This is a genomic window from Dongia soli, from assembly GCF_034044715.1.
GTDB classification, from domain to species: Bacteria; Pseudomonadota; Alphaproteobacteria; order Dongiales; family Dongiaceae; genus Dongia_B; species Dongia_B soli.
This window is the reverse complement of the sequence record NZ_JAXCLW010000006.1, coordinates 1-225,680: the sequence shown is the minus strand read 5'-3', so window position 1 is coordinate 225,680 and position 225,680 is coordinate 1. Positions and strand designations below refer to the sequence as shown.

General features: G+C 61.4%; 220 protein-coding genes, 1 tRNA gene and 1 pseudogene (1 of these 222 running past the window's edge). 89 read left to right on the top strand and 133 right to left on the bottom strand.

What is annotated here, in order from left to right; translation table 11 throughout:
* The 3 genes from SMD27_RS19030 to SMD27_RS19020 form a co-directional block, all read left to right on the top strand.
* Positions 1-640, top strand: partial view of an MFS transporter gene (locus SMD27_RS19030; RefSeq protein WP_320510019.1) — the 3' portion only. The gene continues 566 nt to the left of window position 1, outside the view; 640 of the gene's 1,206 nt are visible here — the last part of the coding sequence; the start codon falls outside the window, past its left edge; the stop codon is at positions 638-640.
* Between the two features lie 12 nt (positions 641-652).
* The gene (locus SMD27_RS19025) at positions 653-976 is read left to right on the top strand and encodes a YnfA family protein (protein WP_320510018.1); all 324 of its coding nucleotides are present in this window, start codon (positions 653-655) and stop codon (positions 974-976) included.
* A gap of 71 nt (positions 977-1,047) precedes the next feature.
* Positions 1,048-2,193, top strand: a complete 1,146-nt coding sequence (locus SMD27_RS19020) for an ABC transporter substrate-binding protein (RefSeq protein ID WP_320510017.1) — start codon at positions 1,048-1,050, stop codon at positions 2,191-2,193.
* A gap of 21 nt (positions 2,194-2,214) precedes the next feature.
* On the opposite strand, the gene SMD27_RS19015 is transcribed toward SMD27_RS19020, so the two are convergent.
* The gene (locus SMD27_RS19015; RefSeq protein WP_320510016.1) at positions 2,215-3,111 is read right to left on the bottom strand and encodes a PAS domain-containing protein; all 897 of its coding nucleotides are present in this window, start codon (positions 3,109-3,111) and stop codon (positions 2,215-2,217) included.
* Between the two features lie 391 nt (positions 3,112-3,502).
* On the opposite strand from SMD27_RS19015, the gene SMD27_RS19010 reads away from it, so the two are divergent.
* A complete protein-coding gene (locus SMD27_RS19010) occupies positions 3,503-3,793 on the top strand; it encodes a DUF983 domain-containing protein (protein ID WP_320510015.1) in 291 nt (96 codons plus the stop codon).
* 50 nt (positions 3,794-3,843) lie between these two features.
* On the opposite strand, the gene SMD27_RS19005 is transcribed toward SMD27_RS19010, so the two are convergent.
* Positions 3,844-4,860: a zinc-binding alcohol dehydrogenase family protein gene (locus SMD27_RS19005; RefSeq protein ID WP_320510014.1), complete on the bottom strand. Its 1,017-nt coding sequence runs from the start codon at positions 4,858-4,860 to the stop codon at positions 3,844-3,846.
* Between the two features lie 103 nt (positions 4,861-4,963).
* Here SMD27_RS19005 and SMD27_RS19000 point away from each other — a divergent pair, with 103 nt between their 5' ends.
* The gene (locus SMD27_RS19000; RefSeq protein WP_320510013.1) at positions 4,964-5,842 is read left to right on the top strand and encodes a LysR substrate-binding domain-containing protein; all 879 of its coding nucleotides are present in this window, start codon (positions 4,964-4,966) and stop codon (positions 5,840-5,842) included.
* A gap of 29 nt (positions 5,843-5,871) precedes the next feature.
* On the opposite strand, the gene SMD27_RS18995 is transcribed toward SMD27_RS19000, so the two are convergent.
* A complete protein-coding gene (locus SMD27_RS18995; RefSeq protein WP_320510012.1) occupies positions 5,872-6,765 on the bottom strand; it encodes a LysR family transcriptional regulator in 894 nt (297 codons plus the stop codon).
* A gap of 224 nt (positions 6,766-6,989) precedes the next feature.
* On the opposite strand from SMD27_RS18995, the gene SMD27_RS18990 reads away from it, so the two are divergent.
* Together SMD27_RS18990 and SMD27_RS18985 are read left to right on the top strand one after the other, a co-directional pair.
* Entirely contained in the window at positions 6,990-7,388 is a 399-nt protein-coding gene (locus tag SMD27_RS18990; protein ID WP_320510011.1) for a (R)-mandelonitrile lyase, read from the top strand.
* 93 nt (positions 7,389-7,481) lie between these two features.
* Positions 7,482-8,498 (top strand): zinc-dependent alcohol dehydrogenase family protein, encoded by a 1,017-nt coding sequence (locus tag SMD27_RS18985; RefSeq protein WP_320510010.1) that lies wholly within the window; start codon positions 7,482-7,484, stop codon positions 8,496-8,498.
* A gap of 3 nt (positions 8,499-8,501) precedes the next feature.
* Here the strand turns inward: SMD27_RS18985 and SMD27_RS18980 are convergent, their stop codons facing one another.
* Together SMD27_RS18980 and SMD27_RS18975 are read right to left on the bottom strand one after the other, a co-directional pair.
* Positions 8,502-9,605: an NADH:flavin oxidoreductase/NADH oxidase gene (locus SMD27_RS18980; protein ID WP_320510009.1), complete on the bottom strand. Its 1,104-nt coding sequence runs from the start codon at positions 9,603-9,605 to the stop codon at positions 8,502-8,504.
* 275 nt (positions 9,606-9,880) lie between these two features.
* Positions 9,881-10,237 carry a cupin domain-containing protein gene (locus SMD27_RS18975; protein ID WP_320510008.1) on the bottom strand — a complete coding sequence of 119 codons (357 nt, stop codon included), beginning with the start codon at positions 10,235-10,237 and terminating at the stop codon, positions 9,881-9,883.
* 187 nt (positions 10,238-10,424) lie between these two features.
* Between SMD27_RS18975 and SMD27_RS18970 the strand changes: the two genes are divergently transcribed.
* Both SMD27_RS18970 and SMD27_RS18965 read left to right on the top strand, forming a co-directional pair.
* Positions 10,425-11,915 carry an MFS transporter gene (locus SMD27_RS18970; RefSeq protein WP_320510007.1) on the top strand — a complete coding sequence of 497 codons (1,491 nt, stop codon included), beginning with the start codon at positions 10,425-10,427 and terminating at the stop codon, positions 11,913-11,915.
* Positions 11,916-12,182: 267 nt separating this feature from the next.
* Positions 12,183-13,076: a DUF2189 domain-containing protein gene (locus SMD27_RS18965; RefSeq protein ID WP_320510006.1), complete on the top strand. Its 894-nt coding sequence runs from the start codon at positions 12,183-12,185 to the stop codon at positions 13,074-13,076.
* A 67-nt stretch (positions 13,077-13,143) separates the two neighbouring features.
* On the opposite strand, the gene SMD27_RS18960 is transcribed toward SMD27_RS18965, so the two are convergent.
* Genes SMD27_RS18960 through coxB form a run of 5 tightly spaced genes read right to left on the bottom strand, consistent with a single transcriptional unit; the run spans position 13,144 to position 17,717 of the window.
* The gene (locus tag SMD27_RS18960) at positions 13,144-13,530 is read right to left on the bottom strand and encodes a cytochrome C oxidase subunit IV family protein (RefSeq protein WP_320510005.1); all 387 of its coding nucleotides are present in this window, start codon (positions 13,528-13,530) and stop codon (positions 13,144-13,146) included.
* A 10-nt stretch (positions 13,531-13,540) separates the two neighbouring features.
* The gene (locus tag SMD27_RS18955) at positions 13,541-14,281 is read right to left on the bottom strand and encodes a heme-copper oxidase subunit III family protein (RefSeq protein ID WP_320510004.1); all 741 of its coding nucleotides are present in this window, start codon (positions 14,279-14,281) and stop codon (positions 13,541-13,543) included.
* A 29-nt stretch (positions 14,282-14,310) separates the two neighbouring features.
* Positions 14,311-15,036, bottom strand: a complete 726-nt coding sequence (locus SMD27_RS18950) for a cytochrome c oxidase subunit 3 (protein WP_320510003.1) — start codon at positions 15,034-15,036, stop codon at positions 14,311-14,313.
* An 8-nt stretch (positions 15,037-15,044) separates the two neighbouring features.
* Positions 15,045-16,874, bottom strand: a complete 1,830-nt coding sequence (gene ctaD, locus SMD27_RS18945; RefSeq protein WP_320510002.1) for a cytochrome c oxidase subunit I — start codon at positions 16,872-16,874, stop codon at positions 15,045-15,047.
* Between the two features lie 18 nt (positions 16,875-16,892).
* Positions 16,893-17,717, bottom strand: a complete 825-nt coding sequence (gene coxB, locus SMD27_RS18940) for a cytochrome c oxidase subunit II (RefSeq protein WP_320510001.1) — start codon at positions 17,715-17,717, stop codon at positions 16,893-16,895.
* A gap of 888 nt (positions 17,718-18,605) precedes the next feature.
* On the opposite strand from coxB, the gene SMD27_RS18935 reads away from it, so the two are divergent.
* The 3 genes from SMD27_RS18935 (at position 18,606) to SMD27_RS18925 (ending at position 20,809) form a co-directional block, all read left to right on the top strand.
* Positions 18,606-19,427 carry a hypothetical protein gene (locus tag SMD27_RS18935; protein ID WP_320510000.1) on the top strand — a complete coding sequence of 274 codons (822 nt, stop codon included), beginning with the start codon at positions 18,606-18,608 and terminating at the stop codon, positions 19,425-19,427.
* 84 nt (positions 19,428-19,511) lie between these two features.
* Positions 19,512-19,802 (top strand): DUF1330 domain-containing protein, encoded by a 291-nt coding sequence (locus SMD27_RS18930; protein ID WP_320509999.1) that lies wholly within the window; start codon positions 19,512-19,514, stop codon positions 19,800-19,802.
* Between the two features lie 479 nt (positions 19,803-20,281).
* Positions 20,282-20,809: a hypothetical protein gene (locus SMD27_RS18925; protein WP_320509998.1), complete on the top strand. Its 528-nt coding sequence runs from the start codon at positions 20,282-20,284 to the stop codon at positions 20,807-20,809.
* 221 nt (positions 20,810-21,030) lie between these two features.
* Here SMD27_RS18925 and SMD27_RS18920 read toward each other — a convergent pair whose 3' ends face one another.
* Positions 21,031-21,999 (bottom strand): arginase family protein, encoded by a 969-nt coding sequence (locus tag SMD27_RS18920; protein ID WP_320509997.1) that lies wholly within the window; start codon positions 21,997-21,999, stop codon positions 21,031-21,033.
* 68 nt (positions 22,000-22,067) lie between these two features.
* Positions 22,068-22,766 (bottom strand): glutathione S-transferase family protein, encoded by a 699-nt coding sequence (locus SMD27_RS18915; protein ID WP_320509996.1) that lies wholly within the window; start codon positions 22,764-22,766, stop codon positions 22,068-22,070.
* A gap of 316 nt (positions 22,767-23,082) precedes the next feature.
* On the opposite strand from SMD27_RS18915, the gene SMD27_RS18910 reads away from it, so the two are divergent.
* Complete coding sequence (locus tag SMD27_RS18910; RefSeq protein WP_320509995.1) at positions 23,083-23,391, top strand: hypothetical protein; 309 nt, start codon at positions 23,083-23,085, stop codon at positions 23,389-23,391.
* Between the two features lie 39 nt (positions 23,392-23,430).
* Here SMD27_RS18910 and SMD27_RS18905 read toward each other — a convergent pair whose 3' ends face one another.
* The 3 genes from SMD27_RS18905 to SMD27_RS18895 all read right to left on the bottom strand — a co-directional run bounded on the left by SMD27_RS18905 (position 23,431) and on the right by SMD27_RS18895 (position 27,792).
* A complete protein-coding gene (locus SMD27_RS18905) occupies positions 23,431-25,701 on the bottom strand; it encodes a sensor histidine kinase (protein WP_320509994.1) in 2,271 nt (756 codons plus the stop codon).
* A 512-nt stretch (positions 25,702-26,213) separates the two neighbouring features.
* Entirely contained in the window at positions 26,214-26,792 is a 579-nt protein-coding gene (locus SMD27_RS18900) for a GNAT family N-acetyltransferase (RefSeq protein WP_320509993.1), read from the bottom strand.
* A 22-nt stretch (positions 26,793-26,814) separates the two neighbouring features.
* On the bottom strand, positions 26,815-27,792 hold the full coding sequence (locus SMD27_RS18895; RefSeq protein ID WP_320509992.1) for an N-formylglutamate amidohydrolase: 978 nt from the start codon (positions 27,790-27,792) through the stop codon (positions 26,815-26,817).
* Positions 27,793-28,077: 285 nt separating this feature from the next.
* Here SMD27_RS18895 and SMD27_RS18890 point away from each other — a divergent pair, with 285 nt between their 5' ends.
* Both SMD27_RS18890 and SMD27_RS18885 read left to right on the top strand, forming a co-directional pair.
* Positions 28,078-28,452: a response regulator gene (locus tag SMD27_RS18890; RefSeq protein ID WP_320509991.1), complete on the top strand. Its 375-nt coding sequence runs from the start codon at positions 28,078-28,080 to the stop codon at positions 28,450-28,452.
* Positions 28,453-28,594: 142 nt separating this feature from the next.
* Positions 28,595-28,669 (top strand) — tRNA-Val (locus SMD27_RS18885).
* Positions 28,670-28,791: 122 nt separating this feature from the next.
* Here the strand turns inward: SMD27_RS18885 and SMD27_RS18880 are convergent.
* Positions 28,792-29,025 carry a hypothetical protein gene (locus SMD27_RS18880; RefSeq protein ID WP_320509990.1) on the bottom strand — a complete coding sequence of 78 codons (234 nt, stop codon included), beginning with the start codon at positions 29,023-29,025 and terminating at the stop codon, positions 28,792-28,794.
* Positions 29,025-30,410 carry a hypothetical protein gene (locus tag SMD27_RS18875; RefSeq protein WP_320509989.1) on the bottom strand — a complete coding sequence of 462 codons (1,386 nt, stop codon included), beginning with the start codon at positions 30,408-30,410 and terminating at the stop codon, positions 29,025-29,027. Before SMD27_RS18875 ends, SMD27_RS18880 begins: the two co-directional genes overlap by 1 nt.
* A 179-nt stretch (positions 30,411-30,589) precedes the next feature.
* Between SMD27_RS18875 and SMD27_RS18870 the strand changes: the two genes are divergently transcribed.
* Entirely contained in the window at positions 30,590-31,390 is an 801-nt protein-coding gene (locus SMD27_RS18870) for a DUF1194 domain-containing protein (protein WP_320509988.1), read from the top strand.
* 20 nt (positions 31,391-31,410) lie between these two features.
* On the opposite strand, the gene SMD27_RS18865 is transcribed toward SMD27_RS18870, so the two are convergent.
* The 3 genes from SMD27_RS18865 to SMD27_RS18855 all read right to left on the bottom strand — a co-directional run bounded on the left by SMD27_RS18865 (position 31,411) and on the right by SMD27_RS18855 (position 34,390).
* Positions 31,411-32,235, bottom strand: coding sequence for a class I SAM-dependent methyltransferase (locus SMD27_RS18865; protein WP_320509987.1), 825 nt, complete (start codon positions 32,233-32,235; stop codon positions 31,411-31,413).
* A gap of 104 nt (positions 32,236-32,339) precedes the next feature.
* Entirely contained in the window at positions 32,340-34,100 is a 1,761-nt protein-coding gene (locus SMD27_RS18860; RefSeq protein ID WP_320509986.1) for a SulP family inorganic anion transporter, read from the bottom strand.
* A 41-nt stretch (positions 34,101-34,141) separates the two neighbouring features.
* Positions 34,142-34,390: a helix-turn-helix domain-containing protein gene (locus SMD27_RS18855; protein ID WP_452094317.1), complete on the bottom strand. Its 249-nt coding sequence runs from the start codon at positions 34,388-34,390 to the stop codon at positions 34,142-34,144.
* A 337-nt stretch (positions 34,391-34,727) separates the two neighbouring features.
* On the opposite strand from SMD27_RS18855, the gene SMD27_RS18850 reads away from it, so the two are divergent.
* Positions 34,728-35,630: a polyphosphate kinase 2 family protein gene (locus SMD27_RS18850; protein ID WP_320509984.1), complete on the top strand. Its 903-nt coding sequence runs from the start codon at positions 34,728-34,730 to the stop codon at positions 35,628-35,630.
* Positions 35,631-35,705: 75 nt separating this feature from the next.
* A complete protein-coding gene (locus SMD27_RS18845; protein ID WP_320509983.1) occupies positions 35,706-36,134 on the top strand; it encodes a hypothetical protein in 429 nt (142 codons plus the stop codon).
* A gap of 251 nt (positions 36,135-36,385) precedes the next feature.
* Here SMD27_RS18845 and SMD27_RS18840 read toward each other — a convergent pair whose 3' ends face one another.
* Genes SMD27_RS18840 through SMD27_RS18825 form a run of 4 tightly spaced genes read right to left on the bottom strand, consistent with a single transcriptional unit; the run spans position 36,386 to position 38,295 of the window.
* On the bottom strand, positions 36,386-36,592 hold the full coding sequence (locus SMD27_RS18840) for a hypothetical protein (protein ID WP_320509982.1): 207 nt from the start codon (positions 36,590-36,592) through the stop codon (positions 36,386-36,388).
* On the bottom strand, positions 36,585-37,058 hold the full coding sequence (locus SMD27_RS18835) for a hypothetical protein (protein WP_320509981.1): 474 nt from the start codon (positions 37,056-37,058) through the stop codon (positions 36,585-36,587). The genes SMD27_RS18840 and SMD27_RS18835 overlap by 8 nt, the downstream gene beginning before the upstream one ends.
* Complete coding sequence (locus SMD27_RS18830; RefSeq protein ID WP_320509980.1) at positions 37,055-37,900, bottom strand: lysozyme; 846 nt, start codon at positions 37,898-37,900, stop codon at positions 37,055-37,057. Before SMD27_RS18830 ends, SMD27_RS18835 begins: the two co-directional genes overlap by 4 nt.
* Positions 37,897-38,295, bottom strand: a complete 399-nt coding sequence (locus SMD27_RS18825) for a hypothetical protein (RefSeq protein ID WP_320509979.1) — start codon at positions 38,293-38,295, stop codon at positions 37,897-37,899. The genes SMD27_RS18830 and SMD27_RS18825 overlap by 4 nt, the downstream gene beginning before the upstream one ends.
* A 325-nt stretch (positions 38,296-38,620) precedes the next feature.
* Between SMD27_RS18825 and SMD27_RS18820 the strand changes: the two genes are divergently transcribed.
* Positions 38,621-39,163: an RNA 2'-phosphotransferase gene (locus SMD27_RS18820; RefSeq protein WP_320509978.1), complete on the top strand. Its 543-nt coding sequence runs from the start codon at positions 38,621-38,623 to the stop codon at positions 39,161-39,163.
* A 304-nt stretch (positions 39,164-39,467) separates the two neighbouring features.
* Here SMD27_RS18820 and SMD27_RS18815 read toward each other — a convergent pair whose 3' ends face one another.
* Positions 39,468-39,959, bottom strand: a complete 492-nt coding sequence (locus SMD27_RS18815) for a hypothetical protein (protein WP_320509977.1) — start codon at positions 39,957-39,959, stop codon at positions 39,468-39,470.
* A gap of 215 nt (positions 39,960-40,174) precedes the next feature.
* Positions 40,175-41,203: a lysozyme family protein gene (locus SMD27_RS18810; protein ID WP_320509976.1), complete on the bottom strand. Its 1,029-nt coding sequence runs from the start codon at positions 41,201-41,203 to the stop codon at positions 40,175-40,177.
* Positions 41,204-41,376: 173 nt separating this feature from the next.
* Here SMD27_RS18810 and SMD27_RS18805 point away from each other — a divergent pair, with 173 nt between their 5' ends.
* Complete coding sequence (locus SMD27_RS18805; RefSeq protein ID WP_320509975.1) at positions 41,377-41,505, top strand: hypothetical protein; 129 nt, start codon at positions 41,377-41,379, stop codon at positions 41,503-41,505.
* 157 nt (positions 41,506-41,662) lie between these two features.
* Here SMD27_RS18805 and SMD27_RS18800 read toward each other — a convergent pair whose 3' ends face one another.
* The 18 genes from SMD27_RS18800 to SMD27_RS18715 form a co-directional block, all read right to left on the bottom strand.
* Positions 41,663-42,022, bottom strand: coding sequence for a hypothetical protein (locus tag SMD27_RS18800; RefSeq protein WP_320509974.1), 360 nt, complete (start codon positions 42,020-42,022; stop codon positions 41,663-41,665).
* Positions 42,023-42,152: 130 nt separating this feature from the next.
* Positions 42,153-43,331: a hypothetical protein gene (locus tag SMD27_RS18795; protein ID WP_320509973.1), complete on the bottom strand. Its 1,179-nt coding sequence runs from the start codon at positions 43,329-43,331 to the stop codon at positions 42,153-42,155.
* A 767-nt stretch (positions 43,332-44,098) separates the two neighbouring features.
* Positions 44,099-44,533 carry a hypothetical protein gene (locus SMD27_RS18790; RefSeq protein WP_320509972.1) on the bottom strand — a complete coding sequence of 145 codons (435 nt, stop codon included), beginning with the start codon at positions 44,531-44,533 and terminating at the stop codon, positions 44,099-44,101.
* Positions 44,534-44,675: 142 nt separating this feature from the next.
* On the bottom strand, positions 44,676-46,952 hold the full coding sequence (locus tag SMD27_RS18785) for a M23 family metallopeptidase (protein WP_320509971.1): 2,277 nt from the start codon (positions 46,950-46,952) through the stop codon (positions 44,676-44,678).
* 83 nt (positions 46,953-47,035) lie between these two features.
* Positions 47,036-47,617, bottom strand: coding sequence for a virion core protein, T7 gp14 family (locus SMD27_RS18780; RefSeq protein ID WP_320509970.1), 582 nt, complete (start codon positions 47,615-47,617; stop codon positions 47,036-47,038).
* Position 47,618: 1 nt separating this feature from the next.
* The gene (locus SMD27_RS18775) at positions 47,619-48,095 is read right to left on the bottom strand and encodes a hypothetical protein (protein ID WP_320509969.1); all 477 of its coding nucleotides are present in this window, start codon (positions 48,093-48,095) and stop codon (positions 47,619-47,621) included.
* The gene (locus SMD27_RS18770) at positions 48,088-48,552 is read right to left on the bottom strand and encodes a GNAT family N-acetyltransferase (protein WP_320509968.1); all 465 of its coding nucleotides are present in this window, start codon (positions 48,550-48,552) and stop codon (positions 48,088-48,090) included. Before SMD27_RS18770 ends, SMD27_RS18775 begins: the two co-directional genes overlap by 8 nt.
* Entirely contained in the window at positions 48,549-49,244 is a 696-nt protein-coding gene (locus SMD27_RS18765; RefSeq protein WP_320509967.1) for a hypothetical protein, read from the bottom strand. The genes SMD27_RS18770 and SMD27_RS18765 overlap by 4 nt, the downstream gene beginning before the upstream one ends.
* Complete coding sequence (locus tag SMD27_RS18760; protein ID WP_320509966.1) at positions 49,234-50,379, bottom strand: hypothetical protein; 1,146 nt, start codon at positions 50,377-50,379, stop codon at positions 49,234-49,236. Before SMD27_RS18760 ends, SMD27_RS18765 begins: the two co-directional genes overlap by 11 nt.
* Positions 50,376-51,539, bottom strand: a complete 1,164-nt coding sequence (locus tag SMD27_RS18755; protein WP_320509965.1) for a hypothetical protein — start codon at positions 51,537-51,539, stop codon at positions 50,376-50,378. Before SMD27_RS18755 ends, SMD27_RS18760 begins: the two co-directional genes overlap by 4 nt.
* Complete coding sequence (locus SMD27_RS18750; RefSeq protein WP_320509964.1) at positions 51,536-52,171, bottom strand: hypothetical protein; 636 nt, start codon at positions 52,169-52,171, stop codon at positions 51,536-51,538. The genes SMD27_RS18755 and SMD27_RS18750 overlap by 4 nt, the downstream gene beginning before the upstream one ends.
* A gap of 40 nt (positions 52,172-52,211) precedes the next feature.
* Positions 52,212-52,445 (bottom strand): hypothetical protein, encoded by a 234-nt coding sequence (locus SMD27_RS18745; protein ID WP_320509963.1) that lies wholly within the window; start codon positions 52,443-52,445, stop codon positions 52,212-52,214.
* A gap of 232 nt (positions 52,446-52,677) precedes the next feature.
* On the bottom strand, positions 52,678-53,124 hold the full coding sequence (locus SMD27_RS18740) for a Bbp16 family capsid cement protein (RefSeq protein WP_320509962.1): 447 nt from the start codon (positions 53,122-53,124) through the stop codon (positions 52,678-52,680).
* A gap of 83 nt (positions 53,125-53,207) precedes the next feature.
* Positions 53,208-54,206, bottom strand: coding sequence for a major capsid protein (locus SMD27_RS18735; protein WP_320509961.1), 999 nt, complete (start codon positions 54,204-54,206; stop codon positions 53,208-53,210).
* Between the two features lie 35 nt (positions 54,207-54,241).
* The gene (locus SMD27_RS18730) at positions 54,242-54,886 is read right to left on the bottom strand and encodes a hypothetical protein (RefSeq protein ID WP_320509960.1); all 645 of its coding nucleotides are present in this window, start codon (positions 54,884-54,886) and stop codon (positions 54,242-54,244) included.
* Positions 54,879-55,217, bottom strand: coding sequence for a Bbp19 family protein (locus tag SMD27_RS18725; RefSeq protein WP_320509959.1), 339 nt, complete (start codon positions 55,215-55,217; stop codon positions 54,879-54,881). The genes SMD27_RS18730 and SMD27_RS18725 overlap by 8 nt, the downstream gene beginning before the upstream one ends.
* Positions 55,218-55,353: 136 nt before the next feature.
* Positions 55,354-57,051: a portal protein gene (locus tag SMD27_RS18720; RefSeq protein WP_320509958.1), complete on the bottom strand. Its 1,698-nt coding sequence runs from the start codon at positions 57,049-57,051 to the stop codon at positions 55,354-55,356.
* 515 nt (positions 57,052-57,566) lie between these two features.
* A complete protein-coding gene (locus SMD27_RS18715; RefSeq protein WP_320509957.1) occupies positions 57,567-57,809 on the bottom strand; it encodes a hypothetical protein in 243 nt (80 codons plus the stop codon).
* A gap of 104 nt (positions 57,810-57,913) precedes the next feature.
* Between SMD27_RS18715 and SMD27_RS18710 the strand changes: the two genes are divergently transcribed.
* From SMD27_RS18710 to SMD27_RS18700, 3 genes are all read left to right on the top strand, one after another.
* The gene (locus SMD27_RS18710; RefSeq protein ID WP_320509956.1) at positions 57,914-58,567 is read left to right on the top strand and encodes an NAD(P)H-dependent oxidoreductase; all 654 of its coding nucleotides are present in this window, start codon (positions 57,914-57,916) and stop codon (positions 58,565-58,567) included.
* A 24-nt stretch (positions 58,568-58,591) separates the two neighbouring features.
* Entirely contained in the window at positions 58,592-59,230 is a 639-nt protein-coding gene (locus SMD27_RS18705; RefSeq protein ID WP_320509955.1) for an NAD(P)H-dependent oxidoreductase, read from the top strand.
* Between the two features lie 69 nt (positions 59,231-59,299).
* Positions 59,300-59,617: a hypothetical protein gene (locus tag SMD27_RS18700; protein WP_320509954.1), complete on the top strand. Its 318-nt coding sequence runs from the start codon at positions 59,300-59,302 to the stop codon at positions 59,615-59,617.
* Positions 59,618-59,621: 4 nt separating this feature from the next.
* Here SMD27_RS18700 and SMD27_RS18695 read toward each other — a convergent pair whose 3' ends face one another.
* Positions 59,622-60,626, bottom strand: a complete 1,005-nt coding sequence (locus tag SMD27_RS18695; RefSeq protein ID WP_320509953.1) for a hypothetical protein — start codon at positions 60,624-60,626, stop codon at positions 59,622-59,624.
* Between the two features lie 75 nt (positions 60,627-60,701).
* Positions 60,702-61,064 (bottom strand): hypothetical protein, encoded by a 363-nt coding sequence (locus SMD27_RS18690; RefSeq protein WP_320509952.1) that lies wholly within the window; start codon positions 61,062-61,064, stop codon positions 60,702-60,704.
* Between the two features lie 185 nt (positions 61,065-61,249).
* Between SMD27_RS18690 and SMD27_RS18685 the strand changes: the two genes are divergently transcribed.
* The 3 genes from SMD27_RS18685 (at position 61,250) to SMD27_RS18675 (ending at position 64,047) form a co-directional block, all read left to right on the top strand.
* Entirely contained in the window at positions 61,250-62,842 is a 1,593-nt protein-coding gene (locus SMD27_RS18685; protein WP_320509951.1) for a bifunctional aminoglycoside phosphotransferase/ATP-binding protein, read from the top strand.
* Positions 62,843-62,947: 105 nt separating this feature from the next.
* Positions 62,948-63,340, top strand: a complete 393-nt coding sequence (locus tag SMD27_RS18680; RefSeq protein ID WP_320509950.1) for an MbcA/ParS/Xre antitoxin family protein — start codon at positions 62,948-62,950, stop codon at positions 63,338-63,340.
* The gene (locus tag SMD27_RS18675; protein ID WP_320509949.1) at positions 63,337-64,047 is read left to right on the top strand and encodes an RES family NAD+ phosphorylase; all 711 of its coding nucleotides are present in this window, start codon (positions 63,337-63,339) and stop codon (positions 64,045-64,047) included. Before SMD27_RS18680 ends, SMD27_RS18675 begins: the two co-directional genes overlap by 4 nt.
* Here SMD27_RS18675 and SMD27_RS18670 read toward each other — a convergent pair.
* The gene (locus SMD27_RS18670; RefSeq protein ID WP_320509948.1) at positions 64,044-64,250 is read right to left on the bottom strand and encodes a hypothetical protein; all 207 of its coding nucleotides are present in this window, start codon (positions 64,248-64,250) and stop codon (positions 64,044-64,046) included. The genes SMD27_RS18675 and SMD27_RS18670 overlap by 4 nt on opposite strands.
* Positions 64,251-64,379: 129 nt before the next feature.
* Here SMD27_RS18670 and SMD27_RS18665 point away from each other — a divergent pair, with 129 nt between their 5' ends.
* Positions 64,380-65,213 carry a class I SAM-dependent methyltransferase gene (locus tag SMD27_RS18665; RefSeq protein ID WP_320509947.1) on the top strand — a complete coding sequence of 278 codons (834 nt, stop codon included), beginning with the start codon at positions 64,380-64,382 and terminating at the stop codon, positions 65,211-65,213.
* 86 nt (positions 65,214-65,299) lie between these two features.
* Positions 65,300-66,769: an NAD(P)/FAD-dependent oxidoreductase gene (locus SMD27_RS18660; RefSeq protein WP_320509946.1), complete on the top strand. Its 1,470-nt coding sequence runs from the start codon at positions 65,300-65,302 to the stop codon at positions 66,767-66,769.
* A 43-nt stretch (positions 66,770-66,812) separates the two neighbouring features.
* Here the strand turns inward: SMD27_RS18660 and SMD27_RS18655 are convergent, their stop codons facing one another.
* Positions 66,813-67,397 (bottom strand): DUF1488 family protein, encoded by a 585-nt coding sequence (locus SMD27_RS18655; RefSeq protein ID WP_320509945.1) that lies wholly within the window; start codon positions 67,395-67,397, stop codon positions 66,813-66,815.
* Between the two features lie 82 nt (positions 67,398-67,479).
* Positions 67,480-68,424, bottom strand: a complete 945-nt coding sequence (locus tag SMD27_RS18650; RefSeq protein ID WP_320509944.1) for a LysR family transcriptional regulator — start codon at positions 68,422-68,424, stop codon at positions 67,480-67,482.
* A 105-nt stretch (positions 68,425-68,529) separates the two neighbouring features.
* Between SMD27_RS18650 and speB the strand changes: the two genes are divergently transcribed.
* The 8 genes from speB to SMD27_RS18610 all read left to right on the top strand — a co-directional run bounded on the left by speB (position 68,530) and on the right by SMD27_RS18610 (position 75,853).
* A complete protein-coding gene (gene speB, locus SMD27_RS18645) occupies positions 68,530-69,498 on the top strand; it encodes an agmatinase (protein ID WP_320509943.1) in 969 nt (322 codons plus the stop codon).
* A 42-nt stretch (positions 69,499-69,540) separates the two neighbouring features.
* Complete coding sequence (locus SMD27_RS18640) at positions 69,541-70,308, top strand: creatininase (protein ID WP_320509942.1); 768 nt, start codon at positions 69,541-69,543, stop codon at positions 70,306-70,308.
* Between the two features lie 3 nt (positions 70,309-70,311).
* On the top strand, positions 70,312-71,091 hold the full coding sequence (locus SMD27_RS18635) for an SDR family NAD(P)-dependent oxidoreductase (protein WP_320509941.1): 780 nt from the start codon (positions 70,312-70,314) through the stop codon (positions 71,089-71,091).
* Positions 71,088-71,855 (top strand): SDR family NAD(P)-dependent oxidoreductase, encoded by a 768-nt coding sequence (locus SMD27_RS18630; protein ID WP_320509940.1) that lies wholly within the window; start codon positions 71,088-71,090, stop codon positions 71,853-71,855. Before SMD27_RS18635 ends, SMD27_RS18630 begins: the two co-directional genes overlap by 4 nt.
* A 73-nt stretch (positions 71,856-71,928) precedes the next feature.
* Positions 71,929-73,023 (top strand): ABC transporter substrate-binding protein, encoded by a 1,095-nt coding sequence (locus SMD27_RS18625; protein ID WP_320509939.1) that lies wholly within the window; start codon positions 71,929-71,931, stop codon positions 73,021-73,023.
* A 41-nt stretch (positions 73,024-73,064) separates the two neighbouring features.
* Complete coding sequence (locus tag SMD27_RS18620) at positions 73,065-74,141, top strand: ABC transporter substrate-binding protein (RefSeq protein WP_320509938.1); 1,077 nt, start codon at positions 73,065-73,067, stop codon at positions 74,139-74,141.
* 87 nt (positions 74,142-74,228) lie between these two features.
* Positions 74,229-75,053, top strand: a complete 825-nt coding sequence (locus tag SMD27_RS18615) for an ABC transporter permease (protein ID WP_320509937.1) — start codon at positions 74,229-74,231, stop codon at positions 75,051-75,053.
* The gene (locus tag SMD27_RS18610) at positions 75,050-75,853 is read left to right on the top strand and encodes an ABC transporter ATP-binding protein (protein ID WP_320509936.1); all 804 of its coding nucleotides are present in this window, start codon (positions 75,050-75,052) and stop codon (positions 75,851-75,853) included. The genes SMD27_RS18615 and SMD27_RS18610 overlap by 4 nt, the downstream gene beginning before the upstream one ends.
* A 240-nt stretch (positions 75,854-76,093) precedes the next feature.
* Here SMD27_RS18610 and SMD27_RS18605 read toward each other — a convergent pair whose 3' ends face one another.
* Positions 76,094-77,695 (bottom strand): adenylate/guanylate cyclase domain-containing protein, encoded by a 1,602-nt coding sequence (locus SMD27_RS18605; protein WP_320509935.1) that lies wholly within the window; start codon positions 77,693-77,695, stop codon positions 76,094-76,096.
* Between the two features lie 250 nt (positions 77,696-77,945).
* Positions 77,946-80,606, bottom strand: a complete 2,661-nt coding sequence (locus SMD27_RS18600) for a mechanosensitive ion channel domain-containing protein (protein ID WP_320509934.1) — start codon at positions 80,604-80,606, stop codon at positions 77,946-77,948.
* A gap of 389 nt (positions 80,607-80,995) precedes the next feature.
* On the opposite strand from SMD27_RS18600, the gene SMD27_RS18595 reads away from it, so the two are divergent.
* Positions 80,996-81,871, top strand: a complete 876-nt coding sequence (locus tag SMD27_RS18595) for a tetratricopeptide repeat protein (RefSeq protein WP_320509933.1) — start codon at positions 80,996-80,998, stop codon at positions 81,869-81,871.
* Between the two features lie 18 nt (positions 81,872-81,889).
* Here SMD27_RS18595 and SMD27_RS18590 read toward each other — a convergent pair whose 3' ends face one another.
* On the bottom strand, positions 81,890-82,372 hold the full coding sequence (locus SMD27_RS18590; RefSeq protein WP_320509932.1) for an NUDIX domain-containing protein: 483 nt from the start codon (positions 82,370-82,372) through the stop codon (positions 81,890-81,892).
* 409 nt (positions 82,373-82,781) lie between these two features.
* Here SMD27_RS18590 and SMD27_RS18585 point away from each other — a divergent pair, with 409 nt between their 5' ends.
* The 4 genes from SMD27_RS18585 (at position 82,782) to SMD27_RS18570 (ending at position 87,791) form a co-directional block, all read left to right on the top strand.
* Positions 82,782-83,861 carry a tetratricopeptide repeat protein gene (locus tag SMD27_RS18585; protein ID WP_320509931.1) on the top strand — a complete coding sequence of 360 codons (1,080 nt, stop codon included), beginning with the start codon at positions 82,782-82,784 and terminating at the stop codon, positions 83,859-83,861.
* 157 nt (positions 83,862-84,018) lie between these two features.
* The gene (locus SMD27_RS18580) at positions 84,019-85,473 is read left to right on the top strand and encodes a methyl-accepting chemotaxis protein (RefSeq protein ID WP_320509930.1); all 1,455 of its coding nucleotides are present in this window, start codon (positions 84,019-84,021) and stop codon (positions 85,471-85,473) included.
* Positions 85,474-85,869: 396 nt separating this feature from the next.
* The gene (locus SMD27_RS18575) at positions 85,870-87,081 is read left to right on the top strand and encodes an MFS transporter (protein WP_320509929.1); all 1,212 of its coding nucleotides are present in this window, start codon (positions 85,870-85,872) and stop codon (positions 87,079-87,081) included.
* 65 nt (positions 87,082-87,146) lie between these two features.
* Positions 87,147-87,791, top strand: coding sequence for an HAD-IA family hydrolase (locus SMD27_RS18570; protein WP_320509928.1), 645 nt, complete (start codon positions 87,147-87,149; stop codon positions 87,789-87,791).
* On the opposite strand, the gene SMD27_RS18565 is transcribed toward SMD27_RS18570, so the two are convergent.
* Together SMD27_RS18565 and SMD27_RS18560 are read right to left on the bottom strand one after the other, a co-directional pair.
* Positions 87,763-89,043, bottom strand: coding sequence for an MFS transporter (locus SMD27_RS18565; RefSeq protein ID WP_320509927.1), 1,281 nt, complete (start codon positions 89,041-89,043; stop codon positions 87,763-87,765). The genes SMD27_RS18570 and SMD27_RS18565 overlap by 29 nt on opposite strands.
* A gap of 13 nt (positions 89,044-89,056) precedes the next feature.
* Positions 89,057-89,533 (bottom strand): thioesterase family protein, encoded by a 477-nt coding sequence (locus SMD27_RS18560; RefSeq protein ID WP_320509926.1) that lies wholly within the window; start codon positions 89,531-89,533, stop codon positions 89,057-89,059.
* Between the two features lie 267 nt (positions 89,534-89,800).
* Between SMD27_RS18560 and SMD27_RS18555 the strand changes: the two genes are divergently transcribed.
* Both SMD27_RS18555 and SMD27_RS18550 read left to right on the top strand, forming a co-directional pair.
* Positions 89,801-91,381: an alpha/beta hydrolase gene (locus SMD27_RS18555; RefSeq protein ID WP_320509925.1), complete on the top strand. Its 1,581-nt coding sequence runs from the start codon at positions 89,801-89,803 to the stop codon at positions 91,379-91,381.
* A gap of 231 nt (positions 91,382-91,612) precedes the next feature.
* The gene (locus SMD27_RS18550; protein WP_320509924.1) at positions 91,613-92,188 is read left to right on the top strand and encodes a PAS domain-containing protein; all 576 of its coding nucleotides are present in this window, start codon (positions 91,613-91,615) and stop codon (positions 92,186-92,188) included.
* 25 nt (positions 92,189-92,213) lie between these two features.
* Here SMD27_RS18550 and SMD27_RS18545 read toward each other — a convergent pair whose 3' ends face one another.
* Together SMD27_RS18545 and SMD27_RS18540 are read right to left on the bottom strand one after the other, a co-directional pair.
* Positions 92,214-93,554, bottom strand: a complete 1,341-nt coding sequence (locus tag SMD27_RS18545) for a HAMP domain-containing sensor histidine kinase (protein WP_320509923.1) — start codon at positions 93,552-93,554, stop codon at positions 92,214-92,216.
* 10 nt (positions 93,555-93,564) lie between these two features.
* Entirely contained in the window at positions 93,565-94,299 is a 735-nt protein-coding gene (locus tag SMD27_RS18540) for a response regulator transcription factor (RefSeq protein WP_320509922.1), read from the bottom strand.
* A gap of 179 nt (positions 94,300-94,478) precedes the next feature.
* Between SMD27_RS18540 and macA the strand changes: the two genes are divergently transcribed.
* The 4 genes from macA to SMD27_RS18520 are packed head-to-tail and all read left to right on the top strand — an operon-like array spanning position 94,479 to position 99,519.
* On the top strand, positions 94,479-95,690 hold the full coding sequence (gene macA / locus SMD27_RS18535) for a macrolide transporter subunit MacA (protein WP_320509921.1): 1,212 nt from the start codon (positions 94,479-94,481) through the stop codon (positions 95,688-95,690).
* Positions 95,691-95,701: 11 nt separating this feature from the next.
* The gene (locus tag SMD27_RS18530) at positions 95,702-96,049 is read left to right on the top strand and encodes a hypothetical protein (RefSeq protein ID WP_320509920.1); all 348 of its coding nucleotides are present in this window, start codon (positions 95,702-95,704) and stop codon (positions 96,047-96,049) included.
* Positions 96,046-98,052: a MacB family efflux pump subunit gene (locus tag SMD27_RS18525; RefSeq protein ID WP_320509919.1), complete on the top strand. Its 2,007-nt coding sequence runs from the start codon at positions 96,046-96,048 to the stop codon at positions 98,050-98,052. The genes SMD27_RS18530 and SMD27_RS18525 overlap by 4 nt, the downstream gene beginning before the upstream one ends.
* A gap of 21 nt (positions 98,053-98,073) precedes the next feature.
* Positions 98,074-99,519, top strand: a complete 1,446-nt coding sequence (locus SMD27_RS18520; protein ID WP_320509918.1) for an efflux transporter outer membrane subunit — start codon at positions 98,074-98,076, stop codon at positions 99,517-99,519.
* 237 nt (positions 99,520-99,756) lie between these two features.
* On the opposite strand, the gene SMD27_RS18515 is transcribed toward SMD27_RS18520, so the two are convergent.
* The 3 genes from SMD27_RS18515 to SMD27_RS18505 all read right to left on the bottom strand — a co-directional run bounded on the left by SMD27_RS18515 (position 99,757) and on the right by SMD27_RS18505 (position 101,370).
* Positions 99,757-100,233: a GFA family protein gene (locus tag SMD27_RS18515; RefSeq protein ID WP_320509917.1), complete on the bottom strand. Its 477-nt coding sequence runs from the start codon at positions 100,231-100,233 to the stop codon at positions 99,757-99,759.
* A gap of 44 nt (positions 100,234-100,277) precedes the next feature.
* On the bottom strand, positions 100,278-101,075 hold the full coding sequence (locus SMD27_RS18510; protein ID WP_320509916.1) for a DUF427 domain-containing protein: 798 nt from the start codon (positions 101,073-101,075) through the stop codon (positions 100,278-100,280).
* A gap of 82 nt (positions 101,076-101,157) precedes the next feature.
* Entirely contained in the window at positions 101,158-101,370 is a 213-nt protein-coding gene (locus tag SMD27_RS18505) for a con-10 family general stress protein (RefSeq protein WP_320509915.1), read from the bottom strand.
* 238 nt (positions 101,371-101,608) lie between these two features.
* On the opposite strand from SMD27_RS18505, the gene hisE reads away from it, so the two are divergent.
* Both hisE and SMD27_RS18495 read left to right on the top strand, forming a co-directional pair.
* Positions 101,609-102,007 carry a phosphoribosyl-ATP diphosphatase gene (gene hisE, locus SMD27_RS18500; RefSeq protein ID WP_320509914.1) on the top strand — a complete coding sequence of 133 codons (399 nt, stop codon included), beginning with the start codon at positions 101,609-101,611 and terminating at the stop codon, positions 102,005-102,007.
* 13 nt (positions 102,008-102,020) lie between these two features.
* Positions 102,021-102,290 carry a hypothetical protein gene (locus SMD27_RS18495; protein WP_320509913.1) on the top strand — a complete coding sequence of 90 codons (270 nt, stop codon included), beginning with the start codon at positions 102,021-102,023 and terminating at the stop codon, positions 102,288-102,290.
* Between the two features lie 5 nt (positions 102,291-102,295).
* On the opposite strand, the gene SMD27_RS18490 is transcribed toward SMD27_RS18495, so the two are convergent.
* Positions 102,296-102,961 (bottom strand): hypothetical protein, encoded by a 666-nt coding sequence (locus SMD27_RS18490; protein ID WP_320509912.1) that lies wholly within the window; start codon positions 102,959-102,961, stop codon positions 102,296-102,298.
* A gap of 210 nt (positions 102,962-103,171) precedes the next feature.
* A complete protein-coding gene (locus SMD27_RS18485) occupies positions 103,172-103,675 on the bottom strand; it encodes a PRC-barrel domain-containing protein (protein ID WP_320509911.1) in 504 nt (167 codons plus the stop codon).
* 270 nt (positions 103,676-103,945) lie between these two features.
* On the opposite strand from SMD27_RS18485, the gene SMD27_RS18480 reads away from it, so the two are divergent.
* Positions 103,946-105,217: a patatin-like phospholipase family protein gene (locus tag SMD27_RS18480; RefSeq protein WP_320509910.1), complete on the top strand. Its 1,272-nt coding sequence runs from the start codon at positions 103,946-103,948 to the stop codon at positions 105,215-105,217.
* A gap of 6 nt (positions 105,218-105,223) precedes the next feature.
* Here SMD27_RS18480 and SMD27_RS18475 read toward each other — a convergent pair whose 3' ends face one another.
* The 3 genes from SMD27_RS18475 to SMD27_RS18465 all read right to left on the bottom strand — a co-directional run bounded on the left by SMD27_RS18475 (position 105,224) and on the right by SMD27_RS18465 (position 106,581).
* The gene (locus tag SMD27_RS18475; RefSeq protein ID WP_320509909.1) at positions 105,224-105,676 is read right to left on the bottom strand and encodes a hypothetical protein; all 453 of its coding nucleotides are present in this window, start codon (positions 105,674-105,676) and stop codon (positions 105,224-105,226) included.
* A gap of 164 nt (positions 105,677-105,840) precedes the next feature.
* Positions 105,841-105,996, bottom strand: coding sequence for a hypothetical protein (locus tag SMD27_RS18470; protein ID WP_320509908.1), 156 nt, complete (start codon positions 105,994-105,996; stop codon positions 105,841-105,843).
* 84 nt (positions 105,997-106,080) lie between these two features.
* Positions 106,081-106,581 (bottom strand): GNAT family N-acetyltransferase, encoded by a 501-nt coding sequence (locus tag SMD27_RS18465; RefSeq protein WP_320509907.1) that lies wholly within the window; start codon positions 106,579-106,581, stop codon positions 106,081-106,083.
* Between the two features lie 445 nt (positions 106,582-107,026).
* On the opposite strand from SMD27_RS18465, the gene SMD27_RS18460 reads away from it, so the two are divergent.
* Positions 107,027-108,241, top strand: a complete 1,215-nt coding sequence (locus SMD27_RS18460; protein WP_320509906.1) for a hemerythrin domain-containing protein — start codon at positions 107,027-107,029, stop codon at positions 108,239-108,241.
* Positions 108,242-108,330: 89 nt separating this feature from the next.
* On the opposite strand, the gene SMD27_RS18455 is transcribed toward SMD27_RS18460, so the two are convergent.
* Positions 108,331-109,167 carry an oxidoreductase gene (locus SMD27_RS18455; RefSeq protein ID WP_320509905.1) on the bottom strand — a complete coding sequence of 279 codons (837 nt, stop codon included), beginning with the start codon at positions 109,165-109,167 and terminating at the stop codon, positions 108,331-108,333.
* Between the two features lie 116 nt (positions 109,168-109,283).
* Here SMD27_RS18455 and SMD27_RS18450 point away from each other — a divergent pair, with 116 nt between their 5' ends.
* Positions 109,284-110,177, top strand: coding sequence for a LysR family transcriptional regulator (locus SMD27_RS18450; RefSeq protein ID WP_320509904.1), 894 nt, complete (start codon positions 109,284-109,286; stop codon positions 110,175-110,177).
* An 87-nt stretch (positions 110,178-110,264) separates the two neighbouring features.
* Positions 110,265-112,814 carry an excinuclease ABC subunit UvrA gene (locus tag SMD27_RS18445; RefSeq protein WP_320509903.1) on the top strand — a complete coding sequence of 850 codons (2,550 nt, stop codon included), beginning with the start codon at positions 110,265-110,267 and terminating at the stop codon, positions 112,812-112,814.
* Positions 112,815-113,454: 640 nt separating this feature from the next.
* Here the strand turns inward: SMD27_RS18445 and SMD27_RS18440 are convergent.
* The gene (locus SMD27_RS18440) at positions 113,455-114,291 is read right to left on the bottom strand and encodes an aminoglycoside phosphotransferase family protein (RefSeq protein WP_320509902.1); all 837 of its coding nucleotides are present in this window, start codon (positions 114,289-114,291) and stop codon (positions 113,455-113,457) included.
* 203 nt (positions 114,292-114,494) lie between these two features.
* Here SMD27_RS18440 and SMD27_RS18435 point away from each other — a divergent pair, with 203 nt between their 5' ends.
* Positions 114,495-114,677: a DUF1289 domain-containing protein gene (locus SMD27_RS18435; protein WP_320509901.1), complete on the top strand. Its 183-nt coding sequence runs from the start codon at positions 114,495-114,497 to the stop codon at positions 114,675-114,677.
* Positions 114,678-114,705: 28 nt separating this feature from the next.
* On the opposite strand, the gene SMD27_RS18430 is transcribed toward SMD27_RS18435, so the two are convergent.
* Both SMD27_RS18430 and SMD27_RS18425 read right to left on the bottom strand, forming a co-directional pair.
* Complete coding sequence (locus SMD27_RS18430; protein WP_320509900.1) at positions 114,706-114,921, bottom strand: tautomerase family protein; 216 nt, start codon at positions 114,919-114,921, stop codon at positions 114,706-114,708.
* A gap of 56 nt (positions 114,922-114,977) precedes the next feature.
* Complete coding sequence (locus SMD27_RS18425; RefSeq protein ID WP_320509899.1) at positions 114,978-115,694, bottom strand: SDR family NAD(P)-dependent oxidoreductase; 717 nt, start codon at positions 115,692-115,694, stop codon at positions 114,978-114,980.
* A 154-nt stretch (positions 115,695-115,848) separates the two neighbouring features.
* On the opposite strand from SMD27_RS18425, the gene SMD27_RS18420 reads away from it, so the two are divergent.
* Positions 115,849-116,760, top strand: a complete 912-nt coding sequence (locus SMD27_RS18420) for a LysR family transcriptional regulator (RefSeq protein WP_320509898.1) — start codon at positions 115,849-115,851, stop codon at positions 116,758-116,760.
* 13 nt (positions 116,761-116,773) lie between these two features.
* On the opposite strand, the gene SMD27_RS18415 is transcribed toward SMD27_RS18420, so the two are convergent.
* Positions 116,774-118,102 (bottom strand): PQQ-dependent sugar dehydrogenase, encoded by a 1,329-nt coding sequence (locus tag SMD27_RS18415; RefSeq protein ID WP_379990216.1) that lies wholly within the window; start codon positions 118,100-118,102, stop codon positions 116,774-116,776.
* 209 nt (positions 118,103-118,311) lie between these two features.
* Between SMD27_RS18415 and SMD27_RS18410 the strand changes: the two genes are divergently transcribed.
* The 4 genes from SMD27_RS18410 (at position 118,312) to SMD27_RS18395 (ending at position 124,621) form a co-directional block, all read left to right on the top strand.
* Positions 118,312-118,791 carry an anthrone oxygenase family protein gene (locus SMD27_RS18410; RefSeq protein WP_320509897.1) on the top strand — a complete coding sequence of 160 codons (480 nt, stop codon included), beginning with the start codon at positions 118,312-118,314 and terminating at the stop codon, positions 118,789-118,791.
* 66 nt (positions 118,792-118,857) lie between these two features.
* The gene (locus SMD27_RS18405) at positions 118,858-120,108 is read left to right on the top strand and encodes a S41 family peptidase (protein WP_320509896.1); all 1,251 of its coding nucleotides are present in this window, start codon (positions 118,858-118,860) and stop codon (positions 120,106-120,108) included.
* A gap of 292 nt (positions 120,109-120,400) precedes the next feature.
* Positions 120,401-122,914, top strand: coding sequence for a hypothetical protein (locus SMD27_RS18400; protein ID WP_320509895.1), 2,514 nt, complete (start codon positions 120,401-120,403; stop codon positions 122,912-122,914).
* 132 nt (positions 122,915-123,046) lie between these two features.
* The gene (locus SMD27_RS18395) at positions 123,047-124,621 is read left to right on the top strand and encodes an MFS transporter (protein ID WP_320509894.1); all 1,575 of its coding nucleotides are present in this window, start codon (positions 123,047-123,049) and stop codon (positions 124,619-124,621) included.
* On the opposite strand, the gene SMD27_RS18390 is transcribed toward SMD27_RS18395, so the two are convergent.
* Both SMD27_RS18390 and SMD27_RS18385 read right to left on the bottom strand, forming a co-directional pair.
* Complete coding sequence (locus tag SMD27_RS18390) at positions 124,618-125,076, bottom strand: carboxymuconolactone decarboxylase family protein (RefSeq protein WP_320509893.1); 459 nt, start codon at positions 125,074-125,076, stop codon at positions 124,618-124,620. The genes SMD27_RS18395 and SMD27_RS18390 overlap by 4 nt on opposite strands.
* A gap of 278 nt (positions 125,077-125,354) precedes the next feature.
* A complete protein-coding gene (locus SMD27_RS18385) occupies positions 125,355-127,034 on the bottom strand; it encodes a flavin monoamine oxidase family protein (protein ID WP_320509892.1) in 1,680 nt (559 codons plus the stop codon).
* 508 nt (positions 127,035-127,542) lie between these two features.
* Between SMD27_RS18385 and SMD27_RS18380 the strand changes: the two genes are divergently transcribed.
* From SMD27_RS18380 to SMD27_RS18370, 3 genes are all read left to right on the top strand, one after another.
* Positions 127,543-128,238 carry a hypothetical protein gene (locus tag SMD27_RS18380; RefSeq protein WP_320509891.1) on the top strand — a complete coding sequence of 232 codons (696 nt, stop codon included), beginning with the start codon at positions 127,543-127,545 and terminating at the stop codon, positions 128,236-128,238.
* 111 nt (positions 128,239-128,349) lie between these two features.
* Positions 128,350-128,910, top strand: a complete 561-nt coding sequence (locus SMD27_RS18375) for a sigma-70 family RNA polymerase sigma factor (RefSeq protein WP_320509890.1) — start codon at positions 128,350-128,352, stop codon at positions 128,908-128,910.
* Positions 128,907-129,689, top strand: a complete 783-nt coding sequence (locus SMD27_RS18370) for an anti-sigma factor family protein (RefSeq protein ID WP_320509889.1) — start codon at positions 128,907-128,909, stop codon at positions 129,687-129,689. The genes SMD27_RS18375 and SMD27_RS18370 overlap by 4 nt, the downstream gene beginning before the upstream one ends.
* 341 nt (positions 129,690-130,030) lie before the next feature.
* Here the strand turns inward: SMD27_RS18370 and SMD27_RS18365 are convergent, their stop codons facing one another.
* Genes SMD27_RS18365 through SMD27_RS18355 form a run of 3 tightly spaced genes read right to left on the bottom strand, consistent with a single transcriptional unit; the run spans position 130,031 to position 132,349 of the window.
* Positions 130,031-130,906 (bottom strand): SDR family NAD(P)-dependent oxidoreductase, encoded by an 876-nt coding sequence (locus tag SMD27_RS18365; RefSeq protein WP_320509888.1) that lies wholly within the window; start codon positions 130,904-130,906, stop codon positions 130,031-130,033.
* 35 nt (positions 130,907-130,941) lie between these two features.
* Positions 130,942-131,634 carry a glutathione S-transferase family protein gene (locus SMD27_RS18360; protein WP_320509887.1) on the bottom strand — a complete coding sequence of 231 codons (693 nt, stop codon included), beginning with the start codon at positions 131,632-131,634 and terminating at the stop codon, positions 130,942-130,944.
* 13 nt (positions 131,635-131,647) lie between these two features.
* Positions 131,648-132,349 carry a glutathione binding-like protein gene (locus SMD27_RS18355; RefSeq protein WP_320509886.1) on the bottom strand — a complete coding sequence of 234 codons (702 nt, stop codon included), beginning with the start codon at positions 132,347-132,349 and terminating at the stop codon, positions 131,648-131,650.
* A 484-nt stretch (positions 132,350-132,833) separates the two neighbouring features.
* Here SMD27_RS18355 and SMD27_RS18350 point away from each other — a divergent pair, with 484 nt between their 5' ends.
* A complete protein-coding gene (locus SMD27_RS18350; protein WP_320509885.1) occupies positions 132,834-134,150 on the top strand; it encodes an Nramp family divalent metal transporter in 1,317 nt (438 codons plus the stop codon).
* A 312-nt stretch (positions 134,151-134,462) separates the two neighbouring features.
* Here the strand turns inward: SMD27_RS18350 and SMD27_RS18345 are convergent, their stop codons facing one another.
* The 6 genes from SMD27_RS18345 to SMD27_RS18320 form a co-directional block, all read right to left on the bottom strand.
* Positions 134,463-135,893 (bottom strand): aldehyde dehydrogenase family protein, encoded by a 1,431-nt coding sequence (locus SMD27_RS18345; RefSeq protein ID WP_320509884.1) that lies wholly within the window; start codon positions 135,891-135,893, stop codon positions 134,463-134,465.
* Between the two features lie 238 nt (positions 135,894-136,131).
* On the bottom strand, positions 136,132-137,061 hold the full coding sequence (hemC, locus tag SMD27_RS18340; RefSeq protein WP_320509883.1) for a hydroxymethylbilane synthase: 930 nt from the start codon (positions 137,059-137,061) through the stop codon (positions 136,132-136,134).
* A gap of 350 nt (positions 137,062-137,411) precedes the next feature.
* Positions 137,412-138,155, bottom strand: a complete 744-nt coding sequence (locus tag SMD27_RS18335) for an amino acid ABC transporter ATP-binding protein (protein WP_320509882.1) — start codon at positions 138,153-138,155, stop codon at positions 137,412-137,414.
* A 25-nt stretch (positions 138,156-138,180) separates the two neighbouring features.
* Positions 138,181-139,296, bottom strand: coding sequence for an amino acid ABC transporter permease (locus tag SMD27_RS18330; RefSeq protein WP_320509881.1), 1,116 nt, complete (start codon positions 139,294-139,296; stop codon positions 138,181-138,183).
* Positions 139,297-139,340: 44 nt separating this feature from the next.
* On the bottom strand, positions 139,341-140,183 hold the full coding sequence (locus SMD27_RS18325) for an ABC transporter substrate-binding protein (protein WP_320509880.1): 843 nt from the start codon (positions 140,181-140,183) through the stop codon (positions 139,341-139,343).
* Between the two features lie 144 nt (positions 140,184-140,327).
* On the bottom strand, positions 140,328-141,140 hold the full coding sequence (locus SMD27_RS18320; protein ID WP_320509879.1) for an enoyl-CoA hydratase/isomerase family protein: 813 nt from the start codon (positions 141,138-141,140) through the stop codon (positions 140,328-140,330).
* 197 nt (positions 141,141-141,337) lie between these two features.
* Between SMD27_RS18320 and SMD27_RS18315 the strand changes: the two genes are divergently transcribed.
* Together SMD27_RS18315 and SMD27_RS18310 are read left to right on the top strand one after the other, a co-directional pair.
* Complete coding sequence (locus SMD27_RS18315; RefSeq protein ID WP_320509878.1) at positions 141,338-143,422, top strand: acetate--CoA ligase family protein; 2,085 nt, start codon at positions 141,338-141,340, stop codon at positions 143,420-143,422.
* A gap of 42 nt (positions 143,423-143,464) precedes the next feature.
* Positions 143,465-144,274 (top strand): TauD/TfdA dioxygenase family protein, encoded by an 810-nt coding sequence (locus tag SMD27_RS18310; RefSeq protein WP_320509877.1) that lies wholly within the window; start codon positions 143,465-143,467, stop codon positions 144,272-144,274.
* Positions 144,275-144,823: 549 nt separating this feature from the next.
* Here SMD27_RS18310 and SMD27_RS18305 read toward each other — a convergent pair.
* Positions 144,824-145,732 (bottom strand): AraC family transcriptional regulator, encoded by a 909-nt coding sequence (locus SMD27_RS18305; RefSeq protein WP_320509876.1) that lies wholly within the window; start codon positions 145,730-145,732, stop codon positions 144,824-144,826.
* Between the two features lie 289 nt (positions 145,733-146,021).
* On the opposite strand from SMD27_RS18305, the gene SMD27_RS18300 reads away from it, so the two are divergent.
* The 4 genes from SMD27_RS18300 to SMD27_RS18285 all read left to right on the top strand — a co-directional run bounded on the left by SMD27_RS18300 (position 146,022) and on the right by SMD27_RS18285 (position 148,962).
* Positions 146,022-146,567 carry an Atu4866 domain-containing protein gene (locus SMD27_RS18300; protein WP_320509875.1) on the top strand — a complete coding sequence of 182 codons (546 nt, stop codon included), beginning with the start codon at positions 146,022-146,024 and terminating at the stop codon, positions 146,565-146,567.
* Positions 146,545-147,417 carry an exodeoxyribonuclease III gene (gene xth, locus SMD27_RS18295; RefSeq protein ID WP_320509874.1) on the top strand — a complete coding sequence of 291 codons (873 nt, stop codon included), beginning with the start codon at positions 146,545-146,547 and terminating at the stop codon, positions 147,415-147,417. Before SMD27_RS18300 ends, xth begins: the two co-directional genes overlap by 23 nt.
* A gap of 205 nt (positions 147,418-147,622) precedes the next feature.
* Entirely contained in the window at positions 147,623-148,390 is a 768-nt protein-coding gene (locus SMD27_RS18290) for a bestrophin-like domain (RefSeq protein ID WP_320509873.1), read from the top strand.
* A 122-nt stretch (positions 148,391-148,512) separates the two neighbouring features.
* On the top strand, positions 148,513-148,962 hold the full coding sequence (locus SMD27_RS18285) for a MarR family winged helix-turn-helix transcriptional regulator (protein WP_320509872.1): 450 nt from the start codon (positions 148,513-148,515) through the stop codon (positions 148,960-148,962).
* Positions 148,963-148,982: 20 nt separating this feature from the next.
* On the opposite strand, the gene SMD27_RS18280 is transcribed toward SMD27_RS18285, so the two are convergent.
* Genes SMD27_RS18280 through SMD27_RS18260 form a run of 5 tightly spaced genes read right to left on the bottom strand, consistent with a single transcriptional unit; the run spans position 148,983 to position 154,976 of the window.
* Positions 148,983-149,831 carry a 5-formyltetrahydrofolate cyclo-ligase gene (locus SMD27_RS18280; RefSeq protein WP_320509871.1) on the bottom strand — a complete coding sequence of 283 codons (849 nt, stop codon included), beginning with the start codon at positions 149,829-149,831 and terminating at the stop codon, positions 148,983-148,985.
* A gap of 22 nt (positions 149,832-149,853) precedes the next feature.
* Positions 149,854-151,014 carry a cystathionine gamma-synthase gene (gene metB / locus SMD27_RS18275; RefSeq protein WP_320509870.1) on the bottom strand — a complete coding sequence of 387 codons (1,161 nt, stop codon included), beginning with the start codon at positions 151,012-151,014 and terminating at the stop codon, positions 149,854-149,856.
* 41 nt (positions 151,015-151,055) lie between these two features.
* Positions 151,056-151,280, bottom strand: coding sequence for a hypothetical protein (locus SMD27_RS24350; protein WP_320509869.1), 225 nt, complete (start codon positions 151,278-151,280; stop codon positions 151,056-151,058).
* A gap of 29 nt (positions 151,281-151,309) precedes the next feature.
* Positions 151,310-153,049 (bottom strand): assimilatory sulfite reductase (NADPH) hemoprotein subunit, encoded by a 1,740-nt coding sequence (gene cysI / locus SMD27_RS18265; protein ID WP_320509868.1) that lies wholly within the window; start codon positions 153,047-153,049, stop codon positions 151,310-151,312.
* A gap of 25 nt (positions 153,050-153,074) precedes the next feature.
* A complete protein-coding gene (locus tag SMD27_RS18260) occupies positions 153,075-154,976 on the bottom strand; it encodes an assimilatory sulfite reductase (NADPH) flavoprotein subunit (RefSeq protein ID WP_320509867.1) in 1,902 nt (633 codons plus the stop codon).
* 117 nt (positions 154,977-155,093) lie between these two features.
* Between SMD27_RS18260 and SMD27_RS18255 the strand changes: the two genes are divergently transcribed.
* On the top strand, positions 155,094-155,954 hold the full coding sequence (locus SMD27_RS18255) for a LysR family transcriptional regulator (RefSeq protein WP_320509866.1): 861 nt from the start codon (positions 155,094-155,096) through the stop codon (positions 155,952-155,954).
* Between the two features lie 7 nt (positions 155,955-155,961).
* Here SMD27_RS18255 and SMD27_RS18250 read toward each other — a convergent pair whose 3' ends face one another.
* From SMD27_RS18250 to SMD27_RS18210, 9 genes are all read right to left on the bottom strand, one after another.
* Complete coding sequence (locus tag SMD27_RS18250) at positions 155,962-156,423, bottom strand: PaaI family thioesterase (RefSeq protein ID WP_320509865.1); 462 nt, start codon at positions 156,421-156,423, stop codon at positions 155,962-155,964.
* Complete coding sequence (locus tag SMD27_RS18245; RefSeq protein WP_320509864.1) at positions 156,420-157,052, bottom strand: TetR/AcrR family transcriptional regulator; 633 nt, start codon at positions 157,050-157,052, stop codon at positions 156,420-156,422. The genes SMD27_RS18250 and SMD27_RS18245 overlap by 4 nt, the downstream gene beginning before the upstream one ends.
* A 793-nt stretch (positions 157,053-157,845) precedes the next feature.
* The gene (locus SMD27_RS18240; protein ID WP_320509863.1) at positions 157,846-158,646 is read right to left on the bottom strand and encodes an RNA polymerase sigma factor; all 801 of its coding nucleotides are present in this window, start codon (positions 158,644-158,646) and stop codon (positions 157,846-157,848) included.
* A 57-nt stretch (positions 158,647-158,703) separates the two neighbouring features.
* A complete protein-coding gene (locus SMD27_RS18235) occupies positions 158,704-159,132 on the bottom strand; it encodes a sigma factor (RefSeq protein ID WP_320509862.1) in 429 nt (142 codons plus the stop codon).
* Positions 159,133-159,503: 371 nt separating this feature from the next.
* A complete protein-coding gene (locus tag SMD27_RS18230; protein ID WP_320509861.1) occupies positions 159,504-159,863 on the bottom strand; it encodes a YciI family protein in 360 nt (119 codons plus the stop codon).
* A gap of 29 nt (positions 159,864-159,892) precedes the next feature.
* Positions 159,893-160,273 carry a YciI family protein gene (locus SMD27_RS18225; protein ID WP_320509860.1) on the bottom strand — a complete coding sequence of 127 codons (381 nt, stop codon included), beginning with the start codon at positions 160,271-160,273 and terminating at the stop codon, positions 159,893-159,895.
* 23 nt (positions 160,274-160,296) lie between these two features.
* Entirely contained in the window at positions 160,297-160,644 is a 348-nt protein-coding gene (locus SMD27_RS18220) for a YciI family protein (RefSeq protein ID WP_320509859.1), read from the bottom strand.
* Between the two features lie 432 nt (positions 160,645-161,076).
* Positions 161,077-161,409, bottom strand: a complete 333-nt coding sequence (locus SMD27_RS18215) for a hypothetical protein (RefSeq protein ID WP_320509858.1) — start codon at positions 161,407-161,409, stop codon at positions 161,077-161,079.
* Positions 161,410-161,558: 149 nt separating this feature from the next.
* Positions 161,559-162,101 (bottom strand): phasin family protein, encoded by a 543-nt coding sequence (locus SMD27_RS18210; protein ID WP_320509857.1) that lies wholly within the window; start codon positions 162,099-162,101, stop codon positions 161,559-161,561.
* 776 nt (positions 162,102-162,877) lie between these two features.
* On the opposite strand from SMD27_RS18210, the gene SMD27_RS18205 reads away from it, so the two are divergent.
* Positions 162,878-164,551: an alkaline phosphatase D family protein gene (locus SMD27_RS18205; protein WP_320509856.1), complete on the top strand. Its 1,674-nt coding sequence runs from the start codon at positions 162,878-162,880 to the stop codon at positions 164,549-164,551.
* An 86-nt stretch (positions 164,552-164,637) separates the two neighbouring features.
* Here the strand turns inward: SMD27_RS18205 and trhA are convergent, their stop codons facing one another.
* Complete coding sequence (gene trhA / locus SMD27_RS18200) at positions 164,638-165,318, bottom strand: PAQR family membrane homeostasis protein TrhA (RefSeq protein ID WP_320509855.1); 681 nt, start codon at positions 165,316-165,318, stop codon at positions 164,638-164,640.
* 208 nt (positions 165,319-165,526) lie between these two features.
* Between trhA and SMD27_RS18195 the strand changes: the two genes are divergently transcribed.
* Positions 165,527-165,892 carry a hypothetical protein gene (locus tag SMD27_RS18195; RefSeq protein ID WP_320509854.1) on the top strand — a complete coding sequence of 122 codons (366 nt, stop codon included), beginning with the start codon at positions 165,527-165,529 and terminating at the stop codon, positions 165,890-165,892.
* A 4-nt stretch (positions 165,893-165,896) separates the two neighbouring features.
* Here the strand turns inward: SMD27_RS18195 and SMD27_RS18190 are convergent, their stop codons facing one another.
* Together SMD27_RS18190 and SMD27_RS18185 are read right to left on the bottom strand one after the other, a co-directional pair.
* The gene (locus tag SMD27_RS18190) at positions 165,897-166,694 is read right to left on the bottom strand and encodes a universal stress protein (protein ID WP_320509853.1); all 798 of its coding nucleotides are present in this window, start codon (positions 166,692-166,694) and stop codon (positions 165,897-165,899) included.
* A 47-nt stretch (positions 166,695-166,741) separates the two neighbouring features.
* Complete coding sequence (locus tag SMD27_RS18185; RefSeq protein WP_320509852.1) at positions 166,742-167,056, bottom strand: hypothetical protein; 315 nt, start codon at positions 167,054-167,056, stop codon at positions 166,742-166,744.
* Between the two features lie 473 nt (positions 167,057-167,529).
* On the opposite strand from SMD27_RS18185, the gene queE reads away from it, so the two are divergent.
* The 5 genes from queE to SMD27_RS18160 all read left to right on the top strand — a co-directional run bounded on the left by queE (position 167,530) and on the right by SMD27_RS18160 (position 171,866).
* Positions 167,530-168,162, top strand: coding sequence for a 7-carboxy-7-deazaguanine synthase (queE, locus tag SMD27_RS18180; protein WP_320509851.1), 633 nt, complete (start codon positions 167,530-167,532; stop codon positions 168,160-168,162).
* A complete protein-coding gene (locus tag SMD27_RS18175; RefSeq protein ID WP_320509850.1) occupies positions 168,162-168,566 on the top strand; it encodes a 6-pyruvoyl trahydropterin synthase family protein in 405 nt (134 codons plus the stop codon). Before queE ends, SMD27_RS18175 begins: the two co-directional genes overlap by 1 nt.
* Positions 168,563-169,276, top strand: coding sequence for a 7-cyano-7-deazaguanine synthase QueC (queC, locus tag SMD27_RS18170; RefSeq protein ID WP_320509849.1), 714 nt, complete (start codon positions 168,563-168,565; stop codon positions 169,274-169,276). Before SMD27_RS18175 ends, queC begins: the two co-directional genes overlap by 4 nt.
* Positions 169,277-169,393: 117 nt before the next feature.
* Complete coding sequence (locus tag SMD27_RS18165) at positions 169,394-171,091, top strand: phospholipase D-like domain-containing protein (protein ID WP_320509848.1); 1,698 nt, start codon at positions 169,394-169,396, stop codon at positions 171,089-171,091.
* Positions 171,092-171,182: 91 nt separating this feature from the next.
* A complete protein-coding gene (locus SMD27_RS18160) occupies positions 171,183-171,866 on the top strand; it encodes an endonuclease/exonuclease/phosphatase family protein (protein WP_320509847.1) in 684 nt (227 codons plus the stop codon).
* Positions 171,867-171,891: 25 nt separating this feature from the next.
* Here SMD27_RS18160 and SMD27_RS18155 read toward each other — a convergent pair whose 3' ends face one another.
* The 5 genes from SMD27_RS18155 to SMD27_RS18135 form a co-directional block, all read right to left on the bottom strand.
* Positions 171,892-172,149 (bottom strand): DUF6894 family protein, encoded by a 258-nt coding sequence (locus SMD27_RS18155; RefSeq protein WP_320509846.1) that lies wholly within the window; start codon positions 172,147-172,149, stop codon positions 171,892-171,894.
* A gap of 61 nt (positions 172,150-172,210) precedes the next feature.
* Complete coding sequence (locus SMD27_RS18150; RefSeq protein WP_320509845.1) at positions 172,211-172,924, bottom strand: Crp/Fnr family transcriptional regulator; 714 nt, start codon at positions 172,922-172,924, stop codon at positions 172,211-172,213.
* Positions 172,925-173,019: 95 nt separating this feature from the next.
* A complete protein-coding gene (locus tag SMD27_RS18145) occupies positions 173,020-173,721 on the bottom strand; it encodes a sensor histidine kinase (RefSeq protein ID WP_320509844.1) in 702 nt (233 codons plus the stop codon).
* A 180-nt stretch (positions 173,722-173,901) separates the two neighbouring features.
* Positions 173,902-174,768 (bottom strand): nitrilase-related carbon-nitrogen hydrolase, encoded by an 867-nt coding sequence (locus SMD27_RS18140; RefSeq protein ID WP_320509843.1) that lies wholly within the window; start codon positions 174,766-174,768, stop codon positions 173,902-173,904.
* 26 nt (positions 174,769-174,794) lie between these two features.
* A complete protein-coding gene (locus tag SMD27_RS18135; protein ID WP_320509842.1) occupies positions 174,795-175,076 on the bottom strand; it encodes a hypothetical protein in 282 nt (93 codons plus the stop codon).
* Positions 175,077-175,559: 483 nt separating this feature from the next.
* On the opposite strand from SMD27_RS18135, the gene SMD27_RS18130 reads away from it, so the two are divergent.
* Entirely contained in the window at positions 175,560-176,933 is a 1,374-nt protein-coding gene (locus SMD27_RS18130; protein WP_320509841.1) for an aldehyde dehydrogenase family protein, read from the top strand.
* 874 nt (positions 176,934-177,807) lie between these two features.
* Here the strand turns inward: SMD27_RS18130 and SMD27_RS18125 are convergent.
* Positions 177,808-178,566, bottom strand: a complete 759-nt coding sequence (locus tag SMD27_RS18125; RefSeq protein WP_320509840.1) for an SDR family oxidoreductase — start codon at positions 178,564-178,566, stop codon at positions 177,808-177,810.
* Between the two features lie 113 nt (positions 178,567-178,679).
* Between SMD27_RS18125 and SMD27_RS18120 the strand changes: the two genes are divergently transcribed.
* The 4 genes from SMD27_RS18120 (at position 178,680) to SMD27_RS18105 (ending at position 184,765) form a co-directional block, all read left to right on the top strand.
* Positions 178,680-179,645, top strand: coding sequence for a LysR family transcriptional regulator (locus tag SMD27_RS18120; protein ID WP_320509839.1), 966 nt, complete (start codon positions 178,680-178,682; stop codon positions 179,643-179,645).
* A 101-nt stretch (positions 179,646-179,746) separates the two neighbouring features.
* A complete protein-coding gene (locus SMD27_RS18115; RefSeq protein WP_320509838.1) occupies positions 179,747-183,256 on the top strand; it encodes a chemotaxis protein CheB in 3,510 nt (1,169 codons plus the stop codon).
* A complete protein-coding gene (locus SMD27_RS18110; RefSeq protein ID WP_320509837.1) occupies positions 183,222-183,608 on the top strand; it encodes a response regulator in 387 nt (128 codons plus the stop codon). The genes SMD27_RS18115 and SMD27_RS18110 overlap by 35 nt, the downstream gene beginning before the upstream one ends.
* 479 nt (positions 183,609-184,087) lie before the next feature.
* On the top strand, positions 184,088-184,765 hold the full coding sequence (locus tag SMD27_RS18105) for a cupin domain-containing protein (protein ID WP_320509836.1): 678 nt from the start codon (positions 184,088-184,090) through the stop codon (positions 184,763-184,765).
* Between the two features lie 125 nt (positions 184,766-184,890).
* Here the strand turns inward: SMD27_RS18105 and SMD27_RS18100 are convergent, their stop codons facing one another.
* The 8 genes from SMD27_RS18100 to SMD27_RS18065 all read right to left on the bottom strand — a co-directional run bounded on the left by SMD27_RS18100 (position 184,891) and on the right by SMD27_RS18065 (position 192,627).
* The gene (locus SMD27_RS18100) at positions 184,891-185,799 is read right to left on the bottom strand and encodes a glycine betaine ABC transporter substrate-binding protein (RefSeq protein WP_320509835.1); all 909 of its coding nucleotides are present in this window, start codon (positions 185,797-185,799) and stop codon (positions 184,891-184,893) included.
* 13 nt (positions 185,800-185,812) lie between these two features.
* Complete coding sequence (locus SMD27_RS18095; protein ID WP_320509834.1) at positions 185,813-186,721, bottom strand: glycine betaine ABC transporter substrate-binding protein; 909 nt, start codon at positions 186,719-186,721, stop codon at positions 185,813-185,815.
* Between the two features lie 35 nt (positions 186,722-186,756).
* Positions 186,757-187,545 (bottom strand): ABC transporter permease, encoded by a 789-nt coding sequence (locus tag SMD27_RS18090; protein ID WP_320509833.1) that lies wholly within the window; start codon positions 187,543-187,545, stop codon positions 186,757-186,759.
* Positions 187,542-188,657 carry an ABC transporter ATP-binding protein gene (locus SMD27_RS18085; protein WP_320509832.1) on the bottom strand — a complete coding sequence of 372 codons (1,116 nt, stop codon included), beginning with the start codon at positions 188,655-188,657 and terminating at the stop codon, positions 187,542-187,544. The genes SMD27_RS18090 and SMD27_RS18085 overlap by 4 nt, the downstream gene beginning before the upstream one ends.
* A complete protein-coding gene (locus tag SMD27_RS18080) occupies positions 188,654-189,316 on the bottom strand; it encodes an ABC transporter permease (protein ID WP_320509831.1) in 663 nt (220 codons plus the stop codon). The genes SMD27_RS18085 and SMD27_RS18080 overlap by 4 nt, the downstream gene beginning before the upstream one ends.
* Positions 189,317-189,358: 42 nt before the next feature.
* Positions 189,359-190,057, bottom strand: coding sequence for an isochorismatase family protein (locus SMD27_RS18075; RefSeq protein WP_320509830.1), 699 nt, complete (start codon positions 190,055-190,057; stop codon positions 189,359-189,361).
* Positions 190,054-191,358, bottom strand: a complete 1,305-nt coding sequence (locus tag SMD27_RS18070) for a M24 family metallopeptidase (RefSeq protein ID WP_320509829.1) — start codon at positions 191,356-191,358, stop codon at positions 190,054-190,056. The genes SMD27_RS18075 and SMD27_RS18070 overlap by 4 nt, the downstream gene beginning before the upstream one ends.
* A 201-nt stretch (positions 191,359-191,559) precedes the next feature.
* On the bottom strand, positions 191,560-192,627 hold the full coding sequence (locus tag SMD27_RS18065) for a GlxA family transcriptional regulator (RefSeq protein ID WP_320509828.1): 1,068 nt from the start codon (positions 192,625-192,627) through the stop codon (positions 191,560-191,562).
* 114 nt (positions 192,628-192,741) lie between these two features.
* Here SMD27_RS18065 and SMD27_RS18060 point away from each other — a divergent pair, with 114 nt between their 5' ends.
* On the top strand, positions 192,742-193,590 hold the full coding sequence (locus SMD27_RS18060; RefSeq protein ID WP_320509827.1) for an alpha/beta hydrolase: 849 nt from the start codon (positions 192,742-192,744) through the stop codon (positions 193,588-193,590).
* Positions 193,591-194,340: 750 nt separating this feature from the next.
* Here the strand turns inward: SMD27_RS18060 and SMD27_RS18055 are convergent.
* The 4 genes from SMD27_RS18055 to SMD27_RS18040 all read right to left on the bottom strand — a co-directional run bounded on the left by SMD27_RS18055 (position 194,341) and on the right by SMD27_RS18040 (position 197,673).
* Positions 194,341-195,141: an SDR family NAD(P)-dependent oxidoreductase gene (locus SMD27_RS18055; RefSeq protein ID WP_320509826.1), complete on the bottom strand. Its 801-nt coding sequence runs from the start codon at positions 195,139-195,141 to the stop codon at positions 194,341-194,343.
* A 204-nt stretch (positions 195,142-195,345) separates the two neighbouring features.
* Entirely contained in the window at positions 195,346-195,603 is a 258-nt protein-coding gene (locus SMD27_RS18050) for a hypothetical protein (RefSeq protein WP_320509825.1), read from the bottom strand.
* A 134-nt stretch (positions 195,604-195,737) separates the two neighbouring features.
* Positions 195,738-196,946 (bottom strand): NAD(P)/FAD-dependent oxidoreductase, encoded by a 1,209-nt coding sequence (locus SMD27_RS18045; protein WP_320509824.1) that lies wholly within the window; start codon positions 196,944-196,946, stop codon positions 195,738-195,740.
* A gap of 172 nt (positions 196,947-197,118) precedes the next feature.
* The gene (locus tag SMD27_RS18040) at positions 197,119-197,673 is read right to left on the bottom strand and encodes an RrF2 family transcriptional regulator (RefSeq protein WP_320509823.1); all 555 of its coding nucleotides are present in this window, start codon (positions 197,671-197,673) and stop codon (positions 197,119-197,121) included.
* Positions 197,674-197,887: 214 nt separating this feature from the next.
* On the opposite strand from SMD27_RS18040, the gene SMD27_RS18035 reads away from it, so the two are divergent.
* Together SMD27_RS18035 and SMD27_RS18030 are read left to right on the top strand one after the other, a co-directional pair.
* Positions 197,888-199,156, top strand: coding sequence for an HlyD family secretion protein (locus SMD27_RS18035; RefSeq protein ID WP_320509822.1), 1,269 nt, complete (start codon positions 197,888-197,890; stop codon positions 199,154-199,156).
* Position 199,157: 1 nt separating this feature from the next.
* Positions 199,158-200,741, top strand: a complete 1,584-nt coding sequence (locus SMD27_RS18030; protein WP_320509821.1) for a DHA2 family efflux MFS transporter permease subunit — start codon at positions 199,158-199,160, stop codon at positions 200,739-200,741.
* Here the strand turns inward: SMD27_RS18030 and SMD27_RS18025 are convergent.
* Together SMD27_RS18025 and SMD27_RS18020 are read right to left on the bottom strand one after the other, a co-directional pair.
* Positions 200,729-201,211 (bottom strand): VOC family protein, encoded by a 483-nt coding sequence (locus tag SMD27_RS18025; protein ID WP_320509820.1) that lies wholly within the window; start codon positions 201,209-201,211, stop codon positions 200,729-200,731. The genes SMD27_RS18030 and SMD27_RS18025 overlap by 13 nt on opposite strands.
* Before the next feature lie 257 nt (positions 201,212-201,468).
* Positions 201,469-201,888: a VOC family protein gene (locus tag SMD27_RS18020; RefSeq protein WP_320509819.1), complete on the bottom strand. Its 420-nt coding sequence runs from the start codon at positions 201,886-201,888 to the stop codon at positions 201,469-201,471.
* 165 nt (positions 201,889-202,053) lie between these two features.
* Between SMD27_RS18020 and SMD27_RS18015 the strand changes: the two genes are divergently transcribed.
* A complete protein-coding gene (locus SMD27_RS18015; RefSeq protein WP_320509818.1) occupies positions 202,054-202,248 on the top strand; it encodes a hypothetical protein in 195 nt (64 codons plus the stop codon).
* A gap of 193 nt (positions 202,249-202,441) precedes the next feature.
* Here the strand turns inward: SMD27_RS18015 and SMD27_RS18010 are convergent, their stop codons facing one another.
* The 13 genes and pseudogenes from SMD27_RS18010 to SMD27_RS17950 all read right to left on the bottom strand — a co-directional run bounded on the left by SMD27_RS18010 (position 202,442) and on the right by SMD27_RS17950 (position 220,257).
* Positions 202,442-204,547, bottom strand: coding sequence for a sensor histidine kinase (locus tag SMD27_RS18010; protein WP_320509817.1), 2,106 nt, complete (start codon positions 204,545-204,547; stop codon positions 202,442-202,444).
* 20 nt (positions 204,548-204,567) lie between these two features.
* Positions 204,568-205,986 carry a sigma-54-dependent transcriptional regulator gene (locus SMD27_RS18005; protein ID WP_320509816.1) on the bottom strand — a complete coding sequence of 473 codons (1,419 nt, stop codon included), beginning with the start codon at positions 205,984-205,986 and terminating at the stop codon, positions 204,568-204,570.
* A 194-nt stretch (positions 205,987-206,180) separates the two neighbouring features.
* Positions 206,181-206,306, bottom strand: a complete 126-nt coding sequence (locus tag SMD27_RS18000; RefSeq protein ID WP_320509815.1) for an MFS transporter small subunit — start codon at positions 206,304-206,306, stop codon at positions 206,181-206,183.
* 14 nt (positions 206,307-206,320) lie between these two features.
* Positions 206,321-207,688 carry an L-lactate MFS transporter gene (locus SMD27_RS17995; protein WP_320509814.1) on the bottom strand — a complete coding sequence of 456 codons (1,368 nt, stop codon included), beginning with the start codon at positions 207,686-207,688 and terminating at the stop codon, positions 206,321-206,323.
* Positions 207,689-208,685: 997 nt separating this feature from the next.
* Positions 208,686-209,258: an SRPBCC domain-containing protein gene (locus SMD27_RS17990; RefSeq protein ID WP_320509813.1), complete on the bottom strand. Its 573-nt coding sequence runs from the start codon at positions 209,256-209,258 to the stop codon at positions 208,686-208,688.
* A 364-nt stretch (positions 209,259-209,622) separates the two neighbouring features.
* Positions 209,623-210,009, bottom strand: coding sequence for an SLC13 family permease (locus SMD27_RS17985; protein WP_320509812.1), 387 nt, complete (start codon positions 210,007-210,009; stop codon positions 209,623-209,625).
* The gene (locus SMD27_RS17980) at positions 210,006-211,430 is read right to left on the bottom strand and encodes an SLC13 family permease (protein ID WP_320509811.1); all 1,425 of its coding nucleotides are present in this window, start codon (positions 211,428-211,430) and stop codon (positions 210,006-210,008) included. Before SMD27_RS17980 ends, SMD27_RS17985 begins: the two co-directional genes overlap by 4 nt.
* Before the next feature lie 96 nt (positions 211,431-211,526).
* Positions 211,527-213,084: pseudogene (gene ggt, locus SMD27_RS17975) on the bottom strand (gamma-glutamyltransferase).
* A 203-nt stretch (positions 213,085-213,287) separates the two neighbouring features.
* Complete coding sequence (locus SMD27_RS17970; RefSeq protein WP_320509810.1) at positions 213,288-213,509, bottom strand: hypothetical protein; 222 nt, start codon at positions 213,507-213,509, stop codon at positions 213,288-213,290.
* Positions 213,510-213,533: 24 nt separating this feature from the next.
* Entirely contained in the window at positions 213,534-215,183 is a 1,650-nt protein-coding gene (locus SMD27_RS17965) for an L-lactate permease (protein WP_320509809.1), read from the bottom strand.
* A 229-nt stretch (positions 215,184-215,412) separates the two neighbouring features.
* On the bottom strand, positions 215,413-216,825 hold the full coding sequence (gene pyk, locus SMD27_RS17960; RefSeq protein WP_320509808.1) for a pyruvate kinase: 1,413 nt from the start codon (positions 216,823-216,825) through the stop codon (positions 215,413-215,415).
* Positions 216,826-217,791: 966 nt separating this feature from the next.
* Complete coding sequence (locus SMD27_RS17955) at positions 217,792-218,865, bottom strand: tartrate dehydrogenase (RefSeq protein ID WP_320509807.1); 1,074 nt, start codon at positions 218,863-218,865, stop codon at positions 217,792-217,794.
* A 30-nt stretch (positions 218,866-218,895) separates the two neighbouring features.
* Positions 218,896-220,257 (bottom strand): MFS transporter, encoded by a 1,362-nt coding sequence (locus SMD27_RS17950; RefSeq protein WP_320509806.1) that lies wholly within the window; start codon positions 220,255-220,257, stop codon positions 218,896-218,898.
* Between the two features lie 189 nt (positions 220,258-220,446).
* Here SMD27_RS17950 and SMD27_RS17945 point away from each other — a divergent pair, with 189 nt between their 5' ends.
* On the top strand, positions 220,447-221,361 hold the full coding sequence (locus SMD27_RS17945) for a LysR family transcriptional regulator (protein ID WP_320509805.1): 915 nt from the start codon (positions 220,447-220,449) through the stop codon (positions 221,359-221,361).
* A gap of 1,045 nt (positions 221,362-222,406) precedes the next feature.
* Here SMD27_RS17945 and SMD27_RS17940 read toward each other — a convergent pair.
* Positions 222,407-223,012 carry a cation transporter gene (locus tag SMD27_RS17940; RefSeq protein ID WP_320509804.1) on the bottom strand — a complete coding sequence of 202 codons (606 nt, stop codon included), beginning with the start codon at positions 223,010-223,012 and terminating at the stop codon, positions 222,407-222,409.
* A gap of 71 nt (positions 223,013-223,083) precedes the next feature.
* Complete coding sequence (locus SMD27_RS17935; protein ID WP_320509803.1) at positions 223,084-224,049, bottom strand: GlxA family transcriptional regulator; 966 nt, start codon at positions 224,047-224,049, stop codon at positions 223,084-223,086.
* Positions 224,050-224,562: 513 nt separating this feature from the next.
* On the opposite strand from SMD27_RS17935, the gene SMD27_RS17930 reads away from it, so the two are divergent.
* Both SMD27_RS17930 and SMD27_RS17925 read left to right on the top strand, forming a co-directional pair.
* Positions 224,563-224,763, top strand: coding sequence for a hypothetical protein (locus SMD27_RS17930; protein WP_320509802.1), 201 nt, complete (start codon positions 224,563-224,565; stop codon positions 224,761-224,763).
* Positions 224,764-224,874: 111 nt separating this feature from the next.
* A complete protein-coding gene (locus SMD27_RS17925) occupies positions 224,875-225,516 on the top strand; it encodes an HD domain-containing protein (RefSeq protein ID WP_320509801.1) in 642 nt (213 codons plus the stop codon).
* Positions 225,517-225,680: the final 164 nt, after the last annotated feature.

Here is a 225,680-nt window from a genome sequence, read left to right as displayed (position 1 = left end):
GCTCGTGCTGGGCGCGGTGTTGCCGCGCGTTCCCGCCGTGACGCAGATGGGATACGGCCAGATCCTGCTGTCGCTGTTTTCCTTCTGGCGCAAATTCCGTGCCTTGCGCCTTGCCGGTCTGTGCCAAGCGATGATCTTTGCCTGCTTCGCCGCCTTCTGGGCCAATCTCGCGCTGGAGATGCGCCTGCCGCCCTATAATCTCGGCGCCACCGCCGTCGGCCTGATGGGACTGATCGGCGGTGTCGGCGTCCTGGCGGCACCGATCGCCGGACGCATTGCCGACCGGCGGGGGCCGCAGGCCGTGGTTTCGCTTTCGGCCTTCCTGGTCCTGCTGTCCTTTCTCCTCTTCGCCTTCGTCCAGGGCTCGATGACGGCGCTGATCATCGGCGTGGTAGCGATGGATCTCGGCGTGCAGGCAGCGCTGGTCTCGAACCAATCCAGCATCTATGCGCTGGATCCCACGGCGCGCAGCCGCCTCAACACGGTTTTCATGACGACGATGTTCTGCGGCGGCGCCATCGGCTCGGCGGCCGGTGGTGCCGCCTTTTCCGCCTGGGGCTGGACAGGCACCTGCGGTGTTGCCATCATCGCGGCGACAATTGCCCTCATCCTGTCGCGGATGAAGCGGCACGCCGCTTGACGGGGAACGACCGTGACCACCATCACTGCCTATGTCATCGCCGCCTTTGCGGAGATCGGCGGCTGCTTCGCGTTCTGGAGCTGGCTGCGGCTGGGCAAGCCGGTCTGGTGGATTGTGCCCGGCATGGCCTCGTTGGTTCTCTTCGCCTATGCCCTCACCTGGGTCGATAGCGCGGCGGCCGGGCGGGCCTATGCGGCCTATGGCGGTGTCTATATCCTGGCTTCCCTGATCTGGCTGGCGGCGGTGGAAGGCATTCGCCCGGACCGGTTCGACCTGATCGGCGTCGCCATCTGCCTGCTCGGTGCCAGCATCATCATCTTTGCCCCGCGGAGCTGAACCAACAACCCGGTTGACGGAGCACGGCCCGCCCGGTACTCCGGTTCCAGGCTATTTTCGATAGGGATGCGATGCCCACGCCACCAAACCTGACACCCTCGCCTTTCGCCCGCGATCTTGCCGATCTCGGCGCCGAACTGCGCCGTCGGGCCGATCGCTTGCCGGGCATCGATCGCCGGCGCTTCCTGGCTGGTATCGCCGCAGCCGGACTTGCGCCGCTGGTGGTGCCGCGGGCGGCACGGGCTCAGGACGATGCCCGCGAGATCACCTTCGCCGCCTGGGGCAACAACGATATCAACGACCTCACCCAGGCTTTCGGCAAGCCCTTCAAACGCGACAGCGGCATCGATGTGGTATTCGATGGCAGCGGCCCCAGCGAAAGCAAGATCAAGAGCATGGTCGATAGCGGCGCGATCGACTGGGATATCTGCGATGTCGACGGCTATGCCGCGATCCGCCTGGGCCAGGAAGGCGAATTAAGTGCGATCGATTACAGCATCATCGACCGCGCTCAGATCATGCAGCCCTTCGCCTTCGATTACGGCGTCGGCGGCTATACCTATTCATACGTGCTGGCCTATAACGCCAGCGTCTACAAGGACAATCCGCCGCAAAGCTGGGCGGATTTCTGGAACGTGAAGAAGTTCCCTGGCAAACGCGGCCTGTGGAAGTGGATGATCGGCGGCTTCGAAGCATCCGCCATGGCACACGGCGCCAAACCGAATGAGGTCTATCCCTTGGATGTGGCTGAATGCGTCACCCGCATCGCCAAGCTGAAGCCGCATCTGGTGACCTGGGAGACCGGCGCCCAAGCAAAGCAGATGCTGCGCGACAAGGTCGTCACTATGGCCTGTATCTGGCACACCCGCGCGGCGCAACTGGGCATCGAAAGCGACGGGCAGATTGCCTGGAGCTTTCATGAGGGCATTCTGTGCCCGGGCGTCTGGGCCGTGCCGAAGAACAATCCGGCCGGCGCCACCGCCTTCAAGCTGCTGCGTTATATGCAGGAGCCGGCGCGGCAGATTGCCTTTGCCGGCCTGCGGGGCGTCGGCCCGACCAATCCACATGCGACCGGCGCGATGCCCGCGAGCTTGCATGCCTCTGACCCGACACAGCCCGAAGCCTTGAGCCAGCAGGTGATCGTCGACAGCATGTGGTGGGCCGTCAATTACGACAAGGCGATGGGTAAGTTCCAGCAGATGCTGACCCAGGCTTGACCTGCCGGCAGGCGCCCGACCTCAAACCATGAACATCAGGCCGACGGCAACAAGCATGACCAGCGCCGCGGCCACGCCGCTCCATAAGAGCGGTGCAAAGCGCCGGGTCGGCGTCGTGATGTTGCGCCCGGCCCCGGCACGCAGCAGCAAGGCCTCGTCCACCAAAGCCCGCAGCCGCGCGCGGCTTGGCCGCACACCCAGCTTGACCGTGCGCTGCTTGAGATCCAGCAACTTGTCGCTGATGCCGAGATCCTGCGCCGCGCGGTGGAGGTCGGCGGCAATGTCCGCCACCGGCTCGGCTTCCTCATGCAACAGGACATAAATACCTTCATCGATGAGGCAGACCACATCGTCGAAGGCATCGACGATCAGGCTCTGTTCGATGCGCTGCTGCAAGTGCCCGGGCAGGCTTTCGTCCTTGTCGGCGATGGCGGTGTGATCGATCAGGCCGCCGATTTCGATGACGGTGAGATCGAGCGGCGGCACCTGATGATCCGGTAGCTCGGATATCGCCATCTCGATCAGTTGCTCGAGCTCATCGACCGTGACCCGCGGTATCGGGGCCGGTAAATCTGCAAGCTTGCCCGCTTCGGCAAGTTCCACCGCCTGATCGGTAAGATTGATGTGATAGGTGCCGGGTTCGGACCCGACCGAAGCTTGCAGCAGGCAAGCATGATTGGTGCGCAGGCCGCTACGAATATGCAAGATCGATTGGCGGATCGCCGATGGTGAGTCCAGCTGCGCCAAGAACCGCCGGAAATGCGCCCGCTCTGCCGGCGCGATATGCGGCAGCAGGGACCGGCCGATCATTTCCTGGCCGGTTGCGCCAAAAGCCTGCACGCAATTCCCCTGAACATCGAGGATCTTGCCGCTGCCGTCTAAAAGGAAGGAAAAATTCCAGGAGAAAGCCATGGCCATCCACCCTCCCCACTTATCGAGCCGCGCAGTCAATGCCCAGCCGTGCTGGGCGCTTGACTTGCGACTCAGTGTCTCAACCCTGTCTCGGATTCTGCGCTAAATTCAGCCATTTGTAGAGCCGATTTCGCACAGAACACGTATTTGTCAGGGGACGACTCGCGCATTTCCGCGATTTTCCGCGCGATAGCGGTATTTCCATCGGTTGCTCGCACAGCGGAGCGATACATAGCTGGCGTCAACCCGTCGCATTGAGGCTTTCGCACCCTCAAACCTATGTTACTCACGCATGGTGAATGAGGATCTGATGGGGCAGCAAGTCGGTCGACCGACCTTATGGAATAGTTTGAAACGAGGCTTTCGCCGCTTCTGTCCGCGTTGCGGACAGGGCCGGATGTTCGCCGGCTATCTGGCGGCCAAGCAGAGTTGTGAGAGCTGCGGCCTCGCTTTCGAACCTTTGCGCGCCGATGACGCGCCGGCCTATTTCACCATCTCCATCGTCGGGCATATCGTGGTCAGCGGCTATCTCGCCATTGAAAGCACGATGCATCCGCCGGTCTGGCTGCAGTTATCGATCTGGATGCCTGGGACCCTGGCGATGACGTTAGGTTTACTGCCTTTCATCAAGGGTGCGGTAATGGGGGCAATCTTCTCCAGCCAGGCTAGACGCGGCCGCGCCGTCTGACCCTCCATCATTCCGCGGGTCGAGGCGGGCGCCCTCCTCCGCTCGATCTGTCAAAACCCTTCCAGGACGAGTTTGCCCTTGGCCTTGCCGCTTTCGATCAGGGCATGCGCCGTCTTCAAATTCGCCGCATTGATCGGGCCGACAACTTCCGCCAGGGTCGTCTTGAGCGTGCCGTTATCAATGAGATCGGCAACCTCGTTCAACAGATGGTGCTGTTCGATCATATCCGGCGTCTCGAACAGCGAACGCGTGAACATCAGCTCCCAATGGATCGACACCGCCTTGCGCTTGAAGGGCATCACGTCGAGGCAATCGGGATCGTCGATCAAGGCAAACTTTCCCTGCGGTGCGATGATTTCAAGGATCGCCGACAGATGAATATCCGTGGCGGTGAGGCTGGCAATATAAGGAACTTGCGCAAAGCCGATCGTCTTCATTTCCTCGGTCAGCGGCTTGCTGTGATCGACTACGTAATGGGCGCCCAGCTCCAGACACCAGTCGCGCGTCTCCGGACGCGATGCGGTCGCAATGACGGTGAGATCGGTCATGCGACGCGCCAGCTGGATCAGGATCGAGCCGACCCCGCCGGCACCACCGATGATGAGCAAGGCGCCCGCTTCTGCTTTTGTCCCTTGCCGCGCGATACCAAGCCGATCGAACAGCAATTCCCAGGCGGTGATGGAGGTCAGCGGCAAGGCGGCCGCTTCGGCATTCGACAGCTTCTTCGGCTTTCGCCCGACGATGCGCTCATCAACCAGATGCAGCTCCGCATTGGCGCCGGGCCGGGCGATGGAGCCGGCATAGAAAACCTCGTCGCCGGCTTTGAACAGGCTGACATCCTTGCCGGTCTCTTGCACCACACCGACGGCGTCCCAGCCGAGAATTTTTGCCTCGCCCACCGGCGGTGTCGCGCTCCGGCGCACTTTGGTATCGACCGGATTGACTGAGATCGCCTTGACCGCGACCATGAGGTCGCGCGGTCCCCGCTTCGGCACCGGCAAATCCAGATCGACCAAAGACTGTTCCGCCGTGACGGGGCCCGGGGTGTAATATCCGACCGCTTTCATCTGCTGCTCCTCAATTCGACACTGTAAAGTCGAGAATGGGACCTTGTCGGCAAGAAGGAAAACGAATAGTTCTTATGTCAGCCAGCAATAATCCTAATCAATTATGCCCCTGCCCGATCTCGAAATCGACCTGCTTCGGTCTTTCGTCGCCGTTGCCGAAACCGGCAGCTTCACGGCGGCGGCGGAAGTGGTCGGCCGAACCCAATCAGCCGTTAGTCAGAAAATTCTCCGGCTGGAGGAAACGTTGGGCTGCCGGGTCTTCGATCGCAACAGCCGCGGCCTTTCCCTGACCCGCGACGGTGAGAGATTGCTGACGGCGGCGCGCCAGATGCTCGCCTTCAATGACGAGACCGTGCGCCAGTTCATTGAGCCATCCGTCGTCGGGCGGCTGCGTCTTGGCATCGCCGACGATTTCATCCCACACCAACTGCCGCGCCTGCTCGCCCGTTTCGCTCGCAGCTATCCCGGCATCGACTTGGAACTGACCACGGGTCTCAGTTGCGATCTGCTGTGCGGCCTGGAAGCCGAACAGCTCGACCTGGCCCTGGCCAAGCGCGACGGCGAGATGCAACGCGGCCGCATCATCTGGCGCGAGCCGATGGTCTGGATCGCCGCGGCGGATGTCGAGATCGATGCCGGCAAACCGGTGCCGCTGGTCCTGCTGCCGGCGCCCTGCACTTATCGCAGTATAGCGCTTGAGGCGCTCGAACATGCCGGTCGCTCCTATAGCATCGCCTGCACCGCCAGCAGCCTGATGGGGATTCAGGCGGCGGTCGCCGGCAGCATCGGCGTCACCGTCCTTGGCCGGTCCTTCGTGCAGGATGGTTTGCGGATATTAAATCCCCGCGATCAGTGGCCATCCTTGCCGATGACTGAGATCGTGCTGCTGGGCGAGGATCGGGCGCAAAGCCAGCTCGCCAAGCCGCTGGTCGCCTTCCTTACCGAAAGCCTCACCACGCCGAAATTGCAGGCCATCGCCTGAGGGGCACCATCCGGTTTTATAACCGGCGGTCAACGGTTCTGACGGAGCGCCTCGACCAGCAGCGCGAAGGCGGGCGAGGATTGGCGCTGGTGGGGATAATAAAGATGATAGCCCGTCCAAGGCGAACACCATTCGCTTAGCACCTGTTTAAGACGACCCTTTGCCAAATACGGACGGGCAATATCCTCGGGAACATAAGCAAGCCCGAGACCGGCAACAGCAGCCTCCAAGACCTGAAAGATGCTGTTAAAGACCAGTTGGCCCTCGACCCGTACTTTTAATTCGCGTCCGCTCTTCTCGAATTCCCACGCATAGAGGCCCCCATAGGTCGGAAGGCGCAGATTAATGCAATTGTGATCGATGAGATCCCGCGGCATTTTCGGCAGCGCACGCTTCGCGAAATAAGAGCTTGCGCCCACGACAGCAAAACGGATGTCCGGACCGATGCGCACGGCGATCATGTCCGTGGCGATCTGCTCACCCAGGCGCACGCCTGCATCATACCGTTCAGTCACGATGTCGGTCAGTCCATAGTCAATCGCGATCTCCAGCTTGATGTCCGGATAGCTGCGCAGAAACTTCGTCAATTTCGGCCACAGGATTGACTGGATCGCATGATCGCCCGCAGTGATACGAACCGTTCCGGCAGGTTTGCGCCGAAGCTCGCTGAGGGCGTCAAGCTCGGCTTCTATCTCCTCGAAGCGGGGAGCGGCCACACGAACCAGACGCTCGCCCGCTTCGGTCAGCGAGACGCTACGCGTGGTGCGGGCAAGGAGCCGAAGACCAACTTTGCTTTCAAGCTGGCGGATCGTCTGGCTCAAAGCCGATTGTGACAGACCGAGCTTGCCTGCCGCCTTGGTGAAGCTGCGCTCCCGGCCAACTGCTATCAAGGCCCGCAAATTGTCGAAGCTGCCGCGTTCCATTTATTCGCCCTTCTTATAAGTCTTTGCAGATTATAGCGCTAGTCTTGGCCGAGCGACGCCTTAGATTGGATTGACCATGAGCCATCAGCGAAACGGCGATTGAGGATGCGATGTTCACTTCCGGCAACTTGGGTGCCGCTCTGGCTGTTCTCACTCTTTTGGCAGGAACCGCTGCTGCCGGGGCACAGGGCTTGGCCCAGCAAAACCAGGAAAGGACCGACGCGATGCAAATCAAACGGAACGGGTCGCAACCCTCCGTCAAGGGACCGACGGAATATTTCACAGGTTCGGTCCGTATTGATCCGCTCTTTCAAGCGCCGGAACCGGCCCGCGTGACGTGCGCATTGGTTACATTCGAGCCGGGTGCCCGCAGCAATTGGCATGCGCATCCACTGGGTCAGACCTTGATCGTGATTTCCGGCATCGGCTGGACGCAATGTGCAGGCGAATCCAAGCAGGAGATCCGGCCGGGCGACGTGATCTGGTGTCCGCCGGGTCATAAGCATTGGCACGGCGCGACCGCGACAAATGCGATGTCACATATCGCCATTCAGGAACATAACGGCGACGGCAAGGTTGTGGACTGGCTTGAGCCGGTCAGCGACGAACAATATTCGGAATAACCGTCAGTTCACCAAGCCGACCGTCGCGCGTCAGAAGGTACGGCCATGCGTGCCGCTTTGCGGCCGACAACATCGAAACGAAAGAGCGAAGCCATGAAGGGCACGGTTCTTTACGGTCCCGGGGATGTACGCTTTGAAGAGCGCGACGAACCGACCATCTTAGCGCCGACAGATGCCATCATCCGGATCTCGGCAACCTGCGTCTGCGGATCGGATCTGTGGCCCTATCGCGGCCGTCAGGCCATCACCGGCCCCACCCCGATGGGCCACGAATATTGTGGCATTGTTGAGGATGTCGGCAAAGCCGTCGAGACGGTAAAGCGCGGCCAATTCGTCATCGGCTCCTTCTTTGCTTCCGACAATACTTGCCCGCACTGCCATGCCGGCTATCAGACGTCGTGCCAGCACAAGGAATTCGTCGGCGGCGCGCAGGCACCCTTGCTGCGTGTCCCGCTCGCCGACGGAACGCTGGTGGCCACCCGTGAGGTACCGCATGACGATCTGCTGCCCGGCTTGCTGGCGACATCGGATGTCCTAGGTACGGGCTGGTTCGCTGCGGAAGCCGCGAATGTGAAGCCGGGCATGACTGTTGCTGTGGTCGGCGATGGTGCAGTCGGGCTTCTCGGCGTTCTATCGGCCAAACAAAAGGGGGCAGAGCGGATTATCGCGATGAGCCGCCACCCGCGTCGCCAGGAACTGGCGCGCGCATTCGGTGCGACCGACATCGTCACCGAGCGCGGCGAGGAAGGTGTTGCCCGCATCAAGGACCTGACCAGGGGCGTCGGGGCAGATGCGGTACTGGAATGTGTGGGGACGCAAGAATCGATGATGCAGGCTATCAACTCGACCCGTCCAGGCGGGTCGGTCGGTTATGTCGGTCTCCCGCATGAGGTTGAGCTGAAGGGGCAGGAACTCTTCTTCAGCCATGTCCGGCTCCATGGCGGCCCGGCCCCGGTGCGCCAGTTTCTGCCGGAGCTGATCGGCCTGGTCTGCAATGACAAGATCGAGCCGGGCAAGGTCTTCGACCTCACCCTGCCGCTCGATCAGGTGACAGAGGGCTACCGGGCGATGGATGAACGCCGGGCGATCAAGGCGTTTTTGCGACCGTGATGGTCAGTCGATCTCATGCGCCGGGCAGCGTTCCGGCGTACCGCGCGGGGCGGCGCGCAGATATTGCGCCGGCCAGGGCATGGTCTGGCCCAGTTCACGTGCGGCATGGAGCGGCCAATAAGGCTCGCGCAACAATTCGCGCGCCAGCAGCACCATATCCGCCTGGCCGGTGCGAATGACGTGATCCGCCTGAACCGGCGCGGAAATCATACCGACTGTCGCCGTCAAGATATCAGCCTCGCGGCGGATGCGTTCGGCGAAGGAGGTCTGATAGCCCGGCCCAACCGGGATCGATGCCCGTGCCACATTGCCGCCGGTCGAGCAATCGATGACATCGACACCAAGTGTCTTCAGCTGACGCGCCAGTTCGATGGATTCCTCGATATCCCATCCCTTCTCCACCCAATCGGTCGCCGAGATTCGGACGAAGAGCACGCAGCGTTCCGGCAAGGTACGACGGAGCGCGGAGACCGTGTCGCGCAGGAAACGCGTGCGGTTCTCGAAACTGCCCCCATAAGAATCGCTGCGGCGATTGCTGAGCGGAGAGAGGAATTCGTGGAACAGATAGCCATGGGCGGCATGTAATTCGAGCACGCGAAAGCCTACAGCAAAAGCGCGCTGCGCCGCCGCCACGAAAGCTTGTTGCAGCGATTGGATCTCGTCCGCCGTCAGCTCACGGGGCACGGCATAGTTTTCTGCGAAAGCGAGCGCGCTGGGGCCGAGCGGTGTCCAGCCACCCTGATCGACCGGCACTGCGCCATCGCCCGACCAGGGGCGATACGTACTGGCCTTGCGGCCGGCATGGGCAAGCTGGATGCCGGCGACCGAACCCTGGGCGTCGATGAAATGGGTGATCCGCGCAAGGGCTTCCGCATGGCTATCGCTCCAGATGCCGATATCCTGAGGGGAAATCCGTCCTTCCGGCGTCACCGCCGCAGCCTCGGTGAAAACCAGGCCTGCACCGCCCACGGCGCGGGTGGCGAGATGCACAAAATGCCAGTCATTCGCCAGGCCGTCGGTGCATGAATACTGGCACATGGGAGAGACGCCGATGCGATTGGCAAAGGTGATGTCATGAATTTTCAGCTCGCTGAAAAGATGCGGCATGTCGGACGCTCCCTGGACACATGAGTCGGTGACGAATTCGTCGGCGCAGATGGGTGATGAGGCATGCTGAGATGATCCCATCATTTGGCAACCCGGCCGGTGGAAAAGCAAGCGTGAATACCTGCGGTGACCGCGCCGGTCCGATCACTTGCATGGGATCGCCATGCCTCCTCGCCAACCTTTCCTCGTCAAGGAAGGGGCCGCGCCTTTATCTGAAACAGAACGAGCCGGCACCAGGGCGGTGCCGGTTCGTTGATGGTTACAGCTTCATGCTGTTAAGCCGCTTTGGGCTCGAAGATCACATACCACTTCTTGACGGCGTCGATGGTTTCCCAGGTGCCCTTGAAGCCGCGCGGGATGATGAAGGCATCGCCCGTCGTGAAGGTCTCCGCAACTCCGTCCTCGCCGGTCAGGGTGACCTTGCCAGCCAGGATGGCGCAGAATTCTTCCTCGGAATAGTTCACTTCCCACTTGCCGCTAGCTGATTCCCAAATACCGGAAAAGAACTGGCCTGTCGGATCGGTATAATAATTCTGCAGCTTGGTGACCGGATTGCCGGAGAGCACAGCCGCCGGCTTGCCATGTTCGATTTCCGGCGCATTGACGCCGAAGCGGATCAACCGCTTGCTCATTTTTCTCTCTCCACGGGTTTCGCTTCAGGTGGACCTCTCTAGCATGCGGCTGGATTTGCGCCAACTCCGGCCTTCTCCACGGCCTTTGACGCATGGGCACCCCCAGTTTTGGGCATTTTGCCGCAAAACGTTGCAACCTTTATACTCCTGTGGGGCTTAGGCCATCCTCTTGTTCGGATTGGAGATCATGCAGCACAAGGCGCGCTGGACCGATGTTTTTCGCAACGGCCTGGCGATTTACACGGTGACCATCAATCTGGCCATGGCGTTGCATGCGATCGACGTCTTCATCATCTCGACGGTGATGCCGAAGGTGGTGCGCGATATCGGCGGCACCTCCTTCTATACCTGGCCCACCATGCTTTACATGGTTGCCTCAATCGTCGGCGCGGCCAGCGGCAATCCGCTGAAGGCAATCAGCGGCACGCGCCGTGCCTATATCTTCGCCAGCCTGACTTTCCTGATTGGCTCGATCGGCTGCGCTTCGGCGCCCAGCATGGCGGTGATGCTGATCGCCCGCACGGTGCAAGGCTGGGGCGGCGGCCTGTTGATCTCGCTGTCGATGGCGATGGTCCAGGAGGTCTATCCCGAACCGTTGCGCAAGCGTGCCCTCGCGATCATTTCCACGACCTGGGGCATCGCCGCCTTGATTGGGCCCGCTATCGGCGGCTGGTTTGCCGAAGCCGGCTGGTGGCGCGGCGCCTTCTGGTTCAATGCCCCGGTCGTCATCCTTTTCCTGATCGGCGCCTGGGCGAAGCTGCCGCGGCACGGTGCGACCGGCGAGCCGCCGCGTTTTCCTTATCGCCGCCTGGGCCTGCTCTCGCTCGGTGTCATCGCCGTCAGCTGCGCCGGACAGGTGCATGAGCTGCTCGACCAATTCGATCTCGGCATCGCCAGCGCCGGCCAACTCTATATCCTGATGATTCAGGCCGCCCTGGTGGTCTTCGCCGTGCTGCTGGTGCGTCTCACCATTTCGATGGATAGCAGCAGCAGGGCCAGCCGGTTGTTGCCAAGCAAGCCTTTCTCGCTGACCACAACCACGGGCATCGGCGGCTGGGCGATGTTCCTCTCCTCGATGACCCATACGGTGATCGGCGCCTATCTGCCGCTCGCCTTGCAGACCTTGCGCGGCGCCAGTGATGAGATCGCCGGCTATATCATGGCGGCGCTGGCGGTTTCCTGGACCGTCTCCTCGGTGCTCACTTCCGGGTTCCAGGAAACCGGTTCGCGCCGCTGCATCTGTATCGGGCTTGTTCTCTCAACCATCGGCATGATCGGCGTCACCATGACCCTGGCGGACGGATCGCTGATCACCATCACGCTTTTGAACGCCCTGGTCGGGTTCGGCCTCGGCACCACGAATCTGCATCTGGTGGCGGCCACCATGCGTCATGCCACGCCGGGCGAAGAGGCGATCACGGCGGGCTCCATTCCGACCATCCGGTCGCTCGGCATCTCCTTCGGCGCCGCCGCCGCCGGCGTCATCGCCAACAGCGCGGGGCTGACCAACGCATTGGACGCCGCCCAGGTTGCCCATGCCATCCATTGGGTCCTGGCGCTGGGCTGTGTCCTGCCTGCCCTCGCCTGCGTGTTCTCGCTGCTTTTCGTGCGCTTGGCCCGCCGCGCGCCCGAGGCGCCGCGCTCCCAGGCGACAGAGCGCGTTTTGCTGATCGATTAAGCAGATAGATCCGGAAACGGCGTCCAAAAGCGCCCCGTGATACGCGCGAGAAACCGGGGCGACGTCAGCTGATAATCCGGTTATACTGAACTCCATGGTGGGTCGCGGCGTTTCGTGACCGACACCGGATCGGGCTTTCGGCGATGCAGATCGTGGCCTGCCGATCCAGCAGGTTTCTCGATCTCTGTCCCTCTCGCCCGAATGGCGAGCCGATCCGGCGGTGCCACGATGCTGTGCCCCTCCGCACAACAGGTCGGAGGAATGCTAATGGCTTTAACAATCCGGAACCCCGTCGAATGGGGCTGGGATCAGATCCTGCACGCGGCCGAGGCTATGGGATTGGCCAACCGGTCACTGCATCGCACCACCGAGCATCTTTATTCGGCGCCGCCGACGATCCGCCACATCCATCTCGCCGATATCCGCGAGGTCCTGCGCAAGGGTTTCGAGGATTTCGGTGCCTATCGCACCGATGTGATCTTTCTCTGCATCGTTTATCCGATCGCCGGTCTGGTTTTCGCCCGCATGGCGTTCCAATACGAGATGATCCCACTGATCTTCCCGCTGGCTTCCGGCTTCGCTCTGATTGGTCCCTTTGCCGGCGTCGGACTCTATGAAATGAGCCGGCGGCGGGAAATCAGCTTGAAGCGTGGCCATGAACATCACGCCAGTTGGAAACATGCCTTCGGCGTCTTCCGCAATCCCAATTTCGGCGCCATCCTGACCCTCGGCCTGATGCTGACGGCGCTGCTGGTGGTGTGGCTGATGACGGCATGGTGGATCTATCAATCGATCAATGGGCCGCAGCCGCTGGAATCCTGGGGCCTCTTCATTCAGAACGTGTTCACGACCGAGGCCGGCTGGTGGCTGATCGTCGCCGGTTGCGGCGTCGGCTTTCTCTTCGCCGCGCTGGCGATGGTGATCAGCGTGATCTCCTTCCCGCTGATGCTCGATCGCAGCGATATCGGGCTGGCCACCGCCGTCGGCACCTCGATCCGCACGGTCTGGAAGAACCCGGTCGTCATGGCGGGTTGGGGCTTGACGGTCGTTGCCGGCTTGATCATCGGCTCGCTGCCGCTCTTCATCGGCCTCGTCATCACCTTGCCGGTCCTTGGACATGCGACCTGGCACCTCTATCGCAAGCTGATTGCGCCTAGATAGCACCAGAAAGATACCCCCGCACAAACTGGCGCCGGCTCCGCAAGGACCGGCGCTACTTTTATGGCTTCTATGGCGTGACGCCTGAGAAGAACAGCCGGGTGAATAGCGTGTAGTGGGATTCCACCACCATGATCCCGACAAAGACCAGCAGCACAATCGGCGGCACCAGGATAGCATAGGCCAGCGCCAGCCGCTCCCAGGCCATATGCATGAAGACGCCGACGATCAGCCCTGCTTTCACGATCATGAACAGCAGGATGAGCGACCAGCGGAGCAGACCCTGCAGGCCGAAATAATCGACCAGGTAGGAGCAGGCGCTCAACACAAAAAGCCAGAACCAGACCAGCAGATAGACCTTGATCGGATGATGCTGTCCCTCGGCATGGGAACCCGGTGCCGGAGCGGCCTGTGCAGTTGTCTGGCCGGTCGTAGCATGTGTCGTTGCCTGTGCCATGCGCCGCTCCTCACCACAGATAGAAAAGCGCGAAGATGAAAACCCAGACCAGATCGACAAAGTGCCAGTAAAGGCCTGTTACCTCGACGATCTCGTAATTGCCACGGCGGCTGGTGAAGAAGCCGCGGCGTTCCTTGTCGAAATCGCCGCGCAGCACCTTGCGCGACATGATCAGCAGGAAGATGACACCGATCGTCACATGGGTGCCGTGGAAGCCGGTGATCATGAAGAAAGCCGAGCCGAATTGCTCCGCCCCCCAGGGATTGCTCCAGGGCCGCACCCCTTCCCTGATCAGCTTGGTCCATTCGAAAGCCTGCATGCCGACGAAGCTGGCGCCGAAAGCCGCCGTCGCCAGCATCAGCGCGGCCGTCTTCACCCGGTCGCGGCGATAGCCGAAATTCACCGCCATCGCCATGGTGCCGCTGCTGCTGATCAGGATGAAGGTCATGATCGCGATCAGCAGCAGCGGCGTTTCATGGCCAGCGATCGTCAGGCCGAAGACCTCGCTGGGATTGGGCCATGGCGTCACGGTCGACATCCGGACCGTCATGTAGGAGAGCAGGAAGCAACTGAAGATGAAGGTGTCACTAAGGAGGAATATCCACATCATGGCCTTCATCCAGGAGACGCTTTTGAACGTCCGCTGGTCCGAAGCCCAATCACTGACGATACCCCGCAAGCCCCTTGGCCGCATCGCCGGATAGGCCGGCGCCAGACCCGGCGGCTCCTGTGTCAATGTCGGTTCGGCCATGCTTTGCCTCCTCCATCACGCAGAATGCATCAGCTTAGAAACTGTCCGCAGAACGCGACGACATCATCCACCCATTGCGCCAGCAGCGCCAACATGATCAGCCAGACCACCAGCAGGAAATGCCAGTAGACGGCGCAAAGCTGCAATCCGGCAAAGACCCGGTCCCGCCTTGCATCCTCCACATGCCAGAGCCGCAGGGCATTGCGCCCGAGCGCCACCATACCGCCGCCGAGATGCAGGCCATGCAGTCCGATGATCAGATAGAGAAAGGCATTGCCCGGATTGCCGGCCGCGAGATAGCCAGCCGCCGTCATCTGCCGCCAGACCAGCATCTGCCCCAGCAGGAACAGCAGGGCCAAGGCAGCCGCCATGAAGAGGCCGAGCTTCGCATCGTCCCACCTTCCACGGCCAGCCAGGCGCTGCGTCACATGCAGGACAAGGCTGCTCGCCGCCAGCAGGCCGGTATTGAACCAAAGAAGGCTCGATACCGGCGGGGCCTGCCAGTCGGGAAACTGCCGCCGCATCAGATAGGCGCTGATCAGCAGCGTAAACAGCGAACCGGCCACGGCCAGAAACAAGCCGAGACCTAGCCGCGCCGGCCGGTCCAGCGGATGGCGACGAGGCTGCCCTCCCGCACCGTAAGCCTCATCGATCACGCCCACTTCCAGCCAGGGTTTCGACAGCAATCGCTGGCGCGACAGATACCAGCCGACGATGACCGTCACGATCGCGAGAAAAATCAGAATGCCCGCCATCGCCTTGCTTACTCGCCGGGTGCCGGCTGCAGGCTGGCCTGGGTGGCGGCACGCTGCGGCGGCTGGTTCTGTGGGATGAAATCTTCGGCAGCGCCGGGCACGCTGTAATCATAGGCCCAGCGATAGACCACCGGCAGCTCCTTGCCCCAATTGCCGTGGCCCGGCGGCGTCTCCGGCGTCTGCCATTCCAGCGTCGTCGCGTGCCAGGGATTTGAACCGGCTTCCCGTCCGTTCCGCAGGCTCCAGATCAGATTGAAGACGAAAAGAATCTGCGCGGCGCCGACGATCAAAGCGACGATGGTGATGAATTCATTGAGCGTATGAGCCGATGGCGGCACGAAGGCGGTCTCACCCATCTCGTAATAGCGGCGCGGCACGCCCAACAGGCCGAGATAATGCATCGGGAAGAAGATCAGATAGGCGCCGACGAAGGTGACCCAGAAATGAGTCTGGCCCATCGCCTCATTCATCATCCTGCCGGTGATCTTGGGATACCAGTGATAGATCGCGCCGAAGATCACCAGGATCGGCGCGACACCCATCACCATATGGAAATGCGCCACCACGAACATGGTGTCGGAGAGCGGTACATCCACCACGACATTGCCGAGGAACAGGCCGGTCAGGCCGCCATTGACGAAAGTGACGATGAAACCCAGCGCGAAGAGCATCGGGATCGTCAGGTGAATATTCCCGCGCCACAGAGTCAGGACCCAGTTGTAGACCTTGATCGCGGTCGGAATGGCGATAATGAGCGTGGTCACGGCAAAGAAGAAGCCGAACGCCGGGTTCATGCCGCTGACATACATGTGATGCGCCCAGACCACGAAACTGAGCGCGCCGATGGCGATGATGGCCCAGACCATCATGCGATAGCCGAAGATGTTCTTGCGCGCATGAGTGCTGATGAGATCAGAGACGATGCCGAAAGCCGGCAAGGCGACGATATAGACCTCCGGATGGCCGAAGAACCAGAAGAGATGCTGGAACAGGATGGGGCTGCCGCCGCCATATTTCAGATGCTGCCCCATCTCCACCAGGCCGGGCATGAAGAAACTGGTGCCGAGCAGGCGGTCGAACAGCATCATCACGCAGGCGACGAAAAGCGCCGGGAAAGCCAGGAGCGCCATGACGGTGGCGGTAAAGATGCCCCAGACGGTCAGCGGCATGCGCATCAGCGTCATGCCGCGCGTGCGGCCCTGCAGCACCGTCACGACATAATTGAGCCCGCCCATGGTGAAGCCGGCGACGAACAGGATCAGCGAGATCAGCATCAGCAGGATGCCCCATTCCTGTCCGCCCGGCGTGCCGGACAGAATCGCTTGCGGCGGATAGAGCGTCCAGCCGGCCCCCGTCGGCCCGCCAGGTGCAAAGAAGCTGGAGACCAGCACCAGCACCGCCAGAAAATAGACCCAGTAACTGAGCATGTTGAGATAGGGAAACGCCATGTCCCTGGCGCCCAGCATCAGTGGAATGAGGTAATTGCCGAAGCCGCCCAGGAAAATCGCGGTGATCAGATAGATCACCATCACCATGCCATGCATTGTGATGAACTGGTAATAGGCATTCACATCGATGAAGGCGAAGACGCCGGGAAAGCCGAGCTGCAGTCGCATCAGCCAGGACAGCACCAGGGCGACGAAGCCGATCGCCAGCGCCGTTCCCGCATATTGCAGGGCGATGATCTTGGCATCCTGGCAAAAGACATATTTCGTGATCCAGCTATGGGCGTGATAAAGCTCGACATCCTTCACCTCGGCCGGCGGCGGCAGGTAATCCGGCGGCACCGTATCGGGAATGATCTGGGGTGGCATTGGACCGCGCGGGACATCCACCATGATCCGCTCTCCTTCGCCCTATTTCGCCGCTTGGCGGATTTTCGCCGCTTCATTCTGCCGCAATTGCGCGAAGGTCGGCTGGCGGTCGAGCCAGGCGTGGAATTCCTCCGCCGGGACGACGACGACCTTGCTGCGCATATAGGCATGACCCTGGCCGCAGAGTTCGGCGCAGAGCACATCGAAGGTGCCGGTGCGCGTCGGGGTGAACCAGAAATAGGTCACCATGCCGGGGATCATATCCATCTTCGATCTGAATTCCGGCACGTAGAAATCATGCAGCACATCGATTGAGCGCATCAGCACTTTGACCGGCCTGCCGAGCGGCAGTTTCAGATCGTCTCCCTGGATGATGACGTCATCCTTGCCGTTCGGATCCTCGGCAATGAGACCAAGCGGATTGTCGTCGGTGATGTGCTTGTTATCGGCCGCGCCGAGCTTGCCGTCCTTGCCGGGATAGCGATAGCTCCATTGCCATTGCTGTCCCACCACCTCGAAGGCCGAGGCATCCTTAGGCACTGTGATGAACTGGTGCCAGACGATGAGGCCGGGCGCCAACATGGCGATGACGCCGATCGCCGTCACCAGGGTCAGCCAGCCTTCCAGTTTGCGATTCTCCGGCTCGTAATGCGCCTGCTGCCCGGGTTTGTAGCGATATCGATAGACGCAATAAGCGACGAACAGAACGATGAGGGTGAAGACGACGCCGGTGATCCAGAAAGTTATGGTGATCGTGTGGTCGATATATTCCCAGTTCGAGGCAATCGGCGTCCAATACCAGGGGCTGGCCAGATGGAACAGCACCGATCCGATCGCGATCAGAAGCAGCAACACGACGATCTTCATCTTTTGTCATCCTTGCCGCGAAGATGGCGGCTGCAACAAAAGCCGATCGATAAAGCGGGCTGGATTGGCGAAGGCGACAGACGCCCTTACCGCATCGATACCGATGCCAGCCGCTTTCTACGCGAAGCCGTATTCTGAACGAGATCCGTCTGCGAACGTCGCCGGATCGACGATTGGCTCGTCTGTTGTCCTGCCGACCTTGCGATCGCTCCTACCCGACTGCCTGCCAGAGTGCCTTCGCCCCGCGGAAACTCGCGCTGAACACTATCGCTCTCTCTTCCAGGCGTCGCGCGTTCAGGCCGTCACGACGTCAGGGCGACAAGTCACCATCGGCAGGGGGTGAGTCTTCTGTCTTCGGATGGCATCACCCGATGACATATCACCCGGTGTCAGGGTGGCGAGGCACCCATGCAGCCGTCAGTCGCATCGAATAACGGCTCTCAACTTTTCTGATCTTGAAGGAGGTTACGGCCTTTTGTCAACGACATGAGAACTGCGCCATGAGGTCCGCGGCGGGAGTCGGCGATCTCTGGAAACCGGTCTTGATGCGCTGAAGCCGGCATCCTGGTTGAAGCGACAGCGTGCAGAATGCCCTAGGCCCAACCACCTTTACATGCTGCGTATCGATAATGACCTTTTTTCGGTCCGTCCAGGGCCATCGGCCCGTCAGAGGGGAATCACCGCCGGGTGGCAGTCCTAGATGGCAGATGATCCTGATCAGGCGCGCCGTGTTTGATTGCCAGGCGATTGTATCGCCGGCGAATAGGCGCAAATTCCGCAATGAACTTTCGTTGAGCGGTGCGAAAAGCAGCTAACGCGCGCATTGCCAATGTCTCCATGATAATCTGAGCAAACGATATCAAGCCGCAATTCAAAGTGACGCCGCTCATGCTGGGCTTATCGCCGCGTGTATCTTCACGACGATCCTTGCTGCTGACAGCTTCGGCGCTTCTGCTCGGCACGACGCTGCATCGCCTTGGCCGGCAAGCCTGGGCACAGGGTGAGGATGACTCCGTCAAGCAGTTGCGCGGCTACCTGAACGCCGATCGCGGACGTGCCGAGGCTTTCTACAAGCGGTTGCGCAACGGCGAACGCATCAGCGAAGACGCTCGGCAGGACATCGCCAACACCTCCGTCAAACTGCGCGTTGATCGCGCGAACCGCCTGCAGGCGATTGCTAAATCCTCGGCCGATCCAGATGCCGCGGCCAAGCAGGTGCTTTATCCCGATACGGGATTCCTTGTCGGTGACATGCAGCGGGCGGACATGGCCGCTTTACCTTCACCGGACGACATCAAGCCGGATCCGACCAAATCCGCACCGCGGCCCAAGCAAAAGCCGGACCCGGCAAAGAAGTGGCAGATGGTCGTCACCATTCTGCTGGAGACCCTCGGCATCATGGAGGCGCGCAATCAGTTCGAAGAAAGTCTGCGACAAGTGAGCGGTTTTCAGGAAGAGCAACAAGGCGTCATGGAAGCCTTCCGGACCGGCACGCCAAAGCAGATGACCGATGCGGTTTTCAGCTTCATCGAATGGTTCGTCCAACGCCACGTCATCGTCGAACTTCTCCCGCGTCTTGCTGCGCGCAAGATCGCCGCACCAGCCTTGCATGCCTTCTCCTTGCAGCTGGTGCCCTGGATCGGCTGGAGCTGGCTACTTGTCTCCTTCGGGATTGCCGTGCATCGCCACTGGGATGAGTTGGTGGCGTGAGCGGCGCGAACTAGCCTGCGCTATGTCATTTCTGATAATTTAGAATTGCATCTCACGCTGATCTCGCCGGACGGGAGGATGGCCATGAAAGCCTATTGCATCGTTTATGAGACCGTCGACGACCTGAAGGCTTTCGATGAATACCGGTCGCAGGTCTTGCCGACCATCGAGGCCTATGGCGGCAAGTTCCTGGTGCGCGGCGGCAGCTTTACCGTGCTGGAAGGCGAGATGTCCTACCAGCGCATCGCCATGCTGGAATTTCCATCACGCAAAGCAGCCCAGGACTGGTATCACTCCCCCGAATATCAGCGGATCCTGCCCCTGCGCACCAAATCGAGCCGCAGCCAGTTCGTCGTGGCGGATGGCGTAGCGTAAGGAGCGCGGCTAGTCTCCGGCCTGCAAGTCCTAGGTTGAGCCGGCTCGCAGGCCGCCGACGCTAACATGTTTATCGTCCTGGGGCTCGACCCTGCGCTCCTATTTGCGCCTCCATGCCAGATAGCTTGCATGCATGCCTCGCCCGCATTTATCAGCCCACATGCTTTGGAAATCGCGGCGAAACGCCTCGACTTGGATGGCTCAGTCACGTTAAAATAGATCCATAAGAAATCCAAAAAACCATGCATGTGCCGGCCGCTGAAAAAGCGGCAGAAGTGCTGCGTGGTTATGTTGTCCGCACCATCCAACGATAGGCGATGCGGCCCGCGCAGTGAGTGCGCCTCCTAATCAGATCGTGATTCAAGCAGCCGGCTGGCGTCTAGATCGGTCTCATTGTCCGAGGCTGTCTGGTCGCCTGGGTCAGGCGCGCCGGGTGCCGGTGACGCCGGCCCTTTCTCTGTCATCAAGGAGGAAACGTCATGAGCGGAAAATTCATGAAAGCAGCTTTTCTCACCGGGATACTGATGACCCTTGCACCCGGGATGACTTTGGGAGACCCGCTCGAAAAGAAAGGGACCACGCCCTATGTGACGCATTTCATCTTTCGGCCTTTGATGAGCATCGACATCCAAGGCCTCGGGACTGTGACCCCGTTGGAAGCGGTCGGAACCACCGAGAATATGAAGGGAGAAAAGATGCTCGACAAGATGTCAGCGCATTGCGCAGCGCTGAGCGTCGCATCGGGCGACAAGAAATATATCGACGGCGCCTGTGTGTTGGCCGATAACGACGGCGACGAGATCTTCTCCACCTTCGACACGCGCGATGTCGACAAGACGCAGCCGGACATGAACTGTGGCACCCATATCATCACCGGCGGCACCGGAAAATATAAGGGAATCACCGGGAAGGAGCCCTTTGCCTGCATCTCGATGCCGGCTCTGGCCGGTGCCGGCGGCTACACCGCGATGGACATTCCGCATAACACCTCCTGGGAGATCAAGTAGCGTCGGAGATCCAGCGGACGGAACCGCGAGATCCTGATCGCACGCCAAGGCATCAAGCCACCTGTTCCAACTCATCGAATGAGTGCCCAGTCCAACGGCTGGGCTTTTTTTGTTGAACCTGAAAGCGATTGCGCCGCTCAGGAAATCATCCACCCCCAGTAGACCTTCAACGAAGGCCGAGCCGCTGCCAGGTCGTCATCGCGAATGGTGTGGCCAGAAGGTCAGCGCCAGCGATGTCGCATGGCGCCGATCAGGTTGATGAACAGCCGGCCCGCGGTAATCGAGGTCAGTTGATTGGCGAAATCGAAGCTGGGCGCGATCTCGACAATATCCATCCCCACGACCGGCCCGCGTTCCGCGAGGCGCTTCAACAACCGCTTGACCTGTTCAGGCCGGACCCCGCCAGGTACCGGACCCATGACGCCCGGCATCAAGGCCGGGTCGAGCCCATCGGCATCAATGGTCACGAAGAAAGCGTGGTCGCGCGGCAGATCGTCGATGATCGCATCGATGCCCCGCTCGTGCAGCTCCGCCGCCGGCACCAGAGTCGAACCATAGGCTAAAGCGGCCTCCACTTCGCCGCGCCGGGCGCTGCCGGTGCCGCGCAGGCCGATCTGCGTCATGCCGGCGATCCAGGGCAATTCGCTGGCGCGGCGCAACGGGCTGCTATAGCCCCGCTTAACGCCGGCGACATCGTCGCGCCAATCGAGATGCGCGTCGATATGCACGATGTAAACCGGTCGTTGCAGCACATCGAGCGCCTGCAGCAGCGGAATCGTCACGCCGTGATCGCCGCCGATTGCGAGCACCATCGCACCGCTGGACCAGAGCCGGCGGGCAGCTTCGGCCACACGCTGGAAATGCGCATCGAAGGGCTCGTCGCCCCACACCAGATTGCCGATATCGATGCAGCGCGGCGGCAGGCATTCCTGCAAAGGCGCGCCAATATCGAAATCCCAACGCTCCGGGCCATCGCAGAATTGGCTGGATTGACCACGTACGATATCCGGGGCGCGGGCCTGGTCGTTTGGGCACGGATCGTGCGGATAAGGTTCGCTCTGCGGAATACCGATGATGGCGATATCCGCCTGCCACTCGGCCGGATTCGTCACCACCGGCCAATCGAGAAAGGCGCGCTGCGGCGCCTGGGAACGGAAATCCAGCAATGGATCGCGCGACGTATCCGGCATATGCCAATCCTCCCATTAAAGTCGTTATCATTTGTCGTGGAATTTGCAATTGTGCCGGAACGTCTTTCCTAAGCCAGTCTCGGCAGTCCCTCGCGCAGCTTCTCCAGTTTCTGCATCGCCAGCCACCAGCGGGACAAGCGCACCGAACGCGCGAGACAAGCGGGGCCGAGATCAGTTTGCATCAGATGATGCAGGATCGGCATCAGCAGGAGATCGGCCAGGCGCGGCTGATCATCGATCAGAAAATCCGCATGATTGCCATCATGGCAGAGATAGGAAAGCTGTTCGAGCAGGGTCAGGCAATCCTGCTGCTTGACCACAGCGGCAGTCAGTTTTTCCACATCGGGCCGACCGCCGAGATGGGGGATGAAGACACGTTGCGCCACCACGCCGCCAATGGTCGCCGGCTGCAGATGGTCGCGGATCAGACTCATGATCTGCCACATCAAGGCTTTCAGGCGCGGCGTCGCGGGTTGGAGCGCCAGGGTGCTGTGGGTCGTCGCGCCACGAACTTCCGTTTCGCGTTCCACACCGATGGCGTCGATATAAAGCAGGATTGCCTCGGTATCGTGCAGCGACAATCCGTCATGCAGCAGGGTCGGCGGCTGCGAGACAAAATAAGGCAGCATGTCGGTCATGCGCGCGCCGTCCAGGCGGTGCAGATCCGGTTCCACGAAGTCATGTGGCAGATCAAGGGCGAGCAAGGCCAGACGGGCGCTACTCACCATTGTGCTATGCGCCGGACCGTAAAGGGTCGGGTCCCCCATCTGCCCGCCAATTCCTTCTACAAGCCAGTAAGCGGCCGTCCGTCGTACTGCTTCGCCCAATCGCCTATAATCCCAGGCCATGGATTTGGACCTAATGGCCGATCCTTGCATGGCCTAAGGCTGCCGAAGCTGTGATCGCCGGAACGATCTTCGCTATGATATGATCCGAGAAGCCTGAAGCGGTCAAGGTAAGAGCGGGCAGCCCGGTTCCCCATAGCCGGTTTCATGGTCCGGTTCCCCATGATCCGATCGCAGGGAGCCGCATTATCCAGACCTGACCCGCTACGGCCGCATAACGGAGCGCAAAGGTGCCGCAATGTCGGATTTCGATTTCCTTTCCATCTGCAAGCCCGGCACGATCCTGCATACCCGCGACCGGCGCGAAGTCCGCGTCACCGAAATCGACCGTCAGCGCGGCATCATCAGCGGCTCCGTCCAGATGATGGGTCCATGCCGCTGGCGGTCCAATGGTCGCTTCGCCGATGCGCCCGCCGGCGCCGCCGGGCCGCTTGATCTCGTCGCCCCAGCCGACAGGCCGCCACCGTTTTCCCCCGACGACAATAAGCGCGCCTCTCTCCAGGAGGCCTTGCAGGATCCCAACAGCCGTGGCTATTGCTGCGACTGATCTGTCAGTGCGGAAGATCGGAGCCCGCAGGCGCGCACTTTAAAAACGCGGCAGAGAGATGGAACGCCCCATCGGGCCGCCCGGCTGCTGCGGCAAGTTGGGGCGATTCCGCTGATCCAGGATCGTGGCCGTGACGACCGTGCCGCGATTGACTTCACTCTCGATCTGCAATTTGCCGCCATGGAGCTCGCAAATTCCTTTGACGATCGGCAGGCCGAGGCCGGTTCCTTCATAGCGTCGGGCGAGATTGCTATCGATCTGCCCGAAGGGTGAAAGAGCGGTATCGACATCCTTTGCCGAAATACCGATACCGGTATCCCGGATCACGAAGGCAACGCCATTCGGCACCGCATGGCAGGACATTTCCACCGTACCGCCGGCGGGCGTGAATTTGACCGCATTGCTGAGCAGGTTGATCAGAATCTGTTTCAAGGCGCGCCGGTCCGCATGCAGCAGAAGCATTTCCGACGGAAGATTGACGGTGAAACTCAATTCGCCGCTTTCGGCGCGCGGCCGAATCAGGCGCGCAACGCTCTCCAGGAGATCGCGGCAATCCATCGGCTCGACGCGCAATTCGAACTTGCCGGCCTCGATCTTGGAAAGATCGAGAATGTCATTGATCAGGCTGAGCAGATGCAAACCGCTGGATTTGATGTCGCTGACATAGCTGCGGTAGCGCTCATTTGCCAGGGGACCGAAAAGCTCGGCTTCCAACACCTCGGAAAAGCCGATGATAGCGTTCAATGGCGTGCGCAGTTCATGGCTGACATTGGCCAGGAATTCCGATTTCGCGCGGTTTGCCAACACGGCCTGTTCCCAGGCCTTGACCAGTTCCCGCTCATAATGCTTGGACTGGGTCATGTCTCGCGAGATGCTGATGAAGCCGCCGATATCCGGTACTTCCAACCGTCGCACCTCGATCGTCTTGCCGTGCCCCTGCCACAGCCAGCGTCCGCCGGACATGGTCTCGCGGGGATGAATCTGGGTGACATTGGGTTCCTGGCTGGTCAGGCGGAAACCGCCTTGCGCCAGCGTCCAATCCATCATCTCGGTCATGCGCCGGCCATGCTGCAACATCCCCGCCGGCATATTCCAGATGCGCCCATAAGCCGCATTCCAAAGCAGCAGCCTGCCCTCTTCATCGAACACGATGATACCGTCATCGATGCCTTCCATGGTCGAGTGCCACAGCTTCAGATTGTTGGCGATGCGCCGGTTCTTCGCATCGATCGTTGCCAGATAGACCTGTGCGCGGTGCTGCGCATTGCTGATCTGCCACATCGCCAAGCCGGCCAGGAGGGCCATGACGATGACAACGATGCTGATCTGCGGCGTCAATCTGGTCAAGGTCGCCCGGCCCGGGGCCGGCGGTTCCCAGGCGATGCTGCCGATATGCCGGCCATCGAAGGAAATCAATGGCACCTTCGCGGTCTTGGCGGAGTCCTTGCTGTTCAGTTCGGCACCGGAGGCGCCAATCGCACTGCCAATGGCATCCAGGTTATGGGCATCCAACGATCTGAGAAAGATAATGTCCGAGCGTTCGTCTTCGCGTTGATCTCCCGGTTCCGTAAAAGGCAGGATCGGCGCCACCGAGGCCAGAACAGGCATATCGCCGATCTGGACAATGCCGTAGCTTGCTTCCGGTGCGCTGGGAGCCTGCTGCCGGGCCCGCTCGATCAACCGGCCGAGCCCGCCGGTCGCCTGCTGCAGAATATCGGGCGGAGCAGTCTCTCCCCGCCAAAAACCAAAGCGCAAGGCGCCATCGGGTCCTACCACCAATGCGCCTTGCACCGGCTTGTCGGGCCCCATGACCGTTGCATGGGCGAGATTGGCTTCCGCCCAGGCGGGCGTATAATGCACCGCCAGCTTCTCATAGGCTTCGTCCCACCAGGCATAATCCAGCGTGGTCGTGCCGAGCTGTTCTCCGGCTGCGGAGAGCAGGGCGGCGAATTGCACCTGGGACAGATTGCGGGCCTCCAGGTTTTGCTCTTCGGCGCCGCGAATCAGCAGGGTGACGATCGCCCCCAGGCCGGCTAGGCACAAGAGCGCGACCAGGGCAATCGAGCGCCAACGGCGCCGGGCCGGGACCCAGCGAACAGGCGCTTCCGGTCGCGGCGCGTCGGCCTCCACCCCGGTGCCATCGCCATCCAGCGCCTCCCGGATCGGCGAGGCACCGCCCGTCCCCTCCGTCTCGTCGGTGCGCGGCGGCGATCCGGCCTCGCTTTGTCCTTTGTTGCTGGGTTCCTTAGCGTCGGGCTGGCTTGCCGGTTCCGGCATGTGCTGCACCTCTTCCCCCGTTTTCAGCCGCACCGGCTAACTCTCCCCTCACCGCCATCCTCTCGACTCGTTTCCGGTATACAGTATGCGACAGGACGCCGCGCTATTCTGCCCAGGTTCTCATAAAACCGGAATAGCAACCCATCCTTTGCCCGCGGAATACTCCGTATAACCCCAGTCAAAGTCTTAAAACGACGATTGCTGGCCTGATGCCGTCAGACCCCGACGGGCATCCGATGTTATGCATGCGACCGACTCGTCTAACTGGTCAAATTGACGCAGGGCATGAGGTTTTCCTATAGCAGAGTCAATTATTTGCATGGCTTTTTTTCGGGTTTAATTCTTGACATTTCGCGCCTGCAACATCATTTTCTGCACTGCGACGGGCGGACATCTCCCCTGACACTCCCCCGTCGCTTACGCCCTCATGGGCGTTTCCTCCCAGAACTTGGGCCGTGCGAAAGCACGGCCCTTTTTTTCTTCCTACTAGGAAGGTCATCGCAACCGCTTCCCACTGCTCGCGACCCGTTCGGCCCGTCAAATCATTATGCAGGATCCGTTCCATCGCCGAGTGCCCGTTGCATCAAGACGGAATCAACCCAGCGGCCGAATTTGAAGCCGACCTTGGTCAGGACGCCGACCTGACGGAATCCCAGCGCCCGGTGCAGCGCGATCGAGGCCGCGTTTTCGGAATCACCGATCACGGCCACCATCTGGCGCATCCCCAGCGCTGCGCAATCGGCGATCAGGGGCTGTAGCAATCCTCGGCCAATACCGCGACCGGCATAGGCCGGGTCGAGATAGATGGAATTCTCCACCGTGAAGCGATAGGCGCTGCGCGACCGATACGGGCCGGCATAGGCATAACCGGCAATCCGGCTGGCCCGCTCGTCAGGGGGCGCACCTTCTTGCCTTGGTGACACATCAACACAGAGATAAGGCAGGCCGCGGGACCGGATTGCCTCAAAACGCGCCGAGAATTCCGCCAGATCGGGTGGCGTTTCCTCAAAACTGGCGATGCCGTGAAGGACGTGCCAGCGATAGATCGCCTGCAATGCCGGCAAGTCCGCGGCGGTGACCGATCTTACCCGGCAAAAAGCACCCCTGCGGTCGTGAAATTCCATCCCGCCCCGCTCCCCCTGCCGACTAACGCCGGCGCATCAGATCGGCCGCCGCGTCGCGCAGCGCCCCGATCAGGCCGGACAGCAAGTCCTTGGTGGCGGCGAAGCCGGCCGTGGGTGTCAAGTTGGCCTCATCGACATAGAGGCGCCGGTTGATCTCCAACTGCAGGACATGCACGCCTTCGGCCGGCCGGCCATAGCGTTGCGTCACATAGCCGCCGCTATAAGGATTGTTGCGCCGGACGCGTGCACCGGCGCGGGTCAGGAAGGTCTCGGTCATCGCCGTGACCGCATCGGCGCAGGATCCGCCGTAGCAATCCCCCAGGATGAAATCCACCTCGTTCCGGCCGGAATCAACTGGACCGGGGGCCCTCGCGATACCGGGCGTCAGTCCTATCGCGGGCACCGTGCCCGCCGCCGGATCGATGCCGTGCATGGCCGTCACCAGGGGTGCACCACCGGACGGCATGGAATGGCAGTCCAACAGCAGGCAATGGCCGAATTCCGCGCGGATATGCCGGATCGCTTCAGCCAGTGCGCGATGGTAGGGACGGTAATATTTCTCCAGCCGCTCGACCGCCTCGCGATAGGATAATTGCCGGCCATAGATTTCGCGCTCATTGGCGGCGAGCTTGGGAATGACACCGAGCCCAGCCATGACCCGCGGCGTCGCCGCCTGTACTGGCGCCGGCAAGGCTTCCAGGAACATGCTGGGATCAAGTTCCGCGGCATCGCGATTGGGATCGACGAAGATGCGCGGGAACAGGGCCCGCAGGCACGGCACGCCCAAACGCGGCCCCGCCTCTATCAACAAATCGACATAGCAATCCTCGGATTGCCGCAAGACTTGGCGATCCAGGATGGCTTGCGCCAAAAATGCTGCGGGATAGTGCCGCCCGCTATGTGGCGAGGCAAGCAGCAGCGGCGCCGTCTGCCGCGACGGCCAGATCATTTCGAACGGTTTGGCTGGGGCGTCATCGGACGCGTTGAAGTCGCCGCTCATGTCACGATTTTTGTAACTTAAAGTGACGACGCTGTCATGTCTTGCGGACAGCGCGCCGAATCGGCCTTTCCTGCGGCCTGAAGCGGTATCTTCAGGCGCGCCGTCCCAAGCGCCGGAAAAGCCCGCCGAGATAGGCTCCAGTCGCATCAAATTGAATGCAATTTGTTTTGGCGGCGACTCGTCGCCTCTGTTTTAAAGGATAGAGGAGTTCGTTTCCTGCTGCTGGCAGGACCGAGCATCGCCAACCGAAAAGCGGATTAGCGCTGAGCAAGGGATATCGTAGTCATGGCATGTATCCTGGTTGCCGAAGACGATACGCAGCTCCGCAACTTCCTCGTCAGGTTGTTGCAGCGCGCCGGACATCGCGTCGAATCCGCCGCGGACGGTCTGCATGCCGCCCAGGTTTTGGCGGACGAGCCGGTCGATCTCCTGCTGGCGGATGTCACCATGCCCGGCCTGGACGGGGTCGAGCTGGCCAAGCAGGTCTCGCGCAGCAATCCCAACGTGAAGATCATGTTCATCACCGGCTTCGCCGCCGTCGCCCTGAAACGCGGGCGCGCCGTCAAGGGCGATGCCGCGGTTCCGGCCGCCCCGGCCCTCTCCAAACCGTTCCACCTCAACCGCCTGATCCATGAGGTCGGCGAGCTGCTTTATGCCTGAATTTCCAGGAAATTCATCGAATTCGCATTATCGCTTCATGAGCCGCTTGCAATCCCCCGCACAGGATGCTATTTCGCCCTCCGCCGCGGCGATTTCCCGATAGCGGCACCTCAGACGGACCGGTTCCACGGCCCGTCCGGATGGGCGGTTAGCTCAGCGGGAGAGCACTACGTTGACATCGTAGGGGTCACAAGTTCAATCCTTGTACCGCCCACCATTCGCTCCAGATTGATTTCATTAGAATTCTTCTTCGACGCCTTCGACTCTAATGTCTCGATAGTCTTTTGTACAAAGTCGGCCATCTCTCGCCCCCAAGGTCCATGCAAATCTAGGCCGGCGTCACGCCGTCGCCATCTCCGGAGGATCAATCGGCGGGCCATTGGGCGTTCCCGGAGGGCCAGTAAATGTGCCTCTGTCGGGGTCACAAACGTCATCGATGCACGCGTTCTCGGAGAGGACGTAATACTTCTCGGAGAAGAACTGTTCGAATATGGGATAGAGCGAGGGGTCGAGCTCTATGACGTTCGTCACGACGTTCGTTACGCGCAGGATTTCGGCCGTGCGGATCGACATCAAGCATACTCCTCGATCATAATGAAGCCGGAGCCGCCTGGACCGCCAGCGGCAGTACCAGTGTTGTTAAAAGCGGAGATACCCCCCATTCCGCCGCATCCGCTATTGGGAGGGGCATTATTTCCAGTCGTAAAGCCCCCAGCATAAGCACCATACAGGCCGGCTGCGCCGTATTTGCCTCTGGTGCCTGCCCCCGGCGGCTGGCTTAAAATGCCGGTCGGAACGTAGAACGGTCGGCAACCGCTATCTCCAGTACCCAGTACGTCGCCTACGATGCCAACGCCGCCCCTGCAAAGAGCGGCGCCAGTCGATGACGCGTTATTAACGCCGCCGCTTTCGCCACCGGTGGCACTGGCAAACGCTCCGAATGACGTTACTCCGCCGCTGCCGCCATCATTCGGTGTGGACGGTCCCGCCGCCCCACCACTTCCGATTTGGATAATTTCGGTAGCTGCAAGCGCAGAAACAGGAACGAACGCGAAAGCGTATCCACCAGCGCCGCCATTTCCTCCTGCGGCGGTATTGCTGGCTAGACCTCTAACTCCGCCGCCGCCAGCGCCACCTCCATACACCCAAATACCGACGAAATTAGTTTGAGGCAGAAGCTGGGTCACTTTCGTGAAAACGCCCGAGGCTGTGAGCTTGGTGATGCGCAAAAGACGGCCGGTCATGGTCATGTCCTCCGCGCTGACAGCCGGCATCTTGCCGCCGGTTTGAAGCTGGGGAATGTCGCCGGCAGCCGTGCCGATGTTCTGCGTCGCCGCCGTGCCGAGGCCCAGATTGGTTCTTGCATCTGCTGAGCTTTCCGCGCCTGTGCCACCTGACACCACGGGAATCGGTTTTTCAATTGAAGCCGCAGACTCAGCCGCCGCAGCGGCACTCGCTGCAGCAGCGTTTGCAGAACCGCCAGCTTCGGCCGCGGCCTCTTGAGCAATAGCTGCATTGATTGCGATCGACTGAAACGCCTCGTTCGGATCCTCGTTGCTCGAGACGCTGACGGAGATCGCACGCCCCACTTTCTCTGCCAACTGCTGGCATTGCATCACAATCCGGTCCAGGGCTTTTTCGATCACCGTGGGGTAGAAGCCGCCTTGATTGGTGATGCTGGTCTGCTGGTCGTAATCGACCATGCGCAGCAAGGTGATCTTTTCATTGGCGCCGATCGGCGGGCCTGAAATCGGATATGTGATTGTCACCCCGCCTGGGTCGCCAAAGCCAGTGGCGGTGTATTGGCTGGGATCGAGGGTCGTGTCCTGGGCTAGGGCATTGGTATAGATGACCACCAGGTCGTCCGGCTTATCGACCAGGAAATTGCTGGCGAAGGTCGTTGCCGAACCATTGCCGATGAAGGGTCCAGCCTTGCTTGATGTGGTTTGAATGGTCACGTGGCGCTCTCCATTGTATTTAAGACAATTATAACGCCTCCAGATGTTGCTTTAAAGACAATATTTCATTTCGAGCAGCGTGGCGATTTGCCCAAAACCAGTCGATGCAGATGGTGATAGAGTTCCTCCGCCATTCAATCCGCACGCAAATGGCAGACAGAACGTGAGGCGGGATCGCGATGAAAAGAAGCCATGCAGCCATGGTCGCCGCGTGCCGGTTGGCAATTGCGGCTGTGCTCACCCTCACGATCGCGCTTAAACTCGCTGCCGGCCCGGCTCAAGCGGAAACGTGGACCGGGGCACAGGCGCCCGTGCAAACGCAAATACCGGCGCAAACGCAAAGCGAGCGGCCGCTCGTCGATCTGGCGCTGGTGCTCGTGGTCGATGCGTCGGGCAGTATCGATCCCAGTGAGTTTCGGCTGCAAAAGGAGGGCATTGCCGCGGCGATCACCGATGCCGATATCCTCGGTGCCATTCGTGGCGGTGGTCATGGTCGCATTGCCGTCGCCTATGTTGAATGGGGCAGCCCCGGCGCGCCGGCCAATGTGGTGCCCTGGATGCTGGTCGGCGACCGCGGGAGCGCCGAACGTTTTGCCGCATCGGTGCTGCAGGCGCCACGTTCGCCGCAAAGCTGGAATGCGATCGGGGATGCCATTCATCTCGCGACCGGCATGATGGAGACCTGCCCTTGCCGGCCGACGCGCCGGATCATCGATCTCTCCGGTGACAATGTCGATTATCGTAGCCACCTCCCCGCCCCGCTGGCGCGTGATGCCGCCGTGGCCGCCGGCATCACGATCAATGCGCTCGCCATCCTGAATGATGACAGCCGCGGTGCGAGCGGCCGGCCTTTTCTCGTGGAAGTCTATGAGCGTGAGGTGATCGGCGGTTTCGCGGCTTTCGTCGCCACCGCGGCGGATCGCGGCGATTTTGCCCGGGCGTTACGCCAGAAGATGGTGCAGGAAATTTCCAGCCGTTGACTGCCCATGCCGGATTGAGATCATGGCCAGACCGCTTCCAATACATGCCAGCTATCGCCGAGGGGATCGGCGATGTCGCCGGCCTGGAACGTCTCCACGAGCTGCTGCAGGCTTGTGGTGCGGACATGGCCATAACCGTGCGCTTTGATCTGCTGTTCCGCTTCCGCTGGCGTCTCGCCGAGCGGACTCTCGCCGAACAAGGCGGGCGCGCCGCGCTGGGTAAGCTTTTCGTTCAACGCAATTTGCCGCGACCGGCTCCAGATATCGAGGAAGAGGAAACTGCCGGCGCCACGCTTCAAGCGCGTGGGATCAAGCAGGCTATCCGCAACCTCGCGCGGCAGGAAAAAGAGAACACCTTCCATGAAGATCGCGGTCGGCCGGTCGGCCCGATAGCCCGCGGCTTCCAGGCGGGACAGCAATGCAGGATCGGCGAGATCGGCGCCAACGAAATGCAGGGCCGGCGGCAAGACTACACCTGCCCGGCCCAGGACTTCCTGTTTCTGGGCGAGCTTGGCGGGAAAATCCACCTCGAAGACCTGCAGCTTGCCGGCGGTGACCCGCGGCAAGGTCAGGCTGCGGGTATCGAAGCCGGCGCCGAGGATGAGGATCTGATCGAGGCTGCCGGCCGCCTTGGTCATCTGGCCGGAGAACCATTTGTAGCGCGCGAGATTATGCTGTGCGAAGACCGGATCGAGTTGGATGGCCATGCCGGCGAGATCACGGCCTTCCTTGGTCCAAAACAGATGATCGTAGGGGCAGTGAAGCTTCAGCCGTTTCGCCAGATCATTGTGCAGCCGCAAATCCACCAGACCATCGGCGGTCACGTGAACACCGGTCGTCGTCATAACATGGCTCCTCGATCGGTGCGCCGGGGCGTGCATATCCAGCATAGTGGGTGTGCCGCATGATGCCAAGCGGAGCCAAAACCGATAAATGGCGCCGCACCGCTCTACGCTTGGGAGGCCACCTTGGCACGGTTTCCCGAAAGCGCGTCATGAGCAGCCACCACCCCATCCTGGAGATCGCTGCGGAAGCGCACGATGGGCGGCCGCAGACCGTGTTGCAGCAGGATGCGTCGCACCGTCGGCCGCGCGCCCGTCAGATATACCCGGGCGCCGCGCCGCTGCGCCTGGCGCACGAAGCCGTCGATCGTCGCTGCGGCCGTCGAATCCAGAACCGGCACGGCGGCGAAATCGATCACATAGGCCTTCGGATGCTCGCCGATGCGTTCCAGTGCAGCGGCAACGCCGGCCGCCGCGCCGAAGAAGAAGGCGCCGCTGATGCGATAGGCAACGACATCGGGATCGGTGGCAAGAGCAACGTCATAGGCTTTGCGCGATACGTCCGCTACACGATCGGCCACATCCAATTCAGCGATCGGCGGGGCAACTTCGTTTGATGTCTGCTCCACTGAGACGGCCTGCGCCATCCGGTGCAAAAACAGCAAGGCGCTGAGGCCAAAGCCGACCAAAATGCCCTCCGTCAAATCGCGGAAGACCGTCAGCAGAAACGTCGCCAGCAGGACGACCGCATCCCCGCGCGAGGCTCGCACCAGAACGGCAAAGGCATGCTTCTCCGCCATGTTCCAGGCAACCACCGCCAGCACGCCGCCCAAGGCAGCAAGTGGAATGAAGGAAGCGAGCGGCGCTGCCAGCAGCATGAAGCCCAGCAGGAAGACTGCATGCAGCATGCCGGAGAGCGGCCCCCGCGCGCCGGCCCTTACATTGGTGGCGGTCCGTGCAATGGTGCCGGTGACACAGATTCCGCCGAAGAGACCAGAGACGATATTGGCAGCACCCTGGGCGACCAGCTCGCAATTGGAGCGATGGCGCCGCCCGCTCATGCTGTCCGCCACCACGGCAGAGAGCAGGCTTTCGATACTGCCGAGCAAGGCGAAGGACAGAGCCGAGGGCAGCACCGCCTCGATCTTCGCCAGCGAAACCTCCGGCAGATGTGGCAAGGGCATGTTTTGCGGAATGCCGCCGAAGCGTGTGCCGATCGTCTCGACCGGCAGGCCGAACAGCCAGCCGAGGAACGATGCCGCCGCGACGGCGATCACCATCACGGGCCAATGCGGCCTGAAACGCCGAATCGCGACGATGATGCCGATGGTCAGCAACGCAAGACCGCAAGCGGCGATATTGAGACTGGGAAGCGCGGCGCCCAAAGCCTGCAGCTTCGGCAGCAGCGGCCCCGGTTCCGGGCCGGCCAGCGTGAGGCCGAGCAGTTCCTTGATCTGGCTGGCGAAGATGATGACGGCAATGCCGCATGTGAAACCCACGGTCACCGGATAGGGGATGTATTTGATGAAGGTGCCGAGCCGCAGGAAGCCAATGGCGAGCAGGATCAATCCGGACAGGATGGTGGCGAGGATCAGGCCGTCAACGCCATGCGCCTGCACCGTCGCCGCCACCAGGACGATGAAGGCGCCGGCCGGACCGCCGATCTGGAAGCGGCTGCCGCCGAGTGCCGAAACCACGAAGCCGCCGGCGATCGCCGTATAGAGGCCACGATCCGGTGTGACGCCGGAAGCGATCGCAATCGCCATGGAGAGCGGCAAGGCAACGATGGCGACGGTCAATCCCGCCAATGCATCGGCGCGCAGGCTGGCCAGGCCATAGCCTTCACGCAGAACGGTGATCAGCTTCGGGGTGAAAAGATCGATGAAACGCGGTTCGACTGTCTGCGGTTTGACTGCCTGATTGGCCATGCTGCTGCCCCATTGGCCACAGCCTGGCGCTGGGACCGTGCCTAAGTGTCCTGGGGCGCCTTGCCCTGCCTCAGGCGAACGCCGCGGCCGCCGCCGGCGCTGATGGCGTTTTCGCCGATCAGCTCGATCCCGGCGCGGTCGAGGGCTTCCACCACCTTGATCAAGGTATCCACCACCCCACGCACAGTGCCTTCGCTGGCTTCCATGCGTTGAATGGTGGGCAAGGAAACACCCGACATTTCGGCCAATTGCCGCTGATCGATACCGAGCAGGGCCCGCGCGGCCCGCATTTGCGCTGCCGTGATCATCGCCTTTGGACCGAAACTGTTTGATCTATGATCATACTATAGACCTCAGAACTCATGTTTTAAACGTTAATATTGACGTTCCAGACGGATATCTCAACAGACCAACCAGCAGCTTCCGCCTAGCTGGCCGCCTTCCCGTCCCCTATTGCATGCTGGCTCTGGGGCTGCAACCGCCGCCTCGCGCCCTTGGCCTCCGGAGACGCCGCGGCTCTCCCCCTGCAGCATCCGCGCGCTTGCAGCGGGCGGCTTTGCGTGATTGTCTAACAGTCGAAACCAACCACAGTCCGAATGCACCCCATCCGACCTGGCGAGGATGCCAATGGATATGAAGCGGATTGTCGAGGCCAGCCGGTCTTTTGCTGCTCCCTATCGCATTACCGACGGACGCAAGTTCCGCCTGAAGGATTGCGATCCCGACGACATCGCGAATTTCAAGGAAGCGGATAGGCAGCGGGCAAAGGATGCCCTTGCTCTTGGCACCCAGGCGCTCGCCGAATTGCAGGACAAACTCTATGCCCAGAATCAGTGGGGCCTCTTGCTGATCTTCCAGGCGATGGACGCGGCCGGCAAGGATGGCGCCATCAAGCATGTGATGTCCGGCGTCAATCCCCAGGGCTGCCAGGTCTTCTCCTTCAAATCGCCGTCGTCCGAGGAGCTGGATCACGATTTCATGTGGCGTTGTGCGCACAATCTGCCGGAACGCGGCCGGATTGGCATCTTCAATCGCTCCTATTACGAGGAAGTGCTGGCGGTGCGGGTGCATCCTGACTATCTGCGCCGCCAGAACCTGCCGCCCTCGCTGGTGACGAAGGATATCTGGCAGGAGCGCTTTGAGGATATCGGCAATTTCGAACGTTATTTGACCCGCAACGGCTTCAAAGTAATCAAGTTCTATTTGAACGTCTCAAGGGACGAACAGAAGAAGCGTTTTCTGGAGCGCCTGGAGAATCCCGAGAAGAACTGGAAATTCTCCGCGGCCGACGCATCGGAGCGCAGCTATTGGAAGGACTATGCCAAAGCCTATGAAGAGATGATCGAGGCCACCGCCAGCAAGCACGCGCCCTGGTATGTCGTTCCCGCCGACAATAAATGGTTCACCCGCGTGGTGGTCGCCGCCGCCATCATCGATGCCCTGGATTCGCTCGATCTCGACTATCCCAAGGTCAGCGAGGCGCAGAAGAAGGAACTGGCCGCGGCCCGCACCACTTTGCTGGAAGAATGAAGTCATTGCACGGACAGTGATCAGACCGGCGGTGATCAGATAAACTGCCGGTCATCAGATAAACGGGAGGATCGTATGAGCAGCCTGTTACGTCCTGAAGACCTGTCGAAGATCGCCAATGACGCCGAAACGGCCAAGATGCAGAAAGCGCTCGACCTCAAACGCGTGGTCGAGGATGAGAAGAAGTCCTTGCGCGATGCCTTCATGCATCGCGATCTGCGACCCGATGTCGATGAACGGGTGAACAAGGCGATCCGCCGCGCCGCCGAGGACGGCTTCCGCGAATTGATGGCCGTCTCCTTCCCGGCCAGCTATTGTAATGACGGCGGCCGCCGCATCAACAACCTCGAACCGGATTGGCCTGTCTCGCTGGAGGGTTTCGCCAAGATTGCCTATGACTATTACCAGGAGAAACTCCATCCCATGGGCTACCGCCTCACCGCCCGGGTGCTGGATTATCCCGGCGGCTTTCCCGGCGAGGTTGGCTTGTTCCTGAGCTGGTAGGGTATTGTCGTCCGTTGCGAACGGTCATGATCTTCAGCCGCGCCGATGGACCCTCCAATCAAGTCCGAGGGTGACAAGCTTGCTGATGCAATGATCGTGCGATGATCATCGGCGATCGATTTCGCGCCATGTCGCCACCACCGGTTAGCGCTCGGACTTGATCCGAGGATCACCCGACTTGCTCGCCCACCGTCTCATCCGACAGCTCGCCGCGCCGTCGCCGGCCGTGCTGCGGCTGATCGACCGGTGTATCAGCGACGCTCCGCCAGTTGCCGGGTATCGAGGGCACGGATGGCCTCCAGCTTCGCCTTGCAGTCCAGCCAGGCCGCCTGATAGCCATAGGTGAGCGCCAAGAGATCGAGATCCGAGGCAAGATCCTTCGCCGGCCAGTCCGGCCCGTCGCTGCAGTTGAGCAGGCTGCGATCGATCGGCGGCTCGACCAGCTTGTATTCAATCACCGGGGCAGGCGTCGAAATCGCCTTGCCGCTGCTGCAGGCACCACAGCCGAGCAAGGCCAGAACGGGCAGAAGCTGACAGAGGCACTGCTTGCTGTTTCGCATTCCGGATCTCCTCGATCGCAACCGCATAAGAGCGTTTCAGATTGGCAAGGCTCTGCGTCGCCTTGTCGGCGGCTTCCTGCTGCATCGCCAGCCGTTTCTGGTAATCCGCCATCAGGGCCGCATTGCGCTGGTTGACGGCCCCGAGTTCGCTGACGAAGCCCTTCTGCCGCATGACCTCCGCCTCCGCCGCTTCGGCGCGCAAGGTCTGCTGCGTGGTCTTGGTCGCCGCCTGATCGGCCTTCAGGCGCGCGGCGGCGAGCTCCAGGCGCATGACACCGAACAGGCCGAGAAGCCCGACCACCCCCACGACCCCGAGCACCAGTTTCCAGTTGCGCAGCAGCCAGAGCCCGAGCGCGCCCATCACCGCCAGCCCTCCTGCCGCAGCCGGATCTGGCGATAGACGATCCAGCCGATCACCACCGCCCCGATGACGGCCAAAACGATGGGGCCGAAGCGCAAGACGAGATCGGCGATTGGGCTGGCCGCATAGCCGATATCGCCGACCTGCCGGACGATCTCCGCCGTGGCCGCCAGACCGCCCGCCCCGGCTGCCACACCGCTGCCGGCAATGCCGGGCGTGGCGCGTATCGGCGGTTCCTCGATGAAGCCGCGCGGCATCGCCGTGCGGTCTTCCGGCCGGACCACAGTGAGATAAAGTGCCGCCTCCCGCGCCCGGCGCGACACCAGGCCTGGCAGCTCCACCTTGCGCCCCCGTTCCGTCTCGCGTTCCCGCACCGTGGCCTTGGTCCAGAGGTTGAAGGCGCGCCCCGCCGCCTCGGTATCGCCGCGATTATGGGCCCGCAGCACGGTCGATTTGCGGAAATTGCCGATGCCGATATTGAAGGCCAGCGACACCATGGCGGCATGCTGATTGGCATTGGCCGAGACGCGGCAGGCGCCGGCCACCTGATCGCCCACCCGGCGCAGATCGCTTTCCAGCAAAGCCTCCGCCGCCGCCATCGTGATGGTGCGGCGGCCGACATCCTCGATCGTGAGATCGGGGCCGGTATGGCCATAGCCGATGGTGGGAATGCCAGCCGGGCACAGATAGGCCGTGAGGCGGCATCCCTCATATTCCTCGATGATCGCCAGCCCCGCCGGCACGATTCCAATCGGCGTGGTCGGCGTGCTTCCAGTGGGTGCGGTTCCAACGGATGCGGTTCCAGCAGCGGCAAGCCCAGTGGGCGATATCACGGATATGCTCATTGCTTCCTCCTTTCAGCGGTGGAGAGGATCGTCGTATTGCCGATCGCGGTACGGTCGACGAACCGATTGCCCGGGTCGGGATGAGGCTCGACGATGCGGAGATCGAAGCCCAGGTGATCAGAACGCAGGAGATCGCGGCCCAGCGGATCAAGGCCGAGTGCCGCCTTGCGCGTCTGCGTTTCCTCCAGTCGGTTGATGCGCCGCAAAGCGTCTTCCAGCTTGGCATCGGTGACCGCCTGGTTCAGCAGCACCTGGTTGATCGAGCGTCCCTGGTCGCGCAGATCGCCCCAGGCCTGCATGCCGAGGAAAGCCAGGACCGGCAGCGAGATCCGCGCCGCCAGTTTGACCCAGGCATTGTCCGCCGCCTGCTCTGCCTTGCGCGCGAAATCGGCCATATCCGCTTCCTTTCTGTCACGATCCCGGAGCACAAATCCGGGCCGCGTCCCGGCGTGATCCCTGGCGCGATCCTGGGCCATCCCGGCCTGCCCTATGATTGCGCTTGAATATTGGCATATTGACAATTATAACAGGATCGTTGTTTTATAATCAACATAACTTCCAGCGGCTGCGCTCTGAAGAATTCCGCGCGACCCGGGAATGCTTGGCATTAGAAGCCGTTTCGCCTATAGGTTGCAAATCTCGGTTGCCGTCGGTCCGCCTTCTGTCGATAATGACCGCCGCATGAGAACATGACGAACAACAGAAAATAACGACAAGAAAATGAAGATCACCGAAACCAGTAAATTCCTCAGCTACGTCCTGCGGCATCAGCCGCAAAGCATCGGCCTCACCCTCGACAGCGAAGGCTGGGCGCAGATCGACGCCCTGATCGCCGGCGCCACCAAAGCGGGCCGCAAACTCGACCGCGCCCTCATCGAGAAAGTGGTGGAGACCAGCGACAAGAAACGCTTCGCCCTTTCACCGGACGGCAGGCGCATCCACGCAGTGCAGGGCCATTCGACGAAGACGGTCTCGCTCACCTATGAAGAAAAGGTGCCGCCGGCCCTCCTCTATCACGGCACCGCGACGCGCTTCCTGGATTCGCTCCGCGCTCAAGGGCTGATCGCCAAATCGCGCCACCACGTGCATCTCTCCGCCGATCCGCAAACCGCCACCGCCGTCGGCCAGCGCTACGGCACACCGGTGGTGCTCAAGATCGACACCGCCTGCATGCACGAGCGCGGCCTAAAATTCTACCAGGCCGAAAACGGCGTCTGGCTGACGGATGCCGTGCCGCCGGAATTCATTGACGTGGAAGGGTGAACCTCGCCCCGCCGTTAGTATGGTGAGGTCGGCGTCGAATTCGCCGTCGTCACTATCGGTGTTTCCATCGCCAACGGAGGCTGTCTGCGCGCCGAGCATCCTCTGCCGTATCGTCCTTGGCGGGGACGGCATTGTCATTCGCGCAGCTTCATCCTTGCCCGACGCGGGCAAGGCTTCAGAGGCGAGATGCACAACCCCCGCTTCGACGGTCTTCTTGACGAGGAGTTGCTAGTGCTCGTCCAGCGTCAGGTCTCGGCCGATCGCCACTTCCTCGGCGGAGGCACACTGATCGATATATCCAAGCTCATTCGCTTGGTGGCGTATCGTCAATGCCGCTGCAGGACAATAGCACCATCAAGCCGAAGATCGCCGTGGGAAAGAAAAAGGCACAGAACCAGCTATAGACGATCGGGAACAGGTTAGGGATGTTCAATCCATCATTTCGCGTGTCAAGATAGATTTCCTGAGGATTATGCGAAATCGCGAGATAACCGGCAAAACTCGCCGCGGCAGAACCGGCAACAGCCGCAATAATGAGGACGGACCAGAAGGCGGCGCCCATCAATCGCCAGGGCAGGATCAATAATCCAAGAACGGTCGCTGCCACGAAGGAGAGGAAAAACAGTGGCGCTATGCCAGAGGATGCTTCCAAAAGAATACGGCCGATATCCGCTATCGAGCGAACCGCCTCGCCCCAGGCATCGACCAATGCAAAGGCCAATACATTACCGCAAGCATAAGAAAGAGCGATCACGCTAACCAAGGCAAGTCGCCGCCAACTGCAGATCCCCAACATGTTCGAACACACCTTAGCTACGGTCTATCTTAACGCATGTGCGATATCGGTGCTTTAGCCATTCACCCAGAAATAACCCGCAAAAGTGGCACAATGAAGGCCGAGTTGTCGCAACATTGCGCTTTCAGGCAGCGACGGCCTGCCGTCTTTCATTGTCTAACGCGAGTTTTTGTCGGTTTAGCCAATGCGAGCGATATCGGCACTGATAAACGAATCTAGTTCTGGCGCGGTGGAATACCTCCTCGCCGGAACTGGTAACTGGTTCTATCCCTAATTAGATCCTGCTGCCATGGCTGTGTTTCATATGCTTTCGCCACTTGCGCGCCATAACTAGATACGGTCCGCGCAACGTGGCTGTTATAGAGAGTTGCAATGGCAGCTATGGATGTGTCTTTCGGGACGTTATTTACAATGGCCTTAATCATTTTGGCTCCTGCGAGAACATTCTGCAGTGGATCATTTAATTGCTCTCGCGTGCCGAAATGATCGTCCCAATATTTCACGTTGACGTTCATAGGCAAGATCGATTTGTTGGTTTGGGGTCGGGGGTTGAACCTATCGTAATATCCGTGGGTCGTTTCAACATACATGATCGCCCTTATTAAACGGGGATCGACGCCGACCTTGTCCGCCGCATAGTCGATTTGAGATTGATATTTTTTGACGTCAGAATAGCTCGCCAGTGCATACCATGGCGTCTCCGAGCTTGCGTTCGGGTTTTCCTTAACCACGAAGTGCCCGCCCCCACCCTTGAGGATAAATGCTTTGCGGACAGCATCGCTATCGTCCACAGGCATTGTCGTCTCGTTATCCAGTTTGATCTTATGATTTGCATTAGATCTTTTTTCTTGGGCGCCTAAATCGGGTTGTGGTGATGCGCCGGCGGCTTGTGCATTAACATTTGACAAAGATCGTGACGTCGCTACCGGATTGCCCTCTTCCTTTTCGTTGCTCTCACCGATACCAAATGGCAAACGGAATTCTCCAAACGTGACGTCCTCCAACGCGGCTGCTTGCCTCAGCTGGTCAAGATTGCGGAGCACGAGGTCATAGTTGAGGCCGAAACGATCGCCCAACTGCTTAGCTTCGGTTGCTCGCGTAATTTCTGTTTGGTCGCGAGTGGCTCCAGCCCCTTCGGTAGGTATCACTCCCGAAATGTTCGCATCGTTATTAACAGGAAGCCCGGGATTTGCGGACGGAACAGCGCGGGTGTCGCTCTTGCTTGGCGATATCTGCGGCTCCATGGGTTCACCTCTTATGACTTTTGATCTGGAAATGTTGATATTATAGCAACGATTTTTCGAAATTTCATTTAACTTCGGAAAGCGCCTGGATCCCCATCACCGTCGACAGTCGGTCGATAGATTCGGTTGGCTGGACTGTGTGAAGGCATAAGTGCCGGCGGAGCCGTCGGTTAATGATCCAGTTGCGCCCATGCAGCGGGCGTGAGGTTGTCGGCCTGTCGCTCCAACACGCGCCGCGCGCCGGCGATGTCGCCCTTAGTGGCGAATTGCCGGATGACCGCGTGAAGCACTGGGTGTTGTAATTCTGGAAAGCCTGCTCGGCCGAGCGCGTATCCAGGTATTGCGGGTGATCGTCGCCTGGTTATGCATCAGCCCGCGCCGATAGGCCGCCGGGCCTTTGGCGCTGAAAGGCGCTCAAAGCTCCCTGATAAACTAACCAGTCGGAATATTTCTGCGGATTTAAAAACTCAAAGAGTGGAAAAACACGTACAGCGCCAAAAAATACATAGAAAAGGAAATTACTGCGTAGCCTATCACACTCTTAACCAATCCTTGATGGCTAATAGCTTCATCCACCGTACAGCCGACACCCCATGACGCTATAATTAAAATTGGTAAGAAGATCACTTTCGCGAATTCCGAATCTCCCCAGGCAGGTGACAGCAAAGGAACAAGCGAATTCGGAAAAGGAATCTCAAGATAGCTCGATATCTTTCCAAGAGCCCAGCCATCTGTCATTTGACGCGCTTTAAGGTGGTCATCGATGATATCGAGACACAGATATAAGAACGACAGCGCCGGGAGCATTATCGTCATCATTCGCCTGCTCAACGTAGGCCTCTATCGATAAAAACGCTTAGCAAATTCTAAGAACATTCAGCATCATATATAAACCCTTTATACGTGTAAATCACAAATGGAATAAAAGCGAGAGAATCCAGGACACTCCCTAGCAATCTGGGCAATTAACTTGCCCGCTCTGGAGAGCTTTATCGAGACCCTTAGTAGCAGCGTCTCGAAGATCGTCCGGCAAAGCATCAATTTGCCTTCTAATGATATCCATTTGTTGTTTATTGAGAATCATTGGAATCCTGTTTGGATTGATTTTGACAAAGCGCTCCGCATCTTCCCTATCAATGTTGTCTAGGACCTCATCGTAGATATCATTGATCTGATCTTTGCTGAGGGTTCCCATTGTGGCACTGCCGATAACCTTCTTGATCTTCTTTTCAATGTCATCGGTGACAAACATCTTTTCGAACATATTGAGTGCCAATATCTGCTCATTCGAATCCGCTTTCAGATTTCGGACGTCATTCTTTTCTGAAATCTCAGGAACATCCGTCTGAGGTTGGCCGCTTGCTATTTGGATCAATAGCGGCTGCGCGCTGTCGTCGGATGAGTTCGCTTTTGAATAAAACGTGTTATTAGATTGTTCCTCATGCTCCGCCTTGATGCGGCGTAAATTGGCTGCCGTTTGGTTGACGATCTGCTGCTGTTCAGGGGGTGTCGCCTGACGACCGGTAGCAGCTTCGTGAGCGCTGAGAGCAATATCGACATTGCGGCGAAACGCCACGACAATCTTCATCTGCAGATCATCGTCATCGGCGGATTTAATCACCGTACCCTCCGACATACTCTTACTTTCGGCCGTTCGCCCGGCTAACGCCGTTTCATGCTGGCTGTTGGAATCTGCTGTCAAGCCTAGCTGTTGCAATACACGATCGGTATTGGCCTTGTAGCTGCGCTGCAGGCTGAACGCGGGATCGTTCGGCCCCTTGTCCTTGAGCGTGGCCTGCAAAGCCGAGAGCTTGGACATGTCCTTGCCATCGACCAGATGGATGTAGTCGTTGAGATCGGTATCGAGGAAGCTTTGGGGATGATCCAGCGCCTCATCACGCAGCCGATAGAAGGTGGCGGGATCGGTGGTGATCCTGCCGCCAGCCTTGGCATAACCATCGATGGCTTCTCGGCCCTTGGGATCGATGCCGATATAGGTCTGATAGGGAATGCTGGTGATGCTGCCGCCCCGGTCGAGGATGTCCTTGGCCTGCGTCTTTAATTGCCGCTGATTGGCGAGATAGGTCTGCTTCTCCCGCTGGGTCGCCAGGGCGACATTCGCCGCCACCCGCTGGCGCAGATCCGGGTCCTCAATCTCCGCTACCTTGGCCAGGCGGGCGAGCTGGGCGCCGTGAAGGCCTGAGCGGCGGTGTCGGCTTGATGCCGCAGAATAACGCTTCGCTCCAACCGTTGTTCATAACAAAAAGCCAGCTACATCGAAAAGTAACTGACTATCCGTTTGACTTTAAGTTGGAGGGAAATGATCTGGTTAAGGCCAGCTGGAAGGAAGCGTGTGCAACCGGTGTTGCCGATCGCCACGTCAATCTATCAGATCATGAGACACATTGCCGGTTTGCGCGCCGGAAATCCACAAACCTAATCGCTATTCGATGCTTGGAAGAAGGTGCAATCCGTATTTTTTTGCTATTTCTTCAAACGCAGGCACATCTTGTTGACTTCGAAGTAAAACGAGATCTGTGCGATCAGTGCACGCGTGAAAGAGTGCTTGCACGCTTATAAAATAGACATTCATTGAATCCACTCCACGTAAGCTTCTTACTTGAAGTTGGAGAAAATTTTTATCGTTGGCATCAGTAAACCAATAGCGCCCTCCCTTCTTAACGTAAGCGCCGTCCTTTGGTGACTTCTTTCAGGGCCTCCTTACCTGTCTGCTTGGCAACGTCGCGAATGGTTGATGCTGCTACATGCTCCAGGCCGGCACCGCCGCGCAGGCCAAGCCATTCCAATCCCAGCCAGTTGGGCCAACATCCCGATTGCCAATGCATCCCAGATAATTCTAAGCGCCTTTGCCATGGCTCACCTTATTTGACCCACTTATTGTGTCTCCCAATACTCTTGCCAATAAAGCTGGGATGACGACGCAATACCGATCAACCTGTCTTGCCAATCAAATTCCAATTCGTAATTAACCAGCGTGCCATTGCCGCTGAGCACACATACATCCGTAACGAGAACGGAGTTATTTCCCTCAGCGGTTTCGATGTGCCAAGAGGGGAAATCCCAGGGCAAATCGTCAAGTTTGTGAGTCACTTGAGCAACGACATCCCCATCGGCGACACCCGCGATCAACGAGCCTCGATAGCCCGCAATATCCCGGATTTCCTTCCGAACAACTATTTTATCGTCGACAAAATACGTGACACCGTCGGTGTCGACGTAAACGCAAAAATCGGAGAGCTTTTGGCTGCCGCGGCAATTCTCCGACTGCGGCGCTGAAGGCGGAATTGGCTTGCGAGCTTCGCCAATCATCGTTTTCCCAAAGGAAAACCTATCCTCCCTATCATGGAACGGTTTACACCCCTCAGCCCAAGCAGGAACCGATAAGCTGATCCCGATAAGGGCACATAGCAGAGTTTTCATAGCAAACCCAGAATTCTACCGATAGTAGAATTTAATTTAAAAACAAAAGTGGGTCAACTACCGTACCGCCGTTGAGATGAGGCGTGGCACTTCCATAACGCACTTCGAAATGCAGATGAGAATATTTCACCTTGATAGCGTTTCCACTTCGCCCGATCTCTGCAATTTGATCCCCAGCTTTCACGACCTGGCCGACTTTGACGAGATCCTTGTTCCTTCGATGCGGTAGACCGCCCTTGACAATGAACGGATAATCGAGATGCGCATACTGCGTGTAAAAGCCGCCAGCATGCTCAATAACGATCTGATACCCAAATGACTTGTTATAATCCACGAGGACAACCTTGCCGTCTGACACGGCATAGACAGGAGAGCCCACCGGAGCTTCGATATCAATTCCCCAATGCCCCTTTACCCCACCATTTCGGCCACGCCCGAAGCCACCAGCACCCTGGCCGGAAGCTGCGTCACGTTTAGTTAATGTCCGATATTCCCCTACTGGCCATTGCGCAGCTTTATATTTTTCTAATGCTCGAATGGCTTGATCTGCCTTCGGTCCATCAGCCTGGGCGGTGTTCTTTGATTTTGAAACCTTTTCCTTCGGAGGCGCTACATTAGTTGGTACCGCCTGCTGCGCCGGCTCGGTCGTAGCAGGGCCCTCTTTAGATGGTGGGCTAGATTGAGATGGAGGTACATGATCCGCAGTCCGAATCATCAACGAGTTGTCGTTTGCGGTCGCCGTTCTGCCAGTTGTCGAGATGACCCCGCCATATCGCGTCATAGCGAAGCTCCGCCGATCGAGCTTCATATCGATTACGGCCTGGTCGGCAATCTTTTGTTGCTCTGCCGGTGTCGCCTTGCGGCCGGTTGCGGCTTGGTAGCCGGCCAGATCGCGATCGACCTCGTGATAGAGTTTCGCAATGTCGGTTGCGGAAAGATCGAGCCCGCGGAGGGTTCGGTCGATATTGTCTTTATAGACCCGCTCCAGGTCGAGCTGCGGGTCGTGGTTGCCGCTGCGCAGGCTTTGCTGCAATTGGTCGAGCGTTGCGAGGTCCTTCGCCTCGATCTCGCCGAGGTGATCGTTGAGATCGACATCGAGAAAAGCCTGCGGATCGTCCAGCGCGAGGTTCTTCAGCCCGTAATAGACAACGGGATCGGTTGTGATCCTGCCGCCGGCCTTGGCATAGGCGCTCAACGCAGCCTTCCCTTTCGCGTCGATGCCAATGAGCATCTGATAGGGAATGTCGGTGACGGAACCGCCCCGGTCGATGATGTCCTTCGCCTGGCCCTTCAAGTGCCGCTGCTGGGTCAGATAGGTTTGCTGGTCCCGTATGGTCTGCGAAGCGATCCGATCCGATACGGCCAACCGCAGTTGCGGGTCGGCGATCTTCTCTGCCATGGCCAGGCGCGCCTCGGCATCCGGCGGGCTGGGTTCGGTCGCGGTCTTGCCATGCTGCTCGCTGCCGAGGCGCAGCGGTGAAGCCTGCAGGATACGGGCAGTTTCATCCTCGACCCGGTTGTTGAATTCCAGATGATCGAGCCGGGCGCTCGTCGCCGCCCGGTCATCCGGCAGCAGATTGGCTTCATATAGGCTGAACAGGTTTCGTGCCGCGCCGCTGTCGCGCTGCGCCATCGCCCCCTCGACCCGGGCCCGCATGGCCCTGCTGGCGACCTGCGCCAGTGCCGCCTTGATCTCCTCCGGCCCTGCCTGGTGACGCCTGAGCTGGTCCAGGCTCTCGGCTTGCGCCAGATATAGGCCCTTGGCGTATTCCCGGCTGTCGTTATAAAACCTGCCGATGCCCTGGATCGATTGATCGATCCGCGTCGTGCTGACATCGTCCTCATAGACACCCTGCTGCTGGTCGCGATAGCGCTGCATCTGCCCCAGGACGGTGGCGCTCCCCGCCTCCATGGCCTTGCTCAAGAGCTCGGCCTGCTCCGAATTGGCGGCGCGCGACAAGTAATCCCGCTTGAGGACCGAGAGCTGTTTCTCGGTCGCCGTGTAGCCGTCCACCGCCAGCTTGCCGGGCAGTGTCTGGTAACTGTCAGCGATTTTGCCCTGCGCCGCGGTGAATTGGTTGAAGAGATCAACCGCGGCGGTCTCGTTCTTCGCCTGGTCCTGCTGGCGCAAATACTTTGCAGCCTCTCCAAGGCTGTCCGCGACGGACCCGAGGGATTTGCCGAGATCCGTCATCGCCCGGCCGACATCGCTGCCGAAAGCCTCGGCTGTCGGCTTCATGGTCTGGTAGGGCGTGTTGGCGGGGGCAAGCGCGATCTGGCGCTGGTTATATTCCGGGACGCGAGGCATGAATCTCTCCGCTGCGCCCAAGCCTTATGCCTGGCGCGAAAATGATCGGTCGCATGTGATGGGCCGGTGACTTACATCGGCGGCTACGGCACAGAAGATGTGGTGGACTTAGACGGGGATTGGGATTTGAAAGCGCCAGAAGTGCTGAAATCGGCGTAGCTCTTCCCGAACTGCGACACGCCGCCCAAGAAGGAACTGGTCGCATCGAAATAGCCGGCGGTCTTCGCCTGTTTCGCCTGCATCTGGTAGAGCTGGGCATCGGCTTGGAAATTCACGCCTTGCAGCAGAAACTGGCGCGCCTCGCGTTGCGCATTGTTCCGGATGGTGAGCGCGTCCAGCTCGCCGGTCGCCGCCGTGTCGCCGAGGATATCGAGTACCGAGCCGCTGGTGAGGTCGGCACCCTGGGCAGCGAAGCCGGCGCGCTGCTGGCCCAGCAGGAGCTGGACCTTCTGGCGCTGCTTCTGCTCCTCCACATCGCCGCGCTTCAAGGCGTCATCGGCATTTTGCTGGGCGATGATCTGGTTGTTGCGGGCGACCGCGGCCTGGTACTTGGCCTGGGCCGATTGCGCCTGGCTTTGCTGGATCGAGCCAACCACGGAGACGCCGGCCGAGATCGCGGCAGCGGCGAGCGAAGCGACGGCGGTCGCGGTTGTTGCACCTGTCATCTTAGTCCTCCGTCACGGTGACCGTGTTGAAACTGGTGTCGCGCCGCGAGACCAGGAGATCCGTCTCATCGGTGAATGCCCGCTCCGCCGCCTCGATGGTCTTTGCTGCGGTCGGGAACAGCATGGTCAAATCGGTGTCGGCCAGGGCGACGAAGGCCTGTTTGCGGCCGGCGCTGGCGGCGAAGACGTGATAGCCGTGCAGCTCCCGCGCCTCGCCGTCGAGATAGATGACGACATCGCCGCTGACGATCAGCACGGTCGGGATCTTGATCAGCGCGCCGGTGATCATCACCCCGGCCGGGATGCGGATGGTGCGGGCATAGAGGCCGGCATGAAAGAGATGCGCGGTGTCGATTTCCTGCTGCGGCTGGCTTGCGGCCAGGCTTTCCAGCGCCCGCACCTTGGCCAGAGCCGTCTCGCTCATCGCCGGGATGACATTGGCGGCGGGGCGATCATCAAGCCCTGCTAGATCACGCATCGGCCATCTCCTTGAAAAAGACCCGGTTGGTTTCGCGGTAGCCGAGATGCGGCAGCACCCGGGCCAGCCGGCCGCCATAAGGCGCGCTGACCAGCAGGCCGGGCGAACCGGCTTGCCGCGCCTGGCGCTCCGCCGCCCGCAACAGCTTGATGCCGGCGCCGCTCTTGCGATGGGCGGCGGCGACAAAAAAGGATTCGCTGACCGCGATCGCCACGCCGTAATGCGGGATGACCGGAAGCAGCAGGGCGACGAAGCCGATCAGCTCATCATCGTCGAGAAAGGCGCCATAGCCCTGGAAGCAGCCCGAGGCCTCGATCAGGCGATAGGCGGCGAGCTTCTCGACCGGCGCCGGCAGGCCATGGATGGCCGCTTCCGATGCATATTCCCTGGCGAGTGCCGGAAAATGCGGGTTGCGCTCGATCTCGTCAACCGTGCAGGGCTTGATGGTGACGGTCATGCCAGGGTCACCTTGCGTTCTTCAGTCTCCACGGTGGACCCCGCCGACGAAGGTCGGCCTGCGCCGACGGGGATCAAGTCCGAGGGTGACAACCTTGTTTGTTGCGGATGTGGTGCGATGTTCATCGACAATGTGTGTTGCACAACATCAACCTGCCCCGAATTGTCACCCTCGGACTTGATCCGAGGGTCCACCGTAGCGACTGACGGCTGGCAATCGACATCCCCGCCCCGCATCTCAAACCGATGAAACAGCATCCCGAACGGGCCGAGCGGCTCGGCGGGATAAAGGCGGAAGCCCATCCAATGCAGCCATTTGATCGAGCCGATGTAACGCGCATCGACCCAGTTCGCGAGGACCGGGAAGATGTCCAGCATCTCGGCGACGAAATCGCGGCAATGGCGCAGGAAAATGCGTTGCTCGCGCAGGAGGAGATCGCTGGTCAGCATCCAGGGCCGGCCGGTGCCGCTCAGCAGCGAATCCGTCGCCAAGCCGAAGATGCAGGCCGGCTGGTCCTCGACCAGCCAGCAGCGCGCCAGGACCGAGGCATCGAGCGAGGCCCTGAGCCCCACCAGCGGACCAAGGCCCGAGGCGGCATGGATCTCGTCCCGGTCCGCCCGCCGCATGATCCGCGCCAGGGCAACGGCGTGATCCGGCGTCGCGTCCACCACATGGTAAGGTTTACGCGCCAAGATCCACCTCCGGGATCGTCGCCAGCACAGTGCAGGGCAGCGGATTATCCTGGCGGATCAGGATGCGGCCGTTGCTGTTCCAATTGGGGTCCAGCACCACCCGCTCATTGCCGGTCAGCAGGCCGATCGGCGTGCCATACATCTGGTTGCTGCGTTCCTTGACCTCGGTCAGCCGGGAATACTGGCCGTTCTCATAGATGCCACCGATCTTCAGGCCGCGCGTCTTCTCCACCTTGACCGTGACGGCGGAGAGCTTCTTGCGCTTGCCCTGGATGGTGGGGTCGCCGACATCGAGGTCGAGCGTCTCCAGCTCCGCCGTATAAGGCAGGCCGATGGTGATCTTGCCGACCGGATTGTCGAGCGTGATCTTGCCATCGGTCACCACGGCATTGGGAAAGACATTGCCATCACCCAACACCCCGACCGTCTTTCCTTCCAGGTGATCCAGGTTGGAAACCGTCATGGTCGGCTCACCGTCGTATTGCAGGGCGCAATCGAGGAACCAGGCATCGACCACATCCTCGAACAGTCGACTGTGCAGCCGCTCGACATAGCGCTTTGTTTCGCCATTGACCTCGCGCCGGACGATGAAGTACGGCACGTCCTCGCCATTCTCGGAGATCACCGCGACGCTTTCGAAGAAGCCGTCGGTCGCGTGGCGGTGCCAGCCGAAGACCTGCTGCTCGCGCATATAGGTGAAGCCCAGCAGCACACCGTCCTCCCGCACCGCCCAGATGATGCGGAACGGCTCCTGCGCATAGCCCCATTCGCGGATCGTATGGCCGTAGAACAGGTGATCGGCCCAGACCGAGCGGTCGGTGCCGCTATAGGAATCGGTGGCGAAATCATAGAGCAGGTCGCGCACCACGCTGCCCTTCTCCTGGATATAGAGAATGGCGTTGTTGGAGACGATCGGCTGCACGTCGCTGCTGCCGTTATAGGATTGCGGCTTGGTGTAGCAACTGGCCGGGGTGATCGCATCGCCATTCGACCCGGCATAGCATTTCCATTCCGCCCCGCTGGTCAGCAGGATCAGCACATTCATCGACACCATGTGCCGGATGGCATTGACCTGGGAGGAGACCAGCGTCCGGGTGATGGCATCGTCATCCTTGGTCGGCGAGGCGACATTCATGTTCTTGAAATTGCCGGTCTGCGTCGCCCAGAGCGTCTGCGGCTTCTGCGTCGAATTGGCGAAGAATTTGCGCTGCTCGTGATAGGCGACGGTGCTCGGCCAATTCTTACCCTCGAACGGGTCGCGGATCGCGGGCGGCGTATCGCCTGTGTCCGGTTTGATATTGTCGTCTTTGAAACTGGTCGAGCTGGATGACCCGATATATCCAAAGGTGCGCTGATTTCCCGATAGATATTGAATTTTGAAACGCCGGATTGGCCAGCCCAGGAAACTGTTATGGTATTGGTGGAGGAGAGCGCCGCGGAGCCTGCCGTCCGGATGAATGCCGCGCCTAAGGCACCACCACCGGTATATGTCCCATAACCGGTGCTATCGACATCGCTGTTATCCAGCTTGCGCAAGCTGAAAGAGGTCGCCCCGGTCACCACGATGAGGAAATATCCGCCCGCGACCTCCGGCATTCCCGGTGCCGTTACAATGCAGATTTCGTCTCCCGTCTGCAGGCCGTGCGCTGACCCCGTCGCTACGACAGTCGGCTTTGCTTTTGAGATTGCCGTAATGCCCATTGCGGGTGCAATGCCGGGCAGGCTCTCTTCGGTGTCATCGCCATTCACCGCCGTGACCTTGTAGCGGTAGACGCTGGAACCGCCCGTCGCGACCACCGCGCTGAGGCCAGAGGGACGGGTTACCGTCGGGTAAAAACTGACCGGGCTGAATGTCCATTCCGCATCCCCAGCGCGCGACAAATCCTGCGGCTGGTAATTGGGGTGGCAGAAGGTCATCACATCCGCCGACTGCGTGTATTTCAGCAATGGCAGATCTTCACCGGCATAGGGGGTCGGAATTTCATAAATCGTGTCCGGATCGGATAGAACATAGCCGCCATCCTTGATGACCCGCATCACCTGGTCGCCGAATTCCAGCACATAGGTATGCTGGGTATTGAACTGGAACGGGATCAGCCGGCCACGTATGGCGCTGTCCTTAACCGCGCCGACAAATTCCGTGCCCGGCCGGTTGCTGGCGCCGCCGGCGGGATGGACGAAGAAGTTCAGCATCTTGCGGGCGCCGACCCGGTACATCGCCTGGTCGACCCGGGCATAGAGCTTGGGCGATAATTCGCCGGCGGCGAAGGAGGGCTGAATGACATTCTGGGTCATCGTTGCGCGATCCAGTCCGGGGTGACGTTCTGATCCTTGAAGCCTTCATTGGCATCGGCCGCCGCCGCCGAGCCGACGGCATCGCGCCACATCGTCAGGCAGGCCTGCATCAATTGCGTATTGCCGGTCAGCGGCACCGCCATCTGCGCGCCGCAGGCCCAGGACAGAGCGGTCAAGAAGCCGGGCGGAAACAAGGTCGTGTTGCTGATGCGGCGGGTATAGAAGGCAAGCGCCTGCGGCTGGTCGCAATAGATCACTTTCAGATCATTGCCCTGCCCGTCCCTGTCGATCGCCACTTCGTAGGGCACCGGATCGGCCGAAGCATTGCTGTCGATCGACGACAGCCGTCCGCGCCAGACGGCAAGCGGCTGGTAGAGGCTGCGGATCTTCAGGCAGTCATTGGGATAGGCGTAACGGAATTGCCAATCGACCGGCGGATTGCCGAGATCGGCGAGATAGCGCCGGCCCCGCGCGAAGCCCCAATCGACCGCTTCCAGCGTCTCGTCGCGCGCCTGCTCATAGATGATGTTGAAGGCACGCGCTTCCGGGCTGTCTTCCGCCAGATCGGCAATGGTCGAGCGCGTGCCGATGCGCGACAAGGACAGATTGGCGATCTGGATAAGATCGGCCATGGCGGCTCACTCCTGTTGAATGATGGATAAACGTGCTGCGTCAGGCGAGATCGAAGGTCGCGGCGAGGTCCATCGGCGCCGCCTCTTCGGCCTCGGGATCGGCCCAGTCCGCGCGCGCCGCTGCCAAAGCTTCCGCCGCCTTCTGTGCCTTGCGTGCGGCGCCATCCAGCGGCTCCAGATTGCTGCCCGGCAGCTCGCCATAATCGAGCTCGGCGCCGGCTTCATAGATACGGTCGGCGATGAAGGATGTTTCCAGCACCCGGTAACGCGGCATGTTCAAGCCTCTCTGATCGTCTGCGTTGTTGAGGATGTCACTACGGGCCGCGTTGCACCCCAGCCGCGACAAACAAGGTTGTCACCCTCGGACTTGATCCGAGGGTCCACCGTTGCGACTGAAGGCTCTCGCGAGACCTATAGCGCCGTCTCCTACGGTTTTGACGTGGTCATCGGCCTAAACCATGGACCCTCGGGCTTGATCCGAGGATCCATGGCAGCGCCGCAGGCTGTTAGAAGCCGGAAACGTTCAGCGCTTCCGGATAGGCGATGTTAGCCTGCAGATCGAGCGCCAGGCCGGCGGTGAACTTGCCGGCGGTCAGCGGCCCGTTGGCCACCGTATAGGTGATGCCGAGGTAACGCTTGCCGCCGCTCCGCGCGGTCGGCACGGCGGCGCGCAGAACCTGCGCGCCTGCCGTCAGTGCCGCCTTGCCCACCGCATCGGTCTGCAGCAGCACGACCGGATTGGTGGCGAGATCGGCGCTATCCGCCGCCACCAGCGCAAACTGCACCGTGGCGGCGCCGGCAGCGGCTGCATCCTGGGTCACGGCGATGAAGACATTGGCGTCGCGCCCCGGCCCCAGGTCACGGGCGCTTTTCAGGTCGATCACATTGGTCGAATTGGCCGTTGCCGTGACCGCCTGCTGGTTGGAGAACAGATTGGTGCTGTCCAAGATCATGATGGAATCCTTTATTTCTTTGTCGCGTTATCCGAAGCGCCCCTCGCCCGCCAAAGGACGGACGAGGAGCAGGTTTCGTCGCCTCAGACGACGCGCGCCTCGGTGTTCAGCAACTGATCCACCAGGCGGATCGGAATGCCGCGGAAGGCGGTCAGCGGATTGCCCTGGGCATCCTCGACCGTGTGGAAGCCGAGTGTCGGCTTCTCGGTCTGCTGGATATCGGCCCAGGTCTTGACCGCGCGGTTCACATAGAAGACCGGCCGGCCGAGCTTCAGGCTGGGCACCTTGCTGATCGCACGGATGAACAGGCGCTGGAGATTGATCGGCGAGGCGCCCGCCAGCGACGGCACGTCGATATTGGCGATGCGCACGGCAAAGCGCCAATCGCGCACCGTGAGGCCGCATTTCCACTGATACTTGGTCTGATAGGCCTGGTACTTGCCGCCCGTGCCGTCATCGATCGGCGCCGGGGTGCTGACATCTTCATGGGTCAGGCCGGCTTTCGATCCCTTGGGATAGATGCCGTGGATGGTGCGCTTGCCCCAGACCAGCAGCCAGACGCTGGTATTGGTGGAACCGGTGCCGCCGCCATCGATGACATTGTTCGCCGTCTCGGCGACGGAGTTCTGCACCGTGTTGTAGCGCGGGGCGAGGCCCTGGAAGCGTTCCGGATTGGCGGCGATATTGCCGTAGAACAAGGTCTGCGCCATCTGCTGGTTCATGCCTTCCAGGAAGGCTTCGTCTTCCGACAGGCGGAAGTCGGCGGCATTGCCGTTGAGATCGGCCAGGTCCTTATCGACGATGCTGTAGGTTTCCAGCATGCCGGTCGTGTCCGTAATCTGCGCGGTCGTCGACTTCTGCGGCTGCGCGCCCTGATAGAGCAGACGCCAGGTCGCCTGCGGCAGGCCGGTGCGGATCGTGGTCAGATGGCCGGTCGGCAGGTTGCCTTCGACCCAGACCATATCGTCCAGGACTTCATTGGTTTGCGTAAGGATGTCGATGACATCCGCGATCTTGTCGTCAGCGGTCATCCGCTTGGCAAGATCCGTGATGCTGAGATATTGACCACCGATGGTCGCCATGTGTCACTCCTGATTAAGTCGCCTGAGGCGTGGGATTAGTCCCGCGGCTTCAGGGGATCGGTTGGATAGAGGCGCTCGGCACGGTTCCGGCTTTGATGCGCGACGCCGCGCCCCATCACCATGGAATCCTCCGAAATCGCCTTGCCGATGCGAATGAAGGCGCGAATGACATCGGGATGGTTCCCCGCCCCGCTGACATTCAAAGCCTGGCGCAGCCCGTCGCCGCCGAACCGGTCGATGGCCTTGGCGGCAATGCTCAGATTGCCTGCCAGCTTGGCGCCGCCGATCTCCCGATCGGCGCGAACCTCGTCCTGCCATGCGCGCTGCGTGTCCGCCCATAGCTTGTAGGGAGCCTCCGTGGCTTCCTTCAGCTTCTCGGTATAAAGATCGACATAGGCTTGCGCCCGGTCCTGCGACAGGCCGTCCGCGGCGAACATCTTTTTCGCTTCGTCCAATCGCTCGCCATCGATCTGCGTACCTTCGGGCAAGGTAAAATCGGCATAGGTGATCGCCTCGCCCGACGCATCTGTCGCATCGGAACCCGGCTTGCCGTCACCAGCCGAAGTCTCGGTCCCAGCAGTACCGGCCTTCGCATCCGGGCCGCCTGCTTTCTCGGTGCCGAGCAACGTCTGTTCACTGGCGACCGCCTCGGTGGACTGTGCGGCTTCTGTGTCAGACATTCATCAAATTCCTTTCCTGCTTGTTTCCTGCTTCTCTCGCCGTCGCCTCTTTGGCCATGACGACATAGAGATCCGGGCAGATGCGGTTGATCTGTTCCAGGACCCAAAGGCCGATCTGCCTTTTGCCTTCATTCATGAAGGTGTAGCTGTTGCCGGTCATGATCGGCTGGAACACTTGCGCTTCGGCCAGCAGCCGCCAGACGAAAGCGCGAAACGGCTTCTGCTCCATCAGCGCCTTGAACTGCTCGCCATCGCCCCGTTCCTTGAACTTCAGCTTTTCCCGGCGCTCGCCGACTTGCGTGGCATCGCCGGCATCGAAGGAATCTGTCATCGACGAGCCCCCTCCCTGACCCTTCCCCCAAACTCGGGAGGGAATAAAAAGCACCCTTGCTCCCCATCATCTCCTCCCCCGCATCGCGGAAGGGTCATAGAAGGGGTAATCTGCAGCGACCAAACCTTCATCATCATCAAGCTCCCTGCCCACCGGCGGCAGCCGCACCGCCGAGACGCCCGAGCACCCGCTCCAGCGCATTGCCATTCTCGCCGAGCTTGGTGTCGGAGAGCGTCTTCGCGCCGGCGATCATCTGCTGGCCCATCGCCATGGCCTGCTGCTGCTGTTGCGCCTGGGCTCGCGTGGCGCGGGCTTCGGCTACTTGATCCGATCCGAGGATGATCTTCGGCGACACACCCAGCGCATCGCCATATTCATCGACCGCCGCATCGAAATCGATCTTATCGAGAACATCCGGCTTGGCGCCGGCCAATCCGCCGACGAAGCTGGAGATGCGCTCGATACTGCCGGTCTCAGCGGCTTTCTGCGCCTGTGCCAAGGTGGAGATATATTCAATGTCGAGATCCTGGCCGCGCAGCTCCTTTGGCGGCTCCGGCAGCAAATCGTGTTCCAGCAGGATGTTGAAGACGCGGTCGATCGCCGGATCCAACAGCTCGTCATGCAGCCGTTCCAGGACCGGTCCCAGCATCAGCAGCTTTTCCTGCTTGCGCTCGATGATCTCGGTCGCCGAGCGCACGTCATCAAGCTGCGAGATCATCAGGAAGAGATCGGCGAAGAAGGCCTGGTTCACCTGCTGGCGGATATCGGCGATATCCTGGCGCAGCTCGCCCAGTTCGACATTCACCATATAGGCCGGGCCGAAGCCCGCCCCCTGGCCATTGGCCGGCGTGAAGGTGATGCCGCCCGGCAGGACCGACATTTCCTGGTTCTTCATCTGCACATTGGCGGTCATGGGCGGATTGACCTGCTTGGCGATGCCCTGGGCCTTCTGCTTTTGCTCGAATTGCAATTGCCGGATGAAGGGCAGCGCATCCATGCCCGGCGAGCGGCCATAGACATCGTTGCCGGTCACATGCCAGCGCGCCGCCTGGAACGGCCTGCCCCGAAAGCCGGAGACGTTCAGCGGCTTCTCGCAGCTCTGCCCCGCCTCCCAATAGACCGAGCGATAGGGCATGTTCTTGTTGTCGACATAGCCGATGACCCGCTTGTCATTCGGTTCGATGGCATGGCAAACGCGATATTCCTGGTCGAGCTGCCCGTCGCGATATTTTTGCTGGATGCGATCGGAACAATTCTCCAGGCCGAATTGTCCCACCATGCCCGCCACCGTCATGGTGAATTCGCGATAAAGCGTATCCACCGCCAGACGGTGATCATTGGCGAGAAAATACTCCCCAACGGTCAGCGGATAACAGCGGATGATGTCCTCATCATCGTCGAGGATCAGATTGACCGCCGTGCCGAAGACCGACAGTTCCTCATAGAGCGTGGCGAAGGAATTGTAGAAATTCGACTTCGCCATCACGCGCAGCATCCGCTTGCGCACTTCGTCCAGCCAGATTTTGACCGGCACATAATCGGCCAGCCGCGCATCCGGCAGGCTCAGGCGGAACCAGGGCCGCGCCGGCGAGGTGATGCCCGACATCAGGCCGGAGGCGCAGGTACGCGCGGCGATGGTGCCGGTACTGTCGATGATGCGCTGGTTCTTCTTGCCCCCTTTATACGGATCTTCCGCGCCCTGGAGATTGCGGCCCCGCCGCGGCAGGATGAAATCGCTGAGATCCTGCCAATGGGCAAGATAAGACTGACGCTCGTTTTGCAGCGCGGCCTTGCGCCGCATCAACTGCTGCATCAATTCGGTATAGTCGCCCATCGTTTGACTTGATCCATCCTTGTTTGGCCAGTGGCGCTTGATGAAAGAGCCCCTCATCCCATCTCAGGACGTCCCATCGGCGCAGCCGAGGACACACGAGCACAGCGGGAGGAGGACCGCCGGATCGCTTCCGCCATTGCAGCGGGAGGATTGGGATGAGGGGGCGATGTCGCGGCGGCTGATGACCGCGACATCGCTAGCTTCTCGCTATTATGAAAAAGCTGCAGTTCGCCGGCGCCGGCCTACTGGCCGAGAAAAGTCTTCAGTGTGGATGCGGTTGAGCCATTGCCCTGCCCGCCGGTCAGGATAGTGCTGGCGGCACCCGCAGCAGCAAGAGCTCGTTGCCTTTCGTCATTGCGTGCTTTTACGACCGCCGCATCCTGCTCTTTCGGCTCCTCTGGCGGCGGTGGCGGTGGCGGCGGCGGTTTTGGAGCGGAACCTCCTCCTGTGCACATGATGGAACCTCGATGTTGTGGTCGCGAAAAGAAGATTTGTTGGGCGTCGCGCGTAGGTCGTTAATGCCGACCGAACAAGAAATGCAGCGCGAGGGCAATGCGGCCGCGCCAGTCATAGGCGCGGGGCGAGAACAGCCACTTGATCACATGACACTGCAGCACCGACAACTCGTCGACCTGAGCTTGCGAGAGGCCCAGCCGGGCGAATGCCTGATCGACCTGACTTTCGATCTCCCGGTTCCAGACCAACCTGAGATCGGCACATCGTCCCTTGACCCGGTGATAGCTGTAACAAGTATCCATGGCGTTTCCGATGTTTGTTATTTCGCAATATTAAGCTGACGTTGATATTAAATCAACAATAAAAAGAATGCTACGCCGGGAAGTGGGAACCGCGCTCCCCCTTCATGTTTAATTCTGCTGAAACGGGAAAATGCCCAGACCCCTCGGCGCTCGTGGTTGAAGTGAATGTCCTCGTCGTTCTTGCCCATCCTTTGAAGGACAGTCTCTGTCACCGACTGGCAGAGCACGTCTGCGGTGAACTGCGCGGCGCCGGTCACGATGTCGTGGTGGAAGATCTTTATGAACTCCACTTCAATCCCAAGCTGAGCTCAAGCGAACGGCGCCGATACAACGCGCCGGATTATCGGGCTGAAGGTGACATGCGCCGACCGATCGAGCGGCTATTGGTTGCCGAGGCGATCGTCCTCGTCTTTCCGACCTGGTGGTCCGGCCTTCCCGCCATTCTTAAAGGATGGGTCGACCGGGTGTGGGTGCCGGATATCGCTTTCGATCATCGCCAGGATGTCAGTGTGCTGAAACCGCTTTTGGGAAATTTACGATATCTTGTCGTGGTCACGACCCTCGCTTCGCCCTGGTGGCTTGATTGGTTTCTGCTTGGTCGTCCGGTGGCAAAGATGTTCAAATATGCGCTGCTGCCGAGTTGCGCTGTCGATTGCCGTTTCAGGATGCTGTCGCTCTATCGCGGCGGGCGGATCGGCGAAACACGCTTTCGTGGCTTCAAGATCAGGATTTCACGGGTATTGTCGGGCTTGCATTAGGTTGCCTAACGATAGGGGGACAAAATGAAATGCCTCGTTGTCGTTGCACATCCGCTGCCGGATAGCCTCTGCGCCAGTTTGGCCGCACATGTGGTTGCCGATCTTCGACAATCAGGCCATGAGGTGACGATCGAAGACCTCTACCAGGAATCCTTCGAACCGGCACTCACTTGGGGTGAAAGACAATCTTATTACCTGCCGGCCTATAAGCCGGGTGGCGATGTCAGCGCGCCAATGAGCCGGCTTCTCTCGGCCGACATGCTGGTTCTGGTATTTCCCACTTGGTGGTTTGGTTTTCCCGCAATCCTTAAAGGTTGGTTCGACCGCGTTTGGGCGCCCGGCGTCGCATTCGACCATACCGAAACACGTGAAGCCATCACGCCTCGTCTGACCGGCTTGAAATACACCGTCGCCGTGACGACACTGGGTTCGCCCCAATGGGTCGACCTTCTTGTCTTGCGCCGTCCGGTTTACCGCCAGATCAAATATGCCATTCTGCGCCCTTGCGCGCCGCAATGCCGTCTCAAGATGCTGGCGCTTTATCGCAGCGAACACGTAACACCGCAACGCGTGAGCGATTTCAAACGCGAGATATCTCAGGCTCTCGCACAATACCCCACCGCTACCCTTCAGCCAGAGCCTGCAGCAGCGACCGAACGATGATGTGATGAAGTCGGCAACGACCCGACAGACACACATTTCCTGTCATGAGGTCGGCATCGGATGCAGTTTATGCCACGAACTATTGGCGGGAAACTCGCGCTCGGCCTCGGTGCCGGCTTTCTCCTAGGTGCTGGCGCGGCTTTGGCGTCTCTGTGGGCTGGCGCGCAGCTGACCGGCATCTGGACGCATGGCTTTGCGCTTTATGCCCTTATCATTGGCGGCGGGGTTACGATGATGCTTGCGGTGGGCCTGATGACGGCCCTCTTCTACAGCGATCGCAGCGGACATGATGCGAAGGTTGCACGCGAACAGGATGTCTCGCCGGACCGCTTGTCACAACGCGGCCACCAGCGAGACACCCCGTTCCGCAACGATCGCAAAAGCTAAGTCCTTATCGGTCCCTGGCCTTGCCGCCCCAGGTCGCGGCGAAGCTCGCCGCAAATGCGCCGATCAGCATGGCAAGGAAGCTCCAGAACGCCAGAGCGGCGCCGGCTTTTCTGGCCGTGTCCGCAGCCTCCCGCGCCTTCTGCTCGGCTTTGTCCATAGCCGCCTTGGCTTGTCCGATGACATCATCTACGCGTTTTTCGGCATCCTGCTGGCTCATGCCGGTGCGCGCCGCCACGACCTGTGCGAGATAGGTCTTGTCTGGCTGGCTGATTTCGCCATTGGCGAAGCTCATCATGACGATGCGCCGCAGTTCAGCGCGCGTTCCCGGGTTGTTGAGGTCTTGCGGCGGTGCTCCGGCGGGCTGGCCTGGCTGGCCGTTCGTCTGGCCCGCTGCAGGCTGGCCGCCCGCCCCCGCAGGTTGACCGCGCAGCATCATGTCGACGAAGTAATCCACCGGATTACTGCCCTGCCCGCCGCGGGCGCCCTGGTTTCCCATCTGCGAGCCGGCCACGCCGCCGGCTGCCATGACTGCAGCACTACCGGCCCCACCCAGGGCCGACGCACCTGTCTCGGCAACGCCGCGGGCGATCTGGCCCGCCGCCGACGCCACCAGGGCAACGCCGATCAAGGTACCGAGCGCCCAGGTGACAAAGCCATGCGCGGTGTCGCGAAAATAAACTTCATCACCATGGATGTCGGCCCATTTGGTGCGCAGCCGTCCAGCCACATAGCCGCCGACACCGAAGGCGACGATTTCTATTATGATCGACCAGACGATTGCACCGATACCCAGCGTGCTTCCTTCCACGCCTTCGTTGCGCCAGGGCGAGACGGCGACCAAACCGAGCCCCGTCCCCAGGCTGATCAGGATCAGGCCTAGCGCCGCAGCGACCACGCCGCCCGCGATGATTGCGCCCCACGAAACGGCGGACACGGCCGATTCATGTGACTGGCGGGTATAGGTGCGAGCTTCGGCGCTCCGACTATCCGCAGTATAATTCGTTGCCATCTTCATCCCCTTTGCAGTTGCAGAAGTGTTACGACGCGGCCTTCACACCGTGCGTCAGTGACTAGTCGATTTCGTTCAGCCCTCGCGATTGCGCGCGCCACTTAGGATGTCCGCCGCCTTGCGGGTGTCATCCGCGCTACCGGCATCGTCAAAACCCGGATTAGCTGCTCTTTCCCGGCTTCGTCCGGTGTCAGGGCCGATGCGACCCGCCCGGTCGCCGACTTGGCGATCGACGCCGGGGCGATTGCTGCGCGCTGCGTTATCCGGCGTGTCGATCAACGGATCCCGCCGGCTGCGCTCGGCTTGTGACATAGGCTTAGTCCGGCTGTTTTTCCTCGAACTGTCGTCCTCGTCCTTGGCGAATGCCCGTTCCGCAGTTCCGCTTTCTCTCGCCTGGGCATCTCTGCCTTGCTTGCCGGGTTCATTCTGCGTTGTCATTGCCTATCTCCTTCCAGACCAGGCGGATATCAACCGCGATAAGTGGGTTAATATGAAAGGTGAAAGCGGCCCGGCCAGAAATGGTTCCGTCATACAGGTTGTCGGAAAAGGCGCCTTCTCGACCGGAACGGATGGCGGATACCTTTTTTGCAAGGCAAAATAGCAATCCAAGGGGCAAGGCTCGCATGGCTGAGACGAAGCATCGACGGAACGAAACGAAGCAGAGTGAAACCCAGCACGGTGAGGTGCAGCGGGAAATCATCGACTTCCTCTCGACTGGAAAAGCCTATGGAGATGACACGGCAGAGATCCGCCGCATCGAAACGCACTGCTCGGTGATTTTTCTGACGAAGGATCGCGCCTTCAAACTGAAGCAAGCGGTGAAGTTCTCCTATCTCGACTACACCGACATCGCCGACCGCGAGAAGTTCACGCGCGCCGAACTGAGTCTGAACCGCCGCACCGCACCGGAAATTTATCTGGCGATCCATAAGGTCCTGCGCGGCGGAGACGGTTCGCTTCAGCTGGCGGCGGAGAATGCCGAAGGCGACGCCCTCGATTGGGTCCTGGAGATGCGCCGCTTCGGCGATGACAGCCTACTGGCGTCGCTTGCCGATGCGAACCGTTTGACGCCGGTGCTGATGCTGGATCTCGCCGACGCGATCCATCGCTTTCATGACAAAGCGGAACGCATGCCCCAGCACGGCAATGCGCATGTCATCGCCCATGTGCTGGATGACTGCGTCGATAATCTGCAGCAACATGTGCCGCCGTTGGACCGGTCGGGCGCAGAGGAGGTCGCACTGCAACTGAGAGCAAAGTTTGGCGCCGTCTCCCCCCTCATCGAGCAACGTCGTGAGGCCGGTATGGTGCGGCGCTGTCACGGGGACCTTCATCTAGGCAATATCTGTTTGCTGGATGGTCGTCCTACCTTGTTCGACTGCATTGAATTCAGCGACGACATCTCCTGTATCGACGTCTTTTACGATCTCGCTTTCGTGTTGATGGATCTTTGCCATCGCGATGACCGACACCGCGCATTGGCGAATGTCCTGCTCAACCGCTATCTCGATCGCAGCGGCGATATCACCGGCCTTGCCGCTTTGCCCTTCTTTCTGTCGCTGCGCGCGGCGATCAGGTCACATATCCTCGCCGGCGGTAGCAAGAACCAAAGCGACCCCGCGATAGGTGATAAAAAACGCAAGGAGGCGATTGCCTATCTCGATACGGCGCGCGGTCTGTTGCGCCCTGGCACACCTCGGCTGATAGCCGTGGCCGGGCTCAGCGGCAGCGGCAAGTCGAGCTTGGCGCGTGAGCTGGCGCCGGCATTTCTGCCGGCACCCGGCGCCCGCGTCATTCGTAGCGATACTTTGCGCAAGCGCCTGCAAAACGTTCCGCCGGAAATGCGCCTCGATCCCCCGGCCTATAGCCAGCAGGCCAGCGATCGTGTCTACGAGGCGATGTTGCAGGAAGCGGCCACTGCTCTGGATGCCGGCTATACGGTCATTCTCGACGCTACCTATCTGCGGCAGCGGGAACGCCTCGCCGCGGAAGAATTGGCCCGCAATCTCAACCTGCGGTTCGATGGTTTCTGGCTCGATGTATCCAGGGAAAAACTCACCGCCCGCCTCGATGCACGCCGGCACGATGCATCTGATGCCGACCGCACCGTCCTGGCACAGCAGCTCACCTACGATCTGGGGGACGTCACCTGGCATCGCATCGATGCTGGCGGCGCCCTGGAAAGCAGCTTGCACCTCGTCCGGCTACAGCTTTGATTTCATTGCGCTTATCGCAATACTTGTATCATTTGATCGGATTGTCTATATATACATCCAATTGGCACAATGGAGACAGAGCTGGAGATGTCCCGGATTATTTCCATGCAAGCCGGCGAACCGACAATCGGCGGCGTAACTCAGGCGGAAGCTGCTGCCATGCTGCGCGCGGCGTTCAATCTGTTCCGGCTGTGGGATGTGAACGACTCCCAGGCCCGTTTGTTGCTCGGACAGCCCAGCGCATCGACCTATTACCGCTGGAAGCGCGGGGAAATCGGTCCCCTGCCCCATGATACGATCTGGCGGCTGGGCGATCTGATGGGCATCCACAAGGCGCTCCGCTATATGTTCACCGAACCGGAACGCGGCTATGCCTGGGTTTCCAAGCCGAACGAGGCTTTCGGCGGCCAATCCGCGTTGGAACGGATGCTGGGCGGCGCGCCGGGCGACATCACGGCGATCCGCAGCTATCTCGATGCCGAACGGGGCGGCTGGTGACGGCACCCTCCTCGACCGATATCGACTGGCCGCTCAGCCATCGCATCATCCGCACCATCTATCCACCGGTCTGGCTGTTCGAAGATATCGCCGATCCCGCCGATTGGGAGCTGATCGCCAGCGCCGAGGCCAAGACCAATCCCCGGGTGCGCGACCAGATCGGCGAATTGAAGCTCGTGCCTGATCACCGCCGTGTTGCGGGTCCCAGCGCCAGCTTGGCGATGAGCGCCTTTACCCATGTCTCGCGCGATCGTCCCAGCCGGTTTTCCGATGGCCGTTTCGGTGTTTGGTATTGCGGTGACCGTTTCGAAGTTGCTTTGATGGAAACGGTCTATCACGTCGAGCGCTTCATGCGCCGGACCGCCGAGCCGACGGCTGATATCCAGCTTCGGGAATTGACCGCGCATGTCGCCGGCCGCTTGCACGACCTGCGTGCGGCAGCGGGCGATTTCGCAGCCTGTCTCGATCCCGATGATTGGTCGGCAGGCCAGGCCCTGGCGCTCCGGCTGCATCGCCAGGGCAGCGACGGCATCGTCTATCCCAGTGTCCGCTGGCCGGCGGGACAAGCGGCGGCATTATTTTGGCCGGATCTCATCCGCCTGCCGATTGTGCAGTCCCGCACCCTGCAATATCACTGGGATGGCCACAGCATCACCCGCTATTTCATCATCGGCCGGGATGATTGGTACGCTTTGCCCAGCGACTAACAGCCCCCTGCGCACCAGCCTCCGCTCCCCCGATGCTGCCCCATGACGCGGCCGAACAGCCAGATTTCCTCGGTGATCACCCAGCACAAATCGCCATTAGGATGGCGGGCGAGACCGATATCCAGCAACAGACGGTCATCGCAGCCGTCAAGATAGCGATTGAGCGACGACAGAAGCCCGTTCTCTTTGCCGTTCCCCCGCATGGCCCTCTCCACCGCCGATGAACCGGATGGAAAGATGATAAATGTTTCTTCCCGCTGCACACCTCATTCCTGGTGAAGTTCGCCTTTAGAACCGCTAAAGAAGCGATCATCGCAGCCAGAGATGAAACCATGAAGTCCAGCATTGCACCGCAACTGACCGGCGTTCCGGAAACATTGCTTTGGACTTTGTATAACCGGGCGGCGGAAGCACGGCGGCCTGACGGTGTGTTATCCGACCCGCACTCTGTCCGCATCCATGACGCGCTCGACTACGATTACGCCCGCTCCTTCGGCAAGGCGGATGGCACCCATGCTGCCCGTGCCAAGCTCTTCGATCGCCTTGTCAGGGATTGGCTCCAACGTCATCCGCGCGGCCTCGTCGTCTCCCTCGGCGAGGGTTTGGAGACGCAGGCTCTTCGCGTCGATAACGGCGAGATGCAGTGGCTCTCGGTCGATCTGCCCGAAGTCATCGCTTTGCGTGAACGTTTCATCCCGACGGCCGAGCGTCGCCGCCATTTCGCCGGGAGCGCGCTTGACCGCGGATGGATGGATGGGATCGAGACGGCACCGGGCCTGTGCATTGTCGCGCAAGGGCTCTTTATGTACCTGCCGGAAGAAGAGATCCGGCGCCTTTTGCTGGATATCGCCATCCGCTTCCCCGGCAGCGAGATCATTTTCGACACCATCCCGCGCTGGTTCTCGCACCTCACCTTGCGCGGCCTTCAGCGCACCAGGCATTACCGCATACCCGAAATGCCCTGGGGCATCGATCAGCAGGAGATCCTCCCCACGCTGCGGCGATGGGGTGTCATCCGCGATCGTGACGAGGTAAAAGTCGCGACCTACCGCATACCGCGCGGCTTCGGTTGGTTGATCGATACGATCTTGTATTTTCTGCCGCCGCTCCGCCCCAAACGCCAGGCCGTAATCTGGGCGAGATTGCGCCCGCCGGCGGCCCTTTGAAATCGATTGAAAAGTCCGCGGTCAACTTTCTCCGGTTGGAAGCGGGAACATCGGGAACATAGAGACCGTCTCGGCGTTAGGCCCGGATGCAGCAGAGAAATGCCCAGCCGACAAAGGTTAATGAAGCACCTGTAACGGCGGAAGAACCGGTGGTATCGACGCACCAGACCGCGCGTCTCGCCCAGGAACCGGCCGGGGATTTCCGCATTGTCATTGTCGGCGGCGGTGCCGGCGGGCTCGAACTCGCCACCAAGCTCGGTGAAAGGCTGGGGCGCAGGGGACTGGCCCGCATCATTCTCGTCGATGCCAACCCGACCCATCTATGGAAGCCGCTGCTCCACGAAGTCGCGGCCGGAACGCTGAACTCCTATCAGGATGAACTGGGTTATCTCGGTCATGCGAAGCATCATGGCTATCGTTTTCAGTTCGGCCGGATGGAAGGCCTGGACCGGGCGCGCCGGCAAATCATTCTTGCCGCCATGACCGATGACAAGGGCGAAGAAGTGGTTGGCCGCCGCCGTCTGGATTACGACCTCTTGGTCTTGGCGGTCGGCAGTATCAGCAACGATTTCGGCACGCCGGGCGTGCGCGAGCATGCCCGTTTTCTCGATAGCCGTCTGGAGGCGGAGATTTTGCACCGCGACCTCCTGATTCTGCTCGCCGGCAGGGTCGATGGCGCGACGCCGGATGCCGGGCCGGACCAGGATAGCCAAACGGCGCCGGGGGGAATTCCCTCGATCGGCGTTGCCATTGTCGGCGGTGGTGCGACCGGTGTCGAACTCGCAGCGGAATTGCATCAGGCAATGGAAGACCTGTCCCGCTATGCGGCTCCCGTCAAGGCGGGCACCCTGCAAATCACCGTCCTCGAAGCGGCCGATCGCATTCTCTCACCCTTGCCGGAACGGCTCGCCTTCAATGTCAGCGAAGCCTTGAGACACTTGAACATTGCGGTTTTGACCAAGGCGAAAGTCGCCAGTATGGATGCCGAAAGCGTGCATCTTGCCGATGGCAGGACGATCCCCGCCAAGATCAAGGTTTGGGCCGCCGGCATCAAGGCACCGGCCTTTTTGCGCGAGATCGACGGCCTGGAAAGCCATCGCAACGGCCAATTGCTGGTGCGCTCGACATTACAGACCACACGCGACGATGCGATCTTCGCTTTCGGCGATTGCGCCTGGTGCCCCCAATCGCCGGGCAGCGACCTGCCGGTACCCGCCCGCGCCCAGGCCGCACATCAGGAAGCTGAGCTGCTCGCCAAATCGCTGGTCCGGCATGTCGAGGCGTTGCATGCCTGCCGCCAGCCGCCGCCCTTGCCGACCTACAGCTACAGCGATTTCGGCTCGCTGATTTCGCTCAGCCGCTACACCGCGGCCGGCACCTTGATGGGGGGCGTCTTCCGGAAAAGCTATCTCATCGAGGGCTGGTTCGCACGGCTTGCTTATATTTCACTTTACCGGATGCATCAGATGGCGCTGCACGGCATCTGGCGTACATTGATCCTGATCCTCACCAACCGGCTGCAACGGATGACCCAGCCCAGCCTGAAGATGCATTGAGGTTACATCCTAGTCAGGGATTACGCCGTTCAGTGATTGAGATTTAGTGATTGAGATCGCGGCTCATCACCACGACCACCCCACCCGGTTCGACCAGGCTGTTCTTGTATTTGCTTTCCGCAATAGTATCGATCACCTGACGGTTGCGTAGATAGGCGTCGACCAGGCGCTTTTCATCCGCATCGGTGATGCGTTCCCGGTCCAGCAAGGCGCCACGCGTGACTGCGCAAGGCACGCTGATCTCTCCGTCCAAGGCGTAAAACCGCACCCAGTCATGCAGCGTGTCGTAATGGACCTTGTTGGAATCGAAGACCAGCGTGACATCGCGCTCCACCAGATTGCGTTTTTCATAGGCATCGAGATCCTGTGACGTGATGAAGACCGATCCGTCCCTGCGGATCGATCCTTTCTCGTATTTCCATGCGGCAATGTCTTCGATCTTCTTGCGCTGCTTCTCGAAGCCGGCCAACAGATCGTCCTGGTTGGCGTTACGCAGATTCAAGAGATCCGCCAGGGCAACCTTGTGGATCAGGCAAGAGACAGGTTTCCTGTCATGGCGCGCATCGAAATGCACCGATTCCATTTCGGCATTCCAATGACCCGATTGCGGCAGAAAAGTTAACGCCATCCCTCTCTCCTCCGCTGATTCGTTCCGCTACTAACGCGCCAGAGAGGGCTTTCGATCCCTGCCGCGCAGCTATTTTCGCGGCTCAGATCGAAGCGATTATCGGTCTCGCCATGTTGGATGCCAAGCCCCCCGAAACCTGGCCATGCGTCCGCGCCAGATCGTCGAGAAAGGCCTGCGCCGGAGCCTGCTGCGTCGCGCTGCGCCGGGTCACCACTTCGAACAGCGATTGATAGGACATCCGGTTGGGCAGCAGCGCCCGCATCTCGCCTTTCGCCACCCATTGCTCGGCATAATGACTCGGCAGATAGGCGATGAAGGCGCCGGACAGAACCAGCATCGCAAGTCCTTCCATGGAATAGGAGCTCGCCTTCGCCTTGAACTTCAACGGCCGCTTGCCTTCCATATAGCCACGCCCGCCGTAATCATGCCGTAGCAATTCTTCCGGCGTCAGCATCGCCTCGTCGCAATCGAACAAGGGATGCGCCTTGCTGCAATAGAGCGTCTGTTCTTCCAGGAACAAGGCGCGGTAGCGCAGCGACGGCAGGACATGATGGAAGGCCCCTATGCCAAGGTCGAGCCGGCCATCCTGGACCTTGCGCTCCAACTCCTGTGGCGCATCGATATGCAGCGTCACATGCACCTCATGCTGCCGCTGGCAGAAGGCATTGATCGCTGCCGCGATTTTTGCCGCCGGATTGCTGATGATGCTATCGACCAGGCCGATCGCCAGATTGCCGACCAGTTTGCCGCGCATCGCGCCGATTTCCGCCCGGAAGGCTTCGAGCCCGGCCACCAGGCGCAAGGCCGCCTGATAGACCTCCTGGCCCCGCTCGGTCAGCCGGAAGCCGACCCGGCCGCGCTGGCACAGCCGCATCTCCAGCCGCGATTCCAGCTCGGCAATCATGGTGCTGAGCCGCGATGGGCTCAAATTCAGCACCGCCTGGGCTTGGCCAAAGCCGCCGCTTTCCACGACTGCGATGAAAACTTGCAGTAGTTTCAAATCGATATCGCTCAGCCGGCTAGACATGGCCCCTTACTTTCGGAAATCCGGAAATATAGTTTCATTATTTTGCATTTACCGGAAGAAAGAAAGGGCGCGAGATAAAACCACACTCAGTTAGGGGTACCTTGCATGAATCTGCAGAACAGCAATCCGCAACCAGTCGACGCCGCCATCGTGCCGCGTTTCGGCGCCATCCCAACCTTCATGCGCCTGCCCTATGTGACCGATCCGGCCGCGGTCGATATTGCGCTGGTCGGCGTGCCCTGGGATGGCGGCACCACCAACCGGGCCGGCGCAAGGCATGGCCCGCGCGAAATCCGCAACATGTCCAGCTTCATGCGCAAGGTGCATCACGTCAGCCGCATCGCGCCCTATGAACTGGCGCGGGTCGCCGATCTCGGTGACGCCCCGGTCAATCCGATTGATCTGATGGATGCCCTCAAGCGCATCGAAGGCTTCTATGCCAAGATCCACGAAGCCGGCGCCATGCCGCTTTCGGCTGGCGGCGATCATCTGATCACCCTGCCGATCTTCCGTGGCATCGCCAAGGACCGGCCGGTCGGCATGATTCACTTCGATGCCCATTCCGACACCAACGACCGCTATTTCGGCGACAACAAGTATACCCATGGCACACCGTTCCGCCGGGCTGTCGAGGAAGGTCTTCTCGATCCGAAGCGCACCGTGCAGATCGGCATTCGCGGCTCGATCTACAGCGCCGATGACATGGCCTTTGCCGAAGGCAGCGGCATGCGGGTCATCTATATGGAAGAATTCGCCAAGGTCGGCATCGAGAAGGTGATTGCCGAGGCCCGCCGCGTCGCCGGCGACGGCCCGACCTATATCAGCTTCGACGTCGATGGCATCGACCCCGCCTTCACCCCCGGCACCGGCACGCCGGAGATCGGCGGCATGACCACATTGGAAGCCCAGACGGTTTTGCGCGGCCTGCAGGGCCTCAACCTGATCGGCGGCGATGTGGTGGAAGTCTCGCCGCCATTCGATCCCAGCGGCAATACCGCTTTGGTCGGCGCGACATTGATGTTCGAAATCCTCTGCCTGCTGGCGGATTCACTGTCGCGGAGGCGCGGCCGCTGATCATCTCAATAACGCCTAAAAATAAAAAGGGGAGGCATGGAGATGAACAAAAAGAACGTGATGATGGAGCGTATGTCCTGGCCGGAATTCGCGGCCGAGGCGAAGCGTAATCCCGTCGTCTTCCTGCCCTGCGGCTCGACCGAGCAGCACGGGCCACACCTGCCTTTGGCGGTCGATGCCTTGCTGCCGACCGCCCTCTGCCGCGATGTCGCCGAGAAGGTCGGCGGCATCGTCGCGCCGACCTTGAGCTTCGGCTACAAATCGATGCCGAAATCCGGCGGCGGCCCTTACTTTCCCGGCACGCTCAATCTCGATGCGACGACGCTCATCGCCACCGTGCATGACGTGATCCGCGAATTGGTGCGCCATGGCATCAGCAAGATCTGCGCCGTGGTCGGCCATTACGAGAACCAATGGATCGTCACCGAGGGCATCGATCTGGCCATGCGGGAATGCGGCGCCACGGGTCTCCGCGTCATGCGGCTGGAATATTGGGATTTTTGCACTGAGGAAACCTTCAGCCAAGTCTTCCCCGACGGCTTCCCCGGCATTGCCCTGGAACATGCGGCGGTCATCGAGACCTCGCTGATGATGCATTATTATCCCGATATGGTGCGCCTGGATCTCATCCCCGATCACGCGCCGGCCGATTTTCCGCCTTATGACATGTTCCCGCCGCATCGTGACTGGGTGCCGTCCAGCGGCGCCCTCACCTCCGCCAAAGGTGCGAGTGCCGCGAAAGGCAAGATCATGGCGGAGCAGGTCGGCAAAGATATCGCCGCCGCCATCGTCAAAGAATTCGGCAGCTAAGCCATGAAAGCCAGTTTCGACTTCGGCGGCAAATCGGTCCTCGTCACCGGCGCCAGCCGCGGCATCGGCTATGGCGTGGCCGAAGCATTTGCGAAAGCCCGCGCCGATCTCACCATCCTCGCCGATAACGCGGCGGTGGCTGAGGCGGGCGAAACACTGTCCAAGCTCGTCGGCCGGCCGGTGCGTGCTTTGCAATGTGACATCACTGACCGTGACGCCGTGCGCAAAGCCATCGGCAGTTTCGAGCGCATCGATGTGCTGGTCAACAATGCGGGACTTGAACGCATCACGCCTATTGCCGATCCCGATCCCGCTATCGAGGATGTCTTTCGGCGCATCATCGACATCAACATCATGGGGACCTATTTCGTCACCCGCGATGCTTTGCCGAAGATACCGAAAGGCGGGCGTATCATCTGTACCGCCTCGATCTGGAGCCGCACGGCGGCGCCGGAATTCTCCGCCTATGTCGCCAGCAAACATGCGGTGATGGGCTTCATGCGCAGCCTTGCCATGGAACTCGGCCCGCGTGGCATCAATGTCAATGCCGTGGCGCCGGGCTGGGTGCGGACAGAAGCGGCGATGCTGTCGCTGAAGCGCATGTCACAAAGCACTGGCCGTGCCGAAGACGATATTCTCGGCGAGATCATGGCCGGCCAGTCCCTGCCCGGCCTGATGGAGCCGGTCGATATCGCCGAGCTCTATCTCTTCCTCGCTTCCGATGCCGCCCGCAACATCACCGGCCAGACCTTCAACATCGATCGCGGTGAGGTGATGTCGTGATCGATCCAGTTAAGCCGCTTCTCGGCAAGACCGCTTTGGTGACCGGCGCCCATCGCGGCATCGGCGCCGCCTGTGCCGTCGCTTTGGCGCAACAGGGCGCTGATCTGGTCTGCGCCGATTTGCATGACAGCACCGCCACGGTCAATATCCTCGAGCAGGCGGGCCACCAAGCGATCGACGTCCCGACCGATGTGAACAACGAGGCTTCCGTCTCGACCTTGTTCGGTCGCGCCATACAGCGTTTCAGGCGCTTGGACATTCTGGTCCATTGCGCCGGCATCATCCACGAAAAGCCCCTGCTGGAAACCAGCCTCGCCGAATTCGACAGGGTGATCGGCGTCAATCTGCGCGGCACCTTCCTGGTCGGACGCGAAGCCTTGCGCCACATGACGGCGGCACAGCCGAGCCAGGCTGATCCGGCCCGCGTCATCCTGATCGCCTCCGACATGTCCTATTATGGCCGGGAGCAATATTCGTCCTATGTCGCCTCGAAACATGGCGTGCTGGGATTGATGCGGTGCTGGGCGAAGGAATTCGCGCCCAATATCCTCGTCAATGCGATCTGCCCCGGCCCGGTCGACACCGCCATGCTGGATGCGGAGAATATGAGCCCTGAATGGCGCGAGAAGGAATTGCAGATCCCCCTCGCTCGTTTCGGCGATGCGGCCGAGATCGGTGCTTTGGCCGCTTTCCTGGCGGGACCGAATGCGCGCTATTTCACCGGCCAGGGCCTTGGCCCTAATGGCGGAAGTATCATGCCGTAAGCCGGGGCGAATGATCCCGACAACGGCGACAGTGACTGGCTTACTGAAGACTGAATAAAACTGGGAGGACTTCATGTTTGCGAAGATGAAGGCTGCGGCTGCGGCCGCTGCAGTGCTATCCGGTGTCATGCTATCCGGAATCGGCGTGTTCGGCCTCAGCGCCGGCGCGGCTCTCGCCAAGGAAACCATCAAGGTTGGCATCTGCGTCTCTTGGCCGGGCTATTCCTTCTATCAGGTGGTCAAGGAAAAGAACCTGGCGCCCGATTACGATATCCAGCAGACGATTTTCGAAGATCCGGTGGGGGGCCATTCGGCACTCGCTGCCGGCCAGATCGATGTCTTCTATTGCACCAATGACTATTCGCCGATCGCCGTCGAGCAGAACACCGATGAGGTCAATGTCACCTATACCAGCCCCTCTTACGGTGTCGATCAGATCGCGCTCGCCCCGAAGACGGAGCCCAAGGACCTGAAGGGCAAGAAGATCGCCGCACCGCAGGCTTATATTGGGCAATTGCTGATGGGCGTCTGGCTCGACAGCCAGGGCATCAAGACCAACGATGTGCAATGGGTCAATCTCAATGCCGATGAAGCCATCGGCCCGATGATCTCCGGCGATCTCGCCGCCGCCTATGTCTACGAACCGTGGCTTTCCAAGCTGATCGCCGCCCAGCCCGGCGCGCGCAGCGTCACCAATACCGCCGATCCAGAAATCCTGAAGACCGGCATCTTCATGGATGTGATCTATATGAACAAGAGCTTCATCGCCAAAAATCGCAAAGCCGCTTTGGACATGCTGAAGGCGCATTTCCTCGCCGTTCAGGCTTGGCACGACGACACGGCCGGCGTGAACCAGATCTTTGCCGACTATCTCAAATGGCCGATTGAAGATGTGCAGGGCGTCATCGGCACCAATGGTAAATTCCTGAAGGGTGGCGTCTATGTCTTCGATTTCGACGAAGCCGCCCGGGTCTGTGGCGTGCTCGATGGCGATGCGCCGCTCGGCCTGAAGAACGGCGCTGCCTATGACGCCATGGCGCTGATTAATAGCTGGTGGCAAAAGCTCGGCCTGATGAAGACCACCATCGATCCCAAGAAGGCCATGGATTGCACCTTGATGGCCGATCTGGTCAAGGCAGGCTTCCGCCAGTCGATCAAGGAGCATTGATAAAAACAGGTCCGAGAAAATAACAAATGGGGAGAGGATCTATGCTCAAGCGTAAATTATTGGCGGCGGCTGCCCTGACACTATCCGTCATGGCCTTGCCGAACCCCGGCACGGCGATGGCGGCTGAGAAGGTCAAGGTCGGCCTTTGTGTCTCCTGGCCGATCCACACGATGCAGGAAGTCGCCAAGGAAAAGAACCTGCTGAAGGATTACGATGTGGAACTGACCAATTTCGAGGACCCGATCGGCGGTCACTCGGCCTTGGCGGCGGGCCAAATCGATGTCCTCTACTGCACCAATGATTACGCGCCCATTGCCGCGGAACAGGGCGCCAATGAGGTCAATGTCACCCTGACCAGCCCTTCATATGGCGTCGATCAGATCGCGCTTGCGCCGAAGATCGAAGCAAAAGATTTGAAAGGCAAGAAGGTCGCGGCCCCCCAGGCTTTCATCGGCGAATTGATGATGGGCGTCTGGCTCGACGGCCAGGGGATCAAGCCCAGTGAAGTCACCTGGGTCAATCTCAACGCCGATGAGGCCGTGGGACCGATGATCTCCGGCGATCTCGCCAGCTCTTATCTCTACGAACCCTGGCTCTCCAAACTGACCGGTGCCATGCCCGGTGCCCGAAGCGTTGCAACCACCGCCGATCCGGAGATCCTGAAGACGGGCATGTTCATGGATGTGATGTTCATGAACAAGACCTTCATCGCTGAGCGCCGGCACGTGGCGCTCGATGTGTTGAAAACCCACTGGCTCGCAGTCAAAGCCTGGAATGAGGATACGGCGGGGGTGAACAAGGTCATCGCTGATTTCCTGAAATGGCCGGTCGAAGATGTGCAAAGCGTTGTCGGCACCACCGGCAAGTCGCTGAAAGGCGGCGTCTATATCCTCGATTTCGACGAGGCGGCGCGGCTTTGCGGCGTACTCGACGGCGATGCGCCTCTGGGCCTGAAGAACGGTCAGGTCTACGATGCCATGGCTTCGATCAACGATTGGTGGATGAAGCTTGGCCTGATGAAGAGCAAGATCGATCCAAAACAGGCGATCGATTGCAGCCTGATGGGCGATCTCGCCAAATCCGGCTTCCGTCAATCGATGACCGACCATCAAGGCTAGGCGTCACGATCGACCATGCGTAACCGTGGCCGGCCCGGGTGCCTAGCATCCTGGTGCCGGCCACCGCTCAACCGAGGCTGATAGCTGATGCAGTATCAATCACCGCTGACACCGCGCGCCAAGCGCTGGCTGGAGATCCGCAAGCCGATCTCACGCCGCACCACCATCATTCTCGGTGTCTCGCTCTGGGCCGCTTTTTTCATTATCTGGGAAGCGGCGGTGAAAGCCGGCTTCGTGACCGAATTGCTGATGCCCAGTCCGACAAGGGTGCTGTCGACGCTGGCCGGCCTGCTCTCGACGCCGGATTTCCTGATGGATATCGGCGCCAGCATGCTGCGCATCGCCATCAGTTTTTTGATGGCCTGCATCGTCGCCGTACCGCTCGGCATCGCCATGGGGACCTTCCGGGTGCTGGAGGCTTTCTTCAATCCTTTCATGGCCGCCTGGCGGTATCTGCCGGCCCCTTCCTTCATCCCGGTCCTGCTGATGTGGTTCGGCACCGGCGAAGGACCGAAGCTCGCCCTTCTCTTCATCGGCGTGGTGTTCTTCCTGATCACCCTGGTGATGGATTACACCAAGCAGGTGCGCCAGGAATTCGTCGAGACCTCGATGACCCTCGGCGGCAACCGGAAGCAGATCCTCTGGACTGTGATCGTGCCCGCCGTGCTCCCTAATGTCGTGGTCGCCATGCGGCAGATGATGGCGGTCAGCTGGACCTATCTGGTGATCGCCGAGATCGTCGCCTCCACCAATGGCATCGGCGCTATGATGATGCGCGCCCGCCGCTTCCTGCATACCGATGAGATCATGGCCGGCATCGTCGTCATCGGCGTCCTCGGCCTGCTCTGCGATATGGCCTTCCGCTGGCTTCACCGCCTGATGTTCCCCTATGTCGAGGAGAGCGCAAGATGAGCGCGCCCAAACTCTCCCTCCGCGAGATCGGCAAGCGATACCAGATCGGCTCCAATACCGAGATCGAGGCGATCCATCGCGTTTCCTTCGAGGTGATGGAAAACGAAATCTGCGTCCTGCTCGGTCCTTCCGGCTGCGGCAAATCCACCGTGTTGCGCATGGTGGCCGGCCTGGAGGAACCCAGCAGCGGCGCCATGACATTGGATGGTCGCCAGATCGAGGGCCCCGGCCGTGACCGTGGCATGGTGTTCCAGGCCTATACCAGCTTCGACTGGCTCACCGTGCAGCAGAATGTCGAATATGGTATGCGGCTGCAGCACGTGCCGGCGCCGGAACGTGCCCGCCGCGCCCAGCATTTCCTCAACCTCGTGCATCTCTCGAAATTCGCCCAGGCCTATCCGAAGCAGCTCTCGGGCGGCATGAAGCAGCGCGTGGCTATCGCCCGCACCCTCGCCAACGATCCTGAGATGCTGCTGATGGATGAGCCCTTCGGCGCGCTCGATGCCGAGACCCGCTGGCATATGCAGGAGCTGATGATCTCCATCGCCGAGGAAACCCAGACGACGATCCTCATGGTCACCCATGACATCGAGGAAGCGATCTACACAGCCGACCGCATCGTCTTCCTCTCGCGCCATCCCGGCACCGTCGCCGCCAATATCGTGCCCGCTTTCAAGCTCGGCAAAAGATGGCGCCGCAAGGAGGAAGTCCTGGAGCTAGATGGCTATGCCGAGCTGGAACGCGACATCATGAAACTGATGCGCCAACAGGCCACTGATGAGGTCCAGGCGGTGGCGTGATACCAGATCGGTCAATAGTCATTGCACAACATCGGAAACAAGCAAGGTTGTCACCCTCGGGCTTGACCCGAGGGTCCACGGCAGAAGCCGGACACGTTGTCGGATGGTAATGACTGCCGGGTGCGCGTCAGGCAATAGTCGTCAGTCCCCACGATGAACCCTCGGATCAAGTCCGAGGGTGACAAGCGAGAGCGCATCTGCGCTGTGCGATACTCGGCGATAACAACTAAGCGCGCCTGCCTAGCTCGCCGCCGAAGGCGGCCTTGCCAGCTTCTGGTCGAGCGCCGCCAAAGCATCCAGCAACGCGGTGCGGACCCGGCCCGTGTCGCTGGCCTCGACCTGGTCCAAGTTGAGATGTAGATCGAGCCCGCTCATGTGTTCGCTAAGCACATGGAGCGAGCGGTCGGCGCTGCTCAACAGGCCTTCCACCGCATAAGGGATGACCTCGCGCTGGATGCCCTTCATGGTGATGGGCGGCAAGGGTGTGGCGATGACGATATCCTGCACCAGGGCATAGGTCTCGTAGCTGATGACGATGGTCCCCGCCTCCGCCGCCGTTTGCAGCCGTGCGGCGAGATTGGCTTCGGCACCGATGATCGTGTAATCCATCCGGTCGTTGCTGCCGAAATTGCCGACATTGCAATAGCCCGTATTGATGCCCATGCGGACGATGAAAGGCCGCTCGGTGCCCTCGTGGCGCCATTTCGCTTTCAGCTCCCCCAGGCGCTTTTGCATATCCACCGCCATGTAAAGGCAAGCCTTGGCATCCTCCGCCGCCCCCCTCGTCTCCGGGTCGCCAAAGAAAACCAGGATCGCATCACCGATGAATTTGTCGATCGTACCGCCATATTTCAGCGCGATGCTCGACATCTCGGTCAGATATTCGTTCAGCATCGAGGTCAGTGCCTCCGGCTGAAGACGTTCGGTGGTCGCGGTGAAATCCTTGATATCGGAAAAGAAGATCGTCAGGCGCTTCCGTTCGGTATGGATGATGACATCCCTCTGGCCGCTGAAAATGCTCTTATAGATCTGCGGCGAGAGATAGCGCGAGATCTTCAATGAGATCGTCGCCAGGAAATTGTTCGTCGCTTCCAACTCGCGATTGACGGCCTGGATGATCGCGCCCTGCCGGCGCTGCAGCAGAATGAAGCCGATCCCCGCCGCGCCGACGAAGAAGAAATAAATCAGCAGATACTTGAAGGAAAAGATATTCGCGGCAAAGGGCTGCGTGATGCTCACTTCCTGGATGCCGCGCACATCGCCTACCCTCCAGTCCGTCTTCGGACTGTCCGGATTGCTGTTATGGCATTTGACGCAGGCAGCTCCCATGATGATGGGCGTTATGAGGCGATAAGTATTGCTGAAGCCGGCCCGGGTGACGGTGGCCATCTCCTGATCCGGATTGTGCCGCAATCGCGCCAGAGCGTTTTGTTCGAAAGCATCCATCGGATGCGGTGCCCGTCCCTTGAAGGGCAGGTCGGAGATGAAACGGTAACTGATATTGGCCTGCTTCTCTTGAATGACACGGCCAAGCTCCAGCGAGAGCGTCGCAGGGATGGGAATGCCGCCCGGCACGGATTCATAATTGTGCACCGGCTTTACCTCGCCCGGCGCGGCCAGCACGCGGGTGATGACATTATTGGCATAATAGGCGCGAATGCTGCTGACGACTGAGCTGAGATCCTCAGATTGGCGCTTCAGCATGTTTTTCGACAAGGTGCTGATATCGAGCCAGACGGCCAGCGGCAATCCCGCCAGCATGACCAGAACCAACAGGACCAGCAATTTTCCGCCGAACGGATGAATTGCCCTGCCGGGCAAGCTGGTCTCGCTTTGTGCCATGGCGCGCAGCTTCCTGTAAGCAGCTTTCCGGTGACAGGATCTGCCCGCAGGCCATGGGCCGTGCCGGGCAAATCGGCGGCCTCGCCTCATTGGCGGATTATCTTTTTGCGATTTGCGCAGAGCATGCACCTCTGCCCGGAGGCAGGCAAGATGCTGCGGCCCGTTTAGGACTATAAATCTCCCGCTGAGAGGGATGATGGCCCAATGATAACGACGTCCCCGATCAGGAAGTGCGTCGTTATCGTGTCTTTTATTTCGTATGTCCTAGGGCGCTAGGCGGCGGCGAGTTGCGAACCGAAGTCGAACTTTTCTCCTCGTCCCCGCTTGCCGGTTTTTCGAATTCCGAAGTAACAACAGCTTCCTTGGACGCCTCCTCGCCGGCGCCCTCCTCCGCCTTTTCCTTCTCTTCTTCCTGGCGCAGGATGACCGTTTGGATCGGCGCGGCGAGCCGAATGCCGAGTTCCGCAAACCGCTTCTTCAGGCGGCGATTGAATTCACGCTGCACGCCCCAACGGCCGCTATCGGTGCAGACAATCTGTCCGACGATGGTCGCGGTATGGCCATCGACATCGTCGACACCCCAAAGCTGAAGATCGCTGCGCATTGCATATTTGAAGTTCTCGTCTTCGCGCATGTCCAAGGCGATCTGCTTCAAGGTCTCGCCGACTTTGTCGGTATCTTCCTGGGCATCGACGACGACTTTGATAGAAGCATTGCCCACGCCGCGATTGACATTGGTGACCGTGGTCACCGCGCTGAAGGGCACGATATGCACCGCGCCGTCGCCGGCCCGCAACCGAATGGTACGGATCGACAGCTTCTCCACCGTGCCGGAGAGGCCCGAGGCGGTGACGAAATCGCCGACCTGCATCGCGTTTTCCAGCAGCAGGAAGATGCCGGTGATGAAATCCTGCACCAGTTTTTGCGAACCGAAGCCGAGGGCGACGCCAATGATGCTGGCGCCGGCCAGCAGCGGCGCGATATTGACGCCGATCTCGCTCAGCAGCGTAAAGATCACCACCACCGATACCAGGATCAGCAGCACGGTCCGCAGGATGGGAACCAAGGTGCGCAACCGCGCCGCATGGGCATAATCGCCCCGCCGGTCGAGCCGGGTCATATGCCGGTCGATGGCGATATTGGCTCCTTCCCAAACGGCCACGGCGATGATCGCGGCGATGGCGACGGTGATCACCGCCGAGATGAGACGGCTGCCGATCCGACTGCCGCTGAACCAGTCGAAAGCGTCGAAGCCCCAAACCTGCAGCAGGGCAATGGCCGTCACCACGGCGATCAGAGCCGTCACCACACCGCGCAGCAGCGGATAGTAGCGGTTACTGCGATCCTTGAGGCCGGGAAAGCGCCGTTCGAGATCGACATTGATCTTGAACAGCCGGTCGAAGCCGCCAAGCACGATCATCGCGACCAGCCGCGCCACGATCAGCACCACGCCGGTCCACAGGCAAAACTCCATCAGCTTGGCAAAACCGTGGCGGCGGTCGATCGCCCAGACCACCCAGCTCGCCAGCACCAGGAATATCGCGAAGAAATACCACAGATCGGCCAGCTGATTGCGGAAGACCACGATCGGCCCACGGCGCTCCGTCCCGTCGGGCCGTGGCTTGGCCCGCAACCAGGCCCCCACCGTATGCCGGCATTGCAGGATGATGATGACGAGATAGATATGAATGATCAGCGAGACGATCTTGATCAGCGTTTCATAGCCGCTATGGGTCAGCCCGAACAGCTTCGCCACTTCCGCAACGGCGCCGCCGAACAAGGCGGTGGCCACCAGGCGGAAGAACCAGATCTCAATATAGGCGCCGGTCTCGTCGCGGACCGGCAGCAGGCGCAAGCCGGCGGTCGAGGATTGTACGAAGAGCCGGACGACGCAGCCCACGGCGCGGGTCAGGACATAGGCGTTGACCAGGGCAACACCCGCCAGCCGAATGGTCTGCGCGTTGATATTCGCCCCATTGGCCAAAGGCGTGCTCAACAGCGCATTGCCGATCATCGCGAAGGCAACCACCGGCAAAAGGTCGAGAACGAAACGCAGAATTGCCAAAGGCAGCCGGCGCAGCAAGGCAAAGTCCCGGCCCGGCTTGGCCGCCACCTCATAATGCGGCTCGATATCGCCGGGATCGATATCGCTCGGCGTGGACTCAGCCCGATCGGCGACAGTGTCATTTACCGGCGTGACACGGCGTTCGATTGCGGAAATCGGACGGCGCAACAAATAGCGGATCACCCATTCGCCCAGCAGCGCGCAAGCGAAGATCGCACCCAGGCGCCAGATGGCATTGATCAAGGTCATGCGCGCCAGCGGATCGCGCAGCATATTCTGGAACCAGTTCCACAGGCGCGGCAGATCGGCGATTGATTTGGCGCTGGTGCCGAGTTGATCGCCGAAATCGTCCAGCCAGGACGCCACCTGCACCATCAATTCCGCCCCCAGGCTGTCGGCCTCGAGGGCACTGGCCGCAGCTGCTTCGGCCGGTTTTTCCGCCGGTGGTGCCGCCGGTGGCGCCGCCTGTGTCGATGCCGGAGCGGGTGCCGGTGCGGGTGCCGGTGCCGGAGCGGGTGTCTGCGGCGATGCCTGAGTTTGTTCGGCAGGATGTGCCGTGCCCTGTGCCGGAGCCTGACCCTTGGGTGCCGGCTGTGCCGGCTGTGTCGTCTCGGCTGCGGCAATGGCCTTCAGCACATTGATGAACTGATGCCGCTTGGCATCGTCCTGCAGTACCTCAAGCGCCTGTCTTGCCTGCTCCGGGGTCAGAGAATTGGCCGCGGTCGCCGCGGCTCCGTTCGGCGCCGGGGCCGCCTGTTGGGCGATTGCGGACCGCCCGGCGGTAAGGCCGGCCAGGATCATCATGATCAAAAGGAAAACCGGGACGGAGCGAGGGCTGCGCTTCATGGGTGTCCGACAAACTCCAGTGAAAAGACAGGTTGGAATTGAAACAGAGCGAATTTAAGAGGCGAGCCGATGGGACCGGTAATTGGCGCCGTGCCAAGACATTATTGAATGGGACATCCGAGATCCCCGATCATCCGAAGCGACCACCGATAACCAGATATCGATGAGCAGGCAATGCGTTTCCCCACAACATAATCCATGGCGATTCGTGCAAATTCACGCACATAACAAGCAGAGCTCACGTGCATCGCAAGAACATACCCGCCACAGCCTATCAAAATCAGTTGAACTGGCCGCGGGCAGCACCGGCAATAGCAGATAAATCGCCATTACAACTTTAAATACATATGCTATAGATACGGCTACTTTAACGAGAATCATGCTGAGCGATGCCGCGCTATTCCTTGCCATCTGCCGCTTTTCTACTGATCGCCCTGCTCTCCGGGCCAGTCCTGTCCGGGCTGGTCCTGGCCGGGCCGGCTTGGGGCGATACGACCGCGACACCCGAGTCATGCCACGCGGCGCAAACCGGCGACAATGCCATGGCGGTAGCCTGCAGCGAGCTTGGCCAGGCGCTCTTCGCGCGGGGCGACGATCGCGGCGCCGAGGCTGTGCTCGCGGATGCCTGGCGGCTCCGTCCCGGTTCGCGTCAGGTCTATGGCCAGCTCAACGCGCTTTACTTGAAGCAGCGCCGCTTGGATGACGCGATCAAGCTGACACGCGAAGCGATCCAGGCCCATCCGGATGACGCCAAGCTGCAATCCTTTCTCGGCTCCATGCTGATGATGACAGGCGACAATATCGGCGCCGAGGCAGCCTTGCGCCGCGCCCAGCTGGGCCTGCCTGACGATCCTGACGTCCTGAGCAATCTCGGCTTCGTCCTGTCGGCGCAGAAACGTTCTGCGGAGGCAGTGCCTTTGTTTCGGCGTGCCCTTGCCCTGCAACCCACCGATTTTGCTGCCAATCGTGGCCTTGGCGACGCATTGCTTATCCTGGGCGATGATGCCGGTAGTGCAGCGGCCTATGAAATTGCTTATCAACAGGACCCGACCAGCCGGCCGGTTGTTCAGGGCTTTTGCGTCGCATTGCTGCATTTAGGAAAGGATGATGCGGCTATCGACCTGCTCAAACATCATCTTCGTGCCGATCCGCAGGACGGCGAAGGCTATTACTATTTGGGCAAACTCTATCTGATGCAGGACCGCCGCGCTGAGGGTGAAGCGGCGCTCAACAAAGCAAAAGCACTCGGCTTTCAGGTGCCGTGATCTTTCCCAACGAGGACGCTACCACACATTGGCGACCGGGCGCTGGCCGAGCCATTCCTCGATGCGCAGCCGTGTCTTCGGCGAAATATCGGGCGGCAGGCGGTCGGGCGGGAACCAGCCGATCTCGGTGATTTCCATCCGGTCGGCGGGATGCGCGGTGCCGCTGAATGCCGTGACTTCATACAGGATCGGATAATCGATCATGCCGTTATAATGATGCAGATAGACCTGCAGCAGCCGGGGCGTGGCGGTCAGCTCAAGTCCCACCTCCTCGCGCAGTTCGCGGCGGATGCCATCGGCCGGCGCTTCGCCACGCCGCAGGCCGCCGCCGGGCAGATACCAATCGAAGCGATAGGTATGTTTGACCAACAGGATCTCGCCTTGTGCATTGCGGACGATGGCGCAGATGCCGATCGCCTTCATGCCCCACAGATGCCTCAAGACGTTACGCAATCTTTCCAGATAGGGATAGGACCGGCGCAACACCGCCCAATGCAACATGTAATCTCCCCGCCCGACCGCCACGTGTCGCAGGATTTTGATTGCCGGACGCTAAAGCGCTCCACGGGATGCGTCAACGCCTCGCGCAACGCGCCTCGACGATTACAGTTCTGCGCCCTTTACTACTATCCGGCGTACTACCAGACGGGTATAATCGACGAAATTCAAGCCATTGACCCAATTGGCGGTAAAAATAGATGAGAGGCTGTTAGCAAGTCTAATCGCATAATTTGCAACTGACTTTGCCACGCAGGCGAACGAGGCGGACTGCCGGCACAAACGCGGGATGCGCAGCTCTGGATGCGATTAGGACCACCATCAAGAAGACGAATATCGATGCCGTTGCATGCGGCATTGGCTGTGCGGGCCCTAATATGCGGCCCGACATTCTTGGGGAAAGCCATCGCGCATGAAGCGAAAACAATGCCTGGCCAATCTCGGTCCCGTTCTTCTGGCGACGACCTTGCTGCTGCCGTCCGTTCCATTCCTGGCCCGTACCGCGGTGGCCGATCCAAGAGACGATGCGCCGTCGGATCTGGGTGATTCACCCCGCACCTCGTTCCCCACGAAGAGCGGCACAGGAGCAAGCACCGCGCCGCGGCGTGGCAGCATCGATGCGCCCGCCCCGACCGCCAGCGCCGCGACACTCGCCAATCCCCGGACAGGATCGGATTTCATCGCGCTCGGCAATCAGCTTCATCAACAGCGCAAATTCAATGCCGCCATCGAGGCTTATGAAAACGCGGTCCGGCGCGACCCGATGAATGCCCAGGCCTATTTCAATCTGGGCCGCGTCTATTTCGACCAGTATCGCCTGAATGAGGCGATCGCGGCCTATCAGCAGGCGGTGGATCTCGATCCGCATTCCGCTGCCGGCTATAACGAGCTCGGCCTCACTTTCAAGCACCGGCGCCGGTTCAGCGACGCCATCGTCGCTTATCGACGCGCGATCGAGCTTAATCCCCACAATGCCGCCACCTATAACAATCTTGGCAATGTCCTCTACCAGGCGCGCCAATATGACGACGCGGTCCCGATGTTCCACAAGGCGATCGAACTGGATCCAAAACAGGTCGAACCGATGATCGGCCTTGGCTCCGTGCTCTATAGCCAGGGCAAGGTGAATGAAGCTGTCGCGATCTTGCAGCACGCAATCACGGTCGATCCGAAATCAGGCGCGGCCTACTTCAATCTGGGCGTCGCCCAGCAGGCCGCCAGGAATCTGCCCCAATCCGCTGCGGCCTTTCGCAAAGCTGCGGCTCTTCCCCCCGCCGCAACCGCAGCTCCCGCCTATAACAATCTCAGCAACGTGCTGCGGGAAATGCAGGATCTGCCGGGCGCCATCGCCGCCGCCCGCAAGGCAGTCTCGCTCGCCCCCGCTTACGCCCCGGCCTATCGCAATCTGGGACAGGCCTTGCTGGCTGCCGGCGAGACCGCCAAGGGCAATGCGGCCTTGGCCAAGGCACAAAAACTCGACAGCCAGCACTGACCGCGACAATGCCGCAGGCCACAACATTTGCGTCGAAGCTTCCGCACGAACTCAAGCTTTTGCCGAAAGGTTTACGCTTCCTTAACGCGCTTTGACGAAGACTGTCGCAGGCTGTCATTCGGCGGCAACAGTTGGAAGGAATCGGGAAGAGATCGTCATGTATGGGCTTCGCCAGCTAAGACGCCGGACTGCAACACTCCTCGTCCTGTATCTCTGGCTGCATGTGCCCCTGATCGCGCTTCTCGCCTGGCTGCTATCGGGGCCGTTGCTGGCCGCGACCGGCGCGGCGATCGCCCTCGCCGGCCTGGCGAGCCTGGTCTGGCGGCTCGATCCCACCGGTCAGGCGACGCGGCATGTCACCGGCATCGGCCTGATGCTGATGGTCGGCCTCCTGGTCTATCTGCTGACCGGCAACGTTTGGCAGATCGATCTGCATCTCTATTTCTTCGCCGCCCTGGCGATGCTGACGCCGTTTTGCGATTGGCGCGTCATCGCCTCCGCCGCCGCGACGATCATTCTCCATCACCTGTTGCTCTATTTCCTGCAGCCGCTTGCCGTCTTCCCCGAAGGCGCCGATTTCGGCCGCATCCTGCTGCATGCCGCCCTCATCGCCCTGGAATCTGCCACCTTAATCTGGCTCTCCACCTGTCTCGTCCGCATGGCCGAGGCCTTCGGCATCGCGCGGCAGCGGGCGGAACAGGCACAAAGCCAGGTACAGCATCTCTCCGGCGTCGAACATGCCCATGCCGAAAAGGCCGATGCCCGGCGGCGGAATATCGACGAACTGGTCGATACCCTCCTGCGCAACCTGCAGGCGCTCGGCCAGGCCGTCGCCGCCACCTCGGCTTCCCTGCGCGAACAGGCGACGGCGATGCACCGCACCGCGGGCTCGACCAGGCAGGGCAGCACGGCGGTGCTCGGCGCCGCAGAACGCGCCTCGGGCAATGTCGATCTGGTCTCCCAGGCGGCCGGGAACCTGTCCCAATCGGTGCAGGATGTCTCCCATAAAATCGGCGCCTCAGCCCGGATCGCCAGCAATGCGCTGGAAGCCGCGGAACGCACCAATCAGACTGTCGTCGGCCTCGCCAATACTTCCGGCCAGATCGGCGCCGTGGTGCAGATGATCAACGACATCGCCTCCCAGACCAATTTGCTGGCGCTCAATGCCACCATCGAAGCCGCGCGGGCCGGCGAGGCCGGCAAGGGCTTTGCCGTCGTCGCCTCGGAAGTGAAGAGCCTCGCCATGCAGACCGGCAAGGCGACGGAAGAGATTTCCCGCCAGATCGCCGCCATGCAATCGGTCAGCGATGCCACCGTCCTTGCCATACGCGGCATCGGCGACACCATCCGTGACCTGCATGGCCATGTCTCGGCAGCGGAAGAAGCCATCGTCGCCCAGCAAGCCGCTACGGGCGTCATCGCCCGCAATGCTGCCGAAGCCGCCGACGGGGCCGGCATGGTCAGCCGCAGCCTCGGCGGCGTCACCCAGTCCGCCGATGCGACCGGCGGCATCGCCGATGCCATCGCCGCCGCCGCCGACAAGCTGGATCATGAGACGCAAGGCCTCGCCAAACGAATGAGCGACTTCATCGCCCGCATCCGCGCGGCATGATGCATAGCAGCGTGACGCCCTACTTCGCCGGCCGTTGCAGGCGCATCACGACTTTCACCGTCTCGCGTAATCCCCGATGCAGGACCCAGCCGGCGATAGAGCGGCGGTGACCGCCCGCTCTCGCCACTTCCCACCGCGACCAGGGCTTAGCATCGGCTCCATACCAAACAGTTTCTCCTCAACCTTATAGTGTCATCGCACATCGCCCACCGAACCCCCGTTGTCACCTCGGATTTGATTCGAGGGTCCATCGGAGAGGCTGATGAAAGACACGGCATTAGCACCATTCCATCAGCCTCATCTGACATCCTGCGGCAAACGCAACCTGCGGGCTTGACCGGCCGGCTTATCCCGGCAACAAGGAATGACCCTTGATGTCCTAGCGGAAACTGTGGATTGATTGCCCGCCGCACCGTTCTCTATCTCGGCCTGTCGCAGCTTATCTGCTGGGGTACGGTCTATTATCTGATCGGTGGCTTCGGCGATCTGATGGCCGCCGATCTCGGCTGGAGCCAGTCGCTGATTTATGGCGGTTTCTCCCTGGCTCTGCTGGTCATGGGCCTCGTCTCGCCGCTGATCGGCCGGCTGATCGACCGATATGGCGGCCGCGTCGTCATGCTGATCGGATCCTTCTGCAGCGCCATCGGCTGCATCACTTTGGCATCAGCCTACGGTATCGTCAGCTATTACGCGGCCTGGTTCTGTCTCGGCCTCGCCATGCGGCTCACACTTTACGAGGCGGCTTTCGCCGCTCTGGCGCGGATTGGCGGCCCGCTTGCGCGCCGGCCCATCGCGCAGATCACCTTGCTCGGCGGCCTCGCTTCCAGCGTCTTCTGGCCGCTCGGCCATATGCTTGCCGAGCATCTCGGCTGGCGCGGCGCGCTCTTCATCTATGCGGCACTCGCCTTGCTCACCGTGCCGCTGCATCTCGCCATTCCGAACAGGCGCTATCAAATCCCGGGCAAGGCGGGCCTATCCGCCGATACCCTGCCATCGCAGCCTGTGCCTGCCTTCACGCCACTGGCCAGAACCAAGCAGGAGCGGTTTCTGGCCGGCGGCCTTTATGCGCTGATCGCCATGTGCACCAATTTCCTCAATGCTGGCATGTCAGCCCATATGATCGCGCTGCTGGGCGGCCTCGGCCTCGCCGCCGGCATCGCCGTCTCGACCGCCGCCTTGCGCGGCATCGGGCAATCATCGGCGCGAGCCTGCGAGGTTCTGTTCGGCGGCCGCCTGCATCCGCTGGCGCTCAATCTCGTCGCTATCGCCTTGCTGCCGGTCTGCTTCCTGGCCGGCCTGTTCAGCGGCCAATGGCCGATCGCCGGCATGGCTTTTGCCTTTCTCTATGGCGCAGGCAATGGCATCGCCACCATCACCCGCGGCACCCTGCCTTTGGTGCTGTTCGATCCCGGCAGTTACGGCGCCATCACCGGCAAATTGCTGGTCCCCAGTTTTCTGGCCGCCGCGGCAGCGCCTTTGCTCTACGCCTTCATCATCGAAAAAGCCGGAGACCTCGCGGCGATCTCGTTTTCCCTCGTGCTCGGCCTGGTCACTTTCGCTGCCTCCCTGCTGCTCAAATGGCAGTTCCAGCCAGGCAGGCACCGTTAAGGCTCGACATGGGCGCTTGCCTCCCTTATCTGGTCAGCCGAACGAGACAGGATGAGGAAACAGGCATGCGCCTGATCGTTTTCGATATCGACGGCACGCTGGTGGACAGCCGGGAGATCATCCTGGCGATCCACCAACATATCTTTACCGCGCATGGCCTGCCGGTGCCGGCGGAGGAAGCGATCATGGGTTTGGTCGGCCTGTCGCATCGCGAAGTCTTCACCGCGCTGGTCGGCGCCGACGGCCCGATCGACAGCCTGATCGCCGGCTATAAGGAACGCGCCTGGGCGTTGCGCGCCGCCAATGCTTTTCCGGAACCTTTGTTTTCCGGCGCCGCCGATCTGGTCGATGCGTTGATCAAGCGTGGCGATTGCCGGCTCGCCGTCGCCACTGGCAAGGGCCGGCGCGGCACCGATCTGTTGCTGGAGCGCAATGGCTGGACGCCGCATTTCAGCAGCAGCCATACCAGCGACGACTGCCCTTCGAAGCCCGACCCGACGATGCTGCTCCGCGCCATGGCTGCGGCCGAGGCTAGACCTGCCGAGACCGTCATGATCGGCGATTCCGTCTTCGACATGCAGATGGCCCTCGCCGCCGGTGCGACACCGATCGGCGTCGCCTGGGGGCACCAGTCACCCGCCGCCTTGCGCAAGGCCGGCGCCACCGCCATCGCCGAGGATTTCACCGATCTGGCACGGCTGCTGGGCTGACCGCCGGCGTGGTGCTTTCCGGGATCACATCGACATCGGTGAGGTCGTCGGCCAGGCGCAGTTTCGGGAACCCCAGGCACCACAATCCCGTCACCACCATGGTGCAGATGCCGCCGAAGATGGCGGCCGGCACTGCGCCGACACTCGCCGCCACCATGCCGGCGCGGAAGCCGCCGAGTTCGTTTGAGGCATTGATGATCACGCCATTAACGGCGTTGACGCGGCCCCGCAGATGGTCCGGCGTCCAGAGCTGGATCAGCACGCCGCGGATATAGACGCTGATCATATCGGCCGCACCCATGACGATGAGGGCGATCACCGACACGGTCAGCGAGCGCGAGAGGCCAAAGACAATGGTGCCGAGGCCGAAGACCGCCACCGCCGCGAACATGATATGGCCGGCGCGCCGCCGTATCGGCCAGAAGCTGAGCAGCAGCGCCATGCTGAGGGCTTCAATGCCGGTCGCTGCCCGCAACAGGCCCAACCCGGTCGGACCGGCAACGAGAATGTCGCGGGCGAAGATAGGCAATAGCATGGCCGTGCTGCCGAGCAGGACGGCGAAGAGATCGAGCGTGGTTGCCCCCAGCACCACCTTTTCCTGCAGCACATATTTGACGCCGCCCACCAGCGCATCCAGCATGCGTTGCTCCTGCATGCGATGCTGCTCGCGATGACGCATGCCGAGAATGGCGACGGCCGCGATCGAGACCATCACCAGGGAATTGGTATAGGCAAAACCGGGCGAGATGCCGTAGAGCAGACCGCCCAGAGCCGGGCCGGCGACGATGGTCAATTGATGCGACGAGGTCGAAACCGCGAGCGCCGAGGCGATCTCCTCGCGTTCGACCAAGGTCGGCGCCAAGGCATCGGCAGCCGGCGTCAGGAAGGCCCGGCCGGCGCTCAAGCCGGCGATCAGTAGCAGGATCGGCCAGACCTGGGTGGTATCCTTGTCGGCTACCAGGAAGATCGCCAGCACGAACAGAAACTCGACGCCGAGGCAGATCGTCACAATGCGCTTGCGGGAAAAGCTGTCGGCCACGCTCCCGGTGACGAAGACCAGCAGGCAGGATGGCAGGAATTGCATCAGCCCGACGAGGCCGAGATCGACCGGATCGCTGGAAATGTCGTAGATCTTCCAGGCAATGGCGATGGTCAGCACTTCCGCCGCCAGGGCCGAGAGCAGTGAGCTGAGGATAAACAATCCGAAATCGCGCCGGCGCAGGACGGAAAGGACCGTCGGCTTGGCCGTCATGATGCTTTGGCTGTCATGATCGACCGAGCGTAATCCCCTTGCCTGCGGCCGGCGGGACCGGCAGGTGGCGTTGCTCTTCCCATACCTCCTGCAGCTTCGTCTGGACCAGCGGCTGAAAGGACGTGATGCGCCGCTGGTTAAGGTCGAAGCCGATCGCCTTCACTTCATTGGTCGCGGAAACGAAACCCTCGGTGGCGTGCAACAAGGTATGAAACAGGCGGACGCGCTTGGTGTCGTATTCCAGCAATTGCGTGGTTACGCGCACCGGATCGCCCAGCCGAACCTCCCGCACATAATTGACATGGTTTTCCAGCACCACCATTTCGCCGCCCTGGCGGTGTTCCAGGCTGCGGCCGCCATTGACATGATTCCAGAAAGCGCCTGTCGCCTCGTCACAGATCAGCACGTAATAGGCCACGTTCATATGATCGTAGAGATCGATCCAGTCCGGTTTGATGACGGTTTCATAAAGAGCAAGCGGCGCAGCCATGAACCCATATTCCCCTGTTGTCACTCCGGACTTAGTTGTCCCGGTCGCGAGCGTGATGTCATGCGGCAAGCTGCCACAGATCGATTGAAAGCGCGAGAGGCGTCTGACTTTTTAGTGTCATCTTTCATCTGTTGCAGAAACCGCCAGCCGTCGTTACGAAGATCGGCAGCGGTTACGAAGATATGACCATGCGGCGCGGCGATCGCCCATCCTTACCCTGGCTGCCGACCGGCCCTTTGCGCTAGGCTGAAGGCGGAGGTGCCTCTGATGAAGTTGCGGAATCCCTTCGTCCTGTTGGCCGGCGCTGCCCTCGGCTCGTCTTTCGCCTCACGGCTCGATCTGGCGATCATCACCGGGATCACCGCCTTCATGAAACCGATCCGGGCCTGGGCCGCGGCGGAAATCGCCGAGGGCGATCTTGACCGCTGGCATGCGCTGCTCGGCCTCGACAGCGCCTCCGTTCCACAGGAAGCGGATCTCGGCGTTCACCTGACGCCCAAGCATCTCGCAACGCGCTATTTCGGCGACCGCGCCTTGCTGCGGCGCGCCCACCGGGTTGCTGCCCGCGCCACGTTGCGCCGGCTGGTCTGGGAATCCACGCTGTTCAGCCCGGCGGCCGACGCGGCCAATCGCGCGCCGGCCTGGGTCGATCCCAATTGGGCGAAGGATTTGCAGGCGCTGGAAAAGGCCCGGCGCCAGACCCAGCGCGCCTTGCATGGCATGAAGCCGCTGTTCCTCCCCTATGCCAATGCACCCTTCCCCGCAATCGGCGCGCCGCCCGCCAGCATTGCGGCCACGGAACGGGCACTCGCCGGCGTGACACGACGGCCGCGCCTCGATCTCGCCCGCATCACCCCGGGCCTGGAGCGCAGCCTCGCCATTCCCTTGGCTGAGACGGTGACCTATTGGCTGCGCTGGCAGGCCGACAGCAAGGTGACAGCCGGCGCACGCATCACCGAAAGCGTTTCGACAGAAAGCGCCGTGGAAAAGGAAGTCGCCCGGGATATGGCCAGAGGGGATATGGCCAGGTGGGATATGGCCAGGGGGGACGACGACACGGAGGACACCCGCGATATCGGCTATGCGCGTGTCATCGAGCCCGCCCATGCGCCGCCCGGACTGCCTGCCATCGTCATCTGCCATGGCCTCGGCGTCGAATACGAAACCTCCGGCCCGCCCATCGCCTTCGCCCGGAGCCTTGCCCGTCGCGGCCTGCGCATCGTCATGCCGGAAGCGCCCGGCCATGGCCGGCGCCGCCGCAAGGGGCTCTATGGCGGCGAGGCTTTCCTGCGCGGGCAGCCGGTTTCTGGCATCCGTCACCTTTTGCAGGCCAGCGCCGAGGCGGTGGCGATGATCGCCTGGTGCCGCGCCGCCGGCTCGCCGAAAGTGGCGCTCGCCGGCAGCAGCCTCGGCGCCATGACCGCACAGCTCGCAGCAGCACGCGTCATCGAATCGGATCTCGCGATTGCGCGGCCGGATCACCTGCTCCTGGTGACGCCGACGGGCAATCTGGCCGATCTCGCTTTCACCTCCTCCTTGGCGATCGCCGCCGGCCTCGACCGCATGGTGCAGGCGGCCGGCTGGACGCCGGATCTGTTCCAGCGCTGGTCGACCCTGGTGGAACCGCCCGAAGACCCGCCGATCGACCCGGCCGCGATTTCCATGGTCCTCGGCACCAATGACACCGTGACACCCTACGAGGGCGGCCTTGCTTTGACGCAGCGTTGGCAGGTGCCGGAGAAAAACCTGGTCATTGCCGGCCGCGGGCATTTCACCTCGTCGATCGCCATGGCCCTGCCCGGCTCGGCGCTCGACAAGCTGGCGCGCGCCCTGTCCAGCCTCGACTAGCAAGCCACCCCACCTATGACCGGGATCACGGACGGCGCGCCCGCACTCATGGCATGAAAATCCCAGCCCGGCGCCGCGTGAAAACGGCGCGAATCCGAATTGGGCGAATTTGTCGATAATTTTTTGCTGCAGCGCAAAAGAAAATTGCGAAGCGACAGCGGCACCGCTAAGGCGTGCGGGTCGACTGCGTCTCACCTGGTGCTGCACCGGCAGGAAAGCATTTGGACCATCATGTCGAAGCCCGATATCGCGGTTCATCCGCTCGACAACCCAGAGGGCGATATCGAGCCCAGGGCCGATTTCATCGACTTATCTTCCGCCAGGATCAGTCTGGAACCGGGATTGCGCGGCTTCCTCGCTGAGGCGACGGAACGGCGCTGGCAATTGTTTTTCGACTATTGGCACGATCTGGCGACGTCGGTCGGCCGTCTTCCTGGCCGGCGCGAGGTCGATCCGGTTCAGATGCCGCGGAAATTGCTGCCCAACATCTTTCTTACCGATGTGCTCCATGAGGCAGACGGCCGGCCGCGTTTCCGCTTCCGCCTGCTGGGCCAGGAAATCGTCGATTACGAATATACCCGGCCCGGGCAATATCTGGATGAGCTCGTCCTCTGCCCCGAGCAACATGCCCTTTTCGAAGCGCAATATCTCGATTGCCTCAATCTGCATCTGCGCCTGCGGGCCGGCACCTTGCGTTGGCGCAGCGATGTCAAATCCGTCATTGCCTATGACGTCCTGCTGCTCCCGCTCGCCTGCGACGGCCGCGAGGTCAATGCCATGATCGGCCTCGCCATCTATCGGAACTGATCGCTTTTCGATCCAGTTTAATGCGTCAATCCAGTGCGGTCATGCTGCTCCGGGTGACCGGCAGGCGGATGGTGACGACGAGACCACCATGCTGGCGATTTTCAGCGGCTATCCTGCCGCCATGGGCCAATACCGCGCGGCGGGCGATGGCAAGGCCCAAACCGAAACCGACGGAGCGGTGCTCACCCCGCACGAAGGGATCGAAAATGCTCTCCAGCACCCCAGGATCGACACCCGGTCCCTGATCTGCGATGCGGATCACGACCTCCCCCGCCTGCCGGTCGGTTGCTAGCTCGATTGCCACCTGCTGGCCGCGCGTCGAGTGGCGCAAAGCATTGCGGATGATGTTTTCCAGCGCCCGGCGGATCAATTCCGCATTGCCCTGGATAAGCGCATTGCCGTCCTCGGTGACGCTGTCATTCGCCGCGACGGTGATGACGATGCCGGAAACGCCGGCTTCGAATTGCGCATCGCTCACCACCTTGCGCACCAAACCATCCAGATCGAAATAATCGTCAAGCTGCGGCGCCCCGCTCTCGGCCCGGGACAGGGTCAGCACCTCGCCGACCAATTCGTTCAAGCGCCGTGCTTCGGTATCGACCCGTTCCAGCGTCGCCTGCACCCGCTGGGGATTCTGCCGGGCGAGATCGATCGCCACTTGCAGCCGCGCCAGAGGCGAGCGCAATTCGTGAGAGACGTCATGCAGCAATTGCTCGCGCGACGCCACGAGTTGCTGCAGTCTTGCCGCCATGATGTCGAAATCATGGGCGAGATCGGCCAGCTCGTCGCGGCGGCCGCCCATTTCCGGCTGTAATCTAGTGCCGAGATCGCCCTGCGCCAGTTTTTCGAACCCGCCGCGCAGGCGCTGGATCGGCCGCGTCAGATACCAGGCCAGGCCAGCGGCGAAAACCAGGCCGCCGAGCAGGCCAAGCAGAATGACATTGCGCGGCAGGTCCAGCGGCCCGCGCGGTTTCAGCCGCGCGCGCAAGATGCCGAGATCGTAATCGAGACGATAGCCCATTCCGTCGGCGCCCTGCACGGCCGCGACGATATGACTGCCCGCCTCGCCGCCGCCCATCGCATTGCCTGCGTCCGCGGCGATGTCCGGAACGCCCGTCTCGATCCTCAGCGCCTGGCGGTCATCGGGCGACCAAGTCGCCAACACGTCCTGCGAGGCCTTGCCGCCGCCGTAGCGAATCGCCACCGCCAGGATCGACACCTGCTGGCGTATGCGGTCTTCGGCGCGGTCCAGCCGTGACGGGGCAGAATTATAGACGGTGAAAACCGCCCAGGTGCCTTCCATGATGGCAAAGAAGGTGATCCAGAAACCGATCAGGATCTTCCAGAACAGGCGGCGCTTCAGCATGCGCTGCGTCTCAAGCTTCTGACGCCTGGCGGGTCAGGCGATAGCCGATGCCCCGCACGGTAGCGATCTGTATGCCCTCGCTGGCTGCCTGGCTGAGCTTCTGCCGCAGATTGCTCATATGCACATCGACGCTACGGTCATAGGCTTCGCGCGGGCGGCCGAGCGCGCGTTCCGATAATTCATCCTTGGTGAGTACCGCATCGCCAGCCCGTAGCAGCAGTTCCAGCATGTTGAATTCCGAAACCGTGAGATCGATCTTCTGCCCGTCCCAGGTCACGTCCCGCTGGGCTGGGGAGAGGACCAGCTTGCCTTCGCGCAGCACCGCGTCGCTGGCTGCTGCCGGCTTCACCCCTTCCGAGGAACGGCGCAGCACGGCGCGCAGCCGCGCCACCAGCTCGCGCGGATAGCAGGGCTTCGGGACGTAATCGTCGGCGCCCATTTCCAAACCGACGACCCGGTCGATATTGTCGCCCTTGGCGGTCAGCATGATGATCGGGACGCGACTGTGCTGGCGGATGCGGCGCAGCGCCTCGATACCGTTCAGCCTGGGTAGCATGACATCCAGGATGACGGCATCGTATTGGCCTGACAGGGCCGCCTCGACCCCCGCCTCGCCATGATGCACGACCGAGGTCTCGAAACCCTCGGCCCCGAGATATTCGGTCAGCAGTGCGCTCAATTCGGCATCGTCATCGACTAACAGGATATGCACGGTCTTCGGCCCTTTCTCCGTCGCCTCATACATACATCGCTTTGCCGCGCTTGCGATGGGGTGAGGCGCCGCTTTACAGAAGTTTTACACTTCCCTGGCGTCTTGCTTACCATTGCAGCCTTAAATTGCGCCGGTTTCACCAATAAATATAAACCGTTATAAGGCGGCGGCCGAATAGGCCGGCATTGGTGGCGATTTTTCAGTGAAAGACTATGAAGAATAAAAAAAGAGTCCTGCGTTATGCCCTGGCGGTAGCTGTGTTGGCTCTGGTCGGCTGGGGTGTGAAGGTCTTCGCCTTTCCCACCGAATCGACCCCGAACTATCTGACCGCAGATGTCGTCAAAGGCGATATCGAACAGACCGTCCTGGCGACCGGCACGCTGGAAGCCCGCAACCAGGTCAGCGTCGGCGCCCAGGTTTCCGGCCAGATCAAAACCCTGAAAGTTGCCCTCGGTGACCATGTAAAAGCCGGCCAGCTCATCGCCGAGATCGATCCCCGCACCCAACAGAACGCCTTGCGCGACGCCCAGGCAGAGTTGCTGAATGTGAAGGCCCAGCGGCAGCAACGCCAGGCGACGCTCAAACAGGCGACGCTGCAATTCAAGCGTCAGCAAACCCTGCTCCAGGCCGATGCCGCCTCACGCGAGGATTACGAAACCGCCGAAGCGACCCTGACCGCGACCAAGGCGGAGATCGCCGCGCTGGATGCCCAGATCGAGCAGGGCACCATCGCCGTCGATACGGCGAAGGTCAATCTCGGCTATACCCAGATCATCGCGCCGATGGACGGCACCGTCGTCTATCTCGCCGTCAAGGAAGGCCAGACGGTCAACGCGGCGCAGACCACCCCTACCATCATCATGCTGGCGCAGCTCGACACCATGACGATCAAGGCGCAGATTTCCGAAGCCGATGTGGTGCGCGTGCAACCCGGCCAGCCGGTCTATTTCACCATCCTGGGCGAGCCGGATCACCGCTATGAAGCGAAACTGCGGGCGATCGAGCCGGCGCCGGAATCGATCAGCGAGAGCGACACCTCCTCCAGCGCCAAGAGCAGCTCCTCCAGCAGCACCGCGACCAATGCGGCGATCTACTATAACGGCCTGTTCGACGTCCCCAATCCAGAAGGCAAGCTGCGCATCTCGATGACCGCGCAGGTCTCCATCGTGCTCGCCGAAGCCAAGGATACTGTGACGGTCCCGATGGCCGCACTCGGCACCAAGCATAAGGATGGCACCTATACCGTGCGTCTGCTCGGCGCCGACGGCAAGGTGACGCCGCGCAAGGTGAAGACCGGCATCAACGACACCGTCAACGTCCAGATCCTCGACGGCCTGCAGCCGGGCGAGCGCGTCATCATCGGCGAAAGCACGCCGGGGGCCGCCGCCCAGCAACCGCAACGCCGTCCGCGTATGCGGCTGTAAGGAAGCCTGTCATGCAACGCGATACGCCAACCACTATCACCAATCATTGCAGGACGTCGGCCACAAACCAGCTTGTCACCCTCGGACTTGATCCGGATCCACCGGAGAGACTGATGAAAGACATTCCTTTGGCATCGGTTCATCATCCCTATCTCGCCCCCTGGCCGGCCTCTACCGTGGACCCTCGGATCAAGTCCGGGGGTGACAAGCTGGTTCGTTGCGAGCGCCGTGCGAAAAAAAGCGCAAGAGGTGTTCGCTGGCTGGAAACGTCACGCTCGATTGTCATCCTCGGGCTTGACCCGAGGATCCATCGCGGCGACAGCACAGGCATATGCCAGCCAGAAAGCTGGACCATATGAGCAACCGCCTTCCCGCTCATGACACTGCGAAGACACCGGCGACGACGCGCCCACTGCTGGAGCTGCGCGACCTGCGCCGGGAATTTCCGGCGGGCGAGGACACCATTGCCGTCCTGAAGGATGTCAACCTCACCATCGAGGCAGGCGAGATGGTGGCCATTGTCGGCGCCTCCGGTTCCGGTAAATCGACGCTGATGAACATTCTCGGCTGCCTCGACCGGCCAACCTCGGGCATCTACCGCGTTGCCGGCCGCGCGACCGGCGAGCTGGGCCCGGACGAGCTGGCGGAGCTGCGGCGCGAGCATTTCGGCTTCATCTTCCAACGCTATCATCTGCTCTCGGACCTGACCGCCATCGGCAATGTCGAAACCCCGGCGATCTATGCCGGCAAGGACCGGCCGAGCCGCCGCGAACGCGCAACCGCTTTGCTCAGCCGCCTCGGCCTTGCCGACCGCCTGACGCATCGCCCCGGACAGCTTTCCGGCGGCCAGCAGCAGCGCGTCTCCATTGCCCGTGCCTTGATGAATGGCGGCCAGGTGATCCTGGCCGACGAGCCGACCGGCGCGCTCGATACGCATAGCGGCCAGGAAGTGATCGCCATCCTCAAGGAACTGCATGCCGGGGGGCATACTGTCATCATCGTAACCCATGACATGCAGGTCGCCGAACATGCCGAGCGCATCATCGAGATCAGCGACGGCCTGATCGTCGGCGACCGGCGCAAGGAAGTGGAAATCGCCGCCGGAACACCAGCCAAACCGGCAAAGCCGTCCAGCCGGCGCATCGGCGCCCTGTGGGACCGCTTCACGGAAGCCAGCCACATGGCGGTGCTGGCCATGGCCTCGCACCGGCTGCGCACCTTCCTCACCATGCTCGGCATCATCATCGGCATCGCCGCCGTCATCTCGGTTGTGGCGCTCGGCACCGGCTCGCAGCAGCGTATCCTGGAAAGCATTTCCTCGATTGGTACCAACACCCTGGACATCTTCCCCGGCAGTGATTTCGGCGACGAGAAATCCGCCACCATCCAGACCCTCCTGCCGCGCGATGCCGATGCCCTCGCCCGCCTGCCCTTCGTCGACAGCGTGACGCCCATTGTCACCAGTTCCAGCACCCTGCGCTTCGGCAATGTCGCCGTCAGCGGCATGATCAACGGCGTCGGCGATCAGTTTTTCCAGGTGCGCGGCATGGACATGGCTAGTGGCCGTGCCTTCGACGAGGACGGCGTGCGCAGCCTGACCCAGGACGTGGTGATCGACCAGAACACCCGCAAGAAACTGTTCGGCGAAACCGGCGAGCTTAGCGCCAATCCGATCGGCCAGGTGATCCTGCTCGGCAATGTGCCCTGTCGGGTGGTCGGTATCGTTGCCGACAAGCAAAGCGCCATCGGCAACAGCGAAAACCTGATGGCCTATATCCCCTATACGACGGCGATGAGCCGCATCCTCGGCCAGTCCTATCTGAAGCGCATCACCGTGCGGATCAATGACGATGTGGCGCCCGAAGCGGCCCAGCAGGGGATCGAGAAGCTGCTGCAGCAGCGCCACGGCATCAAGGATTTCTACGTCTTCAACACATCCAGCATCCGCGAGACGATCCAGAGCACCACCGCCACCATGACCCTGCTGATCTCGGCGATCGCCGTTATCTCGCTGGTGGTGGGCGGCATCGGCGTGATGAACATCATGCTGGTCTCGGTCACCGAGCGCACCAAGGAGATCGGCGTGCGCATGGCGGTCGGCGCGCGGCGCAGCGATATCATGCAGCAATTCCTGATCGAAGCGACCCTGATCTGCCTGATCGGCGGCACGCTGGGCATTCTGGCGGCGTTTGGCATCGGCTATGGCTTTGCCAAGTTCAGCACCGATTTCGTCCTGGTCTTTTCAGATGTCTCGATCATCGCCGCCTTCCTCACCTCGACGCTGATCGGCATCACCTTCGGCTTCCTGCCGGCCCGCAACGCCGCCCGGCTCGACCCGGTCGAAGCCCTGGCACGTGACTGAGGGAGCCGCGAGAGACTGACCATGAAGAAACATCTGCGTTATAGCGGCCTGATCGCCTCGCTCCTGCTCCTTGCCGGATGCGGCCTCTTGCAAACCGACTACCAGCAGCCTCAGGTCAACATGCCCGGCCAGTGGACTCAGCAGGCGCCCGGTGTTACCGAGACCGGCGTGACCAAAGCCAGCCTCACCGGCGGCGACATCCGTTCAATGCCGCTCAACGATCATTGGTGGCGCAATTTCAACGACCCGACCTTGAATGCGCTGGTGGAGAAGGCTCTGGCGAGAAATAACGATCTCGCTGCCGCAACGATCCGCGTGCGCCAGGCGCAATTGCAAGTTGGCCTGGCGGAGAACGATCTTTTCCCCGTGCTGAGCGCCGATGGCAGCGCCGAGCGCACCTCGCATCTCAGCAAGCCGACCCATACGGATTGGTCCTATGCAGCTTCCGGCAATGTCAGCTACGAGCTCGACCTCTGGGGCCGCATCAGCAGCCTGCGCGACGCCGCCGATTGGGAGGCCCAGGCAACCGAGGAAGATCGCGAGAGCACGGCGCTGACCTTGATCGGCACCACCGTCGATCTCTACTGGCAGATCGGCTTCCTCAATGAACGCATCGTCCTCAGCGAAGAGAGCATCGCCTATGCCCAGAAGACCTTCGACCTCGTCAAGGTGCAATATGGCGCCGGTGGTGTTTCCTCGCTGGAGATGAAGCAGGCAGAACAGAATCTTGCCGCGCAGCAGGCCGCCCATACGCAGCTGATCCAGCAGCGTGTCGAGGCCTATAATGCGCTGGCCATCCTGTTCGACGGCCCGCCCAATGTGATCGAGGCCAATCCGCAGAGCCTGCCGAAGAATGCGCTGCCCCCGGTCGAGGCCGGCATCCCGGCCGATCTCCTGGCGCGCCGCCCCGATATCAAGGCGGCGGAATTGCGCTTGCGTGAGACCCTGTCGGATGCCGATGCGACGAAGCTCAGCTATCTGCCGACCATCTCGCTGACCGGCTCACTCGGCAGCAGCAGCATCGCCCTGACCGATATCATGAAGAACCCGATCGGTGCCTTGGGTGCCGGCATCACCCTGCCCTTCCTCGAAATCAATAAGATGCTCCTCGACATCAAAGTATCGAAGGAAGAATTCAAGGCTGCCGTCGTCACCTATCGCCAGGCGCTCTACAGTGCCCTCGGCGATGTCGAGAATGCCCTCTCGGCGCGCGCCCAATTCGCTGCCCAGGGCGAGAAGCTGCAAGAGGCGCTGGCTGCCGCAAGGGAAACCGAAAGATTGTATGAACTGCGCTACCGCGCCGGCGCCGTCCCGTTGAAGGATTGGCTGGATTCCCAGGAATCGCGCCGCGCCGCGGAAGTCGCCGTGGCGGAGAACTACTACAACCGCCTGGTCAACCATGTGACCCTCTACCAGGCCCTGGGCGGCGACACCAAACTGCCGGACACGCTCGCTTCGGCGCAGTGACAGCCATTCAAGCGACGTTCTTCAGCCGCAACCATGAACCCTCGGGTCAAGTCCGAGGGTGACAACCTTGTTGGTGGTTGGTGCGGTGCGATGATTATTGGCGATGTTATCCGACGATGTTGCCGTCCATCGCAGGGCATCGACAACACAGACGCTTGTCATCCTCGGACTTGATCCGAGGGTCCATGGCGAGGGCCGGGCAAGCTGTCTGATAAGCGTGGCAGAAGCGATATGCGCCTAAGCCTTCTCCAGCAGGTTATGCGCCTTGTGCCAGTCCTCCAACGACTGGCTGGGATAGGTATCGGACTTCTCGTCGCCCTTGCCGATCTGCGGCTTGACCCAATTCGCCTTGGAACCCAGCATCATATGGACGGTCTCCGGCGGTTCCGGCAGGTCGCTGTCGATGGCGCTGGCAAAGGGATGGATGAGGTCCGGCCATTGTGGATCCCAGACCCAAAGCGCGGTGCCGCAATGCTTGCAAAAACGCCGTTGGCCGGAACTCTTCTCTCCGTTAATGACCGCGTGGAAAACCGAGATATGTTCCTCGCCCTTCACTTTCAGCGTCGAAGCTTTGGCGCCGAGATTGATCGCATAGCCACCGCCACCGGCGGTCTTGCGGCAAATGGAGCAATAGCATCGTAGAAAGGGCACCGGGGCATAAGCCTTGACGGTAAATTTGACGGCCCCGCAATAACACGAACCTTCGAGCTTCATGATCACCTCTCCTGACGCCCGCGCCTGTCCTATGACCACCGCGTCTACGGTTTCGGTTGTTCGATGCCCTCGATTTTTATGGCATCGACCTTTTCGTTGTAGAAGGCGATGCGATCCTTGATGCGATAGGCTTCCTGGAGGGGATCGGGATAATACCAGGCGAGATCGCCATAATCCTTACCGTTGACGACGACGCGATGATAGCTGGCGATACCCTTATACGGGCAACGGCTATGCGTCTCGCTGGATTGCAAGACGCTCGGCCTTACGTCTTCGCGGGGCAGGTAATACCGAACAGGCACGCCGGTTTCGAACAGGAAGATGGCATTGGTCGACGTCGCCACCATTTCGCCCCCGATGATCACCTCGACACGCCGTCTGCTGGCGATGGCATCGACACGTTTATAGGGATTGCGTGGATGTACGAAAACCTCTTCGTCTTCCTCATACCAGTGATCGACCTTGTTCCAATAAAAGGCGACATATTCCGACAGGCTTTCAGCGGTGGGGCCTTGGGGTGGCTCATAACCGGGCGCAGTTGCTACAGGCCTCGGATAGCCCCAGACCGCATCCTCGATCTTCCGCGCGCCCAGAATAAGGTGCCAATAGGCCGCCTCTCCTTTATAAGGGCAGTGAGTTGTCCGTGAGGATTCTTCCAGAAGATCGAAGCGCACGTCGGCCCGGGGAAAATAGTAGACCGGCAAATGTCCGCTTTCGATGAGGATCATGCCGCGGATCGTGTCGGCGACGACTGTCTTTTCCACTTCCACGCGCAATCGGCGTGGCGTCGGCTCGAACAGGATCGTTTTGACCCTCTCCGGCGCCATGGTGCCATTTGCCATGACCTGCCTCCTTAATCGTAAACGACGATCTTAAGTCTGGAGGCAGCAGGCCACCACCGATTTTTACTTTCGCGCGGATAGCTTACGCGCGGCCACCCTTCCGTCCCGCTTCTACCGCACGGTTGCGGTCCCGGGCAAAATTCCCGCCGCTTTCACGCCCCCCTTTGCGCCCTTCAGCGGCCGCGCGTTGCGGATCGTTCTTGAAATTGCCGCCGCTGGCGCTGCCGCCCTTGCTGGCAATCTCACGCCGCTTATCCGCATCCATCGCGGCAAATCCCCTTTTCTCTTGAGTCATAGCGATGCTCCTCCTTGCGATCATCACGCCGCTGGATCTTAGTAACCAACTATCGTCGGCTGCGTTCCGCTTGGGGAATGAAAAGCAAAGCGACTCCGAACATAAATTTGTGATCCGGAACCTCACACGGGTGTGACGCTCCCTGGCCGGGAACTTTCGCTGATAGGGAGCTGTTGCGCTCAAGAGTTAACAGAGAAAGGACAGGCAGACAGTCATCGCTCCTCTGCCTGCGAACAGAATGACCGAACAGCTTCAAAGACTTTATCGAGCGGTTCACGAAGTGTCGGCGCTTCATACCGGGGAAGGACATGGCGGCCGCGACGGGAAAACTGCCTCTACCAGACCTCTGCAGCGGGACGCGACCGGCGCCGGCAAGTCGAGGATTGCGCTGAACGACACGAAGACAGCGAAATTGCTTCGGAAAGGGCGCCTGAAAGTGGCGCAGAAGGTTGGGGAGGAGGCGGTCGAAGTGGTGATCGCCGCTATCGGCGAGGATCGTGAGGCTGTCGTCTGCGAAAGCGCCGATTTACTTTATCACCTGGTCGTTCTCTGGAACGAGACCGGGGTCACGCCTGACGACGTCTGGAATGAAATGCGACGCCGCGAGAAGGCGCGCGGCTTGGCCGAGAAACTCTAAGAAAGGATCTGGCATGAGCGAGGGCAAGACGACGACCGATCACGACGTCATCCGCTCCTGGGTGGAAGAACGCAAGGGCCGACCGTCCCGCTTGGCGGCGACTGCGGACAAACAAGGCGGCGGGCTGTTGAGGATCGATTTCGGCGAACCTGAGGAAGGTCTCGAAGAAATCAGCTGGGACGACTTCTTCCGCACGTTCGATAAGAACAGGCTCAATTTTCTCTATCAGGAAAAGACGGCCGACGGCAAATTGAGCCGTTTCCATAAGTTCATCGACAAGTAACGCGGCTAGCGTGTCTCGGTCCAGGTCGGCCAGAGCTTCACGACATCCGCAGACAGATCGACGTCATTCGTCTTCCCCGACGAAACCACAACGAAAGTGGCGAGAACGCCGGTGGCAGTCTTCGTCGCCGATGCACTGTCCATCAAGAAGGTGGTGCCGATCGTCGTCTCGGCGATCGTCTTGGTATTCGCAGCCGGCTCGGACGCCGCTAGGGGGAGCTGGGTCCAGACGTACCAGAAGCCGGCCGCCATGCTCTCAAAGCGGAAATCACCTTTCGCATCGCAGACCGTTTTACGCAGGCCGTCGGTCACCGCGGCCTTGACCTGCTGGGCGAGATCAAGCGGGCGACCTGATTGGACTTGATTGATCAGCGGCGCGGTACGGCGGTTAAAACGGATGGCCACGACCTCGCTCTTACCATCGCATTGGCGCAGCGCCCCACTACCGGTACGAAAAGAGGCATGGCCCTGGACTTCCTTGCCGTCGGCGTCTCTATCGTCCCACGACGCAGTCGACATCTGCAAATGTGCCGGCACATCGGCCTCCGCCGTAGCTGCGACTAAACAGCCCAATACCAGGCCGAAGGCCAGACGCGCCATATTCGCTGCCCGCTGGTTCACGGCACGCTGGGTATCCGCCTGCCCGCCCTTCCGTACTTCGCTTCGCTTCATGATGATTCCGCCCAAACCTGTAACGCCCGCATCATTAATCACTGGGGCTATTTTTGGCGAGGGGGAATTAAGCAACCATTAGCGAAGCGAAGCACTAATTCCGCAAGAATCGAACTTACTTTCCACAGGGGCGAACCAAAAAACAAGGCGGCGGGAAATTCCCCGCCGCCTCTTCAATGGACGATCGTATCGCCCGATGACGCAGTGCCTTTAATCGGCAGCTGTCTTATAAGCCGGCATGGCCTTCAGTTCGTCAGACGAGATATTCACGCTCGCCGTGGCCTTGCCGTCCTTTTCTGACAGCTTGAGATCCTTCCAGCCCAACCGGACCGGATGTGAGCCGACGCCCAGGATACCGCCGACATCGACCACGACGCCTTCGGCCCGACCGTTTTCGCCCATCAGCACTTCACTGACCTTTCCGACGGAATTGTTCTGCGCATCCGTCACCTTGAGGCCGATGATCTGGCTGGCATTCAGCGTGCCATCGGTATTCTTCATCGCGGTTGCTGCGCCTTTCGACACATCGGTCGTGGCATCGTTGGTCTTGGTTTCATTCGCAGCACTGGGCTGCTGATCGGCCGGCACTGCCGGTGCCGTTGCTGCCGGCGCCTGCGTTGCCGGTTGGTTCGTATCATTGGTGCTCTGCGCCATTGCCGGTGTCACCGCCAACATACAAGCAACCACACCGCTCATTAACAGTTCGCGTTTCATGTCGCTCTCCTTATTCCCTCCAGAAAAACTCGCTTGGGGCGTGTCGATGGACCGGAACCGGCCGATCGGAACGTGCTGACGGGCCTGCTCCCCATCGACCACCCCATGTTGACCAAACCGCCTACGCGCGCCGGGGTTCCATGCCTCACAAGGTTGTCAATCACAGGAACTTTTCGCTGTGCGGTGGTCGAACACCGTCCAGGCGGAGCGGGCTAGTTTTACGCTGGTCCATCAATTAACCTGGAAGACGCATAGCCAAGGGGGACAGTCATGATAAAGACGACCTGCCGCAGCGCATCACGGCGTATGGCAATCGCCAAGCATCATTCGCACTTACGCTTGAAGACGTGCACACCCCTCATCGTCGCTTTGCTGTTTCTGGCGGGATGCGCCGAGTTGTTGCGTGACCCGGCCCCACCCACCGGAATGCCGATACAGCCCGATGGCTTCGATCACGTGCGCTATTATCCGATTGGCGGCGAACTCGATAAACCGAGCAGCGAGATCCCCCTCGCGCTCGATCGGGCCTATTTGAATGAGACACCGGACAATTACGAATTCAGCCCGGATGGCGTGCCGATCTACAATTACCTCGCAGTATCCGGCGGGGGATCGGATGGGGCTTTCGGCGCCGGCCTGTTGAACGGCTGGAGCAAACATGGCGGCCGGCCGCAATTCAAGATTGTCACCGGTGTCAGCACCGGCTCGCTGATCGCGCCCTTTGCGTTTCTCGGTCCCGATTACGATGAGCAACTGAAGAAAGCCTATACCACCATCTCGGCGGAGCATATCGCGATCGCGCATGATCTTTTTGCCCTGATCTGGGCGGAATCGCTCAGCGACAACAAACCTTTCCAGGAACTTGTTTCCGGTTTCGTCGATGACAAAATGCTGGATCGCATCGCCGCCGAACATGCCAAAGGCCGACGCCTTCTCGTCCTCACCACCGATCTCGATCGCGAACAGCCGGTGATCTGGGATATGGGCGCCATCGCCAGCAGCAAGTCGAAGGATCGGCTGAAGCTTTTCCGCAACGTCCTCATTGCTTCCGCCTCCATTCCCACCATTTTCCCGCCGGTCATGCTCAAGGTCACAATCGACGGCAAGCAGCGCGACGAAATGCATGTCGATGGCGGCGTCTTCGCCCAATCCTTCTTCGTCGGCAACCAGATCAACATCAAGGAGATCGTGCACGAGGCGCATCCAGATTGGCAGAAGCCGGCAGTGCAGCGCCTCTATGTCATCCGCAACGGTTGGATCACGCCGAAGCCCGAGATTGTCAAGCGATCGCTTGCCGATATCTCGATGCATTCGATCAATACGCTGCTGAAGGTTTCGGGCATAAACGACCTCTATCGTCTCTATGTCGGCGATCTCGGTGGCGAGCTGGAACTGCGCTACATCGCCATTCCCAAAACCTATGTCCCCTTGACGATGGAACAGTTCAACCAGCAGGAAATGATCCGCGAATTCAATTTCGGGGAAAAAATGGCGATGGGTGGAATCCAGTGGCGTCGCCTGCCGCCCGGCTATCGACCGTAGCGATCGCTAATTCCAGGACACGCACATGCTAATCACGCATTCCGTCTTGCCATGGCCAGCTTGTTGCGCCATTTGCGCCAGGTATGCATGGGAATACCGGCCACCAGCACCAGAAAGCCCTAGAACACTGTTCCCGGCGTGAACCGTAAAGCGCCCAGAGCGTGAAAATAAAGGCGATGATGGCGATGATCGCCAACAATACCGCACTCGGCGGAAAGACAGCGCGACGATCCACGATGAGCTGCAACAGGCCGGATGCACAGAAAACATAGGGAACCAGCGCCGTATTGTCCCGACCTGGATGATCACCTGGAAGGCATCGACCAGCCCGCCACGAAAATTCATCACGATCAGCAGGGAGACCGGGCTGCTGGAGACGATCAATGCGCTGCCCGGCACGCCATGGTCGTTGAGCCTGCCGAGGGATTCCGGCATTAGCCCGTCGCGGGCCGCCGTCATCGGAATCTATCGCTGCATCAAGAACCAGCCGTTCAAGGCGCCGATGCTAGGTACTAATCGGCACAATTTTCCGCCACGCCGATGCTGAAGGATTTGATCGCACCATTGGACTGCGCGACGAAGGGGTCGATTTCGCTGACCTCACACCTTTGCAATCCCGCAGCCTAGAGAAAATCTCCGGCTGCGGCGACCGTCACCCCGGCTTTGCCCTGTGATTGGTCCTGCGACTGGTCCTGCCCCATCGCTCCGCCTAGCCATAGATTCGCAAAGATCGCTGTGATGACGATGCTCACGATCATCAGTCGCAAACCCTTGCCCATAGCGGTCCCCTCGCTAAGCCCGGCGAGCCCAGCTTGGGACAACCGTAGCGGGCTTCACAACCAATGGCGGGCAAGCACCGGAACTCAGCGCAGCGCTTTCTCCATCGTCATCTCGTAGGGCTGGAAACCGGCATACCGATAGGCGGCGATAGCCGCGACATTGTTGGACAACAAGCCGATCCGCAGCCTGGCCATGCCCCGATCGCGCATATGCGCCGCTGCCGCGTCCAACAACCGCGTCGCGACGCGCTGCCCTCGCCAGTCGGGCAGGACGAAAATGTCCGAAATGTACCCATAGACCGTCGAATCCGCCGTTTCGACCATCCACTCCATGCGTTCGATCCAACCGGCAACGAAACCGGCAAAAGCATTATCGGCTTCCGCGATCAGGCAAAGACCGTTTTGCTCGCTTACCTGCTGCAGCATCCAGCGAAGATACCGGTCAACGAATGTCTCTGCGGGCAATCGTGTGTCATGTAGTAATCGTTCGTATTCTTGCAACGCGACCAGAGCGACGCGCAGGTTTTCATGGTCCGTTGCGATCGCCGGTCTCATGGTGATAGCTGGCATTGTTTGTTCGGCCATTGTCCGCTTCCTCGATCTCGCCATTTCGACGTAACTCTGTCGGGTTCGCTCAGGTTGTATGAAGCGTCGCCGTACAAAAAGCGCCGGCAATCATAGGCATTCTCGCTGCTTGTCATCAATCTCCTGTTGCGCATGTTTGATACTCTTCATCAAACAGAAGAAACCCATCTCTGACTGCATCTATTTTTCTCCCCCGTATGAGGGAACAATCAATAGAGATGGCAGTTGAGGGCGTAGTGGTTCTTTCTCAAAGCGCCACTTTCCGCGAAATCCAGACGATCAAAGGTGGCTTTCCATGAAAGCGTCAAAGACGTCAGCAAAGACCAAAAATGCAAAGCGAACCGGAGGGCGCCAAACGAGCCAGTCTTCGGCAACCACAGCGGCAATCACCGCAACATCAGGAAACCAGGGCACGAGCCAAGGTTCGCAGGATGCAATCGAGCTTTTGAAGGCCGATCACCGCAAGGTGGAGAATTTATTCACCCAGTACGAGTCCGCTCCCGATAACGAGCAGAAGCAGAAGATCGCCCAGCAGATCTGCACGGAGCTTACCGTTCATACGCTGCTCGAGGAAGAGATCTTCTACCCGGCCTGCCGTCAGCAGGATGTCGAGGAAGAAATGCTCGACGAAGCGCAGGTGGAGCACGACGCCACCAAGATTCTCATCAGCGAATTGGAGAATGGGACGCCGGGATCGGACATGTACGACGCCAAGGTCAAAGTCTTGGGCGAATATGTCAAACATCATGTCGGCGAAGAGGAAAAACGAAGCGATGGGATCTTCGCCAATGCCCGGAAGACGGGCGTCGACATGAAAGCCCTGGGTCAGCGCATTGCTACACGCAAGCAGGAACTCATGGCAGAAGCAGAAGCCGACGAGCTGGAACCGCAAGCTCCCCAATCGCTTCATCTTGAAGTCCTCGCCCAACAAGGACGCAATCAGGAGTATAACATCATGGCCAGACAATCGAATTATCGACGCCGCGACGAAATGGGCCGATTCACTGACGACGATGACGATCGGGGCAGCCGTTATTCGTCGCGCAGCAGAGACTATGACGAAGATGACGATCGCGGTCGCGGTGGCGGTCGCGGATGGCACGGAGATTCCGAGGGTCACTCGATGGCTGCGCGCAGCCGGTCCGGTTCGAGCTCCCGCTATTCCTCACGTCGGGACGAAGATGATGACGACGATCGCGGATCGCGCGACCGGGGCCAGGGTGGCTGGTTCGGCGATCCTCGCGGCCATTCCATGGCATCGCGCCGTGGGTGGGAAGAACGCGGGTCATCACGTTATGAAGACGATGACGATGACCGCGGTTCACGCTCGCGTTCCCGTAGCAGCAGCCGCTACGAGGATGAGGACGACGATTATCGCGGCCGCAGTTCTGCTCGCTCGCGCGGCGGCAGCCGTTATGAAGAGGACGATGAGGACGAAGGCCGCGGCTGGCATGGAGACCCGCGTGGTCATGCGGAAGCGGCACGTCGTGGCTGGGAAACCCGTGAACGCGAGGGAACCCGGTCTCGCAGCAGCAGCCGCTATGAGGATGACGACGATGATCGTCGTAGCTCGCGCGGCCGTGGCGGAAGCCAGGGCGGTTGGTTCGGTGATCCGGAAGGCCATTCCGAAGCCTCGCGGCGCGGCTGGCGCAACCGGTAACATCGCTTTAGCCTAATCTGAACGATACACACCCTGACGGAGCGGCCGGGAACCTGTTTCCCGGCCGCTTCTTGATTCTGCTCCTTCATTTATGATTGAGCGCCGAAATCGGTCGACACGGCGAGGTCACGCCACTCTGCGACTTCGGCGTCGACCTGCGCGTTCTTCTGGGCAATCCGTTGCAGCGTGTCACTGCCGAAGGGCATGCGCAAAGGCGGGTTCGCCGATGACACCATGGCGATCATCCCCTTTGCGAACTTCGTGGGATCGCCCGGCTGGGCATGATTGGCATCGGCTGCGATGCGGCGCATGGTGCCGACCGTCTCGTCGTAATCCTCGATCACCTGGGCCGTCTTCACCAGCGATTGCTCATCCAGAAAATCCGTACGGAAGAAACCCGGCTCCACCACCGTCGCCTTGATGCCGAGTGCCGCCAATTCCATCGCCAACGCCTCCGTGATGCCTTCGACAGCGAACTTGGTCGAGCCATAGACGCCCCAGCCGGCATAGGCCGAGTAACCGCCGATCGAGGAAATGTTGATCACATGGCCGGAGCGCTGGCGGCGCATCTGCGGCAGGACGGCACGGGTGACATTCAGCAGGCCGAAGACATTGGTGGCATAGAGCCGCTCGACTTCCGACGCGCTGGATTCCTCCACCGCGCCCAGCAGGCCATAGCCGGCATTGTTGAGCAGGACATCGATGCGGCCGAATTTCTTCAGCGCGGCGCCGACAGCCGCCTGGGCCTGGTCTTCCTTGGTGACGTCGAGTTGTACCGCCAGCAGATTGGGATGTTCGCCAAAGCGCTTGTCGATGGCTTTGGGATCGCGGGCGGTGGCCACCACGGCATCCCCTGCTGCCAATGCTTCCGCTGTGATCAACGCACCGAAACCGCGGGACGCTCCCGTAATGAACCAAACGCGCATGATGTCCTCCTTAGTCTTTGGCCCGCCCAGCGCGGCGCCATGGGAAGAAGCTATCCTCTGGCTTCTGATGAAAAAATCCCGTAGATTATCAACGAACCAATGAGGATTTTTCATTAATGAAGCGGATCGACCCGGCGGGTCTGTCGGTTTTCCTGGCCGTTGCCACCCATCGCAGCTTCCGCAAGGCGGCAACGGAACTCGGCCTCACCGCCTCGGCCCTCAGCCATGCCCTGCGCGGGCTGGAGGAGCGGCTCGGCCTGCGCCTGGTCAACCGCACCACCCGCAGCGTCGCTTTGACGGAAGCCGGCGAGCGCCTGTTCAACCGGGTGACGCCGGCCTTTCGCGACATCAGTGACGCGCTGGAGGACCTCAACAATTTCCGCGGCGCACCGGTCGGCGCGCTCCGGATCAACGCCGCGAAGACCTCCGCCGAACTCGTCCTGCTGCCGATGGTCACACGCTTCCTGCGCGCTTATCCCGACGTGACGGTCGACATCATCGTCGATGACGGCTTTGTCGATGTCGTTGCCGGCGGCTTCGATGCAGGCGTGCGCTTCGGCGAATCCATCGCCGGCGACATGATCGCGGTGCCGCTGGGGCCGCGCCAGCGCACCGCCATCATCGCTTCACCGGATTATTTCAAAACCCGGGACATGCCCAAACATCCACGCGATTTGCTGTCCCTGCCCTGCATCCGCTATCGCTTCGCGGGCGGCCGCTTCTATCGCTGGGAATTCGAACGCGGCGGCACCGAGCTGGAGATCGAGGTCGACGGGCCGCTCACCCTCGATGATCAGGATCTGATGGTCGATGCCGCGCTGGACGGTGCCGGCGTCGCCTATGTCTTCGAAGGGCTGGTGCAGCATCACCTCGCCGAAGGCCGGCTGGTGCGCGTGTTGGAAGACTGGTGCCCCTATTATCCGGGCTTCTTCCTCTATTACCCCGGCCGCCGCCAGTTGCCCGCTGCCTTGCGCGCCTTTGTCGATTTTGTCAAGACGACGAAGCTGTGATCCACAGGTATCTGGCGAGCCCGGCACGGCCATGCTAGACGGGGCGCCCTATCGTCCTGCGCAATTCGTCACGGATATGAAGGCACCATGAACAAGGCCGGCACATCTCGATATCTCTCTTCGACCGATGACGGTTTCGTCCACGTGCGGGGCGCGCGTGAGCATAATCTGAAGAATGTCGATCTGAAGATCCCGCGCGATGCTTTGGTGGTCTTCACCGGCGTCTCCGGCTCGGGCAAATCCTCGCTCGCTTTCGGCACGCTCTATGCCGAGGCGCAGCGGCGTTATCTCGAATCCGTCTCGCCTTATGCGCGGCGCTTGTTTCATCAGATGTCGGTGCCGGAGGTCGATGAGATCGACGGTCTGCCACCCGCGGTCGCCTTGCAGCAGCAGCGCGGCGCGCCGACGACCCGCTCGTCGGTCGGCAGCGTCACCACGCTTTCGAATCTGCTGCGGATGCTCTATTCGCGCGCCGGCACCTATGCGCGCAGCCAGCCGCATCTTGAGGCGGAAGCCTTCTCCCCCAATACGCCGGCCGGCGCCTGCCCCAAATGCCACGGCTTGGGGCGCATCTATGACGTCACCGAGAAGTCGATGGTGCCGGATGATACGCTGTCGATCCGCGAACGCGCCATCGCCGCCTGGCCGCCGGCCTGGCATGGCCAGAACCTGCGCGATATCTGCGTCACGCTCGGCTATGACATCGACAAGCCCTGGCGCCAGCTACCGAAGAAAGATCGCGACTGGCTGCTCTTCACGGACGAACAGCCGGTCGTGCCGGTCTATGCCGGTTTCGAGCCGGATGAGGTACGCCGCGCGCTGAAGCGCAAGATGGAGCCGAGCTATCAGGGCACCTTCACCGGCGCCCGGCGCTATGTGCTGCATACCTTCGCCACCACGCAAAGCGCGCTGATGAAGAAGCGCGTCTCGCAATATATGGTGCATAGCGATTGCCCGCTTTGCGATGGCAAAAGGCTGCGCCGCGAAGCCCTTTCGGTAAAATTCGCCGGCCTCGACATCGCCGAAATCGCCCGCCTGCCGCTGGCCAAGCTCGGCGAGCTGCTGCGGCCTTATGCCGATGGCAGCGCGCCGGATCTCGCGAAAATGGCAATGGATCATGGCGAGCGCGCCAAGGTCGCCCAGCGCATCGCCGAGGACTTCGTCAGCCGGCTGAAAGTGATCCTTGATCTCGGCCTCGGCTATCTCGCTCTGGAACGCAGCACCCCGACCCTGTCGCCCGGCGAATTGCAACGCCTGCGTCTCGCAACGCAAGTGCGCTCCAACCTCTTCGGCGTCGTCTATGTGCTTGACGAGCCTTCCGCCGGCCTGCATCCGGCCGATACGGAATCGTTGCTTACGGCGTTGGACCAGTTGAAGGCCGCCGGCAATTCGCTTTTCGTCGTCGAGCACGATCTCGATGTCATCCGCCATGCCGATTGGGTCGTCGATGTCGGCCCCGCCGCCGGCCAACATGGGGGCACCATTCTCTATAGCGGTCCGTTGGATGGGCTGAAGAAGATCGAGACCTCCCAGACGCGCCGGCATCTCTTCCACCAAGCGCCTTTACCGACGCGCAACCCGCGCCAACCCAGCGGCTGGCTGAAGCTGGGCGGCGTCACCCGCAACAACCTGCATGGTCTCGACGTTGCCTTCCCGCTCGGCGTCTTCACCAGCGTCACCGGCATTTCCGGCTCCGGCAAATCCAGCCTGGTAAGCCAGGCCCTGGTGGAACTGGTCGCCGAACATCTCGGCCAGGAAACGCCCGCCGAAGAGGAGAGCGGCGAGGCCGCGCTGGAAAATCGCCCACAGGCCCCGGCTGAGGGTCGCATCCTTGCCGGCATGGAACATGTGAAGCGCTTGGTTCGGGTCGATCAGAAGCCCATCGGCCGCACGCCGCGCTCCAATCTCGCCACTTATACCGGCCTCTTCGATCATGTGCGCAAGCTCTTCGCCGCCACCAAGCAGGCCCGCGCGCGGCATTACGATGCCGGCCGCTTCTCCTTTAATGTCGCAAAAGGGCGCTGCCCGACCTGTGAAGGCGAAGGCTTTGTCATGGTCGAACTGCTCTTCCTGCCCAGCGTCTATGCTCCCTGCCCGGCCTGTCACGGCGCGCGCTACAACGAGAAGACCTTGGAGATCCAGTATCGCGGCAAGAACATCGCCGAAGTGCTCAACATGACGGTGGATACGGCCTGGGAATTCTTCGCCGAGGAAGCACCTTTGCACCGTGCCCTCACCTTCGTGCGCGATGTCGGTCTCGGCTATCTCCGCCTCGGCCAGCCGGCGACCGAACTCTCCGGCGGCGAGGCACAGCGCATTAAGCTCGCGACCGAATTACAGCGCGGCCAGCGCGGCGACACGCTCTATGTGCTCGACGAGCCGACCACCGGCCTGCATAACAGCGATGTCGAGAAACTGATGCTGCAGCTCGACGGCCTGGTGGAAGCCGGCAATACGGTCATTGCCGTGGCGCATGAAATGCGCGTGGTCGCCGGCAGCGACTGGGTGATCGATATCGGCCCCGGTGCGGGCGAGGAAGGCGGCCGCGTCATTGCCGCCGGCCCGGTCGCCCAGGTCGCCAAAACTAAAGGCAGCCGTACCGCGCCTTATCTCGCCGCGTTTCTGTCGGACAATTAGCGCGCCCACGCCAGCAACGTCATCGCACATCAAGTCTGCCCTCACCCGTGGACCCTCGGGTCAAGCCCGAGGGTGACAACCTTGCTTGGTGCGGCATGGTTCGATGGCTATCCAGCGGATTGATAACAGCCTGTCTGGCTTTGGCGTGGTGATGCTTATGACGTCCGGCCGTTATAGATCGCCATCAATGACGTCGCACCACGCCAGTCATTCCCCGCTTGTCACCCTCGGACTTGATCCGAGGGTCCATCGGAGCGACTGACGAAACGTTGCCTCATTGCACCGGCCCCTCGTTCGCATCTGACATCGTACCTGGCCTCACCCGTGGACCCTCGGGTCAAGCCCGAGGGTGACAACCTAGTTTGGTGCGATGCTTATGACGTCCGGCCGTTATAGATCACCATCAATGACGCACAAGGCCAGCCACCCCCCGCTTGTCACCCTCGGACTTGATCCGAGGGTCCATCGGAGCGACTGACGAGTCACGCCTTCACCTGCGATGTTGCCGGAATCCTCTCGGACAATGCAGTCGGCTTCTCGCGTGGACCCTGGGGTCGAGCCCCAGGGTGACAACCTGGTTTGTTGTACAGGCTGTGCCAGGCCGGAAACGGTTCGGAATGATTCGTCCCAAACAACACCATCATCCTCCAGCCAATTCATCCGCCGCCAACCGCGCGATTGCCAGCGGCCATTGTGCCTCCTCGTCATCGCCATCATTGAGATACCAGGCGGCCGACAATCCGCCATAGGCCTGTACCCAGCGCAGTAAGCGAGCACGATCCAGCCCGGTCAGGTCGAGAATAATGTCGATCTGCCGTGCGAACCGCCCCGGCCTCAGGGCCACGGGTTCCTTGTCGTCTTCCGGTTCGGGATTGCAGAGGATATTGGCAAAGTCGAAACCACGCTCGCCATAAAGCCCTTTGGGATCGATGGCGAGCCAGCCGCGCGCAGTTCCGAAATCGAGCACATTGCCGTGATGCAAATCGCCGTGCAGGACAATCTCTTCCTGGGGCGTGTCCAGCAGCAGGCGGGCAGCGGCTGCCGATTGTCGTAATAGCGACTGGTAAGGCGTCCTGCCATGCGCCGCCAAAGGCCATAACGCAACGAACCAGGTCTCGAGTGATACCAGCTCGAGCGGCGGTGGTTTCGTGCGCGGCGCATGAAGTAGCGCGGCGGTGGCGCAGAGAATACGGGTCGCTTCATCATCGCCGCCGCCATAAGCGATCGCCGGCAAGGAACGGCTGCCTATCGCGCGCTCCATCAAGACGGCATGTGCATCACGCTCGAAGACGCGCGCAGCGCCGAGGCCGTCCCACCATTCAAGCGCGATAGGACCTCGCTGCTCTTCGGATTCACGTGCGATTTTCAACATCGCCGGCATATGATCGCGGCGCACAGGCAACAGATCGCTGCTATGGGTATGAATCGGCGACCCGTCCCGCGCCAGATGCCAACGGCGCAGATAGTCGTCGAACATCAGCATTCTCCATCCCTAAAGTGCTGATATGTGTTCTGCAACAGTCGAATCAACCAGCGGAACAATAACCTGTGGATAGATCGCTTCATCATGCACGTCCTTGCATGATGCCAAGCATTGCGCGCAAGGCTGATCCACTTGCCTGGCCTCAAGCCCGTTTACATATAAAGCGGATATGTGACGGCCGGTTGATTGAGAGAAACGTGAAGAATCCCTGTATCGACATCTGCAAATTCGACAAGAAGACCGGCTGGTGCATCGGCTGCGGGCGCAGCAAGGATGAATGCCGCGAATGGAAGAAAGCGAGCAAGAAGCGACGCAAGGAGATCAAGCACGATCTCCCGCATCGCCTGGATAAGCTTGAAGAGCGTGGCAAGACGCCCTGATCCGTCGCCAGGACGCGCCATTCGTTAGTCAGCTCTTTTCGCCCGCCTGCTTGCGATATTCCTCGACCGGCAAGCCGCCTACCCCCCAATCCTCCAATTCAACTTCATCGATCACGATGAAAGTTGCATTGAGCGGCTTGTTAAGCACCTCCAGCAGCAACTCGCTGACGCCCTTGATCAGTTTGGCTTTCTGCTGCGGCGTCGTTCCACCTTCGCGGGTAATCTTGATATTGACGTAAGGCATTGACCCTCTCCCAAATGGCAATCGCCGGCGGAGCTTTTCCCCCGCCGGCGATCAGGTCACCAGCGGCCGGCGTGCTGACCGCCATCGACACGCAGCACCTCGCCGGTGACGAAATCGGCCTGGTCAAGATAGAGCACCGCATCGACGATGTCCTTGATCTCGCCCATCCGGCCCAGCGGGTGCAGCTTGGCCAGGGCGGCATGGGTTGCCGGTGCATGCATCGGCGTCTTGATGATGCCGGGCGAAACGGCATTCACGCGGATGCCCTTATCGGCATATTCGATGGCGAGAGAGCGCGTCACGGCATCCAACCCACCCTTGGTCAGCGCCGCCATCACGGCCGGCACGCCGGCAAGTGGCTGATCGACCAGTGTCGTGGTGATGTTGACGATATGACCGCTGCCCTGCTTCAGCATCTGCGCCGCCGCAAGCTGCGAGATATGGAAGAAGCCTTCGACATTCACCGACATCACATTGCGGAAATCCGCATCGGTATAATCCGTGAAGGGCTTCGAGACGAAGATACCGGCATTGTTCACCAGCGTGTCGATGCGACCGAACTGGCGCAACGCGGTCTCGATGACGCTTTCGGCAACCTGCCGGTTGGCGATATCGCCAGCGACATTAATGACATCGGTACGGTTGCTGGGACGGATGCTGCGCGAATTGGCGACGACCTTATAGCCGTGTTCCAGCAAGCCTTCGACCAGGCCGGCGCCGATACCCTGCGACGCACCGGTAACGATAGCGACTTTCTTCTCGATGGCAGTCATGGCGGTCCTCTTTATCCTGGGATCTCCCCGCTCTCGGTGAGGAGGTGACGCGACCTCGCGTCTACGGACAAAAGGTACGCTCTTGCGTAAAACGGCTGAATGCGCAAAATTCGGAAGTCACTCTTCCATTTTTCGGCACAATAGCTGGAGGCTTATGGACCGGATCGAAGCCATGCGGGTATTCGTGACGGCGCTGGAGGAAGGCAGCCTGGCCGGCGCCGGCCGCCGCCTGTCTCGCTCTCCAGCCGCGGTTTCCCGCGCCATCGCCTTTCTCGAAGACCATGTCGGTGCCCCGCTCCTGCATCGCACCACCCGCACCATTCGCTTGAGCGAGGCCGGCGAACGCTATGCGGAGGCCTGCCGCCGCATCCTGACTGAACTGGAAGAAGCGGATCTCCTCGCAGCGGGCGAAGCGGCGGCGCCGCGCGGCCTGCTGACAGTGAGCGGTCCCCTGGTGAGCGGCGCCCTCGTGCTGCGGCCGATCCTCGATGCCTATCTCGCGGCCTATCCTGCCCTGCGCGCCCGGCTGCTGCTTCTCGACCGCCAGGTCAATCTGGTGGATGAAGGGATCGATGTGGCGCTGCGCATCGCCTATCTGCCGGATTCCAGCCTGATCGCGTTGCGGGTTGGCGATGTCCGCCGCATCGTCGTCGCCTCACCCGCTTATCTCAAGGGCAAGCCGCCGATCACCCAGCCCGCCGATGTTGCCAGGCATGACTGCATCGCCATGACGGGCTTCGGCCAGGATAGCTGGACCTTTTCTCCGGCTATCGAAAAAGATCCGCCGCAACAGGTAAAGATCGCCCCCCGGCTGGTGGTCAATACGGTCGAGGCCGCTCTGGGCTCGGCGATCGACGGCTATGGCCTCACGCGGGTCTTCTCCTATCAGGCGGCGGATGAGGTGCGCGCCGGACGCCTTGTCGTGGTGCTGCGCGACGAAACCTATGCCCAGCCGGTCCATCTGCTGGCGCCGGAAGGCCGGCTCTCCGTCCCCAAGGTGCGCGCCTTCGTCGATTTCGCGGGCCCGCGGCTGAAAGCCGAATTCGCCCGCCTGGCTCAGCTTTAGCGGATGAACTCGCCTATTCAGACGCTTTCGGCGCGACCCGCCAGATGACATTGCCGACATCATCGGCCACCAGCAGCGCGCCATCCTTGGCCATGGCCACACCGACCGGCCGGCCCATCGCATCGCCATCGCTATTGACGAAGCCGCTCAGGACCGTTTCCGGCTTGCCCGACGGCTTGCCACCGCTGAACGGCACGAAGACCACGGCATAGCCGCTCGGTGGTTCCCGGTTCCACGAACCGTGCTCGCCGACGAAAGCGCCATCGCGATAGCCTTCGGGCAGCAAACTGCCCGAAGAGAAGGTCAGGCCGAGCGCGGCGACATGATTGCCCAGGGCGTAATCCGGCACGATGGCTTTCGCCACCAGATCCGGCCGTTGCGGCTCGACACGGTCATCGACATGCTGCCCCCAATAGCTATAGGGCCAGCCATAGAAGCCGCCTTCCTGCACATGGGTGAGATAATCCGGCACGAGGTCGCTGCCCAATTCATCGCGCTCATTCACCACGGTCCAAAGCGCGCCGCTATCCTTATGCCAGGCCAGGCCGTTGGGATTGCGCAAGCCGGAGGCAAAGAGCTTCGGTTGCTGATCGCTGCCGGTCAAATCGATGCTGAGAATGGCGGCTCGATTGGTTTCCTTGTCGATGCCGTTCTCGCCGACATTGCTGTTTGAGCCGATGGTGACATAGAGCGTCTTGCCATCGGGACTGGCGATCAGATTCTTGGTCCAGTGATGATTGATCGGCCCGGCCGGCAGATCGGCGATCTTTTCGCCCTTCGCCGTGATCTGCGTATCGCCGTCATGATAGGGGAAGCGCATGACGGAATCGGTATTGGCGACATAGAAATCCGATCCCACCAATGCCATGCCGATCGGTGAGTTCAGGCCCGTGAGGAAAGTGGTGCGCACCTCCGCCTTGCCATCGCCGTCCGTATCGCGCAGCAGGGTAATGCGATTGGCGCTGGGAACGGCGGAGCCGACTTTCTTCAACACCATGTCTGCAAACCAGCCCTTGATGCCGGTATTGTCCTCGGGCTGCGGCGGCATGGCGCTTTCGGCCACCAGCACATCGCCATTGGGCAGCACATAAATCCAGCGCGGATGATCGAGCCCGGCGCTGAAGGGTTCCACCATGAGATCCGCGGCCGGGATCGGCTTGCCGCCATTCTTCCAACCCACCGCCGGGGCGATATTCACGGTGGGGATCAAGCTCTTCGTCGGTTCCGGCAAGGTGGGATCGGCGCCCGTCGTCCGGTCTTCCGGCAATTCGGCCGTATGGTCGCAAGCGGAAAACAGGAATGCCACCATCATCAGCATCGAAGCTTTAGCGATCGATTTCACGACAAGACCCTTTTTCCGTGCAACCCTTCCGCATAGAACGTTCGGTGGAGAGAGCGGTTCCGGCCACCGGTCGGCGAATATGTCGGCTGGAGATATCTGACACGGACCTTGCCGCCCGCAAATGGATGGATGCACCGGGCGCGCCTGTGAGATGCGCGACGACCGGTCCGACAGATGGAATACAGATGGAATAATGGGAGGATGACAGCATGACGGGCAGTTTGACCTTTGCTTTTGCTTTCGTGGATGCCTTGGGCTGCGGGCTCGTTGCGGGCGTCTTCTTCGCCTTTTCCACTTTCGTCATGCCGGCCCTGGCCAGATTGCGGCCGGCCCAAGGGATCGCCGCGATGCAATCGATCAATCTGCTTGCCGTTACGCCCTGGTTCATGAGCCTGCTTTTCGGCACCGCTTTGCTCTGCCTCGCGAGCGCCGTGCTGGCACTCCTCGATTGGAGGGGCGCAGCCTCCGCCTGGATGCTCGCCGGCAGCACTCTTTATCTGGCCGGCGTTATTCTCGTCACCATGATGTTCAATGTGCCGTTAAACAATATCCTGGCCGCGCAAGCTCCTGAGAGCGCTGAAGCCGCCGGTGTCTGGACGCGTTATCTCGCCGCCTGGACCAGATGGAATCATCTGCGCACCATCACGCCGACTGGTGCCGCCGGCTGTTTCATCCTCGCATTGCAGTAGACCCCCGACTCCCTTTCCCGTCATGCGGCGATTACAATGTCGGCGATGACATGAGGGAGATCCGGCATGCTTTGGCGCGCAATCCTGCTGATCGGCATTCTCGCGTTCTATCCGTTGTCGATGGCCGAGGCCGAGGCACCAAGTGGCGAAACCTCATCCGTCCTCAAAGCCGATATCGCCGTTTTCGATGAAGTCTGGCGCATCGTCGATCGCGATTTCTACGATCCGCATTTCAATGGCGCCGATTGGCAGGCGTTGCGTGATAAGTATCGGCCGCAGGCGGAAGCGGCGGCCGATGCCGATGCCCAGGCCGGGGTGATCGATCGCATGCTGGCGGAATTGCATGCCTCGCATACGGCGCGCTACCGCCCGGACGATCCGGCTTACTATCAGTTGCTCGATATCTTCGCCGCTTCGCTGCATCGCCAATTGCGCCAGCTCTTTCCCGATGGCGTGCAATATCCCGGCATCGGCATCTTCACCAAAAAGATCGACGGCAAGATTTTCATCTCCGGCATCATTGCCGGCCTGCCCGCCGCCGGATCCGATCTCAAGGTCGGCGATGAAATTCTCGCGGTCGATGGCAAGCCCTTCGAAGCCGTCAATTCCTTTGCCGGCAAGACCGGCAAGCAGGTAAAGATCCGCATTCGCCGGCACGCAGACAGTCCGGTCGAGGAGATCGTCCTGACACCGGTGATGATCAAGCCGGCGCAGGCCTTTCTCGATGCGATGGCGGACGGCGCCCGCATCATCGAAGCCGGCGGCAAGAAAATCGGCTATATCCGGATCTGGTCCTATGCGAGCGATCGCTATCAGGACATGCTGGAAGAACAGCTTGCTGTCGGCAAGTTGAAGGATGCCGATGCACTGGTCTGGGATCTGCGTGACGGCTGGGGCGGCGCGCAGCCGGACTATCTCGATATCTTCGATGATCTCGGTCCCACCATGACCTTGACCGAGCGTGATGGCGACAGCTCACCCGTCAATGTGAAATGGCGCAAGCCCGTTGCTCTGCTGATCAACGAGGGCAGCCGCAGCGGCAAGGAAGTGCTCGCTTATGGCTTCAAGAAATACCGCGTCGGCGATGTCATCGGTAGCCGAACCGCCGGGGCCTTGCTCGCCGCCCGCGCATTTTTATTGGCCGATGACAGCTTGCTTTTGCTCGCTGTTGCGGATGTCGCCGTCGATGGCGAGCGGCTGGAGGGGCGCGGCGTTACGCCGACCATCGAGGTTCCATTTTCGCTCCCTTATGCTGGCGGCGAAGATCCGCAGCTCGATAAGGCCGTAGAGATTTTGTCGCAGGGTCTTGGCGGATGATCTTCAGGCCGCACGCAAGCTTTAGGATCGAAGCGGGCCGCGCGTGAGATGGATAGGACCATTTTATGACTAGGCAAGTCACAATAAAGCGATCACGCTGAGGGAACTGGGCGTGGTCCCGGACGTTCTTGCGCCACGTGGCCATACGAGATGTTTGGGCAAGATGTCTGTGCGGCCTTGCGATGTTGCACATGATCGAATGGGACGATCCGAATGATGAATTGTGCAGCGTCTTCCATCTGCGATAAGGGACTGGCGTAGCGCCGTGGACAGGAAATCGGCGAGACAGGATTTGGAACGTTTCGACCTCTCCCGCATGTCTGCGAAGGAGGTCGCGGCGGAAATGGCGCGGCTGAGCCGCGGTGGCCGGCTCTCCTCGGATAATGCCGCGGAGAAAGATGTACCGGCGCAGGAGCCGACTGTCAGGCAGAAGCCCGCTATGGACACCTCCGCCACGGAGACCTCCGCCACGGAAATGCCTGCCACGGAGATGCCTGCCACGGAAACGCCGGTCGAGGCGACAGGCGCTGCGCCAATCGCAGCAAAGGAGGCTCCGGCCGCTGCGACGCCTGCCGCAAAAACTTCAGCAAAAGACACTTCGGAAGCAAAGGCCGCGGCAAAGCCGGCAGCGGATGCAACGGCGCCGGCAAAGCCGCGCGAACCGGCCCGCGACTCCCTCACGCGGGCTCCGACCGCACAAGCGCCGGCTTCTGGCGTCTCCATGCCGCCGGATAGATCGGCGGCAGAAACACTTGCCGCTGAAAAAGCGATAACGCCAAACATCACGCCCCCCAATAGCGGGAGCACTGAGCCTCCGGAAATCGGCGGCGACGATCTGGGGGAAAAGGCAGCCGCGCCTGAAGAGCGCGCCGCTCAGCCCAACGACGAATTCGCGCATCCCTTCCCCAATCTTGCTAAAGCCCGGCACGCGGATCGTTTCGATACGCGTCCGGCGTTGCCAACCGATCCGCCACGCGCCGAACGCATCGGCCTGGAGACGACGAAGCCCGCGGTACGGGATGCGAAAAATGGGCCGGAGCCCACGGACCCTGAGGCGCTCGCGCTGAAGGAATTCCAGCGCTCGGTGTTCGAACGGATCGAAGCGCAGCGCCGGCAGCAGGCAGCTCAGCAACCGCCAGCGCGGCAACCGAACGGATTGCCATCGTCAGGACATCGTCCGGACGCGCAGCCGGGATTGCGCCAGGCCGGGCCGCAGCTCCGATCTGACCAGCACTATCCGCCGATGCGACCTGCACAAAATCCGGCGGGGCGAGAGTCACAGCCGACGCGTGGCCCACACCACCCGCGCCGCGATGATTTCCGCCAGCCCGACTTACGCGAGCCTGAATTCCGGCAAGCCCCCGCTTATCCATCGGATCGTAATCGGCCAAGCCATCCACAGGGCAATCCACCGGTCAATCCGCCGGTCAATCCGTTCCGCGCCCGGCCGAACGCGACGCCAAGCGCTCGCCCGAACGCCCAGCCGACCCCCCGGGCAAACACCCAGCCAAACGCCCAGCCGAGCCCCCAGCCGAGCCCCCCGCCGAATGCGATGCCGCATGACGCGCCTATGACCGATTACATTTCGAATTTCGACACCCCGGGGCCGGAGTTGCTCGGACGGGGACGTCCATCACGTCCCTATCGCCAGCAGGACGATGATGCAGCCTTTCGCGCGACGCGCCGCGGACCCGAGGCAAAACGCGATGCGCAACGTCCGGACGACAGGCGTAATCCGGCACCGCAACAGGCAGAGCGCCGCAATCCATCGGAACCCCAAAACCGCCCGCCGCGCGAAGCGGAGAAGCGACGCCGCGACGCGTATGATCGCGATGCCTATAATCCGGCCGCTTATGGTCCCGCGGCCTATGACCCCGCCTATGATCCCGGTGCCTATGATCGCGGTGCCGATCCGGATTTCTACGATCCCGAAATGCAGCAACGGCCGCAACTTCGCATTTCGCCCGACCTGCGCGAATTGCACGATCTGTCGGTGCCGCCGGATCTGCGCGCCGGCAGCGGCGACGATATCTGGCCTGGGCCGCGCGAACGCTGGCATTGGGAACGGCCGGTCGGTGTGTTGCTGGTTTTGGCCGCTTTGATCGTCGGACCTGTGATCTATTATTATCCCGACCTCAAGCCCCGTTTCGAGAAACTGAGCGAGCAAGGCTTCAGCTTGAATGCCGTCGTTGCCATGGGTCTCGACATGCTCGGCGGCCCCCCGCCGGAAAAGACGGCAACCTCGCAGCCGGGATCGCAGCCGCCGGGATCGCAGCAGCAAGGCGAACAAGCGCCCACGGCAACGGCGAAAGCGCCGACACCGCCGCCTGCCGTTTCATTGGACAAGACGCCGCCACCGCAGCCGGCGACGGCGCAATCGCAAGCTCCAACACCGCAGAGCCCGGCCTCGCAGAGCCAGGCCTCCCCACCGGCACCGGCGCCACAATCGCAACCAACACAGCCCCAAGCGTCGCCGTCACAGGCGCCGGCTCCGCAACAGGCCAGCGTCCAACCGCAAGCCGAACCGGCTGGAACAAGCTCGGATGCAACCGAGGCCTCGGTAGGCACCGAGCCGCAGAAGGTTGGGCCGGCCCGGGTCGAGCCGAAGAAATCGCGCTCGGCAATGAAGTATCTGGAGCCGCCGGCCCCCAACGCCTGGTTGAAGGCGCAGCCCTACGATCCCTCGGGCGGTGCCGGCTTTACACCGCCGGAACAGTCGCCTGACGCCTGGATGAAACCCCGTCCTTATAATCCTGGCGGTGTCCTCGAAGCCCCGCCCGGCACGCCCAGTCGGCAGACGAAATAGCGCGGTCCGTTCAAGGCGCCTGTCACCCAATCTCAACATAACCTCGCCTCGAATCTGAGGACCGGTCCGGCGTTTCGTGATAGAGGTCGGCGGACGATTTCTCTTGAACGATCTCAACCGGGCAGCGGATCGATGACCACGATGGCAGGCAGGACGACCGCGGAACGTATGCGGGAAAGATGGGTTCTGGCGGCGACCATCATCGCCTCCAGCATGGCCTTCAGCGACATGACCATCGTCAATGTCGCCTTGCCCGTCCTGCAGGAAAATCTTCGTACCTCCTTCGCCCAGGCGCAATGGGTGGTGGAAGCCTATACGCTCCTGCTCTCGGCCTTGATCCTGACCGGCGGCGCGATCGGCGACCTCTATGGCCGGCGCCGGATCTTCAGCTTCGGCATCTGTTTGTTCGCCTTGTCCTCGGCGGCTTGCGGCCTGGCGCCGGAACCGATGACGCTGATTGCCGCACGCGCTGTACAGGGCATCGGCGCGGCTTTGATGATGCCGGGCAGCCTCGCCATCATCTCCGCGACCTTTCCGCCGGAACGGCAAGGCCAGGCGATCGGCCTTTGGTCCGCCTCGACCGGCATCGCCGTTGCCATCGCCCCCGCCTTCGGCGGCTGGCTGATCGAAATCTCCTCCTGGCGCTGGGTCTTCCTGATAAACCTGCCCTTCGCCGTCATCGCTTTGGCCATCCTGTATCGCCGTGTTCCCGAAAGCCGCGCCCGGCATCGCCATCGCCTCGACTGGCCGGGCATGGCGCTCGGCACGCTCGGCCTCGGTTGCCTGACCTATGGCCTGATCGAAGCCGGTCATGCCGGGCTCGCCCATCCGGCAGTTCCGGCAACCCTGGCGCTCGGTATCATCGCTTTGGCGGCTTTCATCTTCGTCGAAAGCCGCAGCCTCACGCCCATGGTGCCGATGAAGCTGTTTCGCCGCGCCGATTTCGCCGGCATCCAGGCATTCACCTTCTGCCTCTGGGCGGCTTTGTCCGGCGCCTTGTTCTTCGTGCCCTTCCGCTTGATGCAGATTCAATCCTTCAATGCGCTGCAAGCCGGTATTGCCTTGCTGCCCTTCGTCATCATCGTCTCGGTCCTGTCGCGCTGGGCGGGCAAGGTGTCGGATCGGCTGGGCCCGCGCCGGCCGCTGATCGCCGGTGCGCTTTTCGCGGGCTGCGGCTTCATCTTGCTGGCGGTGCCGGATGCCGAGGCGAATTACCTGCGCGGCTTCATGCCGGCGCTGATTACCATCGGCATCGGCATGGGAATCTGCGTCGCCCCAGTCACCGTTGCCGCGATGCGGGCCGCCGGATCGGACCGGGTCGGCATCGCCTCTGCTATCAACAACATGGCGGCACGGACCGGAGGCTTGATGGCCGTCGCGGTCTTCGGCCTGATCCTGGCTTATCGGTTCGCCGTTGCGCTCGATCACAGACTAGCGGGTCTCGGCCTTCCATCCGAAGCCCTGCAGGCGCTTGCCGCCGAACGCTCGAAGCTGGCCGCCGCGCAGCTGCCGGAAATGCTGACGGCCGCACAACAGGCGGCCGTCTCGCAGGCGATCAAGGAAGCCTTTGTCAACGGCTATCGCTGGGCCATGGCGGCGGCGGGTACGCTGGCTTTCTTCAGTGCCATCATCGCCGCCGTCAGCCTGCGGAAGATGAGCAATGAGGTGAAAGCGCCGCTGCCACCCGGCGGTGCCGATTTCGGTTAAGCCGCCGCCGACTTCGTCATCGGATGCACCGAGCGAAAGCTGATGGCGATGCGGTTCCAGGCATTGATCGTGGCGATGAGTGTGGTGAGCTTCACCAACTCCTCTTCGCTGAACTCCTTGCGCACCCGCTCATAGACCTCGTCGGGGGCATGCGTCTGGGAGATGAGCGTCACCGCCTCGGTCCAAGCCAAGGCCGCGCGTTCACGGTCGGTATAAAGCGGCGATTCCTCCCAGGCATTCAGCAGATAGAGCCGCTCCTCGGTCTCGCCCTTGGCGCGGGCATCGCGGGTATGCATGTGAATGCAGAAAGCACAACCATTGATCTGCGAAGCACGCGTCTTCACCAATTCGATCAGGCTATGCTCCAGGCCGCTCTCGGCCACCGTGGCTTCGAGATCGCCTACGGCTTTCATCATCTCGGGAGAAGCTTTGTACGGGTTCAGGCGCGCTTTCATGGCCGTTCTCCTTGGCTGGGTGTTGAAGGCGTATCGACAGGCAAGGTTGCCGCAAATAAGGCGGCGTGATAAGCGCAGAATGGTGACAAAAATATTCTGCTGCCGGCCATCGCACGGCGCCAATCGCAAACAGGCTATCGCAGCGACCGAAGAGCGCCGTTGGGATGGAGCCCCTCCACCTCCTTCGAACGTTAAAGTACCTCATTCCGGCCCAACTGTGGACCCTCGGATCAAGTCCGAGGGTGACAAGCAGGAATGGCATTCACAGTCTGCGCGCGTCAATCCGGCAGCGAAATCGGCCCGATCTCGTCATAGACGTCGCCGGGGCCGGGATTATCCTTGAAGGTCTCGCCGCCGAAATGGGTCATGACACCCCAGACCGCATTCAGGGCGGTCTGCACCGCCCCTTCGACCCAGGCGGGAATCCAGGAGACATCATCGCCAGCCAGGAAGATGCCACGTTCCGAGGGCGGCATCTTGGCCTGCATGAAATGCCCGTACATGCGGTGGTTATAACGGTAATGGCCCGGCAGCGCGCCCTTGAAGGCGCCGAGGAAATGCGGGTCGGCTTCCCAGGAAACCGTGATCGGATCGCCGATGATATGCTTGGCGATATCGACCTTCGGATAGATCTTGTTCAAGGCGGAGAGCGCCAGCTCGACACGCCGTTCCACCGGCAGGGGCAGCATCTTCAACGCATCGCTCATCCAGCTATAGGTCAGGCAGATGACGCCCGGCTGGTCGGGCCCGTTATCGAAGAGATAGGTGCCGCGCGTCAGCCGGTCGGTCAGCGTCATGCTCATGACATCGCGCCCGGTCTCCGGATCGATATCCTTCCAGAACGGCCGGTCCACCATGACGAAGGTCTTGGAGGATTGCATATAGCGTGTGCGGTCCAGCGCCATCCAGATCTTCTGCGAGAAGATGCTCTCATCGGTATCGATGCTGGTGGTGAGCAGCCAGCTTTGGCAAGTGGCGACGACGGCATCGTAAGTCTTGCAGCGTCCCCAGCGATCGGTCACATCGAAACGCTGATCGGCGCGGCGCTGGATGCGCTTGGCACCCGGTAAGGGCGCACCGCCATGCAATGCGGCCAGGCTCGTGCCACGCGGCCAATGCACGATGCGCTCCGGAGCGCGCCGCCACAGGCCTTGCGGCACTTGCTCCACGCCGCCGACGATCAGGCGCTGATGGTCGTCGCATTCAGTGACATTGACGCGCAGGATTTCCAGCATCGAATTGGGGAAGTCCGAATCCCAGCCGCCGGTGCCGAAACCGACCTGGCCGAAGATCTCCCGATGATGGAAAGAAAGCTTGGTGAAGGCCGATGAGGTCGTGACGAAATCATAGAAGGTGCGCTCGTCCCAGCCGCGCACCAGCGGATTCCAGATTTCCTTGATGCCCGCCACATCGCGGTTGCGGATCGCCTTTTGCAGCTCGGTGTAATTCGCATGCTCTTCCAAAGCATGGCTATAGGCCGCTGCCACATCCTTGAATTGCTGCGGCAGGTCATCGGCGGTCCGCGCGTAATAGGTCTCGCCTTCCAGATTGATCACCGTGCTGCCGGCGGCAGGTGTGAGCGGATTGGGAAAAGGCTTCGATTGCAAGCCCAGCCGGTCGACATAGTGATAGAAGCTGGTCGAGGAGACCGGGAAGCGCATGCCGCCCAATTCGGCGATGACGCCCTGCGCGCCTTCGAAAGGCTGCGACCGCAAGCGACCGCCGATCTGCGAGGCTTCATAGACGACCGGCTTCAGCCCCAGTTTCATCAGCTCATAGGCAACGATCAGGCCGGAAATGCCGGCGCCGATCACCGCGACTTCGGTGCCGTGGCGCTCCGCCGGAATGCGCCCGATCCCGGCCGGATGCTTGATCCAGTCATCGAACGGAAACGGAAAATCCGGCCCGAAGATCGTGACCGGCTTCTGCCCGTCCTGCACCTGTTTTTCCTCAGCCATCGACGCCGTTTTCCTTCCTACGCACGCATCCTATCCCGCGTCCTTCTATACCCGCTCCGGGCCGCCTTTCAACCCCGGCGGATGCGTCATTCGTTCCCACGGACAGGCCACCCAGTCGTCGACCAGCGCGCTATTGTCTGCACGGTGCGATGCCACGGTCTCCGCCAGCTATCGCAGGGCAGTTGCAACAAACAAGGTTGTCACCCTCGGGCTCGACCCGAGGGTCCACCGGGACGACTGATGAACGGCGTCCTGCATGATACGGATCAGCGTCCTTATCGGACATCGCGCTTGACCTTGGCTGTGGACCCTCGGGTCAAGCCCAAGGGTGACAATCGAGTGTGGAGTTTGACGGGGTACGATTGCCGGATAGCAGATTGGTAAACGACCGAATGACAGCCGTAACGACCGAGCGCGTTTCGCTGCGCCAACCGCACGATCCTTTCATCCCCTCGCCTCTCATCTTCGGCTATAATCGCTGCCGCCGATACAGGAAGGAATGCGACAGATGCAGTTTCGCCGCCATCGCCTGCGCTCGATCTTCCATCCCCGTCGCTCGAGTTTCGCGGTCATCGACCGCGGCATCCCGATTTGGATCAAACTGCTCTACACGCTATTTGTGGCAGTATTGGTGCCGACCTACTGGCGCGAATACGGGCCGACCAATTTCCTCTATTTCTGCGATGTCGCCTTGTTTCTCACGCTGGTCTCGGTCTGGACTGATAAGGCGCTGCTGGCCTCGGCATCGGCGGTCGGCATATTGGTGCCGCAGGCAGTCTGGATGCTGGACTTCATCGGCTCGCTGTTCCATCTGCCAATGACCGGCATGACGGCCTATATGTTCAGCGACACGATTCCATTTTTCACCCGCTTCCTCTCCTTCTTTCATTTCTGGCTGCCGCTTTTCGTGCTCTGGGTGGTCTACCGTCTCGGTTATGACCGGCGTGGCTTTCTGCTATGGACGGTGATCGCGACGGTGTTGTTCTTCATCTGCTATTTCTTCATGCCACCGCCACCCGCTCCGGCCGACAATCCCAACCTGCCCGTCAATATCAACTACGTCTTTGGCCCGGGCGACGCCAAGCCGCAGGGCTGGCTGCCGCCGCATCTTTACTTCGCCGCCTTGGTCCTGCTGATGCCGATCGTCGTCTTCTGGCCGACCCATCTGGTTCTGCGGCGCCTCTTCCCGGCGCCCGACGACTAACCGGAATAAAAGGCGGCGACCGGCGTCTTATCCCCATCGGGCAAACGTTCGGCATGGCGGCGTCAGTCTGGAAAGGGCCGGTATTGGGGGTTAGGTTGGGCGAACCGGGTGGTGAAGACCGAAAGCATCGCGATGAATGACATGATGCTGCTGATCGAACCGCAGATTCCGGCGTTGCGGCGTTATGCCCGCGCGTTGCTGCGCGACACCGCGGCAGCCGACGATCTGGTACAGGATTGCCTGGAGCGGGCAATCGGCCGCTGGCATCAGCGCCGCAGCGATGGCGATGCGCGGACCTGGCTCTTCACTATCCTGCATAACCTCGCCGCCAGCCGCTTGCGGCAGAGGACCCGGCGCGGTCTGCACATGTCGCTGGAAGATGCGGAATCCGCCTTGCCCGCGCGGCCGGCCAGCCAGGAAGATGCCCTGCGCCATCGCGATCTGCTGCGCGGCCTCGCCGCCTTGCCGGAGGACCAGCGCAGCGTCCTGCTGCTGGTGGCGGTGGAGGAACTGTCTTATGCCGAGACGGCGGCGGTATTGGATGTGCCGATCGGCACCGTCATGTCACGGCTGTCGCGCGGTCGTCACAAATTGATGCAACTGATGGATTCACCGGCGCCGGCCGGGGCGGAAAGCACATCCGGCCAGACACATTTGCGGAGGATTAAATGATCACCGGTCGACCGATCGGCGAAGACGATCTGCAGGCCTATGTCGATCAGGCGCTGGAGCCTGCCCGGCGCGATGAAGTGAAGGCCTATCTCGACCGCCATCCGGATATCGCCGCGCGCGTCGCCGGCTATGCAGCCCAGCGCGACGCCTTGCGCGACGCCCTGAAACCCATCGCCGAAGAACCGGTCCCGCCTGAGCTTTCTCTGGCCCGCCTGATCGAAGCCCGCGAACGGCGGCGGTTCCGTCCCGGCTCGCGTGCAGTTGCGGCAGCGGTGCTGTGCCTCGCCCTCGGCGGCGTTTCCGGATGGTCGGCACGCAGCCTGACACTGCCGCCCGAAACCGGCATCATTGCCTTGGGTGAAGAAGCCGCGGCGAGCTATGCGGTCTATGCTCCCGACCGCAAGCGGCCGGTGGAAATCGACGCCGGCGGCCGCGACGAATTGATCCGCTGGGTCTCCAATCGCTTGCAACATCCGGTCAGCGTGCCCGATCTCGCCACGGCCGGATATCGCTTCATGGGCGGCCGTCTGGTCGCAACCGCGCATGGCCCCGCCGGCCTGTTCCTCTATGACGATGACAAGGGCATTCGCATCGCTGTTTTGGTGCGTCCGATGGCGGTGGAGAAGGAGGCGACGATGTCGGAACTCAATTACGGCAGCGTCGCCGGATATGCCTGGGCCAATGACGGCATCGGCTATAGCCTCGTCTCCGAAGCGCCGGCGCAGATGCTGCATCCCTTGGCCGACGAGGTGCGCCGCCAGATCAGCGGCAAGATTTGATTGGTCTGGGCAAGGGAGCCGTTATTCATCAGTCGCCCCGATGGACCCTCGGACCAAGTCCGAGGGTGACAAGTGAATATGTCATGAGCACCCCTGCGATAGCCGGCAACACCGATATTCGATGACGTCGCACAGCGCACACAACAAACAAGGCTGTCACCCTCGGGCTCGACCCGAGGGTCCATCGGGACGACTGACGATATATGCTCGGCAAGCAGCCGTGCCCGACATCCTCATGTGACATCACACCCGACCTCGTGCATGGATCCTCGGATAAAGTCCGAGGGTGACAATCTCACTTGTTCTATGCGTCGTGCATCGACGAGGACGCGATGCTGCCCCTACCGCTTCACAAAGGCCTCAAACGCATCTTTGTAATCGGGATGCCAGCGCGACAGCGCCGGGCGGTTTTTGATGATGTCCTCCATCGCCCATTGCATGCGGCGATTATCGGTCTCGCGGGCGACGGCATTGTCCGGGCAGAGGATATAGAAATCGCCCGCCGCCATGCCTTGCAGCAGAAAGTTCGCCACCTGTTCCGCGGTCCAGGCGGCGTCCGGCTTGGCATCGCCGGGCTTCGCGCCGGTGATGCCGGTGAAGGTATAGCCGGGGATGAGCAGATGCGCGGTGATCTGGCAATCAGGCGTGTTGCGCAATTGATGTGCCACCGCCTCGGTGAGCACTTTGACGCCCGCCTTGCTGACATTATAGGCGGTATCGCCCGGCGGCGTGGTGATGCCCTGCTTCGAACCGGTATTGATGATGGCACCGCTCTTGCGCTGGGCGATCATCGCCGGGGCGAAAACCTGCACCCCATTGATGACGCCCCAGAGATTGACCTCCAGCAATTGCCGCCAGCGGTCGTAATTCTCCCAGGGCCCGCCGCCATTGCCGATCGCCGCATTGTTCATCAGCACGGCCACCTCGCCGAAAGCGGCATAGACCGTATCCTTCAGCCGGCGCACCTCTTCCGGCTTGCTGACATCGGTCGCCACGGCGATGACATCGCTCTCCCCCTTGGCGGCGATCCTGGCCACCGCATCGGCCGCTGCATCCAAGGCGGGGCCGGCAAGATCGGCGAGGCAAAGTTTCATGCCGCGTTCGGCCAAGCGCTTGGCAGTCGCCAGGCCGATGCCGCCCGCCGCGCCGGTGATGACGGCGACGCGGCCTTCAGTCAATGCGGGATGAAAGGAAGTCTGGGAAGCAGCCTGCGTCATCTTCGTCTCCCTCGGGTTAGTTATCGAAAGCCGCGTCAGGTATCGAAAGCTGGCGCCTTCCGGGCAAGGCCGTCGAAAGCATCCAGCAGCCGGTCGCGCCAGCTACGGATCGGATCGTCTTCGGCCAGCAACTGGAACGGGCTGACGCAGCGCGCCCATTGGAAAGCACCGAACACCGCGTAATCGGCATAAAGCGGCTTGTCACCGCCAAGATACGGCTGCGCCTTCAAGGCGGCACGCAGGGGTGCCAGGCTGTCCCGCAAAGCGGGCAATCTGCCTTCGCGGTCAGCCGTCAGTTCCTCCAGCGTCATGCCGATCCGCTTTTCGCGGCTCTCGCGATAATAGGCGCGGTTCTCACCCGCCAATACCTTCTCAATATCGCCGGCGACGAAGCGAAAGAAGGCCCCGACCAGCGTATCGCCGAGCACCGAGAAATAATGGCTGAGCTCCGGCCCCTTGCCGCCACCGAAGAGTGACGGCCGGTCGGGATAGGTCTCCTCCAGATAGCAGGCGATGGTCCAGGATTCAGCCAGCCATTTGCCGTCATCGACCAGGACCGGCACCTTGCCGTGGCCCGAAGGCGCGATGGCCTCCTTGTCGAGGAACTGCCAGGGCACCGTCTCCACCGGCAGGTCCTTATGCGCCAGCGCCATGCGAATGCGCCAGCAATAGGGGCTGAACCGGCGCGCGGGATCGGCGCCGGCCAGGTCATAAAGCAGCCGAGCCATGCTGGGGCTTGCTTCAGTTCTTGATGACGGAAGCTGTCTGCCCGAACAGGATCTTGCGGGACTGCTCGTCACCCACGGTTGCCTGCTCGTTGATCTCCTTCGCCTTGTCATAGGCGCGCACAACGGCGGGCCGCGCCCGGACCGCTTCGAACCAGCGCTTCAGATGCGGGAAATCCTCCAGCTTCTGCTGCTGCCGTTCATAGGGAACGATCCAGGGATAGGAGGCCATATCGGCAATGGAATAATCGCCGGCGATGAATTCGCGATCGGCCAGGCGCTTGTTCAACACGCCGTAAAGGCGGTTGGTCTCGTTGACATAGCGGCTGATGGCATAGGGAATCTTCTCCGGCGCATAAGCGGAGAAATGATGATTCTGCCCGGCCATCGGCCCCAGGCCGCCCATCTGCCAGAACAGCCATTGCAGCGCGTCATTGCGCCCGCGCAGATCCTTCGGCAGGAACTTGCCGGTCTTGTCCGCGATATAGAGCAGGATCGCGCCGGATTCGAAAATGCTGATCGGGGCGCCGGGCTCCGCCGGATCATGATCGACGATGGCGGGAATGCGGTTGTTCGGCGCGATCTTCAGGAAGTCCGGCTTGAACTGGTCGCCATTGCTGATATTCACCGGGATGATGCGATAAGGCAGGCCCGCCTCTTCCAGAAAGATCGTGATCTTATGGCCATTCGGCGTCGTCCAGTAATGGAGGTCGATCATGGGGACAGATCCTTTGAATCATAAATAGAGACGATGACGGATGACCCGTCGCGTATGGTGGTGACCCGCCGAACGGCCGGTCGATCGAGGTACTCTCCGCGACTCCGATGCCCGCCGTCAAGTCGTAGCCACCTGACGGGAGCTATGCAGGTAAATCCCTTTTTCACACACGGCTATCCGGGCAGTTGGCCTCGACGCCGTTCATCAGCCTCAACGATGGACCCTCGGATCAAGTCGAGGGTGACAACCTTGTTTGCAATTGGCGTCGCGCGACACCGGCGGCATTGCCGCCAACGAGTTCGCACGATGCCCACCATCCTCCGCCTGTCACCCTCGACCTTGATCCGAGGGTCCATCGCGGCGACTGACGGCTCTCATCCGTCTAAAAACAAAATCACTCACAACGGCTGACAAGCTGGCTGCGTTGCGCCGCGTCTCATTGTATCGTGCTGCCGACCGATTCTGACTTGATCAAAGGACCCCAATGCTCAGCCTACCGACCACCGCGACCGCCCCTTTCTGTCCTTCCGAGGTTCGCGGCACGGTCGCCCTTCCCGCCGGCTTGCCGGCCTGGAAGAAGCTGCTGCGCTTTGCCGGACCGGGCCTGCTGATCTCGGTTGGCTATATGGATCCTGGCAACTGGGCCACGGATATCGAGGCGGGATCGCGCTTCGGCACGGCGCTGCTCTATGTGGTGGCGCTGTCCAGCCTTGCCGGCATCGTGCTGCAGACACTCTGCGCGCGGCTCGGCATCGTAGTGGAGCGGGATCTCGCGCGGCTCTGCCGCGAACAATATCCAAAACCGGTCGCCATGCTGCTCTGGGTGCTGGCGGAATCGGCGATCATCGCTTGCGATATCGCAGAAGTTCTCGGCTCCGCCCTGGCGCTCCACCTGCTCTTCCATATCCCCCTCTGGCTCGGCGTGCTGCTGACCGGGCTGGACACGGTGATCGTGCTCTATCTGAAGGGCTCGGGTTTCCGGCAATTGGAAGCCATCGTGCTCGGCCTTGTGGCGACGATCGCCATCTGCTTTGCGATCGAGCTTATCTTGCTATCGCCTGCCATCGCGGATGTGGCGCGCGGCTTCATTCCGCAGACGCAAATCCTTGCCGAGCCTCACGCGCTTTATCTCGCCGTCGGCATTATCGGCGCGACAGTGATGCCGCATAATCTTTATCTGCACAGCTCGATCGTGCAGACGCGGCTGTTGGGCGGTGGCATCGGCTCGAAACGCGAGGCGATCTGGCTCGGCACGGCGGATATCACCGGTTCGCTGGTCATCGCCATGCTGATCAATGCGGCGATCCTGGTCACCGCCGCCACCGCCTTCCACAGCAACGGCCATACGGCGGTGAGCGAGATCGATGAAGCCTTTCGCCTGCTGGAACCGGTCGCCGGCTCGGTTGCCGCCGCCGTTATCTTCGGCCTTGCTCTGCTCGCTTCGGGACAAAGCTCGACCTTCACCGGCACCATCGCCGGGCAAGTGATCCTGGAAGGCTTCCTCAATCTCAAGATCCCCTGTTATCAGCGCCGCCTGATCACCCGCGCTCTGGCCCTCGGCCCGGCGCTCATCGGTGTACTCTGGCTCGGCGAAGGATCGGTCGGCAAGCTGCTGGTGGCGACCCAGGTCGTGCTCAGCATCCAGCTTCCCTTCGCCGTCTATCCGCTGATCCGCTTCACCAGCAGCAAGCGCCTGATGGGCAGCTATGCCAGCGGCCCGGTCCTGGCCACCATCGCCTGGGCGATCTTCGCCCTGATCCTCACTTGCAATATCTGGCTGCTTTGGCAATTCGTTGTGTGAGCGGAGGATTGTCACACTTGCTCGCGATGAAATGCTTGTCGCACAACGCGCGCCACAAGCGAGGTTGTCACCCTCGGACTTGATCCGAGGGTCCATGGCAGAAGCCGGTCGTGATGCCAGATGTGCCGAACGCCAGTGTACATCCGGCAATATTCATCAGTTGCTCCGGTGGACCCTCGGGTCAAGCCCGAGGGTGACAAGCGGGAGATGGTAGATAGGATGCGATGGCCATCGCCAACGCCTCTGCATAAAAAAAACCGCGCCCCGGAGACGATCCGAGGCGCGGGCTTTCACATCTGAGCAGTGGCGAGGTTATTCTTCGCCGTAGCCGACGATGCCTTTGACTTCCAGGAAGTCATGGATGCCCCAATCGGCATATTCGCGGCCATTGCCCGACTGCTTGTAGCCGCCGAAGGGCGCGAAGGTGTCCCAGTCCGGATAATTGATGCTGACCTGGCCGGCGCGCAACTGGCGCGCCACCTTGCGGGCATGCTTGATATCCTTCGACTGCACATAGGCGGCAAGGCCATAGACCGTGTCATTGGCGATCTCGATCGCCTGCTCCTCGGACTCATAGGGCATGATCGAGAGGACCGGGCCGAAGATTTCTTCCCGCGCAATGGTCATGTCGGGACGCACATTGCCGAACACGGTCGGACGCACGTAATAGCCGCGATTGAGGCCTTCCGGACGACCGGTGCCACCGGTGACCAGGGTCGCCCCTTCGGCGATGCCGGATTCGATCAGGCGCTGGATCTTGTTGAACTGCACATCGCTCACCACCGGGCCGAGTACTGTGCCGTCCGCCTTGGGATCGCCAACCTTATGGGCCTCGGCCGCCTGCTTCGCGATCTTCAAGGCTTCGTCATGACGCTGGAGCGGCACCAGCATGCGGGTCGGCGCGTCGCAGGACTGGCCGCTATTACCGAAGCAACCTTCCACACCCTTGGTCACGGCAGTTTCGAAATCGGCATCCGGCAGGATGATGTTCGGCGACTTGCCGCCCAGTTCCTGGGCCACGCGCTTCACCGTATCGGCCGCCGTCTTCGCGACGATGATGCCGGCGCGGGTCGAACCGGTGAAGGACACCATATCGACATCCTTATGCCCGGCCATCACCTGGCCGACCGACGGGCCGTCGCCATTCACCATGTTATAGACGCCGGCCGGGACGCCGGCTTCGTGCAGGATCTCGGTCCAGACCAGGCCGCTCATCGGCGCGATCTCGCTTGGCTTCAGCACCATGGTGCAGCCGGCGGCGATGGCGGGCGCCACCTTGCAGACGATCTGATTGAGCGGCCAGTTCCAGGGCGTGATCAGGGCGCAGACGCCGATCGCTTCCTTGACGATCTTGCTATGGCCACGCTGATGCTCGAATTCGAAATCTTCCAGCGCCTTGATCGTCGCTTCCATATGGGCGCGGCCGGCCCAGGTCTGCGCATCGCGGGCCCAGCCCATCGGTGCGCCCATTTCATCGGAAACCGCCTTGGCGACATCCTCGGCGCGCCGATTATAGATTTCCAGGATCTTATTCAGCAACTTCAGGCGCTCGGCCTTGCTGGTCTGCGAGAATTTCGGGAAAGCCGCGCGCGCCGCCGCGACCGCGCGATCGACATCGGCGGCACTGCCGACGGAAATCTTGGCGAAGGATTCTTCGGTGGCCGGGTTGATGACATCCAGCGTCTTTGGCGTCACCGGATCGACCCAGGCGCCATTGATGTAGAATTTCAGGGCGTTCGACATAGTCACCACCTTCACTCTCAGCGTTACGGATTGGGATTTCTGATTGGATTGCGATCAGATAAGAGCCAGCCTAATTGGACAGGCCGCGCCATGCAATGTTCCTTAAGTCGCATGGGAGCAAAGCCCCAACGTAGAAAGCCCCACGGCGGATGGGGCTTTGACGCTCTTCAATCGGCATGACCAATTCGCGGCAGGTTCCGCCATCGCGACTGCTCGCCATAGGCAGCCTTGATGGGACTTAATGCGTCGGCATGATCGGCAGTTTCTTTTTCAACTCGAGGCCGAGATCCTGGCCGAGTTTTTCACCGTCACTCGGCTTGCCGCGACGCTCGCCCTGCACCAGTTGCGATCCATCAGGTTGTGCCAGCAAACCGCGCAAACGCAACTCACCCTCGTCGTCGATCTCCGCCAGGGCGGCGATCGGCGTGCGACAGGAACCGTCGAGTGTCATCAGCAGGCTGCGTTCGGCATTGACGCAGATTTCCGATGGCTCATCGCGCAGCGGCGCCAGCCAGTTGCGCGCGCGCTGGTCATCGCTGCGGATCTCCACACCAAGCGCCCCCTGCCCGACCGCCGGCAGCATGTCTTCCACCGACATGATGAAGGAAATGACATCGAGCCGGTCGATGCGATGCAGGCCAGAGAGCGCCAGGATGGTTGCATCCACGACACCTTCCTGCAGCTTGCGCAACCGCGTATTGGCGTTGCCGCGATAGGGCACGACTTTCAACTGCGGCCAGCGATGCAGCACCTGCGCTGCACGGCGCAGCGAGGATGTGCCGATCGTGGCGCCGGCCGGCAAATCGTCGAAGCTTTTGCAACCGGCCGCCATCACCGCATCGCGCGGATCGTCGCGCTTCAGCATGCAGGCGATCTCCAGGCCCGGCGGCAATACCGTCGGCACATCCTTCATCGAATGGACCGCCATATCCACCTGGCCGGCGATCAGCGCTTCCTCGATTTCCTTGGTGAACAGTGCCTTGCCACCGATCTCGGACAGTTTCCGGTCCTGCAACTGGTCGCCCGTGGTGACGATCTTCACCAGTTCGATCGCGCCCGGCGCGGCCAGTTCGGGATTGGCCGCCGCCAGTTCCCGCGCCACGCGTCCCGTCTGGGAAACGGCCATGGGGCTGGCGCGGGTTCCAATGCGAAGAAGGGCGGCGGTCATGACAGGCGGCTCCTGGAAGCGAATGAATTCCGGCAGTTATAGCCCCCACGCCCGGCAATGCCAGCTATTTTCGGCGCTGATATGCGGTAATCCGACGCCAATCGTCCGGCTGCATCTTCAGATACACCTAAACGGTCATCGCACGGCGCCAAAGTCAAACGAGGTTGTCACCCTCGGACTTGATCCGAGGGTCCACGGTTGAGGGCGGATCCTATGTACGGCGTGGATGGCCGTCGGGTGCCAATCGGTAACGTTCGTCAGTCGCTCCGATGGACCCTCGGATCAAGTCCGAGGGTGACAAGCGGGAATGGCATCAACGCCGTGCAATGATCGCCACGCCTGCAAGACGGCTACAGCCGCCCGGCGTCGACAATCTGGCGCAGGAAGCTGCGGGTGCGTTCCTCGCGGGGGGCGCCGAAGATCTGCTCGGGCGGGCCTTCCTCATGTACCTTGCCGCCATAAAGGAAGCAGACCTTGCTGGCGACTTCGCGGGCGAAACCCATTTCATGGGTGGCCAGCAGCATGGTCATCCCTTCCCTGGCGAGATCGCGCACCATGGACAGCACTTCGGCGACCAGTTCCGGGTCCAGCGCCGAGGTGATTTCATCCAGCAGCATGATCATCGGGTCCATCGCCAAGGCGCGGACGATGGCGACACGCTGCTGCTGCCCGCCCGACAGGCGGTCGGGATAGGAGGTTGCCTTCTGTTCGAGGCCGATGCGCTTCAGGAGCTCCATGGCCCGGGCTTCCGCTTCGGCGCGCGGCACTTTCAGTACCTGGATCGGCGCCAAAGTGACATTGTCCAGCACCGTCATATGCGGGAACAGATTGAAGCTTTGGAACACGATGCCGACATCGCGGCGCAAGGCATTCACATCGACGCCCGGCCCGGTCATGCGCTCGCCATGGATGCGGATCTCGCCGCCATCGATCGGCTCCAGCCCGTTGATGCAGCGGAGCAACGTGGATTTGCCGCAACCCGACGGGCCGATCAGGCAGACCACCTGATGTTCCTCGACTGCCAGGCTCATGCCGTTGAAGACGGTATGACCGCCGAAGTTCTTGTGAATGTCGCGAATTTCGATCAGGGCCATGTCGGCTGCCTTACATACCGGTTACTTACATCCCGCCCGCGAGCCGGCGACGTTCGACCAGCCGGTCGACCAGCCGCGCCTGCGGGATGGTGATGACAACGAAGATGATGGCGACGGTCGTCACCGCCGACAGGTTGAAATGGTTGCTGGCGATGATCTTCGCCTGGTTGAAGGCATCCATCGCGCCGATGATATTGACCAGCGCGGTATCCTTCTGAAGGCTGATGAAGCTGTTCAGCAGCGGCGGAATGATCCGGCGCACCGCCTGCGGCACGATGACGAAGCGCATCGTCTGCATATAGGTGAGGCCGAGCGACCGCGCGCCCGCGATCTGGCTCCAATGAATGCTTTCGATGCCGGCGCGATAGATCTCGGCCACATAGGCGCTGTTGGTCAGGGTCAGCGCGATGATGGCGAAGGTTTCCTGCGAGCAGTCCTTCAGCACCGGCAAGCCGGTCAGCGAGATACCGAAACCGATCAGGTAGATATTGATGATCGCCGGCAGGCCGCGGAAGACGTCGGTATAGATCACCGCCAAAGCGCGGATCGGCTTACCCGCCTCGCCCGGCGTGAAACGCGCGATGGCGACAATGAGGCCGACCACCAGGACCAGCACCTCGGCAATCAGGAAGATATAGATATTGGTAAGGAAGGCCTGGAGGATGAGACCCAAGGTCTCGCCCATCAGCGGCAGCAGGAAGAAGGTGCGGCTGACCGCCAGGTCGTTGGCGATCAAGAATTCCACCACCATCAGCACGATCGCCAAAGCGACCGAGAGGCTGATGGAGATCCAGGCGGCATCGCGTGACGCCGCGGTATCGATCCGGGCATTGACCAGATCGTTCTGTGCCAGCGCCTGGCGCGAAGAGCGCGCCCGCGCAAGGCTGCGGAAGGCCGGGCGCAGCGGATAAAGAGCGCCGATGCCGAGGATCACCAGGATGATCTTTGCCGCAGCGCCACCCTGTTCCAGCGCCTGCAAGGCAAGATAGAGATTGTCGAGGGTGAGCCAGCTCAAAGCCGCCAGGATGACGCCCACCGCGATTGCGGTGAGCGCCAGCTTGGTCGGGTTCTTGGGCGGAGCACCGAAGCGCCAGCGGCGACCGGTCGTATCGCTTGCAGTGAGTTTGTCGCGCGCCGTCATTTTCAGTGCCCTGCTTCTATGCCCTATTTTTCAGTATCGGCCGATTAGTGCTTCCAATAGGGAATCTGGGTCGGATCGGCGCCCCAGGCTTCGGCCAGGTATTTATGCGCCAGCTTCTTCAGGGTGCCGTCATCCTGCATCGACTTGATGATCTTGTCCCATTCGGCGTTGTTCTTGCCATCCTTCGGATAGACGGCGCCATATTCCTCGCCGGTCGAATACTGGCCGACGGTGACCATCATGCCGTTCGACTTCGCGGCCTGGCCGAGCACATAGGCGGTATCGGTGAGGACGACGTCGATCTGGCCTGCAGCCAAAGCGACGAACATGCCCGGCGTATCCGGGAAGGTCTTCACCGGCTTGGTCGGCTTGAGCACGTTCGTGGCGAAATCAGCACCGGTCGTGCCCTGGTGGACGCCGATCCGCATGTCCTTGATGGTCTTTTCATCGACCTTCGTGCCCTTCTTCACCAGGACACCGAGATCCGAGCTGAAATACGGGATCGAGAAGGAGACGACCTTCTTGCGGGCCTCCGTGATCGTCGCTTCGGAGAGAGCAAAATCGTAATTCCGGGTCTGGCCGGCGATCAGTGAATCCCAGGTGGCATTGACGATGGCGAGCTTATCGTAGCCGGCGCGATAGGCCATGTTGGCGGCCATGCAATATTCATAGCCGTCTTTGATGGTTTCCGGCGTGTCGCCGTTGTACCAGCCGGGGGCCGGCAAGGCGACCTGAACGGTGACCTGGCCGGGAACGACGGTCGAAACCGGCATGGAGCCTTTCGTGCCAGTCAGTTCGCAATCGCCGAACTTATCGGCGGCAATTGCGGCATTGGTGTAACCGATCGCCAGCAAAGTAGCGGCGACGGCAAGAAAGTTGGTACGCATTGCGAAATCCTCCCATTGTGACGACTGCGAATTGGAATGTAATTGCCGTCGATGTCAATTCCGATCGTCATGCCGACCATCGCTGCATCTATGGCCCGGCTCTTTCGCCACAGTCGCCTGCCGAAGAGCCGGTGATTTTTTTCGCTATTCGAACGGCGAGAATTGCTCATCGCGCCATTTGAGCGCCGCCGCCAACCCGTCCTTCTGGCGGATTTCGTTGAAGCGGTCCCCTTCCGGCGAGCCCTGGGTCAGCATCGTCGCCGCCAGTTCGGCGCCATAAAGCAGCGACTGGCGCAGGCCCATCGCTTCGAATGTATTGTTGATCGCCCGCTTGTTCAGCTTGAGGTAATCAAGCGCGACCCGCGACATGCGCTTGGCGATCTTCATCACCTCGGCCTGCAGATCGGCCTTGGCAAAGACCTTGTCGACCAGGCCGAGGCGCAAGGCCTCATCGGCGCCGATCTTGTCGCCGGTATAGACGAGCGCGCGGGCACGCTGGCCGATCAACCAGGGCATGATCGGTGTGACAGCGCTGGCAAAGCGTGCTTCCAGGCAAGCAAAGCTGGAAACATCAGAGCAATAGCGGCTGTCGCAGCACATGGCGAATTCGAAAGCACCGGCGAAGCAATAGCCGTCGATCATGGCGATGACCGGCTTGCTGCAATCCCAGACCGACAGCACGAAGCGCAGGTCCCACGCCGTCCGCGCACGATTGGCGGCCAGCGAATGGTCCTTGTTCTCGGAGGATTCCTTCATGTCATAGCCGGCGGAGAAGGCCTTGTCCCCGGCCCCGGTGACCACGATAACGCGCACATCCGGATCTTTATCCGCCGCGGCGATCGCCAGGATGAACTCCTCCACCAGGGGCACGCTGAGCGCATTATGCTGCTTCGGGCGATTGAAGGTGATCGTCGCAACGCGGTCATCGACCGCATAGAGAATGTGCTGATAGGTCACGATCCGTCGCCTCCCCGCGACTGCGGCGGCAGTTCTTGAGCTGCTACCGTCACTTGTAATGACTTGTCTTTACAAGTTAACATGATAATCTGTCAAGGCAGGTGCATATTTGGCACGACGCCTCTTAGCGCTTTGGTAAAAGTGAAAAGACGAATCTACAAACGAATAATTAATGCCAGCGTAACGGTGCCAGCACGATGACCCTTTCCCGGCTTGCCAATCCCCAATCCATTGCCATTCTCGGTGCATCGGAACGTCCCTCGATCGGACGCACCTTGATCCAATCGCTGAGCCGCCTTGGTTTTCCTGGCCGGGTCTATCCGATCAATCCGAAATATGACGAATTGCTCGGCCTGAAATGCTACCGCAGCGTGAATGATCTGCCCGAAGCGCCGGATGTCGTGTCGATCTGTGTCGGCGATCGCATCGTCGAGCATCTGCAAACACTGGCCGATAAAGGCGCCGGCGGCGCGGTGATTTATGGTGGCGGCTTCGCCGAACGCGGCGACGAGGGAAAGAAAACACAGCAGGCCATCGCCGATATCTGCCGTGCGGGCAATATCTCGCTCTGCGGTCCGAATTGCATGGGCATCTTCAACCCGCCCGCCCGCAGCACGACTTATATCTACGAAGTGCGCGATCCCAAGGGCCTGCCCGGTAATGTCGCGCTGATCTCGCAAAGCGGTTCCATCGGCAACGGGTTGCTCGGCGATGTGCGCCGCTTCGGCTTCAGCCTGATCGCCTCGACCGGCAATGAAGCGGTGGTCGATACCGCGGCGCTCATCGATTACCTGATTGACGATCCGGCGACCAAGGTAATCGCCACCTTCACCGAAACCGTGCGCTCGCCCGAACGCTATGTCGCGGCTTTGGACCGCGCGGCCGATTGCGGCAAGCCGGTCGTCGTCTTGAAGGTCGGGCAGAGCGAACGCGCGCGCCATGCGATCACCAGCCATACCGGCGGCCTCGCCGGCGAATCCCGCGTCTTCTCCGAATTGCTGCGCGCCCATCGCGCCATCGAAGTAAATGACATGGATGAACTGACCGAGGTTCTGGCGGTGTGCCAGGGCAAGCGCCTGCCGCGCGGCCGGCGCTCATCGGTGATCACCGGATCGGGCGGCCAGGCGGAACTCATCCTCGATGTCGCCACCGCATCCGGCTGGGAACTCCCGCCGCTCTCCGCCGCCGACCGCGCCAAGGTCGAAAGTGTGCAAGGACCGATCACCGGCGACGGCAATCCGCTCGATAGCTGGGGCAATGGCGACTGGCGCACCAATCTGCCGAATGCGCTCGCGGTGCTGAACGAGAGTGAGGATCACGACAGCATCGTCTATTGCGCCGATTGCAACGAGAAGCAGCCGATGATCGGCGAGGATCGCTTGCTCGACGAAATGAAGCTGCTGGTCGAAGCCGCCGAAAACAGCGACAAGCCTCATTATCTCATGAATACCCGCCCCGGCTTGATGAACCTGACCCAGGTCAATTACCTTGCCGAACACGGCATTCCCCAGATCGGCGGCACGCGCCAGGGCCTCGGCGCCATCGACCGGGTGGCGCGTCACCTCGCCCCCTTGCCGCCCCTGCGCCAAGTCAAGCATCCCGCCTCGCCCGATCTCAACGGCACGCGCCAGGTGATCGGCGAATATGATGCAAAGAAGCTGTTGCAGCCCTATGGCGTGCCGGTCTCGCGCGAACATCTCGTCCGCGCGCTGGATGACGGACGGTCGGTGGCGCGCGAGATCGGCTTCCCGGTGGTGCTGAAAGTCGTTTCCGACGATATCCCGCATAAATCCGAGCATGGCCTGGTGATCGTCGGCCTGCGCAACGAAGCCGAGTTCGACGCCGCCTGGCGCCTGCTGGAGGAACGGCTCAGCCGCCTCGATAACGCCAAGATCGACGGCTATCTGGTGCAGGAATTCGTCGCCGACGGGATCGAGGTCTTCGGCGGCGTGTCACGCGACCCGGATTTCGGCCTGTCGCTGGCTTTCGGCATGGGTGGCATCGGCATCGAGGTGATGAAGGATTTCGCGCTTCGCTTGCTGCCGCTGCGCAATGGCGATATTGAAGCCCTGATCGGCGAGACCAAGGGTGCGGCGCTGCTGCGCCCCTATCGCGGCCGGCCCGGCGCGGATCTGCGCAGCCTGGTCGACTGCCTCTATGGTCTCGCGGATTTCGCCCAGGCCAATGCCGAGCGGATTGCGGAAATCGACCTCAACCCGATCAAGGTCCGCGAGGATGGCAAGGGTTGCGTCGTGGTGGATGCCTTGATCGTTTTGCGATGACTGAGTTTGATCCAACGAGAGCTACTAGCTGCGAGAACCGAGATGGAAATTCAACCGATGACCGGCGCCCTGGGCGCGGAAATTCATGGCGTGGATCTGTCGGCCAAGCTGGGCGAGAATGTCGTCGCCTCGATCCGCGCCGCCCTTTGGGAACACCAGGTCCTGGTCTTCCGTAACCAGAAGCTGAGCATCGAACAGCACAAGGCCTTCGCCAGCTATTTCGGCCCGCTCCATGTGCATCCCTATATCGCCGCCCGGCCGATCGACGATGCGCATCCGGAAGTCCTCCGTGTCGTCAAGGAAAAGGACGACCGCAAGGTCTTCGGCGAGAAATGGCATTCCGATGTCACTTTCCTCGAAAAGCCGGTCCTCGGCTCCGCGCTCTATGCGATCGACACCCCGCCAAAGGGCGGCGACACGCTCTTCGCCAACATGTACCTCGCTTATGAAGCCCTCTCTGATACGCTGAAGGGCATTCTGGAACAGCTTATCGGCGTGCATGAAACGGCGGTGCCGGAAATCGATCCGGTGACCAAGCAGACCATCATGCCGATGCGTCTTGAGAATAAGCGCGGCGAACATCCGGTCATCAAGGTGCATCCGGAAACCGGCAAGAAGCTGCTTTACGTCAACGCCACCTACACCACCCATTTCAAGGGCATGACGGTGGAGGAAAGCAAGCCGCTGCTCGACTATCTCTGCCAGCACGCGGTCAAGGGCGAATTCCTCACCCGCGTCCGCTGGGCCCCCGGCACCCTCACCTTCTGGGACAACCGCAGCACCCAGCATCTGCCGATCAACGACTATCACGGCCACCGCCGGGAAATGCACCGCATCACCATCGAAACGTGATGCGGTCACGCATCGCAGGATAAAAAAAGGGACGGAAATGATCCTTCCCGTTTTCCTTTTAGGATGACCGGTCAGCCCTCTTAATCGAGATCGGGCTCGGGCTCGAGATCGGGCCTGAGGGTTAGCCAGAAGACCAAGGCGGCAACAGGACCCGCAATCATCTAATTATCACTACCATAAATTGCATCTCTCAGCCAAGGCAGATAATAGAGTGGATTAATCGCCGTTCGAGAATTGAGACTGTGTCCTACGTCTCCGTATCGAACCTCAAAATGCAAATGCGTTTTCGCATGTTTACCGTTCTCGCTCTTAGAGGCGACGAACGGTGCAAGTGAGGCAACGCTCATCAGTTTCCGCGATGGACCTCGGATCAAGTCCGAGGGTGACAGCGAGAATGGCATCAACGCATTGCGATGACCGGCGACATCGCCATCAGCACGCAGCGTCACTGGCCATCGCACAACACAACAACAAACAAGGTTGTCACCCTCGGGCTTGACCCGAGGGTCCACGGCAACGACTGCGCCGATATAAAAGTGCGTGATCGTCCTACTGCACCGTCACATAGCGCGACGACTGCTCCATCGGTATCTCGACCAGCAGGTTTTTCATGAAGCGGGTTTCTTCCTGCGGGGTGCGGCCGAAGAAGCGTTTGAATTCGCGGCTGAACTGCGAGGGGCTTTCATAGCCGACGCGGTCGGAGGCGACGGCGGCGGTGACGCCGTCCTGCACCATCAGCAGCCGCGCCTTATGCAATCGCGTGGTCTTGAGGTACTGGATCGGCGAGGTCTGGGTCACCGCTTTGAAATTGGCATGGAAGGCCGGAACGCTCATCCCCGCCTCATCCGCGAGCTTCGCGACATCGAGATCGCCGCTATATTCGGCGTGGATGCGGCGCAGCGCCTTGGCGATCTTGCCGAACTGGCTCTGATGGGTGAGCGCGGCGCGGATCGCCCCGCCCTGCTCGCTCGCCAGCACGCGGAAATAGATCTCGCGCAGGATCGCCGGGGCCAGCAGGTTTGCTTCCAGCGGCGAGGTGCAGGCATCGAGCAGCCGCACCACCGCATCGCCGAGCTTCGCATCGAGCGGTGTCGCGCAGATCCCCTTCGGCATTTGCTGCGCGTAGCTGCCGGCCTCGTCCAGCGCCAGCAGCAATTCGGCGGCCACTTTCAGATCGATCCGCATGGAGATGCCGAGCAACGGTTCCTCGGGGCTGGCCTCGGTCTCCGCCTCGAAGGGCAGCGGCACGGCCAGGACCAGGAATTGCTGCGCGTCATAGGGAAAGACCTCATCGCCGAGATAGCCGCGCTTGCGGCCTTGGGCGATCACCACGATGCAGGGCTCGTAGAGCACCGGCATGCGCGGCAAGGAGCGCGTGGCGCGCATGAATTTCACCCCCTCGATCGGCGCCAGGGTGTGACCCTCCTGGGGCGCCAACTTGTCGAGCAAAGCCACCATGCGGGCCTGCACCGGTGAAACTTGGGGTGAAACTTGTCGCTCGGACTGGATTTTTTTCTCGGATGCGACCATCTCTTCCTCGGTTCAGCTCGCTTGGTATATATAGGCTATTATTTTCGGGCCTAGGTCATCATTAAATTGGGATGACAATAGGATTAGGCAATACTCTCATAGATTCAGATATTCGCCAAACCCGCTTTACCCGTTAAGTTAGCCCCCATCAGTGACGCAGACCGCCATCCCCTTCTCATCAATTCCGCGAGAAGGCCAATCAGGAAGGAGGTTCAGCATGCCCGTCAGCGCCATTCCATCCATCCGCGCCAAAGCCGCTCGTCAGGAGCAGTTGGCGCGGTCATTCGTCTCGCGGAAATCCGCGGCTCCGTCCCAAGTCCGCGGGGCTGGCCAAGGGTTTCGCAATATTGCCATCCTGGCGGCGGTCTTCGTGGCCGCAGCCGCGCAACAGATTGCCCAGCCGTTTCGCGCCGTTCCGAAGGAGGATCATTCGATGATACAGCAAGCTAGGTCCGCGCCGCCCGTCACAGCGGCGGCCCTCGACACCGCGCAGCACAATACGGTGGCAGAGAACACTGCTCACGCCACGGCGGATGTAACCGGCTCCTGGCTCTCGCCCGACGGCTATATCCGCCTCGATCTTTTGCCCGACGGCCGGTATGAGGAATCCTGGGGCAAGCGCAATAACGCTTATGCCGGCCGCTATGCCGTGCTGAATGCATCGCTCCTGCATTTCAGCGACGAGTCAGGTTTCGACGTGCATGGCACCATCGATGATGGCGTTCTGCGTATCGATGCCTATGAATTCCGTCGCGGCCAGTAAGGCCACGGCGTCGCCGGAACTTCCGCACCGGGCACCGGTTATTGCCATCGATATCCGCAATAGCTGCCAGCCCGTGAAAATAGCCACTTTCAACATCAACAATGTCAACCGCCGCCTCGCCAATCTTCTGGCCTGGCTTGACGATGCCAAGCCCGACATCGTCTGCCTGCAGGAGCTGAAAGCCGCTCAGCATGAATTCCCCGAGCGGCAGATCGGCGAGGCGGGTTACCGGGCCGTCTGGCAGGGACAGAAGACCTGGAATGGTGTCGCCATTCTGTCCCGCCGTGGCGCGCCGGTGGTGACACGCACGCATTTGCCGGGCGATCCGGCCGATGAACAGGCGCGCTATATCGAAGCGGCGGTGAATGGTCTGCTGATCGCCTGCCTTTATTTGCCGAACGGCAATCCGCAGCCCGGACCGAAATTCGATTACAAGCTCAAATGGTTTGACCGGCTGATCCGGCATGCGCGCAAGCTTTACGACACCGATGCGCCGGTCATGCTCTGCGGCGATTACAATGTTGTGCCGACACCGGCGGATATCTATCCGACGCGGTCATGGGACAATGATGCTTTGGTGCAGCCGCAAAGCCGCCGCGCCTTCGCCCGCCTTCTCGCCCAGGGCTGGACCGATGCGATCCGGCATCTCCATCCGGAAAAGCGCATCTACACGTTCTGGGATTACAAGCGCCACAGATGGGAGCGCGATGCCGGCTTGCGCCTGGACCATCTGCTCCTCAATCCGGCCGCCGCAGCGCTTCTGCAGAAAGCCGGCGTCGATCGCGATGTGCGCGGCGCGGAAGGCGCTAGCGATCACGCGCCTGCCTGGATCAAGCTGAAAAAGCAATAATCTCCGCTGAAAACTTGGCGCTCCTACCAAAGCTGTCAATCTCCCTTAATCAGACGACGCGGAACCGCGCCAGAGCAGTGGCTAATCGCGCGATCGTTATCGACCGCTATGGGAGCCTGTCCCTATGCGGCCATTTTACGTGTCTGTCCCGATGAAATCGGCGTAAGATCACACGCGATGTCGCACCAGGAAGGGAAGCCGGCAAGTGAGCGAGATCGGAGTTGCCGTCCTCGTCTTCCTGTTCGTCGTCGGGGGAGCCTTCCTCGGCCTTGCTGTGCGGCGAAGGTTACCGGAACATCACGTCGACAGCAGCACCCAGGATGTCGTGAGATTGGTCATGGGCCTAGTCGCCACGATGTCGGCGCTGGTCCTCGGCCTGCTGATCGTCTCGGCCAAGAACAATTTCGATACCCAAAGCGCTTATGTGGCGCAGCTCGCCGCCGAGGTTATCGAAATCGACCGCATCCTGGCCCATTACGGTCCCGAAACCGCCGACGCGCGGGGACTGTTCCGCGATAGCGTGGTCCTCGCTGTCGAGCGTATCTGGCCGGCCGACGGGAGTACGCCGGAAAACACCGAACCGCCGCAGTTGCACAGCAAGTGGGAAGCCTTCTACGATCGCCTGCAGAAGCTGGAGCCGCAAACCAATGGTCAGCACATCGCGCAAAGCAATGCAATGCAACTCGGCATAGAACTGCTGCGCACCCGAACCTTGATGTATGAAAAGCTCCATAACACGCTGGCGTCCCCATTCCTGGTCGTGCTGGTCTTCTGGCTGATCCTGCTCTTCGTCGGTTTCGGTCTGCAGACACCGCCCAATGTCACGATTCTCGTTACTTTCCTTCTAGGCGCTCTGTCGACTGCGGGAGCCGTCCTCCTCATCCTCGAGCTCGATCAGCCTTATAGCGGGCTGCTCCGGGTTTCCAGCGGCCCGTTGCAGCGCGCCCTCTCACTTATCGGCCAGGCATCTTAACGGTGAGCGAAAAGTGCCAAAGGCGCCGCTCGTCTGCAGCGTGCGTTTGCATGCCACGACGTGCGACGGTAGGGTTCCGACGTGAAGGAATAATGTGATAACCGTTGGCGGGACTTGGTATCATGGGCGGAAGCACAACAATCTCCAACGATCATGAGACGCTGGAAAAATCGGATTACGAAATGCTGGCCGCCTTCCGCTATCAATTGCGCCGCTTTCTCAATTTCAGCCAGGCAGCGGCGCGGCGTGAAGGTCTGACGCCACGGCAGCATCAGGCTTTGCTCTGCATTGTCGGCAATCCGGGGCGCGAAACCGCAACGATCAGCGAACTCGCTAATTACCTGCTGATCCAGCACCACAGCGCCGTCGAGCTGGTCGATCGTCTGGTCGCGCTCGATCTGGTGAATCGCGAGCAGGATAAGACCGACAAGCGGAAGGTCCTGGTTTCCCTCACCCCCGCGGCACGCGAGCGTCTGAAGCACATGTCGGTGGTTCATATTGCCGAGTTGCGGCGCATCGGCCCGCAACTGGCCCGCTTGCTCGCCAGTTTCGGCGACGCCACCGGGGCGTAAGCGCCGGCCAAGAAAACCCGTCAAGCGCGGTTGATCGCCGCGAACCGGTCGATGCCGGCCAGCAAGGCGCGCAAGGCCATCTGGTACGGAACCGGCCGATCATGCGACACCGCCGCCTGTCGCAGCATCGTTTCCGCTTGTCCGGGCGCCAGTTGCGCTGCCGGCTCGGCAACTTCGCCGCCCAGGCGCCAGTGGACGAAATCCGCGAGCGGCTTCAGCTCTTCCGGTAGGCCCGGCATCAAGGCCGCGAGAGCCTGCGTGACATCGGACGGTGCGTTTAGGTCCCGGCCATCGGTTTTCGGCTCCTCACCCTGCTCCGTCACAATCCGCCGCATGGGAATGTCATGCGGCTGTGGATGGATCGTCGGCACATGGAACATCGAGAAGCCGATCCCGATGGGCCGGGCGGCCGCGCCGATCTTCTCCAAGGTCCGGTCGAAGAAGCCACCGCCATAGCCGAGGCGATACTTGTCATCGAAGGCGACGAAAGGTGCGATCAAGCTGCGCGGCGTGACCTCTTTCTCGGTTGCCGGGATCGGTATGTTCCAGATGCCACGCGTCATCGCCATGCCGCGGTTCCAGGGCCGGAAAGTCATCGGCTCCCCCAGGCGAAGCGCCACGGGCAGGCAGATCTCGATGCCGAAATCATCCAGCTCCCGCATCAGCGGACGCAGATCAGGCTCGGCTTTCAGCGGCCAGTAAAAACTGATCGGCTGCGGCGCATGCAGCAGGATTGGCCGCAGCTCGGCGATCAGCGCCTTGGTCCAGTGATCGCGCAAGGTCGCCGGCACCGCGACCCTGGCCGCGATCGCCTTTGCCCGCACGGCCTTGCGCCATATTCTGACGGCCGGCCAATCCATCGCTTCCATCCGCAACTTCCTTCCACCTTGTTCAATGCGCGACAGCCATCAGCGCACGATCGAGATCGAGCAGCAGATCGTCTTCCGCCTCAAGGCCGATCGACAGCCGAAGCAGGCTGTCGCTGATGCCCGCCGCCTGCCGGGCCTCAGCGCCCATGCTGACATGGGTCATGGTGGCGGGATGGGCGACCAGGCTTTCGACACCGCCAAGCGATTCCGCCAGGGTGAAGACCTGCACTGACTCGACGAAGCGGGCAATCTCCCGCCGGCCGCCGGCAAGCTCGAAGCTCAGCATGGCGCCGAAGCCGCGCTGCTGATCGCGCGCGAGATCATGATTGGGATGCGAGCGCAGGCCCGGATAATGGACCCGTTGAACGAAACGATGGTCCTGCAGGAAGGATGCAATCGCCCCAGCCGTCTTCTGCTGGCGTTCGATGCGGGGGAAGAGCGACCGAATACCCCGCAAGGTCAGATAGGAATCAAAAGGCGCACCGCCCAGCCCGGCTATATTGGACCAGTCGATGAGAATTTGCAGGTCGTCCTTATCGGCGGCGATGACCGCGCCGCCAACCATGTCCGAATGGCCGTTGAGATATTTGGTGGTGGAATGCACGACAAAATCGGCGCCCAGCGCCAAAGGTTGTTGCAGGGCCGGCGAGAGGAAAGTGTTATCGACCGCGACTTTCGCATCGATCGACCGCGCCCTGGCACTGACGGCGCGAATATCGACAATCCGCATCAAAGGATTGCTCGGTGTCTCGACCCAGATCAAAGCGGGTTCGCGGGCGAAAGCGGCGGCCAGCGCCTGCTGGTCGGCGAAATCGACGACGGCAAGGTTGAACTGGCGCTTGGCCGCGCGGGCCGCCAGAAGCCGGTAGGTGCCGCCATAGCAATCATGCGGCGCGATCACCCAATCCTCGGCTTCAAGTCCCGCCAGGATCAGATCCACCGCCGCCATGCCGCTGGCGGTAATGACAGCGCCCACGCCGCCTTCCAGCTTCGCAATCGTGTCGGCCAGCAGATCGCGGGTCGGATTGGCCGAACGGCTGTAATCGTAACGCCCGCCTTTTTCGAATCCCTCGAAGGCAAAGGTGCTCGACAGATAGATTGGCGGCGTGACCGCGCGATAGGCGGGATCCGTGGCAATCCCATTCGCAGCAGCGATGGTTTGCGGTGCCTTGGGCTCCGGCATAGTGTCCTCCCCGATTTGACGCTCGTATTTTGTTGACCGGATTATGGCTGGACGATCCGCAGATAGGGCTTCAACTCGGTCCAACCTTGCGGAAAATGTTCGCGCGCCTGCTGGTTGGTCAGGCTGGGCGCGATGATCGCCGGCTTGCCCGGCTGCCAGTTGACCGGCGCCGCCACCTTCTTGCCCAGCCAATCATGAAACCGGATCGGACCCTGGGTGCTCTGCTGTTCGAAATCCGGCGCGGTTTGACCGAGTAACAAAGACATTCATTCCTCCCTGATACCAACGGATGGGATCAATTGTTGAAGTGGCGGCCTTCCCTGACTTCGGGCACGTAGCCGGCGCGAATGGCAAAATCGCCGAAATGCTCGCCGGCGGCGCGCTCGGCGGCGTAATGCGCGATGATCTTTTCCAGCGCCGCGAGGATCTCCCCCTCGCCGACATTCTCCAGATACATCTTGTTGAGACGTTCGCCATGGAAGCCGCCGCCGAGATAGAGATTGTATTTTGCGGGCGCGCGGCCGGTGAAACCGATCTCGGCGATATAGGGGCGCGAGCAGCCATTGGGGCAGCCGCTCATGCGGATGGTGATCGGCTCATCCTGCAAGCCATGTGTCCCGAGGATCGCTTCGATCTTGGTCAGGAGGTCCGGCAGATAACGCTCGCTCTCGGCCATGGCGAGGCCGCAGGTTGGCAAGGCGACGCAGGCGATGGAGTTCAAACGCAAGGCGCTTTGTGCATTGGACCCGTCGAGGTGATATTGCCGCAAGATCTGCTCGATGGCGGGTCTGTCCTCTGCCGCGATATCGGCGATGACCAGGTTTTGGTTGGGGGTGACGCGGAAGGTGCCGCGATGCTGCCGGGCGATTTCCCGCAACCCATCCATCAACGGACGGTCAGGCCGATTGACGATGCGGCCGTTTTCGATGAAGAGGGTGAAGTGGCTGCGCTTGGTCTCATCCTCGGTCCAGCCGAAACTGTCGCCGTTCGAGGTGAAATGGAACGGCCGCGCCGGCTCCAGCGCAAAACCGAGCCTGGCTTCGATCGCCGCCTTGATCCAATCCAATCCCTTCTCGTCGATCGTGTATTTGAACCGCGCTTTGGCGCGATCGCGCCGGTCGCCGTAATCGCGCTGGACGCCCATGACCGCCTCCGCCGTGGCGAAGACCTGGTCGGCCGGTATATAGCCGATGACATCGGCCAGGCGCGGATAGGTGGCGGCACTCTGGTCGGACCGTCCCATGCCGCCGCCGATCGCGACATTGAAGCCCTCCAGCCCGGCCGGCCCGCCAATCGCGATGAAACCGAGATCCTGGGCATAGACATCGATATCGTTCACCGGCGGGATGACGAAGCCGATCTTGAATTTGCGCGGCATATAGGTGGCGCCATAGAACGGCTCCTCGGGCTCCGATGTCGCCACCCGCTCCTCGTCATACCAGATCTCGTGATAGGCCCGCATGCGGGGGATGGCGCGGTCGCTGGTGCGCCGGGCGAGATCATAGACATCGGCATGAAGCTGGGAGATCGCCGGATTGACCGAGCACATGACGCCGCGCGCATCATCGCCGCAGGCCGAGATGGTGTCGAGCAACGCGTCATGCAGACCTTGTATGGTTGCTTTCAGGTCGTGCTTCAGGATCCAGTGAAACTGGAATGTCTGTCGGGTGGTCAGGCGCAACGTCTCCTTGCCATGGGCGCGGGCAAGCTCGTCCAGTTTCAACCATTGCGCCGGGGTGCAGACCCCGCCGGCCAGGCGGACACGCACCATGAATTGAAAGGCGGGTTCCAGCTTCTGCCGCCGCCGCTCGTCTCGCAGGTCGCGGTCATCCTGCTGGTAGATGCCGTGGAACTTCATCAGCTTGGTATCGTCGGCCGCGACCGCGCCGGTCAGGCGGTCCAGCAGGCTGAGCGCGATCGTGCCGCGCAGATGATCGCTATTCGCCTTCAAGCTTTCATCGGGACCGAGCGCCGATAAGGGCTGCGACAGGTCGCGGCTGCGATCGGTATGGGGATAGATGGCAGTTTCGCTCATCAGCTTACCTCAAGAGACATCGCGCTCAATAGACATCACGCTGGTAACGTTCATCGCGCTGCAGGCCACGCAAGTAATCCGCGGCTGCTCCGGGCGACAGATTCCCCTGTGTCTCGATAATGGTGGCCAGCGTCTGATGAACATCCGGCGCCATGTTCGCAGCATCGCCGCAGACATAGATATTCGCCCCCTCTTCCAGCCAGGCGAAGATATCCGCCGCCTTTTCCAGCAGCCGATGCTGGACATATTTCTTGACCCCGCGATCGCGGGAAAAGGCGACATCCATCCGCGTCAACACGCCGTCTTTCATCAGGCGCTGCCATTCCGCCTGGTAGAGGAAATCGCTGCGGAAATTCCGGTCGCCGAAGACCAGCCAGCTCGGCCCGCCATTGCCGAGCACCTCGCGTTCCTGGAGGAAGGCCCGGTAGGGCGCGACGCCTGTCCCGGCGCCGATCATGATGATCGGCCGGTCGTCTTGCGGCAGCCGGAAATGCGGATTGGCATGCACATAGACGGGCAGGACCGCTTCCGGTTCCGCCCGGTCCGCGAGATGGCCGGAGGCAACGCCGCTGCGCCGGTCGCCATTCAGATCATAGCGCACCACCGACACCGTCAAATGCGCCTCTTCCGGTGCGGCCGCCAGGCTGGAAGCAATCGAATAAAGCCGCGGCTGCAAGGGACGCAGCCCGCTGACGAATTCCCCCGCATCGAGACCGGGAACCGGAAAACGCCGGATGATGTCGATGATCTGATGCCCCCGCAGGAAGGCATTGCGCTCCTCGGTCTGGTCGACCGCCTGCAGCCGTGCCAGTTCTGCGGCGGCGCTGAGCTTCGCCCAGTGATCGAGAAAGCGCGGCGTCGCGGTGGTGATTTCGACGTGCCGCGTCAGGGCTTGCGCCAAAGTGGTCTCGCCTGCCTTGAGGCTGACCGGCGTTGCGCCATCCAGCGCCAATTTCGCCATCACCTCATCGACGAGTGCCGGATCGTTGTTCGCCAGCACACCCAAGGCATCGCCCGGCTCGTAGCTGAGATCCGAACCGGAGAGTGAGACTTCGAGATGCCGGATCTCCTTGCTCGCCCCCCGCCCCGACAGAACGATATTCTCAATGACGGCAGCCTGGAACGGATGCTGCTTGTCATAGCTTCGAGCAGCGGCCGATGCCGGCGCGGTCGCGACGCCGTGCTGCAGCGGTGAGATCGAGGCTTTCGCCGCCCCACCCGCTTGCTCGCCGAGCTTGGCGACGACCGCCTTCCGCCATGCCGTTGCCGGTTCCTCGAAATCGATATCGCAATCGGCCCGGTCGAGCAGGCGTTCCGCGCCCAGTTCCTCGAACCGCCGGTCCAGCTTCTTGCCGGCCTCGCAGAAGAATTCGTAAGCGGAATCGCCCAGCGCCAGGACCGCGAAACGCAGATCCGGCAAGGACGGCGCCTTACGCCCCTCGATAAATTCGAAGAAGCCCGCGGCACGCTGCGGTGGGTCGCCTTCGCCATAGGTGCTGGTGATGATCAGCAGGTCCTGCTCGGTCTTCAGCAAACGCGGCTTGTAATCGGCCATATCGGTGACGGTCGGCGCAAGGCCGACCTCGCGCGTCTGCTCGGCCAGGCTCTGCGCCAGGGCCTGGCAATTGCCCGATTCCGTGCCATAGAGAATTGTCAGTTTGCGCGGTCCGGCCCTGCCCGCTTCCGCAAACTCGTCTGCCGGTTTCTCCGCAAGGCTGACCGGCATGGCGAGCCCATCCGCCGCATTGGCGATACCGGCGAGATAGCCGCTCACCCAAAGCGCTTGCGCCGGCGACAAGCTCGATGCCAGGTCCCGCAGCCGCGACCATTGCGTCGCCGTCAAAGCGTAGCTGGGCATCGCGCCTTGCTGGTACTGGTCGCCCTGCCCGCCGGATGTTTTCAACGGCGGTCGAACTACGGAATTCATGAGAAATCTCCACATCTTCAGTGTGGTATGTCCGCATCGCTGTAGTTTCTCTCCCCAGATCGGAGCAGACAAGCGAATGATATTGCGCTTTGTTAGCAATTATTTTGATATGAACGAATGGATATCAATCTCGCCCGGACATTCCTGGAAGTCGTTTCAACCGGCAGCTTCGTCACCGCCGCCGAGCGGCTGAATTTGACGCAGACCGCCGTCAGCGCCCGCATCCGCAGCCTGGAAGAACAGCTCGGCCGCCGGCTCTTCATCCGCAACAAGGCCGGCGCTCGCCTCACCCCCTCGGGCCAGCAATTCCGGCGATATGCGACAGCCTTCATTCAGATGTGGGAGCGGGCGCGCCAGCAAGTGGCCCTGCCGCCCGGACGCGCGGCGGTGGTGAGCGTGGGCGCCGAGCTCAGCCTATGGAGTCCGCTGCTCTCCGACTGGCTGATCTGGATGCACCGGGAAAGCCCCGACATCGCCTTGCGCGCCGAAGTCGATACGCCGCAAAGATTGCTCGACCGCGTGCAAGACGGCGCCCTCGATCTTGCTTTGCTCTACAGCCCGGAACAGCGGCCGGAACTGGTGATCGAATTGCTGATCGAGGAACAATTGGTCATGGTCAGCACGGAACCGCCGCCCTCCGGACAACCGCCGGCGAGGCCGCGGCTGGATGACTATATCTATGTCGATTGGGGTGCCGCCTTTGCCGCCAATCATCAGGTCGCCTTTCCCGAACTCAGCAATCCGGCGGTTGTCGTCACGCTTGGCCCCCTCGCCCTCACCTATCTGCTGACGGTCGGCGGCACCGGCTATTTCCGGTTGAGCGCTGTCCAGCAACATCTCGCCAATGGCCGGCTGCATCGCGTGCCGCAGGCGCCGGTCTTCTCGCATTCGGTTTATCTCGTTTATTCGACACGCGGCGAAGGCGATCTCATCGACCGGATCCGCGAAGGCCTGCGGGCCTGCGCCGCCAAGGAATGAGTCTCGCTCAGTCCCGCGTCGGCTGTTCGAAGATCAGCAATGTCGAGGTGGCGGAGGCGTAAAGCCTTCCTTCGGCATCGATCAGGCGCGCTTCGGTGAAAGCGACGCGCCGGCCGATGCTCATGATCTTGCCTTCGGCCCTGACCAGGCCGGTCTCGCCGGTAATCGCCTTGTGATAGGCGATTTTCAATTCGACCGTGGTATAGCCCTGTTCGGCCGAAAGACAGGAATGCGCCGCACAACCGCAGGCGGAATCCAACAGCGTCGCGGCATAGCCGCCATGCACCGAACCGATCGGATTGAAAGCATGGGGGCCCGGCGTACCGGCGAAAACCGCACGCCCCTTCTCCACCTCAACCAGTTCGAATTGCAGCGTCGCGCAGATCGGCGGCTGGCGTTTCGTGGCGATCAGCGCCTGCAATTGCTCCAGCCCGCTCAGCCTGCCGTTATGTTCCTGCAGCACATTCATCGCGCTTCCCTTTTATTGTGCGGTACCGTGATCGACCGCGCCATGCTGCGCAGGATATCGGCCGACAGTTCCTCATCCTCGACGGCGCGCGCCAGCACGATGGCGCCGACCATGCCGGCGATGGCCACCATCGCCTTTCCGCGCGTGGCCGCAGCCGAGCGGCCGGGCAGCAGGCTGGCAAGCCGGTCGATCATGCTTTTGGTGCCGATGGTCACTGCGCGGCGCACCGCCCCGCCCTGGCGTCCGGCCTCGCTCGCCAAAGCCGGCAGCACACAGCCTTTACCCGGATTGTCGCGATGGGCGGTCGAGAGATAGGACATGACCAGCGCTTCCAGCGCCGCGGCGGCAGTCTTTTCCGCTCCAGGCTTTTCGCTGGCGGCCTTTTCACTCGCGGCTGCGACCCGCTTCTCCCATTCCAGCAACGAGGTCTCCATCGCCCGGGCACAGGCCTCGGCCGCCAGACTATCCTTCGAGGCGAAATGGCCGTAGAAGCCGCCATGGGTCATGCCGGCGCTTTTCATCAGATCGGCCACGCCGATCCCGTCAAAACCCTTTTCGCGAAACAGCCTGGCCGCCGTCTCGACGATCCGTTCGCGATTGGCCGCCGCCTGTTCCCTGCTGACTTTCACCTCAGTCTCCTTTCCTCCAATCTGGCCTGGCTGATAAATGATGTCCATCATATATTTTTCGCACGGCATGAATTACAAGCTGGCTTGTCCCCTCGGGCTTGATCCGAGGATCTATGGTTGCAGCTGATGAAAATTGCCTGCATCGCACGGCAGGTGTCGGTCCGTCTGACATCGCGCCCACTTCCGCCATGGACGAGCGGGAACGGCCGGCAGGGTGCGAGCGCGGCTGACTACAAGCGAGCTTTCATCACCTCATTGGTGACAGTCATCGCACGGCATCAGTCACAAACCGGCTTGTCACCCTCGGACCCGATCCGAGGGTCCATGGTTGCAGCTGTTGAAAGTTGCCTGCATCGCACAGCAGATGTCGGTCCGTCTGACATCGCGCCTCACTTCCGTCATGGACGAGCGGGGAATGGCCGGCAGGGTGCGAGCGCGGCTGACTACAAGCGAGCTTTCATCACCTCATTGGTGACAGTCATTGCACAGCATCAGTCACAAACTGGCTTGTCACCCTCGGACTTGATCCGAGGGTCCATGGTTGCGGCTGATGAAAGTTGCCTGCATCGCACAGCAGATGTCGGTCCGTCTGACATCGCGCCTCACTTCCGTCATGGACGAGCGGGGAATGGCCGGCAGGGTGCGAGTGCGGCTGATTTGATGCATTGCTGCCAGTCATCGCACTGGAATCAGTCACAAACTGGCTTGTCACCCTCGGACTTGATCCGAGGGTCCATGGTTGAAGCCAAGCTTGGTCTTGGATGACAGGGCCGTTTCGACCACAGCGGCCCTGCTATTGTTCGGTCGCAACGGTCCCACCCAACTCCTTCAACCGCTTTTCCAGAAACCGCCGCTCCGGTTCCTGGCGCGTGAGATCGAGGGCACGCTGATAGGCGGCGCGCGCTTGCGGCACCTGGCCGAGGCGGCGATGAAGATCCGCGCAGGCGGCATAAGCGAGACGATAATCGGCAAGATCGCCGCGCGCCAGAATCGCTTCGATCAAATCAAGACCCGCAGCCGGAGCATCGCGCATCGCCACGGCGACGGCACGGTTGAGCTCGATCACCGGCGAGGGCGTCACGCGCAGCAACACGTCGTAAAGGCCGACGATCTGCCGCCAATCGGTGGCGCCCGGTTCCGCTGCTTCGGCATGAACGGCGGCGATCGCGGCCTGCAAGGTATAAGGCCCGAAGCGCCGCGAGGTCAGCGCCTGTTCCACCAGCGCCGAGCCTTCCTCGATGAAATCCCGGTTCCACAAGCTGCGGTCCTGATCTTCCAGCAGGATCAACTCGCCATCCGGGGCGCTGCGGGCGGCGCGGCGGGAATCCTGCAGCAGCATCAGCGCCAGCAGGCCGATCGCCTCAGGTTCTGGCAGCAAGGCGGTGAGCAGACGACCGAGACGAATGGCCTCGCCGCAGAGATCGTGCCGCGTCACGCTCGCGCCGGACGAGGCGTAATAGCCTTCGTTGAAGACCAGATAGACCACCCGCAGCACACTATCCAAACGCTCCGGCAATTCCGCGACTGGCGGCACCTGATAGGGAATGCGGGCATCGCGGATCTTCGACTTGGCGCGCACGATGCGCTGCGCCAATGTCGTCGGCGCCGTCAGGAAGGCATGGCCGATCTCCTCGGTGGTGAGGCCGCAGACCTAGCGCAAGGTCATCGCCACCTGGGCGTCAGGCGCCAGCGCCGGATGGCAGCAGGTGAAGATCAGCCGTAGCCGGTCATCTTCCATGCCTGCTTCTTCGGCTTGGTCTTGCTCGCTCGTACCGGGATCGATCTCGCTCTCGGCATCGAGTTCCGCCGCGATCTGCACCAGCGAGGCATTGAAGCGCGCGCGCCGCCGCAGATTATCGATCGCCTTGAAACGTCCGGTGGAAACCAGCCAGGCGCGCGGATTGGCTGGGATGCCGTCCTCCGGCCAACGTTGCGCCGCGGCAGCGAAGGCCTCGTGCAGTGCTTCTTCTGCCAGATCGAAATCGCCGCCGAGCAGCCGGATCAGGGTCGCCAGCACACGCCGTGAATCGGTGCGATAGACCGCCTCCACCATCCGTGCCGCTTCCCTGCTTTCGACCATCGCCCCGCTCTTCAAGCATCATCATTCGCCCTCGCACAATGCCGACAACAAACCAGGTTGTCACCCTCGGGCTTGACCCGAGGGTCCATGGTCGAGGGCGCGCAGAATGGGAAAGAGCGCAAAGACCCGGCACAACACCGCCGCCAATGGTCAGTTGCACGATGGACCCTCGGGTCAAGCCCGAGGGTGACAAGCAGGTATGCCGCTGCCGGACTGCGATGATGGGAGCCATCGACGTCACCCCCTCGCACAATGCCGGCAACCAACCGGCTCGTCACCCTCGGGCTTGACCCCAGGGTCCATGGGTGAAGCCGGACGCTGTCATAAGTGAGCGTTGCATTGACATATGCGATGGCCGCCGAGCCCATACCCTACCCCGCCGGCGCACAGTCCCGGCAGGGCCGGATCTCGATCGTGCCGTGCGCTGCCACCGGAATATGCGAGGCGATCTCGATCGCCTCGTCCAGGGTCGCGGCCTCGATCAGGTAGAAGCCGGCGATCTGTTCCTCGGTTTCGATAAAGGGCCCGTCGGTCACGTCGATCCTGCCATTGCGCAGCCGGACGATCGCCGCGCTGGCAGCTTTCTGCAGGGGCAGGCTGACGACATATTGCCCCTTCTCGGTCAGCTTCTCGTTGAAGTCGCGATGGGCGGCGAAGAATCCGGCCAGTTCCTCCTTGGGACGGGCGAAGGCTTGTTCCTCATCCCAATGGATCAGGCAGAGATAGCGCATGCATTCACCTCACATCACACGGACGCGCATCACGCACCCACCGGCAACACGCCCTTGGGCTCCGACAGATCCCAGATCGGCCGGATCTCGATGCTGCCGATCGGCGCCGAGGGGATCTTGGCGGCGACCTGGATGGCGTCGTTGAGATCCTTGGCATCGATCAGGTAGAAGCCGGAGAGCTGTTCCTTGGTCTCGATGAAGGGACCGTCGGTTGTCGCCACCTTGCCGCCGCGCACCCGCACGATGGTGGCGGCATCGGCATTCTGCAACGCCTGGGCGATCACGAAATGGCCGCTCCGCTGCAGCGTCTCGTCATAGGCCAGATGGGCGGCGATCAACGCATCCATCTCTTCCTTCGGCATGGCCGCCAGTTGTTCCTCGTCCAAATGAATCATCACCAGATACCGCATGTCATGCTCCCTCATCGCTCCTGTTATGACCGGCTGACCGGGCGTATCTCGATACTGCCCAGTTCCGCCATCGGGATTTTCGCGGCCACGCGCAGCGCCGCATCCAGATCCGTGGCGTCGATCAGGATGATGCCGGCCAATTGCTCCCTGGTCTCGGCAAAGGGTCCGTCCATCGCCCGGGTCCTGCCGGACTGCACACGGATGGTCGTCGCGGTTCGCACCGGCTCCAGGGCCAAAGCGAGGGCCAGATATCCGCTGCGTTGCAGCAGGTGATTGTACTCGGCTGAAGCCCGCAGCAAGGCGTCGAGCTCGATTTTCGACAGGGCTGCCATTCGCTTTTCCTCGACATAGAGCTGACAGAGATACCGCATGTTCCTCCCCATGATCTGCCGCAGATATCCCTGGTCGTTCGGCTGACACAAATTCGACAAAACAACCGCGCCTCGGATGCTTTTCCCCTCACCTCATGCGTTTTCCGATTTTTGGGCCCCGATTGTCGAAATCGCCTGCCCCGGGCGACTAGCTTAAGCAACAGCAATGGAGGTTTCCATGTGTCCCGCCGGCATCGCCACCCTGGCTTATATTCTCGCCGCGGCCGGCATAGGCGGCGGTGTGGTCTTTTTCGGGATGAAGGCCGGGCCAAAATCCTGGCCGAAATCGGGGTGCAAGGGGGCACCGCCTGCCACGACATTCAGGCCGCCACCGCGTCGCCGCGCCTCGCTCTGGTGAGAGCCAATGTGGCGAGGCCAAGAAAAACGGCAGGCGGTGAAGCCTGCCGTCGGGAAGTCAAAAAAGGAATGGTCTTAGTGGCGCGAAAAGCCGTAATAGCGCCTCAGGGCCTGGACCCGACCAATATCGATGTCGAAGTGACGGGCAATCGCCTGATCGCCCTGGCCATCTTCGAGCCATTGGCGCAAAGCTGAAACGGTAAGCTGCGCGACATGGTGTTGCGGTGCCGGCTCAGCCTGCCGCCCGGTACTGGACGGCTCGGCGCTAGACGGTGCGGGACTGGACTGCTCGCGGCTGGACACAGCTTTGCTGCGGCCACGCCATATCTGCCGGCCTGTCTCATCCAGCATGGGAAAGTCACGGCGTTCTGCGATGCGTTCCGCCATTTTCTGCACGACGGTGTTCATGCGAGCCTCTCCATAAACCCAAAGATGATCCGATCTTTTGTCCCAGTGCGGTGGGTATCCGAAACCCGCCAGCCGGATGGAAGTTCCGGCTGGCAGATCGATCGCTTCATTTTTGATCACGTCATTCTTGTTCATCAGCCCGCCTGATTTCAGGCGGCGTGCTTGGCCGTGTTCTTCACCGCCTTGATGGTCTTATGCGCATGGTGCGTATGGTGCGCATGATGCGAACGGTGCGTGGTCTCATCGTCCGCCTCACTGGCCTCGTCGGCGAGATCCTCGCTTCGCTTGCGCAGATCCTCGATCGAGCTCTGCGCCAGATCGGCACAGCATTCCTGCAGCTTGCGCCCAAGCTCCATCCAATTCTGTGTCCGCTGCGACGCAGCATCCAGCATCACTGCCGCCATCTGTGTCTCGGTCGTCAGGAGATCTGCCGGGCCCTGACAGTGCATCATTTCCTGCACCGTCTTCTGCATGCGGCCCGCGGCCTCGTTGAAGACATCCATCTGCCGACTATAGGTATCGGTGTAAGCCTCCTGCATCGTCTGGGTGAAATGCTGCAGACGCATCATCTGCGCATCGAGAAGATCGGTTGCGGCGCTGCCCGGGCGATACCAGCCCACGCCCAGCGTATTGGGCCATGCGAATGTGCTGGCGGAAAAGATGCTCTTGCTGTCGTCTGCTTTCATTGTCATGCCACTCCTCCACTATGAAGCGATGTCATTATGCTGCGTCGGGTAGCCGGATCGGCAAAAAGCTATATGCCCCAGTCTTGGCACCGCCAGCTGGTTTCTTGCCGTGAAAATGTTTCCGGCTTATTCGATGAGTAATGATCTGCTCCACCGTCTATGCGGCGGTTGCCTTGATCTGTCTCAAAGAAACATCAAAACAGTTCTGACCAATTGGTCGATTCTGTTTTTCATCATTCGCCGATCTTCCTCCCGTGACGGAAGCATCGCGTGAGGGGCATGCTAGCCGAAGCCCTTCGTCGATGCGACTCTTTTAGCGGCGAATGCGCGTGATATTTCAATGAAAGCGACGATTTCGATGCCTGTTCTCGACTCAATTATGGAATACCAGCAGAATCATCAAACAAATGACTGCACTGCATCGCGTGGCAATTGCCGATGCATTCAAGATATGCGCGCGAAGGCATGTCTATGCCGGTAGCGCCATGAAGATGATGTGAGTATCGCTATCGTTCTTGTCGCCGGACTGACATCGGTAACTGAAGACGCCATTCTCAATTTTTCAGCGATCATCCGCCGCCACATTAGCCACCTGCCGTTCATCGCATCGCAGGGCCTCTGTCACCGATGCTCCATCGAACCGCCCCACAAACGTCGCCGCGCTGTAGGCTCTTTGTCATGTAGCAGGACTATGCTCTGCGCGGTCATGAAGCGAGTCATGAGTCGTACATATTGCCTGACTCCTGGCATCATGATCGCTGGCTCCCGTCCGGTGCAAAGGAATGACGATGCCGCGCTGTCTTTCCGGGCCTCATGCCGGCCCGCTGCTCACACGCCGTGCGGCCTTGCGGCTGGCAGGGGCAAGCCTGGCCAGCGGTTTTCTCGCCGCACCTTATGTGGCACGCGCGACCGGCACGGCCGCAACCGCCCGACAGACGCATTGGCGCAATGGCAATCCTTTCAGCCTCGGCGTGGCCGCCGGTGAGCCTTCCGTCGATGGCTTCGTCCTCTGGACGCGCCTGGCGCCGGAGCCGATCGGAACCGATCCGCAAAAACCCGGCGGCATGGATCCTCATGCCGGCGATATCGAGATCGCCTATGAGATCGCCGCCGATCCGGATTTCCGCGATATTCATCGCAGCGGCAAAGCCATCGCCGAAGCCGCCTATGCCCATTCGGTGCATCTGGAACTTGCCGGCCTCGCGGCGAACCGGCCCTATTGGTATCGCTTCGCCAGCGGCGATGCAGTCAGCCGCGCGGGCCGTGCCGTGACTGCACCGCTGCCGGGCACGCCGCTCGATCGGCTCAAGATCGCGGTCGCCTCCTGTTCGAATTACGAGCGCGGCTATTTCAGCGCCTATCGCCACCTGACCGACGAGCAGCCGGATCTCGTGCTCTTCCTCGGCGATTACATTTATGAAAAGGTGCTTGCCCCCGGCAAGGCACTGCGTCCGCACAGCCACGGCGCCGTCGCTGCGGACCTGCACGGCTATCGCGATCGCTATGCGCAATATCGCCTGGACGAGGATCTGCAGCGGCTGCATGCCGAACTGCCGATGCTGATCACCCTCGACGATCACGAAGTCCAGAACGATTATGCCGGCGAATGGTCGGAGACTTTCGACCCGCCGGCGCGTTTCCTGGAGCGCCGCGCCGCCGGCTTCCAGGCATTCTACGAACATATGCCGGTGCGGCCCAGCCGCGCCCGGCCGCAGGGCCCGGATATGCGTATCTATGAGCGCTTCTCCTTCGGCGATCTTGCCGAGATCACCATGCTGGATGGACGGCAATATCGCGACCGCGAGGCCTGCTATGGCCCGCCCGATCGCGGTGGCGGCCATCTCGTCACCGATGCCTCCTGTCCTGAACGCCTTGACCTCTCCCGCTCGATCCTCGGCGCGACGCAGGAACGGTGGCTGCATGACGGCATCGCTGCCGCCGCGCGCCAGGGCACCACGCGCTGGAACCTCTTCGGCCAGGATGTGCTGATGGCGCAGTTCCGCCAGCCGCAGCCGGCACCGGAACACGGTTTTGCTTTTTCGACCGATCGCTGGGATGGCTATCCCGGCAGCCGCGCGCGGTTCATGCAGCAGCTTCACGCCACCGCCTTGCGCAACCCGGTCGTGCTCAGCGGCGACATTCACTCTTTCTGGGCCAATGACCTGCATCTCGACGCCGGCAATCCCGCCTCACCGCTGGTCGCCAGCGAATTCGTCGGCACCTCGATTACCTCGCCGGGGCCTGATTATCGAGCCCTCACAGCCTGGCTGCCCGCGAATCCCCAAGTCAAATTCTTCGACAGCCGTAAGCGCGGCTATATGGCGATCGAGATCACCCGCGACAGCCTGACGGCGCATTTCCGTACCATATCTGACGTGACCGATCCCAAAGCCAGCCTCAGCACCCTGCGTAGCTTCGTTATCGAAAACGGCCGCCTCGGTACGATGAGTGTATAACGGATGGGCAAACCGGCCATCGGCTGCAAGGATAGACTTGCGGTCCGGCTAAGGCCGCCCCCGGCCGTCCTTCCGACATGCGACGCTCAAGCGGCTGCAACGAAAATCAGCGTCAGGACACCGGCGAAATGTGTAAGCACGCCGATCAGGACACAGCCATGCCAGACGGCATCGGTCCAGCGGCCGACGCCGCGCCAGAAGATCGCCGCGCCGCCGGTATAAGCGATGCCGCCCAGCACCAGGAAGACAAGTGCGGTGAACGGGCTCCGATCGATGATCGACACGAGGTCGAAGAGAAACAGCCAGCCCAAAGCGAGATAAATGGGAATGAATGCACGGTCGTAGCGTTCGCGCAGAATCATCTTCAGGATGATACCGGCCACGGCCAAAGCCCATACCCATTCCAAGAGGCCGATCCCGAACGGGCCATGGAAACCGGAGGCGACGAAAGGCGTATAGGTGCCGGCAATGAGCAGGAAGATGGCGGCGTGATCGAGCAAACGCATGATCTGCCGCCGCCGCATCAGGTGCGGCGTCATGCGCTGCACCACATTGTAATACCATGAACAAAAGGAACAGCAGAGCAGACAGATACCGTAGGCAAGGCCTGTCAGGGTGCCGCGATGCCAGTCGAACAGGACACCCAGTGCGGTCAAGGCGGCAAGCGCCGAAACGCTGAAACCGAATGTTGCTGTCAGAAATGCCTGGTTGAGGCGGCGGTCCGCGCTTAGCGATGCGGTGCCGTCCGTGAGCCTTCGCGCCTGCATGACTTGATTGTACCAGTCCGACCCCATCACGTCATTGTATTAGTCCCTTGCATTCTCCATCCGATGGCGCTTGCTAAGCCATAAAAAGAAGCCCATGGTTGTTTTTGCTTCCGCTGCCTGCCCCGATGGCGAAACTCGCTTCGATACTTTCGGAACAAATCCACCGAAAAGATCACCGAGATCTATTCGGTCTATCTGAGGTTTTGCCGTGGTTTCACAGCTCGATGTCATTCCGCATCTGCGAGGCGCGCCTCGTTATTCACCGAAGCGAAACCGCTTCGTTTTCGGCTTGACCAACCATGAGTTATTCGTTGCCGTCGCGGTCGATCCACGCATTTGCAATGGCTGGTGCCAGGCTGGGAGCATTTCGTATGGCGAGTGTTCCAGCATGCTCTCGCAGCGGCGCGACCGCATCGAAGCAGGTATTCAATGCCTGCTCCGGCAGCGCACCGGCAGGGAGATGAACGAGAATGCTGATTCCGAAGAGAAGCCGACGGACGATTTAACCGCCGAGGATATCGACAGCTCGCATCTCGAATTCTGGAACCCTGCCGAACTCGAAGATGCCTTCTAATGGACTAATGCGCCATCAGCAGTGGCACTGTCGTGTGCTTCAACAGATGGCGCGTCACACCACCGAGAAAAAATTCATGCATACGGGTATGTCCGTAGGCGCCCATGAGGAGCAGGCTTGCCTGCTTCGTCTTTGCTGCCTCGATCAGGGATTCGCCGATCGATTTTAAGTGGCGGCTTTCGATCTGCCGCGCCGTAATGCCATGACAAGCGAGATATTGCATGAGCTGCGACAGACCCATGTCGACGTTTGCGTCTGGGTAACAAAAAATCGAAACGCGTCCAGCGGTGCGCAAAAAACTCGTCGCCTGCGCCAGGACATGACTGATTTGCAGGCTTCCATCCCAGGCAATTACAACATGCTTCAGGATTTCGTCCGGTGGATTCTTCGGGACGACAAGTGTCAGCCGTCCGGTAGCGGAAAGCGCCGTATCGAAAATTCGCTGAGATGCCCCGGAAGCCCGGTTCGGCCTGAAGCAAATGATCAGGTCGCTCAATCTGCCCATCAATGTCAGCGCAGCCGTCGGATCGCCGATGTGCTCAGTGAAGGAAACTTGGAAGGCAAATTCCGGATCGTATTCGTCCGTAACGCGATAATTGTGCTCTGAGGCCCATTTCTCCAATTGCACCCGGATTTCAGCTGTAATCGCTGCGCCGGCCGCTTCCAACTCTTGCTCATCCGTTCCCGCACCGGTGGCGACTTCTGACCCGAAAATCCGCCCGTTGGCCGGCTCCACCCGAAAAAACGCGACTTGCAGACACGCTCGGCCGCTTTTGATGATCTGTTGCGCTACATCGAGCAACCGATTGTCAAACGGACATTCATAAAGGGGGATCAGAATTCTTCCAGTCATCGCACGGTTTCGTTATACCCGGCTTTTTCGCCCACCGGAGTAGCTTCTTCAGTCGAGCGCTCATCCGCCGCTAAAGCTGCCACCAATTCGGAGGGATCGACCGTCCATGTCTGGACAATGCCTGGTCGATCGGGTTGAGGGTGCAAGTGGATCAGGGTGCTGACCCGGCGATACGCGATGAAGGAAAGATCGTCAATCGTCTCTTCATCGGTTTCGATTTCATAATTACCGGGGGGCTGAAGCTGATCAAGACCGGTCAAGCGAAACGGATGATTGAAAACGACGAAGGTGGTGACAGTGCGCGTGGTCATGGGATATCTCCTCATATCGGCCACGGCAGTCAGGACCTGTTCGGCCGGATCGAGAGAGAATCAGCGATCAGCGCGATCCTGTGCATCCATGTAGTTGTTAAATGGGGTGGCAGTGAGGCTTTACAATACGCGGGACAATATGCGGGGCGAGCGACCGGCGCTGCTACCGCAGCTGATCGACACAATGACCGGCCGTCCGGTAACTAGGAAAGATTGCTCAGGGCAGTTGCTCCTCGCAATCTTAGGTAGTGATTCGACCGCTGGGCCACAGATATCGCGTAATCGCGGCAATTTTGTCCTTGGCTTTTCCTGCCGGCGTCGCTAAGTGAACGGCCATTGGATGCTGGCGGGAACCCGCTCGGCGCCAACGCCGTGGGACAGCACGGCGTCACATTTCAATCATCTATCGTCGCCAGCGACCCCGCCGATGCCGCCCGCATCGGTGCGCTGTCGAAAGCGGGAACAGGCGGAACATGTCCTACGCCGTAAAAGAAATCTTCAAAACCTTGCAAGGCGAAGGGGCCCAGGCCGGGCGCAGCGCGGTCTTCTGCCGTTTTGCCGGTTGCAATCTGTGGTCGGGCCGCGAGGCGGACCGCGCCCATGCGGTTTGCCGTTTCTGCGATACCGATTTCGTCGGGATCGACGGCGAAAATGGCGGCCGCTTTGCCGATGCCGCGACGCTGGTTGCCGAGATCGCCCGCATCTGGGGCGGCGAGAAACCCGGCCGCTTCGTCGTCCTGACCGGCGGCGAGCCGTTGTTGCAAGTCGATGCCGTGCTGATCGACGCCCTGCACCATCAGGGCTTCGAGATCGCCGTGGAGACCAACGGCACGATCGAAGCACCTGCCGGGCTCGACTGGATCTGCGTCAGTCCGAAGGCCGATACCGAGCTGAAGCAAAGACGCGGCCATGAATTGAAACTGGTCTATCCGCAGGCAGAAGCCGATCCCGCGCGTTTCACCGGGCTGGACTTCACCCATTTCTGGCTGCAGCCGATGGATGGCCCGGCGCGGCAGGCCAATACCGCCGCCGTGGTGGATTATTGCCTTAGCCATTCGCAATGGAAGCTCAGTCTGCAAACCCACAAGCTCATCGGAATTCCCTGATGTTCGAATTGACCAAGCAATTCCGCTTCGAAGCGGCTCATACCTTGCAACGGCGCATTGAGACCGATTCCAGCCGCCGTATCCACGGCCATTCCTACCGGGCCGAGATCGCCTTGCGCGGCTATCCCGATCCGGCAACCGGCATGCTGGTCGATCTCGGCCTCTTCGAACAGGCATTGGAAGATGCGCGCGATGCACTCGACCATCGTTTCCTCGATGAGGTTCCCGATCTCGGCCCGGCCACCTTGGAAAATCTGTCGCGCTGGATCTGGCAGCGCCTGGTTCCCGTTGCACCCTCCGGGCTTTACCGCGTCACCGTCTATCGCGACAGCGCCGGTGAATCCTGCTCCTATTTCGGACCCGTGCAACTGGCGGGCCGGGCTGCAAGTGGAGCAGCGGCATGAATAATAAAGCCATCGTGCTGTTCTCCGGCGGCCAGGATTCCACCACCTGCCTCGCCTGGGCGCTGGAGCGTTTCGATCAGGTCGAGACCCTCGGTTTCGATTATCGCCAGCGCCATGCAATCGAGCTTGAGCAGCGCAACGTCGTCATCGCGCAGATGCGCGCCCTATCGCCCGCCTGGTCGGTAAGGCTGGGCGAGGATCACCTGCTCGATCTCGGCGTGCTGTCGCAAGTGAGCGACACCGCCCTCACCCGGGATGTCGAGATCATCGCCAATGCCCAGGGGCTGCCGAACACCTTCGTGCCGGGACGCAACCTGCTCTTTCTCACCTTCGCCGCTGCCCTCGCCTGGCGGCGCGGCGTCAAGCATATCGTCGGCGGCATGTGCGAGACGGATTTCTCCGGCTATCCGGATTGCCGCGATGACACCATCAAGGCCCTGCAGGCGACACTCAACCTGGGCATGGACCAGCGCTTCGTCCTACATACGCCGCTGATGTGGCTCGACAAGGCAGCAACCTGGCAGCTCAGCGCCGAAATCGGCGGCGGCGCCTTCGTCGATCTCATCCGCGAACACAGCCATACCTGCTATCACGGCGACCGTACGCAGCGGCACGGCTGGGGCTATGGCTGCGGCACCTGCCCGGCTTGCGAGCTTCGCGCCAGAGGCTGGGAACAGTGGCGGCTGGCGGTACCCGCGGCAGGAATATAGCACCACACAGTAAATTGATTGCGAACGACGGCCCTGGACGGGGGTTGCATTCCTTAGCAACATATGCGACCGGGCATTATGGCCGATCCGGTCCTGAAGGTTGGAAAGGACGCGTGCATGCAGGATCACCGTGCAGAAAAAGTGGCGGACGAGCCGTCGGATGACGACATCGCCGCCTTTTTGGATAACGCACCGGAGAGCCCGCATACAGCTTTGCGATCACTGTTGCGCAACGCCTTCTCCCGCATCGCCGACGCCGAATTCAGCCGCGGCAATGCTGCCCGCCTGCTCTGCGACGGCCCGGCCAATTATCCGGTCTGGCTGGCGGCTATCGCCGAGGCCAAGCGGGTCGTGCATCTGGAAAATTACATCATCGACGATGATGCGGTCGGCCAGCAGTTTGCCGATGCGCTGATGCGGGCCGCAGCCCGCGGGGTCAGATGCCGCGTGCTGTATGACTGGCTCGGCTGCGGCATCCGCACGCCGCGCCGCTTCTGGCGCATGCTGCGCGAGGCCGGTGTCGAGGTGCGCTGCTACAACCCGCCGCGCTTATCGACGCCCATCGCCTGGATCAGCCGCGACCATCGCAAATTGCTGACGGTCGATGGCGCCGTCGCCTTTGCCGGCGGCTTGTGCATCAGCAAGAACTGGGCGCCCGATCCCTCGCGCGGCCGTGCCCCCTGGCGCGATACGGCGGTCGAGATACGCGGCCCGGCGGTGCGCCATCTCGAGGCTTCCTTCGCCGATAGCTGGGCTGCCGCGGGACCGCCTTTGCCGCCGGAAGATCTGCCGCAGGACCTGCCGGTCGCGGCAAATGAGGATACCGCCGAAGACATGGCAACGCCGACCGTGCCGATCGGCGATGTCCCGCCCTCGCAATCGACCGACTTCATCGGCCCGCTCGATCTCTGGGTCGTCGCCGGGCGGCCGGACAATATGGGCCTCTATCGCCTGCAGCAGATGGTCGCCAGCACGGTGAAGCACCGCCTCTGGCTGGCCGATGCCTATTTCGTCGCCACCACCGGCTATGTGAACACCCTGACCGATGCGGCGCGGGCGGGGGTCGATGTGCGGCTGCTGGTGCCGGGCTCCAGCGACGTCCCCTTGATCAAGGCGCTGTCGCTCGCCGAATACCGGCCGCTGCTGGAAGCCGGCGTGCGGGTCTTCGAATGGAACGGCCCGATGATGCATGCGAAGACCACGGTCGCCGATAGCTGCTGGGCGCGCGTCGGATCGAGCAATTCCAATCTGGCGAGCTGGATCTCCAACCGCGAATTGGACATCACCATCGACGACCGCGTCTTCGCCCGCGCCATGGAGGCGATGTATCTGCGCGATCTGCGCAATTGCACGGAGATCGTCCTGCAGGCCGGCAAGGTCCGGCCCGGCGGCGGCTATGTCGCCGATGAAGAAGAGGATGCCGATTTGCCGCCGGCGCCGGCCGGACAAGCAACCACCTGGCCGCAACACCGCCCGAATCCGATCGGTCGCGGCAGCCAGCGCGCCAATGCCGGGCGTTTGCTCGCCGGCACGATCGGCGCCGGCAGCTCGATCGGCGCCAGCCTCAGCCAGCATCGCGCCTTGACCTCGACCGAAGCGCGGGTCATTGCAGTCGGTGGCCTGGTCCTGGTTGGGCTGGCGCTCCTTGCCGTCCTGGCGCCGAAGCTGATCGCCTACCCCCTGGCGGTGATCGCGGTCTGGATCGGCATCGCATTGCTGCTGCGTGCCTGGAGGCTGCATTTTGCCAGCAGGCCGGCGCAGGGACATAACCGGTCACAACATGATCGGACACGATCAAGTGACGGCCGCAGTTGATAGGGGCCCTGCATTGATATTGCTGGCCAGGAACACAACATTGCTATGATTGCCTGGAAAGTGGTCATGAGGAGCCGGTAGGTAGTCCAGCATGAAGATCATCAGTTGGAATCTGCTGCATCGCGCCGGGGCGAATTTGGGCGAGATCGAGAAACTCATCCAGCATGAACAACCCGATCTGCTGCTGCTGCAGGAAACCACCGAGGAGATCGACCTGCTGCCGGGCCTGGTCGGAGGCCATTATGCCAGGGCGCCCCTGCCGGACCGCCGCCACGGCCTTGCGGTCTGGAGCCCCGAGCCCTTGCATCAGGTGCCGGAAATTCTCACCTTGCCGCGCGGCCTGCTGATCCGCCGGGTGTGCCAGATCATCCTGCTGAAGGATTTCACCGTCGCCAATGTGCATCTCTCGCATGGGCAATTGCTGAACCGGCGCCAGCTTCGCCGCATTGCCGATATCCTGCCCCGGCGCGCCGCCATTCTCGGCGATTGCAATCTGGTAGGCCCGCCTCTGCTGCCGGGCTTCCGCGATGTCGGCCCCCGCCAGCCGACTCATAATTGCGGCAATGTCATTCCCCTGCGCCTCGACCGCTGCTTCGTGCGCGATCTCAATTGCGAGGAAACCACGATCCTCGGTCGCGGCGCGTCGGATCATGTCCCCATCACCGTCCGGCTCTCGCTCAACGCGGATGAGGAGCCCAGCTCCCGGCGCGACAAACGAAAAAGCATTCTCGCCCGCATGGCGCGCCGCGCGGATGCGCCGGAAATCGAGCTATAGCCCGCCACCCGGCAGCAAGGCATCGTCACAGCAAGTCGTCCTCGCCGACCGCATCCAGCCAGTTTGAGACCAGCGACAAACTGGCCTGGAAGACATAGCTTCCCTTGTGATCGCGCACCTTGACGATCATGACACGGCAGTCGCCGTCCGGCCATTCGTCCCGGGCGATATCGGGCAGCACCCTGATCGCTGCCGCGCGGACATCCTCGGGTCTCGCGAATTCGCTCCCGATCTGATCGCGGGTAGCCCGCCGTCCGCTATCGATGTCGAAATAGTATCGCATGCACATACTCCAAGTCAGTCGCGTGCCGCCTCCCGGGGACTCTCCTCCCGACACACCTGCTTTATCCGCCGTCCAAATGCAGATAATTGCCGTCGAAACCGGCGAATTCCTTGAGCTGTTTCACATTGGGGATGATCAAGCGATGATCGCGGAACACCACCAGGCCATCCTCGCGCAATTGCTGGAGCACCCGGTTCACATGCACCGTGGATATGCCCAGCGTATCGGCGAGCGCTTCCTGGGTCAGCGGCAGGTGATAGCTGTTCTCATCGGCCAGTTCCACCGTCTGCAAGCGCATCAGCAATTCGCAGAAGAGATGCCCCAAGCGCTGGTCGGACGGACGCTGGCCGAGATTGACTAGCCATTCGCGCAATGTTGCCGCATCCACCAATGTCGCCCACCACAAGGCGCGGGCGATGCGTGGATAATTCGTCGTCAGATCCTCGATAGTTTCCGGCGAAATGAACACGACCTTGCACGGGGTCAACGTGCACATTGCATGATCCATCCGCCGCAGGATCGCGACGTGAAGATCGCAGATATCGCCTGGCACCAGATAAGCGATGATCGAGCGGCGGCCATTTTCCAGGATCTTATAGCGGCAGACGAAGCCTTCGAGGATCAGGCGCACATGTCCGGGTGGATCGTGCTCGCGGATCAGATCCTGATACGCCTCGATCCGGGAAGACGTCTCGATCAGCGCGTCGAGGCGCTGCCGGTCATCGGATGTCAGCTTGCTGCCATGCCCCAGCTTCATCGTCAGCGGGTTGCCCATGATCCTCCTGCCGGCTGTTGCGGGCGACCGCTGCAACCGCGACGCATACTTTGCGCTCGACGCAGCGGCGATCCGCGTCGTGTTGATTTGCGCTGCTAAGCGCCGGCGGCTTGGTCGTCCTCGATCCGTTGCACGGTGGGGAACACCACGCGGGCAATCATACCAGATGGCTGCGCCGGTGCGATCTCGAACCTGCCCCGCAGGCCCGCCGCAAGATAGCGCACCAGTAAAAGGCCGGAAGAGACATCTGTCCCATCACCAGTCCCGCTATCCAGGCGGGCCAGCGCGGCATCATGGCCGAGCCCGTCATCCGCGACTTCCAGCAACATATGGCGATCGGCCACGGGCAGGAACCGGATGGTGATCTCGCCCGCTTCCCGGCCGACGAAGGCGTGTTCCAGGCAATTGGTCACCAATTCGTTGATGATCAACGTCAGCATCGTCGCCTGTTGATCATTGACCGACTGTCTGACCGACTGTCCGTCCATCGCCTCCACGCTGACCGAAACACGTTGATCCGTTCCGATGGTGTTCCAGAAGCGCGCTGATTCACGTAGATAGGCAGCAAAACCCTGCCCCTCGGCGCCCGCCAGCCCCTGTTGCAGCCGGCCCATGGCAACGATGACGCCGGAAAACCAGGCGAGGAGATCGCGGGCTTCCTCGCTTTCGACCGATCGGCTGCGCAAGCGCGTGAGGCTGCTCAAAAGCTGGAAGCAATTCGCCAGGCGATGGCGCGTCTCGACGAGCATTACATCCACATCGGCCTTGTCCGCCTTGTTTATGACGCGCGACTTCATGCATCTCTCCTTTCGGCGATAGGTGGTGGCCGGTGTCAGTGCCGTAGCCGCAAGCCCAGCGGACAAACCGAACCGCCTCAGCAGCAAAGATAGTTAGAAGATCGCGGGAGACTTCGCCTCAACATATGTTAATCGCCGGCACGATTGCGCCGCACGGATGGGCAGCGTCGTTCCTTTTGCCTAGCCGACCTGTGTCAACGGCGCATAGGTTTCAGGCCGCCGGTCTCGGAAGAATTGCCAAGTGTTGCGAACCTCGCGGATCATGTCGAGATCCATGTCATGCACCAGCAATTCATCCTGGTCGCGGCTGGCGATGGCCTCGATCTGGCCGCGCGGGTTGACGAAATAGCTCTGCCCATAGAACTCGCCGATATTCCAGGGCGCCTCAGTGCCGATGCGATTGATGGCACCGATATAAACGCCATTGGCGACTGCCGCTGCCGGCTGTTCCAGCTTCCACAGATATTCGGAGAGACCGGCGACGGTGGCGGAAGGATTGACGATGTAATCCGCGCCATTCAAAGCGAGTGCCCGCCAGCCTTCGGGGAAATGCCGGTCATAGCAGATATAGACCCCAAGCTTGCAATACCGCGTCTCGAAGACCGGATAACCCGAGGCTCCCGGCTTGAAGAAGAACTTCTCCCAGAAACCGGCGACCTGCGGGATATGGGTCTTGCGGGTCTTGCCGAGATAGCTGCCATCGGCATCGATCACTGCCGCCGTATTGTAATAGAGGCCGGTCATCGCCTCTTCATAGATCGGCACGACGATGACCATCTCATACTTCCGGGCGAAATCCTGCATCAGCCTGACCGTCGGCCCGTCGGGGATCCGCTCGGCGGCGGCATACCATTTGGCATCCTGGCTGGGACAGAAATAAGGCTGGGTGAAGACCTCTTGGAAACAGAGTACCCGCACGCCTGCTTTGCCCGCCTGTTCGATCAGCGGTGCATGGGCGTCCAGCATCGCTCTGGCGATGTCCTCCGGGGCCTTGTCGGTGGAAGTCTTGAGCCCCATCTGGATCAAGCCGCCGCGCAACATCGTCATCCCGCGTCCCTCCCCTCATTTGGTTCTCAAGATGAGTGGAAATGTTCCTCCGTCAGCATGATCCGCAGATTGTCCTCCTGCTGCTCGCCCACGGCAAGCTCATAGGCGTTGCGGCAGGCATCCCAGATCTCCGGCAGCCGGTCGCGCAAATGCTTCTCCAGCAATTCGGTGCTGTGAACATCGAAATCCAGCGCCTCGATCGCCACCTTCTCCGGCAAGGCGAACAGCACATTGCGCTCGCCATCATGCGCCCGCAGATAATAACCATCGGGCTCGATCAACAGATTTCCGGTGCTTTGCAGACTCATCGCCGTCACCTCATTCGTTTGGGTTACGTGCCATGCTTCAGACATAGTGAGTCTAATCGTCGCCGCGAGCCGATGGCGATGGTTTTCGCACCAGCTCATGGAATTGTGTTCGACTCACTACAGCCGTAACGGTAGCGGTCGCGGTGCAGGCCTAGCGGAGGTAGTGGCGGTTTGAGAATTCCGGATGCCGACAACAAAGCCCTCGACAGCGATCTACGCGCCACCAAAGCCTCCACCCTCCCCTCGCGCTTGGGGGAAGGGTCTGAGCTGCGCAAGGGACACGGAATGCCATTACAGCTGCCGCCTAGCTCCCTCCCCCCAAATGGGCGAGGGTTGGGGCGGGGCATGAGCGAAGAATGCTCCCGCATGAATGACCCGAAAAAATCATATCCCCATCCCTCACCTACCACCCCTCCTCCTTTTGCAATTCCGCTGTCACGTCTCGCAGCTTAGTATCCGGCATCATCACCTTGGAGACATGCGATGCTGGTCAAGCAACCTTACGATGGCGCGCCCATCACCGAAATCGCGAGCGATGACGCTGCGGCCGTCGATGCCAAGCTGGAGCGGGCGCATCGCTGTTTCCGCGACCGCGCCAACTGGCTGCCCGCCCATAAGCGGATCGAGATCCTGCGCCGCCTTGCCCGGCTGATGGAGCGCGAGCAGGAGCAGCTTGCCATGACCATCGCCCGCGAAGGCGGCAAGCCGCTGACCGATGCGCGGATCGAAGCTGCCCGCGCGATCAACGGGGCGGAAAGCGCCGCCGGCGAATTGGAACATCATGCCGGGCGCGAAATCCCGATGGGTCTGACGCCGGCCAGTGCGAACCGTCTCGCCTTCACCACCAAGGAGCCGATCGGCGTCGTCGCGGCGATTTCCGCCTTCAACCATCCGCTCAATCTGGTGGTGCATCAGGTGGTGCCGGCCATCGCCACCGGCTGCCCCGTCATCATCAAGCCCGCCGGCACCACGCCGCTCAGCTGCAAGCGCTTTGTCGAATTGGTGCACGAAGCCGGCCTGCCGCCGGATTGGTGCCAGCTCGCGGTGATCGAGGACAATGCCATCGCCGAACGCCTCGCCACCGATCCGAGCGTCGCCTTCTTCAGTTTCATCGGCTCGGCCAAGGTCGGCTGGTATCTGCGCTCCAAACTGGCGCCGGGCACGCGCTGCGCCTTGGAACATGGCGGGGCAGCGCCGGTCATCGTCGACCGCTCGGCCGAGATCGGCGCGATCATCGAGCCTTTAGCCAAAGGCGGCTATTACCATGCCGGCCAGGTCTGCGTCTCGGTGCAGCGCGTCTTCGTGCATGAGGCGATCAAGGCGGATTTCGTCGATGCCTTCACCGCGCGGGTCGGCAAATTGCGCGTCGGCGATCCCACGCTCGCGGAAACCGACGTCGGCCCGCTGATCCTGCCGCGCGAAGTCGATCGCGTGGAAAGCTGGGTCAAGGAAGCGGCGGGCGACAGCAAGATCCTGACCGGCGGCCAAAGGATCAGCGATTATGTCTATGCCCCGACCGTATTGCTGGAACCGCCCGCCAAGGCCAAGGTCTCCAGCCTGGAGGTCTTCGGCCCGGTCACCTGCATCTATGGCTATAGCGACCTCGACGACGCCATCGCCCGCGCCAACAGCCTCGACACCGCCTTTCAATCCGCCATCTTCGCTCGCGACATCGATGTGGCGATGAAGGCCGCGCGCCTGCTCGACGCCTCCGCTGTGATGATCAACGACCACACCGCCTTCCGCGCCGACTGGATGCCCTTCGCCGGCCGTCGCCAATCCGGCTACGGCATCGGCGGCATCCCCTATACGATGCACGACATGAGCCAGGAAAAGATGATCACGCTGAAGATGTGACAGGCCGCGTGATGCGGGTGCCGTTCATCAGCCTCTCCGATGGACCCTCGGATCAAGTCCGAGGGTGACAACCTTGCTTGTGAGGCGCCGCTTGCGATGAGAATTGGCCATGCTGAGGGTCATCGCACAACGCTACCCCTCCCCGCTTGTCACCCTCGGGCTTGACCCGAGGGTCCATGGTTGAGGTCGGACGCGGTGTTTGATAAGCGCCGCGATCCGGCTTATGCGGGTGCCGTTCATCAGCCTCTCCGATGGACCCTCGGATCAAGTCCGAGGGTGACAAGCGGGAACGGCATCTACGCCGTGCGATGACCGGCGACATCGCAATGATCATCGCACCACGCCAAGCACAGACAAGGTCGTCACCCTCGGGCTTGACCCGAGGGTCCATGGTTGAGGTCGGACGCGGTGTCTGATAAGCCCCGCGATCCGGCTTATGCGGGTGCCGTTCCTCAGCCTCTCCGATGGACCCTCGGATCAAGTCCGAGGGTGACAACCTTGCTTGTGAGGCGCCGCTTGCGATGAGAATTGGCCATGCTGAGGGTCATCGCACAACGCTACCCCTCCCCGCTTGTCACCCTCGGGCTTGACCCGAGGGTCCATGGTTGAGGTCGGACGCGGTGTTTGATAAGCGCCGCGATCCGGCTTATGCGGGTGCCGTTCATCAGCCTCTCCGATGGACCCTCGGATCAAGTCCGAGGGTGACAAGCGGAAACGGCATCCACGCCCTGCGATGACCGGCGACATTGCAATGATCATCGCACCACGCCAAGCACAGACAAGGTCGTCACCCTTCTACCGCAAGCTCGGTTTCGAGCTGACCGATCGCATGATCGCCGAATGCCGCCTGGGTTAGGCGGCATTCGCAGCGATCTCAAATGATGCCGCCATTGGCGCGCAAAACCTGGCCGTTGATCCAGCCGCCATCCGGGCCGGCCAGGAAGGCGACCGCATTGGCGATGTCGCACGGCTCGCCCAAACGTTCCAGCGGCGCCATCTTGGCCAGCTTGTCGATCAGTTCCGGCGATTTGCCGTTCAGGAAAAGGTCGGTCGCGGTCGGGCCGGGGGCGATGGCATTGACGGTGATGTTGCGGCCGCGCAATTCCTTGGCGAGCACGCTGGTCATCGCCTCGACCGCCGCCTTGGTCGCGGCATAGACGGCATAGCCGGGCTGCAACAGGCCGGTCACGCTGGACGAGAAATTGACGATGCGCCCGCCGCCGCGCAACCGGGCCGCCGCCTCGCGCATCGTATTAAAACTGCCTTTCAGATTGACGCTGACCTGGCGCTCGAAGCTGGCATCATCCGTCATCGCAAGATTGGTGACCGCCATGATGCCGGCATTGTTGACCAGCACATCGATGCCGCCGAAGGCCTGTTCCGCCATATCGAACAGCCGGCGCACGGCGGCCGGGTCGGCGACATCGGCCTGGGCGGTCAGGGCCTTGCCGCCTGCCGCTTCGATCTTCTGCACCACGGCCTCGGCGGCGGCGGCGCTGCCGGCGTAATTGACGATGACGGTGAAGCCCTCCCGGGCGAGCCGCTCCGCCACCGCCGCGCCGATGCCACGCGACGCGCCGGTTACCAGTGCGATCTTAGTATTCTGCTCCATGCCATTGTTATCTTTTGACATATCCGATCTCCTTAGAGTCTGGTTGAAGCTGATGCAGAAAAGATGCACCTGTTCTCTATCCGGATAATCTGTCATTATCTGGCATCAAAATCCGGAAATGGCGAACAATCCAGATGGACCGTTTTGATTCGATGCGGGTCTTCGCCCGGGTGGTGGAGCGGCGCAGCTTCACCCTCGCGGCCCAGGATCTCGGTTTGCCCCGCTCCACCGTGACCGATGCGGTCAAACAGCTGGAAGCGCGGCTGGGGGTCCGGCTGCTGCAACGGACCACCCGTCATGTCAGTCCGACCTTGGATGGCGAAGCCTATCACCGCCGCTGCCTCGCCCTCATCGCCGATCTGGAGGATGCCGAGGCGGCGTTCGGCGGCGCCCGGCCCAAGGGCCTGCTGCGGGTCGATGTTCACGGCACGCTCGCACGGCATTTCCTGCTGCCTGGCCTGCCTGCCTTCCTCACCGACTATCCGGAGATCGAATTCTATCTGAGCGAGGGCGACCGGCTGGTCGATCTGATCCGCGAGGGCATCGATTGCGTGTTGCGGGTCGGCGATCTCAAAGACAGCGATATGGTGGGCCGCCGCGTCGCCATGCTGGAGGAAGTCACCTGCGCCGCGCCCGATTATCTTGACCGGACCGGCCGGCCGCAAACGATTGATGCGCTGACAGCCGAAGGGTCACAGCATCGCATGATCGGCTTCCGCTCCTCGGCGACCGGCACATTGATGCCGCTGGAATTCACCCAGGATAACGAGATCCGCCACATCACGCTGCCGGCGACCGTCGCGGTCAATGGTGCCGAAAGCCTGGTCGCGGCGGCACGGCTCGGCCTCGGCCTCGTTCAGGTGCCGCGTTACCACATCGAGGATGATCTCGCCCAGGGCAGGCTCGCTTTGGTCCTGCCGGGCAATCCGCCCACGCCCTCGCCCGTCTCGCTGCTCTATCCCCGCACCCGGCAACTTTCGCCGCGTGTTCGTGTTTTCATCGATTGGGTAATTAGAGCTTTCACGGGCAGCGGCGGCCTGGCGTCAAGTGAGGATGTTGCGCAAGAATCTTCACCCCAGACCTGTAACGGCACATTATAAGCACCTGGCGAATATGCTAAGGATGGTAGAAGCAGCAGGTCCGACTGCGGTTCGGTCGTGTTCGGATGGCTCCACGAGGAGCCGGTTGATGGGAGAGGTCTATGGAAGACATCGTCGATCCGCCAATCGTAGGTATTGGCGCATCAGCCGGCGGCGTCAAGGCCCTGCAAGCTTTCTTCGAACATCTGCCCACCGAAACCGGCGCCGCCTATGTCGTGATCCTGCATCTCGATCCGGAGCATCGAAGCGAACTTGCGGCGATTCTTGGCAACCGCACAGATATGCCGGTGACGCAAGTTGAGGAAACAACAAAACTGTTGCCGGATCGCGTTTATGTCATTCCGCCCAATCGCCGGCTGAGCATTGCCGACCACTCGATTTCAGCTTTGCCCTTCGATGAACCACGTGGCCACCGCGCGCCCATCGATTCCTTTTTCCGCGACCTCGCTGAGCAGCAGATCGACAGTTTCGCCATCGTCCTGACCGGTGCCGGTGCCGACGGCTCGGTGGGCGTCAAGGCCATCAAGGAGGCCGGCGGCATCATCCTGGTCCAGGATCCCACAGAAGCGGAATATGCGTCGATGCCGCGTAACGCCATTGCGACGGAAACCGCCGACTTCATTCTGCCGATCAGCGAGATGGGCCAACGGCTGATCGACTTGCTGCATAGCCGCGATCAAATCAAGCCAGCCGAGGTCCGGGAAGCCGAAGATGAATCGATCCGCCGCATCCTGTCCCACGTCCGGGTCCGGACAGGACATGATTTCTCGCAATACAAGCGCGCCACCGTTTTGCGCCGCATCGCCCGCCGGGCCCAGATCGCGCAAAAGGAATCGCTTGCGGACTATTACAATTACCTGCGGGAGAATGTCGAAGAGGCTGTGGCCCTGTTCGGCGATTTCCTGATCTCGGTCACAACTTTCTTCCGCGATCCGAAATCCTTCAATGCACTGGCACAGCAGGTCATGCCACGGTTGTTCGAAGGCAAGAGCGCCAGTGACACGATCCGCGTCTGGGTACCGGGCTGCGCGACCGGCGAAGAAGCCTATACGATCGGCATATTGCTGCTGGAGGAAGCCAGCCGCCGCGACTTACGCCCGGAAATCCTGGTATTCGGCACCGATCTCGATGCCGGCGCTTTGGCCTCCGCCCGCGAGGGCCGTTTTCCCGCCACGATCGAAGCGGATCTGAGCGACGAGCGGCTCCGGCGGTTCTTCCTGCGCGAGGGCGATCATTACCGTGTGCGCCGCGAATTACGCGACATCGTGCTCTTCGCGAGCCATAGCGTGCTGCGCGATCCCCCCTTTTCCCGGCTGGATCTGATCTCCTGCCGCAATCTGCTGATCTATCTCGACCGCGATCTGCAGCAGCAGGTCTGCAACATTTTCCACTATGCCTTGCTTCCGAGCGGCTTCCTGTTTCTCGGCACATCGGAAAATGCCGATTACCCGAATGGATCGTTCCGGCCGGTCGACCGGGATTTCCGCATCTATCAGCCGGTCGGCAATTCGCGCGATCGGCGTTATTTCCTGCCCATCATCATGAATGCCGGCCGGACCGCTGATCATGGCGATGTGCAGCCGCGCCGCGTCCGAACAACGGACAATATCAGCGATGCCGCCCTCCACCGGCAGATGCTTGAACGCATCGCGCCGCCCAGCATGCTGGTTGAGGATACGCATCGCGCCATACACTTGTCCGATAGTGCGGGCCGCTACCTGCAGCCATCAGGCGGGCCGATCTCCATTGATGCCAGCGAACTGGTACGACCGGAATTGCGTTTCGACCTGCGCTCTGCCCTGCACCGGGCCTTTGAACGTGGCGAGCCGACCTTGACATTGCCGATTCCGGTCCAGTTCGACACCTCGCTCAACCGGGTTTATCTGCATGTCAAACCCGTGCCTCAGGAAGAGGGCCCGGCAACCCATGCGCTGGTCCTGTTCATCGAAGGCGGACCGGTGGAAAGTATCGGCGACGTCCCGGAATTGAATGATCGAAGTCCCGGCCTGGAGCAACTGCAGCAATTGCAGGAGGAACTGCAATTGGCGCAAAGCCAGCTTCGGGTCATGCGCGAGGATTCCGAGGCCGCGACTGAGGAATTGCGCGCCGCGAATGAGGAGCTGCAGTCGATCAACGAGGAATACCGCTCGACCTCGGAGGAGCTGGAGACCAGCAAGGAAGAGCTGCAGTCGATGAACGAGGAACTGCAGACAGTCAATAGCGAGCTGAAGTTGAAACTGGAAAGCGTCTCCCGCGCCCATAGCGATCTGCAAAATCTGATGGCGGCGACCGATGTGGGCACCCTGTTCCTTGACCCCTCGCTGCGCATCAAGCGTTTCACGCCGCGCATGACCGAGATTTTCAACATCACCTCGAATGACGAGGGCCGGCCGATTACGGATTTCACCCATCGGCTCGATTATGACAGCCTGGCGGACCATGCTCGTGAAGTTTTGCGAGATCTGACCCCGATCGAGCATGAGGTAAAAAGCCGCAATGACGGCTGGTATCTGGTGCGCATGCGCCCGTACCGCACGATGGATGACAAGATTGATGGCGTGGTCGCGACTTTCGTCGACATCACGCGCCGGCTCCGGGCTGAGCAAGCCTTGCGCCATAGCGAAGAACGCCTGCGCCAGGAAGCGCGTATCGTCAATCTCTCGCGCTCGCCGATCTTCGTCTGGAACTTTGATGACGGCATCATCCAGTGGAACCGCGGCAGCGAAGAACTCTACGGCTATACGCGCGAAGAGGCGATCGGGCAGCGTAAGGAAGTCATGTTGCAGACAGTGGTGCCGGGGTCTTCCTTCAACGCGGTCAAGGAAGCGTTGTTGAAAAATGGCAATTGGTCCGGCGAGTTGCAGCATCGCACCAAGGACGGCCGAATCCTTACCGTGGAAAGCCGCATCGAAATGGTAACGATCGGCGATTGCAAACTGGTGCTGGAGAACACCTTCGACATCACCGACCGGAAATGCTGGGAGCAGCGGCAGCAATTGCTGATGCATGAACTCAGCCACAGGGTCAAGAATACGTTATCCGTGGTGCAAGCCATGGCGCGCCAGACGATGCGGACATCGGAGTCGGGCCAGGACTTTCTGAAACGTTTCGACGGCCGCTTGATGGCGCTCAATCAGGCCCATACCCTGCTGATGAACTCCTATTGGGAAGGGGCCGAACTCGGCGCCATGGCCCGGGCTCAATTAAAGGCCTATCTGGTCGACCCGAACCGACTTTCAATCCAAGGCGAAAAAGTGATTCTGCCATCGGAACTGGCGACGCCTTTTGGGCTTATCTTTCACGAACTGGCAACAAACGCGGCCAAATACGGCGCGTTTTCAAACCAGAAGGGCCACGTTGACCTGAAATGGCATGTCGACAAGCAAAGCGAGCAGCAACATTTAAGCGTCACCTGGGAAGAACATGACGGACCAATCGTCGTCCCGGCTGCCAAAGAAGGCTTTGGCACCTCGCTAATCACCAAGGCCCTCCCGGGGGCAAACGTGAATATCGATTATCGGCCGCAAGGTGTGGTCTACGAAATAGAGCTGAAACTGCCGGAAAGTGGACCGAACAGTGCCGAATTCCAACCGCTTGCCCCTGGACGGTGAAAGACTCCTCATCATCGAGGATGAGGTTCTGATTGCACTCGATATGGAAGCCACTTTGCTGGATGCCGGCGCGGAGAATGTCGAACTCTTGACCACCCGCCGCGAGGCGATGGCCAATCTCGATGGACAAGGCTACACCGCCGCGGTGCTGGATATACGCGTCGGCAACGGTACCACCTATGAGATCGCCCTGCGCCTGAACGACGACAACATCCCCTTCATCTTCTGCAGCGGCCAGGATTTGTCAGCGGATATGCGCGCGAAGCTGCCGGACGCAATCCTCCTGCGCAAGCCGGTCATGCCGAGCGATCTCATCCAGGGCATCCTGCAAGCGATCAAGCAGCGGGCATAGCGGCGCCATCGGCCAAGTCACCGTCGATGGTCTCGCACGGCTGCAACGACAAACAAGGTTGTCACCCTCCGTCAGTGGTCTCGCACAGCCTCACTCTCTACTCGCTTGTCACCCTCGGGCTTGGCCCGAGGGTCCGTGGTGAAAGCCGCGTATAACGTCAGCCAGCGCGACGACCGAGCGCGATGCAGCCGCCAATCATCAGCCGCAACGATGGATCCTCGGATCAAGTCCGAGGGTGACAAGCGGAGTTGGCCTTGGGCATCCTGCGATAACTGGCGCCGTTGCTAATAAGCCACGTCAATGGTCTCGCACGGCTTTCACCGACAAACAAGGTTGTCACCCTCGGGCTTGACCCGAGGGTCCATGGTGAAGCCGGACATACGGTCAAAAGGATGTCTATGACGAGACGCATATCCACCTGCCGAATTCAGGATTATGCTGGTGCGGAGATACGGGCGCATCTCAGACGGGAGGCGAATATGGAAGTGAATGCCGATTTTTCCCGGCGCGCCGCAGTTCACGCCGCGCGGCTTCCCTGGATTCCCTCGCCGATCCCTGGCGTCGAGCGCCGCATGCTGGATCGCATCGGCGACGAAGTGGCGCGTGCCACGAGTATCGTGCGCTATGCGCCGAATTCGCATTTCGCACCGCATACCCATGGCGGCGGCGAGGAGTTTCTGGTGATCGAGGGCGTGTTCCAGGACGAGCACGGCGACTTTCCCGCCGGCAGCTATGTGCGTAACCCGCCAACCACGCAGCATAAGCCCGGTTCCGATCTGGGCTGCACCATCTTCGTGAAACTCTGGCAGTTCGATCCCGGCGATCGCACAAATCTGCGCCTCGATACTGCCACCGCCGCTTTTTCGCCTGCATCGGATCGGCCAGGTGTCGGCCTCCTGCCACTGTTCCATGACGATCGGGAAGATGTCCGCCTGGAAAAGTGGGCAGCGCATGCTGAGATCGCCCTCCCGCTTCCAGGCGGCATGGAACTACTGGTGCTGGACGGCAGCTTCGAGGAGGACGGCGAGATGTTCGAAACGCAATCCTGGCTTCGCCTGCCGGCGGGCGCGGCCCTGAAAGCGCACGCGGGTAAGAGCGGCTGCAAGCTTTGGATTAAAGCTGGCCATCTCGCTTATCCGCAGACCGCCCCGAGGTAAGCCGGATCGTCCTCAGAGCAGCTCCTCCGATACAGACACCGCTCGTCAGCCGCAACGATGGACCCCGCCGACGAAGGTCGGCCTGCGCCGACGGCGATCAAGTCCAAGGGCGACGGTCGCCCGCCCTAGATCAATCCCTGCGCCTTGAGGAACTCGGTGGCGACGTCATGGATCGATTTGCGCTCGACATCGACCTCGCCGTTGAGTTTCTGCATGGTGGCATCGTCGAGCTTGTCGGCGAGCGCTTCCAGGATGCCTTGCAGATCGGGATGCGCGTCCAGCGTTTCCTTGCGCACCACCGGCACCATGGCGTAATTCGGAAAGAAGTTCTTGTCGTCTTTCAGCAGGATCAGCTTCATCGCCGCGACCCGGCCATCGGTCGCGCCGACCACCGCGATGTCGACATCGCCATTGCCGAGCGCCGGATAGACCAGGCCGATCTCGATCGGGCGGATATTGGCCCTGCCCGCCTTGAAGCCATAGGTCTTCTGCAGGCCGAGCAGCCCGTCTTCGCGCTTGGTGAATTCGGCGGTGGTCGCCATCAGCGGCTTCTTGCCGGCGTTATAGGCGGCGGCGAGATCGGAGATCGTCACCATGCCGTCGGTCTTGGGATTGCCCTTGCGGATCGCCAGGGCATAAGTGTCATTGGCCTTGGATGGCTTCAGCCAGACCAGGCCCTTCTTGCCGTCGAGTTCCCTGACCTTCTCATAGGTCGCTTCCGGCGAGAGCTTATCGGTCACCTTGTTGAAGGTGATCAGCGAAGTGCCGGTATATTCCCAATAGAGATCGACCTCGCCGCTTTCCAGCGCGGCGCGGACGATATTGCTGCCCATGCCGTCCTTCTTGTCGACCTCGTAGCCCTTGCTTTCCAGCAATTGCTTGGTCATCTCGGCCATCAGGAATTGTTCGGTGAAATCCTTGCCGCCGACCGTCAGCGAGGCGGCCTGCACCGCCACGCTGGAGCCGAACAAAGCCGGGCCGAAGCAGAGGAGCGCCGATAGCGCTATCGCACCAATCCGTTTGAGATAGCGCATCGGGCTGGCCTCCTTACATCAGGTTATTGGATTTCAGGAATTCGGTGGCCACGGCTTCGATGGTCTTCTTGTTGACATCGACCTCGCCGTTCAGCTTCTGCATCTCATCATCGGTCAGCTTGGCCGAAACCGATTCCAGGATGTCCTTCACGTCCGGGTTTTTATCCAGGAAGTCCTTGCGCACCACCGGGGTCAGCGCATAGTTGGGGAAGAAGTTCTTGTCGTCCTTCAAGAGCTTCAGATGCATGGCGGCGATCATGCCGTCGGTCGCCTGGGCGGAGACCACATCGAGATCGCCCTGGCCCAGCGCCTGATAGGCCAGGCCCAGATTCATCGGCTTCACGTTCTCGCGCCCGGCTTCAAAACTATAGACCTTCTGCAAACCCAGCAGACCATCCGGACGCTTCGGGAATTCCGCCGTGGTGCCCATCACCAGCGGCTTGCCGGCACTATAGGAGGCCGCCATGTCGGAGATCGTCTGCATGCCATTGGTCTTCGGATTATCCGGGCGGATCGCCATGGCATAGGTGTTGTTGGCCTTGGAGGGCATCAGCCAGACCAGGCCCTTCTTGGCGTCAAGCTCCTTCACCTTCTCATAGGTCTGTTCCGGCGAGAGCTTGTCCTTCACCTTGTTGAAGGTGATCAGCGAGGTACCGGTATATTCCCAGTACATGTCGATCTCGCCATTCTCCAAAGCGGCGCGGACGATCTTCGTGCCCATGCCGTCATTCTTGACCACATTATAGCCCTTGCTTTGCAGGAGCTGCTTGGTGATCTCCGCCATGATGAGCTGTTCGGTGAAATCCTTGCCGCCGATGCGGATATCCTTGGCGCTGGCGCTCGAAGCACCGAGGCCGGCACCGAGGGTACAGGCGGCGGCCATGGCCATGAAAGCAGTGGTCAGTTTCTTAAAATTGATCATCTTGGTCCTCCCTGTTGATCAAGTTGTTTTAATTGTCAGCGAAGCGGATTTATTCCTTTCGGCACCAGCCAGTATTGCAGCAGCCCGATAACGAAGTCGGTCAGCACGGCGAGCAGCGCCGTCGGAATGACGCCGGCCAGCAGCATCGGCAATTCATCGAGCGCGATGCCGGTGAAAATGAGTTCGCCGAGCCCACCCGCGCCGATCAGGAAAGCCAGCGGCGCCGTGCCGACGCAGATCGCCAGCGCGGTGCGGATGCCGCTGAAAATGACGAAGAGCGCATTGGGAAATTCGACGCGCCAGAAGATCTGCCGCGGCGTCATGCCCATGCCTTGCGCCGCCTCGATCAGCATCTTCGGTACGTTGCGCAAACCGGCATAGGTGTTGCGCACGATCGGCAGCAAGGTCGCCATCCACAGGCCGAAGACCGCCGGTAGGGTGCCGATGCCGAGCGCCGTCATGCAGAGCGCGATGATGGCGAGGGTCGGAATGGTGCTGCCGAGATTGAAGACCTGCAGCGCAATCTCGGCGGTGCGGCGAAAGGCCGGACGCGAGAGGATGATGCCAGCCGGAATCCCGGTGACGAGCGCGAGACCGCCGGCATAGGCAACGAGCGCGATATGCTGGCCGCCGAGAAAAATGATATCTTCCTGATAGGTCAGGATGTCTTCCGGCATATCGCTGGTGAACCACCAGGTACCGACGGCAATAATCAGCACCAGCCAGGGAATGAGCCGCCCCAGCTTGTATGCCCTGCCCGTGCCGCCCCGCAGCGCCAGACGGGGCGCCGCCCCGGCGACCTTATCGACGCTGACATCGCTCATGCGGCGATCTTCGAGCTGGCCAGACTGCGGACGATCGAGCGGTAGGTCAGCACGCCCTGCAACCGGCCTTCCTCATCGACGCAAGGGATCACCGGCATGTCATGGGTGAACATCAGGGCGACCGCGCTGCGCAGGTCCGATTTGACCGGCACCGTCGCCCGCACCGGCTCGGCCGCGTCGCGGCAAAAGCCCTGCCCCGCTATACGATTGGCGAGGATGATGCCGCCAGGATGGCCCTCGCCATTGCTCATGATGATGGCCGGATGGCCGCTCTTGCTCATCAGATCGCGCGCCGTCGAAACCGGATCATCGGGCCGCACCGTATCGGCCGGCGCCAGCATGGCATCTTCCACCTGCACCAGGCGCAACAGCTTTAGCGAGCGGTCGCTGCCGAGGAAGGTCTCGATGAAGGGCGTCGCCGGATTGGAAAGGAGATGTTCGGGGGAAGCGAATTGCTCCAGCCGGCCGGCGCGGAAGATGGCGATCTTGTCGGCCATCTTCACCGCCTCGTCCAGATCATGCGAGACGAAGATGACGGTCTTGCGCAAAGTCTTCTGCATGCGCAGGAATTCGTCCTGGATCACCTCGCGGTTGATCGGGTCGATGGCGCCGAAAGGCTCATCCATCAGCATGACTGGCGCATCGGCGGCGAGTGCGCGCAGCACGCCGACACGCTGCTGCTGCCCGCCGGAAAGCTCTTTCGGATAGCGCTTCAGGAAGGTATCGGGCTGTAACCCGACCATCTCCAGCAGCTCGGCGGCGCGGGCCCGCGATTTCTTGCGGTCCCAGCCCAGCAGATCCGGCACCACGCAGATATTGTCCGCCACGGTCTTGTTAGGAAAGAGACCGATCTGCTGGATCACATAGCCGATCGAGCGGCGGAGCTGGATCGGATCGATATGCGTCACATCCTTGCCGTCGATGAAGACCTTGCCGCTGGTCGGTTCGATCAGCCGGTTGATCATCTTCATGGTCGTCGTCTTGCCGCAACCCGAGGGGCCGAGGAGCACGCAGATCTCGCCTTCCGGCACTTCGAAACTGACACGGTCGACCGCCGTGATGCCGCTGCCGGGCGTGCCGAAGGTCTTGGTGAGGTTTTCCAGCCGGATCATGCCGCCGCTCCCGTCGCCAGGCCCTTTGGCGTCAGCAATTTCTGCACGAAAGCGAGACAGAGATCGACGACGATCGCCAGGATCGACACGGCGACTGCACCGGTGATGAGCTGGCGCGGATCGGTCTGGCTGATGCCGCGCGAAATGAAGGTGCCGAGCCCGCCGGCGCCGATATAGGCGGCGATGGCGGTGACGCCGATATTCATCACCACCGCCGTGCGGATGCCGGCCATGATCACCGGCATGGCCAGCGGGATCTCCACCTGGCGCAGGCGTTGCAGCGCGCTCATCCCCATGCCGATCCCCGCTTCGCGCAAGGCCGGATCGACATCGGCGATGGCGGTATAGGTGTTGCGGATGATGGGGAGCTGCGAATAGAGGATGACGGCGATCACCGCCGGCACATAGCCTATGCCATAGCCGATCGGCGACAGAAGCGGGATCATCAGGCCGAACAGCGCGATCGAGGGTATCGTGATCAGCATCGAGGCGAGATACAGCACGAAATCGGCGGCGCGCTTCGATTGCGTGATGGCAAGACCGATCGGCACCCCGGTCACCACCGCGATCGACACCGCGACGCCGACGATGGCGATATGCTCCAGCGCGCGCGAGCCGATCAGGCTCAGGTTATCATAAGCGAATTGAAGCGTTTCCATGAGCTCGGCCTCTCAATTTCGCTGAGGGCAAGCACCGTCGCGTCAAAGCGCGTCGTATATGCTCGCCGCAGTTTCGTAGGTGTAGCGAATTGGCACCGATCCCTCAACCATCCAGCTATCGACTTTTTCTCCAGCCATCATGCGGCAGGCACCAGCCGTCGTCGTCACCGCGCCGCCATAGAGCCGGTTGGCGAGATTGAGGATGCCGGTCTGATGCATGGTTTCATTGCCGCTGCCGCAAGCATCCTTGATCAGCACGACATGGAAGCCGAGATCGACAGCATCCTTGACCGTCGCATCGATGCAGGCCTCGGTCCAGACACCGCAGATGAACAGCCAGTCGATGTCGCGCCGCTTGAGATCGTCAGCCAGCCTGCCCTTGCGGAGCGCGCTCGCTTCGGATTTCACGAAGACCAGCTCCTCGCCGACCGGCGCCACTTCCTTGCAGATCGCCGAAAGCGGATTGCGGCTGTCGCTGAAAGCCGAACTTCCATCCGGCATCACCGGATGGAAGCGGCGCATCTTCGCGCCGCCCGAAGCCCCACTGCCGGACTCGACGATATAGGCAGCATGCAGCACGGTCACGCCGCTGAAGCGGGCGACCTGCTGCAATTGCCGGACATTGCCGATGATCTGGTCGAAACCGGCCACCAGATATCGTTTATCCAGTCGATGCTCTTCCTGCAGATCGATACAGAGCAAAGCTGCCTGGTCGGTGGGGACCGACAGGTCCCCTCTCATACCTGCATCCCCAGCAATTCGTCTTCATAGGGGAAGCGCGACAAAACTTCGCAGCCCGTCTCGGTAATCAGGATTTCGTCTTCCAGCTTCACGCCCTCGCGGCCATGCTTTTCGCCGATATAGCTTTCGACGCTCACCACCATGCCTGGCATCAGCACGCCATCCTTGCCATAGGTGGCGTAATCGATGGCATGGGCGATGAACGGCGTCTCGCCATGCATGCCGACGCCATGCATCACCGAGGTATAACGCTGTTCGACGAAGCGATCGGGAATCTTCCAGGCCTTTTCGGCGATTTCGCGGAACTGCATGCCCGGCTTCACGATGCCGATATTATGCTGCACCTGATCATAGGCCATACGATAAAGCATCTTCTGGTAATCGGTGGGCTTCCCCGGGCCGCAGCGGAAGCTGCGCGAGAAATCGGAGAAATAGCCATAGCAGCCGATCATATCGGTATCAAGGGCGACGATCTCGCCCGGCCGCACCTTGCGCCCGCTCGCCTCATTGAACCAGGGATTGGTGCGCTGGCCAGAGCTCAGCAGGCGGGTCTCGATGAACTCGCCGCCCTGGCGGATCACTTCATGGTACATCGTGGCGAAGAGCTCGTTTTCCGAGACACCCGGCTTGATCGCCTCGCGCACCGCGGCGACCGCCGCTTCGGCGCCGGCCATCGAGACCTGCAGGCACTTGACCTCTTCATCGGTCTTGATCGCGCGCACGGCGAGGATCTCGCCCTGGCAATCCTTCACCTCGCAGCCGCGCTTTTGCAGCGCAATGGCATGGAGATGGGCACAGCGGTCGAGGCCGATCTTCATCGAGCCGCCGCCATGCTTCTTCAAAAGCTCGGTGATCTCGTCGGCGAAGGCGCCGGCGCTCTCATCGTCGCGGTTCGAGACCGAGGACCAGACCAGCTTCGAGGGCCGCGCCTCATCCACCGTGTCGAGCACCAGCGAGACGTGATAACTCTGCGGGTATTCGAAGAGGATCACCGGACCTTCGGTCGGGATGAAGAAATAGCGGGTCGAGTTGCGCAGGAAATAGCCGAACATGTTGCGCGAGCCGGTCGCGTAACGTTGGTTATAGGGGTCGAACAGAATGATCGCGCCATAGCCGGCCTTGGCCATCCAGTCGCGCAGCTTCTTCAACCGGCCATGCCGCAGCTTGTCGGCATCGATGTAAGAAGGTTCGGTATCGGAAATCCACATACCCCCGGCCGGGTCCGCTGCCACCGGATGGCGCATGCGGTTGGCAAAATCGACATTGGCGGCCTTTTCCGGATCGAAAACTACAACGCTCATTCTTGAAATCCTCCCTCGCGGTGCGCTTAAGATGCGACGATGCGGTGACAGGATTCATGCGGCGATCCGCAAATACCGTGCAGGATTCCGCAAAATCGGATTTGTCGCGCATTTGAGGGAAGCGGAACGAGGCGCGGCCCTTTAAGGAATCTGACGACGGCCGCTAAAACCATGCCAATGGGTCGCGACTCGCATAAGCGGTCAGGCGCGGCGCATATCCGTGGGCGAGCGGCCCTTGAATTCCTTGAAGGCCCTGGCGAAGCTCGACATGCTTTCGAAGCCGCAGGCCAAAGCCACATCGCGCACGGAGAGGCTGGAATGGGCCAGCAGATCGGCGGCCCGGCGCAAGCGCAGCCGGCGGTAATAGGCGCTGGGCGACATGCCAACCTCGTCGCGGAAGGCGCGTTCCAGCTTGTCGGCCGAGACGCCGAGCCGCAGGGTGAGATCCGTCATGCGCAGCCTCTCCTCCACCACCTCCTCCATCACCGCGATCGCCGAAAGGACGAGTTCGTTGCGGATGCCGGTGCGCAGGCGCAGCGGCATCATCTTGCGATCGACGCTTGAGCGCAGCGGGCTGTGCACGAACCATTCGGCGACGCCGGCCGCCAGTTCCGCGCCGCAATCTTCGGTGATGATATCCAGCATCATGTCGAGGCTGCCGACCCCGCCGGCCGAGGTGAAGCGGTTGCGGTCGATCACATAGAGATCGCGCCGCAGATCGATTTCCGGGAAGGCCTCCATGAAGGCCGGCTGGCTGGTCCAATGCAAGGTGCAGGCATAGCCGTCCAGCAGCCCCGCGCGGGCCAGCAGGAAGGAGGCATCGGCGACGGCGCCCAGCCTTGCCCCCGCGCGCAGGTTGCGCCGGATCCAGGCCAAGGCGGAATCGGCGATCAGGTGATCGGCATTGCCGCCCGAACAGACGACGATGCGATCCACCATCGGCGCGTCGCGCACGCCGAAATCGGGTTCGATGGAAACGCCGTTGGAGGCCTTGAGCTTGCCCGGCGACATGCCGACCGTGATCCAGCGATAGCATTGCCGCCGAGACAGGATGTTCACGGCGCGCAACGGCTCGATCACCGAACTAAAGGCCATCATCGGAAAGGCATCGAAAATCATCACCGCGAAAGTGATGGGCGCTGCCGGCGCGGCTTCCGCCTTCGCGCCTTCCGGCGATGCTGCCTGGCGCGACGATGTGCCCCGTGTCGATACGTCCCGTGTCGATACGTCCCGTGTCGATCCCGGCCGCGATGGTGCCTTCTGTGCCAAATCAACTCCTGTCCGCAGCTGGCCCTGCCGTCATTGCCCACCCTGCCGAAGTCTGATAATTCCCCTGGCCCAGCAACGACGTCAACTCATCCAGCATCGACAGGGAGGCTTGCCGTGACCGCTTCCTGGGCCCATTCCGACCCCAATCTGCTGCGTGCCCATCACGCCCGGGACGCCATCATCCAGGCCGGCCCGCTGCCGCCCGATGTGGCCGAGACGGCGCTACAGCCGCAAGGCGCATTCCAGGGCGGCCTGCTCTTCACCCCATCTGGCGGCGTGCGCGCGGCTGTCATCGTTTATTTTCATGGCGGCGGCTTTCTCGCCGGCAGTCCCGAGAGCCATCGCTGCGTGACCGCCTGGCTGGCGAAGATGAGCGGGTTGCGCGTTCTCTCTGCGCGCTACCGCCTCGCCCCCGAACATCACTTCCCCGCCCAACGCGACGATGCGATCGCCGCCTGCGAGCTGGCGGCCACCCTCCCTGGTGCCGGCGATCTCGTGCTGGCCGGCGACAGTGCCGGCGCCTGCGTGGCACTCTGGGGTTTGCGCGGCCTCCCGGCGGACCATCGGCGGCGCGTGCAAGGCCTGGTCCTACTCTATGGCGGCTACGGCCTCACGGACAGCGCCAGCATCGCCCGTTATGGCACGGCGGAAAACGGCCTCGATGCCGAAACCCTCGCCATCATGTATCGCCGCCTCGGCGATCCGGCGCAAACCGGCCTCGTCTTCCCGCCGGCCTTCGCTGCCGAAATCACCGAGCCCGCCTATGTCCTCGCCGCATCGCTCGACGCGGTTTTCGACGATTCCGCGATGTTGTTTCGCGCGCTGCCCACCAACCCCGCCAACCGCTTCGTCACCGTCGAAGGCCAGGACCACGGCTTCTTCAAGGCGACCGGCAAAAGCCAGGTCGCGATGCAGGAACTGCAAAAAGCCACCGACTGGCTCGGCGGCTTGATGCGAGAATAGGCAAAACTCGCCTCAACGAGTTCGCACAATGCCGACCAGCCCCCCGCTCCTCACCCTCGGTCTTGACCCGAGGGTCCATGGCAGAAGCCGGGCGTGATGCCAGATGCGACGACACCCGCCGCGCAAGGCGGGCAACGTTCATCAGTCGCGCCGATGGACCCTCGGATCAAGTCCGAGGGTGACAAGTGAGAGCGGCATCAACTGCGTGCAATGACCGGCAACAGTGTTGATGTTCATCGCACGGCGCAAACAACAAACAAGGTTGTCACCCTCGGGCTTGACCCGAGGGTCCATGGCAGAAGTCGAGCACGATGCCAGATGCGACGACACCCACTGCACAGGCAACGTTCATCAGTCGTCCCGATGGACCCTCGGATCAAGTCCGAGGGTGACAAGTGAGAGCGGCATCAACTGCGTGCAATGACCGGCAACAGTATTGATGTTCATCGCACCGCGCAAACAACAAGCAAGGTTGTCACCCTCGGGCTTGACCCGAGGGTCCATGGCAGAAGCCGCGCGTGATGTAGGGAGTGACGACACCCACTGCACAGGCAACGTTCATCAGTCGCCCCGATGGACCCTCGGATCAAGTCCGAGGGTGACGATCCAGTTTGGTGTTAGCGCTGTGCGATGACCGGCATCACCACCAACGAGCCCGCACAACGCCCACCATCCCCCGCGCGTCACCCTCGGGCTTGACCCGAGGGTCCATGGTTGAGGCAGACGCGCTGTTGGCCGGCCTCGCCATCGTCAAGCAATCGTATCAAGCACCCCGCCATCCACGCGCAGCGCCGCACCGGTCGTCGCCGAGGCCTGCGGCGAGCAGGTATAGACGACGAGATTGGCGACCTCCTCCACCGTGGCGGCGCGCTGGATGATCGAGCTGGCGCGGTGTTCCTTGACGAAGGCATCCGCCGCCTCTTCGATCGACTGGCCGGCCTTCTTGGCGTCGTCCTTCACCATCTCGGCGACACCTTCCGTCAAGGTCGGCCCGGGCAGCACGGCATTCACCGTCACGCCGGTTCCGGCCAGGCGCTTTGCAAGACCGCGCGAGACCGAGAGATTCGCTGTCTTGGTGAGGCCGTAATGAATCATATCGGCCGGAATGTTCAGCGCGGATTCCGAGGAGATGAAAACGATGCGGCCCCATTTCTTCTCCACCATGCCCGGTGCGTAAGCCCGCGACAGGCGCACGCCCGACATCACATTGATATCGAAGAAGCGGGTCCATTCTTCATCGGGGATCTCGAAGAAATCCTGCAATTGGAAAATGCCCATATTGTTGACCAGGATATCCGCCTTGGGCTCGGCCTTCACCAAAGCCTCGCAGCCGGCAGCGGTGCCGAGATCGGCGGCGACACCGCGCAGGCGCTTACCGGCGTCGGAGACGTTCTTGCTCAAGGCAGCGATCGTCTTGTCAACGGCGTCCTGCTTGCGGCCATTGACCACCACAGTCGCACCCGCTTCCGCCAATCCTTGCGCGACGGCGAAGCCGATGCCGGCGGTGGAGCCGGTGACGATAGCTGTCTTGCCGGTAAGATCGATTTTCATGAGGACATCCTTTCAGTGGTTTCGCCGAGCCTATCATAGGCTTTTGCGCACTGCCTATGCGCGGCGCCACGGTCGTTTTGATTCTTCCGCTCATCTTGTGGACGTTTGGATCACATTTCGCCCGTTTCACAATGCAGCAGCCGCCGATCCTCCCGGCAAGAGACGAGAGAAGACCGGCGGCCATGCAATGGCGCGATTGGGGGGTCACGCCACTGCGAGATTGGCCGGATCGATGAGGAGAATGTCCGCGCGCGTCAGGAAGCCTTCGTCAATCTGTTCTCCCGGCTTCTCCGCCTCCAGGCGGCGCAAGGCATGAAGCTCGATCCGCTCGGTAAAACCCTTGAGCTTGCGCCGGCCGATCGGCCGCGTCTCGGCGCGATCGAGCAAAGCGCCGCGACTGGAAAGCCAATCGACGATGTCGGTGACGGAAACCGGTGTCGCGCCGGCCCATGATCGGGTCATCGCATCCTCAAGTTCACCGTGGAAGCGATCGCACCGCCTCCGCCTGCTTGCTGGTTCGATTCCTTCTGCCGGAGCGGGTGCCGGTTCCCTGATCGAGAACCGGCCCCTGATTGAAGGCCGTGAGGCCCTCGTCCTTACGCCACCACGAGATTGGCCGGATCGGCAGCCGCGAAGATTTCCGCCCGGTCGGCGCGCGGCGGGTAGATCCACTCGCCGTTGATCTGCTGCTTCAGCGTCTTCGCCTCCATGCGGCGCAGCTTCACCTCGCGGTGCCAGCCTTCGGTGAAGACCGCACCCCAGGCGCCGAGATCGAGACAGGTCACGTATTTCGGCTGGCTATAGGGCTTCGTCGGATGACCGATCAGATCGGCAGCGGCGTTATGTCCGGCATGGCGGCCAAGGCTGATCGCATGCTGGCAGGACATCACCGCGTGGTTGCCGATATCGTCCGTTGCGGCATAAGCCGTGTCGCCGGTCGCGAAGATGGTCGGCACGCCCTTGACCTGCAATTCAGGCGTCACATGCAGGCGGCCGAAATTGTCGCGCTGGGCGTCGATCTGCGCAGTCAGCGGGCTGGCTTTCACGCCGGCCGTCCAGATCACCGTCTTCGAGGGGATATGCTCGCCGGTCGAAAGCGTGACGCCATCGGCATCGAGCGCCGCCACGGCTGCATTGACGCGCCATTCGATGCCCAGCTCATTGATCGCTTCCATGATTTCCGGACGCGGGCCGGGCCCGAGATCCGGGCCGATCTCGCTGTTGCGCTCGACAATGATCACCTTCACATCAGCCTTGTCGCCGAGGATCGCCCGCAGGCGCGCCGGCATTTCCGTCGCCGTCTCGATGCCGGTGAAGCCGCCGCCGCCGACCACCACCGTGTTGCGGGCCGGCGAGTCCGGCAGCTTCTTCAGCGCGGCAAGATGCTGTTCCAGTTTACCGGCGCTCGCCAGCGTATCGACGTTGAAGCTGTATTCCTTGAGGCCCGGGATCGGCGGTTCGACCAGCTTGCTGCCGGTCGCCAGGACCAGGCGGTCGTAAGAGAGGGTGAAGCTCTTGCCATCCGGGCCGGTCGCTTCGACTTCATGCTTTTCCGGGCGAATATGCTGGACGCTGCCCTGGATATAGTTGACGCCGACCGCATTGAACACGTCATCCAGCGGCGCCTGCATGGCGGTCGGGTTGATTTCATACAGACGCGGGCGCACATGCAGCACCGGCTCCGGGGCAATCAGCGCGATCTCCACCGCCCCTTCCTTCTTGGCCTGGTCCAGCAGGCGCGCCGCACTCAGGGCACTCCACATGCCGGCAAAACCGGCGCCGATGATCAGGATACGCTGTGTCATGTGACTTCTCCTCAGGTTGAGCTTCTTCGTTGGCCGAACGCGGGATGCGCCGGCCTTATACGAGGCAAAATTCGGGTGTTGCGGCACGCTTAGGTGCGAGCCGGTGGTCTAGGCGGTGATCTAGGCGATTAGAATGTTACGCCGTTAAATCCGACGATCCGCCCGCGGATGATCAGCCATCGCTTCCCCGCCGCTTCTTGGTGGTTGCTTCAGTGCGCGCCTCCGACCGTGCTTGCATCCGGCCGCTCAGCCAGTCCGCTACATCGACGCCGAAACTGGCCGGCGCCTTGCGGCCGAAGGTCTCGGCCACATCGGCAAGGCTGGTGCTCGCCAATTCCTCACGCATGCTCCTCTCCGCGCGCAGCATGACGGCGTGAATGGCACAGGTGCCGTCCATCGCCCATTTCGGCGGCTTGTCGTCAAAGACGGCGCAGCGTCCGCGAATATTCTGGCAGTCGAAGATCGGCTTCTTGCCCTCGATCGCATCGACCACGTCGAGGAAGCTGATCTCGCTTGCCGGCCGCGCCAGCCGATAGCCGCCGCGCACCCCTTCCGAGGCCACGACGATCCCGGCTTTCTCCAGCTTGGGGAATATCTTGGCCAGGAAAGACGGGGAGATTCCCTGCAACTCCGCCAGATCGCGGCTGCTGGTCGGTTCCGCATCCAACCCCACCAGCCAGAGCAGGCAATGCAGCCCGTATTCCACGCTGTTTCCGAAATGCGCCATGTCAGCTCACTACCTCGTCTTCATAACTAAGACTATATTAGTCCGAGTTACCCAATGCAAGGGCTTTCAGAAAAAACCGGTCCCGCGCGGCATCGTTGTGATCTGGGTCGCTCTGGTAAGTTTTGCGGTCAAACTCGCCGTATCGAGCGGTCCTGGGGATAGCGGAACACTTGTCGGGTTCGGTGGTTAATGGCGATGGCAGGTCGTTGCCGTCATGCATTTCCCGCCAGGCGATCCGGATTTCCGTTTCATGTCCCCAACCGAGCAGCCACCCTCCTCCGCGCCCGATACCGGCGAGACGCAGCCGAACCGGACTGCGCCTGAAGAGACACAGGAAGAAACGCCGGGGCGCGAAGAGGCCCGCGATGAGGGCCGCGATGAGGGCCGCGCGAAAGATGGTGGCCGCCAGCAAAACACAACCAAGGGAGACAGCAAGAAGAAAGAAAAGCGCGGCCTGTGGCAGGCGGCGAAATCACATCCGCGTGTCTCAATCCTGATTGCCGTTCTCTTGATCATCGCGCTGATCGGTGTGGTCATCTGGTGGCTGCATGCGCGGCATTTCGAGAATACCGACGATGCCTTCATCGATGCGCGGCAATTCGCCATCGCTCCGAAGGTGCAAGGCTATATTTCCGATGTGCCGGTGACCGACGATCAGCATGTCAATGCCGGCGACGTATTGCTGCGCATCGATCCGAAGGACTTCCAGGTTGCCTTGAACCAGGCCGAGGCGCAGGTCGCGGCGGCGCAGGCCAGCATCGCCAATGTCGATGCCCAGATCAGCGCGCAGCTGGCGCAGGTCGATCAGACGGAATCGGAAGTGAAACAGGCGCAGGCCGCGCGCGATTTCGCCGCCGCCGATGCCGATCGCTATCAGCAACTGGCGGCGCGCGGCACCGGCAGCGTGCAGCGGGCGCAGCAGGCGACATCCGATCTGCGCCAGCAGGAGGCCAATCTCAACCGCACCCAGGCAGCGGTCATCGCGGCACAGAAGCAGGTCGGCTCGCTCCAGGCGCAGCGCGGCACCGCCGAAGCGCAGCTTCAGCAGGCGCAAGCGCAGCGCGACCAGGCGCGCCTCAACCTCGACTACGCAACCGTGACCGCCGCGCAAGCCGGCCATGTCGTGCGCCTCTCCGCCGCCAAGGGCCAATATGTGCAGGTCGGCCAGAGCGTCATGATGTTCGTGCCGGACAATATCTGGGTGACGGCGAATTTCAAGGAAACCCAGATCACCGATATGCGACCCGGCCAGCCGGTCGATATCGAGATCGACGCCTATCCCGATACCGATTTCCACGGCCGCGTGCTCAGCATCCAGCACGGTTCCGGCACCGCTTTCAGCCTGCTGCCGGCGGAAAATGCCACCGGCAATTTCGTCAAGGTGGTGCAGCGCGTGCCGGTGAAGATCTCGCTTGAGAACGTGCCGAAGGATCTCGTCCTCGGCCCCGGCCTCTCGGTCGTCCCCAGCGTGCGGGTGAGATAGCATGGTGGTGAAAGGCGGCGATCTCGGCGGCAGCAGCAATCCCTGGCTGATCGCCGTCGTCGTCTCCATCGCCACCTTCATGGAGGTGCTGGACACCACCATCGCCAATGTCGCCTTGCGCCATATCGCCGGCGGATTGGCGGCAGGCATCGATCAGGCGACTTGGGTGATCACCAGCTATCTGGTCGCCAATGCCATCGTTCTGTCGATCAGCGGCTGGCTCGCCACCGTGATCGGCCGCAAGCGCTTCTATATGATCTGCGTCGCGCTTTTCACCATCAGCTCCCTGCTTTGCGGCCTCGCCTGGAGCCTGCCGGCTCTGGTCGCCTTCCGCGTCTTCCAGGGATTGGGCGGCGGCGGCATGGCGCCCAGCGAACAGGCGATCCCGGCCGATGCCTTCCCGCCGGAACAGCGCGGCCGCGCTTTCGCGATCTACGGCATCGCCGTCGTCGTGGCGCCGGTCATCGGCCCGACGCTGGGCGGCTGGATCACCGATAACTATACCTGGCACTGGGTCTTCCTGATCAATGTGCCGATGGGCATCCTCTCCCTGCTCCTGGTGAACAGCCTGGTGCATGAACCGGCCTCGACGGCGGCGGAGCGGAAGAAGCTGCGGCAGAACGGCCTGTCGGTCGATTATATCGGCTTTCTCCTGGTTGCCCTTGGCCTCGGCTGTCTGGAAGTGGTGCTGGACGAGGGACAGCGCAACGACTGGTTCGACTCAACCTATATCCTCGGTTTCGCCGTGGTCTCGGCAATCTCCCTGCTGCTGCTCATTCCCTGGGAGCTGACGCGCAAGGAGCCGATCGTCGATCTCCGCCTGCTCGGCAACCGCAATTTCGGCTCCTGCTTCGTCGTCATGCTCTGCACCGGCGCGATCCTGATCGCCACCACCCAGTTCCTGCCGCAGATGCTGCAGGAGCAATTCGGCTATACCGCGACCTTGGCCGGGACGGCGCTGTCGCCGGGCGGCTTCGTCACCATGATGCTGATGCCCCTCGCCGGCCGGTCGGTCAATATCGTGCCGCCGAAATATGCGATTGCCGGCGGCATGGCCGTTGTCGCCGGCGCGATGTGGTATGTCACCGGCCTCAACGGCGATCTCACCTGGTCCTATGCGGCCTGGGCCCGTGTCTTCCTGGCGATCGGCCTGCCCTTCGTCTTCATTCCGATCACCACCGCCTCTTATGAAGGCCTGCCGCGCGAGAAGACCAACCAGGCTTCCGCGCTGATCAATGTCGCGCGTAATCTCGGCGGCAGCCTCGGCGTCTCGCTGGCGCAAACCATGCTGGCCCAGCGCGAGCAGTTCCATCAAAGCCGCCTGATCGAACATGTCTATCCATCCAGCCCGCAATATCAGGAGACGGTGCGGCAGGCGGAACAGTTCTTCGGCAGCAAGGCGTCATCCGCCGCCGATACCTCGCAGCGCATCACCGATTGGATCGGCCAATTGCTGGCAAAGCAGGTCGCGCTGCTCGCTTATATCGATGTCTTCTGGTCCTTGAGCCTGATCGCCATCGCCGGCATCGTCGTCGCCCTCACCTTCATGAGCAACAAGACGCTCGGCAAGGGTCACCCCTCATAGGCTTTCCGCAAGGTGGGAAGGTCGATCTTCACCATCTTCATCATCGCCTGCATGACCCGCGAGGCGCGCGCCTTATCGGGATCGCGCAGCATATCGAAGATCTCCGCCGGGGCGATTTGCCAGGCAAAGCCGAACCGGTCGGTCAGCCAGCCGCATTCGATCGGCCCGCCGCCCTCGATCAGCCGGTCCCAGAAGCGGTCGATCTCCGCCTGGTCCTTGCATTTCACCATCAACGACACCGCCGGCGAGAACTTGAATTCCGGCCCGCCATTCAGCGCGATGTAATCCGATCCCGCCAAAGTGAAATTGACCGTCAGCACACTGCCCTGCTTCTTCGGCGAGTTCTCGTCATAATAAAGGTAGTCGCCGAGAGAGGCGTCCTGGCCGCAGGCCCGGAAGGTATCGACATAAAACTTCGCCGCCTCCTCCCCTTGCGTGTCGAACCACAGACAGGTCGCAATCTTGGACATGCTTTTCTCCTCCGGTAGTGGCGCTCATTGAACGCTTTTCTCGTTAAGTCGAATGTCACCGGCTATCGCACGACGCCGCTCACAAACTCACGTGTTACCCTCGGACTTGACCCGAGGGTCCATGGCAACAGCCGCGTTCGCTATCTCCCGTGGACCCTCGGGTCAAGCCCGAGGGTGACAAGCGAGAGCCGCAGTCGCGCCCTGCAATGACAGGCGGCATCAACGCCTCGCGATGAGAGACTGCACCGCCGCGAACCCTACTTCTCCATCGCCTTCTGGGCGGCGGCGATATCCATCCACATGATTTCCCAATGATGGCCATCGGGGTCCTCGAAGCTGCGGCCATACATGAAACCGTAATCCTGCTTCGGTCCCGGATCGGCCTTGCCGCCGGCTGTCGCGGCTTTCTCGACGGTCGCATCGACCTCGTCGCGACTTTCCGCCGACACGCAGATCAGCACCGCGCTGCTCGCCTTCGCATCGGCGATCTTCTTCGACGTGAACATCCGGTATTTGTCATGGCTGAGCAGCATGGCGTGGATCGTGTCGGAGAAGACCATGCAGGAGCCCGTGTCGTCGGAGAACTGCTCGTTCTTACTGGCCCCGATCGCCTGGTAAAAAGCCGTGGACCGCTTCACATCCGTGACCGGCAGATTGACAAAAATCGTCTTCGACATGGCTTCCCTCGCAGTGCTGCTATTTTGGCAAGCATCCTGGCACAAGACGCCCTCGGATTGAAAGCTGGAACCGGCGTGCATGGCTGGACCGGCCCCAGATTGCCGGGAACTTGCCCCGCTTGCGCCTGTTTTCGTTCATCTATCCGATCGAAACGGAGACAGTAGATGAAAACCGCTTTGTTTCACGGGATCGAAGAGCTTCAATTCGATGACATTCCGGAGCCGCCCGCCGGCAGCGTCAATACGCTGAAAATCGTCCTCGAGATCGAACCGGTCAACAGCGACCTCGACTCCTATGACGCTTTCGACGTGCGCCGGCCGGGCTGGCTGAAGAGCGAATTGAAACCGGCTGTTTCATAGCGAGAGGCCACAGATCGGTGAACTCGACAAGGAGCTCGCCCGCATCACCGGCTGGGATTCCGGGATGGGCCAGGCCATGGCCGCAGAATTCAATCGCACGAATTCGATCGCACAATGTCCACCAGCCCCCGCTTGTCACCCTCGGACTTGATCCGAGGGTCCATGGTTGCAACTGACCTGAGTCCGAAATACATCACTCCTCATCCGCCTCACTCGCACTGGGCAGCCAAAGCGTGAACTCCGCGCCCTGGCCGAGTTCGCTTTTGACCGACATATGGCCGCCGGCCCGTGTCACCAGGGCATAGCTGATGGAAAGGCCGAGGCCCGTTCCCTGTTGCGGCTTCGAGGTAAAGAAGGCGTCGAAGACGCGGGTGAGGTGTTCCGGGACGATGCCGATGCCGGTATCGGCGATGATGATATCGACACCCTCGACGCTGTTTTCCGCGCGGTCCTCGGAGCGCAGGGTGAGCGTGCCGCCTTCCGGCATAGCATGGACCGCATTGACCAGGAGGTTGACGATCACCTGCTGCAATTCGGTGCGGTTCATCGACACCGTGCCGATGGCGCGGTCGTCGCGCCGCACCGCGATATCGGCCTTGTTCAGCAGATGCTGGATCAGCACCAGGCAATCGGTCAGCACATCGGCCGGGGCGATGCGGTCGAAATAGCCGGCGAATTCCGCGGGCTTGGCGAATTGCAGGAGCTTGGTGACGATCAGGCTGATGCGGTGCACCTGCTGGTCGATCAGGGTGAATTCGGTTTTGACCGCCTCCGCCTCACGCCCCAGCAATTCGCGCGCGACATCGAGATTGCCCTGGATGACGGCGATGGGATTGTTGATCTCATGGGCCACACCGGCGGTGATTTCGCCGATCGCCGCCAGCTTTTCCGAGATCACCAATTGCTGCTGGGTCGCCTCGAGACGCTGATTGGCCTCCTGCAATTCGCTTGTGCGTTCGATCACGCGCTCATCCAGCACCTGCGCCCAGTCGCGGAGTTCCCGGTCACGCTCCTGCAGGCGGTCGAGCAGTGAATCGAGATGCCGGGCGACGCGGCCGATCTCGTCGCTATTGACCACCGCCCCGGTCCGCGCCCCGAGATCGCCGCCATCGACGCGGGAGATCGTGTCGTTCATCCGCTCCAGCGGCCGGAAGATGCGGGCGATCCAGCGCAGGAAGATCGGCATGGTGATCAGCGTCACCAGGGCGAGCAGGCCTACCGTCACCATCACGGTGCGGTACTTCATCTCCCGGAACGGCTTGTCGAGGAAACCGACATAGAGCATGCCGATGCGCTTGTCATGGCTGTCGAGGATCGGCTCATAGGCCGAGATATACCAGTCATTGACGACGAACGCGCGGTCGAGCCAGGTCTTCCCCTGGCCCAGCACCGTCTCGCGCACGATATTGGAGACGCGCGTGCCCAAAGCCCGGCGGCCTTCGAACAGCCGCACATTGGTGCTGACCCGCACATCGTCCAGGAACAGGGTCGCGGTGCCCTGGCTGCCGGCCGGCAGGCTCGCCGCCTTGTAGACCAGGTCGTTGATCGTATCGATGAAATCGAGATTCTGGTTGAGCAGCTCGCCACCGATCAGCGCGCCCGCCCCGCCATTGGCAAGGTCGATCGAGGTGCCGGAATGCACCACCAGGCCGCGCGTCTCCACCTTGCGATCGGTGGGTGCCGCTGCCGGCGTCGGCACCAGATCGATCCGCGCCCGCGTCGACAAAGTCGGCGAGAGTTCCGCAAGATCCTCCGCCTTGAAGAGATCGATCCGCGTCGTCGTCTGCCCCGCCAAGGCGGCGGCCACGACCGGCCAGCGGATCGGATTGCTCGACCTCGCCTGGCGCGGCGCCGCGGCAAGCAGCGTCCCATGCTCATCAATCATATAAAGGAAATCGAGATGAAGCTGCTGGCGACGCGCTTCGAGGAAGGTCTCGATGGCGCTGCGCGATCCGCCCTTCACCAAAGCGGCGAAGGCCGCCGACTGGCTGATGGCGCTGAGAGTTTCGTCATCCCGCTCCATGATGCGGTTGAGATATTGCCGAGCGGTGGTGAGATCGCCATTCACCTTGGCGCTCAGCACCTGGTCGAATTGCAGGGTCCACCAATAGAGCGCGAAGGCGATCAGTGCCGGCAGCACGATCACCGTCGGCAGCAAGGCGATGGCGAGCAGTCGCACGCGGACCGAGACGCCGCGCTTTTCCTTCGCCGCTACATTATCCTGTTTCGCCGTCCCGCTTTGCGATTGCGCTGCTTTGATCGTGGGGGCGATTGCCGGATTGCTATCGGCCCTATCCACGGTTCAAATGTTCCGGAAGATCAGACATTCCAGGCAGCGCATTTGCGGTCCAGCGTCTTGCGCGAAATGCCGAGGCGCCGCGCCGCTTCCGAGCGGTTGCCGCCGCTCGCTTCCAGGACCTTCAGCATATGCGCCTTCTCAATCGCCTCCAGCGCATCGGGATTGGCATTGATGACTGCGCTGTCACCATTGCTCCGGCCGGCGGCCACATCGCCCGTTACGATATCATCCGGGAAGCTGCCGAGGATCAGCGAGCGCTCGATGACATTGCGCAATTCCCGCACATTGCCCGGCCAGTCATAGGCTTCGAGTTCGGCGAGCACATTCTCATCCAGCTCCATCGGGGCCACGCCGAGCTGCGCGGAGATGCGCTGCATCAGCAGGCGGGCCAGCGGCGCCACATCCTCGCGCCGCTGGCGCAAGGGCGGCAGGTGGAGATGCAGCACGCTGAGGCGGTAATAAAGATCCTGGCGGAACAGACCGGCGGAGACCGCCTGGGGCAGATCGCCGTTGGTGGCGGCGACCAGGCGCACATCGACCGGGATCTCCCGCTCCGCCCCGACCGGCCGCACTTTCTTTTCCTCGATGGCGCGCAAGAGTTTCGATTGCAGCGCATAGGGAAGCTCGCCTACTTCATCTAGGAAGAGCGTCCCGCCCTGGGCATAGAAGAACAGCCCCTCGCGCGAAGAGGCCGCACCGGTAAAGGCGCCTTTAAGATGGCCGAACAATTCGCTCTCGATCACTTCCGGCGCGATGGCGGCGCAATTGACCGGCACGAAGGGCTTATCGGCGCGGCCGGAGAGCGCATGCAGCGAGCGCGCCGCCAGTTCCTTGCCGGTGCCGGATTCGCCGGTGATCAACACCGTGGTCGGCAGGGGCGCGGCGCGGGCGATCACCTCGCGCGCCTGGCGGATGCCCGGCGAAACCCCGATCAACTCATGATTGGCGCGGTCATTCTCAGGCATTGCCTGCAATTGCCGCTTCAGCACGAAATTCTCGCGATGCAGCCGCGAGCGGTCGAGGCAGCGGGCGATGGCGGTGAGGATCTGGTTGACGCGGAACGGCTTCAGCACGAAATCCGCGGCCCCGGCGCGCAAGGCCTGGATCGCGGTATCGAGATCGGCGAAGGCGGTGATCAGGATCACCTCGATGAAATGCCCGCCGCCGCGCAATTCCTCCAGCCAGGCAAGACCGGATTTCCCCGCCATGACATTGTCAAGGATGATGACGTCGAAATGGCTGTTCTCCAGCCAGCGCGCCGCTTCCTCGGCATTGGTGGCCACTTCCACCCGGCGGCATCGGCTGGACAAGGTCTTGACCAGGAAATTGCGCATGCCGGGTTCGTCATCCACCACCAGGATCGCGGCCTCTTTCAGCCATGGGCCGAAGGAGGTATCGGGGGCCGCATCCGCACGTTCAAGCAGCGGTGCAGGAGGCATGCTGTCGGCTCCATTCATTGACCGGCTATTCAATTGATCGGGTTTCTTTCATAGAAGCATGGCCGGCGCGCTGGCTGCAAGGGGCGTCGCGGGCGGCTGCAAAGACATCATTGCAGCAAGAAAAAAGGGCGGCGGCATTCGTGCGCGCCACCGCCCATTCCCCTGGGATTATCCGTCCGAATGATCGGCCTTAGTTATTCGAAAAGTTTCCAGGCGTTCTGCAGCGTCTGCAGGACACCCCAGAGCAGCGGGATGCCGACCAATAACCAGGTCACCACCAGTTGCACGCCATGCCTGCCGCTTTCCTCTTCGTTCGACATCCTCTCGCCCTCCCTTACGCCGGCTGGTTCTGCAGTTTCAGGTAATGCCGTTCATGCACCGCCTTCACCGCCAGATTGCACAGGAAGCCGATGAAGAGCAGGCCGGCCATGATATACATGGTGACCGTATAGGCATCCGCCTTGGCGACGCCGTGATCGATCTGGTACTGGCGGATGTAATTCACCAGCACCGGGCCCAGCACGCCCGCCGCCGACCAGGCGGTCAGCAAGCGGCCATGAATGGCGCCGACATATTGCACGCCGAAAATGTCGCGCAGATAGGCCGGGATGGTGGCGAAGCCGCCGCCATACATGCTGAGGATGATTGCATAGCAGGCGACGAAGAGGCCGATACTGCCCATTTGCGCCGTGGTCGGCACCAGCGCATAAAGCACGAGACCGAGCAGGAAGAAGCAGTAATAGGTGTTCTTGCGTCCGATGATGTCGGAGGTCGAAGCCCAGAAGAACCGGCCCAGCATGTTGAACAGGCTGAGCAGGCCGACGAAGCCAGCCGCCGCCACCGGCGTGATGCGGCCCTGGAACATCTCCTGGCTCATCGCCGAAGCCTGGCCCAGCACGCCGATACCCGCCGTCACGTTCAGGCACAGCACCCACCACAGCAGGTAGAATTGCGGCGTCTTCAGCGCCTCGTCCACATGCACCACCTGGTCGGTGATCAGCTTCTTCTGCTGGGAGGGCGGGACATAGCCGGCCGGTTTCCAGTTTGGCGCCGGGACGCGCACGATGAGCGCGCCGATCGACATGAAGACAAAATAGATGACACCGAGCGCGACGAAGGTCTCGGCGACGCCGACATGGGTCGCGCTGGAGAAATGCTGCATCAGGAAGACCGAGAGCGGCGAGGCGATGAAGGCGCCGCCGCCGAAGCCCATGATGGCCATGCCGGTCGCCATGCCGGGGCGATCCGGGAACCAGGTGATCAGCGTTTTTACCGGCGAGATATAGCCGATGCCAAGGCCGCAGCCGCCGAGCACGCCATAGCCGAGGTAAACGACCCAAAGCTGATGCGCCCAGACGCCCAGCGCCGAGATGATGAAGCCGCCGCCGAAGAACGACGCGGCAAGCAGCATCGCCTTGCGCGGGCCGACGCGATCGAGCCATGACCCGGCGAAAGCCGCCGAGAGGCCGAGGAAGACGATGGCAATGCTGAAGATCCAGCCAAGGGCCGTCAGCGTCCAGTCTTCCGGCGCGGATTGAGAAATGCCGATGAGCTTGGTCATCGGCAGGTTGAACACGCTGAAAGCATAGGCTTGGCCGATGCAGAGATGCACGCAGAGCGCCGCGGGTGGCACCAGCCAGCGATTATAGTTCATCGGCGCGACGATCCGCTCGCGCGATAGGAAAGGTGCATTGGATGTCATGGCTTGTCGGTTCTCCTGTCCCACTTTCTTTCCGGTCTTTTTCTCGTGACGGGTCGGCTTTTCATGGCCATTGCACTGCCTTCTGACGGACAGCCTGGCTCGATGCGGTGCGGCGGTCATTGCTCCGGCGAACGCAGCGCGCTGCCCGGCCTGCCCGGTCGCTATTCCCTATCGCTGATCGGCATAATCCCCGCACAACGTCCTGTGGACTGTTTCGTTCTTGACGCGGCGCACACCGCGAGTTCCCTATGCGGCAATATCGATGCCAGAAAGTTCCGCAGATGGAGGATCAAGCGGTTAGCCAGATCGCTTCGCTTGGTCTCAGACAGAATGTCCCAATCGCCAAGGAGGCGGCACCGCCGCCTGGACAAAATGACGCAACGAGGCCTCGTTCATGATGCAGTGCGGCATCATCCTGGGCGTGATGCGCTTGTGATCGACCCTTCTCCCGGCCCGGTGCGATTCTGTGACCGGCAGGTGAGGCCGAGCGCAGCGGTTAGCACGGGCCCTCGGATCAAGTCCGAGGGTGACAACCTTGTTCGTTGCTGACGTATTGCGATGTCATGATCCGGCGTTATACATCAACCGAGCTCGCAACCGGCAGCCACCCCGCTTGTGACCCGACGGTCCCTGGGTGAGGCCGAGCGCAGCGGTTAACATGGACCCTCGGGTCAAGTCCGAGGGTGACAACCTTGTTCCTTGCTGACGTATTGCGATGTCATGATCCGGCGTTATACATCAACCGAACTCGCAACCGGCAGCCACCCCGCTTGTGACCCGAGGGTCCCTGGGTGAGGCCGAGCGCAGCGGTTAGCACGGGCCCTCGGATCAAGTCCGAGGGTGACAACCTTGTTCCTTGCTGACGTATTGCGATGTCATGATCCGGCGTTATACATCAACCGAACTCGCAACCGGCAGCCACCCCGCTTGCCACCCTCGGGCTTGACCCGAGAGTCCATGGTGGCGGTTGATGAATGTCACGCGCTCCCCGCGCTGCCTACCCCTCGATCCAATGCGCCAATTGTTCCAGCGACTGGCGCGAACCGGCCTCATTGTCTTCCGGGCGCAGGCCTGGCGGCATGTTTTCGAACAGGAGCGTGACCAGCGTACCGCCCGGCGCCTTGTCGAAGGTGATGGTCAGTGTCATCTCGCCCGCGAAGGCGGGATCGTCGCTGTGGAAGATCACCTTCTCGACGATACGGCGCGGACGCGCCAGCACGGCGAAACGCACCGTCACCACATCTTCGTGCTCGCAAGTCTTGCCGCGCGGTGATTGCCCTTCCGCCGTCCTCTCGGCAGGCGGATGATAGAGCGACATCCGATATCCGCCGCCAACCCGCGCATCGAAGAGGTGTATCGCGGCGGTCATCTCGCCGGGCGGCAGCCAGTCCACCAGGGCCGAGGGCGTGATGAAAGCATCGTAGAGCTGCTCGGCACTGGCGCGAATGACCTTGGAGACAGTGCTGACCGAGCCACGGCTCGCCGGGATACCGGTGGGCGCGACACCGACCGGCGGGACACGGCTTGTCGGGATACTGGTGGCCGTCATGTCTTTCGGTGGTTCTGTCATATGGGGTCTCCTGTCCCAGCACCTGTTTTCCCGGCGTCACTTTCGCCGGCTCTTTATCTCTCCAGTTTTACCGCATCGCGCCCCGCATCAACCTCTGTTCAAGCCAACGTGATCATAAAGTCGGCCTGCGGCGATGCATCGGTTGTATTGGCCGCAGGCTAGATCAAGTCACGGACGATCTACCCTCCGGCGCGGTGCAATATCATCAAAGATTATATCGTCGTGTTGGGGGATCTCATCAAGCGGACAGCAGCGCGGCCGTGGCGCGGCCTCGGCTGGCCAGAGATGACGATGAGGGACACATCGCAGCAGCGGTGGCCATTGCGTGACTTGGCGAATTGCCACCGCGGCGTTGTATGCGGTGTCAGAACTTCCAGTAGAGCGGCACCACGACCAGGGTCACGATCAATGCCCAGGCCATGACGAGAAAACCAAGTTTCCAGAAATCCCCGAACTTGTATCCGCCTGGCCCATAGACCATCAGGCTGACACCATTGGCAAAAGGCGTGAGGAAGGATGCGCTGGCTCCCATGGCGACGCCCAGCATCATCGGAAGCGCGGATACGCCAAGCTCCGAGGCCGTCGCCAGGCCGATCGGCATCATCACCAGCGCCGAGGAGGTGTTGGAGATGAACTGGGTTATCGTTGCCGAGACGATAAAAATCCCCGCCAGCACGGCGAGCGGGCCGGCGCCTCCCAGCGCATTGACGACGTAATCGCCGATCAGGGCAGCGGCACCGGTTTCGGTCATGGCATCGCCGGCGGTATCATCGCACCGATCAGGATACAGGTGTTCCAATCGATGCCGCGGTAAAACTGCGGCAGCGTCAGCACGCGGGTGACAACCATGAGGGCTGCGCAAATCACTGCCGCAATGGGTGCCGGCACGATGTTGAAGGCAAGCAGGAGAACCAGCAGCAGCAGGATGGCGATCGCCCTGCCCGCACCGTGGCCCAATGCCACGGCCTGCTTCTTCACCACCTCCGGCGAATCGACGACCAGCACCTTCGGATCTGCCAGATAGCGATCCAGGGCCTTCCAGGTTCCCTGCAGCAGCAGGTGATCGCCCGCACGCAGCACGAGCGGTTCCTGGCGCATTTTGTCGTCGCCGCGCTGCACCGCCAGGACCATGAGGTCGCCATCCTCGGTCGCCATGCCTGGAAACGCCGTCTGCCCGATCATCTTGGATCGCATCGGAATCACAACTTCGGCCATGCCGGAGGCGCGGCTGAGCAGAACCTCGGCAACCGGGCCGGCTTCCTCGGCTTCGCGGACCGCGAGATGCATATCGAGGGCGAGGCGCCCCACCATCTCGGCACTGCCACGGACCAGCAACAAATCATCCTGGGCAATCGCGCGCTGCAACGGTGTCGCAGCATCGCCTTCCAGCACGGCAACCATGTGCAGATCCGCATAGCCCGTCAGATCCACCGCGTCCTTCGATTTGCCGATCAGGGGAGATGTCTCGCGGACGCGAAGATGATGCAGGCCATCTTCCAGCTGGTATTGCTCGACCAGGGTATGGGCATGGGCGCTGAAATCGGCGGGAATCGACTGGCTGCGCCGCTCGGGCAGCAGCCACCGTCCAAACAGGATGATGATGATGATCGTGCCGATCAGGAGCGGCACACCGAGGATCGCCCATTCGAAGAAGCCGATATGCCCGACGGCTGCCTCGTCGGCCAGGGTCGCGGCGATCACATTGACCGGGCTGCCCAGCAAGGTCAGCTTGGAACCGGTCAGACAGGCAAAGGCGAGCGGCATCATGAGGCGTGACGGCACCGCCCCGGTCCTGACCGCGACCACCACGGTGACGGGCAACATGGCCGCCACCGCCCCATTCATGCCGATCAAGCCGCTAAAGACAGCGGCAACGATCATGAGCGCAACCAGCCGGCGCGTATGGCTTTTGCCCGCATGGCGCATCAAAAGCTGGCCCGCCCAGGTGCCGACGCCCGATATTTCCAGTCCGGTGGCGATGGCCAGCAAGGCGGCGATCAAGATCACCACCGGATCGCCGAACCCGCTGAGGGTTTGCTGCATCGTCAGTACGCCGGTGAAATAGAGCGCCAGTGAGGCGCAGACGGCGACCACGGCCGCGGGCACGGGATTCCAGGCAAACAGCACCATTGCCGCCATGATCACCGACAGCGTAATCACGATTTGCGTCATGCGGCCTGCTCCGTGCGGCAAGGACCCTGCGGGCGAATCTTTTCCCGTTCAATAACCCGCGATCTCAATAACCCGCGATCTCAATAACCCGCGATTTCAATAACCGAGGGCAGCGCCATCGCCGCGCGGATCGGCGCCGCCTTCGAAGAATCCTTGATCGCGGTTGATGCGGATTGCATGGGCGTGGCCCAGATTGTCATTCCAGTCGGTGGTCATCTGGACCGGTTGCCCGCGCCGCTTGAGCTCGCGCGCGACCTCGTCCGAGATCCGCCCCTCGAGCGTCATATTGCGCGAGCGCGTGCCCCAGGTGCGGCCCATCAGCCAGCGCGGCGCCTCGATCGCCTGCTGCACGTCATAGCCGAAATCGATGATGCGGGTGACCAGCGCTGCCTGGGACTGCGGTTGCCCCTCGCCGCCCATCGATCCGTAAGCGAGATAAGGCTGGCCGTCGCGCAGCAGCATCGCGGGAATCAACGTGTGGAACGTGCGCTTGCCCGGCTGCAGGTGATTGGGATGGTTCTCGTCGAGGGCGAAAAAGGCGCCGCGGTTCTGCAGCAGGATACCGGTATCGCCGCCGGTCACGGCGCTGCCGAAATCATGATAGATCGACTGGATCAGCGACACGACCATGCCGTCGCGGTCGGCGGCGCAGAAATAGCACGTATCGCCATCCGGCGCGCGGCGTGCATGTGGCTGGGTATAAGGAATACCCGCCGGCACTTTGGCGATATCGAGCGCTCGCGCGGGATCGATCAAGCCGCGGCGCTCATCGGCATAGTCCTGGCTGATCAGGCGCGGCACCGGTATCTCCACGAAAGTCGGATCGGTCAGCCATTCCTCGCGATCGGCAAAGGCAATCTTCCGCCTCGGCCATGTGGTGATAATAATCCGCCGTGCCCTCGCCCCACGCCGCGACATCATAGCCGGCAATCAGGTTGAGGATCTGCAAAGCGGTGAATCCCTGGGTGCTGGGCGGCAGTTGATAGACGTCATAACCGCGATAACTGCCGGTGATCGGCTCGACCCATTCGGCCTGGAAAGCGGCCAAGTCATCGGCCGCCAGGGGCGAGCCCTGGGGCTGCAAGGCTGCGCAGATGCGGGTTGCAATATCGCCTTCGTAGAAGCCTTTCCTAGCGCCCTGGCTGGCAATTTGCTGGAGCGACCCGGCGAGCGCCGCCTGCACCAGGCGCTGGCCTTCGCGCGGAACGCACATGCCGGGCAGGAAGATCGCCGCGGTCTCCGGATAGGCCGCCAGGATCGGCTCGTCCTGGGGCAGCCAATCGGCGAGCGAGCGGCTGACCGCCATGCCGTCGCGTGCATAGCCGATCGCCGCATCGAACAGCCGCTCCCAGGAAACCCGGCCAAAGCGCTCATGCGCCAGGCGCCAGCCATCGATCGCGCCCGGAACGGTCAGGACGCCGAGGGGACCGCGTGCGGGTATCTCATTATCCTTGCTGCGCGGACGATAATAATCGAGCGTGGCCAGGCGGGCAGCCGGTCCGCTGGCATTGAGCCCATGCACCTGGCCGGTGCCGGGCTCGGCGATCAACCAGAAGCCATCGCCGCCCAACCCCGCCATATGGGGATAGACGACACAGAGCACCGCATTCGCGGCGATGGCGGCATCGACAGCACTACCGCCATTCTGCAACATGTTCAGCCCTGCCGCGCTGGCAAGATAATGCGGCGTCGTGACCACGCCGTTCTGCGCATATGTGGGCGGACGTCCTGTCCGGGGACCATTCGGATGACTCATAGTCGCCTCCTCCATCTCAGTACCCGAGGTAAACCGTGGCGGATGGCGTCGATGTCCGCCCGCGCTCTCTCATCCGCGAGCGGCAATGGCTCTTGCGCGAGCTACGATGTGCGATCGTCGAATTCTATGCCGACATCCCTGATCCGGTCGCCGGCGTGATTCATGTAGCGCGTCCAGACCGGCAGCAGGCCGCCGGCGACGAGGCTCAACAGGCCGATCCACCAGACCAGGCCGCCGCCGCGGGTCGCGCCGAAACTGATGATCGGAAATGAGGCGCAGAGCAATATCAGCGACAGACAATCCGCTTTCAGCTTTTTATCCATCCTGTCCTCCTCAGCGGAGCCCGTTTAGCGTATAAGAATCAGCGCCACCGTCGCCAGGCCCGTCAGCACCGCAACAACGATCGTCCAGGGAAGGGTTTTGCGCAGGACCGATCCCTCCTGGCCCTTGACGCCGGCAATACTGGTGCCCAGCACGATATTGGCCGGCGCGATCGCATTGCCATAGGCGCTGCCCGCCGCCTGGGCGGCGATCACCGTTTCCTTGGCAAGCCCGTGCAACTGCGCGACGCCACCCTGCACGCCGGCAAAGAGCACGTTCGAAGCCGTGCTGCTTGAGGTCATGAAAGCGCCCAAGGCACCAATGATGCTGGCGGCACCGGCATAGACCAAGGGTGGCGAGACCGCGGCAAGGCCATGGGCGATCGTGAGCGACTGGCCGCTATGATCGAGAATGCGGCTCGTCACCAGAAAGGCGATGACCGGCACCGAAGCGGGCACCGCATCGACCAGCAAAGCGGAGCCGATACGCTCCGGCGTGTGCCGCTGCGCCCAGGCGCGGTAATAGCCGCCTGCGCTGTAGATCAGCCAAACGATGATGGCCGTGATCAGGAGCATCGCACCGGGATGAGTGAAGGGCGCAATCGGCGAATAGCTCGCCGCCGCCGCATTGTGGATGCCATAGCCGGTCGCCACTTCCGGGAATGGCAAGCCGATCCGCACCTGGCGCAGCGCCGCGTTAAGCGGCGGGATCAACAACACGCTCAGCGTTACCGCCGTCAGAATGACATAGGGCAGGAACGACATGGCGAGGCTCATGACCGGCGGCGCCTCCTTTTGCTCGACGACCACGCGCTCCGTCATGGCCGGCCGGTCGGTGATATCGGTAATCGGATCGCGGTAGCGCGGCCAGCGCGACAAGGGGTAGAGCGACAGCAGGGCGACGGCGGCGGCCAGGAAGGTCGACAGTTCGGGACTGAACAAGGCGGCCAGAAGCTGGCCGACACCGAGGATGGTGCCGAGGATCAGCACCAGAGGCCAGGCATGGCGCAAGGCCGGACCTTTGCCATAGAGCCAGACGACGAAAAAACCGCCGAGATAGTTTGGAATGAGGATCAGGAGGGCCGATTCAAAGGCCGCCCTGGGGATATCCTCCAATTCAACGACTTGCAGGGTCGCCAGCCAGCCGACGCCGAGCGTACCGAAAAACCGGCCCCAGGCATGGGCCAGGACACCCATCGCCACCGCATAGACCGGCTTGACGCCGACGGCGATCAGCAAAGGCACGACGACGGCGACCGGCGCGCCGAAGCCGGCGATGCCTTGCAGGAAGGAGGCAAAGACCCAGCACAGCGAGAGAATGATGAACAGCTCGTTGCGGCTGAATCTGGCGATGCCTTGCCGCAGCGCGTCATAGGCCCCCGCCTGCTTGGTGACCTGATAGAGCAGCAGCGCCGGCCACATCACATAGAGGATGAAGATCGCATCCCACACGCCTTTGCCGCCAGCAACTGCCAAGGTCAGCCAGGGCGTTCGGAAGGCGGCGATGGCGACGATGGCTGCGGTGAACATCGCCATCGGCCCGGCTTCGGGGGCGCGCCATCGCAAAGGGACAAGGAAAACGAGCAGGGCGACTATCGATAAAATAGCCAGGGCCCAATGCAGGAAATCAACAGGGATCTGAACCGTCTCCCCTGCGTTCCTCCGATATATCGTCATCCCTGTGCCGCAGATGCGGAGATGCAATACTCAAGGCAGGAAACTCGAGGTCCGGAGATGCAATACTGTCTGGGAAATCCGCTGTGTATGGACTCCTTACCTAAAAATCGCACAAGTAGCAAGGATCACTACTTGTCCCTCGCGAACGCATTCAGCTGTGACGTGCAGGCGGACGGCGCGCTGGGGCGGCACGGGCGCTATTAACGTGGCCGATCCCGGTTTCCTTTTCTTACCGCCCGACCTCGATGACGCGGAGATTATTCGTCGTGCCGGCCTTGCCAAAGGGCACGCCGGCCACCACCACGACCAGGTCCGACTGATTGGCGAATCCCTCCGCCATTACCAGTTCGGATGCGCGCGCCACCATATCGTCATAGCTGGCGATATCGGCGGCTTGCACGCTATGCGCGCCCCAGAGCAGGCAAAGCCGGCGCGCCACATCGCGATCCGCCGTCACTGCCAGGATCGGCACGGCGGGCCGCTTGCGGGCGATCCGCGCCGCCGTGGTGCCGCTGGAGGTGAAAGCGACGATGGCCGGTGCGTGAATGGCTTCGGCGAGATCGGCCGCGGCCACCGCATGGGGTGCCGTCTGTTCCTCGCCCGCCTCGGTCGCCTGGAGAATGGACCGATAGAGCTTGTGATGTTCGGTGCTGCGGATGATGCGGTCCATCATCTCCACCGCCTCGCGCGGATAAAGGCCGCTCGCGGATTCCGCCGAGAGCATCACCGCATCGGCGCCGTCATAGATCGCCGTTGCCACGTCGGAGGCTTCGGCGCGGGTCGGTGTCGGCGCATTGATCATGGAATCCAGCATCTGTGTCGCAATGATCACCGGCTTCACCGCCAGGCGGCAGGCCCGCACCAGCTCCTTCTGCCGGCCCGGCACTTCCTCATGCGGGATCTCGACGCCGAGATCGCCGCGCGCCACCATGACCGCATCGGAGAGGCGGATGATGTCGTCGATCTTCTCCAGCGCCGAGGGCTTCTCGATCTTGGCGACGAGGCCGGCGCGATCGCCGATCAACCCGCGCGCCTCCAGCATATCGCCTGGCTGCTGCACGAAAGAGAGCGCCACCCAATCGACGCCCAGTTCCAGGCCGAAAGCGAGATCGGCGCGGTCCTTGGCGGTGAGCGGCGAGAGATCCAGCACCGTGCCCGGCAGGTTGACGCCCTTGCGGTTGGAGATGACGCTGCCGATCTCGACCTCCGCATCGATGTAATCGCTGCCGAGCCCGACCACCTTCACCCGCACCCGCCCGTCATCCAGCAGCAGATGATGCCCCGGCATCACCGCGGCGAAGATTTCCGGATGCGGCAGCGGAATCGCCTCCTTATCGCCCTCCGCGCCGCCGAGCACGAAGCGAATGCGCTCGCCCGGCGTGACGGAGAGCTTTCCGTCCTTGACCGTGCCGATGCGGATCTTCGGCCCCTGCAGATCCTGCAGGATACCGATCGGCCGGCCCAGCTCCTGTTCCAGCGTGCGGATGGCCGCATGCACCTTGGCATGGTCCTCATGCGTGCCATGGCTGAAATTCAGCCGGAAGGTATCGGCCCCGGCAACGAACAAGGCTTTCAACATCTCCGGCGCGGCGCTGGCGGGGCCAACGGTGGCGACGATCTTGGCACGGCGATAACGATGCATTTTCTTCCTGCCGCCGCATGGGCCGCGGCGGCTCCCTGTAATCCAGTAACGACGAACGCGGCCCACTATCGCCGAAGATGACAACCCTGTCATGCCCCGTTGCATAACGACGCCATGACAGTTTCGCGTCATGAAGCCACGGTCACCAGCCGCGCCCATGGACCCTCGGATCAAGTCCGAGGCTGACAAGCGGACTTGCCTCCACCCACTGCGATGACTGGCAACACCGCGATTACGACGCGCGACAACAGCATCGCACCACGTCAAAGCCAAACAGCGTTTTCATCAATCTGCTGGATAGTCATCGCCCCACGCCGCACCAAACAGGGTTGTCATCAATCTGCTGGATGGCCATCGCACCATGCCACACCAAATAAGGTTGTCACCCTCGGGCTTGACCCGAGGGTCCATGGCAGCGGCCAGGTACGATGTCAGATGCGGGCGAAGGGCCGGTGCAACGAGGCGACGTCTCGTCAGTCGCTGCGATGGACCCTCGGATCAAGTCCGAGGGTGACAAGCGGGGGATGGCTGGCGTTGTGCGTCATTGAGCGCGATCTATAACAGCCGGACGTCAAGCATCGCACCACGTCAAAGCCAAACAGGGTTGTCATCAACTCCTGGATGGCCATCGCACCATGCCGCACCAAACAAGGTTGTCACCCTCGGACTTGATCCGAGGGTCCATGGCAGAGGCCGAGTACGATGTGCAATGAGGCAACGTTTCGTCAGTCGCTCCGATGGACCCTCGGATCAAGTCCGAGGGTGACAAGCGAGCGTGGCATCGACATCCCGCGATGATCATCATGAAGCCCCTCCCCACCTCATCCCGGCGCAGCTTGGGGGAAACGGCGCCGGGATGAGGTCGCACCGGAGGGCAGCACCAGTGCGAAGGCGGAAAGCGTGGCGGTGGAATGCCACCGCCGGGGTGAGCGGCCACGGCACGCGCCGTGGCCGTCGATATCCGTGTCAGATATTCGAGCTGTGGATGGCGTCGATCACCGCGGCGGTGACTTCCTTGGTGGTTGCTTTGCCACCGACATCGGGGGTCAGGATGCCGGCACCCGTCACGCGCTCGACCGCCCGCATCAACCGCGCCGCGGCTTCCGCCTCGCCGAGATGATCGAGCATCTGCGCCGCCGTCCAGAAGGTGGCGACGGGATTGGCGATGCCCTTGCCGGTAATGTCGAAGGCGGAGCCGTGAATCGGCTCGAACATCGAGGGGAAGCGGCGTTCCGGATCGATATTGGCGGTCGGCGCGACACCGAGGCTGCCGGCCAGCGCGCCGGCGAGATCGGACAGAATATCGGCATGCAGGTTGGTGGCGACGATGGTGTCGAGGCTCTGCGGCTTCAGTGTCATGCGCACCGTCATCGCATCGACCAGCATCTTGTCCCAGGTGACATCGGGGAATTCCACCGCCACCTCGGCGGCGATTTCATCCCACATCACCATGCCATAGCGCTGCGCATTGGACTTGGTGACGACGGTCAGCAGCCTGCGCGGCCGCGACTGTGCCAGCCTGAAGGCATAGCGCATGATCCGCGTGACGCCGATCCGGGTGAAGATCGCGACCTCGGTGCCGACTTCCTCCGGCATGCCGCGATGGGCGCGGCCGCCATGGCCGGAATATTCGCCCTCGGAATTCTCCCGCACGATCACCCAGTCGAGATCGCCCGGGCCGACATTGCGCAAGGGCGAGGTGATGCCGGGCAGGATCTTGGTCGGCCGCACATTGGCATATTGATCGAAGCCCTGGCAGATCGGCAGGCGCAGGCCCCAGAGCGTCACGTGATCCGGCACATCCGGGGCGCCCACCGCGCCGAAATAGATGGCGTCGAATTTTTTCAGCGTGGCGAGCCCGTCGGCCGGCATCATCACGCCGTGCTTCTTGTAGTAATCCGAGCCCCAATCGAAATTCTTGAAATGGAATTTCACATCGCTCAGCCGCTTCTGCAGGCTTTCCAGCACCTGCGTACCGGCGGCGATGACCTCAGGGCCGATACCGTCCGCCGGGATTGTGGCGATCGCATATTCACGCATCTGATGGTCTCCGTTACGCGATGATTTTGATCAATGTTGAGCAGCTTGGTGGTGCATGGCCGTCCGCGCCGTACCGTTCTTGCGGCCTGCCTTGGCGAGGATCAGGGTCAGTGCCGCCGACAATATCAGCAAGCCGGCGACGAAATAGAGCCCGCCGAGGAAACTGCCCGTCACCTGCTTGATCCAGCCGATCATCGACGGCCCGACGAAGCCGCCGAGATTGCCGATTGAATTGATGGTGGCGATGCCCGCCGCCGCCGCCGGACCGGACAGAAACATCGTCGGCATGCTCCAGAGCGGCGGCTTCGAGCAGCTGATGCCGATATTGACCAAGGTCAATGCGGCCACCACCGCGATCACGCCGCCCGCCGATCCGGCGAAAACCAGCCCGACCGCCGCCAACAGGCAGGCGCCGACCACATGCCAGGTGCGCTCGCCGGTGCGGTCGGAATGGCGCGACCACAACACCATGGCCACCACCGCGATGACGGCGGGAATGGCGTTGACGAAGCCGATGCTGAGCGCGGACAGGCCGAATTGCTTGATGATCTGCGGCGCCCAGATGCCCAAAGTGTAGAGCCCGGCCGAGGTGCCGAAATAAACCAGCGACAGCGCCAGCACGCGGATATCGGCAAGGCCGCGCCAGACATTGTGGCTTGCCTGCGCACCCTTGGCCTTCTGCTCGGCCTCCATGGCGGCAACCAGCCAGTTGCGTTCGTCATCCTTCAGCCACATCGCCTTTTCCGGCCGGTCGGTGAGAATGATGAGGACGACGAAACCCAGCAGGATCGCCGGCACGGCTTCGATCAGGAACAGCCATTGCCAACCGGTAAAACCGAGCAGGCCATGCATCTGCAGCAGCGCGCCGGAAACCGGCGAGCCTAAAGCGGTCGAGAGCGGCGCCGCCGCCATGAAGATCGCCGTCACCGCCGCGCGCCGCCGCGCCGGGAACCAATAGCTGAGATAAAGGATGATGCCGGGAAAGAAGCCGGCTTCCGCCGCACCCAGCAGGAAGCGCAGCACATAGAAACTGGTGGTGCCCTGGACGAAGGCCATGGCGCCGGAAATCAGGCCCCAGGTGATCATCACCCGGGCGATCCAGATACGCGCGCCGATCTTGTGCAGAATCAGGTTGGACGGCACCTCGAACAGGAAATAGCCGAAAAAGAAGATGCCGGCGCCGAAACCGAAGACCGAGGGCGAGAAGCCGAGATCCTGGTTCATCGTCAGCGAGGCAAAGCCGATATTCACCCGGTCGATGAAGGCGATGAAGTAAAGCAGCATCACGAAGGGCACGATGCGCCAGGTGATCTTGCGCAGGACCCGCTTCTGCAAGGGATCGGCGTCCAAGGCTTCGGCCCGCACTGAATTGGATGTCGGCGACTTGGACACGCTGCCTCCCCGGCTTGTTATGACGATCGCAATTCTTCTGCTGCCGCGCCCCTGCTGAGGACGGATGGGAAAGCTAGGGCGGAAAACACCGTCACCTCAATTGGCATGGGTTTATACAAAAAAATGATATAATCTCCGCCTCTCTCGAAACCTTGCACGCAAAACTAAACCAGCCGGAAGGATCGTTTGATGGATTTGCACCAGCTCCGCTGCTTCCTGGCGGTGGCGGAGGAACTGCATTTCGGCCGCGCGGCGCAGCGTCTCGGCATGCTGCCCTCGGCGCTCGGCCGCCATATCCGGCTGCTGGAGGAAGATCTCGGCACCCGCCTGCTCGCCCGCACCACCCGCAATGTCGCTTTGACCGAGGATGGTGCCGCCTTGCGTGACGAGGCCCGCGGGCTGCTCGATCAGGCCGATACCCTGGCGGCACGGTTCCGGGCGCACAGCCGCAGCCAGGCGAGCAGCCTGCGGGTCGGCGCCATCGACAGCGCCGCCGCCGGGCTGCTGCCTTTGCTGTTGCATGATTTTCGCGAAGCCCATCCGGAGATCGCCGTGCAGTTGTTGGAAGACAAGAGCATCCGCCTGCTGCCGCGCCTGCTCTCCGGCCGGCTCGATCTCGCTTTCGTGCGGCCGCCGGAACATCCGGACGCGGCGCTGGATTTCTTCTTCCTCTTCTATGAAAGCGCCGTCGTTGCCGTGCCCAAGAGCCATCGCCTGGCGCGGCGCGAGAAACTTTCGATCCAGGATCTCGCCGAGGAGCCGCTGATCGTGCCGGAGCGCCGCTCGCGCCCCCATAGCCACGATCTCACCATCAAGCTCTTCACCGAAGCCGGGCTGCAGGCGCAGATCGCCCAGGTCGCCGAGGAGAAGCAGACCATCGTCAATCTGGTGGCGGCCGAACTCGGCGTCGCCATCGTGCCGCGCTGGACCGCGCGCATGGCGACCAAGGGTGTCCGCTATATCCCGCTCAAAGCCAGCGGCGCCCTTGCCATGAACAAACTCCCCCTCGCCGCCGCCTGGCCCCGCGGCTCCCGCGATCCCTTGCGCGATGACATGCTCGCCGTCCTGCAACGCAATCTCGCCGCCTATGCCGAACAGGCATGAGGGGGATCACGCCGCCAACAACAACGTCGTTTGCTTTGCTGCCAATGGTCATCGCACGACGTCGATCGCAAACTCGCTTGTCACACCCGGACTAGGTCCGAGGGTCCATGGTCGAGGCCCCCGGGATCGTCAACCTTGCTGGGGCTAATCATTCACGACGCAGGCAACAAACTCGCTTGTCACCCTCGGACTTGATCCGAGGGTCCATGGTCGAGGCCGGACAGAACGTCGGATAGATGCGACCGATCCGGTAGAAGCCCGGCAATATTCATCAGCCGCGCCGATGGACCCTCGGGTCAAGCCCGAGGGTGACAACCTTGCTTGTGGCAACCGGTATGCAACGAATATTGATGACAAGCGGCAATGGCACCGACATCCTGCACGGATCGTCAAGCTTGCTGGGGTTGAGCATCGCATAACGCTGGCGGCAAACTCGCTTGTCACCCTCGGATTTGATCCAAGGGTCCATAGTCGAGGCCGGACAGAACCCCCGATAGGTGCGACCGATCCGGTAGAAGCCCGGCAATGTTCATCAGCCGCGCCGATGGACCCTCGGGTCAAGCCCGAGGGTGACGATCTTGCTTGTGGCAACCGATGTGCGACGAACATCGATGACAAGCAGCAATAGCACCGCCATCCCTGCACGGATCGTCAAGCTTGCTGGGGTTGAGCATCGCATAACGCGAGCAACAAACCCGCTTGTCACCCTCGGACTTGATCCGAGGGTCCATGGTCGAGGCCGGAGAGAACGTCGGATAGATGCGACCGATCCGGTAAAAGCCCGGCAATATTCATCAGCCGCGCCGGTGGACCCTCGGGTCAAGCCCGAGGGTGACAATCTTGCTTGTGGCAACCGGTGTGCAACGAACATTGATGACAAGCGGCAATGGCACCGAGATCCTGCCTGGGATCGTCACCCTTGCTGGGCCGATTATCGCATAACGCTGGCAGCAAATCCGCTTGTCACCCTCGGACTTGATCCGAGGGTCCATCGTTGAGGCCGCTTGATGCCCGATAAAGCTGAAAAACCGCCCGGCCGCCACTATCACGCTGCCGCGCGCTGCTCTTCCCGGGCCGCTTTCCACACATCGCGCGCCGCATCGGCGTTCATGGCGGCGATGCCCAGCCCCACGATCAGATCGGGCCAGGCCGAGCGCCACAGGAAGCCGGTCACCAATCCCGCGCCGACGATCGCCACATTCGCGATCGCGTCGTTGCGGGCCGACAGGAAAGCCGCCTTGGTCAGGCTTCCGCCGTGGTGACGGAACCGGGCAAGCAGGAGGGCGCAACCGGAATTGACAAGGAGAGCCCCCAGGCCGGTCAAGGACAGCGCAACCGGCTCCGGCGCAACCGGTGCCATGAACTTTTGCCAGGCGGTCCAGATCGTTGCGATTGCCGGCACAAGCAAGATCATCGCCAAGGCCATGCCGAGCCGGGCGCGCGACCGCAAGGACCAGCCGAGCGCCATCAGGATCAATAAATTGACCGCGGCATCTTCCAGGAAATCGACTGAATCCGCGAACAGCGAGACCGATCCGATGGCGAGCGCGACGGCAAACTCCACGCCGAAATAAGCGAGGTTGGCGAGCATGACGATCGCCACCGCCCGCCGCAGGGCTGCGCTGCCTATATCCGCATCGGAAATATCCAAGTTACCGCACCCAACGCATCCGCGATTTAATCACGGATACAGTACTATAGGGAGCGGAAGGGAAACAGATATCATTCCCGCTGGAAACTGGCGCGATACTGCGCCGGCGAGACCCCGAGGCGTTTGGCAAAGACGATGCGCATGCGGTCGGGATTGCTGAAGCCGCTGTGATAGGCGACCGCCTTCAAGGCAAGATCGCTGCCTTCCAGCAAATTGCGCGCCACATCGACCCTGGCGCGTTCGATGAATTCATGCGGCGTGACGCCCGTCTCCTCGACGAATTGCCGGGCGAAATTGCGCGGGCTCATGCCGGCGATTTCGGCCAGCTTCTCGACCGGGAAGGCATCGGCGATATGTTCCATTACATGGGCCTGCACCCGGGCGATGGGCGAGCCGTCCTTGGCCGGCGCCGTGAGGAAGGGGCTGAACTGCGATTGCCCGCCCTGGCGCTGTGCCACGACGACAAGGCGCTTCGCCACTTTCAGCGACACCTGGGGACCATGATCCTCGGCCACCAAAGCGAGCGCCAGGTCGATCCCCGCCGTCACCCCGGCCGAGGTGACGAGGCGGCCGTCGCGCAGATAGATGCGGTCGTAATCCACCTTGGCCTCGGGGAAGCTTTCGGCCAGGCGCGCGGCATTCTGCCAATGGGTGGTGACATTGTGGCCGTCCAGCAATCCGGCATGACCGAACAAGAATGCGCCGGTGCAGATGGACCCATAGAGGCTGCATTGCGGCGCCGCCCCGGCCAGCCAGTCGCAAAGCACGTCATCGCGCGCTGCGCCCGGCAAAGCCGGACCGCCGGCGGCAAGCAGCACGTCGTAATTTTGTTGCGCCTCGTCAAAGCCGCGATCCGCCGCCATGCGCATGCCGTTGGACGCCCGGATCGGCTTTTCATCCTTGGCCAGCAGCAGCGTCTCGTAATGATCCGGCTGGGGCAGGAAGTTGTTGGCCTCGGCAAAGACATCGACCGGCCCTGCGACATCCAGCGCCTGCACGCCTTCATGAATGATGATGGCAACCTGTTTGCGCGGCATCTTCCGTTCTCTTGCTGTCACCCCCTATCTGCATAGACGGATTCAACCCTTCCGACAATGATACGCGCGACGGTCCGTCGGCGACATCGCCATCGCCCACGCGACATTGCCCCTGCGATATCCGCCATCGGGCCATTGCCTGGGCGAGATGGCCGCCAACAACGAAACGACGAGTGGCGATGCAACAGGCGCTGAACAATCATTGGTTTGCAAGGACCCGCGCCCTGCGGAAGGCGGCGTCCGCAAAAAGCGGATTCACGAAGAAACGCGATTGAAGCGCAGGGAAAAGAATGCGACAGTTCGGCGTTTCATCCTACACCGCCTCTGCAGATATCCGGGCGATCCGCTTCGGGTGTTCGTTCCGGCTTAGCGGTCCCGGCAGAAAAGCGCGTGCCATTGGCAGAATGCGGTGGTGCGGTTCCGTTGCCGAAACCCGGGTGAAACGCGATCATCAGCTCATCGGATCACGGCGCAAATACGGCGCAAACTGATCCCTAGAGACGGAGAAAGCTGATGAAAAACCCATCTCGTTTTGCCTCCTCCCAAGCCGGATCGTCTGAGCGGGATCTCTGGACATCTGCCCAGCCCGGCTGGCCCGATCAGCGCGAACCGGTCGAGCGCGACGCCGTGCGCCACCGCGAAGATCAACTCGACAATGCGCTGGCAGAAAGTTTTCCAGCCAGCGACCCGATCGCCTGCTATCGCTGCAACTGACGTTCTCAAGACTGATGACCGATCACACCCCTTAACGATTACCGCGCTGCCCCGCGCCTGGGTGACCGGCCTTCAGCCAATATTCACAACTGACAAAAAGGAGAGACTGACATGACCGAGACCATCGCTGGCATTCGCGTTCCCGACAGTGCGCTGGCCCGTGCCGCCACCCAATTGGTGCGCGATACCGAATCCGATCTGCTCTATCACCATTCGCGCCGCGTGTTTTTATGGGGCGCCCTGACAGGTGAACGCAAGAAACTGAAGTATGATCCTGAATTGCTTTACATGGGCGCGATGTTCCACGACATGGGCCTCACCGCAAAATATAGCAGCCCCGAGTTCCGCTTCGAGGTTGACAGCGCCAATACCGCCCGCGACTTCCTGAAGAGCCATGGTGTCGGCGAACAGGAAATCCAGGAGGTCTGGACCGCCATCGCCCTGCATACGACGCCGGGCGTGCCGGAACATATGAGCGCCAATATCGCCCTGGTCACGGCCGGCGTCGAGATGGATGTGATGGGCATTGCCTATCAGGATTTCTCGCAGCAGCAGCGGGATCATGTGTGCGAGCATCATCCGCGCGGCAACAATTTTAAGGAAAATATCATCGAGGCCTTCAAGGACGGCTTCATCAAGAAGCCCTTGAGCACCTTCGGCACCGTCAACGCGGATGTGCTGGCGCTCAAGGATCCGACTTATCGCCGTCTCAATTTTTGCAGTATCATCCGCGGCTCCGACTGGGCAAGCTGACCGCAAGGGGCTGGCCGGGAGATAGAACAGGTGCCATGCCGGGCGGCGCAGTCGCTGCCGCCCGCATGGAAGACGTCCGACAAATGTAACACATGCCTGAGAGGGACAGGTACCATGGCCAAAAATCCAGACACGAACAAGGCTCCGGGATTGACCAACGCGAC

Excerpts from the sequence above, each read along its gene's own strand:
- SMD27_RS19020 (WP_320510017.1), top strand. The coding sequence starts at position 1,048 with ATGCCCACGCCACCAAACCTGACACCCTCGCCTTTCGCCCGCGATCTT.
- SMD27_RS19015 (WP_320510016.1), bottom strand. The coding sequence starts at position 3,111 with ATGGCCATGGCTTTCTCCTGGAATTTTTCCTTCCTTTTAGACGGCAGC.
- SMD27_RS19010 (WP_320510015.1), top strand. The coding sequence starts at position 3,503 with ATGTTCGCCGGCTATCTGGCGGCCAAGCAGAGTTGTGAGAGCTGCGGC.
- SMD27_RS19005 (WP_320510014.1), bottom strand. The coding sequence starts at position 4,860 with ATGAAAGCGGTCGGATATTACACCCCGGGCCCCGTCACGGCGGAACAG.
- SMD27_RS19000 (WP_320510013.1), top strand. The coding sequence starts at position 4,964 with ATGCCCCTGCCCGATCTCGAAATCGACCTGCTTCGGTCTTTCGTCGCC.
- SMD27_RS18995 (WP_320510012.1), bottom strand. The coding sequence starts at position 6,765 with ATGGAACGCGGCAGCTTCGACAATTTGCGGGCCTTGATAGCAGTTGGC.
- SMD27_RS18990 (WP_320510011.1), top strand. The coding sequence starts at position 6,990 with ATGCAAATCAAACGGAACGGGTCGCAACCCTCCGTCAAGGGACCGACG.
- SMD27_RS18985 (WP_320510010.1), top strand. The coding sequence starts at position 7,482 with ATGAAGGGCACGGTTCTTTACGGTCCCGGGGATGTACGCTTTGAAGAG.
- SMD27_RS18980 (WP_320510009.1), bottom strand. The coding sequence starts at position 9,605 with ATGCCGCATCTTTTCAGCGAGCTGAAAATTCATGACATCACCTTTGCC.
- SMD27_RS18975 (WP_320510008.1), bottom strand. The coding sequence starts at position 10,237 with ATGAGCAAGCGGTTGATCCGCTTCGGCGTCAATGCGCCGGAAATCGAA.
- SMD27_RS18970 (WP_320510007.1), top strand. The coding sequence starts at position 10,425 with ATGCAGCACAAGGCGCGCTGGACCGATGTTTTTCGCAACGGCCTGGCG.
- SMD27_RS18965 (WP_320510006.1), top strand. The coding sequence starts at position 12,183 with ATGGCTTTAACAATCCGGAACCCCGTCGAATGGGGCTGGGATCAGATC.
- SMD27_RS18960 (WP_320510005.1), bottom strand. The coding sequence starts at position 13,530 with ATGGCACAGGCAACGACACATGCTACGACCGGCCAGACAACTGCACAG.
- SMD27_RS18955 (WP_320510004.1), bottom strand. The coding sequence starts at position 14,281 with ATGGCCGAACCGACATTGACACAGGAGCCGCCGGGTCTGGCGCCGGCC.
- SMD27_RS18950 (WP_320510003.1), bottom strand. The coding sequence starts at position 15,036 with ATGGCGGGCATTCTGATTTTTCTCGCGATCGTGACGGTCATCGTCGGC.
- ctaD (WP_320510002.1), bottom strand. The coding sequence starts at position 16,874 with ATGGTGGATGTCCCGCGCGGTCCAATGCCACCCCAGATCATTCCCGAT.
- coxB (WP_320510001.1), bottom strand. The coding sequence starts at position 17,717 with ATGAAGATCGTCGTGTTGCTGCTTCTGATCGCGATCGGATCGGTGCTG.
- SMD27_RS18935 (WP_320510000.1), top strand. The coding sequence starts at position 18,606 with ATGCTGGGCTTATCGCCGCGTGTATCTTCACGACGATCCTTGCTGCTG.
- SMD27_RS18930 (WP_320509999.1), top strand. The coding sequence starts at position 19,512 with ATGAAAGCCTATTGCATCGTTTATGAGACCGTCGACGACCTGAAGGCT.
- SMD27_RS18925 (WP_320509998.1), top strand. The coding sequence starts at position 20,282 with ATGAGCGGAAAATTCATGAAAGCAGCTTTTCTCACCGGGATACTGATG.
- SMD27_RS18920 (WP_320509997.1), bottom strand. The coding sequence starts at position 21,999 with ATGCCGGATACGTCGCGCGATCCATTGCTGGATTTCCGTTCCCAGGCG.
- SMD27_RS18915 (WP_320509996.1), bottom strand. The coding sequence starts at position 22,766 with ATGGGGGACCCGACCCTTTACGGTCCGGCGCATAGCACAATGGTGAGT.
- SMD27_RS18910 (WP_320509995.1), top strand. The coding sequence starts at position 23,083 with ATGTCGGATTTCGATTTCCTTTCCATCTGCAAGCCCGGCACGATCCTG.
- SMD27_RS18900 (WP_320509993.1), bottom strand. The coding sequence starts at position 26,792 with ATGGAATTTCACGACCGCAGGGGTGCTTTTTGCCGGGTAAGATCGGTC.
- SMD27_RS18895 (WP_320509992.1), bottom strand. The coding sequence starts at position 27,792 with ATGAGCGGCGACTTCAACGCGTCCGATGACGCCCCAGCCAAACCGTTC.
- SMD27_RS18890 (WP_320509991.1), top strand. The coding sequence starts at position 28,078 with ATGGCATGTATCCTGGTTGCCGAAGACGATACGCAGCTCCGCAACTTC.
- SMD27_RS18880 (WP_320509990.1), bottom strand. The coding sequence starts at position 29,025 with ATGTCGATCCGCACGGCCGAAATCCTGCGCGTAACGAACGTCGTGACG.
- SMD27_RS18870 (WP_320509988.1), top strand. The coding sequence starts at position 30,590 with ATGAAAAGAAGCCATGCAGCCATGGTCGCCGCGTGCCGGTTGGCAATT.
- SMD27_RS18865 (WP_320509987.1), bottom strand. The coding sequence starts at position 32,235 with ATGACGACGACCGGTGTTCACGTGACCGCCGATGGTCTGGTGGATTTG.
- SMD27_RS18860 (WP_320509986.1), bottom strand. The coding sequence starts at position 34,100 with ATGGCCAATCAGGCAGTCAAACCGCAGACAGTCGAACCGCGTTTCATC.
- SMD27_RS18855 (WP_452094317.1), bottom strand. The coding sequence starts at position 34,390 with ATGCGGGCCGCGCGGGCCCTGCTCGGTATCGATCAGCGGCAATTGGCC.
- SMD27_RS18850 (WP_320509984.1), top strand. The coding sequence starts at position 34,728 with ATGGATATGAAGCGGATTGTCGAGGCCAGCCGGTCTTTTGCTGCTCCC.
- SMD27_RS18845 (WP_320509983.1), top strand. The coding sequence starts at position 35,706 with ATGAGCAGCCTGTTACGTCCTGAAGACCTGTCGAAGATCGCCAATGAC.
- SMD27_RS18830 (WP_320509980.1), bottom strand. The coding sequence starts at position 37,900 with ATGAGCATATCCGTGATATCGCCCACTGGGCTTGCCGCTGCTGGAACC.
- SMD27_RS18825 (WP_320509979.1), bottom strand. The coding sequence starts at position 38,295 with ATGGCCGATTTCGCGCGCAAGGCAGAGCAGGCGGCGGACAATGCCTGG.
- SMD27_RS18820 (WP_320509978.1), top strand. The coding sequence starts at position 38,621 with ATGAAGATCACCGAAACCAGTAAATTCCTCAGCTACGTCCTGCGGCAT.
- SMD27_RS18815 (WP_320509977.1), bottom strand. The coding sequence starts at position 39,959 with ATGTTGGGGATCTGCAGTTGGCGGCGACTTGCCTTGGTTAGCGTGATC.
- SMD27_RS18810 (WP_320509976.1), bottom strand. The coding sequence starts at position 41,203 with ATGGAGCCGCAGATATCGCCAAGCAAGAGCGACACCCGCGCTGTTCCG.
- SMD27_RS18805 (WP_320509975.1), top strand. The coding sequence starts at position 41,377 with ATGATCCAGTTGCGCCCATGCAGCGGGCGTGAGGTTGTCGGCCTGTCG.
- SMD27_RS18800 (WP_320509974.1), bottom strand. The coding sequence starts at position 42,022 with ATGATGACGATAATGCTCCCGGCGCTGTCGTTCTTATATCTGTGTCTC.
- SMD27_RS18790 (WP_320509972.1), bottom strand. The coding sequence starts at position 44,533 with ATGATTGGCGAAGCTCGCAAGCCAATTCCGCCTTCAGCGCCGCAGTCG.
- SMD27_RS18785 (WP_320509971.1), bottom strand. The coding sequence starts at position 46,952 with ATGCCTCGCGTCCCGGAATATAACCAGCGCCAGATCGCGCTTGCCCCC.
- SMD27_RS18780 (WP_320509970.1), bottom strand. The coding sequence starts at position 47,617 with ATGACAGGTGCAACAACCGCGACCGCCGTCGCTTCGCTCGCCGCTGCC.
- SMD27_RS18775 (WP_320509969.1), bottom strand. The coding sequence starts at position 48,095 with ATGCGTGATCTAGCAGGGCTTGATGATCGCCCCGCCGCCAATGTCATC.
- SMD27_RS18770 (WP_320509968.1), bottom strand. The coding sequence starts at position 48,552 with ATGACCGTCACCATCAAGCCCTGCACGGTTGACGAGATCGAGCGCAAC.
- SMD27_RS18760 (WP_320509966.1), bottom strand. The coding sequence starts at position 50,379 with ATGAATGTCGCCTCGCCGACCAAGGATGACGATGCCATCACCCGGACG.
- SMD27_RS18755 (WP_320509965.1), bottom strand. The coding sequence starts at position 51,539 with ATGACCCAGAATGTCATTCAGCCCTCCTTCGCCGCCGGCGAATTATCG.
- SMD27_RS18750 (WP_320509964.1), bottom strand. The coding sequence starts at position 52,171 with ATGGCCGATCTTATCCAGATCGCCAATCTGTCCTTGTCGCGCATCGGC.
- SMD27_RS18745 (WP_320509963.1), bottom strand. The coding sequence starts at position 52,445 with ATGCCGCGTTACCGGGTGCTGGAAACATCCTTCATCGCCGACCGTATC.
- SMD27_RS18740 (WP_320509962.1), bottom strand. The coding sequence starts at position 53,124 with ATGATCTTGGACAGCACCAATCTGTTCTCCAACCAGCAGGCGGTCACG.
- SMD27_RS18735 (WP_320509961.1), bottom strand. The coding sequence starts at position 54,206 with ATGGCGACCATCGGTGGTCAATATCTCAGCATCACGGATCTTGCCAAG.
- SMD27_RS18730 (WP_320509960.1), bottom strand. The coding sequence starts at position 54,886 with ATGTCTGACACAGAAGCCGCACAGTCCACCGAGGCGGTCGCCAGTGAA.
- SMD27_RS18725 (WP_320509959.1), bottom strand. The coding sequence starts at position 55,217 with ATGACAGATTCCTTCGATGCCGGCGATGCCACGCAAGTCGGCGAGCGC.
- SMD27_RS18720 (WP_320509958.1), bottom strand. The coding sequence starts at position 57,051 with ATGGGCGACTATACCGAATTGATGCAGCAGTTGATGCGGCGCAAGGCC.
- SMD27_RS18715 (WP_320509957.1), bottom strand. The coding sequence starts at position 57,809 with ATGGATACTTGTTACAGCTATCACCGGGTCAAGGGACGATGTGCCGAT.
- SMD27_RS18710 (WP_320509956.1), top strand. The coding sequence starts at position 57,914 with ATGTTTAATTCTGCTGAAACGGGAAAATGCCCAGACCCCTCGGCGCTC.
- SMD27_RS18705 (WP_320509955.1), top strand. The coding sequence starts at position 58,592 with ATGAAATGCCTCGTTGTCGTTGCACATCCGCTGCCGGATAGCCTCTGC.
- SMD27_RS18700 (WP_320509954.1), top strand. The coding sequence starts at position 59,300 with ATGCCACGAACTATTGGCGGGAAACTCGCGCTCGGCCTCGGTGCCGGC.
- SMD27_RS18695 (WP_320509953.1), bottom strand. The coding sequence starts at position 60,626 with ATGGCAACGAATTATACTGCGGATAGTCGGAGCGCCGAAGCTCGCACC.
- SMD27_RS18690 (WP_320509952.1), bottom strand. The coding sequence starts at position 61,064 with ATGACAACGCAGAATGAACCCGGCAAGCAAGGCAGAGATGCCCAGGCG.
- SMD27_RS18685 (WP_320509951.1), top strand. The coding sequence starts at position 61,250 with ATGGCTGAGACGAAGCATCGACGGAACGAAACGAAGCAGAGTGAAACC.
- SMD27_RS18680 (WP_320509950.1), top strand. The coding sequence starts at position 62,948 with ATGCAAGCCGGCGAACCGACAATCGGCGGCGTAACTCAGGCGGAAGCT.
- SMD27_RS18670 (WP_320509948.1), bottom strand. The coding sequence starts at position 64,250 with ATGCGGGGGAACGGCAAAGAGAACGGGCTTCTGTCGTCGCTCAATCGC.
- SMD27_RS18665 (WP_320509947.1), top strand. The coding sequence starts at position 64,380 with ATGAAGTCCAGCATTGCACCGCAACTGACCGGCGTTCCGGAAACATTG.
- SMD27_RS18660 (WP_320509946.1), top strand. The coding sequence starts at position 65,300 with ATGCAGCAGAGAAATGCCCAGCCGACAAAGGTTAATGAAGCACCTGTA.
- SMD27_RS18655 (WP_320509945.1), bottom strand. The coding sequence starts at position 67,397 with ATGGCGTTAACTTTTCTGCCGCAATCGGGTCATTGGAATGCCGAAATG.
- SMD27_RS18650 (WP_320509944.1), bottom strand. The coding sequence starts at position 68,424 with ATGTCTAGCCGGCTGAGCGATATCGATTTGAAACTACTGCAAGTTTTC.
- speB (WP_320509943.1), top strand. The coding sequence starts at position 68,530 with ATGAATCTGCAGAACAGCAATCCGCAACCAGTCGACGCCGCCATCGTG.
- SMD27_RS18640 (WP_320509942.1), top strand. The coding sequence starts at position 69,541 with ATGAACAAAAAGAACGTGATGATGGAGCGTATGTCCTGGCCGGAATTC.
- SMD27_RS18635 (WP_320509941.1), top strand. The coding sequence starts at position 70,312 with ATGAAAGCCAGTTTCGACTTCGGCGGCAAATCGGTCCTCGTCACCGGC.
- SMD27_RS18625 (WP_320509939.1), top strand. The coding sequence starts at position 71,929 with ATGTTTGCGAAGATGAAGGCTGCGGCTGCGGCCGCTGCAGTGCTATCC.
- SMD27_RS18620 (WP_320509938.1), top strand. The coding sequence starts at position 73,065 with ATGCTCAAGCGTAAATTATTGGCGGCGGCTGCCCTGACACTATCCGTC.
- SMD27_RS18615 (WP_320509937.1), top strand. The coding sequence starts at position 74,229 with ATGCAGTATCAATCACCGCTGACACCGCGCGCCAAGCGCTGGCTGGAG.
- SMD27_RS18610 (WP_320509936.1), top strand. The coding sequence starts at position 75,050 with ATGAGCGCGCCCAAACTCTCCCTCCGCGAGATCGGCAAGCGATACCAG.
- SMD27_RS18605 (WP_320509935.1), bottom strand. The coding sequence starts at position 77,695 with ATGGCACAAAGCGAGACCAGCTTGCCCGGCAGGGCAATTCATCCGTTC.
- SMD27_RS18600 (WP_320509934.1), bottom strand. The coding sequence starts at position 80,606 with ATGAAGCGCAGCCCTCGCTCCGTCCCGGTTTTCCTTTTGATCATGATG.
- SMD27_RS18595 (WP_320509933.1), top strand. The coding sequence starts at position 80,996 with ATGCCGCGCTATTCCTTGCCATCTGCCGCTTTTCTACTGATCGCCCTG.
- SMD27_RS18590 (WP_320509932.1), bottom strand. The coding sequence starts at position 82,372 with ATGTTGCATTGGGCGGTGTTGCGCCGGTCCTATCCCTATCTGGAAAGA.
- SMD27_RS18585 (WP_320509931.1), top strand. The coding sequence starts at position 82,782 with ATGAAGCGAAAACAATGCCTGGCCAATCTCGGTCCCGTTCTTCTGGCG.
- SMD27_RS18580 (WP_320509930.1), top strand. The coding sequence starts at position 84,019 with ATGTATGGGCTTCGCCAGCTAAGACGCCGGACTGCAACACTCCTCGTC.
- SMD27_RS18570 (WP_320509928.1), top strand. The coding sequence starts at position 87,147 with ATGCGCCTGATCGTTTTCGATATCGACGGCACGCTGGTGGACAGCCGG.
- SMD27_RS18565 (WP_320509927.1), bottom strand. The coding sequence starts at position 89,043 with ATGACGGCCAAGCCGACGGTCCTTTCCGTCCTGCGCCGGCGCGATTTC.
- SMD27_RS18560 (WP_320509926.1), bottom strand. The coding sequence starts at position 89,533 with ATGGCTGCGCCGCTTGCTCTTTATGAAACCGTCATCAAACCGGACTGG.
- SMD27_RS18555 (WP_320509925.1), top strand. The coding sequence starts at position 89,801 with ATGAAGTTGCGGAATCCCTTCGTCCTGTTGGCCGGCGCTGCCCTCGGC.
- SMD27_RS18550 (WP_320509924.1), top strand. The coding sequence starts at position 91,613 with ATGTCGAAGCCCGATATCGCGGTTCATCCGCTCGACAACCCAGAGGGC.
- SMD27_RS18545 (WP_320509923.1), bottom strand. The coding sequence starts at position 93,554 with ATGCTGAAGCGCCGCCTGTTCTGGAAGATCCTGATCGGTTTCTGGATC.
- SMD27_RS18540 (WP_320509922.1), bottom strand. The coding sequence starts at position 94,299 with ATGTATGAGGCGACGGAGAAAGGGCCGAAGACCGTGCATATCCTGTTA.
- macA (WP_320509921.1), top strand. The coding sequence starts at position 94,479 with ATGAAGAATAAAAAAAGAGTCCTGCGTTATGCCCTGGCGGTAGCTGTG.
- SMD27_RS18530 (WP_320509920.1), top strand. The coding sequence starts at position 95,702 with ATGCAACGCGATACGCCAACCACTATCACCAATCATTGCAGGACGTCG.
- SMD27_RS18525 (WP_320509919.1), top strand. The coding sequence starts at position 96,046 with ATGAGCAACCGCCTTCCCGCTCATGACACTGCGAAGACACCGGCGACG.
- SMD27_RS18520 (WP_320509918.1), top strand. The coding sequence starts at position 98,074 with ATGAAGAAACATCTGCGTTATAGCGGCCTGATCGCCTCGCTCCTGCTC.
- SMD27_RS18515 (WP_320509917.1), bottom strand. The coding sequence starts at position 100,233 with ATGAAGCTCGAAGGTTCGTGTTATTGCGGGGCCGTCAAATTTACCGTC.
- SMD27_RS18510 (WP_320509916.1), bottom strand. The coding sequence starts at position 101,075 with ATGGCAAATGGCACCATGGCGCCGGAGAGGGTCAAAACGATCCTGTTC.
- SMD27_RS18505 (WP_320509915.1), bottom strand. The coding sequence starts at position 101,370 with ATGACTCAAGAGAAAAGGGGATTTGCCGCGATGGATGCGGATAAGCGG.
- hisE (WP_320509914.1), top strand. The coding sequence starts at position 101,609 with ATGACCGAACAGCTTCAAAGACTTTATCGAGCGGTTCACGAAGTGTCG.
- SMD27_RS18495 (WP_320509913.1), top strand. The coding sequence starts at position 102,021 with ATGAGCGAGGGCAAGACGACGACCGATCACGACGTCATCCGCTCCTGG.
- SMD27_RS18490 (WP_320509912.1), bottom strand. The coding sequence starts at position 102,961 with ATGAAGCGAAGCGAAGTACGGAAGGGCGGGCAGGCGGATACCCAGCGT.
- SMD27_RS18485 (WP_320509911.1), bottom strand. The coding sequence starts at position 103,675 with ATGAAACGCGAACTGTTAATGAGCGGTGTGGTTGCTTGTATGTTGGCG.
- SMD27_RS18480 (WP_320509910.1), top strand. The coding sequence starts at position 103,946 with ATGATAAAGACGACCTGCCGCAGCGCATCACGGCGTATGGCAATCGCC.
- SMD27_RS18475 (WP_320509909.1), bottom strand. The coding sequence starts at position 105,676 with ATGACGGCGGCCCGCGACGGGCTAATGCCGGAATCCCTCGGCAGGCTC.
- SMD27_RS18470 (WP_320509908.1), bottom strand. The coding sequence starts at position 105,996 with ATGGGCAAGGGTTTGCGACTGATGATCGTGAGCATCGTCATCACAGCG.
- SMD27_RS18465 (WP_320509907.1), bottom strand. The coding sequence starts at position 106,581 with ATGGCCGAACAAACAATGCCAGCTATCACCATGAGACCGGCGATCGCA.
- SMD27_RS18455 (WP_320509905.1), bottom strand. The coding sequence starts at position 109,167 with ATGCGCGTTTGGTTCATTACGGGAGCGTCCCGCGGTTTCGGTGCGTTG.
- SMD27_RS18450 (WP_320509904.1), top strand. The coding sequence starts at position 109,284 with ATGAAGCGGATCGACCCGGCGGGTCTGTCGGTTTTCCTGGCCGTTGCC.
- SMD27_RS18445 (WP_320509903.1), top strand. The coding sequence starts at position 110,265 with ATGAACAAGGCCGGCACATCTCGATATCTCTCTTCGACCGATGACGGT.
- SMD27_RS18440 (WP_320509902.1), bottom strand. The coding sequence starts at position 114,291 with ATGTTCGACGACTATCTGCGCCGTTGGCATCTGGCGCGGGACGGGTCG.
- SMD27_RS18430 (WP_320509900.1), bottom strand. The coding sequence starts at position 114,921 with ATGCCTTACGTCAATATCAAGATTACCCGCGAAGGTGGAACGACGCCG.
- SMD27_RS18425 (WP_320509899.1), bottom strand. The coding sequence starts at position 115,694 with ATGACTGCCATCGAGAAGAAAGTCGCTATCGTTACCGGTGCGTCGCAG.
- SMD27_RS18420 (WP_320509898.1), top strand. The coding sequence starts at position 115,849 with ATGGACCGGATCGAAGCCATGCGGGTATTCGTGACGGCGCTGGAGGAA.
- SMD27_RS18410 (WP_320509897.1), top strand. The coding sequence starts at position 118,312 with ATGACGGGCAGTTTGACCTTTGCTTTTGCTTTCGTGGATGCCTTGGGC.
- SMD27_RS18405 (WP_320509896.1), top strand. The coding sequence starts at position 118,858 with ATGCTTTGGCGCGCAATCCTGCTGATCGGCATTCTCGCGTTCTATCCG.
- SMD27_RS18395 (WP_320509894.1), top strand. The coding sequence starts at position 123,047 with ATGACCACGATGGCAGGCAGGACGACCGCGGAACGTATGCGGGAAAGA.
- SMD27_RS18390 (WP_320509893.1), bottom strand. The coding sequence starts at position 125,076 with ATGAAAGCGCGCCTGAACCCGTACAAAGCTTCTCCCGAGATGATGAAA.
- SMD27_RS18385 (WP_320509892.1), bottom strand. The coding sequence starts at position 127,034 with ATGGCTGAGGAAAAACAGGTGCAGGACGGGCAGAAGCCGGTCACGATC.
- SMD27_RS18380 (WP_320509891.1), top strand. The coding sequence starts at position 127,543 with ATGCAGTTTCGCCGCCATCGCCTGCGCTCGATCTTCCATCCCCGTCGC.
- SMD27_RS18370 (WP_320509889.1), top strand. The coding sequence starts at position 128,907 with ATGATCACCGGTCGACCGATCGGCGAAGACGATCTGCAGGCCTATGTC.
- SMD27_RS18365 (WP_320509888.1), bottom strand. The coding sequence starts at position 130,906 with ATGACGCAGGCTGCTTCCCAGACTTCCTTTCATCCCGCATTGACTGAA.
- SMD27_RS18360 (WP_320509887.1), bottom strand. The coding sequence starts at position 131,634 with ATGGCTCGGCTGCTTTATGACCTGGCCGGCGCCGATCCCGCGCGCCGG.
- SMD27_RS18355 (WP_320509886.1), bottom strand. The coding sequence starts at position 132,349 with ATGATCGACCTCCATTACTGGACGACGCCGAATGGCCATAAGATCACG.
- SMD27_RS18350 (WP_320509885.1), top strand. The coding sequence starts at position 132,834 with ATGCTCAGCCTACCGACCACCGCGACCGCCCCTTTCTGTCCTTCCGAG.
- SMD27_RS18345 (WP_320509884.1), bottom strand. The coding sequence starts at position 135,893 with ATGTCGAACGCCCTGAAATTCTACATCAATGGCGCCTGGGTCGATCCG.
- hemC (WP_320509883.1), bottom strand. The coding sequence starts at position 137,061 with ATGACCGCCGCCCTTCTTCGCATTGGAACCCGCGCCAGCCCCATGGCC.
- SMD27_RS18335 (WP_320509882.1), bottom strand. The coding sequence starts at position 138,155 with ATGGCCCTGATCGAAATTCGCGACATTCACAAGAACTTCGGCGGTCAT.
- SMD27_RS18330 (WP_320509881.1), bottom strand. The coding sequence starts at position 139,296 with ATGACGGCGCGCGACAAACTCACTGCAAGCGATACGACCGGTCGCCGC.
- SMD27_RS18325 (WP_320509880.1), bottom strand. The coding sequence starts at position 140,183 with ATGCGTACCAACTTTCTTGCCGTCGCCGCTACTTTGCTGGCGATCGGT.
- SMD27_RS18315 (WP_320509878.1), top strand. The coding sequence starts at position 141,338 with ATGACCCTTTCCCGGCTTGCCAATCCCCAATCCATTGCCATTCTCGGT.
- SMD27_RS18310 (WP_320509877.1), top strand. The coding sequence starts at position 143,465 with ATGGAAATTCAACCGATGACCGGCGCCCTGGGCGCGGAAATTCATGGC.
- SMD27_RS18305 (WP_320509876.1), bottom strand. The coding sequence starts at position 145,732 with ATGGTGGCTTTGCTCGACAAGTTGGCGCCCCAGGAGGGTCACACCCTG.
- SMD27_RS18300 (WP_320509875.1), top strand. The coding sequence starts at position 146,022 with ATGCCCGTCAGCGCCATTCCATCCATCCGCGCCAAAGCCGCTCGTCAG.
- xth (WP_320509874.1), top strand. The coding sequence starts at position 146,545 with ATGAATTCCGTCGCGGCCAGTAAGGCCACGGCGTCGCCGGAACTTCCG.
- SMD27_RS18285 (WP_320509872.1), top strand. The coding sequence starts at position 148,513 with ATGGGCGGAAGCACAACAATCTCCAACGATCATGAGACGCTGGAAAAA.
- SMD27_RS18280 (WP_320509871.1), bottom strand. The coding sequence starts at position 149,831 with ATGGAAGCGATGGATTGGCCGGCCGTCAGAATATGGCGCAAGGCCGTG.
- metB (WP_320509870.1), bottom strand. The coding sequence starts at position 151,014 with ATGCCGGAGCCCAAGGCACCGCAAACCATCGCTGCTGCGAATGGGATT.
- SMD27_RS24350 (WP_320509869.1), bottom strand. The coding sequence starts at position 151,280 with ATGTCTTTGTTACTCGGTCAAACCGCGCCGGATTTCGAACAGCAGAGC.
- cysI (WP_320509868.1), bottom strand. The coding sequence starts at position 153,049 with ATGAGCGAAACTGCCATCTATCCCCATACCGATCGCAGCCGCGACCTG.
- SMD27_RS18260 (WP_320509867.1), bottom strand. The coding sequence starts at position 154,976 with ATGAATTCCGTAGTTCGACCGCCGTTGAAAACATCCGGCGGGCAGGGC.
- SMD27_RS18255 (WP_320509866.1), top strand. The coding sequence starts at position 155,094 with ATGGATATCAATCTCGCCCGGACATTCCTGGAAGTCGTTTCAACCGGC.
- SMD27_RS18250 (WP_320509865.1), bottom strand. The coding sequence starts at position 156,423 with ATGAATGTGCTGCAGGAACATAACGGCAGGCTGAGCGGGCTGGAGCAA.
- SMD27_RS18235 (WP_320509862.1), bottom strand. The coding sequence starts at position 159,132 with ATGGTCGAAAGCAGGGAAGCGGCACGGATGGTGGAGGCGGTCTATCGC.
- SMD27_RS18230 (WP_320509861.1), bottom strand. The coding sequence starts at position 159,863 with ATGCGCTATCTCTGCCTGATCCATTGGGATGAGGAACAAGCCTTCGCC.
- SMD27_RS18225 (WP_320509860.1), bottom strand. The coding sequence starts at position 160,273 with ATGCGGTATCTGGTGATGATTCATTTGGACGAGGAACAACTGGCGGCC.
- SMD27_RS18220 (WP_320509859.1), bottom strand. The coding sequence starts at position 160,644 with ATGCGGTATCTCTGTCAGCTCTATGTCGAGGAAAAGCGAATGGCAGCC.
- SMD27_RS18215 (WP_320509858.1), bottom strand. The coding sequence starts at position 161,409 with ATGAACACCGTCGTGCAGAAAATGGCGGAACGCATCGCAGAACGCCGT.
- SMD27_RS18210 (WP_320509857.1), bottom strand. The coding sequence starts at position 162,101 with ATGACAATGAAAGCAGACGACAGCAAGAGCATCTTTTCCGCCAGCACA.
- SMD27_RS18205 (WP_320509856.1), top strand. The coding sequence starts at position 162,878 with ATGACGATGCCGCGCTGTCTTTCCGGGCCTCATGCCGGCCCGCTGCTC.
- trhA (WP_320509855.1), bottom strand. The coding sequence starts at position 165,318 with ATGCAGGCGCGAAGGCTCACGGACGGCACCGCATCGCTAAGCGCGGAC.
- SMD27_RS18185 (WP_320509852.1), bottom strand. The coding sequence starts at position 167,056 with ATGACCACGCGCACTGTCACCACCTTCGTCGTTTTCAATCATCCGTTT.
- queE (WP_320509851.1), top strand. The coding sequence starts at position 167,530 with ATGTCCTACGCCGTAAAAGAAATCTTCAAAACCTTGCAAGGCGAAGGG.
- SMD27_RS18175 (WP_320509850.1), top strand. The coding sequence starts at position 168,162 with ATGTTCGAATTGACCAAGCAATTCCGCTTCGAAGCGGCTCATACCTTG.
- queC (WP_320509849.1), top strand. The coding sequence starts at position 168,563 with ATGAATAATAAAGCCATCGTGCTGTTCTCCGGCGGCCAGGATTCCACC.
- SMD27_RS18165 (WP_320509848.1), top strand. The coding sequence starts at position 169,394 with ATGCAGGATCACCGTGCAGAAAAAGTGGCGGACGAGCCGTCGGATGAC.
- SMD27_RS18160 (WP_320509847.1), top strand. The coding sequence starts at position 171,183 with ATGAAGATCATCAGTTGGAATCTGCTGCATCGCGCCGGGGCGAATTTG.
- SMD27_RS18155 (WP_320509846.1), bottom strand. The coding sequence starts at position 172,149 with ATGCGATACTATTTCGACATCGATAGCGGACGGCGGGCTACCCGCGAT.
- SMD27_RS18150 (WP_320509845.1), bottom strand. The coding sequence starts at position 172,924 with ATGGGCAACCCGCTGACGATGAAGCTGGGGCATGGCAGCAAGCTGACA.
- SMD27_RS18145 (WP_320509844.1), bottom strand. The coding sequence starts at position 173,721 with ATGAAGTCGCGCGTCATAAACAAGGCGGACAAGGCCGATGTGGATGTA.
- SMD27_RS18140 (WP_320509843.1), bottom strand. The coding sequence starts at position 174,768 with ATGACGATGTTGCGCGGCGGCTTGATCCAGATGGGGCTCAAGACTTCC.
- SMD27_RS18135 (WP_320509842.1), bottom strand. The coding sequence starts at position 175,076 with ATGAGTCTGCAAAGCACCGGAAATCTGTTGATCGAGCCCGATGGTTAT.
- SMD27_RS18130 (WP_320509841.1), top strand. The coding sequence starts at position 175,560 with ATGCTGGTCAAGCAACCTTACGATGGCGCGCCCATCACCGAAATCGCG.
- SMD27_RS18125 (WP_320509840.1), bottom strand. The coding sequence starts at position 178,566 with ATGTCAAAAGATAACAATGGCATGGAGCAGAATACTAAGATCGCACTG.
- SMD27_RS18120 (WP_320509839.1), top strand. The coding sequence starts at position 178,680 with ATGGACCGTTTTGATTCGATGCGGGTCTTCGCCCGGGTGGTGGAGCGG.
- SMD27_RS18115 (WP_320509838.1), top strand. The coding sequence starts at position 179,747 with ATGGAAGACATCGTCGATCCGCCAATCGTAGGTATTGGCGCATCAGCC.
- SMD27_RS18105 (WP_320509836.1), top strand. The coding sequence starts at position 184,088 with ATGGAAGTGAATGCCGATTTTTCCCGGCGCGCCGCAGTTCACGCCGCG.
- SMD27_RS18100 (WP_320509835.1), bottom strand. The coding sequence starts at position 185,799 with ATGCGCTATCTCAAACGGATTGGTGCGATAGCGCTATCGGCGCTCCTC.
- SMD27_RS18095 (WP_320509834.1), bottom strand. The coding sequence starts at position 186,721 with ATGATCAATTTTAAGAAACTGACCACTGCTTTCATGGCCATGGCCGCC.
- SMD27_RS18090 (WP_320509833.1), bottom strand. The coding sequence starts at position 187,545 with ATGAGCGATGTCAGCGTCGATAAGGTCGCCGGGGCGGCGCCCCGTCTG.
- SMD27_RS18085 (WP_320509832.1), bottom strand. The coding sequence starts at position 188,657 with ATGATCCGGCTGGAAAACCTCACCAAGACCTTCGGCACGCCCGGCAGC.
- SMD27_RS18080 (WP_320509831.1), bottom strand. The coding sequence starts at position 189,316 with ATGGAAACGCTTCAATTCGCTTATGATAACCTGAGCCTGATCGGCTCG.
- SMD27_RS18075 (WP_320509830.1), bottom strand. The coding sequence starts at position 190,057 with ATGAGAGGGGACCTGTCGGTCCCCACCGACCAGGCAGCTTTGCTCTGT.
- SMD27_RS18070 (WP_320509829.1), bottom strand. The coding sequence starts at position 191,358 with ATGAGCGTTGTAGTTTTCGATCCGGAAAAGGCCGCCAATGTCGATTTT.
- SMD27_RS18055 (WP_320509826.1), bottom strand. The coding sequence starts at position 195,141 with ATGAAAATCGATCTTACCGGCAAGACAGCTATCGTCACCGGCTCCACC.
- SMD27_RS18050 (WP_320509825.1), bottom strand. The coding sequence starts at position 195,603 with ATGACCCGATCATGGGCCGGCGCGACACCGGTTTCCGTCACCGACATC.
- SMD27_RS18045 (WP_320509824.1), bottom strand. The coding sequence starts at position 196,946 with ATGACACAGCGTATCCTGATCATCGGCGCCGGTTTTGCCGGCATGTGG.
- SMD27_RS18040 (WP_320509823.1), bottom strand. The coding sequence starts at position 197,673 with ATGGCGCATTTCGGAAACAGCGTGGAATACGGGCTGCATTGCCTGCTC.
- SMD27_RS18035 (WP_320509822.1), top strand. The coding sequence starts at position 197,888 with ATGCATTTCCCGCCAGGCGATCCGGATTTCCGTTTCATGTCCCCAACC.
- SMD27_RS18030 (WP_320509821.1), top strand. The coding sequence starts at position 199,158 with ATGGTGGTGAAAGGCGGCGATCTCGGCGGCAGCAGCAATCCCTGGCTG.
- SMD27_RS18025 (WP_320509820.1), bottom strand. The coding sequence starts at position 201,211 with ATGTCCAAGATTGCGACCTGTCTGTGGTTCGACACGCAAGGGGAGGAG.
- SMD27_RS18020 (WP_320509819.1), bottom strand. The coding sequence starts at position 201,888 with ATGTCGAAGACGATTTTTGTCAATCTGCCGGTCACGGATGTGAAGCGG.
- SMD27_RS18015 (WP_320509818.1), top strand. The coding sequence starts at position 202,054 with ATGAAAACCGCTTTGTTTCACGGGATCGAAGAGCTTCAATTCGATGAC.
- SMD27_RS18005 (WP_320509816.1), bottom strand. The coding sequence starts at position 205,986 with ATGCCTCCTGCACCGCTGCTTGAACGTGCGGATGCGGCCCCCGATACC.
- SMD27_RS18000 (WP_320509815.1), bottom strand. The coding sequence starts at position 206,306 with ATGTCGAACGAAGAGGAAAGCGGCAGGCATGGCGTGCAACTGGTGGTG.
- SMD27_RS17995 (WP_320509814.1), bottom strand. The coding sequence starts at position 207,688 with ATGACATCCAATGCACCTTTCCTATCGCGCGAGCGGATCGTCGCGCCG.
- SMD27_RS17990 (WP_320509813.1), bottom strand. The coding sequence starts at position 209,258 with ATGACAGAACCACCGAAAGACATGACGGCCACCAGTATCCCGACAAGC.
- SMD27_RS17985 (WP_320509812.1), bottom strand. The coding sequence starts at position 210,009 with ATGACCGAAACCGGTGCCGCTGCCCTGATCGGCGATTACGTCGTCAAT.
- SMD27_RS17980 (WP_320509811.1), bottom strand. The coding sequence starts at position 211,430 with ATGACGCAAATCGTGATTACGCTGTCGGTGATCATGGCGGCAATGGTG.
- SMD27_RS17970 (WP_320509810.1), bottom strand. The coding sequence starts at position 213,509 with ATGGATAAAAAGCTGAAAGCGGATTGTCTGTCGCTGATATTGCTCTGC.
- SMD27_RS17965 (WP_320509809.1), bottom strand. The coding sequence starts at position 215,183 with ATGACGATATATCGGAGGAACGCAGGGGAGACGGTTCAGATCCCTGTT.
- pyk (WP_320509808.1), bottom strand. The coding sequence starts at position 216,825 with ATGCATCGTTATCGCCGTGCCAAGATCGTCGCCACCGTTGGCCCCGCC.
- SMD27_RS17955 (WP_320509807.1), bottom strand. The coding sequence starts at position 218,865 with ATGCGTGAATATGCGATCGCCACAATCCCGGCGGACGGTATCGGCCCT.
- SMD27_RS17945 (WP_320509805.1), top strand. The coding sequence starts at position 220,447 with ATGGATTTGCACCAGCTCCGCTGCTTCCTGGCGGTGGCGGAGGAACTG.
- SMD27_RS17935 (WP_320509803.1), bottom strand. The coding sequence starts at position 224,049 with ATGCCGCGCAAACAGGTTGCCATCATCATTCATGAAGGCGTGCAGGCG.
- SMD27_RS17930 (WP_320509802.1), top strand. The coding sequence starts at position 224,563 with ATGAAAAACCCATCTCGTTTTGCCTCCTCCCAAGCCGGATCGTCTGAG.
- SMD27_RS17925 (WP_320509801.1), top strand. The coding sequence starts at position 224,875 with ATGACCGAGACCATCGCTGGCATTCGCGTTCCCGACAGTGCGCTGGCC.